Source organism: Sinorhizobium sp., assembly GCF_059070375.1.
This window is the reverse complement of record NZ_JCACWC010000003.1, coordinates 2,221,318-2,449,440: the sequence shown is the minus strand read 5'-3', so window position 1 is coordinate 2,449,440 and position 228,123 is coordinate 2,221,318. Positions and strand designations below refer to the sequence as shown.

Genomic DNA, 228,123 nt, shown 5'->3' with positions numbered 1-228,123 from the left:
CGTCGTCATAGACGATGACCGGCGCCTTGCCGCCGAGCTCGAGATGGGTGCGCTTCACCGTCTTAGCGGCGGCCGCGAGCACCTTCTTGCCGGTGGCGATGTCGCCGGTGATCGATACCATGCCGACCTTCGGATGGTTGATCAGCGCGTTGCCGACGGTTTCGCCGCGGCCGGTGATGACGTTGACGACGCCTTCGGGGAGAATGTCGGCGAGGAGCCGCGCGAGCTTCAGCGCCGTCAGCGGCGTCTGCTCGGATGGCTTGAAGACGACGGTGTTGCCGCCGCCGATTGCCGGCGCCAGCTTCCAGGCCATCATCATCAGGGGATAGTTCCACGGCGCGATCGAGCCGACGACCCCGATCGGGTCGCGGCGGATCATCGACGTATGGCCCGGCAGATACTCGCCCGCCGTCGGCGCATGCAGATTGCGCACCGCGCCGGCGAAGAAGCGCCAGCAGTCGATGATCGCGGGCAACTCGTCGTTCTTCACCGCATTGATCGGCTTGCCGCAGTTCAGCGCCTCCAGCGCGGCGAATTCATCGGCGTCTTTCTCGATAGCATCGGCGACCTTCAAGAGGGCGTTGGAGCGTTCGGCCGGCGTCGTCTGCGACCAGCCGACGAAGGCGCGCTCGGCAGCGTCGACGGCGGCGTCGATCTGCGCGTGGGAGGCCTCGGCGAGGTCGATGATCCCGGCGCCCGTCCTCGGATTGAGAATGTGTTCCTCGGCCTCGGTTCCGGCTTCGAAGCGCGATCCGATCAAGAGCTGGGTGTCCATGTCTGTTCTCCCTTCAAGTGCGAAATGTCATTTGCCGGCGCCGGCGATCTGATCGCCGTCGCGGGTCAGGTAATACGCGCCGAGGATCGGCAGGAAGGTGGCCATCACGACGACCATGGCGACGACGTTGGTCACCGGGCGCTGACGCGGGCGGATCAGCTCTTCCAGCATCCAGATCGGCAGGGTCGATTGCTGCCCGGCCGTGAAGGTCGTCACGATCACCTCGTCGAAGGAAAGCGCGAAGGCGAGCATGCCTCCGGCGAGCAGGGCCGTGCCGATGTTCGGCAGGATCACGTAGCGGAAGGTCTGGAAACCGTCGGCGCCGAGATCCATGGAAGCCTCGATCAGCGAGCCGGAAATCCGGCGGAAACGGGCGACCGCATTGTTGTAGACGACGACGATGCAGAAGGTCGCGTGGCCGAGCACGATGGTCCAGAAGGAGAAGGGGATGTCGACCATGGAGAAGGCCGAACGCAGCGCAATGCCGGTGATGATGCCGGGAAGCGCGATCGGCAGGATAACGAGGAGCGAGATCGTCTCCCGGCCGAAGAAGCGGGTCTGGCTGACGGCCGCGGCGCACAGGGTGCCGAGGACGAGGGCGACCGCCGTCGCGATCGAGGCGACCTTGACGGAGAGCGTCAGCGCCGCCCAGACGTCCGGCCGGTTCCAGGCGACGGCGAACCATTGCGTGGTGAGCCCCGGCGGCGGAAACTGGTAGCTCTTTTCCTCGGTGGTGAAAGCGTAGAGAAAAATCAGCAGGATCGGCAGATGCAGGAAGGCGAGGCCGGCGGCGGCAGCGATCTTCAGACCCAATGGAGCGGAGTTCGCCTTCTCAGAGCGCATCGAAGGCCCCCATGCGTTTGGCCATCCAGAGATAGGCGCCCATGATGACGATCGGCACGACCGTGAAGGCGGCCGCGAGCGGGATGTTTCCGGCGGTGCCCTGCTGCGCGTAGACGGCCTGACCGATGAAGAGCCGCGACGAGCCGACGATCTGCGGAATGATGTAGTCGCCGAGGGTCAGCGAGAAGGTGAAGATCGATCCAGCGACGATGCCCGGCAGCGCGAGCGGAAAGAGCACATGGCGGAAGGTCTGGGCGGGCGTTCCGCCGAGGTCCGACGAGGCTTCGACCAGATTGGCCGGCACGCGCTCGAGCGCCGCCTGGATAGGCAGGATCATGAACGGCATCCAGACATAGACGAAGACGATGAAGGTGCCCGTATAGCTGACCGACAGCGAGTTGCCGCCGACGACCGGAAGAGATAACCAGGCATCGATCAGCCAGAGAAGGTTCAGCTTTGCCAAGAACCAGGTCAGGATGCCTTCCTTGGCCAGGATCAGCTTCCAGGCATAGATCTTGACGAGATAGCTCGACCAGAGCGGCAGCATGACGGCGAGATAGAAGAGCGCCTTCCATTTCCCGCGCGCGTAGCGAGCGGCGTAATAGGCGATCGGAAAGGCAATGAGCGCCGAGACGAGCGTCACCAGAGCGGCCATCGAGACGGTGCGGATGATGATGTCGAGATTGGCTTCGCTCAAGAGCTGACGATAGGTCGCAAGCGTGAACTCGTAATTTATGAGCCCGGAGAAGTCGTCGATAGAGAAGAAGCTCTGCAGCAGCAGCGCGAAGAGCGAACCGAGATAGACGATCCCGAGCCACAGAAGCGGCGGTGCGAGAAAGATCGCCAGCAGCACATGCGGGTGCCGCCAGAAAAAATCCGAAAGGCGGCCGGCCGGGCTGCGGCGCTGCGGAAGAATGATGCTTTCGGCGACGATTGTCATGCGTCCTCCATCGGGTGGAGGTCGTGCGCGGCGAAGCTGATCGTGACCGGACTGCCGACGGCGGGAACGCGACGCGCCGCCGGGCTCGCCACGGCGATGCGGGCACCTTCGACGTCGATCACGATGCGGTTGGTGGCGCCGAGGAAGCTCTGCGAAGCGACGGTGCCGGAAAGGCTCAGCGCTCCGTCGCTCGGCGGCGCGATGGCAACGGCCTCCGGGCGGAGGCTCGCGAAGGAAGCCTTCAGTCCCAATCTGCGGCAGAGGTCCTCGGAAAGCACGTTGGAGGAGCCGACGAAATCGGCGACGAAACGGGTCTGCGGGCGATTGTAGACTTCTTCCGGGCTTCCGAGCTGCTGAATACGGCCCTCGTTGAACACGGCGATCCGGTCGGCCATCGACAGGGCTTCGCCCTGATCATGGGTGACGAAGACGAAAGTGATGCCGAGCGACTTCTGCAGCGTCTTCAATTCCTCCTGCATCTGTTCGCGAAGCTTCAGATCGAGCGCGCCCAACGGCTCGTCGAGAAGCAGAACCTTGGGCTTGTTGACGAGCGCGCGGGCGAGCGCCACGCGCTGGCGCTGGCCGCCGGAAAGCTGTCCGGGCCGGCGCGTGCCGTAGCCCGGAAGCTTCACCATGGTGAGCGCATCCTCGGCCGCCCTGCGGCGTTCCTCGCGTCCGACGCCCTTGACCATCAGGCCATAGGCGACGTTGTCGAGAATGGAGAGATGCGGGAAGAGGGCGTAGTCCTGGAAGACGGTATTGACGCTGCGCCGGTACGGCGGCACGCCTTCGGCGGTCTCGCCGAAGATCTCGATATGGCCTCCGGTCGGCTGCTCGAAGCCTGCCATCAGCCTCAGGCAGGTGGTCTTGCCAGAGCCCGACGGACCGAGCATCGCAAAGAACTCGCCCTCGGCGATCGCAAGGTTCACGCGATCGACGGCACGGACGGCGCCGAAATAGCGGGAAACATTGTCGAAGAGGACGGCGGTCATAGGAATGCTCCAGGTAGTTATTGCCCCTCATCCGCCTGCTGGCACCTTCTCCCCGCTTGCGGGGAGAAGGGACTCGCGGTCGGTGCCTCGCCTGTATTCCGCGGCGAGGGCTTTGCGGAGGCGTTCCCTCTTCCCGCGAGCAGGGAGAGGGCCAGGGTGAGGGGCGACGCTTGCGAGGCGGTTGAGATCGGCTTACCGTCCGCCGATGACGCCGATATAGTCGGAGACCCAGCGATGATAGGGCACGCATTCGCCCTGGCTTTCGCACTTCGTCACGGGCGTCTTCCAGAACTTGACCTTCTCGAAGTCGTCATAGCCGTTGGTCTTGCACCCCTCGTCGGTCAGAAGATCGTTGCCTTTGCAGGCGGCACCTACCGAGGGATTGGCGCCGAACCAGGCGGATACATCGCCCTGGACCTTCGGCGAGAGCGAATGCTCCATCCACATATAGGCACAGTTCGGATGCTCGCTGTCGGCATGCAGCATGGTCGTATCGGCCCAGCCCGTCACGCCTTCTTCCGGGATGACGGAAGCGATCGGCTGCTTCTCCGCTTGCATCAGGTTGACCTGGAAGGGCCAGGAGCCGGAGGCGACGACGCCCTCGTTCTTGAAGTCGTCGATCTGGATCATCGCGTCGTGCCAGTAGCGGCCGACGAGGGTGCGCTGGGTACGCAACAGATCGAGTGCGGCCTTGTACTGATCTTCGTTGAGCTCGTAAGGATCCTTGATGCCGAGATCGGGCTTGTGCGCCATCAGGTAGTTGGCGGCGTCCGCGACGTGGATCGGGCCGTCATAGGCCTGGACGCGGCCCTTGTTGGACTTGCCGTCGGGCAGCGTCATCTCCTCGAAGACGACCTTCCAGCTCTTCGGCGGCTGATCCTTGAAGGCCTCGGTGTTGTACATCAGCACGTTCGGGCCCCAGACATAGGGGGTGCCGTAATGGACGCCGTTGGCGGTATGCCACGGGGCGTTCTGCATGCGTTCGTCGATCGTTTTCCAACTGGGGATGAGATCTGTATTGATCGGCTGGACGCGCTTTCCAGCCACGAGGCGCAGCGACGCGTCTCCGGAGGCGGTCACCAGGTCGAAACCGCCTTCGTTCATCAGCGCGACCATTTCGTCGGAGGTCGCCGCCGTCTTGACGCTGACCTTGCAACCCGTCTTCTTCTCGAAATCGGTGACCCAGTCGTAGTTCTTGTCGGTCTCGCCGCGCTCGATATAGCCCGCCCAGGCGACGATCGAGAGCGCACCTTCGCCCTGACCGAGCTCTTTCAGCGGCTCCTGCGCCAGCGCGGGGGCGGCGAGGCCCAGCGACAGGGTAAGTGCCGTGCAGGATTTCAGGATCTGCTTCATCGGAAGTCTCCCCAGTTTCATGCCGTTAGCGGCTTTGTTCCCGGATCGAAGCGTGCCTTGGTTTCTCCGTATTCGCAAATTCATTAATCAGAATGCCGATATCGGGATTTCCGATATCGCGGTTCATCGCGGGCGGGCGCTGCGCAGCGCTTCGGCCACGCCGACGAAATCGCGCGCGGACTGGGGCAGGCTCGAACCCTTGCGCCAGACCATGCCGACCTGCACGACCGGCAGCGCCCCGGAAACGTCGCGGCTTTCGATCCGGTCGCCTTCGAGCGACCACGGTCGGTAGACGAGATCAGGCAAAAGCGCGATGCCGGCACCGGTCGCGACCAGGCTTCTGACCGCCTCCACGGAGCGGGTGCGGAAGGCGACATGCGGACGCGCGCCGAGCGCCGTCAGGAGTTTGCCGGTATTCTCCTCGATCTCGTCCACCGTCAACATGATCAGCGGTTCTCTTGCGATATCCTCGACCGAGATGATGTCGGCGCTGACGAGCGGGTGGCCGATCGGCAGCCACAGCCGGTAAGGGGAGGTTTCCAGGATTTCCGCCTGCAGCGCCATGCGGTCGCGCAGGTTCGAAATGACCATCACGGCGACGTCGAGCTCGCCGCCGATCAGGAGGTGCTCGAGATAGGAGCCGTTGTCCTCGATGGCGCTCACCTCGATGCCGGGGCAGGCGCGGCGGTAGCGGGCAAGCAGGTCGGAGAGCACGTAGCCGGCGACGAGGGACGTGACCCCGAGATTGAGCTTGCCGCCGCGTTCCTCGCGGCTGTCGGAGAAGCTGCGCCGCGCATCGGAGACATCGGCGAGGATCTTGGTCGCGTGGCGCAGAAACTGATGCCCGTTATGGGTGATCGCAAGGCCGCGGGGGTGCCGGTCGAAGAGCTCGACCCCGAGATCGGTTTCGAGCTCCTTGATTGCCTCGGTGATCGATGATTGAGAGATGGAGAGGTTCTGCGCCGCGCGGGTGACCGAGCCCTGCTCGGCGACGGCGACGAAATATTGCAACTGCCGGAGTGTGAATGCCATGTGCGAATTAACACCGTGCGCCGCAGGGAACGCAAGCACGGCGTGAACTGCGGCAGGGGTGATGCATTTCGTCGTGCACGCCGGAGCGACGCTGGTGAGTTAGAGATTTTCCCGCAGGAGGATCTCGATCCGTATGCGTTCCTGTGCCGCGAGAGGCTCGCGTGCGTCGGTGCGTGCTCTCATAATGCGGATTGCGCTTCGCACGGCGTGGCCGGGATCTTGCGCAATAACGGCATCGACCCGGTCGTCGCGTAGCGCCTCCTCGGTGAAAGGGGTCCGTTCGTGGACGACGACGGCAAGGTTGGTCAGATCGATGTTCGCGCCGATCGCCGTCAGGGGCATGCGCGCTTCCGAACTGAGCACATAAACAGCGGCGATGTTGGCTTGGTTGCCGAGCACGCGGGCGATGACTTCCTTACCCCGCCGCTCGTCGGCATGGGTTTCGATCGATGGCAGAGGTGTGAGATGGGGAAATTGCTCATTGATGACGGTATCGAAGCCGTGCCGACGCTGGATGCTGTCCATCGACTGCATCGTCTCCGCGACCACCATCACCTTGCCGGGCGTGCGACAGGTGAGCCTGCCGATCAGCTTTCCTGCCGTTGCTCCGGCTGCAAAATTGTCCACCCCGACGAAATCCGCTTCGGGCAGCTTTTCCTGGCCCGAGAGAAATTGAACGACCTTGATATTTCTTTCGAGAAGGCGTGCGACGGCATCGCGCACCTGCGGTGATTCCGGAGCCATCAGGGCGACCCCATCGACCTCATGCCCGTCGATGCCGGCGAGATATTTCGCGACCCCATGGGCGTCGTCGACGGGAATCTGGACATAATCGATGTCGATCAGGTCGCCCTTGAGCGCACCCTTCGACTCCTCGACGCGCTCAAGCAATTCACGGAGATAGAGGTCGCCGGATCTGGGAAATACAAACCGGAACCGATAGCTCTTGTTCCGCGCAAGGCTCACTGCGGCGGGGTTTCTAATAAAACCAATTCGTTCAATGGCTTCGTTGACGCTTCTGATCGCCTTCTTGCTCACATGGGGACGGTCGTTCAAAACACGATCGACGGTCGCCAAGCTGACGCCGGCCGCTTCTGCAAGGTCTTTGGCTGTTGGCCGCATGAGGGCTCCTGACGCGATCTGCACAGATCACGTTTCTCGCAAAATCGGAAAAAACGCAAGAATTGACGTGCGCACCTCAAAAATAGCTTGAATTGAGGTGCGCACGTCAATATGACTCTGCTGGCCGTGGCATGCTGGAGGAGCCGCAGGCCACAGAGGCGGCGCGGAGGAGAACAGACCCGCCGGGAAGTTTTTCGCGCCAAGTGCCCGCAAAGGGCGTGTTCAGCCTTCCGATGGGGTCGGAAGGCGAGGGAGGAGGTCCCCGCCATGACATTTCGCAATACGAGATCACTGGCCGCTTTCGGTACGCTTCTGGCTGCCGGCGTCGCATATCCAGGTCAGGCCAGCGCAAAGGACCTGACGCTGTGCTGGGCCGCTTGGGATCCGGCCAATGCGCTCGTCGAGCTCAGCAAGGATTTCGAGGCCCAGAGCGGCATCAAGATGAAGTTCGAATTCGTGCCGTGGCCGAACTTCGCCGACCGCATGCTCAACGAACTCAACTCGGGCGGCAAGCTCTGCGATCTGATGATCGGCGACAGCCAGTGGATCGGCGGCGCGGCGGAGAATGGCCAATACGTCAAGCTCAACGATTTCTTCGACAAGGAAGGGATCAAGATGAGCGACTTCATTCCGGCGACCGTGGTCGGCTACGCCGAATGGCCGAAGAATTCTCCGAACTACTGGGCGCTGCCCGCCTTCGGCGACGTTGTCGGCTGGAGCTACCGGAAGGACTGGTTCGCTCGCCCCGAGCTGCAGGCGGAATTCAAGGAGAAATATGGCCGCGACCTGGCCGTGCCGAAGACCTTCGGCGAGCTGAAGGACATCGCGCAGTTCTTCCAGAAGCGCGAGATCGACGGCAAGACGGTCTATGGCGCGGCGATCTACACGGAGCGCGGCTCCGAGGGCATTACCATGGGCGTCATGGACGTGCTCTACAGCTTCGGCTTCAAATACGAGAACCCGGACAAGCCCTATGATCTGGAAGGCTATGTCAATTCGGCGGAAGCCGTGAAGGGTCTGGAGTTCTATAAGGAACTCTACGATTGCTGCACGCCGCCCGGCCATTCGGACGCCTACATGTCCGAGGACATCGACGCGTACAAGTCCGGCCAGGTCGCGCTGCACATGAACTTCGCCTTCACCTGGCCGGGCATCAATGCCGACGCCAATGTCGGCGGCGAGAAGTCCGGTTACTTCCCCAACCCGGCAGGGCCGGATGGCGCTGCCTATGCGCAGCTCGGCGGGCAGGGCATTTCGGTCGTCTCATCCTCGCAGAAGCAGGAGGAGGCGCTCGCCTACATCAAGTGGTTCGCGCAGCCTGAAATCCAGCAGAAATGGTGGCAGATGGGCGGCTACTCGGCGCTCCGGAAAGTCGTCGAGGATCCGGGTTTTGCGACCAGCCAGCCCTATGCGCAGACCTTCCTCGATTCCATGGCCATCGTGCAGGACTTCTGGGCGGAGCCGAGCTACGCCTCGCTGCTGCAGGCGGCGCAGAAACGCTTCCATGACTATGTCGTCGCCGGTCAGGGCTCCGCGCAGGACGCGCTCGACGGTCTCGTCAAGGACTGGACGCAGGTCTTCGACGACGAAGGCAAGTACTGACGTCATCGGTCGGACCCGCGCCTCCCAGCGGGCCAAGGCGCGGCCGGAGCCGGGGATCTGCCCCGGCTCTGCGCCGCCCACGTGCTACAGGGGAATACCAATGCTGAAATCATCCGTGGACCGGGTCGCCGAGGCGACACCGCACGCCATCGCCAGACGCATGCATGGTCTGTCCGACCGTGCGCTCGCCTGGCTCTTCGTCGCCCCGTCGATCGTGCTGCTTCTGGCGGTCAACATCTTTCCGCTCATCTGGACGATCCGGTTGAGCTTCACCAATTTCCGGGTCAACCGGCCCAATGCCGAGGTCGAATTCGTCGGCCTCAAGAACTACCTGAAAATCCTGTCCGACCGGGATATCTGGCTGACCATGCAGGCGACGGCCCATTTTCTGATCTGGACCATCGTGCTTCAGGTCCTGATCGGCTTCACGCTTGCCTATCTCATCAACAAGAAGTTCCGCGGCAACGATCTGTGGACCACGATCATCGTGCTGCCGATGATGCTGAGCCCGGCCGTGGTGGGTAATTTCTGGACCTTCCTCTACCAGCCGCAGATCGGCCTCTTCAACTATGCGGTCGGCTTTCTGACGAGCGCGGACCCCTCCAGCTTCTCGATGATCGGCGACGTGTCGCTCGCCCCCTGGGCCATTATCATCGTTGATACCTGGATGTGGACGCCCTTCGTCATGCTGATCTGCCTTGCGGGTCTGCGCTCCATTCCGCCCAGCATCTATGAGGCGGCCGAATGCGACCGCGCCAGCAAGTGGCGGCAGTTCTGGACGATCACCATCCCGCTCGTCCTGCCCTTCCTGATGCTCGCCGTGCTCTTCCGCGGCATCGAAAACTTCAAGATGTTCGACCTCGTCGTACAGCTGACCGGCGGCGGGCCGGGCTCGATCACGGAACTCACCTCGATCAACCTCAAGCGCGAAGCGTTCGAGAAATGGCGCACAGGCTATGCCTCCGCCTATGCGGTCATCCTCTTCGTCACGGTCTTCGGTCTCGCCTCGATCTATGTCAAAGCCCTGAACAAGGTGAAACAACGATGAGTAGCTATTCCGTCGCCGAGCCGTCGCTCCGGCAGAAATGGTTCGCGGGCTCCCTGGTCGTGCTCTACGCCTTGATCACCATCCTGCCGCTTGCCTGGATCATCGCGACGAGCTTCAAGAGCCCGTCCGACGCCATCGCCTATCCGCCGAAGACCTTCTTCACGCCGACGGTGGAAGGGTATGTCAATGTTTTCACCACGCGCACGCGCCTTTCCGAGGAGCAGCTGCAGGCGCTCGGCGAGCCCACCACCTGGTACGACAAGCTCGTGCGCAAGGATGGGCTGGTCATTTCCGGCCCCTCGCGCTTTGCCGAGCGCTTCACAAATTCGGTGATCATCGGCTTCGGTTCCACAGTGCTCTGCATCGTGCTCGGCACGGCCGCCGCCTATGCCTTCTCGCGCTTCAGGGTGCCGCTAAAGGATGACCTTCTCTTCTTCATCCTGTCCACGCGCATGATGCCGCCGATCGCCGTCGCCATCCCGATCTTCCTGATGTTCCGCTCGCTCGGCCTCAGCGATACCCATGCCGGGATGATCCTGCTCTATACGGCGGTCAACCTGTCGCTCTCCGTCTGGCTGCTGAAGGGTTTCATCGACGAGATCCCCGTCGAATACGAGGAGGCGGCGCTGATCGATGGCTACACCCGCTTCCAGGCCTTCTACAAGGTCGTGTTGCCGCAGGCAGCGACGGGCATCGCCTCGACCGCAATCTTCTGCCTGATCTTCGCGTGGAACGAATATGCCTTCGCGGTGCTGTTGACATCCGGCAACGCCCAGACGGCGCCGCCCTTCATTCCCACCATCATCGGCGTCAGCGGCCAGGATTGGCCTGCCGTCGCCGCCGGCGCCACGCTCTTCCTCGTGCCGGTCATGGTGTTCACCATCCTTCTGCGCAAACATCTCCTGCGCGGCCTCACCTTCGGAGCAGTGCGCAAATGACACGATTTCTCAACGGCCTCCGGCATTTCAGGCGCAGCGCCTGGGAAATGCTGGCCTCGGTGCTGATCGCGGCGGGTGTCGTCATGCTGATGCAGCCCTTCGCGCTTGCGCTCTATTCCTGGTCCTTCGTCATAACCTTGCTGGGCACGGTGATGTTCATCATCGTCAGCCATTTCCCGGAGTAGGCCGATGGCGCAAATCAGGATCCAGAATGTGCGCAAGGAGTTCGGCGCCTTTGCCGCCGTGCGTTCCTCCACCTTCACCATCGAGGATGGCGAGTTCTTCATGCTGCTCGGCCCCTCAGGCTGCGGCAAGACGACGACACTGCGCATGATGGCCGGCCTCGAATTGCCGACCTCGGGCGAGATATTCATCGACGGAGAGGAGGTCGGCATGAAGCCGGCCAGCCAGCGCGACATCGCCTTCGTCTTCCAGATGTTCGCGCTCTACCCGCATATGAACGTGCGTAAGAACATCTCCTATCCCCTGGTCAGCCAGGGCATGAAGCGCGAGGAGGTGGCGACGCGCGTTGCCGAGGTCGCCCGCATCCTCAAGATCGAGCATATCCTCGACAGGCCCGTCGGCGGACTCTCAGGCGGCGATCGTCAGCGCGTGGCGCTCGGCCGCGCCATCGTGCGCCGCCCCAAGGCCTTCTTCATGGACGAGCCGCTCGGCGCGCTCGACGCGGAGTTCCGCGAGCACATGGCGGAGGAACTGCGCGCGCTGCACGACCGCATGGGCGCCACCACCGTCTATGTCACGCACGACCAGCTCGAGGCTATGCAGATGGGCGACAAGATCGTCGTCATGAACCATGGCGTCATCGAGCAGTTCGGTCGGCCGCAGCAGATCTACGACTGGCCGGCGACGAAATTCGTCGCCCAGTTCATCGGCTCGCCTTCCATGAATTTCCTCGATTTCGACGGCATGATCGGCATCGGCGGCGACAGCGTCGATCTCGGCGGCGTGAAGATGAAAGTGCCGGCCGCGCGGGAGGGCCGCGCCGGCCGCCTCACGCTCGGCGTGCGGCCGGAGCATGTGAAATTCCGCGACGATGCTGCCTATCGCGGGCGCGTCAGCGCCGTCGAATATCTCGGCACGACGCAGATCGTGACAGTTTCGACCGGTCATGGCGATCTGAAGGCGCGCATTTCCTCAAGCTGCAAGGTGCGGGAGGAGGAGATAGTCGGGCTCGATTTCGATACGCGCACCCTTTCGCTTTTCGATGCTGATAAAGGCGATGCGCTCGTCTCCGAGGCCAATGAGGGAGTGTTGGGTCATGGCTGAGGTCGTCCTTGAAAATGTGACGAAGCGGTTCGGCGGCACGCTCGCGCTCGGCGATGTCTCGCTCCGGGTGCCGGACGGCTCCTTCGTCGTGCTGCTTGGTCCGAGCGGCGCGGGCAAGACAACGACGCTGCGTATGGTCTCCGGTCTCGATGCCCCCGACAGCGGCGAGGTCTTCATCGGCGGCCGCGCCATGAAGGGGCTGTCGCCAGCCGAGCGCAATGTCGCGATGGTCTTCCAGCAATATTCGCTCTATCCACATCTCACGGTCCGCCAGAACCTCGAGTTTCCCCTGAAGTCGCCGCTCCTGAAGACGCCGCAGGCGGATATCGACAGGAAGGTGAAGGAGGTTGCCGAGGTCTTGCAGATCGCCCACAAGCTGGAGAACAAGGCGACCGCGCTTTCCGGCGGCGAGATGCAGCGCGTCTCCATCGGCCGCGCTCTTGTCCGCAATCCGGATATCTTCCTGATGGACGAGCCGCTGAGTTCGCTCGATGCGAAGCTCAGGGCGGACCTGCGCATCGAATTGAAGCGCATCCAGGCGAAGTCAGGCGCGACACTTATCTACGTCACCCATGACCAGATCGAGGCGATGACCATGGCCACCCATGTCGGCGTGCTCAACGAGGGGCGACTGGTGCAGTTCGGTTCGCCGCGGGCCGTCTATGAAGAGCCCGTCAGCGTCTATGCCGCCACCCGTCTCGGCCAGCCGCGCATCAACGTGCTGCCGGCCGATCTCTTCGCCGGCGCTCCTGCGGGCGCAAAGAGCATCGGCCTTCGCCCGGAACACATTGTGCAAGGTGACGGGGAGGAGGCGCTGGTCAAGCGGGTCGAGCATCTCGGCGACCAGACTCGCCTGCACCTCACTTTCAGGCGGCATGACCTCATCACCGTCACCGACGCCCACACGCCGCTGAAGGGCGGCGAGACCATTCGGATCCGACCGTCGCAGCCGCTCTATTTCGACGCGGCGGGCATGCGTTTAGCTTAAGGAGATTTTTATGGCGCAATTCATCAACAAGCGCGAAGACGTCGTCACAGAGGCGATCGATGGCGTGCTGGCTCTTTCGGGCGGTGCCCTTACCCGCCTCGACGGCTATCCGCATATCCGGGTCGTCAAGCGCAGCGATTGGGACAAGTCCAGGGTCGCGATCGTCTCGGGCGGCGGCTCGGGCCACGAGCCCGCCCATGTCGGTTTCGTCGGCAAGGGTATGCTGACGGCGGCCGTCTGCGGCGATGTCTTCGCCTCGCCCGGCGTGGACGCCGTGCTTGCCGGTATCCTCGCCGTGACGGGGCCGGCCGGATGTCTGCTCGTCGTCAAGAATTATACCGGCGACCGGTTGAACTTCGGCCTCGCCGCCGAGCGGGCGCGCGCCTACGGCCTCAATGTCTCGATGGTGATCGTCGGCGACGATATAGCGCTTCCCGATCTGCCGCAGGCCCGCGGCGTCGCCGGCACGCTCTTCGTACACAAGATCGCGGGGGCGCTCGCCGAGCAGGGCGCGGACCTCGACACCGTGACGGCCGCAGCAAGGCGTGTCATCGCGGGAACGCGCTCCATCGGTATGTCGCTCGATACCTGCCGCGTGCCGGGCTCCCCGAAGGAGGATCGTATTCCCGAAGGCAAGGCCGAACTCGGCCTCGGCATCCATGGCGAGGCAGGCGTCGAGCAGATCGATTTTGCCGGCGCGCGCGCTTCGGTCGCCACCATGGTGGAGCGGCTGGCGGCGGTGATGGCTGAGGGGCCGCATGTCGCGCTGATCAACAATCTCGGCGGCACGTCGGTGCTCGAAATGTCGGTTCTGGCGCATGATCTCCTCGGCTCGGCCGTCGGCGCGAAGATTACCCATGCCATCGGCCCGGCTCCGCTGATGACCTCGCTCGACATGCAGGGTTTTTCCATCTCCGTCTTCCCGGCTGATGCCGCCGAACTGGAGCTCCTGAAGGCTCCCGTGCCGATCCCCGCCTGGCCGGGCGTTTGCGATGTCCGGCCGGTTGCCGTCGCGGCTCTGCCGGACGGCCTGACGCCGATCATGCCGATCCCGTCAAACCATGCGGCGACGCGCGCTTTCCTGATCGGCTGCTGCGACGTGCTGGTCGCCGCCGAGAAGGATCTCAATGCGCTCGATGCCAAATCCGGTGACGGCGATACCGGCTCGACATTGGCAGGCGCGGCCCGCGCGCTGATCAACGCCGTCGACCGCCTGCCGCTGTCGGACCATACTCAGCTCCTGCGCGCCATCGGCCAGGAACTCAGCCAGACGATGGGCGGCTCCTCCGGTGTGCTGCTCGCGATCTTCTTCGCCGCTGCCGGGGATGGAGCGTCGAGCGGTCTGCCGATTCGCGAGGCGCTGCGGGCGGGGCTTGCCCGAATGCAGGAGATCGGCGGTGCCAGGATTGGCGATCGTACGATGGTCGACGCACTCGCGCCCGCATTGGACGCGCTCGGCCAGGGTATTGCCGCCGCCGCCGCCGCCGCGCGCGAAGGCGCGAACTTCACCGCCACGCTTACCCGCGCGAAAGCCGGTCGCGCGGCCTATATCAATGCCAGACAGCTCGAAGGACACATCGACCCCGGCGCTGAGGCGGTGGCGCGGCTTTTTCAGCATCTGGCACGCTATCCCGGCATCGCTGGTTGACAGCGAGCCGAACGAACGGCTCGGCACCGCCTCGACGCCAAGCAGCTGCCGGGATTTCAGCCTGCCCAAGGCTCCCGGCGCTGTCACATCGATCGCGCCGGATGGGATGCCGGCCGCCGCCTAGAACAACCTCGTTGTCAAAGTCGTCAAACTGACTCTAAGGTGCGGTGAGGGGGAATGGGATGGATTCGAAAACGACAAAGCCAGGGCCGACAGAAGCGGGGATTCGCGCCTTTCACCAACGTTGCGAGGCGTTCTATCCCGCCGATGCGGTCAATGCCTCCGTCGAGCAGCAACGGCAATGGTACGATGCACTCTGCGCCGAATTCGACGCGCCGTCTCCCGAAGGGCTGACCCGGCGGGACGGGCGACTGGCGGGACGAATTCCGGTGCGGTACTACCGTCCGGCAGAGGTCGCGAGCGAGACGCGCGTTCTCTATATCCATGGCGGCGGCTTCGTCGTCGGCTCGCTTGAGAGCCATGATGCGATCTGCGCCGAGCTTGCCCATGGTGCACGGGTCGAGCTGGTGTCGGTAGACTATCGCCTTGCCCCCGAACATCTATGGCCCGCAGCCTTCGAAGACTGCTATGACGTGCTCCAAGCGCTTCTTGTAGATGGGCCTCCGCTCGTCGTCGCCGGCGACAGCGCCGGCGGCAACCTGTCAGCCGGCATCGTACTGAAAGCGAAGGCTGAGGGGCTCGCCGGCATCGTCGGCCAAGTCCTGATCTATCCCGGCCTCGGCGGCGATCTGACGCGCGGCTCCTATATCGAGATGGCCGAGGCGCCGCTGCTTTCCACCGCCGACGTCGACTATTACCGCGAGGTGCTGAACGCGCCGGCGGATGAGCCGTTTGCGCACCCGCTGAAGGCCGCGGACCTGTCCGGGCTTCCCCCGGCCTATATCACTGGAGCCCATTTCGATCCGCTGCGGGATGATGCGCGCGCCTATGCAGCCCGGCTCGCCCAGGCCGGCGTGGACGTCACCTACCAGGAAGAGCCGCAGATGGTGCATTCCTGGCTTCGAGCGCGCCACATGAGCCCCGGTGCGCGGGACGGCTTCGTCCGTCTCGTGCAAGCTGTGGCACGATTGACCGGCACGGCTTGAGTCGGCGATGAGCGGCGAGACCGATCTCCAGCGGCTGCTTGCAGAAATTGAGCCGGTGCTACATGACGGCGAATATGTCTATTGCACGGTTGAAAGTCGTGCAGCGGCCTGGTTCGCGCTTGAGCCGATCGGAACCTTTCGCGAAAACGAGGGGATGACGCTCATCCTCGAGCAGGCCCGTGCCGAGGCGGCGGGACTTTCCTATGGGCCGGTGCTGCGGCTGATTACGCTCGGTGTCCATTCCGCACTCGAAGCCGTTGGGCTGACGGCGGCGGTTTCCGGCGCCCTGACGCAGGCAGGCATCAGCGCCAATGTGGTAGCGGCCTATTACCACGACCACATTTTCGTGCCCGCAGCAGATGCAGAAAGAGCCGTCCAAGTGTTGCGGGCGCTCAGCCACGGAAACGCGAGCGCCCGATGAAATTGCCCTGGAATCACTCCCCCCGACAGGTCGCGGGTAGCGGGACGAGGGGCAGTCGCGCCGAGCCTCACATGAAATCCCGCCGGATCCGCTTCTCGAAGCTCTTCTCGAAGATCTTCGTCTCTCCCTCGAAAGCCTCGACCCTGGCGGAGGTGATCCACTCGCTTTGCGTACAGCCGAGGCGGGAGGTCGAGACGGTCTTCAGCGATTGCTGCCCACGCCGCGCAATACACGTCCAGGTCGAAGCGCCCGTCATCGAGTGTGGATCGTCCGGCGCGATCGTCCAGGTTTCTTCGCGGATGTCCTGCGTCGCATTGCCCGTGCCGGGATGCTCGACGAGGCCGGTATTCTCGTAGATCCGATAATGCGTCAGGCCCTTGGTCATGTCGCGTTCGACGGTGCGGCGCGTTTCGGACGGCGAATGCTCGATATAGTGCGGCAACGGGTCGGGATTGGCCGGCTGCGGCACGACGATCTCGCGGTGGTTGCCGAGAAGCGGCAGGGAAAGCGAGACGCTGGCCGTATCGATCGTGACGCCCGGATCGGTCGGCGACGGCAGGATGATCGGCCAATAGGAGGTCGACAGCGACAGGCGTATGCGGTGACCGGCGCGGAAGCGATAGCCGCAGGCATCGAGCACCAGCGTGACGCGCGTCTTGCGGTTCTTCTCCATTGGCACCGGCTGCGCATTGCCGTTGCGGTGCGCCAGGTTGAGGACGCCGAAGGCGACGCGGGTTGCCGTTCCGTCCGGATGGACATCGACGATACGCGCGACGAGATTGGCCGTTTCGGCACTGCAGGAAAGCTCGAGGTCGAGCACCGGCTGGCCGAGATAGTCCTCCGCCTCGAGCAGCGGGCGCGTGTCGAAAGTGAGCGAGCCCGCATCGTCGATGCGCTGGTCGCCGGGCATCTCGGCGTCGGGCTTGAGCGTGAAATACTCACCGGCAGCGGTGCCGGTATCGAGCGGCGAACGCAGGTAAACATCGCCGATCCCGCGCCTGGACGGGGAACCGGCCGCCAGGCCTCCCTCGCTCGAAACCGCGAAGGTCCGCATTTCCGGCGTGCTCCAGACATCCTTGGCGATCCAGCGGCCCGGGTCTTCATTGCGCCTGACCGCAGGCCTCGGGCCGTCGAGGATATAGGCGCGCATCTGCGGCAATTGCTCGGCATCGTTCTTTTCGTCGCGAAGCCAGCGGTTCCACCAGCGGATCGCCTCTCCGAGGAAGTCTGCCCGCGGCTTCGGCCAGGCGAAATGCGGATATTTGTGGACCCAGGGGCCGATGAGCGCCTTGGCCTTGCCGCCGAGCCCCTCGACCGCCTTAATCGGCGTGTTGCGGTAGCCGTCCGCCCATCCGGCGATCACCAGCGCCGGGATCGGAAAGCCGTCGAAATCCTCCGAGATCGAGCCATGCCGCCAGAAATCGTCGCGGCGCTGGTGCTCCAGCCATTCCTCCAGGAAGAAGGGCTCGTTCTCGAGGCGCTCCAGCCACATCTCCCACCAGCGCTCGCCGACGAGTTCCGGATCGGGCGATCGAGACTGGTAGGCGAGCATGGTAGCCGCCCAGGAGAGTTGAGCCGAGAGATGGCAGCCGTTCTTGTAGTGGATGTCGTCATTGTAGCGGTCGACGGTCGAGGCGATCGAGATCACCGCCTTGAGAGCCGGGGGCTTGAGTGCCGCCACCTGCAGACAGTTGAAGCCGCCCCAGGAGATGCCCATCATCCCGACCTTGCCGTTCGACCAGGGCTGTGCCGCAATCCATTCGATGATCTCGCAGCCGTCGGAGAGTTCACGCGGGGTGTATTCGCCGTCGATCACGCCCTCGGACTCGCCCGAGCCGCGGATGTCGACGCGAACGCCGGCAATCCCGGCGGCAGCGAAGGCAGGGTAGGTGGATTCGTCGCGTGCACAGGTTCCGTCGCGCTTGCGGTAGGGCAGGTATTCCAGGACGGCCGGCACCGGCTTCTGCTCTGTGCCCTCGGGCATCCAGATGCGCGCGGCGAGCCGGGTCCCGTCCTTGAGGGTTATCCATTCGTTTTCGATGACGGTGAAATTGCGCTCGACCATGTTGGCTGCCTCCGATCGGTGCGTGACTGTTGAGACGCGAGGCGCAGGCGGAAAACCACCTGCGCCTGCTCATTGCACTTTAGCTGTCGAACCAGACGCGGCTTCCGACGTAGCCGTTGGAAAGGTCGTTGCCGATGTCGTGCACGAAGCCTTTCAGCGAAGCGGAGGCGGCGTTCACATAATCGTTGAAGACGGGCAGGATGAGACCGCCTTCGTCCCGCACCATGACGGCCATGGTGTGGTAGAGCTCCTTGCGCTTGGCTTCGTCAAGTTCGGAGCGCGCCTGCAGGAGCAGCTTGTCGAAGTCCTCCCGCTTGAACCGCGTATCGTTCCATTCCGCACTCGACAGATAGGACGTGGAATAGCGGGAATCCTGCGTCGGGCGACCGCCCCAGTAGGAAGCGCAGAAGGGCTGGACGTTCCAGACATTGGTCCAGTAGCCGTCTTCCGGCTCCCGGCGTACTTCGATTTCGATCCCGGCCTTGCGGGCGCTCTCCTGGAAGAGGACGGAAGCATCGACCGCACCCGGGAAGGCGGCATCGGAGGTGCGCAGCAGGATCGGCCGGTCGTGGCCGGACTTCTTGTAATGGAAGGCCGCCTTGTCGGGGTCGTAGGCGCGCTGCTCGATGCCTTCAGGTGCCAGGGCGTAGTTTTCGTTGACCGGATAATCGTTGCCGAGCGTGCCGTAGCCGCCGAGCACGCGATCGAGAATAGCCTGCCGATCTATGGCGTATTTCAGCGCGAGCCTCAGGTCGTTGTTGTCGAAGGGGGCCGTGTCGCAATGCATGAGGAAGCTGTAGAAGCCCTTGCCCGAGGTCTGCAGGATCTCGACGCGGGGCGCACGCTTCAGCAGCGGCACGGTCTTCGGATCGACGCCGTTGATGAAATGCACCTGCCCGGAAGAAAGCGCCGCGATGCGGGCCGTGTTGTCGTTCATGACGATGATCTCGACGCTGTCGACGTAGCCCCGGTCCGAACGCCAGTCGGCGGTGTTCTTCTCGAAGGTTGCCCGGATGCCGGCCTCGTAGCTTGCCAGCTTGTAGGGGCCGGTGCCGATCGGCGAGGCGGGGTTGTCGACGCCGCCGCCGGGCTGGATGATGAGATGATAGTCGGTCAACAGGAGGGGCAGGTCCGCATTGCCTTCCGTCAGCGTCAGGACGAGGTCGCCGGCTTTTTCCTCGATCGTCTTGACGGACCGCATCAGCCCGAGCGCTCCCGACTTGGAACCTTCGTCGGAATGCCGCTTCAACGTTGCGATCACGTCTGCGACGGTGAGTTTCTTGCCGTCGTGGAAAGCGATGTCGTTCCGGATCTTGAACGTCCAGACCGAAGCATCCGCCGACGACTCCCAGGAGGAGGCGATCGCGGGCAGCGGAGCGCCGGTCTCGGGATGGGACTCGACCAGCGTGTCGCCCCAGAGATGGCCGATCACGAAAGATACCGAACCGCTATAGGTTGCCGGATCGAGCGAATCGGTCGTCGCTCCGCCGTCGAGGCCGAGCTTCAGGTGGCCGCCGCGTTTGGGCTCCTGCGCCCGTGCCTCGCCCAAGCCGATGGAGCTCCCGATGCCGGCGGCGAGGCCGAGCGCTGCCGTGCCTGCGAGGAAGCCGCGCCGGTTGATGCCGGCCGGTACGATGAGGCCGTCGGGACGCTTCGTGAATTCGGTCATTTCCAGTTCCCCTTGCGTGTTTTGTTCGAGAGAAACCTAACGCCTGGCGGGCCCCAGACAATTTCGCGACTTGACGCGATTTTTCGCTAGTTTACGCTGGCTGCAATTCGAGGGGTGGAGCACTTGCAGCCGGACGACACATTCGTAGCAAATCTGCGTTTTGCCTGTGCAACGCGGCGCTCGATCTCCCAGATCTGCCGCGAGATCGGCATCAACCGGCAACAGTTCAACCGCTACATCAACGGCGAGGCGCACCCCTCGGCGCACAACGTGCAACGAATTGCCGCGTTCTTCGGACTTGCGGCCGAGGATTTCTCACTCTCACCCAGGCTGTTCGAGGCGCGCATGATCCGCCCCGAGCGACACCGGCTGGAAGCGGGTCAGCTCCTCGAAGGGTTCCCAGGCGATGCCGCAGCCCTTCGCCACCATTTCGGCTACTACCAGACCTATCACCTTTCGCTCTCCTGGCCCGGCTTCGTGGTCTGTTCCTGCGCGCATATCTATGAGGAAGGCGGCTCGATCCGGGTGAAATCGATCGAGCGGATTCGCGACAAGGCGAACGAGATCGAACAGTTCTCGAAATATGTCGGCCTTGTCACCTTCTGGCGAAACCGCATCTTCATAGCCGAGCGCACCGTGGGGCAGGCGTCGATGCTGGCGCAGACGATCCTGATGCCTTTCGAGGTGCACCAGCGGGTCTATCTGCGCGGCACCACGATGGGGGTCTCGTGGCGCAAGGAGAACCTGCCCTACGCCTCGCGGATGATCTGGCGGCATATAGGGCTGGATCCGGACAAACGCCAGATGCTTTCGCGCTGCGGGCTGCTTCCTTTCGGGTCGCGGCATCTGCCTTCTGCGGTCCGGCGCTTCCTGGAGACGCCGGAGGCCGAAGTGCTGACCATTCCCGCAGAATACTGACGAGTGCGCGTGGCGGCCGCCACGCGCATTCAATTGCCGGCGCTCTCCATCCGTCGCGTCTGCAGGACCTTTTCCAGCCAGCCGATTTCCATTTCGGGAACCGACTTCAAAAGCAGATCGGTATAGTCGTCGAAGGGCGGCGAAAGGACCTTAGACTTCGGACCGAAGCGCACCAGCCGGCCGCGATGCATTACGGCGACGCTGTCGGCGATTGCCCGGACGATCGCGATGTCATGGGTGATGAAGACGTAGGAAACGGCGGTTTCCTCCTGCAGCTTCAGAAGCAGGTTCAGAATGCCCTCCGCCACCAGCGGATCGAGCGCCGAGGTCGGCTCGTCGCAAAGGATGAGTTCCGGTTGGGCGGCAAGCGCCCGGGCGATCGCGACGCGCTGCTTCTGTCCGCCGGAAAGCTCGGCCGGATAACGATCGAGGAAGCGGGTGCCCATTTCGATCTGATCGAGCAGTTCCTTCACCCGCTCGGTCTTCTTGGCGCCATGCATTCCGAAGTAGAAGGAGAGCGGCCGGCCGACGATGTCGCGCACCGTCTGGCGCGGATTCATCGCCGTATCGGCCATCTGATAGATCATTTGGATCCGCCGAAGCTCGTCGTTGGTTCGCCCCTTCAAGGCTTTCGGCAGTTCCTTTCCTTCGAAGGTGATGCGCCCTTCGCTCGGCGGCAGCAGGCCGGTGATGACGCGTGCGAGCGTCGACTTGCCCGATCCGGACTCCCCGACGACTGCAAGCGTCTGCCCCTTAGGCAGATGCATCGAGACGTCGTGCAGCACCTTGAAGCCGTTGGCGTAGCCGGCATGCACATGTTCGATCTTGAGAAGCGCTCCGGTCTGGTCCGGGGCCTCGACGCGTTTTTCCTGGCGGACGCTGACGAGGGCGCGGGTGTATTCTTCCCTCGGGGCCTCGATCACCTGCTTCGTGGTGCCGTATTCCACGGTCTTGCCGTGACGCAGCACCATGATGTCGTCGGAGATCTGGGCGACGACTGCAAGATCGTGGGTGATGTAGAGGGCCGCCGTGTCGGTCTCTTCGATCGCGTGCTTGATGGCCGCGAGCACGTCGATCTGGGTCGTCACGTCGAGTGCCGTGGTCGGCTCGTCGAAGACGATCAGCTCCGGATTGGGGCAGAGAGCCATGGCGGTCATGGCGCGCTGCAACTGCCCGCCCGACACCTGGTGGGGATAGCGGTCGCCGAAGGTCTCCGGATTGGGAAGGCCGAGGACCTCGAAAAGGTAGAGCGCGCGCCTGTTCGCCTCTTCACGGCTCATGACGCCGTGACGGACCGACGCCTCGATCACCTGATCGCCGAGCTTGTGCGCCGGGTTGAAGGCGGCTGCGGCGGACTGCGCGACGTAGCAGACATTGCGCCCGCGAACCGCGTTGATGCCGCTGCGGCCGAGCTTCAGGATGTCGCGGCCGTTGAGCAGCACCTCACCGCCGGTGATCCTCACCCCGCCGCGGCCATAGGCGAGCGCCGAAAGGCCGATGGTCGACTTGCCGGCACCGGACTCGCCGATGAGACCGAGCACCTTGCCTTTTTCGAGATCGAAGGAAACGCCCTCGACCAGCGTCACCACCTTCGGCGGTTCGCCCGGCGGATAGCTCGTCGCTTCGATCTTCAGGTTCTTGACGGAAAGCAGCTCAGGCATCGCCGCGGCCTCCTTTCAGGCTCGAGGTGCGCTTCATCAGCCAGTCGACGACGAGATTGACGCAGATGGCGAGGGCGGCGATCGCTCCGCCCGGGATGAGCGCGGCGGATATGCCGAAGATGATGCCATCCTTGTTGTCCTTGACCATGCCGCCCCAGTCGGCGGCCGGCGGCTGGATGCCGAGGCCGAGGAAGGAGAGGGTGGAGAGGAACAGGATCGAGAAGGCGAAGCGCAGACCGAACTCGGCGAGCAGCGGCGACAGCGTGTTCGGCAGGATTTCCCGGAAGATGATCCAGACATTGCCTTCGCCGCGTAACCGCGCAGCCTCGACGAATTCCATCACCGCGACATCGAGGGCGACGGCGCGGCCGATGCGGAAGACGCGCGTCGAGTCGAGCACGGCCATGACGAGAACCAGGATCCACAGATGCTGCGGCAGCACCGCGAGAACGACGAGCGCGAAGATCAGCGTCGGCACCGCCATCATCAGATCGTTGAAGCGGGAGAAGAACTGATCGACGAAGCCGCCGGTGACGGCTGCGGTGAAGCTCAGGATCATGCCGAGAGCGAAGGAGAGCACGGTTGCCGCCAACGCCACGAAGATGGTCGTGCGGGCACCGTAGATCAGGCGCGAGAGCAGGTCGCGGCCGAGATTGTCCGTGCCGAGCAGGAAATCGCCGCCGGCCGGGAGCCAGATCTCGCCGACCACTTCCCGCTCGCCGAAGGGCGCGAGAGCGGGCGCGAAGAGAGCGCACAGAAGCGCGATCGCGATGCCGATGATGCCTACCCAGGCACTGAGTGGAATGGATTTCAGGTTCATCGCGGGTGCCTCAGTCTCGGATTGGCGAGAATGGCGAGAATGTCGGCCGCCATGTTGAGGAAGATGTAGAAGGCCGCAAAGATCAGCCCGCACGCCTGCACGACGGGCATGTCGCGCACCGTCACGGCATCCACCATGTATTGCCCCATGCCGGGATAAACGAAGACGACCTCGACCACGACGACGCCGACGACCAGATAGGCAAGGTTCAGCGCTATGACGTTGATGACCGGGGCCACGGCATTGGGGGCGGCGTGCCGCGCGATGATGCGGAACGTGCCGAGCCCCTTGAGTTCGGCGGTTTCCACGTAGGCCGACGACATGACGTTGAGGATGGCCGCGCGCGTCATGCGCATCATATGGGCGAGGACCACGAGCACGAGGGTCGCGACCGGAAGTGCGATTGCCGAAAGGCGGTCCATGAAGCCCATGCTGGCGTAGACGGTGGCCGGGAAGGTGGCGACCCCCCATTTGACGGCGAAGAACATGATCAACAGATAGCCGATGAAGAACTCCGGCAGTGAGATCGCCGCAAGCGATATCACGTTGATGATCTTGTCAGGCAGGCGGTTGCGGAATTGCACCGCGAGCATCCCGAGACCCACGGCCAGCGGTACGGAGACAAGCGCCGCGAAGAAAGCCAGGAAGAGCGAGTTGCCGAGGCGGTTGCCGATCTGCTCGCTGACGGAATTTCTGCTCGCCCAGGACGTGCCGAAATCACCCTGCACGGCGCCGCCGAGCCAGCTGAGATAGCGCTCGCTCCAGGGGCGGTCGAGCCCGAGATCCTTGCGGATGTTCTCGACGGCCTGCGGCGTCGCCGACTGGCCGAGATAGGTGGTGGCGAAATCGCCGGGCAACGCCTCGATGCCGCCGAAGATCATCAGCGACACGGCGAAGAGCAGGCCGACGCTCAGTCCCAGGCGCTGAAGGATCAGCGCCGCGAGAGGACGGCGAAAGGCGAAGCGCCGCCAGAACGTGCCGCCGAGCTCGTCGGCGGCCGGGTCGGGTTTGGCTGGGACACCGGAAAGATCGGGGGACCGCAGGGCTGTCTCGCCTGCGGTCGCATCCGTCACGACCGGACCCGTGATCGGTCCGCTTTCCATCATCAGGCGTCCAGCCATACCCTGGTCGCGACATAGCCGTTCGACATGTCGTTGCCGATGTCGTGGACGTAGCCCTTCACCGTTTTGCCGGCCGCGTTCACGAAGTCGTTGAACATCGGCAGGATCAGGCCGCCTTCGTCGCGCACCATCATCGCCATGGTGCGGTACATGTCCTTGCGCTTCGCTTCGTCCAGCTCGGAACGTGCTTCGAGCAGGATCTTGTCGAAATCCGGACGCTTGAAGCGGGTGTCGTTCCAGTCGGCTGTCGAGAGATAGGCGGTGGAGTACATCTGATCCTGGGTCGGACGCCCGCCCCAATAGGATGTCGAGAAGGGTTGGACGTTCCAGACGTTGGACCAATAGCCGTCGCCCGGCTCGCGCTTGACCTCGATCTCGATGCCCGCCTTCTTGGCGCTCGCCTGGTAGAGGACGGCGGCATCGACCGCGCCCGGGAAAGCGACGTCCGAGGTGCGCAGCAGCACCGGACCACTATGGCCGGACTTCTTGTAGTGGAATGCCGCCTTGTCCGGATCGTAGGCGCGTTGCTCGATACCTTCGGGGAAGAGCGCATAGGTGTCGTTGATCGGGAAGTCGTTGCCGACCTTGCCGTAGCCGCCAAGAATGCGCTGGACCAGCGTCTCGCGGTCCATCGCGTATTTCAGCGCCATGCGCAGGTCGTTGTTGTCGAACGGCGCCGTGTTGCAATGCATGATGAAGACGTAATGTCCTCGGCCCGACGTGTTGAGGATTTCGACGGTCGGCGCCTTCTTCAACAGGTTGACCGTCTTCGGGTCGACGCGGTTGATGAAGTGGACCTGGCCCGAGGACAGCGCCGCGATGCGTGCCGTCGCGTCGTTCATCGCGATCAGTTCGACGGAATCGACGTAGCCGCGGTCGGTGCGCCAGTCGTCGGCGTTCCTTTCGAATGTGGCCCGCACGCCCGGCTCGAAGCTTGCGACCTTATAGGGGCCGGTCCCGATCATCGCGTCGGGATTGTCCGTGCCGCCGTTCGGCTGGATGATGAGGTGATAATCGGTCAGCAGCAGCGGCAGGTCCGCATTACCCTCCGTCAGCGTCAAGACGAGCTTGTCGCCGTCGGCCTTGATTTCCTTGATGGATTTCATCACGCCGAGCGCGCCGGACTCGGACTTTTCGTCCGTGTGTCGCTGCAGGGTCTTGATGACGTCGTCGATCGTCAGTTCCTTGCCGTCGTGGAATTTGACGCCCTTGCGGATCGTGAAGGTCCAGGTGGCGGCGTCGGCGGAGGGCTCCCAGGATTCTGCAAGCGCCGGCACCGGTTCGCCGGTCGTCGGGTGGCTCTCGACGAGCATGTCGCCCCAGTTCCGGCCGACCACGAACATGAATTGCGACAGCGCCTTTGCGGGATCCCGCGAATCGGTGGCGGCTGCCCCTTCGAGGCCGAGCTTCAGGTGACCGCCGCGCTTCGGCTCCTGCGCCGCGGCGCTGGACGCGAAGAGCGTATTCGCCGTAGACACGGCAATGCCGAGGGCGGCGGCGCGTCCGAGAAATTCACGCCGGTTCATTTTGCCGAGCATGACCTGACGTGCCAAATAGTCTTTGTAATCGCTCATTCCCCTGTTCCCTTCTTCAGCCGGCATTCGCCGTTCGTTGTGATTGGTAGAGTGTTCGCGTATTTGCCATCGGTCGAGATGGCCGGAGGTGGTTTGCAGTCCACCGGGATCGTCTCTATCCTGACCTCCTTGTCGTCTCTTTGCGCGTTATCCGCGTTGTTCATCCATAAGGCTAAACGCTTGGACGTGGCTTGTAACGTCCTAAATTATAAATCTTTTCCATAAGCATGTCTTATGGAAAGACTGCTCAGCCGCACGCGCCGGTGCTCGCGGCGCGTCACGCTGAAGGCCGGCATCCTCCGGCTTCCACTCTGTCCGCGGCCGAAGAGGCCGCGTATCTCAGCGTCCCTTCCAGACCGGGTCGCGCTTCTCCGCAAAGGCGCGGGCGCCCTCGAGCTGGTCCTCGCTCGAATAGAGGACATCGACTGTCCTGAACTGGCGACGGGTGACCTTGTTCATGGTCGTCTGGAAGTCCCGGCCCTCGGCATCGCGGACCACTTCCTTGATTGCGGCATAGACGAGCGGCGGACCGCTTTCGAGCAGGCGCGCCAGTTCCCAGGCCCGGTCCATCAGCCGTCCGGCCGGCAGGATCTCGTTGACGAAGCCCCAGCGGTTCGCTTCGACCACGTCGAGCCAGCGGCCGGTGAGCAGCATGTCCATGGCGATATGGTAGGGGATGCGCTTCGGCAGCTTGATCGAAGCGGCATCGGCGAGCGTGCCCGAGCGGATTTCCGGGAGTGCGAAACTCGCATGTTCGGCTGCGAGGATGATGTCGGTCGAAAGCGCGATCTCCAGGCCGCCACCGCAACAAATGCCGTTGACGGCCGCGATGATGGGCTTGTTGAGGTCGCGGAGCTCCTGCATCCCGCCGAAACCGCCGACGCCGTAGTCTCCATCGACTGGATCGCCTTCCGCGGCCGCCTTCAGGTCCCAGCCGGGGCAGAAGAATTTCTCGCCGGCGCCGGTGATGATCGCGACCCTGAGCTCCGGGTCGTCCCGGAAATCGCGGAAGATTTCGCCCATGACGCGGCTGGTCTTCAGGTCGATGGCGTTGGCCTTCGGCCGGTCGATCGTGACTTCGAGAATGCCGCCTTCGCGGCGCGTAAGGATCGGTCCGGTCATGGGCGTCATTTCCTCCGGCGGATCAGGGCGTCGGCGGCAACGGCTCCGTGGCCGTCCGGCAGCACCATTATAGGATTGATATCGAGTTCTTCGAGTTTGGAAGCGTTTGCAACGACATAGGATGCCGCGGCAGCGACAGTTCCTGTCAAGGCGGCGATATCGCCCTTGGGATTGCCGCGATAGCCGTCGAGCAGCTTGCCGATCTTCAGGCCCGCAATCGCATCGCGGATCATCTCCTCGGTGACCGGCAGCGTGAGGATCGCGGAATCCTCCAGCAATTCGACGAGAATTCCGCCCGCGCCGATCGTCAGCACCGGACCTGCGACCGCGTCGCGCATCGCCCCGACGATCAGCTCCGCCACAGGCCTGGCGATCATCTTCTCGACGAGGTAACCGGAGGCGACCGCAGCCATGCCTCGCGCCGCCGTGATGACCTCCTGACGGCTTGTCAGATTGACCTTGACCGCACCGGCTTCGGTCTTGTGCGCCACGCCGAGGCCCTTGAGGACCACGGGGAAGCCGAGGGCCTCGGCCGCCGCTGCGGCTTCCTCGACTGTCGCGGCGCTCCTGCCACCGGGAACGATGACGCCCGCTGCCGCGAGCTCAGCCTTCGCTTCGGCTTCGCTCAGGGTGACGATCTCGCCTCCCTCAGGGCGCGAGCGGAGGAGGGGAGGTGCTGCGGGCTTTGCCCAGATCGCGCCGATCGCAGCGGCGGTCTCGATGGCGGCGAGCGCCTCGTCGATGCCGAAGAAGGGCACGACGCCCGCCGACACCAGCGAGAGAGCGGTTTCCTCGGGCATGTTCTCGCCGAGGCTCGCAACGATGCCGGCGACCGCCCCGGTAGCCTTCGTCGCATCGATGATCGCCTCACAGGTCGTGACCCAGTCGGCCGCGTCGCATCGGTCGAGCCGCGGGAAATCGAGCACGATCAGGTTGAGGGCATAGCCGCCGCGCATCATGGCCGTGAAAGCGGCCGTCTGCTTCTCGCGATTTCCCCAGACGAAGGTGTGGTAGTCGAGCGGATTGGCGATCGTCACCATTTCGCCGAGGCTTTCGCGCAGCGGCTGGCGCTGTTCCTCCCTGAGTGCCCGGAAATTGACTTTGCGCCGGACGCCGGCATCCGCCATCAGCGATGCCTCGCCGCCCGAACAGCTCATCGAGGAGATATCGGCGCTGGGCAGCGGCCCATGAAGATGCAGCAGCTTCAGCGTTTCGAGCAACTCGGGCAGCGTATCGACGCGGCCGATGCCGAGGCGGGCGAGCAGGGCCGAGGAGACCCGGTCGTTGCCGGCTAGCGAGGCGGTATGGGAGACGGTTGCAAGCTGGGCTGCTTCCGATTTCCCGACCTTCAGCGTGACCACGGGTTTGCGCAGCTCTCGTGCGCGGGCGGCAAGCCTTTCCAACGCCTCGATGCTGTCGAAGCCTTCGATATGGAGACCGACGGCGGTGACGCGCGGATCCTCGAGCACGGCGCAGGCGATGTCGGAAAGGCCCGTCTGCGCCTGGTTGCCGGCCGTCATGACATAGGCCAGCGGCAGCCCGCGCTTCTGCATGGAGATGTTGCAGGCGATGTTGGAAGATTGCGTGAGGATCGCGACGCCGCGTTCGACCCGAAGCATGCCGTGCTGGTCGGGCCAGAGCAGCGCGCCGTCCAGCATGTTGATGAAACCGTAGCAGTTGGGCCCAACGATCGGCATGTCGCCGGCCGCCGCGACGAGCGCCTCCTGCAGGTCGTTGCCATCGGCAAGCTCGTTTGCCGCCTCGCGGAAACCGGAGGCGTAGCAGACGGCACCCCCGGCGCCGCGCGCGGCGAGATCGCGGATGATCTCGATCGTGAGCGCGCGGTTGACCCCGACGAAGGAGGCATCCGGCGCCCCCGGCAGGTCGGACACCGAGCGATAGCAGCGGCGGCCGAGGATTTCTTCTTCGCGCGGGTGGACCGGCCAGATGTCGCCGGCAAAGCCCATCTTGTCGCATTGCTCGATGACGCGGCGCGCCTCCTTGCCGCCGAAGACGGCGATGGAGCGTGGGCGGATGAGACGGTCGAGGGAGCGGGGAGTGGAGGTCATGCCGCGCCCCCGTGGAGTGCGCCGGGGAGATGCCCGGCAGGGCAGAGGGGGGTAATTTGCGGAAGCTCGCCCATCGTTCAGGCCCCCAGCGGCCGGAGCAGATCGCGGCTGATGATGTGTCGCTGGATCTCGGACGTCCCATCCCAGATGCGCTCGACGCGGGCGTCGCGCCAGAAGCGGGCGAGCGGCAGGTCGTCCATGAGTCCCATGCCGCCATAGATCTGGATCGCCTCGTCTGTGACGCGGGCGAGCATTTCGGTGGCATAGACCTTGGCCGAAGCGATCTCGCGGTTGGACGGCAGGCCCTGGTCGAGCCGCCAGGCGGCCGAGAGTGTCAGAAGGTCGGCCGCGTCGATCTCGGTGATCATGTCGGCAAGCTTGAAGGAGACTCCCTGGTTGGCGCCGATCGGCTTGCCGAACTGCTTGCGCTCGGCCGCGTAGGAGAGTGCGTAATCGAAGGCGCGACGGGCGCGGCCGACGGAGGTGGCCGCCACGGTCAGGCGCGTGGCGTAGAGCCAGTCGTTGGCAATATCGAAGCCTTTATGGGCCTCGCCGAGGATCTGGGCGGAAGGCAGGCGGCAGTCGTCGAAAGTGAGGATGCAGTTCTTGTAGCCGCGATGCGAGACGGAATTGTAGCCCTCGCGGATTTCGAAGCCGGGGGTGCCGCGATCGACCAGGAAACAGGTGATCTTCTTCTTCGGTCCGCGCGGCGTCTGCTCCTCGCCGGTGGCGACGAAGACGATGACGAAATCGGCAATGTCGGCATGGCTGATGAAGTGCTTCGTCCCGTTGACGATCCAGTCGTCGCCGTCCTGCCGTGCGAAGCATTTCATGCCGCGCACGTCCGAGCCGGCATCCGGTTCGGTCATGGCGAGCGCGTCGAACTTGTCGCCGCGGACGGCGGGGAGCAGGTATCGCTCCCGCTGATCCTCGTTGCAGGCCATCAGGATGCCGGACGGCCGCCCGAAAAAGACGGTGAGGCCCATGGACCCGCGGCCGAGCTCGCGCTCGACCAGAGTGAAGGTCAGATGGTCGAGGCCGGCGCCGCCGACCTCTTCCGGGAAGTTGCAGGCGAAGAAGCCGAGTTCCTTGCATTTGCGGGCGATTTCCAGCCCGAGTTCGCGCGGCACCACTCCGGTCCGCTCGACCTCGTTCTCATGCGGATAGATCTCGGTCTCGACGAAGGTGCGGACCGTGTCGACGATCATCTGCTGTTCTTCGGTCAGTGCGAAATTCATTGTTCTCCCTCGTCAATTCTGGTGCGCGCGGCAGATCGCTCCTCAACGATCTGCTGCGGGGCTCTCGGGCGGTGCCCCTCTCCTCGGGCTAATCCGAGGACTATCCCTCTCCCCGTCGGGACGTCCTTGGGACGGGGAGAGGTGCCGGCAGGCGGATGTGGGGCTCTTATCCCGCCAGCATCGCCATCACCGTTTCTGCCCCACATGCCGTCCCGCGCCCTCGGGCGCGTCCAGGTTCGCATGACCTTCCGCGATCGGCTTCAGCTTCGCCATCACCTCCGCCGGTGCCGGCACGGACTTGCCGGCCTTGGCGTCGACATGCAGCATCATCTGTTCGGCGGTGGCGATGACGTCGCCCGACGCCGCATCGTGAATGCGCGTGAAGAAGTGAATGCGCTTCTCGTCCGACGAAAGAAGCTGCAGGGTCGTATAGAGCGCCTGTCCGAGCTTGGCTTCGCCGAGATGGCGGATGTGGGTCTCGACCGTGTAATAGCTGTGGCCGGCCTCGACATAGGCGAAGTCGACGCCGATCAACTTGAGCAGTGCGTCCGAGGTGTCGCCGAAGAGCTGTAAGTATCGATGCTCTGTCATGTGGCCGTTGTAGTCGACCCAGGCGGCGTTGACCCTGGTATCGACCAGACGCAGCGGCCCGGACGCGTCCATGCTTTTCGACGGACTGCCGCCCTTTTCCCAAAGCCGCTTCTCGAAATCGGCGAGCAGCTTGCCGGCACCCCAGCCTTTGCCGCCGTCGCCGGCCTTCAAGGCATGCATGATGCCGACGAGGTTTTCGTCCCGGATGCGTTCGAGTTCGCGGATGGAGCGACCGGCGGCCTGCGCGTCCGATTGTGCCCCGATCTTCTCGACGAGCGCGTCGTCGAGATCGACCACGTCGGTGAATTTCGTCCAGGGCCATTTGAGGCAGGGGCCGAACTGGGCGAGGAAGTGGCGCATGCCCGCTTCGCCGCCGGCGATGCGATAAGTCTCGAAGAGACCCATCTGTGCCCAGCGCATGCCGAAGGAATAGCGCATGACGTCGTCGAGCGTCTCGGTATCGCAGATGTCGTCCTGGATCAGCCAGAGTGCTTCGCGCCAGAGCGCCTCGAGCAGGCGGTCGCCGACGAAGGCCTCTATCTCCTTGGCGATGACGACGCCCTTCATGCCGATCTCGGCAACCGCTTCCTCGGCGCGCCTGATCGTTTCCGGCGACGTCTTCTTGCCGCCGACGAGCTCCACCAGCGGCAGCAGATAGACCGGGTTATAGGGATGGGCCACGAACATGCGTTCGGGGTGTTTCATCTCGGCCTGCAGGTCGGACGGGAGCAGGCCCGAAGTGGAGGAGCCGATGAGGGCATCGGGCCGGGCGGCCGCATCGATCTCGTTGATGACGCCGCGCTTCAACGGCAACCGTTCGGGCACGCTTTCCTGAATCCAGTCAACGTCCTCGACTGCCTCCTGAATGCTCTTGCAGAAGGTGAATTTGCCGCGCGGCGGAAGCGGCGCCATGGTCAGCATGCCATAGGCGCGTTCCGCGTTGGCCATGGCCTCGCCGATGATGCGCTCGGCTTCCGGATGCGGGTCGAAGATGTTGACGTCTATTCCTGCAAGCGCAAAACGCGCAGCCCAGGCCCCGCCGATGACGCCGCCGCCGATACAGGCGGCCCTGGTGATTGTGGTCATTCCCCTCTCCATTCAAAATGTCGTAAGAGCCGCTCCCGATCCCTTCGGGACCGACCTCCCCACAAAGGGGAGGGACAGGTGGCGCCTGCCGCGGCAGGTTAAGTCCTCCCCTTGTGGGGAGGGTTGGGAGGGGTCTTGTTACCGCTTCGTCAGCTTCAGCTTCCTGCGGACCTCTTCCGGACCGATGATCTTCGCGCCCATGCTCTCGACGACGGAAACCGCTTTCTCCACGAGCTGGGCATTGGTCGCGAGCTGGCCCTTGCCGACATAGAGATTGTCTTCCAGGCCGACGCGGACGTTGCCGCCGGCGAGGATTGCGGCAGCGGGATAGGCCATGGCATTGCGGCCGATCGAGAAGGCGGAAAAGGTCCAGTTCGAGGGCACGTTGTTGACCATGGCCATGAAGGTGTTGAGATCGTCCGGCGCGCCCCACGGAATGCCCATGCAGAGCTGGATCAGCACCGGATCCTCGATCAGGCCTTCTTCGGCGAGTTGCTTGGCGAACCACAAATGCCCGGTATCGAAGGCCTCGATCTCCGGACGCACGCCGAGTGCGGTCATCTGCCGTGCCATCTCGCGCAGCATCGACGGCGTATTGGTCATGACGTAATCGCCGAGCGAGAAATTCATGGTGCCGCAGTCGAGCGTGCAGATTTCCGGCAGGCATTCGGCGACATGCGCGACGCGTTCGGTGGCGCCGGCCATGTCCGTGCCCTTCTCGTTGACGGGGAAGGGGCTCTCGACGTCACCGAAGACGAGGTCTCCGCCCATGCCGGCGGTCAGATTGAGCACCACGTCGATGTCGGCGGAGCGGATGCGGTCGGTCACTTCCCTGTAGAGGTCGAGCCGCCGCGCAGGCGCGCCGGTGTCGGGATCGCGGACGTGACAGTGGACGACCGCGGCACCCGCCTTGGCGGCCTCGATCGCCGATTCGGCGATCTGTTTCGGCGTGACCGGAACGTGGCTGGATTTCGAGACGGTGTCTCCGGCGCCGGTGACGGCGCATGTGATGAACACCTCGCGGTTCATGCTGAGCGGCATTGATGTCCTCCCTTTCGTTGCCCGTATTACGGGCCAGAAAGTGCCGCGTTGCTTTGCATTAAGAGAAGCATCCTATACATTATCGGAATTCTCTGGAGGAAGTTTTGTCGTGGACAGCAGCATCGCGCAGGCGCAGCATATCGACCTTCTGGTCTTGCCGGAGACCAATCTCATCCTTGTCGCATCGGTTGTCGAACCGTTGCGCGCCGCCAATCGTATCGCCGGGCGCACGCTTTACAGCTGGAGCCTGTTCAGTCCGGACGGGAGAGCGATCGAGACGAAGAGCGGCATTCCCGTCCCGGTGGCCGGCGCCTTCCGCCCGCAGCGCGAGACGGCGCCGCTCTTCGTGCTTTCCAGCTACCACTGGCAGCGCAGCGCCACCTCGCAGCTCAAGATGCTCCTGTCGCAGACGGCGCGGCACCGGGAGATGATGGCCGGAATCGAATCCGGCTCCTGGCTCTTGGCGGAGACGAGCCTCCTCGACAATTTCTCGGCCACCACCCACTGGGAGGATTTCGAGGATTTCGCCGCCGCCTATCCGCAGGTGACGATGGTGCGCGAGCGTTTCGTCATCGACCGAAAACGCATCACCACCGGCGGCTCGCTGCCGACGCTGGACCTGATGCTGGAACTGATCCGCCGCGCGCACGGCTATTCGCTGGCGCTCGAAGTGTCGCGCCTCTTCATCTACGAGCAGGAACGCACCCGCGGCGACCTCCTGCAGGTACCCGCGATCGGCAACATGCGCATTCTCGAGACTCGCGTCGGCGCCGCGGTCAAGCTGATGGAAGAAACGGTCGAGGCTCCGCTGACGCTCGCGCGGCTGGCGCGCCGCGTGGGGGTCAGCGCCCGGCACCTTCAGGATCTCTTCAAGGAGACCATGGGCGTCGCGCCGCACGAACACTATCTGGCGCTGCGGCTCAACGCAGCGCGGCGCAAGGTGATCGAAACGCGGATGGAGTTCGCCGACATTGCGGCGATTTCCGGCTTCAACTCGTCGTCTTCATTTTCGCGCAGCTACCGCGCGCATTATCGCGAAAGCCCCAGCGAGACGCGCCGGCGGCTCAAGCTGAAGAACTGATTCAAGGGCCTCAGGCGGAAGTTGAGCGAAGGTGAGTTTTGCGAGTCGAATCAGAGGTCTGCGGCCAATCCATCGAGAGATGATTCAGCGATCAGACCACCGTCTCGCCCCCGTCCACCACGAGGATCTGTCCGGTCATGTAGGAGGAACGGTCGGAAACAAGGAAGAGGATCGACTCGGCGATCTCGTCGACGCTCGCCCAGCGGCCGAGCGGAACCCTCTCGCGGATATAGGCTTCGATGGCCTCGCGCCCGCCCATCTGGTCGATGAAGGGTTCGTTGAAGGGCGTGTCGACCCAGCCGGGGCAGAGAGCGTTCACCCTGACACCGTATTTCGCATAGTCGCCCGCCATCTGCCGGGTCATGGCGATGACCGCGTGTTTCGTCGTCGTATAGGCGATCATCTCACGATCGTAGAGGACGCCGGACGAAGACGACGTGTTCACGATCACGCCGCGACCGGCCGCCTTCATCGAGGGCATGACGAGGCGTGCAGCCATGAAATGGGCGCGGACGTTGAGGTTCCAGGACCGGTCGAAACCCGCCACCTCGACCTTTTCCAGGTCGCCGGCGACCTGCGCGCCGGCGTGATTGTGCAGGATGTCGATCCGCCCGTGCCGATAGAGGATATCGGCAATGCCGTCCGCAAGCGCTTCGTCGTCGGTGACGTCGACCGCGAGCGCTTCAGCGCTGCCGCCCCCGGTGGCGATCGCCGCCACTGTTCCGCCCGCGGCTTCCACGCTGCGGTCGACGACGACCACATGGGCGCCTTCGCGGGCCATGATGGCGGCACCCGCCCGGCCGATTCCGGAGCCCGCTCCGGTCACGATCGCGATCCGGTCATTCAGGATCATGGTTTCACTCCCCGGATTTGCTTTTCTTTTCGCGCATGAGCACGCGGGCGGTCAGGATAAGGAACAGCGAGGCGACCAGGACCAGGGTCGCGATCGCGTTGATTTCGGGCGTCACCCCGCGGCGGATCGAGGCGAAGACATAGATCGGCAGGGTCGTCTTCGAGCCGGCGACGAAGAAGGCGATGATGAAGTCGTCGAAGGAGAAGGTGAAGGCGAGGAGAAAGCCCGCGAGGATCGACGGCAGGATCTGCGGCAGCACGATCAGCCGGAAAGTGGTGAGCGGCGTCGCATAGAGGTCGCCCGACGCCTCGACGATGTCGCGGCCGAGGCTCGCGATGCGCGCCTTGACGATCATGGTGACGAGCGCCATCGAGAAGAGCCCGTGGGCGGCGATGATGGAGCCGTAACCGAGTCCCAGTTGCGGCGGCTGATCGCCCGGCCAGAGGGCTGCGATCGTCGGGTTGACGAAGGAGAAGACAGCGACGAGTGCGACCAGCGTCGCGATGCCGATGACGACGCCCGGGACGACGATCGCCGCGGCGAAGAGAGCATCGAAGAGCGCGCGCATGCGGGAGCCAAGCCGTTCCATGCCGAGCGCTGCCATGGTGCCGAAGACGGCGGCAAGCGTGGCGCTGGTGAAGGCGATGATCAGGCTGTTCTGCAGCGCCGAGACGAGAAACGTGTTGCCGAGCGCCTTGCCGTACCAGGCGAACGAAAAGCCCGTGAACTCGCTCGCATTGCGGCCGGCATTGAACGAGAAGAGCACGACCAGCGCGATCGGCGCATAAAGGAAGAGATAGACGGAGGAGATGAAGGCGCGCATCAGACGAGATCCACCTGTCTTGTTCCGGCGACCTTCCAGGCGATTCGCATCGCCACCATGAGCACGACGACGACGACGGCGACGAGTGTCACGGCGATCGCCGATCCGAAGGGCCAGTTCCGAGACTGCAGGAAGAGATCGACCAGCGCATTGCCGATGAAGAAGACCTTGCCGCCGCCGAGCAGCTGCGGGATCAGATACTCGCCGAGAAGCAGGATGGTGACGAGCGCGACGCCCGTCATGACCCCCGGCAGCGACAACGGCAGAGTGACGCCCAGAAAGGTGGAGACGGGCTTGCCGCCGAGATCGGCGGAAGCCTCCAGCAGGCGGCGGTCGAGCTTTTCCAGGCTCACATAGATCGGCATGATCATCAGTGGCAGATAGCCGTAGACGATGCCGAGCAGCACGGCGCCGGGCGTATTCAGCATGCGGACGTCCTCGATGCCGATCATCGACAGGAGATTGGGAATGCCGCGCGAGCCGAGGATGTACATCCAGGCATAGGTACGCACGAGCAGGCTCGTCCAGAAAGGAACGACGACGAGCGAGACGAGTATGAGGCGGTAGCGCGGATTTGCCTTGACGGCGAGGTAATAGGCGACCGGATAGGCGACGATGAGGCAGAGCAGGGCGCCGGCCGGGGCGAGCATCAGCGTATTCCAGAAGGCGGCCGCGCGAGTCGGCAGATTGGCGAACTGCGCAAAGGTGAAGGCCGGCTGGTATCCGCCTTCAGGCGCCCGCTCGCCAAAGGCGAAGACGAGCATGGCGATGAATGGGAGAACCAGGAAGACGGTGAGCCACGCGGCCGCCGGCGCAATCAGCGCCGCCGTAACCAGTTTCCTCTTCGTGTTCGTTGCTGCCTGCATGGTTTGTCCGTGAACTGGAATGAAACTGCCCCTCACCCTAACCCTCTCCCCGCAGGCGGGGAGAGGGGACTGGGGCGTCGCGGCTTGTGTCCTTCTCCCCGTTAAACGGGGAAAAGGTCGCGGCAGCGGGATGAGGGGCGATCTTGCCCGTATGTTCAAGCCGATTTGAAGCGCGCCATCAACTCGGCGCGGCCGGGATCCGTCAGCGTCACGGCAGCGCCGAATTCGAGCGGGGTGAGGGCCGCTTCGTCCGGATAGACGATCTTGTTCGAGGTGACATCGGCCGGGAGCAGCTTCATGACGCGGCTGTCGGTCGTCGGCGCGCCGTTGGCGATGTGTTCTTTAACGGCATTTTCCGGGGTCATCAGGAAATCGAGCAACGCGTAGCCCGCGGGCTTGTTCGCTGCACTCTTCGGGATCGCATAGAAGTCCGACCAGATCTCGCCGCCGTCCTTGCCGAGCACGAACTTGATCTCCGGCATGTCGCGGTTGAGTTGGGCCCCGTCATTGGTCCAGCACATCGTCATCCACGCATCGGTCGCGCGCATCGAGGGCTGATAGTCGCTGTTGATGGCATAGAGATGCGGCTTGACCTTGATCAGCAACTCTTCGGCCTTGGCGAGTTCTTCGGGCTTGACCGAATTGAAGGAAAAGCCGAGCGAGACCAGCGCGTTGCCGATGGTGGTCAGCTGATAGTCGTGCACCATGGCGCGGCCGTCGGCTTCCGTCATCGCGACCTCGAAGAAGTCCTTCCAGCTCGCAACCGGCGCCTTGATCTTGTCGGAATTCACCGCGATCCCGGTGGTTCCCCAGTTCTTCGGCACGGCATAGGTCTTGCCGTCGACGATGCCTTCATTGGTGAAGCGCCCATTTTCCGTCGAGGCGTCGTAGTTGGGCAGCTTGGAGAGATCGAGCTCGTCGATCAGGCCGAGCTTCACATAGGTCGAGATCGTGTAGTTCGTGGGGACGAAGAGGTCCCAGCCGGTGCCGCCCGCCTGCAGCTTCGCCAGCATCTCCTCGTTGGAACCGAAGACGTTGACTTCGACCGCAACGCCGGTCGCCGCGGTAAAGGCTTCGAAGGTGGCGGGATCGTGATAGTTCGGCCAGGTGGCGATCGACATCTGTGTGCCGAGGTCGCCGGCGGCGAAAGCGGCGGAGTTGAAGAGGCCGGGCTGGCGCGCCAATACGGCCGTCGCGAGGCCGAGGCCGGTGACGCCGAGGAAGTGACGACGCGAAACGGAGCCGCGCTTCAGGCGCATCAGCTCGTCGGCAAGCTTGTCCGCGGTGATCGGGGCATTCTCTCTGTACCACTTGGTCATGATGCTGTTCCCTTATCGTTGACGTCAATTGATTGCGGCAGATCGGGCCCTTCAGGCCGGAAAGACATGCATTGCATTCGGGTCGAAGCTTAGCCCGATCCTTTCGCCCGGCTCGGCGAGATCGCTGTCGTTCAGGCTGCGGCGGTCTGCGGTAACGAGAAAATCTCCGAGGCCCTCGACCTCGACCGAATATTCGACGGACGAGCCCAGGAAGATACGGTGGGTCACCGTGCCGCGCAGCGCAGCGCTGCCGTCGCGCACCAGGCTTATCGCCTCCGGGCGCAGCGCAACCATGACCGGGCCTGCCGTGCCGTTGGCGCGGGCGGGCTTGGCAAGTCCGACGCCATTGGCGAGGAGGACCGCGCCGGCGCCGGGTTCGATCGAACCGGCGATGCGGTTGGCCTTGCCGACGAAGTCGGCGACGAAGAGACTTGCCGGGCGGTCGTAGATCTCCTGCGGCGGTCCGATCTGCACGATGCGGCCGGTGCTCATGACGCAGACGAAGTCGCTCATCGAGAGCGCCTCTTCCTGATCGTGCGTGACGAGCACGAAGGTGATGCCGAGCTCGCGCTGCAGGCTCTGCAGTTCGATCTGCATGGCGGTGCGCAGCTTCTTATCGAGCGCTGCGAGCGGCTCGTCGAGGAGCAGCACCTTCGGCTTGTTGACGATGGCGCGGGCGAGCGCCACGCGCTGCTGCTGTCCGCCGGACATTTCGTGGATCCGGCGCTTGCCGAAGCCGCCGAGGCGGACCATCTCCAGCGCCTCCTGAGCACGCCGGTTGATCTCGGCGGCCGGGATGCGGGGACGCATTTGCCTCAAGCCATAGGCGACGTTCTGCTCGACATCGAGATGCGGGAAAAGCGCATATTGCTGGAACACCATGTTGACCGGCCGGCGATAGGCAGGCACGCCGTTCATCGGCTGGCCGCCGATATAGACCATGCCTTCGCTCGGCTGCTCGAAGCCGCCGATCATGCGCAGGCATGTGGTCTTGCCGCAGCCGGATGGGCCGAGCAGCGCAACGAAGGCGCCCTTCGGCACCGTCAGGTTGATGTCCGATACGGCCGTCACGCTGCCATAGCGTTTGGCGACCGAACGGAATTCGATGTCGTTCGTCGAAGCGGATGTCACGTCTGTTCCCTGCGGTCGTTCTTGGAATTGCTCGCGGTTCATGCACCGCCGCTTCCACCGTCATTATCGGATAGCCTAGTCAAAAGCGCCCGGGCCGGTATATACCCCAAGAGAGGTATTTCAACCCAAAACGCCCTGTGGGAGGAGTATACCCCAGAGCGGCGGAGCGACCCGGGAGAACCGTTTGGGCATCGACCTCGACAGACTTTTTCAGGCGATGGCGCCGCTGGTGAACGGCGCCCCGATGGATGACGAGGCTGTCGGCTGCACATTCCGGGGACTGATGTCCACCCTGATGACGTTCGATTACGTCGTCGTCTTCGCCTATCGGGGAAAAGAACGGCCGCTCGACCTTTACAGCACCTTCGACGCCGAGGATCACGTGCTCTTCGTGAGCCTCTATCAGGCCGGACCTTATCTGCTCGATCCGTTCTATCATGCCGCTCGTGCCCCCAAGCCCGGCGTGTGGCGCATGCGCGAACTGGCGCCCGACCGCTTCTTCTCGAGCGAATACTACCGGACCTACTACGTCCAGACGGGACTTGCCGAGGAAGTCGGCTTCTTCGTGCCGGTCAGCGAACAGGTCACCGTCGTCCTCTCCTTGATGCGGCGAGAGGCGACGGGGGTCTTCAGCGCGACGGAATTCGCTTTGCTGAAGAAGGCGGAGCTGCTGGTGGCGGCCCTCGTGCGCCATCATTGGGCGGAACTCGACCGTCGCTTCGATATGGCGCTCGCGAAAAAGGGCCGGGGCCGCCGGAAGGCGGCACATCCTCCGGCAGACGGGGTCTGGCGGCACCTCAATCTTACCGAGCGGGAAGCGGCGATCATCGAACTCGTGCTCCAGGGCCATTCTTCCGAATCGATCGGATTGAAGCTCGGCATTTCGACGGGCACGGTCAAAGTCCACCGCCGCAACGTCTATCGGAAGCTCGGCATTTCCTCGCAAACCCAGCTCCTGTCTCTCTACATCAAGAATCTCGGCCATTAGAGAGGCGGACTTCCGCTTCTGCCGATCACCTGACGCCGTCGGCTTTCGAAAACTCCGCGGGACGCATCGCCGATGTGCCCGCGTTTTTTCGGCATGCGACCAACTGAGACTTGACAATTTTTTCAACCCGTGAAAATTATTTCATATCGAGATAAAAATATCATGCGCTGCAAAATTTATCATGCAGCGCAGCATCGGGTGGGAGGATATGGCGAGCATCGGTGGAATGGCTGTCCGCGACGACGAGGCGAGCATGGCGACCCGCGCCGCCTGGCTGCATTACGCCGGCGGGCTGACCCAGGCCGAGGTCGCCAAGCGCCTGGGGCTCACGTCGCTCAAAGCACACCGGCTGATCATGAAGGCCAACCAGGAAGGGTTGGTGAAAGTCTATATCGACGGGGACGTCTCCGAATGCGTCGAGCTGGAGCAGAAGCTTTCCAGCCGTTACGGCCTGGACTATTGCGAGGTGGTCCCGGACTTCGACAGCGACGACCTGCCGCTGAAGGCGCTCGGCATCTCCGGGGCGCAGTTTCTCAGACGCGAGATCGAGCGCGGAGAGACGGCGCTGATCGGCGTCGGCCACGGACGCACGCTCGCAGCCAGCATCGAGTACATGCCGCGCACGGCGAGCAACAACACGCGCTTCGTTTCTCTGCTCGGCGGGCTCACGCGAAAATTCTCCGCCAATCCGCATGACGTTATCCACCGCCTGGCAGAGCGCACGGGCGCGGAAGCCTATGTGATGCCGGTGCCGTTCTTCGCGAATACGGTCGAGGACCGCGATGTCCTTTTCAGCCAGCGCGGCGTGCGGGAGGTCTTCGATCTCGCGAAATCGGCCGACCTTCTGATGGTCGGAATCGGTACGGCCGAGCGCGAGGCTTCACTTGTGGCGACCGGGATGATCGAGATGCGCGAAATAGCGGAGATCCAGAAAGCGGGCGGCGTGGGCGAACTGCTCGGCCACTTCTTCGACGAGAAGGGCAGGCCGATAGAGACAGCGCTTTCGAACCGCACCTTCACGCTTGGCCGGCAGGACCTGAAGAACCGCCGCACCGTGGCGATTGCCGGGGGCAGGGTCAAGACGCGCCCGATTCGCGCGGTCCTGGAGAGCGGGTTCCTGAGCGGACTCATCACCGACGAGCGCACTGCGCAGACGCTGGCCGCTTGAGAAAACACGGGACCGAGGAGCGACGAAAATCGGCGCTGCGGTCTAGGGAGGCAATACCGGTTGGGTAGCCGGCAGCTCAGTCGAGCAGTTTTACCCGTAGTGGAGGAGAAAACAGATGTACGACAAGGAGAAAGACCTCATTGGCGCATTCCTGCGCGGAGAGGTGGACCGTCGCGGCCTGTTGAAGGGCCTTGGCGCGGCAGGCCTGACGGCGGGCACCGCCGGCACCCTGTTCAACATGATGTCGACCCAGGCGCTTGCCGCCGACTTCGACTGGAAGGCACATTCCGGCAAGTCGCTGAAGCTGCTCCTGAACAAGCACCCTTATGCGGATGCGATGATCGCCAATCTTCAGGCGTTCAAGGACCTGACCGGCATCGAAGTCACCTATGACGTCTTCCCGGAGGACGTCTATTTCGACAAGGTGACGGCGGCGCTCTCTTCCGGCTCGTCGGAATACGACGCCTTCATGACCGGCGCCTATATGACCTGGACCTACGGTCCGGCCGGCTGGATCACGGACCTCAACGAGTGGATCAAGGATCCGGCGAAGACAAATCCGCAATATGGCTGGGACGACTTCCTGCCGGGCGTCAAGGCTTCCTGCGCATGGAACGGACAGCCGGGCGGTGCGCTCGGTTCGGAAGATGCCAAGCAATGGTGCATTCCGTGGGGCTACGAGCAGAACAACCTCTCCTATAACCAGGAGATGTTCGAAAAGGTCGGCGCAAGCGTTCCGAAGAACCTCGATGAACTCGTCGCTACCGCGGCAAAGCTCAACAAGGACGTGGGCGGCGGCGTCTACGGCATCGGCGTGCGCGGGTCCCGTTCCTGGGCGACCATCCATCCGGGCTTCCTTTCCGGCTACGCCAATTTCGGCCAGAAGGATCTGAACGTCTCGGAGGACGGCAAGCTTTCGGCCGCGATGAATACGCCGGAATCCAAGGCCTTCCACGCAAAATGGGTGCAGATGATCCAGGAGAGCGGCCCGAAGGACTGGTCGACCTACACCTGGTATCAGGTCGGCACGGACCTCGGCGCCGGCGCCTCCGCCATGATCTACGACGCCGATATTCTCGGCTACTTCATGAATGGCGGCGATAACAAGATGGCCGGCAAGCTCGCCTACGCGCCGTTTGCCGCCAACCCGGAAGCAAAGGCCCCGACGCCGAACATCTGGATCTGGTCGCTGGCCATGTCCAACTTCGCGAAGGACAAGGATGCGACCTGGTACTTCCTGCAATGGGCATCGGGTCTCGAGCACGCGATCTTCGGCGCGACCAAGATGGACTTCGTCAACCCGGTCCGGGCATCGGTCTGGAAGGACGAGATCTTCCGCGAGCGGTTGAACAAGAGCTATCCCGGTTATGTGGAGATGCACGACGTTTCGGCGCCGGGCGCGAAGATCCACTTCACCCCCCAGCCGCTTTTCTTCGACCTCACCACCGAATGGGCGGCGACGCTGCAGAAGATGGTGGCGAAGGAAGTGCCGGTCGACGAGGGTCTCGACAGGCTTGTCGAGAGCATCAACCGGCAGCTCGCGGAAGCCGGGCTCGGCTGATCGCACCTCCGGCTTGGAGCGGAGGCGGGCGAACATCATCGAACGTTCGCATCCATCCCGCTCCCGGCCAGCCCGCCGCCGGCGGGCCGCCGTTTCGGCACGAAAAGCAAATGGAAGAGGGGGTCTGGCTGCGCCGGCCGCGGCCGACCCCTTATGTCATAGACACAGGCATTTAGACGGAGCTGGCCATGGCTTCAGTAACGCACTCCAGCCCAAGGGGCAGCAGGTTCGGAATCAGCAAGAGGGCCTTGCCCTATGTGCTCTCCCTGCCGGCGCTTCTCGTGTGCATCGGTATCCTGATCCCGTTCTTCACGGCGGTGATCTATTCCTTCCAGCGCTACCGGCTTAGCCAGCCCTGGGCACGCCAGTTCAACTGGGGTGAGAACTATCTGAACTTCTTCACCGATCCGGGTTTCTGGAACACGCTGAAGATCTCGCTGCTCTATGCCGGCGTCACCGTGACCCTGGAGCTGCTGCTCGGTCTCGGGATCGCGCTGCTCCTGCAGCGCCGCTCCACGGTCAACAACTTCATCTCGATCATGCTGCTCCTGCCGCTGATGACGGCCCCGGCGCTCGCGGCGCTGATGTGGAAGCTGATGACCAATCCCGGCTTCGGAATCCTGAGCTATCTCGCAAGCCTCGTAGGCCTTGAGAATTTCCGCTGGGCCTCGTCGCCGGACACGGCTCTGCTGACCGTCGTGCTGGTCGACATCTGGGTCTATACGCCCTTCATCATGATCCTGCTGCTCGCGGGCCTCCGCTCGCTGCCGACGCAGCCTTTCGAAGCGGCGGCGCTCGACGGTGTGCCGCGCAGTTTCGTCTTCTTCCGCATCACCTTGCCGATGCTGACGCCCTATATTCTGACGGCGACGCTCTTCCGGCTGCTCGATTCGATCCAGCAGTTCGACATCATCTACGCGATGACGCAGGGCGGCCCCGGGGACACGCTGACGGTCTTCCAGGTCGAGGCCTACCTCAACTTCTTCCAGTCGACCAATGTCGGGCGTTCAGCGGCGCTGCTGATCATCCTGTGGGCGATCACCTACGCCCTGTCGAACATCTTCATCAAGAACTGGCTCCGGCTGCGCGAACGCGCCCGCGGCGAAGCGTAAGGAGGCCGAAAATGGAAACCACCTCTCCGGTCGAAAGGCTCCTGCGCGGCGTCGCGCTCACCCTGGTCGTCGTCTTCTTCATGTTTCCGATCGTCTGGATCTTCCTCATGTCGTTCCAGACGAACGAGACGATCCTCAGAATACCCCCATCGGTGGTCTTCACGCCGACGCTCGAGAATTATGCGGCGCTGATCACCGGCAAACTCCAGACCGCCTCCGGCACGCTCGATATCGCCTTCATGCGCAATCTCGGCAATTCGGTCCTGCTGTCGGTCGCTTCCGTAGCTCTGGCGCTGGTTCTCGGCGTGCCGGCGGCCTATGCCTTCGCGCGGCACAAGTTCAGGGGGTCGGAGGACATCGCCTTCACGCTGCTCTCCTTCCGCTTTGCGCCGCCGTTGCTCGTGCTGCTGCCCCTGACGCAGTATTTTCAGTGGCTCGGCCTCTCGAACACCTATTTCGGTCTCATCTGGATCTACCAGCTGATCTGCCTGCCGCTCATCCTCTGGATCGTGCGCGGCTACTTCGAGGATATCTCGGCCGATGTCGAATATGCCTATCGCATCGCCGGCCACTCCTGGTTTTCGACGTTCCGCAAGATCGCCCTGCCGCTGGCAGGTCCCGGGATCGCAGCGGCCGGTCTGCTCGCCTTCATCTTCGCCTGGAACAATTTCGTTTTCGCCCTGGTGCTGGCGTCCGCAGACAAGCAGCCGGTGACAGTCGGCGCGCTGGCATTCGTCACGGCCTCGGGCATCCAGTACGGCCAGATCGCCGCCGCGATCGTGCTCTCGATCACGCCGACGCTCGCACTCGCACTCTACGCCCAGCGCTACCTCGTCGAAGGCCTGTCGCTCGGTGCGGTGAAGGGATAATCGAATGACAACACTGCAACTGAAAAACATCGTCAAGCGCTACAAGAGCCAGGCGGTTCTGGACGATCTCTCGCTCGACGTGGCCAATGGCGAGCGACTGGTGCTCTTCGGCCCGTCCGGTTCCGGCAAGACCGTTCTGCTCCGGCTGATCGCCGGCGTCATCGAGCCGGATGGTGGCCGGGTCCTTATCGGCGGCGAAGACATGACCGACGTGGACGCGGAGCATCGCGGCCTCGGCATGGCGTTCCAGAACTTTGCACTGTTCCCGCATATGAGCGCCTTCGACAACATCGCCAGCGCGCTGACCTCGCGGAAGTCGTCCCGGGACACGATCGCCGCCGGCGTGCACAAGGTCGCAAAGCTCCTGAAGATCGATCATGTGCTGAGCCATCATCCGAAGGCGCTCTCCAACGGCCAGAAGCAGCGCACGGCACTTGCCCGCGCCCTCGTGGGCTCGCCGCCGCTGCTGCTCCTCGACGACCCGCTTCGCAACGTCGACGCGAAGCTGCGCTTCGAGATGAGGCTGGAACTGCCGCGCCTGCTCGCCGCTCAAGGGGCAACGGTCATCTACGTCACGCAGGACTACAAGGAGGCAATGGCGCTCGGCGACCGCATCGCGGTCATGGCGCATGGGCGTATCCGCCAGATCGGCACGCCGGCGGAAATCTACAACGCGCCCGCTGACATCGAGATCGCCCGGCTCTTCGGCGATCCGACCATCAACCTGCTCGATGTCGTGCCGCAGCGCGGACCGGACGGCGCGTTCGTCGAACTCTCCGACATGCGGCTGCGCCTGCCGGGCTTCGGCGCGCAAATTGTCGAAAAACAATGCGTTCTCGGCCTGCGCCCGGAGACGATCGCTTTTGCCGAAGCCACCGCGCAGGGCGCGATCCCCGTGACGGTCGAGGCGGAAACGCCGCTCAACGAGAAGACCGTGACGCTGGCGCTGACCGCCCGCGGCCGCGAGATCTTGGTGTCCCGCCCTGCCGGTACCCCCGGCCCGGTCGCCGGACCGGCGCATATCGCAGTCGACGGTCGGGCGGCCTTTCTGTTCGACAAGGCGACGGGCCAGCGCATCCTTCCTTCCGAACTGGCATCCAAGCGCGATGGAGAAGCGGCATGAACGCTACCGCTCTTTTGATCGACAACGTCGACAAGTTCTATGGTCCGGTCGACTACGGCGTTCACGCCGTGAAGCAGCTGAACATGGAGGTGAAGAAGGGTGAGATCATCGCGCTTCTGGGCTCCTCCGGCTGCGGCAAGACCTCTACCCTTCGAATGATCGCCGGCTTCGAACCGGTATCGCGCGGCACGATTTCGGTCGCCGGCCGGCAGGTGCATATGCTTGCGCCGGTCCGCCGCAACGTCGCCATGGCCTTCGAAGGCTATTCGCTCTATCCGCCGCTGACGGTACGCGAAAACATAGCTTTTGCGCTCAAGGCGTCGAAGCTCTCGCAGAGCGTCGTCGAAGAGAAGGTAGCGAGCATCGCCAAGCTGCTCGAGATCGAGGATATTCTCGGACGTTATCCGAGTTCGATTTCCGGCGGTCAGCAGCAGAGGGCGTCCCTCGGACGCGCGCTTATCCGCGACGCCGACCTGCATCTCCTCGACGAACCGATGGGCCAGCTCGAGCCGCAATTGCGCGCCGTGCTGCGCGGCCGTATCAAGCACTACATCAAGGAACGCGGGCTCACCGCCATTCTCGTCACCCACGATCAGACCGAAGCGAACGCGCTCGCCGACCGGATCGCCGTCATGGAAGGCGGCGTGCTGCAGCAGTTCGATACGCCGCAGAAGATCAAGGAACGGCCGGCGAATCTCTTCACCGGAACCTTCGTCGGCGAGCCGCCGATGAACGTCTTCGAGGCAAGCGTCAGCGGCACGGACGCCCGCGTGACCTTCGGCCTCAAGGACGGGGTCCGGCTCGAATACCAGGCCGCCGATTTCTCCCATGCCGTCCGCAATGCGCTGATGAAGCGCCAGAATGTGGTTCTCGGCATCCGGCCCTATTCCGTCCGGCGCAGTGCAGACGGGGTGACGGGGCGTGTTGCCGTCAATCAATGGCTCGGCGACCAGACCCATATCGCGGCCGATTTCGCCGGCGGCACCATGGTGCTCGTCGAACACGACCGTACCAGCCTGGAGATCGGTCAGCCGATCGGCATCCGGCTCGACCCTGCAAGCCTGCACGTCTTCGACAGCGAGAGCGGTATGGCGATTTCGCACGGCGAGGAGCTCGCCTGATGCGCGACATCCTCATCGGCATCGATGCCGGAACGTCCGTCATCAAGTCCGTCGCCTTCGATCTCGGCGGCCGGCAGCTGGCGATGACGGCGGTTCCGAACAGCTATGAGGCGGTGGGCCGCACCGGCAGCGTTCAGGAGTTGCGGCGTACCTGGACGGACACGGTCAAAACCCTGGTCGAGCTCTCGGCCAGGATCGAGAACCTCCCTGGCCGTGTTGCCGCCATCGCGGTGACCGGTCAGGGGGACGGCACCTGGATGATCGACAGAGAGGGCGAGCCGGTTGGCAAGGGCTGGCTCTGGCTCGATGCGCGCGCGAGCGCAATCGTCGAACGCCTGCGGGCCGAAAGCGGCGATGCGGAGCGTTTCTCGCGCACCGGCTCCGGACTTGCCGCCTGCCAGCAGGGCCCACAGTTGCGCTGGATGAAGGATCATGCACCGGAGATGCTGAAAGGTGCTGCGACCGCATTCCATTGCAAGGACTGGCTCTATTTCAATCTCACGGACAGGCGCGCGACCGATCCCTCGGAAGCGAATTTCACCTTCGGCGATTTCCGCAAGCGTGAGTATTCCGACGACGTGATCGACTTTCTCGGTCTCAACGAACTCAAACACCTGCTGCCGGAAATCGTCGACGGGGCGAGCACGCATCACCCTCTCTCGGCTGCCGCCGCAGCCGCCACGGGCCTGCCGGCGGGGACGCCGGTGGTGCTTGGCTATGTCGACGTCGTCTGCACCGCGCTCGGCGCTGGCCTCTACGATCCCGGAACCGACACGGGCTGCTCGATCATAGGCTCGACGGGCATGCACATGCGTCTGGCCGCCGGCGCCGACGATGTTCGGCTCAACCAGGATCACACCGGCTACACCATGTGCATGCCGATTCCGGGCACCTATGCGCAGATGCAGTCGAATATGGCTGCGACGCTCAATATCGACTGGGTCCTGCAGTTTGCGGGAGGTCTCCTCAAGGGCATGGGGATCGAGAAATCGAAGAACGATCTGCTCGCCCATGTGGATGGCTGGCTTTCCGAGGCGAACGAGACTCCGCTTCTCTTCCAGCCCTACATTTCGGAGGCCGGTGAGCGCGGCCCCTTTGTCGATGCTTCGGCCCGCGCCTCCTTCGTCGGGCTTTCGATCAATCACGGCTTCGGCGACATGGTGCGTGCGGTCTTCGACGGTCTCGCCTTTGCCTCGCGGGATTGTTACGCCGCGATGGGGCCGCTGCCGGGCTGCGTTCGTCTGTCGGGCGGCGCTGCGCGCAGCGCCTCCCTGCGCCGCATTCTCGGCGGGGCTCTCGGCGCCAGCATCCAGACGAGCGAACGCGAGGAGGCGGGTGCCGCCGGTGCGGCGATGATCGCCGCCGTCTCTCTCGGCATTTATCCCTCGATGGCCGACTGCGTCCGCGAATGGGTGCGGCCCCACCATCGGCCGGCAGAACCCGCGGATGAAGAGCTTGCGCGCCGCTATGACGCGCTTTTCCCCGCCTACAAGCAGTCGCGCCTCGCGCTTCAACCCGTCTGGCATGCGCTCTCCCACGCAGCCGGAACGGGAAACCAACAGGAAAGACCGCAATGAAGAAGATAGCCATTATCGGCGACCGGTTCATGCTGCCGGATGTTTTTCGCGACAAGATCGTCGAGGCATGCGGCGATGGGCATGAGATCAGCATGCTCGAACTGCCCTGGCCGGACGTGCCGATGGAGCACGGCTATGCCGTGGAGGGTATGGACGGCCTCAAGGAGTATCTCGGCAAGCCCGGCGAAATCGTCGACTTCGTCGGCGATGCCGAAATCCTCGTGACGCAGCTTGCGCCCCTGTCGCGAACGATGCTGGCTGACCTGCCGGGATTGAAGCTCGTCGCCGTTTCGCGCGGCGGTCCGGTCAATATCGACATGAAGGCCGCTCGCGAGGCGGGCGTCCTCGTCGTCAACACGCCCGGCCGCAATGCGAGTGCCGTCGCCGAATTCACGATCGGCGCCATCCTCGCGGAGACGCGCCTTATCCGCGTGGGGCACGAAGCGCTGAGGCGGAGCGAATGGCGGGGCGATCTCTACCGTGCCGACCGCACCGGCCGCGAGCTTTCCGAAATGACGGTCGGCGTCATCGGCTACGGCAATATCGGCACCAAGGTGGTCCGCCTGCTTCGTGCTTTCGGCACCAAGGTGCTCGTCCACGATCCCTATGTTCAGCTCAGCGCCGAAGACAGGAATGCCGGCGTCGAGCACGTCTCGCTCGACGAACTGCTTGCCCGCGCCGACCTGGTGACGCTGCATCCGCGCGTCAGCGAAGAGACGAAGAACATGATGAATGCGGAAACCTTCGCGAAGATGAAGCCGGGGGCGATCTTCGTGAACACGGCCCGCGGACCGCTCTGCGACTATGACGCGCTTTACGAGAATCTCGTCAGCGGCCATCTCGCAAGCGCGATGCTGGAGACATTTGCCGTCGAGCCCGTGCCGGAAGGCTGGCCGCTTTTGAATCTTCCCAATGTGACGCTGACGCCGCATATCGCGGGCGCGTCGGTACGCACCGTGACCTATGCGGCAGAAATGGCCGCAGAGGAAGTGCGCCGCTACATCGCCGGCCTGCCGCCGGTCAATCCGTGCTGAGGTGGGACGATGAACGAACTTCAACTGCGCCAGTCGATCATCGACCATTGCCGCCACATGAATGCGATCGGCCTCAACCAGGGCACTTCGGGTAATATCAGCCTGCGCCATGGCGGCACGATGCTGATCACCCCGTCTGCGATCCCCTATGCCGAGATGACGCCTGAGATGATCGTCGCCATGCCGATCGACGGCGAGTATGGCGCCTGGGCAGGCCCCAAAAGGCCGTCTGTCGAATGGCCCTTCCACCTCGACATTCTGCGGGCGCGGCCGGATGTCGGCGCCGTCGTTCACACCCACGCGACCTTCTCGACGATCCTCGCGATCGCGGGCAAGCCGATTCCCGCCTGCCACTACATGATCGCCGCCTTCGGCGGTTCCGACGTGCGCGTCGCCGATTACGCCCGCTACGGCACGAAGGCGCTGTCGCAGAACGTTCTGAAGGCGATGGAGGGGCGTTCCGCCTGCCTCATGGCCAATCACGGCATGATCGCGACCGGTTCGAGCCTGGAAAAGGCGATGTGGGCGGCGGTCGAGCTCGAGACGATCGCCAAGCAATATTACCACGCGCTCCTGATCGGCGGCCCGGTGGTCCTGCCTGAGGAGGAAATCGCCGGCGTCATCGAGGGATTTGCCACTTACGGCCATCAGGACAAACCCAACGGCGAGGCCGCCTGACCGCATGGCGACGACAGGAGACAAGCACGTGAGTTCCGAAACCGGTACATACGACCTTTTCGTCATCGGCGGCGGCATAAACGGGGCGGGCATTGCCCGCGACGCGGCAGGGCGGGGGCTCTCCGTCCTGCTCTGCGAGAAGGACGATCTGGCGCAGGGCACGAGTTCCCGCTCCGGCAAGCTCGTTCATGGCGGCTTACGCTACCTCGAATATTACGAGTTCCGCCTGGTGCGCGAAGCCCTGATAGAGCGCGAGGTTCTGCTGGAATCCGCACCTCACATCATCTGGCCGATGCGTTTCGTGCTGCCGCACAATCCGGCCGACAGGCCGGCCTGGCTCGTACGGCTCGGCCTCTTCCTCTACGATCACCTGGGCGGCCGCAAGCGCCTCCCCGGCACGCGGGTGCTCAACCTGCGTACGGCCCCGGAAGGCGCTGCGATCAAGCCGGCCTATCGCAAGGCCTTCGAATATTCCGACTGTTGGGTGGACGACGCCCGCCTCGTCGTGCTCAACGCGCTCGACGCGAAAAAGAAAGGCGCCCGGATACTGACCCGCACCGCCTGCACCGGTATTCGCCGGCGAGGCGACCTCTGGCATGTCGAGATGACCGATGCCGCGACCGGAGCGAAGACGGAGGCCAAGGCGCGCTGCGTGGTCAACACCGCCGGGCCCTGGGTCAACGACGTGATCGGCCGCGTTGCGGGGCTGAATTCGAGCCGCAGCGTCCGCCTCGTCAAGGGCAGCCACATCGTCGTGCCGAAGTTCTGGGAGGGGCGGCAGGCCTATCTCGTCCAGAACCCCGACAAGCGCGTGATCTTCATCAATCCCTATCAGAACGATCTGGCGCTGATCGGCACCACGGATATTCCCTATGACGGGCGGCCTGAGGACGTCGCGGCGGACGAAAACGAGGTCGCCTATCTCCTGAAATCGGTGAACCGCTATTTCAAGCAGCAACTGGCGCCGGGCGACATCCTTCACAGCTTCTCGGGTGTGCGTCCGCTTTACGACGACAATGCCGAAAATCCGTCGGCAGTGACGCGCGACTATATTTTCGAGCTCGACGCCGCCGGGAAGGACGCGCCGCTGCTCTCGGTGTTCGGCGGCAAGATCACGACCTTCCGCAAGCTTTCCGAGCACGCGCTCGAACGGTTGAAGCCTTTCTTTCCGAAGATGGGCCCGGCCTGGACGGCGCGTGCGCATCTGCCGGGCGGCGACATGGCGGATGCGGATTTCGACCAGTTCCTCGGCGACCTGCGCGCGCGCTACCGGTGGCTGCCGTCGGACCTCGCCAAGCACTACGCCCGGCTTTACGGCACGCGGGCGCATGATCTGATCGGCAGCGCCACCTGCCTCGACGAGCTCGGGACGGCGTTCACGCAGCTCTTCCGGGAGCGGGAAGCCCGCTTCCTCATAGAGAATGAATGGGCGCGAACGGCGGAAGACCTGATGGAACGGCGCACGAAACACGGCCTGCATATGAGCGACGCCGAGAAGCGGGCCTTCAGCGGCTGGTTCGAGGGCCAGCAGGCTGCGGCGTGAGAAGGAAGAATTGATGTTGCGAAGCTCCGAATTCGAAGCGCTTCTCGATCTGTCGGCGCGTGTCGGCGCCGATCCGGATCTCGTTCAGGGCGCGGGCGGCAATACCTCGATCAAGGAAGGCGGAACCCTCTGGATCAAGGCTTCCGGCCTGTGGCTTGCCCATGCCCGTCGGCGCGACGTGATGGTCGCGGTCGCGCTCGACCCGTTGCTCGACGCATTGGAGCGGGACGACCCGGCGACGGAGAAGGCGCAGGATTTCGTCGTCGAGGATCTGAACCCCTCGGGCCTCAGGCCGTCGATCGAAACCACGGTCCACGCGCTGATGCCGCAGAAGGTGGTGGTTCATGTCCATTGCGTCGAGACGATCGCGACCGCCGTTCACGCCGACGCGGCCGCGATTGCCGAAGAGAAGCTTCAGGGCATTCCCTACGCCTTCGTTCCCTATGCCAGGCCGGGGTTGCCGCTCGCCAAGGCAATTGCCGAGCGGATTCGGGATGATACCTCGGTCCTGGTACTCGGAAATCACGGGCTCGCCGTCGCCGCCGAGACGGTCGCGGACGCCGCGCGTCTTCTCGCAGAGGTATCCCAGCGCTTCGCCGTGCCCGTGCGGCGGGCGCCTTCCGCCGACCTTGAGGCGCTGTCGCGCCTTGCGGTCAACAGCGCCTATCGGCTGCCCGACGACGGGCGGATCCACGATGCCGCGACCGATCTCGAAAGCTGCAGAATTGCTGCGGGAGGCAGCCTCTATCCGGACCACGTGATCTTTCTCGGCAAGGGATCGGTTGTCGCCGCTCCGGGAGAGAACGCGCTCTCTCTCGAAGAGGGCTTCCGTCGCGCGGGAGAAAGCCTGCCGCCGGTCCTTCTCTTTCCCGGCAAGGGCGCCTTGGTGCTCAAGGATATCTCTGCCGGCGCGCTCGCCATGGCGCGCTGCCTTTCGGACGTGACGGCGCGAATCCCGGAGGGTGCAAGGCTGCGCTATCTTACCGATGCGGAAAACGCGGAACTTCTCGGCTGGGACGCGGAAAAATACCGCCAGCAACTGAACCGTGCAGGGCAGGTGCTGCAATGAGCGGCCAGGGCAAGCTCGTTCTCGGCATCGACCTCGGCACGTCCGGTGCACGTGCCGTGGCGATGACCGCTGCGGGCGAGATCGTCGCGTCGGGCGCAGCCAGGCTTGCCGCCTTTTCCGATGACCATCGCGATCCGCTTGGCTGGTGGAAGGCTGTCCAGGCCGCGCTTGCGCAGGCACTCGAAGCCGTCGACGGCTCGCATATATGTGCGCTCGGCATCGACGGCACGTCGGGCACCATGCTCCCGGTCGCTGTCGACGGAGCGCCGCTCGCGACGCCGCTCATGTATAACGACCCGGTCGGCGATCCCGCCGTTCTGGAGCGTATCGCCGTCCATGCACCCAAGGAGAGTGCGGCACATGGCGCGACATCGGGCCTGGCCAAGCTGCTGACCTTCCAGTCGCTGCCAGAGGTCTTCCGTGTCATTCACCAGGCCGACTGGATTGCCGGCCATTTCACCGGGCTTTATGACGTCAGCGACGAAAACAACGCGCTGAAGACCGGCTACGATCCCGTTGCCCGCAACTGGCCGGAATGGCTTGCGCGGACCGGCGCGCGTGTCGATCTTCTGCCCGATGTTCTGCCGGCGGGGGCGCCGGTCGCGACGATCTCGCCGGCCGCGGCGGAAGCCTTCGGACTGCCGAGCGAAGCCGTTATCGTTGCGGGTACGACGGACGGCTGCGCCTCCTTCCTCGCGACCGGCGCTGACCGGCCGGGTGACGCCGTCAGTGCGCTGGGCACGACGCTGACGGTGAAGGTGCTCTCCGACAAGCCGCTCTTTGCCCCGGAATTCGGGCTCTACAGCCACCGGATCGGCGATATGTGGCTTGCCGGCGGCGCCTCCAATACCGGTGGCGCGGTTCTCGCTGCGCATTTCAGCAGCGATCGGATCGCCGAGCTTTCGAAGCAAATCGACCCGGCGAGCGATACGGGCCTCGACTTCTATCCGCTGCTGAAACCCGGCGAGCGGTTTCCGGTGGCCGATCCCGCCTTCATGCCGCGCATGGAACCGCGCCCGACGGAGGACGCCGAATTCCTGAAGGCGATCTTCGAGGGCATCGCCGGGGTCGAGCGTCTTGCTTATGAGCGGCTCGTATCCCTCGGCAGCCCGGCCCTGGGCTCGATCCGCACCGTCGGCGGCGGCGCGAAGAACGGGGTGTGGACCGAAATCCGAAAACGGAGGCTCGCCGTTCCCTTCCTGCCGGTGCTATCGGAAGAGGCTGCTGCCGGCGCCGCTCGCCTGGCGCTGTCGGGAGCGAAAGAGGCGGGCGTGCTATGAGCGCCGTCCGGGAAATTCCAGCCCTCTCTGCGATATCGGACGCATATGATGCCTTTCTCGTGGATCAATACGGAGTGCTGAGAGACGGTCGCGGGCCCTATCCGGGTGCGGCGGAAACGCTTGTCCGTCTCAAACAGGCCGGAAAGCGGGTCATCATCCTCTCCAATTCCGGCAAGCGCTCGGCCGAAAACGATCGGCGGCTGGAGGCACTCGGTTTCCAGGGCGGAAGCTGGGACTGGTTCCTGACCTCGGGAGAGGTTGCCTGGCAGCTCTTGAAACGGGAGGCCGAAGGCGAGGGTGGCGCAGCGCGCAAGTGCCTTCTGATCAGCCGCGACGGCGATCAGTCGCCGCTCAAGGGACTGAATCTCGTCCGCACCGAGAGCGGTGAAGACGCCGACATCGTGCTGCTTGCGGGGAGCGAGGGCGATATCCATCCGCTTGCCTATTACGAAGATCTGCTGGGACCGGCTGCCCGGCGAGGCATCCCGTGCCTCTGTACCAACCCGGACAAGGTTATGCTGACGAGGAGCGGCCCGGCCTTCGGCGCCGGTCGCATCGCCGAGCTTTACGAAGAGCTGGGCGGTCCTGTGCGCTGGATCGGCAAGCCGTTTGCCGACATCTACGACTTCGCGCTCGATTTTCTCGGGCGGCCGGAGCCGCGGCGCGTCTGTGCCATAGGCGACAGCGTCGAGCATGACATTGCCGGGGCTGCGGCGGCCGGGCTCGGCTCGGTGCTCGTCACCACCGGAATTCTCGAGCAGCGGTCGGACGCGGAGCGCCGGCAGCTCTTCCGGGAGCACGGCGCGAGCCCCGATTTCATCCTCCCGAAATTCCTCTGGTAGCAAGGAGCCGGCAATGGCCTTCACGCTGTCGCTCAACACCAATCCTCTGGTCAACCGCTTTGCCGAGGCGGACGACCTGATCGACACCATCGCCGAGAAGATCCGCATCGGTTACGTCCAGCTCACCCATGAATTCGTCAATCCGGGCTGGCCGGCGGCGACGATCAACAAGACGCTGCGGCAGTTTCGAACGGCGCTCGGCCGTACCGGCGTGAAAATCACCTCCGGCATGACGGGCCCCTATGGCCGTCTCAATCATTTCGGACATCCCGACCCGGACGTCCGGCGCTATTACGTCGACTGGTTCAAGACTTTTGCCGATATCTCCGCCGAGCTCGGCGCCTCCGGCATGGGTACGCAATTCGCGATCTTCACGCTCAGGGATTATCACGACCCGGCGCGTCGCGAGGAGCTGATGGCAATCGCCATCGAATGCTGGCGCGAGGTGGCAGAGCACGCCAAGGCCGCGGGCCTTTCCTATGTCTTCTGGGAGCCGATGTCGGTCGGCCGGGAGTTCGGCCACACGATCGAGGCGTGCAGGGCGCTCGACCGGCGTCTGGCGGCAGCCGACCTGCCGATCCCGATGAGGATGATGGTCGACATCGATCATGGCGACGTCACATCGCCGAACGCCGCCGACGTCGATCCCTATGCCTGGGCGGAGGCCTTTCCGCGGCAGTCGCCGATCATTCACGTCAAGCAGTCCTCGATGAACAAGGGCGGACACTGGCCCTTCACGGCCGCCCACAACAAGGACGGCAGGATCACGCCCGACCGACTGCTCGAGGCCGTCAGGAGGGGAGGCGGGACGGACAACGAAATCTGCCTGGAGCTTTCCTTCCGGGAGCGCGAACCGACCGACCGCAACGTGGTGGAAATGATCCGGGAGTCGGTTGAATTCTGGGAGCCCTTTATCGACACGGGATTCAATGCTTCGAAATTATCACAATGAAATGTAACAAAATCCCATATTTGAGTTGAAATATCACAGAAGACTGTTACCTTTCCCTTGGCGCAGCGGAGGCTGCACCTGACGGGACGATGCGATGAAACCGGAAGACAGACGCCAGGCGATCATGGATGTCCTGATGGAGGCGGGAACAGCCTCCGTCGAGGAACTCGCCCTTCGCTTCGGCGTCAGCAAGATGACGGTTCATCGCGATCTTGACGATCTCGAACAGGCGGGGCTCCTGCGAAAGGTCCATGGCGGCGCTTCCATCCAGTCGAGCCCGCAATTCGAAAGCGATTTCCGCTACCGCGAAAAGATCGCGACGGGCGAGAAGCGCCGCCTTGCGGAACATGCCGCGACGCTGATCGAGCCCGGCCAGAGCATCATCATCGACGACAGCTCGACGGCCGGAGCGATCGCCGGGTTTCTAAGGGATATTCGCCCGCTCACCGTCATCACCAACAATCTCGGCGTCATCGCCGATCTTTCGGGAGCCCCCGGCATCAACCTGATCGCGCTTGGCGGGCATTACAGCAAGAAGTTCAACGGCTTTTTCGGTGTCGTTACCGAGGAGGCGCTGCGTTCGCTGCGCGCCGACGTGGCCTTCCTGTCGAGTTCGGCCGTCGAGGGCGCGTCAGCGTTCCACCAGGATCAGGAGGTCGTGCAGATCAAGCGCCAGATGGTGAAATCCGCCAGCCGCAAATATCTCCTGGTGGACCACGGCAAGTTCGGCCGGTCGGCCCTGCATTTCCTGACGGGGCTGGAGGCCTTCGATGCGGTGCTGACCGGAAGCGAAGTGTCCGAGGGGAATACGGCGGCGCTCAGCGACGCCGGCGTCAAGCTCGTCAGGATCGACAATCGGAAAATATTGGAGAACGCATGAGCAAGACTGGTCTCTGGGTCGGCACGAGCTGGAAGATGAACAAGACGCTGGCCGAGGCAATGGTCTTCGCCGACGGTCTTGCGGCCGCCGAGGATGAGCGCGATCAGCGGATACAGCGCTTCGTCATTCCTCCGTTCACCGCCGTGCGGCAGGTGAAGGAAAGGCTTAAGGCGACGAGCGTCAAGGTCGGTGCGCAGAACATGCACTGGGACGATGCGGGCGCCTGGACCGGCGAAATTTCTCCGGTCATGCTCAGGGATTGCGATCTCGACATCGTCGAGCTCGGCCACAGCGAGCGGCGGGAGCATTTCGGCGAGACCGACCGCACCGTGGGCCTGAAGACGGCAGCCGCCGTCAAGCATGGGCTCGTGCCGTTGATCTGCATCGGCGAGACTCTCGCGGAACGCGAAGCGGGCGAGGCGGATACGGTCCTGAAGCGCCAGGTGGAAGGCGCCTTTGCCTTTCTCGAAGGCGCGGCGCGGACGGCGCCCGTTCTCCTGGCCTATGAGCCGGTCTGGGCGATCGGCGTCAACGGCATACCGGCCACCGCCGACTATGCGGATGCCCGCCACCGCCGCATTGGCGAAGTCGCCGAGCGTGCACTCGGCGTGAAGGTTCCGGTACTCTATGGCGGCAGCGTCAATCCGCAGAACTGCGAGGAATTGATCCTCCAGCGCCATATCGACGGGCTCTTCATCGGCCGCTCCGCCTGGGACGTGGGCGGCTACCTCGACATTCTGCAACGCGTAGCCCGGGCGATCTGAGCATCGCCGGGTCAGGCAACAACACCTTACGGAAAGGAAACGACATGAAAATCGCGATTGGAGCCGACAGTGCCGGCAAGCCCCTGCTCGACGTCATCGCCGCGCATCTCGCCAAGAGAAGCGATCTCGAAGTCAAGGACCTGAGTCAGACCGGCTACTATGCCGATCTCTCCCGCGATCTGGCGCAGACGATCACGGCCGGCGAAAACGAGCGCGGCATTCTGATCTGCGGCACCGGCATCGGCGTGTGCATCTCGGCCAACAAGGTGCCGGGCATCCGCGCCGCGCTGACCCACGATACCTATTCCGCCGAGCGGGCGGCCAAATCCAACAACGCCCAGATCATCACCTTGGGCGCGCGCGTCATCGGCCCGGAACTGGCGAAATCGATCGTCGATACGTGGCTGGCCTCCGAGTTCGACCCCAACGGTCCGTCGGCGGCAAATGTCGAAGCGATCGACCGCCTGGATCAGGCGAAGTAACGGTCGCGAATTCTGCGGCGCGTGCTGATCCTCCCTCATGCACACGCAGCGAGACGCCCGGCAGCAATGCCGGGTGTTTTCGCTTCTGGAACAGGATTGGTTTGATCCTGTAGCCTTCCAACCCGAAACGTCGTGATCTGGTACGCGCGGGAAGGTGACCGCGCACGCTACGCCGCGGATCTCAGTCCCACTGCGGCGGCCAGACTCCGTGCGCGCTCCAGGCACGCCGGTTGCTGATCGGCAAACCGCCCGGCGTCGATTTCCATGATCAGCGTCGTGTCCGGAAGGAAGGTCAACTCGGAGAAAATGTCGTCCCAGGCAATGTCGCCCCAGCCGATCGGCAGATGCAGGTCTCCGATGCCGAGTGCGGTCGCCTCTGCCGGATGATAGAAGCGGGTCATGGAATAGGGCAGCCCGAAACTGTCGTGGACATGCAGGTGACCAGTCACCGGCGCCATTGTCCTCAACTCGTCGCGGAAGTCGAGTCCGCGGTGCGTCGCTTCGATATAGGCATGCGAGAAGTCGATGAGCGCGACGACGTTGTCGGAAGCGATCGCCCGCACGGTTTCGGCGACCTGCCTCGGCGTCTGCCGATACTGGCCGGTTTCCGTCGTGAAGATGTTTTCAAGCGCGATGCGTACTCCGTACGCTTTTGCGATCTCCGCCATTTCCGCGAGGGCATCGCGTTCCATCCTGTCGAGATCGGCGGCGCTCTCTCCGGGGGCGAGCTGCGCCGCGCCGGAGTGATGAACCAGGATCCCTGCGCCAAGCCGGTCACACAGTTCGAGCATCGCCCTCACGACCTTTTTCTGCAGATGATGATGCTGGCGATCCATGAAGTTGGACAGGATCTGACCGTGCAGCGAGAGCTTTTTGAAGGAATATTTCTTCGTGATGTCGGCGACGCGCCGGACACGGTCTTCGATGATGCGTCCGCCACTGACGATTTCTTCGCCGTAAATTCCGATTTCGCAGGCGTCAGCACCCGTTTCGGCAACTTCGCGTAAGGACGCGTCCAGGCTCGAAAGATCGCCCTTGCCGGTCCGGTTGCAAAAGCCTACGGCGGAAATGATTTCGTTCATTGCGTTTCTCCTTCTCGATGGACGCGATTAGATTGTTTCGAATGCCGGTCGACCGGCGGAAGCAGCGACGGCGCGAGGTTCCAGATCGACCCCGATCCGCCGGCCTGACTCGCGGTCGAAAACGTGCAATTGCGCCAAAGGCAGCTCCAGGTCGATCCAATCACCCGGCCGGACGCGCATTTTCTCGTCGACACAGGCGGCGAAGGGGCGGCCATGCAGCTCCGCGTGAATGACGCGGCCGGATCCGAGCTCCTCGACGAACTCGACCTTGATCGCGACGCCGCCTTTTGCTTCGGGCGACACGATGCACTGTTCCGGGCGAATGCCGATCGTGATGTTTCCTGCGCCCAGACGCGCCGCAATCCTCCTGTCGATCGGCAGCTTCGCGCCGGCGAAGGTCAGGCAGGCGTTGCCGACGTCGATCTCGGCATCGAACAGGTTCATGGCCGGCGAGCCGATGAAGGACGCGACGAAGATGCTTGCCGGACGATGGTAGATGTCGAGCGGCTGTCCCACCTGTTCGACGAGGCCCTTGTTCATGACCACCAGCTTGTCAGCGAGCGTCATGGCTTCGACCTGATCATGGGTGACGAAGATGGACGTTGCCGAGAGACGCTGATGCAGCTTCCGGATCTCGGCTCGCATGGTGACGCGCAGTTTGGCGTCGAGATTCGAGAGCGGTTCGTCGAAAAGGAACACGCTCGGTTCGCGGATAATCGAGCGGGCCATGGCAACGCGCTGGCGCTGACCGCCGGAAAGTGCCGCGGGCTTCCGATTGAGATAGTCGGAAAGCCCGACGATCTTCGCTGTTTCCTCGATGCGGCGCAGCCGCTCAGCCTTCGGTATGCCCGCCACCTTCAGGGCATAGCCGATATTTCCGGCGACGGTCATATGGGGATAGAGGGCGTAGTTCTGGAACACCATGGCGCAGCCGCGTTCGCGCGGCTCAAGCCTGTTGACGACCCGCCCGTTGATGGCGATCTCCCCGGCGGTGATTTCCTCCAGCCCCGCGATCATCCTCAGAAGCGTCGATTTCCCGCACCCGGACGGACCGAGGATAACGACGAATTCTCCCGACGCGAAGGCGAGGTCGATGCCATGCAGGGTAGGGACCTTGCCGTAAGACTTGCGCACGGCGCTAATTTGGATGTCAGCCATGAACGCGGGCCTCTCTGTCTGTTTCTGTTTGGGAAATGCGGTTCATTTTTCGGTCGCCACGAGCCCGCGAACGAACCACCGCTGGAGGACGGCGACGACGATGAGCGGGGGCAGCATGATGATCAAGGATCCGGCAAGCGTCACGTTCCAGTCCGGAGTGCCGTTTTCGGACGGCAGGAGCGCAATCAGCGACATCATCGTGGTCTTGTATTGAGGGTCCGTCACCATCAGGAGCGGCCAGAGATACTGGTTCCACCCATAGACGAACATGATCGTGGTCAAAGCGAGCATGTTCGTGCGCGACAGCGGCAGCAGCATATCGATGAAGAAGCGGATCGCACCCGACCCGTCCATCCGCGCCGCCTCTGCCAGTTCGTCGGGCAGGGTCAGGTAGAACTGGCGGTAGAGGAACGTTCCGGTCGCGGTCGCGATCAGGGGCAGCGTGAGGCCGGCGTAGGAGTTGAGAAGGTTCCAGTCGACCGAGACTTCGAAGCCCGTTACTGCGGAGATCAGAAGCCGGACGGGTTGGAACGGATCGGCAGCGACGGCATAGGTGGGCACCACGCGCACTTCCAGCGGCAACATCAGGGTAATGAACACCATCCAGAAGAAGAAGCCCTTCAGCGGGGTTCGGAAGAAGACGATGGCGAAGGCCGTCAGCGCCGACAGGGCCACTTTGCCGATCGTGACGAGGCTGGCCATGACCAAACTGTTCAGCATCGCCGTTCCGAGATTGGCGCGCTCCCATGCGGCGCTCATGTTCTCGATCAGGCGATCCTGAGGCAGAAGACTGAAGGGTACGGCGTTTACTTGCTGAAAGGTCTGGCTGGCGCCCGACAGGATCACGATGAAAGGGCCGATCAGCAGCAGGAAGCCGAAGATCATCACGCCATAGGTGAGGGCGTTGGCGAAAGGTGTCCGCTGTATCATGTGAGCCTCACTTGTAATGGACCTGGCGCTCGATGAAGCGGAACTGGATGAAGGTGAAGATCATGATGAGACCGATGAGGACGAGGCTTTGCGCCGACGCGCCGGAATAGTTCAAGCCGCGGAATGCCTCCTCGACGATGCGGTACACCATCACATCCGTGCCGTGGTTCGGCCCGCCCTCCGTCGTTCGGTCTACGATGCCGTAGGTGTCGGCCCCGACGAATCCCTCGGTCATCATGATGACCAGCAGGAAGAAGAGCGTCGGCGCCAGCATGGGTACCTGGATATCGACCGCACGGCGGACGGGGCCGGAGCCGTCCATGGCGGCAGCCTCGATAAGCGAACGGGGGACCGACTGAAGGCCGGCGAGAAGGAAGATGAATGTGTAGCCCGCCCATTTCCACGCAAAGACGACGATGACGAGAATCAGTGCGTGGCTGCCGTATTTGGCCGGGTTCCAGAAATCCGGGAAAGCCGCGTTGACTGATGCCATCAGTCCGCGCTCCGGCGACAGGATAAAGCGGAAAGCCATGCCTGCGGCCGGGCCTGCAATCGCATAAGGCAGAATGTACAGAAACCGGAACGGAGCTGAGGCCGGCAATTGCCGATCGACCGCAAGCGCAAGAACGAGGCCGATGAAGATGGTGGCCAAGGTGCCGCAAAGGGCGAATGCCAGGCTGATACCGACGGAGTTCCAGTAGAGCGGATCGGCGAAAACCTCCTGGAAGTTGGCAAGGCCGACGAATTCCGCGGCGCCCCCGAACGGCGGCTCCAATGTGAACGCCCATCGCAGCACGGCGACTGCTGGCCAATAGAAAAACAGCAGGATCAGGATGATCTGCGGCAGGGCGAATAGGCTTGGCAGCCACCAGCTGCGAAAGGCCGCACGCTTGTCCATAGCTTCGATTTCCGATGTGCAGGAAGAAAATCGGGGCCTGCCGACGTCACGGCAGGCCCCGGATCGGATCAGATCTAGTTCAGCGTCTGTCCGGCGTAGGTCTTCTCAAAACGGCGCAGGACGGCATTGCCGCGTTCAACGGCCCTGTCGAGTTCCGTCTGCACGTCCGCGTTCTGCATGAAGATCGCTTCGAGGGCGGTCGCGAGTTCCTTGCGGACTTGCGTGAAGCCACCGAGGCGAATGCCGCGGGTGTTCTCCGAGGTCGGAGTAAAGGACAGGCTCTCGATGGCGAGCTCGCGTCCCTTGTAGGGTGCCTTGTCGTAGAACCCGTTTGACTTCATGGCGTCGAACCCGGTCCTGGTCACCGGGATATATCCGGTTACCGTGGACCACCACTCGGCCATTTCGGGTGTCGCGAGATAGTTGAGGAAGGCGGCCGCGCCCTTGTACTCCGCTTCCGGACGGCCGGCGAGCACCCAGAGCGACGCGCCGCCGACGAGAGAATTCTGCCGCTCGGTGCCGTTCCATACGGGCAGCATGGCGACGTCCCACTTCACCCCCTCGGGAAGGGACTTGCCGACGGTGCCATGGTCGGCGATCGAGGTCTGTATCATCTGGCAGGTCTGCGACGTGAAGGCCGGGACGAGATCCATGCCCAGCTGCTTGGTCTTGACCACGAACAGCTTCTCGTCTGCCATTTTCTTGAAGAACTTCACATGGTCCACGAACCTGGTCCTGTTGACGACCAGCTCGGCATCCAGCCCGTTGTAGCCATTCCCCCTGGTGGCGATCGGCTGGTTGTGGATGGCCGAAAACTGCTCCATGAGCTGCCAGGTATCGAAGTTGAAGGCGAGCGGGCATTCGTATCCGGCTGCCTTCAATTTGCGGGCCGCTGCCTCGACCTGTTCCCAGGTGTCCGGCTTGAAATCGACGCCGGCCTTCTCGAAGGCGTCGACATTGTAGTAGAACATCGCAGTCGAGGAGTTGAACGGGAAGGAGTTCAGTTCTCCCTTTGCCGTCGCATAATAATTGGCGATGCCGCCGAAATAATTGTTCCAATCGATGCTGTAGCCGTTGTCGGCCATCAGCTTCCTGGCGGGCACGAATGCACCCGAAAGCATCATGTCCAGAGTGCCGGCATCGTAGATCTGGGTGATTGCCGGCTGCTTCTTCGCGCGGTAGGCGGCAATCGTGTTCTGCAGGGTCGCGTCGTATCCGTTTTGCGAGGTGCAGACGATCTCGAATTCGGTCTGGCTTTCGTTGAACTTCTTGCAGGCATCCTGGACACGTTCCCCAAGATCGCCCGAAAGGCCGTACCAGAACTCAAACTTCGTCTTTTCGGCTGCAGCCGCCGGCAGGCCAGGCGCGATGCCTGCGACCAAGCCGATGATAAGGGACGTAGTGACGGAGATTCTCATTGCAAAGCGCTCCCTGCAGATTGTTGGCATGAATGAAGCCGAGCGCTTGCTACCAGTTGAGTGTGACAGTCGTTGCCGATCTACATGATGGAAAAATGAAAGTTTGATCGCGGGACGAGGCGGCCGCCGCGACCTTCGCCCCGCCTGCGGGGAGGTGCCGGCAGGCGGATGAGGTGGAAATGCCGCCCGTCACCACTTCTTGCTGAGCTTCAGCGTGAAGGTCCGGCTTTCGCCATAGCCGCAGGTCAGGAGGCCCTGGCAGCCCGCGACATAGTCCTTGTCGAACAGGTTGGCGACGTTGAGCGACGCCGTCCAGTCGTTCTTCTCGTAGCGGATGGCGGCATCTACGAGCGTCGCCGCCGGGACCTTCTTCGTATTCGCGGCGTCGGCCCAGGACTCGCCCTGGCGGCGCACGCCCGCACCGAGGCTCATGCCTTCGAACGCGCCGCCGGTCACGGTGTAGTCGAGCCACAGAGCGGCCTGAGTCTCGGGTATGAGATAGGGCGACTTGCCGAGCAGCGACGGGTTGGCGTCTTCCGTGATCTCCAGATCGGTATAGCTGAACGCCGAGACGATCTTCCAGTTTTCGTCGATATTCACCTTGCCCTCGAGCTCGAAACCGCGGGAGCGCACCTCGCCGAGCTGTGTGGAAACACCGAGTGTGTCGGTCACCTGGACGTTCTGCTTGGTTATCTCGAAGACCGAGGCGGTGAACAAACCATCGATAAACGTCGGCTCGTATTTGATCCCCGCTTCGTATTGGTAGCCTTCTTCGGGCTTCAGGGGCACAAGCGTCGTGACTGCGGGATCCGGGTTCGAGTCGCGCGAGCCCACCAGCGGATTGAAGAATGTCGCTGCGCTCAAATAGGGCGTAACGCCGCTTTCGAACTCGTAGGCAAGGCCGGCCCGGCCGCTGAACGCTCCGTCGTCATATCCGAAGTTCGAAGGTGCGGCCCAGGCCGTGGGGCCGTTCCTGAGGTCGGTGTCCACATAGTCGTATCGCCCATTGAGCGTGGCCAGCCAACCGTCGCCGAAGCGCACTTGATCCTGAGCATAGATGCCGATCTGCTGCTGCGTGAAAACCTGGTTGATGTAGACGGATTTCGGGCCCTGCGGCACACCGTAAACCGGATCGGTCGGGCTGATCGGTGTTGCGCCTCCCGAGGCGCCGATGTGGTCCAGTCGGTAATATTTGTAATCCAGGCCGGCGAGGAAGGTGTGGCTCGTGGCGCCGAGATCGAATTCCGTCTCGGCGCGGTTGTCGATCGCAAAGCTGTCGACTTTCGAGGTGGCCTCGAAACCGATGCGGTTCAGGAGGTAGTCCGGAGCGATCGGATCGACATTGCCGAAGCCCGGGCCGGCATAGCCGTAGGGATACGGATAGTTCTCGTGTTTGTGGAGATGGGCATAGCGGGCGTTCTGCGTAAATTTCCAGCCGTTGTCGAAGTCGTGCGTGAACTCGTAGCCGACCATCTGCTGGGCGTAGGTTCCTTCGTCCATGTCCGGCTCGCCGAAATAGGCGTCGCGGTCGATCTTGCCGTAGGGAGCATCGACCACGGTTCCGACATAGGGCAGGAAGCCGTTGCCCACATGAACCTGGTCCAGACCCTGGAGCAGGCCGAAGACGGTCAGGCTGGTCGCGTCGTCGGGTGCGTAGGTTACCTGAGGAAGGATGAAACCGCGCAGGTCCTCCGAATAGTCCGAATAGTTGTCGCCGCCGGCGACCTTTCCGGTCAGGCGGTAGCGAACCGTTCCGTCATCGTTCAGCTTGTCGCTGATGTCGAAGCCGGTGAAGGCGTTGCCGTCGCTGTTGATGCCGACTTCGGTGTAATAGAGCGGCTCATCGAGCGGACGCTTGCTGATCAGATTGATGATGCCGCCCGGATTGGACCCGCCATAGAGCACGGAGGCCGGGCCCTTCAGCACCTCGATCCGCTCCAGCATGAAGGGGTCGATCTGGAAATTGCCGAAACCGAAGCTGAAGAGCGGCAAGCCGTCGAGGAAGAGGCCGGTCTGGGCCGCATCGAAGCCGCGGATGTAGAACCAGTCCGTGTCGGGATCGGTGCCGAAAGGTGCCGACGTGACGCCCGGCGTATAGCGCAAGGCCTCGTCGACCTTGTTGACCACGGCGCGATCGTCCAGTTCCTCGCGGCCGACGACGGAGACCGACTGGGGGATTTCGCTGAGCGGCGTGGCGGTCTTCGACCCGGTTGCGGTCGCCTTTGCGACGTAGCCGTCCACCGGTCCGCTCGCGCTGGCGCCCGTCGCATTGCCGCCCTCGACGACGATTCGCTCGAGCTGCGTGGCGTTTCCCTCCTGCGCCAGCGCCATTGCGCTCATCATCAGCGGCGCGAGCGCCGCTCCGCTCGCCAGAAGAGTCTTCAGATGCGCCCCGCGAATCCTGCACTTCATCTCATTCATGCCCCGAAAATCGGCCGGCCCCGCGTGACCGGCACTGTCGACGATAAGATGAGTGTCTACGTCAACTATTTTGGCGGCGCTTGTCCCGATATCGGGAAATTGAACGATTTTGGGCAAAACTGCGCGCTGCCGGCGGACTGGTCAGGCGGTGTGACTTTTCTTCCAAAAGGCCGGAGTCGTGCCGACTGCCTTGCGAAACACACGGGTGAAGTGCGCCTGATCGGCAAAGCCCGTCTCGGCGGCAATCGAGGTCAGCGGGGCGTCGCTCCTGAGCAGCATCTGCTTTGCCCGTTCGACCCGCGCGTTGATGTGCCACTGGTGAGGCGCGACACCCGTCGAAGCCTTGAAGGCATGGCTGAAATGCGATTGGGAAAGGCCCGTGAGGTCGGCGAGTTCCTCGAGCCGGACATTACGGGCGAAATTCTCCTCGATGAAATCGACGGCCCGCCGCAATTGCCACGCCGCAAGCTGGCTGCGCTTGCGGCCGCTTCGCTTGCCGATCTTCATGAGATCGATGAAAAGCGCCACCGTGAGGCCGTCGCCGTAAAGATCGTGGAGGGGCTGGGGATTGAGGCACTCGGCTGCGATCAGGCCGGCGATCGTAAGGAAGCGTTCGTCCTGGAACATCAGCCGGGGCGTCTCGATTGCCGCGGCGTCCAGGTCTTCCTTCAGGCGTCTGCCGAGCGCATCGATGTCGAAGTGAAGATCGAGATGCCGGATGTAATGGATGTCGACGACATCGGTCCAGAGCTCCATTCCGGCCGGGATATAGGAGAGGGCCTGCCGATGGTAGTTCTGGACGGCACCCTTGCCGTTTGCGGCGAGCTTCACCCTGCAATTGCCGCCGCCCTTGGCGTCGAGCACGATGAACATGCGGGGGTCCTCGGCGATATAATAGCCGCCCGCATGCGGAACGCATTCCACATCCCAGACATCCGCGACCACACCATTCCACTCTCTGCGGTTGAGGCCGCCGATGATCGAAAACCCGCTGATCCTGTTCTGCATGCGCGGCTGAAATGTCATCGTCGCTTTCTCCGGTCCTGCCGGCTTGCCAAGCCCGACCGCAGTAATCCTTCAGGTGTTGTTCAAGTTTGTTATCGCGGATCGCGTGGGGTTTCAATCGCTTCAGTGTGAAGGCGCGGCCGATGCCGACCGCGCCCTTTTTCTGAATGGAATTGGTACATCTGCGCCTCTCGGGTTTAGCCCCGGGGAGAGGGGCAGCACCGTTTCAGGCGTCGACCAGCGCGAGCTTCGCACGCGCATCGAGAATCTGCGCGCAGGCATTCGCGGCTTCCTCGCCCTTGACGACGAAATGGTCGCGGAAGAAGGCGATCAAAGGCTCGCTTTCCTGGAAGTTGTGGGGTGTCAGGACCGCGGAGAGCACCGGCACGTCGGTATCGAGCTGGACGCGCATCATGCCGTCGAGCACCGTCCCGGCGACGAAGTCGTGGCGATAGATGCCGCCATTGACGACGAAGGCGGTGCCGAGGATCGCCGCGTAGCGGCCGGTCCTGGCGAGCGCCTGCGCATGCAGCGGGATTTCGAGCGCTCCCGGCACGTCGAAGATCTCGACATCGGCGGCGCTGCCGCCGAGTTTCGTCCATTGCGCAATGAAGGCGTCGACGCAACGATCGACGATATCGGCGTGCCAGCGGGCGCGGACGATGGCGATCTTGGCGGAGGGATGGGAAAGTATGGTCATGGTCTCAAGCCTTTCAGGGTTGGCATTTTCCAATGATCCCGTCGGGCGAACATGCATGTGCGAAGACCCCGGGGAGGGGCGACGCCTCTGCTTGCTCTCTTCCATCCGGACTATAACCGTCGGCTCCGGAATTCGACCGGATCTGCTGACCTTCGCACGAAAATGCGAAGCGCTCGCGGGCTTCGACCACCGACCATTCCCGATCCTGTGTTCGCTACCGCCGGTGGGGAATTTCACCCCGCCCTGAGAACGCTTGCGACTATAGCGGCTGTTTCGCCGCCGTCAAATCTGTGCTGCGACGTGAAAGCGAAAAATCACGACAGAATTTTCCAAGGATTTCGCGCCCCTGAACAATTCATTCCCGCCGGTCTATTCGCGGATGACGAGCAGGTCCTTTGCCGCGAAGCGCAGCGTGACGCTCTCGCCGGCGACCGGCGGGGTCATGCCCGGATCGTTGAACATATCGAAGGAGATGATGTCTTCGCCGACCCGCAGCTTGGTGCGGATGACGGAGCCGAGAAAGCTCCTCGATACGACTTGGCCCGGAAGTGCGGTATCGCCCCTGGCGCCCTCGGCGATTGAGCCTGCTTCCGGCCTGAGTGCCAGCGAAATGCTGTCGCCGCCCTTTGCCCCGGCTATCGGCTCTTTCAGCGAAATCCGCTGCCCGCCGATGGTGACCGCGCCGCTTGCGGGATCGGCCACCTTTCCCTCGATGATGTTGAGTGTGCCGACGAAGGAGGCGACGAATCGTGTGGCCGGGGTGTTGTAGATCTCGAAAGGGGTGCCGATCTGATCGGCGCGGCCGGCATTCATGACGACGATCCGGTCGGAGATCGACAGTGCCTCTTCCTGGTCGTGCGTCACGAATACCGTGGTGATGCCGAGCTGCTGCTGGATCTGCCGGATCTCCTCCCGCAGCGAGATGCGGATTTTTGCATCGAGCGCGGAGAGCGGCTCGTCGAGGAGCAGCACCTGCGGCTTGACGGCGAGGGCGCGGGCAAGCGCCACGCGCTGCTGCTGTCCGCCGGACAATTGATAGGGGAAGCGGTCCGCCAGATGCTCGAGCTTGATCAGTCCGAGCATCTGCTTCACCCGTGCCTCGATCTCCGTTTTGGAAGCGCCGGCGACCTTGAGGCCGAAGGCGACATTGTCGTGAACATTCATGTTGGGAAAGAGTGCGTAGGCCTGGAACACCATGCCGATATTGCGCTGGTTGGGCTTGAGCGTGCCCTGGTCCTTGCCGTCGATGAAGATCGAGCCGCCGGACGGCGTTTCGAAGCCGGCGATCATGCGCAGGATGGTCGTCTTGCCGCAGCCGGAGGGGCCGAGGAAGGAGACGAACTCGCCCTTGTCGATCCCCATGTCGAAATTATGCACGACCTGAACCGGGCCGAAGGATTTCTGGATGTTGGTCAGTTGCAGGAATGCCATGTGATCAAGCCTTGGCCGGAGCGGATTTCTGGAAGCGCGATACGAGCTGGATCAATCCCATGCTGAGCCAGGTGATCGCGAATGCAATGACGGCGAGCGCCGAAGGCTCGTAGGCCTTGTTGGCGCCGACAAGCTGCAGATAGGGACCGAAGGCCGGGCGGTTGAGCAGCGCCGCCATGGTGAATTCGCCCATGACGATCGCGAAGGTGATGAAGGCACCGGAAAGCACGCCGCTCATCACATTCGGGAAAATGCAGCGGAAGAGGATGGTCGGCCATTTGGCGCCGAGGCTTTCCGCGGCCTCCGTCAGCGTTCTGACATCGATGGCCCGCATCGCCGTGTCGACGGCGCGGTACATATAGGGAAGCGACAGCGTCATGTAGGAGAACATCAGGAGCGCGTTGGTGCCGGAAGTGGAGCCGGTCAGCGGCAGGAACGAGGACGAATTATAGAGTCTGAGATAGCCGAAGACGATGACGATCGCCGGAATGACGAGCGGCAGCAGCGTGATGAACTCGATGACGGGGCGGACCTGGGGCAGGCGCAGGCGCACCCAATAGGCGGTCGGCACCACCAGCAGCATGCCGAAGATGATCGTGAAAAACGCCATCAGCATCGAATAGCCGAAGGTCTCGCGAAACTGGAAGTCGGAGAAGACCGACCGGTAAGCGTCGAAGGAATAGGCATCGCGGCGCATGCGCAGCGAGAATTCCAGCGTGCCGAGCAGCGGGACGATGAAATAGCTCGCTCCGATGGCGATGGCGATCCAGGCACCGAGACGTCTTGCTTTCATTTCTGCCACCGTTCGGCGCGCATCCGCAGCCAGATGTAGAGAATATTGGAGATGCCGGTGATGACGATCATGCCGAGCGCCAGCGCATAGCCGAGGTTCGGATTATGGAGCACGTCGCCGCGGATCTGCGCATAGAGCAGGATCGGCACGATATTGAGCGAACTGCCGGTCAGCGCGTAGGCGGTGGCGATCGCGCCGAAGGCGTTGGCGAAGAGCAGGAGCGTCGTGCCGAGCAGGCTCGGCCAGAGGATCGGCAGCGCCACCATGCGCCAGTATTGCCAGGTGGAGGCGCCGAGAATTTCGGAAGCTTCGCGCCATTCCTTCTTCATGCCGTCGAGCGCCGGCGTAAGGATCAGCACCATCAGCGGGATCTGGAAATACATGTAGGTGATGGTGAGGCCGAGGAAGCTCAGGAGATTGAAGCCCGTCGAATAGAGATTGAAGCCGAACCAGTCGCGCAGAAACACGGTGACAAGACCGGTGCGGCCGAGGGTCGCGAGAAACGCGAAGGCGAGCGGAACGCCCGCGAAGTTGGAGGCGACGCCGGAAAAGGTGAGGAGCCCGGAGCGAATCCAGCCCGGCAGCCCGCCAAGCACGATCGCCCACGCGAGGAAAAAGCCGATGAGCGCGCCGCCGAGCGAGGAGGCGACCGATACGCGGATCGAAATCCAGTAGGCGGAGAGGATCGAGGGCGTGAAGAGATCGCCGATATTCTTGAAGGTGAACTCGCCTGCAGGCGTGAGGAAGGCGCCGGTGACGAGATAGAGCGTCGGAACGACCAGGAACATCAGCGCGAAAATCATGAAGGGCGCGATGCCCAGCCAGTCGATGATCGCTCGTTTGCTGATCAGGGGTGCTGCTGCTGTTGTCGTGGTCATAAAGCTTTCGGCTGTCCCGGCGTCGGAGGAAAATGACCTCCCCGCCACGTACGAGGCGGGGAGGTACGCAATGGCAGTTACTGCACGCTCGCGCCGACGACGCTGTCCCACTTGGTGGTGATCGCTTCCTTGCCCTTGGCCTGCTCGTCGAGTGTCGGGAACACGGCCTTTTCGTAGGATGCGGCTGGCGGCAGCTTGTCGAGCATTTCCTGCGGAACCTTGCCGTTCTTGACGAGGTCGTTGAAGCGGATCGGGTGGCAGTAGCCCTTCAGCCAGCCGAGCTGACCTTCGTCCGAATAAAGATATTCCATCCAGAGCTTGGCGGCGTTCGGATGCGGAGCGAAGGCAGAGATCGCCTGCACATAGACGCCGGCGACGACGCCGGAGGCCGGGACGACGACTTCGACCGGCGGGTTGCCGTTCAGGCTGTCGCGCCAGGAGAGACCGTTATAGTCCCAGGCGATGATGATCGGCGTCGAGCCTTGCGCGAGCGAGGCGGACTTGCCGATGACCGGGACGAAGTTGCCGGCCTTGTTGACCTCGGCGAAGAAGGCCAGGCCCGCTTCCCCGGCCTTTGCCGCATCCGTTTCGCCGGCCGCGAGGCCGGCGGCGTAGACCGCCTGCACCGCCTGGTTGGATGCGCGCGGATCGCCGGCGAGGGCGACCGAGTTCGCATAGTCGGACTTCTTGAGGTCCGCCCAGTCCTTCGGCACGTCCTTGACGATATCGGTGTTCACCACGAAGGAGAGAACGCCGTAATAGTCGCCGTACCAATAGCCTTCCGGATCCTTGGCCGTGTCCGGAATCGTGTCCCAGGTAGAGACCTTGTAGGGCTGAATCAGGCCTTCGGCCTTGGCCGAGGGGCCGAAAGAGAGGCCGACGTCGATGACGTCGGGGGCCTGCGGGCCGGTGTTGCCCTTGTTGGCCTTGATCGCCTCGATCTCGTCTCCGGAGCCCGCATCCGGGTTCAGTTCGTTGACTTCGATGCCGTATTTGGCCTTGAAGCCGGCGATCACGTCGCCGTACCCGCACCAATTGTGCGGAAGCGCGATTGTCGTCAGCGTGCCTTCCTTCTTGGCGGCTGCGATGAGCTCTTCGCTCGGCTCGGCAACGGCTACTGCCGTCGTTGCGAGCAGCATGGCGGTCGAAAGCGAGAGCAGGCGTTGAGTCCTTGAAATCACTGGCGTTCTCCTTATTGGGTTTTCGTTCAATTTCGCCGATGCAGTTAAAGATATGCGATGAAGCTTATGTGACAGGCCTTGTCCCGTCTGCGGCAGATATGTCGGCTTCGGAGCAATCCGCCCCGGTTGCGTTCGAATGTCGCCTGATTGCTCTTCCATCAGGGAATTCAAGCCGCCGGAGCCCTCCTAGACCGGCTTGCGGAAAATGCGGGTGGAATCGAACAGGCCCTCCAGCGTCCTCATCCGGTCCCGGGTTTGGTCCCAGTTCGAGCTCTGTACCGCCTCGATCAGCGCCTCCACGAGGAAGAGCAGCATGACGGAACTGTCCCATGCGGAGGGAACCTCGATCCGGGCGCGGAAAACCTTCGATGAAGACTTGGCGACCGGAGAGCCCCACTGGTCCGTGAAGAGGATGATCTCGACGCCGCGCTCTCGGGCGGAGCGGGCGAGCGTTTCCATCTCCTGCTCGTAACGGCGGATGTCGAACAGAATGAGGACGTCTCCCGAGCGCATGTCCAGCACGTAATGCGGCCACGAACTCGGGTTCGCGGCGATCTGCGTGACGCCGGTTCGGATGACCTGAAGATGAGTGAAGAGGTAATCCGCGAGAGAGCGGGTGATGCGCCCGCCGACGAGATAGACCCTGCGCTTCAAATCGGCAACGAGTGCGGCGGCCGTGTCGAACTCCGCGGGCTCGATCTGCGACAGCGTCTGGCGCATGTTTCCCATGACCGCGTCGGCGAAGCGGTTGAGCGTATGGGTTCCCGGCGCGCTGGCCGCCCAGCGGTCGTGCTTCGCGATCGGATTGGAAATCGTCGCCTCGAGCTCCTGATGAAGCCGTGCCTGAAAGTCCGGGAAGCCGCGAAAACCGAGCTTCTGAACCATGCGGGCGACCGTCGGCGTCGAAACGCCGGCGTTCTCGGCGACCGTGGTGATCGAACCGAGACCGGAGACCGGGTAATTGTCGAGAAGTGTCTCCGCCAATTGCTTTTCGGCGCGCGTCAGCGCGGCGAAATGTGCGTTGATCACATCCGACACCGTCATGGAAGCCGTGTTGCCGTTCAATGTCGTCCCCTTGGCCGGTCTTTGCCAGCTTGCCGGAAATTAAACATCGCTGTCACAATCGAAGTCAATCGCAATTTTGAAAAGATCGTTTCAGTTTTCCATTGACACGTGCCGATTCGTGAAGAATTCTCTTCACAACCATCGTCTGACGAGGCATTGGGGGCCGGTTTTGACGGGACTTTTGACTGAGGCAGAGGGCGACCCGGTCGCGATCGAGAACGCCGAAGCGAAGGGAGAATTCCTCTTCGTCTGCGAGCATGCCTCGAACCGGATGCCCGAGCGGCTGGGAACGCTCGGCCTTTCGAAGGAGGCGCTCGAGAGTCATGTCGCCTGGGATCCCGGCGCATTGGCAGTCTCCCGGCTGCTCTCCAAAGAGCTGGATGGCACCCTGATTCATCAGCGTTTTTCGCGGCTTGCCTATGATTGCAACAGACCGCCGGAAGCGGCTGCGGCGATGCCTGCCGTCAGCGAGACCTATGAGGTGCCCGGCAACGTCGCCCTTTCGGCCGCGGAGCGGCAGGCGCGGATCCAGGAGATTTACCTGCCGTTTCACGCGGCGGTCACGCGCGCCGTGGCAGACCGCAAGGCCGCGCGCAGAGGGCCGGTTCTCGTGACCATACACAGTTTCACGCCGATCTATTTCGGCAAGCCGCGGACCGTCGAGCTCGGCATTCTGCACGATGCGGACAGCCGGCTCGCGGAGCGCATTCTTGCCGCCGCGGCGACCGCGGAGGCGGGATACGACGTCCGCAGCAACGAACCTTATGGACCGGCCGACGGCGTGACGCACAGTCTGATCGAATACGGTATCCGCCTTGGCGTGCCCAACGTCATGATCGAGATCCGCAACGATCTCATCCGCGATAAAGTCGGCCAAAGGGTCATGGCCGATTATCTGGCGGGGCTGCTCGCAACGAGCGCGGTTGCCCTTCCGGCACAACAATAGACCCGGGGAGCGGCGAAGCCGCGGTGATGACAGTGAACAGGAGAGATGCAGCCCATGATCGGATCGGCAGCTATGGGAGGGGAGCTTCCTCGTCCTGACGGCGCGCGCGGGGCAGGGCGCCGCGATGCCTGAATATTTGAAAACCTATGTGCGAACGGTCGACGGATTCAATCGCCGCGTGGGCCGGACGACCATGTATCTGATCTTCGCGATGATGGGCATTCTGCTCTATTCGTCCGTATCGAAGGCCTGGCTGCTGCCGTCGCTCTGGACGCTCGAAATGGCACAATTCGTCATGGCGGCATACTATCTGCTGGGTGGGGCCTATTCGCTCCAGCTCGACAGCCACGTGCGTATGGACCTGGCCTATGGCCGCTGGACTGCGCGCACGCGCGCTGCGGTCGATGCGATCACCATCCTCATGCTCTTCGTCTATCTGGGCTTCCTGCTTTATGGAGGCGTTTCCAGCACTGCTTATGCGTTGAAATACGGTGAGACCAGCTATTCGAGCTGGGCACCCTACATGGCGCCGATCAAGATCGTCATGACGATAGGCATCGCACTCACTCTCCTGCAGGCAACGTCCATCTTCATCAAGGACCTTGCCCGGGCGATGGGGAGGCCGATCGCATGAGCTACGAGATGATCGCCTTCATGATGTTCTCGTCCATGATGATGACGATGCTGACCGGGCAAAGGGTCTTCGCGGCCATCGGTGTCGTCGGCGCGGTTTCGGCTGCCTTCCTCTGGGGCAATGGCGGCTTCGAGATGGCCTTCGCCGCTTCGATGAAGCTGATGAAATGGTATCCGCTGCTCACTTTGCCGCTCTTCATCTTCATGGGCTACATGCTGTCGGAGTCCGGGATCGCCGAGGATCTCTACAAGATGTTCCACGTGTGGATGGGCGGCCTGCGCGGCGGGCTTGCGCTTGGCACCATCGGGCTGATGGTCATCATTTCCGCGATGAACGGACTCAGCGTTGCGGGAATGGCGATCGGCGCGACCATCGCGCTGCCCGAGCTCCTGCGCCGCGGCTACGACAAGACGATGGTGACCGGAGTCATTCAGGCGGGCAGTTCACTCGGCATTCTGGTTCCGCCGAGCGTCGTGCTGGTGCTCTACGGCATGATCGCGCGTCAGCCGGTGGGGCAGCTCTGGCTTGCAGGCGTGTTTCCGGGGTTGCTTCTGGCACTGCTGTTTTCGATCTATGTGGTCTTTCGCTGCAAGATACAGCCGCATCTTGGGCCGGCGCTTCCCAAGGAGGAGCGGAACGTCCCGCTTGCCGAAAAGCTCAAGCTGTTACGCGCCGGCATCCTCCCCTTCATGATCTTCTTTCTGATGATGGGCCTCTTCGTGATGGGCGTCACAAGCCTTGTCGAGAGCTCCGCCGTCGGGGCGCTTTCTGCCCTCGTAGCGGCCTGGTGGAAGGGGCGTCTGACATGGACCGTTTTCGACAAGACGATCGAGCAGACACTCGGGATCTCCTGCATGTTCATGTGGATCATCCTGGCAGCGCTCTGCTTCGGTGCGGTCTTCGACGGTCTGGGAGCGGTCAAGGCGATCGAGTTCCTGTTCCTGGAGAAATGGGGGCTGGGTCCCTGGGAAGTGCTGATCCTGATGCAGATTTCCTATCTGATCATGGGCACGTTCCTTGACGACACAGCCATGCTGGTAATCGTCGCCCCTCTCTACATACCTCTCGTGGGCAGCCTCGGCTTCGATCTGATCTGGTACGGCGTGCTCTACACGATAACCTGCCAGATCGCCTACATGACTCCGCCCTTCGGCTACAACCTGTTCCTGATGCGTGCGATGGCTCCTCCCGAGATATCGCTGATGGACATCTACAGATCGGTGCTCCCCTTCGTCCTGGTGATGCTCGTGGGACTGGCAATCGTGACGGCGTTTCCGGAGATCGCACTGTGGCTGCCGCACCATGTCTATGTGAAGGGCTGACGGGGAGCCGGCGCCTTGCGCCGCAAGAGGTGAGACCTTCCGATGGGAGGCTCCAAAAAAGAAGTGAACGTTGAACGAAAACAGAGGGAAACGGACATGACCAACAGACGCGATTTTCTGAAGAAGGCCGGGCTTGCAGCCGCGGCCGGAACGACGGCGCTTGCTGCCCCGGCAGTGCGTGCGCAATCCGGAAAGATCACCTGGCGCCTGCAGACCTATGCCGGCCCGGCGCTCGCCGAACATGTCATCAAGCCGGCGATCGATGCCTTCAACAAGGCCGCCAATGGCGAGATGCAAATCGACCTTTACACCGCCGATCAGCTCGTGCCGACCGGCGAATTGTTCCGCGCCATGCAGGCCGGTACGATCGATGCGGTTCAGAGCGACGACGACTCGATGGCTTCACCGGTCGACATCAAGGTATTCGGCGGCTACTTCCCATTCGCTTCGCGCTACAGCCTGGACGTGCCGACGCTCTTTCATCAGTACGGCCTCAACGAGATCTGGGCCGAAGCCTATGGCGAAGTCGAAGGGGTCACCTGGCTTTCGGCCGGATCCTGGGATCCCTGCAACTTTGCAACGGTGAAGCCGATCAAGACGCTTGCGGACCTCAAGGGCCTGCGCATCTTCACCTTCCCGACCGCCGGCAAGTTTCTGACGCGTTTCGGCGTCGTTCCCGTTACTCTGCCCTGGGAGGACGTGCAGGTCGCCATGCAGACGGGCGAACTCGACGGGCTCGCCTGGTCGGGGATTACCGAGGACTACACGGTGGGCTGGGCGGACGTCACCAAGTATTTTCTGACGAACAATATCTCCGGCGCCTGGTGCGGATCGTTTTTTGCGAACTCCGCGCGCTGGAAGGAGGTGCCGGAGCATCTGCAGACGCTGTTCCGCCTCTGCATCGACTCCTCGCATTACTATCGCCAGCACTGGTACTGGGGCGGCGAGGCGAAGTTACGCGCCGAAGGCACCAAGCTGGAACTGACGACCATTCCGGACGAGGAATGGAAAACGGTTGAAGCGGAGGCCCTGAAATTCTGGGACGAGATTGCTGCCACCAGCCCGCGCGCGGCCAAGGTCGTAGAGATATTGAAGAAGTACCGCGAGACAATGGAAAAGGCCGGGCCGCCCTATCGCTATACCTGATCGGGGCCCAGCAACTGACACCCGGGGCTGCGATGCGGCCCCGGAGATGGACGGAACAATTCTACCGGTAGCAGACCGGAACCAGGACCTTCCCATGAGCGCGAACTATACATTCGATGATTTGAAGAGAGACGTGGCCGAGGGCCGCATCGACACGGTGCTCGCCTGCCAGGTCGACATGCAGGGCCGGCTGATGGGCAAGCGGTTTCATGCGGAATATTTCGTGGAAAGCGCATGGAAGGAGACGCATAGCTGCAACTACCTGCTTGCGACGGATATGGAGATGGAGACCGTTCCCGGCTACAAGGCGACGAGCTGGGAGAAAGGGTACGGCGATTACACGATGAAGCCGGACCTCTCGACCCTCCGGCGCATTCCGTGGCTCGAAGGCACCGCGCTGGTTCTCTGCGACATGCTGGACCATGACACGCATACGGAAGTGCCGCACTCGCCGCGCGCCATTTTGAAGAAGCAGGTGGCGCGCCTCGAAGCCTTGGGCTTCAAGGCCTATATGGCGAGCGAACTCGAATTCTTCCTCTTCGATCAGTCCTATGACGATGCGAGGCTCTCGGGATATCGCGACCTGCAGCTCGCCAGCGGCTACAACGAGGATTACCACATCTTCCAGACGACCAAGGAAGAGGATGTGATGCGGGCGATCCGCAACGGTCTTCAGGGAGCCGGGATCCCGGTCGAGAACTCCAAGGGCGAGGCGTCCGCCGGCCAGGAGGAGATCAACGTCCGTTACGCGGAGGCCGTGACGATGGCCGACCGGCATGCGATCATCAAGAACGGCTGCAAGGAAATCGCCTGGCAGCGCGGTAAGGCGATCACCTTCCTTGCCAAGTGGAACTACTCGGCCGCCGGCTCCTCGTCGCACATCCACCAGTCGCTCTGGAGCAAGGACGGAGAAACGCCGCTGTTCTTCGACAAGAACGGGCAGTATGGCATGTCTGAGCTCATGCGCCACTATGTGGCCGGTCAGCTCGCCCATGCGAGCGAGGTCACCTATTTCCTGGCGCCCTATATCAACTCCTACAAGCGCTTCATGGCCGGCACCTTCGCTCCGACCAAGGCGATCTGGAGCAAGGACAACCGCACCGCCGGCTATCGCCTCTGCGGTGAGGGCAGCAAGGCAATCCGCATCGAATGCCGCGTCGGCGGCTCCGATCTCAATCCATACCTTGCCTTTGCCGCCCTGATCGCGGCCGGCATTTCCGGCATCGAGAACAAGATGGAACTGGAGGCGCCCTTCGTGGGCGACGCCTATCAGGGCAAGGAGGTGCGCGAGATCCCGCATACGCTGAGAGAGGCGAGCGAGGCGCTTTCCGGTTCGAAGATGCTGCGTGCCGCCTTCGGCGAAGAGGTTGTCGATCATTATGTGCACGCCGCAGAATGGGAGCAGCAGGAATATGACCGGCGGGTGACCGACTGGGAGGTCGCGCGCGGGTTCGAAAGGGCGTAGAAACGCCCCTCCCCAATCCCTCCCCACGAGGGGGAGGGGCTACGTTGCGGCACCCTCCGATCGAAAGCCGATGCCTCCACGAGGAGCATGGCCGAACTACTGTGCGGAGCGGTGCCGCAGGTTAAGCCCCTCTCTCTTGTGGGGAGGGGAATTCATGTGAAATGAGAACGGGAAGACGATCATGACGATGATCCGATGTGTTTCGCCGGTCGACGGCGAGGTTTATGCCGAGCGCCCGGCAATGCCGCTGGAGATGGCGAGGCAGGCCGTGGCACATGCGCGCCTCGCGCAGAAGGCCTGGGCCAGGCGCCCGCTCGATGAACGTGTGAAGCTGGTGCTTGCCGGCGTGGCACGCCTCAACGAGATGGTCGACGAGGTGGTGCCGGAACTCGCCTGGCAGATGGGCCGGCCGGTGCGCTATGGCGGCGAATTCAAGGGATTCAACGAGCGCTCCAATTACGTCGCCTCGATCGCGGCCGATGCGCTGAAGCCGCTCGTCGTGGAGGAGAGCGACCGTTTCGAGCGGCGCATCGCGCGCGAGCCGCATGGCGTCGTCTTCGTCATCGCTCCGTGGAACTATCCCTATATGACCGCGATCAACACGGTCGCGCCGGCGCTGATGGCCGGCAATACCGTGATCCTGAAGCACGCCAGCCAGACGATCCTCGTCGGCGAGCGCATGGTGCGCGCCTTCATCGAGGCGGGCGTTCCGGCGGACGTCTTCCAGAACCTGTTCCTGGATCACGACACGACGGCGGCGCTGATTGCCGCCAAGAGCTTCGACTTCATCAACTTCACCGGATCGGTCGAAGGCGGCCGGTCGATCGAGCGGGCGGCGGCCGGCACCTTCACCGGCCTCGGCCTCGAACTCGGCGGCAAGGATCCTGGCTATGTAATGGAGGATGCCGACCTCGACGCGGCCGTCGACACGCTGATGGACGGCGCGACCTACAATTCCGGCCAGTGCTGCTGCGGCATCGAGCGCATCTATGTGCATGAGTCGCTCTATGACGCCTTTGTCGAGAAATCGGTCGCCTGGGCGTCCAATTACAAGCTCGGCAATCCGCTCGATCCGGAGACGACGCTCGGTCCGATGGCAAACAAGCGCTTTGCGGCAACCGTGCGCAATCAGATCGCCGATGCGATCTCCAGGGGTGCCAAGGCGCTGATCGACCCGAAGCTCTTCCCGCAGGACGATGGCGGTGCCTATCTGGCGCCGCAAGTCCTTGTCGACGTCGATCACTCCATGGAGTTCATGCGCGAGGAAACCTTCGGGCCGGCCGTGGGCATCATGAAGGTGAAGAGCGACGCCGAGGCGATCGAATTGATGAACGACAGCCGGTACGGTCTTACCGCGTCGCTCTGGGCGAAGGATGCGGAGCGCGCGGCGCGGATCGGCAGTGAGCTCGAAACCGGCACGGTTTTCATGAATCGCGCCGACTATCTCGATCCGGCGCTGTGCTGGACCGGCGTTAAGGAGACCGGCCGGGGCGGCTCGCTCTCGGTGCTCGGCTTCCACAACCTCACCCGCCCGAAATCCTATCACCTCAAGAAAGTGACCGCATGACCATCACCGCCAACTGGAGCTATCCGACCGCCGTCAAATTCGGCGCCGGCCGGATCAAGGAGCTTGCCGACCACTGCAAGGCGCTCGGCATCAAGAAGCCTCTGCTCATAACGGATCGCGGACTTGCCCCGATGGCGATCACGCAGCAGGCGCTCGATATTCTGGAAGCGGGTGGCCTCGGACGCGCGATCTTCGCGGACGTCGATCCGAACCCCAACGACAGGAACCTCGAAGCCGGCGTGAAAGCGTTCCGTGACGGCGGCCATGACGGCGTCGTCGCCTTTGGCGGCGGCTCGGGCCTGGACCTCGGCAAGTGCGTTGCATTCATGGCCGGCCAGACGCGGCCGGTCTGGGAGTTCGAGGATATCGGCGACTGGTGGACCCGGGCGAGCGTCGAAGGTATCGCGCCGATCGTCGCCGTGCCGACGACCGCCGGTACCGGGTCAGAAGTCGGGCGCGCCAGCGTCATCACCAATTCGGCAAGTCATGTGAAGAAGGTGATCTTCCATCCGAAGTTCCTTCCTGGCGTCACGATCTGCGATCCGGAACTGACGGTCGGCATGCCCAAGGCGATCACCGCCGGCACGGGCATGGACGCCTTTGCCCATTGCCTCGAAGCCTATTCGTCTCCCTTCTACCACCCCATGTCGGCAGGTATCGCCCTCGAGGGCATGCGGCTCGTCAAGGAATACCTGCCGCGCGCCTATAAGGACGGCACCGACCTCGAAGCCCGTGCCAATATGATGAGCGCGGCGGCCATGGGGGCGGTCGCATTCCAGAAGGGCCTCGGCGCGATCCACTCGCTGTCGCATCCCGTCGGCGCGATATACAACACCCATCACGGCATGACCAACGCCGTGGTGATGCCCCCGGTCCTGCGGTTCAACCGCTCCGCGATCGAGGAGAAGATCGGTCGCGCCGCCGCCTATCTCGGCATTGCGGGCGGTTTCGACGGTTTCTATGACTATGTGCTGCAGCTCCGGGAGGAACTCGGCGTTCCCGACAAGCTGTCGGCGCTTGGTGTCGGCACGGACCGTATCGACGAGATGGCCGAGATGGCGATCGTCGATCCGACGGCCGGCGGCAATCCCGTCGAACTGACGCTCGACGCTGCCAAAAAGCTGTTCGCCGAATGCATTTGACGGGAGCCGTCGTTAATTTTTTCGAGCCCGGAAAACCATGTTTTCCGGGCTTTTTCGTTGCTCTTCAACGGAAAATGCGCCCCACGGTTAACTTTTGGGGGCCAAAAGTTTCCATTTCGTTAACCATGTTCTGCAAGGTTCTATTAAGGAAACCGCGCGCCGGGCATCGCTCGGCGGACCGGAAACGAGCAAGGACGAGGTGAGAGAAATGGCGGTCATCACATTCGCCAATGCAAAGGGCGGTGCGGGAAAGACGACCGCGGCGCTGATCCTGTCGACGGAACTGGCGAGGCAGGGAAACCGCGTCGTGGTACTGGACGCCGATCCGCAGCGCTGGATCACGAGCTGGTCCGAAGTGTCCGGCCGTGTCGCCAATCTCGAGGTGATTTCGCACGTCACTCCGGCTTCGCTTCCCTGTCATATCCGCGAACTCAAGGGTGAGGCCGATTTCATCGTCATCGATCTCGCCGGAGCCAAGGACGCGATCGTCGCGTTGGCGCTGGGGCTGTCCGATCACGTGCTGATACCGGTTCAGGGCTGCGCCATGGATGCGCGGGGGGCCGTTCAGATTCTTGAACTTATCCGCCATATCGGAGAGAAGGCGAGGGTACGCATCAACCACTCGGTCGTGTTGACGCGCGTCAATTCGCTGGTGACCACGCGAGCGCTGCAGACGATCAAGGCGCTGCTCGCCTCCCGCGGCGTTTCGGTCCTCGACACTCCGATCGTCGAGCGTGTTGCCTATCGCGAAATCTTCGAGTGCGGCGGCACCCTGCAGATGATGGACCCGAACAGGGTCAGCAATCTCGACAAGGCGCGCGAAAACGCCTACGCGCTTGCCGCGGAGGTGCAGAACCTGCTCCCCGTGACCGCACGCCGCGCCCTGATGTCCCGCCTGCGCTCGGCTTTGCCGCGGGCGGCGTAGCGATCGATCGCGAAGGGCGTTGCCGTTCAGAACCGTTTATCGATGAAATGCTTGGCCTGGGCGCCGGCGTGGTAGAAGACGGATTTCAGGGTCCGCCACGGATCCGGCGTGACCGGCGTCTCGGCAAGCGGGATCGCGGACGTGTCCCCGGTGACGTGACGGGCGAGCGCGCGGCCGAAGACCGTACCTGGAGCTATGCCGCGGCCGTTATATCCGCTGATCGATACGACATTCGGGGCGAGCACATGCATGGCCGGCAGATTGTTCGTGGTCATGCCGATGCGGCCGTCCCACCAATATTCGAAGCGGAAATCCCCGATAAAGGGGAAGAGCTTGCGCACGGACCGGGCGGCGAAGGCCCGGTGTGTGCCCGCGGCGATCGCATCGAGCCTGCCGATCGATCCGAAAATCAGCCGGTTCTGCTTGTCCATGCGGAAGGAGGTCATCACCAGCCCCGTGTCCCAGGCCCCCTGCCGTTCGGGCAATATGCACTCGGCCACGTGGTCGGGCAGCGGATTGGTCGCGAACTGGAAATAGGGAAGGATCGTCAGTTCCTGCCGATACTCCTTCCATGGGACATCGGTGACAAGGCCTCCATAGGCGTTGGTCGCTAAAATGACGTGACGGGCCGTGACCGTCCCCCGCCCGGTCTTCAATTTCCAGAGATCGCCTTGGCGGCTGGCTCCAAGGAGGGGGGTATCGGTGAAGATTTCGGCGCCGGCGGCAAGCGCCGCGCGCGCCAATCCCCGCGCATAGGCGAGCGGCTGTATCGTCCCGGCGCGACGGTCGAGCAGTGCGCCGGTGAAGCACTCGGCCCCTGAAAGCGCGTGCGCCTTTTCTGCCGAAAGCACCTCAACCGGAGCACCGCGTTTTTTCCATTGCGCCTCGCGCTCCCGGATTTCCTTGAGCCCTTCCGCGCCGACCGACATATGCAGCGTGCCGTTGCGAACGGCTTCGCATTCGATTCCATGTTTCGCAACGAGATCATAGACGAATGACGGGCCGTCGCCGAGTTCGTCGAGAAGCCGATTGCCCGCGGCTGCTCCGAGCGTTGCAATCAGGTCGTCGGGCTGCACCCACATGCCGGCATTGACCAGGCCGACATTGCGGCCCGAACCCCCGAAGCCGATCATCCGCGATTCGATCACCGCCGTCCTGACGCCTGTCTCGGCCAGATGAAGCGCGGCCGAAAGGCCAGTGAAACCACCTCCGACGATCGCCACCTCGACCGCCAGGTCGCCTGTTAGCGGAGCGGTGCGTGGAGCGGCCGGTGCCGTCGCATGCCAGAGATTGGGGAGAGCACGCTCCGTTGCCATCGCGGACAGTTCCTTAGAGTCAGGGGTGTTTCGCCTGTGATAAAGGCAATGCGGCGGAGTTTTTCATGACAATGTTTCATGATGTCATGAGGCTGCTGCGGCCGGCAGGGCCGCATGGCATTCGAGGCAGCTCAAGCGTGTCGCGATCATGCGCATTCACGCGGCACGTTTGGCTGATTGTCGTGCGTCAGTCGACGAATTCGACCGTGACGCCAGTGCTCACCATCTTGCCGAGTTCGGTCGCATCCCAGTTGGTAAGGCGGACGCAGCCATGGCTCTGGGTCTTGCCGATCTTCGACGGCTCCGGTGTCCCGTGAATGCCGTAGGTCGGCTTCGACAGTGCGATCCAGACGGTGCCAACCGGGCCGTTCGGACCCGGCTGCAATTGCAGGATCCTGTCGTTCGCGCCCTGCTGGAAGTTGATCTTCGGGTTATAGGTATAACCAGGATCGAAGGCGATACGCTCGACATGCACGGTCCCGGAAGGCGACGGCGTGTCGGAGGAGCCGATTGTGGCCGGATAGGCGGCGATCAGTTTCCCCGCTTCGTCGTAGGCGAGCACCTGCTTGCGGGCCTTGTCCGCGAGGATGCGCGCCACCTTGCCCTTCTTGTTCGAGCCGGGATTGACGACCTTGATCGTTGTGCCGGGAATTGAAAAATCGGCACCGGGATTGAGCTCGCGCAGATAGGCCTCGTCCATGTGGAACTTTTCGCCGAGCATCTCCGTCACCGACGTGAACGACAGATGCGGCAGCTGCGCCTTGTGTGCGTAATCTTCCGGGATGGAGGCGACAAAGGGGCCGGCCGCATCCGCGGCGGTGATCGTGTAGGTCGTAATCGGCAAGCCGCCGTTGAAGCGCAGCCGCTCGAGAATGTCTTCGGTATTGTTCGGATCGAGCGTTTCGCCCGTTGCCTGCTGCCAGGCTTCAATGGCCTTGGTGACGTTCGAGCCCATCTTGCCGTCGATCACGCCGGGAGAATAGCCTTCGCGGTCGAGGAAGACCTGCAGGGCAGCGATCTCGGCGCGCGACTTTCCCCTCACCGTCATGGCCGGCGGCATCGGCTGTGCCAGCGGGTCATCATATTGCGGATCGTAGGCAGCCTCCTCGCGATCGGAGAGCGAGGGAAGGCTGTTGGGCAGATCCTCGCGCTCGACCGGAGCGGGCGCAATATCGCGATATTCGGGGATGGCGCCGGTAAACTCGCCGGGCTCGGTATAGCCGTAACCGCGATCGCGGGGATCGGGATAGCCATCGCGCCCGTATTGGCGGCGCCGCTGTCCGCGACCATAGCCGTCATTCGGCACGACGGTGGCGACGATATTGCCCCACGGATCCACGAGCACCGTGCGTCCGCGCCGGTCGCGCATGGCGTGAACCTCGGCCTCTCCGGGGATATAGTCGAGAATGTCGCCCTCGGGGGTGACGAGCATCACGTCGCCGCCGCCGCCCCAATAGCCACCATAGCCATCCTGTGCGTTGGCGGGCGCAAGCTCCACGGCGATGAGGGCGAATGCTGCGAAGAGCGAAAGGCCGGTGCGGGTCGCGGGCGTCACTAGGGAACCTGTCTTCATGGCGGTTGCTTTGCGGCGGTACATACCGATTTGGACGTTAATGTGAAAAAAGTGAATTCATCATGAACAGCCGGTTAAATTAGTTAGGCCAACATCCTGCCCATTGCAACGCTCGCCGAAATGGCCCGGTTCCGAGACTTCGACTATCATGGATTCTCTACCTGATTCCGGGCTCCTTCTGAGGAGGTGAAATGCGGACGACCTTGAATGCGGCCGATGGCGCCCCGATTCACCTCCTGTTCGACCCGTCCTCGGCACTCGATGTCGCGGCCTTCGTCGTCGCCGGCGTCGACCTGTCGCCCGGCGCGGCGATCCCCTCGGACGGCGATCCGCGGATCGACCGCGCGCTTGCGGGTTTCCTGTTCACCTGCGGTCCTGACCACATTCGTCATCCCGAGGCTCTGGAAGGCGGCGCCGGCGCATATTATCCCCTGCACGGTTCGCTCGCCGGAACGCCTGTCAGCCGGACCGAGATGTGCGGGGCAGGCGATCGGCGTACTGCGGTGACCGAAGTCGATCTCGCCTGCGGCGGCCGAGCGGCCATAGAGCGGCTCTGGCAAGTCGATGCGGCCGCGCACGCCGTGACGCTTGCCGACCGCGTCGTCAACATCGGTTCGTCGGCTTTTGCGCCGATGATGATGTATCACATGAACATCGCGGGGCGGCTGCTCGGCGAGAAAACGCGGATCGAAAGCCCGTCGGTCGAGGGCGGGTCGCTTCCCTGGCGCTTCGGCGAGGGGGACAGCGCGCATTTCTGCCGGCCTGCCGTTGCCTGTGACGGATGGTCGGAGGTGGCGCTGACCGCAATGCCGGGTCTTCACGGGCGTGCACTTCGTGTGCGGTTCCGGACCGAGACGCTGCCGTTCCTGCAGATGTGGCGCTGTCAGCGCGGCGGCGCCAACGTCGTCAGCATCGAACCGGCCTCGCATCGCCTGGCGAAGCGGCCCGAACTTGCCGCAAACGGGGAGCTTGGCCTTCTTCAGCCCGGTCAATCGCGTGAATATCGCCTGGCTTTCGCCGTCTCCCGATGACGCCTTCTCGATTGACGCCGCCCGGCGCCGGGCCTAAATCAGGGCAACGCTTTTCTCGAGGGACGCCACATGGACATTCGCCAGATCAACGATGAGTACTCGGTTTCGGGCCAGATCACCGTCGACGACCTCGACGAGATCAAGGCGCTCGGCTTCAAGTCCATCGTCTGTCATCGCCCGGATTTCGAGGCCCCCGATCAGCCGACCTTCGACGCCATCGCGGCACGTGCCCAGGAACTCGGGCTGGAGATCACTCATATCCCGGTCGGCCCGATGGGCGTGACCGCGGACGCGGTCAAGAGCATGGTCGACGCACTGGACGAATTCCAGCGACCGATGCTCGGCTATTGCCGCTCCGGCGCCCGCTCCACCGCAGTCTATCAGCAGACGCTGCACATTCGGGGCTGAGGCGGGCTCGGCTGCAGCCGGGCCACCAAATGCACTCACCCGTTCCGGATTTCGCTCAGCGTCCGCGTCGGCGTGATCGCTTCCGGATCGAGCTTGATCTCGATGATAGCCGGCTTGCCGCTCTCACGCGCCCGCAGGAAGGCGCCTGCAAATTCTTCCGTCCTCGCCACCGTTTCGCCGTGGCCGCCATAGGCGCGGGCGAGCGCTGCGAAATCCGGGTTCGTCAGATCCGTCGCGCTGACGCGGCCGGGATAATCGCGCTCCTGATGCATGCGGATCGTACCGTAGATACCGTTGTTGACGACGAGCACGATGATGGGGAGTTCGTAGCGGACGGCGGTCGCGAACTCCTGGCCGTGCATGAGGAAACAGCCGTCCCCGGCAAAGCAGACCACCTCGCGGTCGGGATGCAGATGCTTGGCCGCGACTGCGGCCGGCAGGCCGTAGCCCATCGAACCGGAAGCGGGAGCAGCCTGCGTCCCGTAACGGCGGAAACGGTGAAAGCGATGGAGCCAGGTGGCGTAGTTGCCTGCACCGTTGGTGAAGATCGTCTCCGGCCCCGTATTCGCCTCCAGCCAGTTCACGATCGGGCCCATCTGCACGTCGCCCGGTCCCTTTTCCGGCGGCGTCGACCATTTGAGGTAGGCCGCATGCATTTCCCCGGTGCGGGCGGACCAATGAGGCTCGGCCGAAGGCGTCAGGCTCGAGAGCGCCGCGACGAAGTCGCGCGGGCTCGCGGCAATTGCGAGGTCCGGACGGTAGACCCGGCCGAGTTCGCCCGGATCCGGATGGACATGCACCAGGGTCTGCCTGGGGTAGGGGACGTCGATCAGCGTGTAGCCGGAGGAAGGCATCTCCGAGAACCGCCCGCCGACGAGGAGGACGAGGTCGGCATCCCGGATCTCGCCTGCCAGCGACGGATTGATGCCGATGCCGACATCGCCCGCATAGTTCGGATGCAGGTGGTCGAAAAGCATCTGGCGGCGGAAGGAGCAGCCGACAGGCAGCTGCCAACGCTCGGCGAAGCTCTGGAATCCGGCTACGGACTCGGCGGACCAGCGGGTACCGCCGAGAATGGCGATCGGCCTTTTCGCGGTGGAGAGAAGCTCTGCAAGCTGGGAGATCTGGCCTGGGCCGGGGTGGCTTTCCACCGGCCGGTAAGCGCGTGCGGCCGGTGCTTCGGCGCTCTGTGTCAGCATGTCTTCCGGCAAGGTCAGGACCACGGGGCCGGGACGGCCGGACGTCGCGACGGCGAAGGCGCGCGTCACGAATTCCGGGATGCGCGCCGGATCGTCGATTTCGCCGACCCATTTTGCGACTTCGGTAAAGGCCCGGCGATACTCGATTTCCTGAAAAGCCTCCCGCTCGCGGGCGTCGCGCTGTACCTGGCCGATGAAGAGGATCATCGGAACCGAATCCTGCCGGGCCACGTGGAGTCCGGCGGAGGCATTGGTCGCGCCGGGGCCGCGGGTGACCATGCAGATGCCGGGCTCGCCCGTCAGCCGGCCCCAGGCGTCCGCCATCATTGCGGCCCCGCCCTCCTGCCGGCAGACCACGACCTCGATGTCGGCGTCGTAAAGCGCATCGAGCACCGCCAGATAGCTTTCTCCCGGTACGCAAGAGATGCGCTTCACCCCGTTTGCGGCAAGCGCCTCCACCACCAGTTGTCCGCCCGTTTTCATGTGTACCTCCCAAATACTGTCCTGTTTCGCCGCTGTCAGATCGCCGGCGACACCGGCGCGATACCCGCCGTCTTCTGCACCTGTCGCTCGCGCCAGATGATATAAAGTCCTGAACCGATGATGATCGCGATGCCCAGCCATTTCAGCGCGTCCGGCAGATCGCCGAAGACGAGCCAGCCGAAAATCGTCGCCGAGACGATCTCGAGATATTGCAGCGGCGCGAGCACCGAGGCCGGCGCCGCCCGATAGGCATAGACGCCGAGCACGCCGGAGATCGTCGCGGTGACGCCGACTCCCAACAGATAGTACCAGGCGCGGCCGTCCGGCCAGACCGGATCGAAGACGCTCGATCCGCTGCCCTCGCCGAACCAGAGCAGCGCGAGACAGAAGAGGCCTCCCCAGATGCCGGCATGGAACTGCATCGACCAGGGGTCCTCGTTCTGCGCGACCATGCGCGTCACGAGCAGGAAAACGGCGAGACCGAAGGCGGCGACGATCGGCAGAAGCGCGACCCAACCAACTTCCTGCATGCTCGGCTGGATGACGAGCAGCGAACCGAGGAAGCCGACAGCGCAGGCGGTATAACGGCGCCAGCCAATCGTCTCCTTGAGGAAAATGCTGCCGAGAATGGTGAGGATGATCGGTTCCACGAAGAAGATGGCGATGGCATCGGCCACCTCCATGACCTTCAGCGTGGTGATGAAGGAAAGCATGGTCACCACCAAAAGGCCGCCGCGCAGCGCATGCAGCGCACTCTTGCGCCAGGTGAGATCGAACAGCGTGCCGCGCAGAAGGACGATCGGCAGGATGAAGACGATCTGCAGCAGGAAGCGTGCCGCCGTGATCTCGGCCGAGGGAACCGTCGCTATGGCGAGCTTCGAGAAGACGTCGATCAGCGGCGACAGCAACACAGAAAGGACCATCAGCGTCAGGCCGTAGGAGATCCGGTTGTGGTCGATTGCCGCCTTGGAAAGGGAGAGCTCGCTCATGGACGGTGCCGCTTTCCCCGGACTGCCTTCAGGCACCAGGCGGCAAACTCCGTCATCGCTTTTTCCCGTCCGATCTCGTTCAGAGTTTCGTGGCGCATGCCCTCGTGAATTGCGATCGTGACATCCGTCATGCCCCGTGCTTTCATGCGGTTGCCCAGCCAGCGAACGGCGTCTCCGTTGAGGGTGGAAGGATCGGCGCTGCCGCCGACGAGGTGAACCGGCAGGCTTGACGGGAGCCGCGACAGCCGGTCGGAGCGGGCTCCGGCAAAGGCGAAGGCGAATACGTCGAGCCACAGCGATACGGTCGGGTCGAAACCACAGAGCGGATCTTCGATATATTTGGCAACCTCGCTTCTATCGCGCGAGAGCCAATCGAAATCGGTCTGCCGGTCGGCGATGCTGGTGCTCCAGGCACCGAAGGTGAGTTTCGTCACGAGCGGACTTGGCACGTCCGAACCCTTCAGCATCTTCTCGATCGCCAGCAGCAACTGGCCGCCGCGCCCGGCAAGGCCGGGCCGGAAATTGGAGTTCCACACAGCAAGCGCGTCGTAGAGTTCCGGATCGGTTTCGGCGGCGTTAAGCGCGATCAGGCCGCCCATCGAATGGCCGAACAGCACGACCGGCAGGCCGGGATGGCTGGCCACCGCCATATCGCGGAGCGCGCGGAGATCCGCGACGACCTTGGCAGCGCCATCCCGCTGCGCGAACATGGCGGGACACGCATCGGGGGCACAGCTCGTGCCGTGGCCGCGGTGGTCATGGGCGTAGACGTGGAAACCTTGGCCGGCCATGGCTTCGGCAAAGCGGGCATAGCGGCCGGAATGCTCGGCAAGGCCGTGGCTGATGACGAGAATGCCTTGCGGTTCACCCGCGGCGCCGAGATGGCGCCAGCCGAGCGTCGCGCCGGTCGGGCTTCGATGCGTCCTCACCTGCCCGAACATGCCATGCGCTCTCCCCCACTTGCGGATGCCGTGCGGATATCAAATCGATTTGGGTGGGAAAGGCAACCGCAGCTTGTTGCTCGTTGCGCATGAGATCACAACGAATCCGCAGATGCGATTTAGGGTTGCAATTTTCCCGTATGTGGCGTTATTTGTTCCTGTTTTGTTTCCTTTAGAGGGTTTGGGGCAATGAAGACAAGGGCGATGATGCATCTGATCAGGTTGGCGGCGCTGGCGCTGGGTTTGGCGAATGCGCCCCTCGCTGCGGCTCAGGAGAGTGACGCGAGCGAGGGCGAAACCGGCGCGGGAAGGACGGAATATGTCCTCGCCGTGAGCTGGCAGCCGGGATTCTGCGAGACGCGGCCCGAGCGCAAGGAATGCGTCGATCAGACCGCGGATCGCTTCGACGCCACGAATTTCTCGCTTCATGGACTATGGCCGCTCAAGAAGAGCTATTGCGGCGTGGAAGCGGATCTGAAAGCGCGCGACCGCAAGGGCGATTGGCTGGAACTGCCGGAAGTCGCCATGGGGGACGAGACGGCCAAGCGCCTGCTCGTGGCCATGCCAGGCGTCATGTCCGGTCTGGACCAGCACCAATGGCTGCGCAACGGTACCTGCCAGACGGCAAATGCCGAGGACTATTTCGCGCTGCAGCTCCGGCTTCTGGACGAGCTCAACCGGTCGGCGGTGCGTGCGCTCTTCGCCGGCGGGATCGGCAAGGAACTCGACGAAAAACAGATCAAGCAGGCCTTCGACCAGGGCTTCGGGGCGGGGGCCGGAGACCGGGTGCGCATGCGTTGCCAGTCGGTGAACGGCCGCGACGTGATTACCGGGCTGACGATCGGGCTCTCGGGCGACCTCTCGGGCAAAGCCGAGCTGGCGGATTTGATCCAGGCGGCGGGGCCGACGGAATTTAAATGCGCGAAGGGGGTCGCAGACGCTGCCGGGCGGGGCTGATCCGGACCGCAATTCGCATTGAGGAAGCGGCGGGGGAGCGTTGGGGCAAGGGCCTTTGGCGTTGCCCCGCCACCATAATTCGCCTACATAGCGGGCAAAATTCCCTTCCGATGCGGAGCATTTCCTTTATGGCACGTCAATTCATCTATCACATGGCCGGGCTGAACAAGGCCTACGGCAACAAGAAGGTCCTCGAGAACATCCATCTCTCCTTCTATCCGGAGGCGAAGATCGGCATTCTCGGCCCGAACGGGGCCGGTAAGTCGACCGTGCTCCGGATCATGGCGGGCCTTGATACCGAATATACCGGTGAGGCCTGGGTCGCCGAAGGTGCGAGGGTCGGCTATCTCGCACAGGAGCCGCAACTCGATCCTCAGAAGAACGTGCTCGAGAACGTGATGGAAGGGGTGGCTGCCAAGAAGGCCATCCTCGACCGCTACAACGAGCTGATGATGAACTATTCCGACGAGACGGCGGAAGAGGGCGCCAAGCTCCAGGACGTCATCGACAGCCAGAACCTCTGGGACCTCGACAGTCAGGTGGAAATGGCGATGGAAGCGTTGCGTTGCCCTCCGGGCGATGCGGAGGTCACCAATCTCTCCGGCGGCGAGAAGCGCCGCGTGGCGCTTTGCAAGCTTCTGCTGTCGCAGCCCGAACTGCTTCTGCTCGACGAACCGACCAACCACCTCGACGCGGAAACGATCGCCTGGCTCGAAAAACACCTGCGCGAATATCCGGGCGCCGTGCTGATGGTCACGCACGATCGCTACTTCCTCGACAACGTCACAGGCTGGATTCTCGAGCTCGACCGCGGACGGGGCATTCCCTATGAGGGCAACTACTCCGCCTATCTGCAGTCGAAGGCCAAGCGCATGGCGCAGGAAGGACGCGAGGAGGCTGCCCGCCAGAAGGCCATCAGCCGCGAGCAGGAGTGGATCTCTTCGAGCCCTAAGGCCCGCCAGGCGAAGTCCAAGGCTCGTATTCGCGCCTATGACGAGCTGGTCGAGGCGGCTGCGGACCGGCGTCCCGGCGATGCGCAGATCGTCATTCCCGTGGGCGAACGGCTGGGACAGGTTGTCATCGAGGCGGAGAATATTTCCAAGGGTTACGGCGACCAGCTGCTGATCGAAGGCCTGAGCTTCAAGCTGCCGCCGGGCGGCATCGTCGGCGTCATCGGCCCGAACGGCGCCGGCAAGACGACGCTCTTCCGCATGATCACCGGGCAGGAGCAGCCCGACGACGGTTCCATCCGGATCGGAGACAGCGTGCAGCTCGCCTATGTCGACCAGAGCCGCGATGCGCTCGACGCCAACAAGACGGTCTGGGAAGAAATCTCGGGCGGCAACGACATCATCAAGCTCGGCAAGCACGAGGTCAACTCGCGGGCCTATTGCTCGACCTTCAACTTCAAGGGCGGCGATCAGCAGCAGAAGGTCGGCACGCTTTCGGGCGGCCAGCGCAACCGCGTTCACCTTGCCAAGATGCTGAAGTCCGGCGGCAACGTCGTCCTGCTCGACGAACCGACCAACGACCTCGACACCGAGACCCTGGCCGCACTGGAAGATGCGCTCGAAAACTTCGCCGGTTGCGCTGTTATCATCAGCCACGACCGCATGTTCCTCGACCGCCTTGCCACCCATATCCTCGCCTTCGAGGGCGACAGCCACGTCGAGTGGTTCGAAGGCAATTTCGAGGATTATGAAAAGGACAAGATCCGCCGCCTCGGCCCGGACTCGGTCAACCCGAAGCGCGTAACCTACAAGCGCCTGACGCGTTGACCGTCATACGTTTGCGGCGGCGCATCGCTGACGGCGTTCTTTGAGTCTGTACATCCAGCGAAGGCGGCCTCTCCGGGTCGCCATCGCCGGGCTTCGCCGCCGTAATCCTCGGGGCTTGATCCGAGGATCCGTTCACAAGCCACCGATACTCAAACAGGCGGCGTTACGCGCAGTCCCGTTGCATGCACCGCGTCATCCACGGAGTTCGGCTCCTATGCCCGGCGTGTGGATCCTCCGGTCCAGGCAGAGGATGACTGTCGGGGTCACGGCCGAGGATGAATGTCGGGGCCGAGGCAGAGGGGGTCGACGGGCAGAGCCTGCTCCCGAAGCGTTCTGAAATCTCCACAAATCGTAGCGCGCCATTTGTCGGCCGGGCGACCGCAAGGTCCGGCCGTTCTATCCTCCAGGCGCCATTCTATTGCCTCTATGCGCAAATCTCTTGCGCGGCCGTCACAAATCACATAAACATATCTTTATGTGTTGATGGGGAAGGCTATGGCTGATCGGGAAACGCTTGGTTTGGATGCGCTGGTCGACGTCCTGAAGGCGGCGGGCGAGCCGACGCGCCTGCGCCTGCTGGCCCTTCTCTCGGCCGGCGACCTGACGGTCACCGATCTTACCGAAATTCTCGGGCAATCGCAGCCGCGCATTTCCCGTCATCTGAAATTGTTGGCCGAGGTCGCGCTCATCGATCGCTATCAGGAAGGCGCCTGGGCCTATTTCCGCCTGCGGCAGGAGGGCCGTCGCGTCGCGCTGATCCGCGAGCTTCTCGCATCGGCCGCAGCCGACGATGCAATTCTGGCCAGGGATGCCATCCGCCTTGCCACGTTGAAGAGAACCCGCGCGGAGAAGGCGCAGGCCTATTTCAGCCGCAACGCCGCCGAATGGGACAAGCTCAGACGTCTGCACATCGCCGAAGGCGACGTCGAGGCGGCGCTCAAGGCGATGGTCGGCGACGAGCCGGTCGACAGCCTGCTCGACCTCGGCACAGGAACCGGACGTATTCTGCAGCTCTTCGAGGGTATCTACCGTCGCGGCATCGGCGTCGACGCCAGCCGCGACATGCTGGCGGTCGCGCGATCCAACCTGGACAAGGCCGGCATCACCAAGGCGTCGATCCGCCACGGCGACATCTTCAACCTGCCGCTTGATGGTCAATCCTTCGATCTCGTCACGATCCATCAGGTGCTGCATTATCTCGAGGAGCCCGAGGCGGCGATTGCCGAGGCGGCGCGCATGCTCGTCCCGGGCGGCCGGCTCGTGATCATCGATTTCGCGCCGCACGGGCTTGAACATTTGCGTGACGACCATGCCCATGCGCGCCTGGGCTTTTCGCACCAGACAATGAGCGAATGGCTGCAGAAGGCCGATCTTTCGCTCGAGAAGACGACCGATCTTGCGCCGGAAGGCGGGCAGGAGGGGAAGCTGACTGTCACCATCTGGCTGGCGCGCGATCAGCGCGCGGTCGAAACCGTTGCCGACTTGCCGCGCCAGCGCCTTCATGCAGGGGGAGTTTGAGAATGAACGGACGGACGCCTTATCCCGTGGACTGCGACGGTCTTAGATTTTCCTTCGAGTACTTCCCTCCGAAGAACGACGAGATGGAGGCGCAACTCTTTCAGACCGTCACGGCTCTCTCCGTCTTCGCGCCCGCCTTCGTCACCGTGACCTACGGTGCCGGCGGGTCGACCAAGGCGCGCTCCCTGACGACGGTCAAGCGGATGATCGGGGAGATGGAGATCCGGAATACGGCCGCGCATCTCACTTGCGTCGGCGCGCCGAAGGCGGAGGTGGATGCGGTCATCGACGAGTTCGTCGCCTGCGGGGTGCGCCATTTCGTGGCGTTGAGGGGTGATCCGCAAGGCGGTATCGGCAGCGTCTACGAGCCTTTCCCCGGCGGCTACGAAAATGCCGCCGCCCTCGTCGAGGCCCTGAGGGCGCGCGGCGATTTCGAGATCTCCGTCTCCGCCTATCCGGAAAAGCATCCGGAGAGCCCCGACGTCGCTGCCGACATAGACATGCTGAAGCGCAAGGTCGACAATGGCGCAACGCGCGCGCTTACGCAGTTCTTCTTCGATAATGACGACTTCGAGCGCTATCTGGAACGCGTAAGGCGCGCGGGCATCGCGATACCGATCGTACCCGGGATATTGCCGATCAATAATCTCACCCAGGTGCAGAAATTTGCCGGTCTTTGCGGCGCCAGAGTTCCGGAGTCGATCGTTTCGCGGCTGGGCCCTCTTGACGATCAGCCGGAAGGGCGTTTCCGGGAGGCGGCCCATATCGCGGCCGAACAGATCACCGATCTCGTCCGGCGCGGCGTCAGCGATTTCCACCTCTACACGATGAACCGCCCGCAGCTCATCACTGCCGTTTGCGAACTGATCGGCTATGATCCGGAACTCGCGCCGGCTCAGCCTGCAGACACGGAGCGCCCGGTCCGGGCGGTCGCGAGGGCATGACGGCCGACCTCGGATAAGCAGCACCATAGCGAAAGCCCATGAATGCCGCAGCATTCATGGGCTTTCTGATTGTTGCAGCCTGTCGAACTATTGCGCCTGAGCGGCGGTGAGACCTTGCTGCAAAATGGATTTTCCGGAAATTAAAGTCCCCGTTTCGGCTGGACTGTCAGTGGCCCTGAATCACACGAAAAGCATTACGGCCACGAATGCGAACGCTGCACTGATCATAAGGACGTTCAACGAGTGTGTAAGTCCCATAAGCTGATCCTCCCTGCGTTGACGGGTAAAACATAGGGCGAAAAAACGGCATGTGAAAGCGAAACTTGTGCTGCACTGCGAAATTCCCTATCTCCGATTTTTTCATGAATACATATAACGTGTTGAAAACAATCAATTATTGGGAATGCCACATTTTATTCACAATTCCTGCCAGGAGGTTAATGTAAACATCTGTAACGCTGCGTGAGTGTGTGAAAAAGACGGTGAATCAGTCTACCGGGCGCCCGCCGGGCGGATCGTGGCGCGCGGAATGGTCACCGTCCGGCGGAATATCCGAGCTTCAGGACGCGCCCATCCAGGATCGCCAGGCCGACGGCGATGAGCAGCATGCCCCCGATATCAGTCGCCTGCAGTATTTCTCCCAGGAAGAGATAGCCGAGCAGGATGGCGCTTGGCGGGACGAGCAGCGTTACCAGCGAGGTGTTGGTGGCGCCCGCTTCGGCCATGATGCGGAAGAACAGGATATAGGCATAGGCGGTTGAAACGAGCGCCAGTCCGAGGATCGCGAGCACGGTCGCGAGCGGCGGCATGGGCAGGGTCCATGGCATGTCGACGAGAACCGCGACCGGCAGCATGATGAGTGTCGATGCGGTCAATTGCCCGGCGGCCGTCACCGGCGCGGCCAGATTGCGGAAGCGTCTGCCGTAAGAAGCGGAAAACCCGTAGCTGACTGCCGCCAGGACCGGCAGGACCAGCGCCCAGAGCGGCACGTCGCCGGCAGCGCCGAAGAGGCCGGCAAGCGCACTCGGCCCTATGAGCACGGCGGTACCGGCAAGCCCGAGCAGGCAACCGCTGAACTTCGCGGTGCTCAGCTTTTCATCCTCGGTCGCGACATTCGCGATGAGCACCGTCCAGACCGGCGTCGTGGCGTTGAGGATTGCAGCGAGACCGGCGCCGATATGCGTCTGGCCGAGAAAGATGAACGCATGCGGAATGGCGTTGTTGATGAGCCCCATGAGCAGGAACTCGCGCCAGCGCCCGGCGAGCGCCGGATATATGCCGTGTCGCCCGCGAAGATAGAGATGCAGGGCGAGGGCAGCGAGGCCGAGACGCAAAAGCACGAGCGTGAAAGGCGGCACATGGGCAACGGCCACCCGGGCGAAGAAGAAGGAACCGCCCCAGATGAGACCGAGCAGCCCGAGCAGTGCCCAGAGGCGCATGGTCATGTGGGTGCTGATGGAATTTGCGGGTGAAGCCATATCTTGCCTGCGCAGCAGCTGCCGCATCGGCCCGAAATCGGACGATTTCGGAAAGCACGATGCGTCGACCGAATAAGTTGGAGCGCACTTCGTGCGCCCATCCGGAACGACCGCGCTCTCAGCCGGAATAGGAGCCCGACAATTCAGAATTGTGCAAGCAGTATTGCGGCGAAGCGGGTGTCGCCACCCGCTTCTTGCGTCCTGCCAAAGGTCAAAGCGCCTCCAGCAGGCCCGGTGTTGCCCAGCCGTCGGCGGGAAGGCCGAGCTTCAACTGCTCCTTCTGCAGTGCGGCCCGCGTGCCCGAGCCGAGAATGCCGTCGATCTTGCCGACGTCATGACCAAGCGCCTGCAATCTGGTCTGCAGGGCTTTCATCTCGGCGTCGCCGAGCCCCGGTTCCGGATTGCCCTGCTGATAGGGAGGCGCACCGGCAAGCCGGGTCGCGAAATAGGCGGCGGAGGTCGTGTAGATGAAGGACTGATTCCACTCGAGATAGATCTTGAAGTTCGGGTAGGTCAGGAAAGCGGCGCCTTTGCGGCCCTGAGGGAGAACCAGCGAGGCTTCGAGCCCACTGTTGGAGGTGTTGCCGTCACGCGGCGTGACACCGAGTGCGAACCAGTCGCCGGCGGTCATGCCGGACTGCAGGCCCGTCTTCTCCCAAGGCAGTTGCTCCGGGACGCGGACCTCCTGAATCCACGGCTCCCCGCGCTTGAAGCCCAGGCTCTGGATGAATTTCGCCGCCGTCAGAATGGCATCCGGAGAACTCTTCTTGAGATTGACATGGCCGTCGCCGTCGCCGTCGACGCCATAGGCGATGATGTCCTCAGGCAGCATCTGTACCTGGCCGATCTCGCCCGCCCATGCGCCCGTGGTCGTCGCGGGATCGAGATCGCCGTGCTGCACCATCTCGATTGCGGCGAGAAGCTGCGGCCGGAACATTTCCGGGCGGCGGCAGTCATGCGCCAGCGTCACCAGCGCGTTGCGCGTATTGAAATCGCCCTGCACGGCGCCGAAGTCGGTTTCCATCGCCCAGAATGCGGTGATCACGGGCGCCGGTATGCCGAATTCCTGCTCGGCCCGGTCAAAGACGTCGGCATATTCCCGCATCTTCTGCGCACCGATGTCGAGGCGCGACTTGCTGACGGTTCGCTTCGAAAATTCGGTGAAGGTCTGCTTGAACACGCCCTGGGTGCGGTCGCGGCTGAGCACCTTCTGGTCGATCGCGGCGCCTGCGAGGGCCCGATCGGCGACGTCTGCGGGAATGCCCTTGGCGACCGCTTCGGCCTTGACGCCCTCCAGAAAGGAGCCGAGGTCGCCGCCGCACGCGGCGGCTGGGTTTCCCGACTGAGCCGGAGCTTGCGCCAGGGCCGGCGTGCCGGCGAGGGCAAGGAATCCGAGGGAGAGAAGGGCTTTGCGCGCTGTGCCTGTCATTACAATTCCTTTCCGTGGCCGGCCGCACGGAATGCCGCCGGGCCCGAAGTCTGTCGAGAATGAAATCTATCGATGCTGTCTCAGAGCATTATGACCGAATGAAGAAAAATGCGGACCATGCCGCCCCGTCCTCTGGTCTATCTTGCCTGCGAGACGGTCGCGACCCACTTCTGCCAGTTCCTGGCGGAACCGGCGAAGGCGTTGATGTCCGTGCTGCCCTGAATGCCGGGGATCACGCCGGTGCTGGTATATTGCCAAAAGGCCCAGCGGCGTTCGACGTAGATGTCCTTTGGGTGCTTGGCTACCGAGCGCACCCAGAAATGATAGTCGTTGAAGGCGCCGACCAGATTGTCGCGGTGAAAGTCGACGGACGTGTAGATGATCGGCCGTTTGCCGTAATGGGCCTCGAGCCGGTCCATGAACCGCTTCATTTCGGACCGCACGGTGTCCGGCGCCGGCCGGTAGCGGCAGGTCTTCGATTCGCCGTTCCATTCGACATCCAGGACGGGCGGCAGGTGGACGGCGCTCTTCGGCACGTTGGCAATGAACCAGTCGGCCTGGGCGTCGGCGGTGGAGCAGAAATAATAGAAATGATAGGGCGCGTAGGCGAGGCCGACGGCGCGCGCCTGCTGCCAATATTCGTGGAAGCGCGAGTCCACCCGGTCCTTGCCTTCGGTTGCCTTGATGAACGCGAAGGACACGCCGGAATTCTTGACCTTTCGCCAATCGATGTCGCCGTTCCACTTGGAGACGTCGATTCCGTGAACGCTGTGATGGTGCGGCGTGCGGCCGCCGAAATCCTGCGGATCCGTATCGTGGAAGCGCGGCTGAATGGAGGCCGTCTTGACGAGGTCGTAATCGGTGGAGGTACAGGAAGAGAGAATGGAGGCGATGGGCAGCAATGCCAGGAGAAGCCGGCGCATGGGGGTTCCGTTTCGAGACGAACGACGATCCTGCCTCACGCGATGGTTTCCATGATTGGTGATGTCCCCCAGGGAGGCGTGACCTCCTTTTCACCATATCATCGTAAAAATTGCGTTAGCTCAAGTGGGAATTGCAGCCGAATGCTTTCCGCCATCGTCCGCTACGGTGCCGCGCGGCGATAGACGGCGAGCCAGGCATAATCTCGTCCGAGCGATCTGACCTCGAGCGCCGCTCCGTCTCTCTCGGCCCTTTTGCGCATCGCGTCGAAAAGCGATTCGCGCGGCGTGACGTGGAAACGTCTGAGCCAGGCCCGGAGGAGGCGGCGGAAGCCGGCCGGCCAACCTTCCTGCTGGCCGAAATCGACGATATGCAGCGAGCCGCCCGGCTTGAGCGCGGCAATCGCGGCATCGACCGCCTTTTCCCATTCGGGAACCATGGAAAGGGCGTAGGAGATGACGATCCGGTCGAAACCTTCCTGATCGAAGGAGGCGGCGGTGAAGTTCGTCGCGTCGGCGACCCGCAACACTGCGTCCGCCCGATCTTGGCGCCGGAGCTTGGCTTTGGCGGTCGCCAGCATTTCGGCCGAGATATCGAGGCCGAAGAGGCGCGCACCGGGGTAGAGTTCCCCGAGCACGGCGAGATTGCGGCCCGTGCCGCAACCGACTTCCAGCACGGATGCACCCGGTGGCGGGTTCAATTCACGGATCAGCGTGTCACGGCCGAAGAGATAGTATTTGCGCGTGAAATCATAGATGTACCGCTGATAGCGATACATGCGGTCCATGAGGTGAGCCTGGCTTTCATTCGCAGTCTGCACGGCGCTCATGCTTTCTTCCGATAGATGTGGAAGCCGCCATAGATCGCCGACCGGTCCTCGGCGCCGAGCCTCATCGAGCTCTCGGCGTCGTAGTGCCACTGATCGAGGAGCGTGGTGGAGAGGCGCCCCGGCAGGATGCTCGCTTCCGCCGCCGTGCGGAAGATCACCGCCGCGCCGACGTCGGCGGTGCGGGTGATCTCCGTCCAGAGATCGTTCAGCTGCTGGTCGGTCATCCAGTCCTGTGCGTCGAGGAGCACGTAGCGGTCGACGGAGGCGGCGGGCTTGCCGGCGAGAAGCTCGGTGAAGCTCGCATGGTGGATCTCGACCCGCTCCGCATTGTGGCGAATCGCTTCGTATCGCGATGCCTGAAGATAAGGCGGCAACTCGCCCTCGTCCGGCCGCGGGTAGCGCCGCGCAAAGGCCTGCCAGGCGAAGTAGTTATCGCGCAAGGGGAAATGACAGGTCAGCTTTTCCAGGCGATTGCGCAGCACCGCGGCGACGGATTTCTCCCTGCTCAGGCTCGCGAGTTCGTCGAACTGCTGCGGCGGGATGCCAAGGCCGAAAAGGGAGCTCTTGCGGCTGGTGATCCACCGGATGACCGGACGCTCGAAGAGCGGAGCGAGCTTGTCGTCGAAGAACTGCCGCTGCTCGCGCATGGAGCGCGCCTTTGCGAAGTCTTCGGGATTGACGCCATGCAGCCGTGCGAGAACATGGCTCGCGGCAATGAAGCGGCCGAGCAGGCCGGTACGGTAAATGTTGCGCCCGAAGACGCCGATGCGCCGGCGGCCGGTGAGATCCCGGCCGTTCCAATAGGCGCGGGTTGCCGGATCGAGCTTCGGAGCGAGGAACACGTCGTAAGCCTGGCCATTCGTGCGCGTACCTTCGACGGCGAGGAACCGCACCACGTCCTTGTGGCTCGGCAGGTGGCGAAAGGCCGAAAGCTTCAGCCGGTTGAGCGCGATGTGATGGGGATTGAGATCGACCACGTCTATCCGGGCAGGCGCGGCCGAGAGGTAGGTCAGCATGTTGCAGCCGCCGGAACCGATCGTCACGATCCGATGTCCGGGGCGGATCTGCATCGCTTCCATGTCGACAATCGGATCCTCCCAGATCTGCGGGTAGACGAGTCCGGAAAAGAGCAGACCGAACAGGCGTTCGGAGAGACCGGCGGGGGAGAGAGGTTTATGCTGCAGGAGTGCGCTTTTCAGTTTCGGATTCTTCTTGCCGAAGCCGGCATCCGGGGCGAAGTCGGTCATCTTGCCTATCGTCCAGTTGAAACTGAGCCGCTTCTAAGGTGACTCGGCTACACTTTGATGACGAGGTTTCGCACAGGGGCTCGCAGGGATTCGGGTATTGCCCCTCATCCGACTGGTCAGACGGGCGAAAGCGCAGTAGCACTTATGCGAAGAGCGGGAGGGCGAGAATGAAGGGTCTTCTGAAGGCGCTTGGCGGACTGGGGGCGGCCGCGCTCGTGGGCCTCGTCGGTTGGCTGGCGCTGTTTCCGCCTGAACTCCTCAAGGTGGGAGACGGCTATGCCGCCAAGATCGTCTGCTCCAACGTGTTCCTCGCCGGACGCGATCCGCAGGAAGTGCTGGCGCAGGACGTGCAGGCGCCCGGGCACCCGCTGCTGAAGCTCGTGCGCGTTTCGGTCGATCGGGAAGAGCAGAGCGTGACGGCGCGTATCCTGGGCTTTGCCGCACCCGGCCGCGCCGTCTACCGTCCGGACAGCGGTTGCGCCAATGTGAGCGGAGGCAGCGCCGAGGCCATCGCGGGGATGCGCGGGACCGAGTCGGCGACGGCGCCTCTCGCCCACGATCCTGGCGTCGACTGGCCGGACGGGGACAAGCCGGACATCGACGCGGCCATTCAAATGCTTGTCGAAGATCCGGCACTGGCAGGTCCGGGCATGCGCGCAATCGTGGTCGTCAGGGATGGCAGGCTGGTCGCGGAAACCTATGCGGCGGGCTTCGACCGGAACACGCCCCTGCTCGGCTGGTCCATGACGAAGTCCGTGACGGCGGCGATCATCGGCCGGCGCATTGCCGAAGGGCGGATGGATCTGGCCCAGACCGATCTGGTGACCGAATGGAACGGCGACGAGCGAGCTCGCATCAAGCTGACCGATCTTCTCGCGATGCAGAGCGGGCTCGATTTCAACGAGGATTACGGCGACGTCACGGACGTGACGCGCATGCTCTATCTGGAAAGCGACATGGCCGGCTTCGTCGCCTCGAAGCCTCTGGAGGCGGCTCCGGGCACGAAATTCGCCTATTCGAGCGGCACGAGCAATCTTCTGTCCCGGCTCTGGATGGAGACATTCGACGATCCGGCCGAAGCGCTTTCCTATCCGCGCGAGGCGCTCTTCGCTCCGCTCGGGATGACGAGCGCCGTGATGGAGACGGATGCAAGCGGAACCTTCGTCGGCTCTTCCTACATGTATGCGTCGGCGCCGGACTGGGCGCGCTTCGCGGAGTTTCTGCTTCAGGACGGAAGCTGGAAGGGGAGGCGGCTCCTGCCGGAAGGTTACGTATCCTTCATGCGCACGCCGACTGCGGCTTCCGGCGGCGACTACGGGGCCGGCCAGGTCTGGCTCAAGGAAAACGGTATCCGCGCCGGAACGGCGAATTTCCCGCCCGACACGTTCTGGATGCTTGGACATGACGGGCAGGCGATCATGATCGTCCCCTCGCTTCGCCTCGCGGTCGTCCGCCTGGGGCTGACACCGTCGCGCCTCGGCTACGACGTGCAGAAGCTGAATGCGAGGATAATCGACGCGCTCGATTGAGCGATGTCCGGCAGACAGGCCAGGCGCTCGGCTTACCTCATATTCAGCTCGTCGAGCATGCCCTTGCGCTTGGCATGGTAGTAATAGCCGCTGGCATAGAGCCTTACCGCGCCGTCGTGCTGGTTGTCGGCAACCATCCACGCTCCGCGCAGATACTTGGTCGCGTATTTGAGGTTGGTTTCCGCGTCGAAGAGCCCTTCGGCCGGACCCTCATAGCCGAGACCCTTGGCCGTGTTATAGCGGATCTGCATCAACCCGAAATTGCCTTTGCTGTAGGCGCGGGGGTTGTAGTTGCTCTCGCGCCTGACCACCCGGTGCACCAGCTCGAGAGGCAGACCGTTCAGCTCGGCATAATATTTGATCAGCCTGTCAAGCTCCGGCCGCGAGCTGGTCGGTGTTTTTCCGGACTTCAGCGAATCGGGGATGACGCTTGCGACCGCGCCGACTGCGGTGCCGAACACGCCCGTCTTCGGGCGCTCCGTCGGAACGATCATGCGCTTGGCGACAAGCGTTTCCAGACCGACCGGCTCGCCGGTGTCGAAATCCGACTCCCACGAGGCGGCAACTCCGATAAGCGGGGCGGACTGATGTCCGGCGCCTTTCTCGGGGACCGGCGGCGCGGCTGCCGGGGAGGTGCCTGCCGAGGTGGGTGTCGCCATCGCTACTTCAAAGGGCTGCGCGGGTTTGGCCGCCGGCACGGCGACCGACCGGGGAGCCGCGAAAGCGAGGGTCGTGTCTGTCGCGGGCGCCGTCTTCGGTTCGCCAGCGACATCAGTTCCTGCGGCGCTTGCCGGCGCCGCCGACGAGGTCTGTGCGGTCAATGCGGCCGAGGTGCTCGCCGTTGCGCCGATCGGCGCAGGCAGTGCGTAAGCCGTCGTCTCCGTTCCCGGCTTCGGCAGGGGCGTGACCGTCTGCACGGCCGTTAACTCCGCAAGCGACGTATGCTCCACCGTGGAACATCCGGAAGCAACAGCGACGGAAACAAGGGACACGGCGGCAAGTGCCCGCTTCGAAAGGGGAATACGGAATTTCGCCATGCTGTCACTTTCGTGCTTCTGGGCCCCGTAGCCCCTGCAAATCAGCGGTTGCCACCCCGCCGCGCTTGAATCTCCATTAACCTATGCCGCCGGTTGCGGCAAGCGCGTGAGAGCATTTCAGAGACTGCTCATGTCAGGTCGTGGCGCGCTTCAGACCCGCCGTCAGCAGGCCGGCGCCGATGAGCAGCGAACCACCGAGGCGATTGACGATGCGCCGGACATTCGGCTTGCGGATGGTGCTTCCGGCCGCGGCAGCAAGCCAGGCATAAAGCGCCGCGTTGGTCGTGGCGAGTATCAGGAAGGTCGTCTCGAAGATGGCCATCTGCGCGAAAAGCGGCCGCGACAGATCGAGGAACTGGGGCAGGAAGGCGACGAAGAAGAGAATGCTCTTCGGGTTGAGTGCGGTCACCGCATAGGTGTGAACGAATATCCGCAGCGGTCTTTCTGCAGGACTCGTTTCAAGGGTGCTCCCGCTGTCGTTGCCGACCGGCGCCTTCCAGAGCTTGATGCCGAGCCAGACGAGATAGGCGGCGCCGATCCACTTCAGCACGGTGAAAATCGCCGCCGAGGTTGCAAGCAGAGCACCGAGGCCGAGCATCGACGCCGTCATTGCGGTGAAATCGCCAAGAGCCACACCAGCCACGGTCGCCCCCGCGATCTTGCGGCCGTGGCCGAGCGCATAGGATATGACGAGAAGGATCGTGGGGCCGGGAATCGCAAGCAGCACCGCAGATGCGGCGGCGAAGGCGAACCAGTGTTCGAAGGACATGAGGGGGCTCCGCGGTTGAATGGCTGCTGAAGAGGAGGGAGCCATGCCGGCGCGCAGCCGTCAACTCCTCTCGAGCCGAAAGCCTCCGGTGAGAAGCGGTTCGCCGTTTCAGAAAACAGCGAACCGTTCCTCGTCCTTCATCAGTCGGCCACCTGCCATTTCTGACCGACGACATCCATGACCTCGCCGAACCATTTCGCGGACGTGTCGAAATGCTTTCCGCCCTTGATGCGCGGGAACTCGATCGTGCGCAGCCGCCCGCCCTGGTCCTCGTCGTGACCCGTCACGCCGGAGACCTTGTTGAGCGCGCTCTCGACCGCCAGATCGACCATGCTCTGGATGAGGCGCAGATCGTCGACGTTGGCGGGGGCGGAGCGGGCATAGTAGCCGGACTTCTGCACCATGGACCGCTCGGCGCCGAGGAGCGCCGCGAACTGCTTGGAGAACCAGTTGCCGACGTTGATCGTATCGATCTTCACGTGGCCGAACGCGTCGCGCTTGACCGTCTCGCCGGCGGCCTCCCGTTCGGCGACAATGGCATCGAGGCAGGCGCCTTCGCTCACGAACAGCGTGACGAACCCGGCGCGATCCATGACTTCGCGCAGGCGCTCGGCTTCCGCTTCCAGATCGAACGCCATCTCGGGAAGGTAGAGGCCGTCGATGTTCTTCAGCTGTGCGTTCATCATGAAGCCGTCGACATATTCCTTGTTGCCGGCCAGCTGGATATAGGCGCGCGCGGTTGCCGCGGTCAGCCAGCCGCAGTGGCGGCCCATGACTTCATGGACGACGAGGGTGCGCGGCGCAGCGCTCTGTTCGTTGCTGACATGGTCGAAGAAGCGTGCGCCGTATTCGGCCGCCGTCCAGGCGCCGAGTGTCTGGCGGATGGGCACCACGTCGTTGTCGACCGTCTTCGGCAGGCCCACGACCGTCAGATCGTAGCCGTTGGCCCCGAGATAGGCTGCGAGATCGGCCGCGGTGGTGTTGGTATCGTCGCCGCCGATCGTGTGCAGGATGCTGATGCCGTCGGAGGCGAGCCTCTCGGCCGCGACGCGCAGCGGATTCTCCCCTTCCTTGACGAGGCCGCGCTTCACGCAGTCGGCCGTGTTGGTGAGCTTCACGCGGCTGTTGCCGATCGGCGATCCGCCGTGGCGGTGGAGCACATGCGCCTTCTCGCGCATGGCCGGGGTGATTTCGATCCGGTCGGCGAGAAGCAGGCCCTGATAGCCGGAACGGTAGGCCACGAGCTCATAGTCCGGCGCGATGTCCGTGTAGCGTTCGATCAGGCCGCCGACAGCGGATGAGAGGCAGGGCGCGAGCCCGCCTGCCGTCAACATTGCGACTTTCTTCTTGGCCATGGGGTCCTCCTGGGGATTTCGGCATCAAGCGATCGCTCGTGAGATCAACCGCATTCTAAATCCTTGCCTTAGATCAAAGATAGCGGTGGTCTAACCCAAATCCGATGGAAATTAAATGACAGGGTTGTGGATCACGAGAAAGGGGAACCGGCCGCGCGGTTGCAGCGTTGCGCCTGAAGGTCGCACGGCGCCGTCCAGGAATTCGATTGAGATTTGTGGCGATATGAATTATTGAGGGGCCATCACAAATTCGTCATCCATGATGGTTGACGCGGCTCTGCCGCTTGCAAATCGCCACCGCATCAGATCATGCTCGCGTGGTGGACAGGGAACAATCGCACTCATGTCATTTTGGGACAGCCTCCTCAAAATCGTCACGACCACTGGTAACGCCCTTACGGGAGTGGTCGAGGCGGTCCGGACGCTCTTCGAAGGAGATCCGGAAACCCGGCGAAAGGTCGCCTTTTCGGTCGCCATGATCGCGCTTTCGGCGAAAATGGCGAAGGCCGACGGCATCGTGAACGAGGCCGAGGTAAGCGCCTTTCGCGACATCTTCAAGTTTCCCGCGGACCAGGCGAGGAACGTCGCCAGGCTTTACAATCTCGCCCGCCAGGACGTTGCCGGCTACGAGGCCTATGCGGAGAAAATGGCTTCGCTCTGCTCCTCTTGCGAGAGGAATTGCCCGATTCTCGAAGACATCGTCGACGGCCTGTTCCATATCGCGAAATCAGACGGGGCGGTGCACGAGAAGGAGCTTACGTTCCTGAGGCGTGTGGCTGAAATATTCAGGATGGACGACGAGCATTTCGGGTGCATCATGGCGCGCCACGTTCATGGCGACGACCGCGATCCCTACCAGGTTCTCGGCGTTTCGCCGAAGGATGACTTTTCCGCGATTCGCAAGCGCTATCGCGTTCTCGTTTCCGAGAACCACCCGGACATGCTCGTGGCGCGCGGCGTGCCGGAAGAGTTCCACGCGATCGCCAACGATCGCATGGCCGTGCTCAACGCGGCCTACGAGGCGATCGAAAGAGAGCGCCGCGCCGCATGACATCCGAGACCTGCGACTTCCCCGGCGCTCATCTCGTGCCCTCGCCCAACCATGGCGAGCGCGCCGGCGGGCGCAGGCCGGATATGATCATCCTTCATTACACCGGCATGGAGACGGCGGCGTCCGCGCTCGACTGGCTCTGTCGCGAGGAAAGCCAGGTCTCCTGTCATTATTTCGTAGACGAGGAGGGGCGAATCGCCCAGCTGGTGCCGGAAGAACGCAGGGCCTGGCACGCGGGCAAGGGCGTCTGGAAGGGCGAAACGGATATTAATTCGTGCTCCATCGGGATCGAGATTGCCAATGCCGGTCACCCGGGCGGCCTCCCGGACTTCCCTGAAGCGCAGATCGAGGCAGTCGCCGAATTGTGTCTGGACTGTGGCGAACGCTGGCAAATCACCCCGGAGAGGGTGCTTGCGCATAGCGATATCGCGCCGATTCGCAAGGTTGATCCTGGAGAAAATTTTCCTTGGGATGTGCTGTTTCGTCGCGGGGTCGGACACTGGGTTGAACCGGCCTCCGTGAGGGGCGGTCGCTTCTTCCAGCGCGGCGACCGGGGCCAGCCCGTGGAAGCACTCCAGTCCATGCTTTTGCTCTATGGTTACGGAGTTGAAATCACAGGGGATTTCTGCGCGAAGACCGAAGGGGTGGTCGCTGCGTTCCAGCGCCATTTCCGACAATCGCGAGTGGACGGCATCGCCGACGTTTCCACTATCGATACGCTGCACCGCCTGCTTTCGACATTGCCGATTTTGGCCGCCTGAAAAGCGATTTTTGTCCGCCCTAAATTAGCGTCTGATTGATTTTCGTGCACGATTTTCTCGTGCTGCCACATGTTTACCATGATGCGCCGGTCATTTCCGTTGCATCAACTGCAGGGGATGTGGCGCCGGGCGCGGCACTCTTGTCAATGAAAACGATCGGGAAATTCGATCGTCGCGGTGGGGTGCGCCGCGCGATCGGTTCCCCAGACCGGAGACTTCAAACTAAATGAGAATAGCGTCTGTTGCTGCGGTGGCGGCATGCCTTGGCATGTTCTTCGCCGGGATTGGTACGTCGTATGCAGGGGGCATCGACAAAACCGTCAAGACTTCTGCAATTCCGTCGGTAAGCAGAACGACGGGTTATCCGAAACCCGACCTGACTTTGCCGCGCGGATCCCAATATACGATCCTCATCCAGTCCTATGCCAAGCAATACGGCATTCCCGCCGACCTCGCTCACGCGATCGTCGAGGTCGAGAGCAACTTCAATGCCAAGGCTCGCGGAAGCGCCGGCGAAGTCGGCCTGATGCAGATCAAGCCGGCCACGGCCCGGATGATGGGCTATACCGGCTCGATCAAAGACCTCTACGAGCCTGAGACCAATATCAAATTCGGGATGAAGTACCTGGCGAAGGCGCAGGAGCTTTCGGACGGGACGACCTGCGGCACCATCCTCAAATACAATGCCGGCCACGCCGCGAAGCGAATGAACCCCGTTTCGAAGCGCTATTGCGGTAAAGTCAAGAACATCCTGGACTGGTTGTGATCTATCGCATGTGACGCTGTAAGACATACGCCGGGTGGGTATTGCGTTCCGGCATATTGTTGATTGTCCGAAGGAATTCGGTGCGAAAGCCTGAACGGCGTGCTATCTCGGTCGCGAAGCGAACATCGGGGAAGGGCATGTCGGAGAGCGTTGATTTCGTCATCATTGGCAAGGGGATGATGGGCGCCGCAGCGGCGCGTCACCTTGCGAGGGCGGGCGCCGGTGTCGCGCTTATCGGCCCCGATGAGCCGGAGGACTGGGCGAACCACGGCGGCGTTTTCGCCAGTCATTACGACAATGCCCGCATCACCCGTACGATCGACGACGACCCGGTCTGGGCGCGTCTGGCCCGGCGCTCGATCGATCGGTATCCGGAAATTGCACAGGAAAGCGGCGTCGAATTCTATTTTCCCGTCGGCTGCCTGATCGCGGCCCCAGCTCCCGGCGGCGCGTTCGATTATCTCGAGAATGTCGAGCGTGCCCGCGACAGGCTCGGCGTCGAGGCACCGCTGATCCTTGGCGACGACCTTGCCGGGCGGTTTCCCTGGTTCCGCTTCCCGCAAGGCTATGCCGGCGTTCACGAGGCAAGCGGCGCAGGCTACATAAATCCTCGCTCGCTCGTCCGGGCGCAAACGATCGCGGCCGAGAAATCGGGTGCACGGGTGATCCGCTCGGAGGTGATCTCGGTCGAAGACGGCCCGGATCACGTGGTGGTCGGCACGATCGACGGCCACCTGGTACGGGCCGGCCGCGTCCTGGTCGCTGCGGGCGGCTTCTCGCTTTCGCAGGCGCTTCTTCCGCGGCCGCTCGACCTTGCGGTAAAGGCGCGCACCGTGCTTTTTGCGGAGGTGGGCGCGGATGATCTTTCCTTCTATGAAGGCATGCCGTCGCTGATCGGCGTCGCGCCGGAGCAGGAGAGAAGCTATTACCTGTTGCCGCCGGTTGCCTATGCCGATGGCAAACACTACGTAAAGATCGGCGGCGATCCGACCGATCGGATCCTTGCGAGCGAGCGGGCGATCAGGGACTGGTTCCGAAGCGGTGCAAACGCGGAAGCGGCCGAACACATGCGCGGACTGCTCGCCGAGACGATCCCCGCCTTGAGACCCGTTTCGACGCATTATTCGCCCTGCGTCACGGCGTTCACGCGACACGGCTATCCTTATATCGGTTTCGTGAGCGACCGCATTGCCGTGCTCACAGGCGGCAATGGCCAGGCTGCCAAGAGCTCCGACGAGATCGGCAGGCTTGGCGCGTTGCTGATGACGGAAGGCCGGCTCGAGGCGGACGGGTACGAAACGGACTTCGCGGTCGCGTATCGCTAAGTAACCGCCGGACCGCGCGGCCGTGCCGATTTCTCTGGCGCTTGCCGTCCCGGTCGTTTAATGAGCCTCTGCCAGTTGGCCGGGCAGCCGCGCCTCGCAAGTGCCGAAAGGCCGCGGGGCGAGGAAAGTCCGGGCTCCACGGAAACACGGTGCCGGATAACGTCCGGCGGGGGCGACCCCAGGGAAAGTGCCACAGAAAGCAGACCGCTCCGCTTGCGGAGTAAGGGTGAAAGGGTGGGGTAAGAGCCCACCGCGGACATGGCGACATGGACGGCACGGCAAACCCCACCGGGAGCAAGACCGAATAGGGACGACACGGGCGCGCAAGCGCCCAGCCGGTTTCCAGGCGCGTCGTCCGGGTGGGTTGCACGAGGCTGCGCGCAAGCGCAGCCCCAGATGAATGGCTGCCACGTTTCGTCTCTCCGGAGGCGGAGCCATACAGAACCCGGCTTACAGGCCAACTGGCTTTTTTCTTTGCAGCTTTCGCCACTGCGGCAAAGCACGTCTCCTCAATTCCCTGACTCAGCGAATCACGCCTGCGAGGCTCGCCGCACCTCACGGACGCGGCTCGCTTTTGCGCGCGATTCCAAGGCATTAGGGTTTGGATCGTAACCCTTTGTTAAACTTAACAACCTATCAATATTTGATCATCCGCAAGGCTGGTTACGAGCTTCTCCCATTGACGCCCATATGGTCCCATGTTATCCCATAATGGTACTGCGCAAGGGCCATGCAATGGCCCTCCATCGCGAAATTCGAGGCTTCCGTCGGTGGGAAGATCAGGCGGGCACGCTCGTGCCCGGCGGGGGATCCATGCGCGGTGGTGCGAGTGTATGTGCGGGCCGATGATCGTGGTCCGTCAATCGGAGGCGGCCGTTTCGCGTCATGAACCGCTTCTTGTCACATGTTACGAACCGGATCGATGCCAAGGGGCGGGTCTCTGTCCCGTCGGCCTTCCGCGCCGTGCTTTTGGAGGCAGGCGTGCGGGAGTTATACTGTTTTCAGGACTTCGTCTTTCCGGCGATCAGCGTCGGCGGGCCGGAGCTTCTGGACCGGTTCGAGAAGCAGATGGCCGCCGAGGATCCGTTTTCGGATGCGGCCAACGAGATGTCGCTCCTTGTTCATGGGGGCGGGGTCTATGTGAAGCTCGACCCGGAGGGCCGGCTGATGGTGACGGATTTCATCCGCGACTTCACCGGCATCTCGAACGACGTGACCTTCGTCGGGCGGGGCGATCATTTTCAGCTCTGGGATCCGCAGGCGTTTGCGAGGGCGCAGGCGGAGGCCAGAGAAGGGCGCAAGCAACGGGGGCTGCGTTCACAATAGAATGGAGAGGCGGGATGGTGACGGATCAAGGCGGCGGAACTTCTGATGCCGACGGCGGACCGGTTCGTCACATTCCCGTCCTCCTGAAGGAAGTTCTCGCGGCTCTGGATCCCGCTCCCGGCAAGATCGTTCTCGACGGCACTTTCGGCGCCGGGGGCTACGCATCCGCCATTCTCGATGCCGGTGCCGACGTCATCGCGCTCGACCGCGATCCGACGGCGATCGCCGCGGGGCAATCCATGATGCACGCGAGCGGCGGGCGGCTGAAGCTCGTTCATTCCCGTTTTTCCGATCTGGCCGAGCATGCGCCGGCACAGGGGCTCGACGGCGTCGTGCTCGATATCGGCGTCTCTTCCATGCAGATCGACGAGGCGGAGCGCGGCTTCTCCTTTCAGAAGAAGGGGCCGCTCGACATGCGCATGTCGGCCGCCGGCGTCTCCGCCGCCGATGTCGTCAATCGCGCGAAGGTGTCGGACCTCATCCGCATCTTCGGCTTCCTCGGAGAGGAAAAGCAGGCGGGGCGGATTGCGCGCGCCATCGAAAAGCGCCGCGCCGAGACGCCGTTCGAGACCACCCGCGACCTCGCAAATCTCATCGAGACGGTTACGCCGCGCAAAGCCAAGGACAAAATTCACCCCGCAACGCGCGTTTTCCAGGCGCTGCGCATCTTCGTCAATGACGAGCTGGGCGAGCTCGCCCATGCCCTGTTTGCGGCCGAACGGGCTCTGAAACCTGGCGGCCGGCTCGTCGTCGTTACCTTTCATTCGCTCGAGGATCGAATTGTAAAAACGTTCTTCCAGGATCGGTCCGGCAAGGCGGGCGGCTCCCGCCATCTGCCGCTGGTGACGGCGCGCGCCGCAACCTTCACGCCAGTCGGCAAGCCTATGGTTGCGGCAAGCGAGGAGGAGGCGTCCCGCAATCCTCGTGCCCGGTCCGCGAAGCTGAGAGCGGGTGTCCGCACCGAGGCTCCGTCGCCGGGCGCCGATCTTTCGATTTTCAATCTGCCGGAACTGGCGAGCCTTGCAAGGCTGGGGGGCTAGAAGACGATGCTCAGAACGCTCGATATTGTCCTGATCGTCATCATGACGGCGGCCGCGACGGTCACCTACACGATCAAGCATAAGGCCGAGAACAAGCTCGAAGAGGTGCGCAGGCTCGACGCAGCGATAAAGCTCGAAGAGGACACGATCGATCTGCTCAAGGCCGACTGGGCGCTTCTGACCCAGCCGAACCGGCTGGAGAGGCTGGTGACCGTCTTTGCAGCCGATCTGCAACTCGCGCCGACCCCCTCGACGCAGCTGGCGCGGCCGGAGGAGCTGCCGATGCTGAGGGCTGATCTGCCTCCTTCGGAAGAGGATAAGAAGGCCAAGGACCAGGCGGCCGACAATATCGCCGCTGTCATCGAGGCCGATAATATTGCAACAGGTTCGGTGGCGCGCTGATGTCGTTTCTCTCTCGTATCATGGTGCTGAAGAGCAAGGCGCATTTTTCGGCGGGCGGCAATAACCGCCCCGCCGACAGCGGGCTCAACGTCACTTTCGAAGGAACGCGCAAGAAGAGCGCAAGCCGGGCGAAAAGCCGGGTCGCGATCATCATCGCCAGTTTCGGCCTCGTTTACGCGGCGATCGGAGGACGCCTCGTCCAATATGGTCTCGCGCAACCGGAAACGGTCTCCTCGATCGGCCGCGCCGATAGTCTCATGGCCTCGCGGCCGGACATTCTCGACCGCAACGGCGAGGTTCTCGCAACCGATATCCGTACCGTCTCGCTCTATGCGGAGCCGCACAAGATCGTCGATGCCGACGAGGCGGTGGAGCGATTGGCGACGGTGCTTCCCGATCTCAACGCGCGCGAAATCTACAACAAGCTCAAGTCGAATTCGCGCTTTCAATGGTTGCGCCGGCAACTGACGCCGAAGCAGCAGAGCGAAATCCTCGCGCTCGGCATTCCCGGCATCGGCTTCCGCCCGGAGAAACGGCGCTTCTATCCGGGAGGGCCGACTGCCGCCCACATCCTCGGTCACGTCAACATCGACAACCGCGGCGTCGCCGGTATGGAGCGTTACATAGACGAGCAGGGTCTCGCCGATCTTGCGGCGATCGGAATGACCAGCGATGCCAAGCTCGAACCTGTCAGGCTTTCGATCGACGTGCGCGTGCAGAATATCGTGCGCGACGTCATCGACGCAGGCATGAAGAACTACCAGGCGATTGCCGCCGGTGCCGTCGTCCTCGACGTCCATACCGGCGAAGTGCTGGCCATGGCCTCCGTGCCGGATTACGACCCGAACAGGCCTGCGGAAGGCGCCGAAGAGGGCTGGATGAACCGCATGTCGAACGGCACGTTCGAGATGGGCTCCACCTTCAAGACCTTCACCATCGCCATGGGTCTCGATTCCGGCAAGGTGACGCTCAACGACAGTTTCGATGCGACCGCGCCGATCCGCATCGGCGGATTCACGATCAAGGACTTCCACGGCAAGCGCCGCGTACTGACGGTGCCGGAAATCTTCCAGTATTCCTCGAATATCGGCACCGCCAAGATCGCCGACCTGATCGGCATTCCGGGCCACAAGGAGTTCCTCACACGGATAGGCCTGCTGACGAGGCTTCCGACCGAACTGCCGGAAGTAAAGGCGCCAAGCCAGCCGCGCGAGTGGAAGAAGATCAACTCGATCACGATCTCCTTCGGCCACGGCGTTTCGACGACGCCGCTGCAGACGGCGGTCGCAGGTGCCGCGCTGGTCAATGGCGGCAAACTCATCCCGCCGACCTTCCTGCCGCGCAGCGAGGAAAAAGCGAGCGAACTCGCAAGCGCAGTGGTCAAGAAGAGCACCAGTGAAGACATGCGCTATCTGCTTCGCTGGAACGGCATCGCGGGTTCGGGCAAGCGGGCGCTCGTTCCGGGTTTCAATGTCGGCGGCAAGACCGGCACGGCCGACAAGGTCGTCAACGGCCGCTATGCCAGCGACCTGAACTTCAATGCCTTCCTTGCGGCGTTTCCGATCGACGATCCCAAATACATGGTGCTGACCTTCATCGACGCGCCCAAGACCGGCGAAGGCGGGGGCCGCACGGCCGGTTCGAATGCCGCCCCGATGGTGCGCGACATCATCAGCCGCTCCGCTCCGCTGCTCGGCGTGGAGCCGAAATTCGGACAAGACGGTTCTGCCTTGCTTGTGTCTTATTGACCGTGAAATGAAAGGCGGAGGATTCGCAATTCCGCTGCATGGCTCCGTGAACCGGAGTCGATTCAAGGACCATACCATGCTGCATTCAAAGTGTTACGGCGACCTTTGCGCGTCTGAAAAGACGCACGGCGCTGTTGGTTCATATCGATGTGAGACGTGCAGTTCATGAAGATCACGGATCTGGCGGGATCGAATTTCCCGGAACTTTCGGCGCAGCTGAAGGGCGACGCCGCAACCATCGAGATCGGCGGCATCACGGCCGATAGCCGGCAGGTCAAGTCCGGCGACCTCTTCGTCGCCGTTGCCGGATCGAAGGCGGACGGGGCTGCTTACATAGCGGATGCGCTGTCTCGCGGAGCCTCGGCGGTCGTCGCCGGAAAAGGCGCCCAGGCGGAAGCGGGTGCGCCCGTCTTTGCGATCTCCGAACCGCGAAGGTTCCTGGCAAAGGCGGCATCCAGCTTCTACGAGCGCCAGCCGGAGACGATGGTGGCGGTCACGGGCACGGCGGGAAAGACGTCCGTTGCCTCCTTCACCCGGCAGATCTGGGCGCATAGCGGCTTCTCGGCGGCGATGATCGGCACCACGGGAGTGGTGGCGCCCGGCCGCACCGAATACGGCTCGCTGACGACCCCCGACCCGGTATCCCTGCATAAGCTGCTTGCCGAACTTGCCGATGAGGGCGTGACCCATGCGGCAATGGAGGCTTCGAGCCACGGCCTGGACCAGTGCCGGCTGGACGGGGTCAACCTCGCGGCCGCCGCCTTTACCAATCTCGGCCGCGATCACATGGATTACCATCCGACGGTCGAACACTACATGGCCTCCAAGATGCGCCTCTTCGGGGCGCTCCTGCCGAAAGGTTCGCCGGCGGTGATCTTCGCGGACGACCAATGGTCCGCCGAGGCGATCGCTGCCGCTCGCAAGGCCGGCCACGATGTGCGCACCGTCGGGCGCAACGGTGATTTCATCGCGCTGAAGCGTGTCGAGCATTTCCGCCACAAGCAGTCGGCGGAGGTGCATGTCGGCGACGACATCTACGAAATTCACGTGCCGCTCGCCGGTGATTTCCAGATCGCCAACGCGCTCGTTGCCGCGGGGCTCGCAATGTCCACGGGGATCACTGCAAAGGCGGCATTCTCGGCGCTGGAGAGGCTGCAGGGCGCTTCGGGGCGGCTGGAGCTCGTCGGACAGACGAAGGACGGCGCACTCGCCTATGTGGACTACGCCCACAAGCCGGACGCACTCGCAAACGTGCTGGAGTCCGTGCGTCCCTTTACCACCGGCCGGGTCGTGGTGGTTTTCGGATGCGGCGGCGACCGGGACAAGGGCAAGCGCCCGATCATGGGAGAGATTGCCAGCCGCCTCGCCGATGTCGTGATCGTTACCGACGACAATCCGCGCTCGGAAGTACCGGAAGTGATCCGTGCCGAGATCATGGCTGCGGCCAAGGGGGCTACGGAAATCGGCGATCGCGCCGAGGCGATCCGTGCAGCCGTCGGAATGCTGAAGACCGGCGATACGCTGATCGTTGCCGGAAAAGGGCATGAAGAGGGGCAGACGGTCGGTTCCGTGACGCTGCCTTTTTCCGACCACGCGGAGGTCCGCAAGGCACTGGGAGGTCTTTGATTTGAACTGGCTCTGGACAAGCAGCGATCTTCTGGCCGCCATGAACGGCCGCCCGGTCGGGAACCTGCCCGAAGGGATCACCGGCATTTCGATCGACAGCCGCACGATCGGCGATGGCGAGGCCTTTTTCGCGATCAGAGGCGATCGCGTCGACGGCCACGACTATGCCGGGATCGCGCTTGCAAACGGAGCCGCGCTCCTGGTCGTCAGCGAAGCGAAACTCCCGGCGCTGGGGCGCCTGACCGCCCCGATGATCGTCGTCGACGACGTGCTGGAGGCGATGATCCGGCTCGGTTGCGCCGCCCGCGACCGCAGCGCGGCGAAAATCATCGCCGTCACGGGATCGGTGGGCAAGACCACCACGAAGGAGATGCTGAGGCACGTGCTGTCGCCCCTCGGTCGGGTCCACGCCTCCGTGGCGTCCTTCAACAATCACTGGGGCGTGCCGCTGACGCTTGCGCGCATGCCGGAGACGACCGATTTCGGGGTCTTCGAGATCGGAATGAACCATGCGGGCGAAATTCTGCCGCTGACACGGATGGTCCGCCCGCATGTCGCGGTCGTGACCAGCATTGCCGCCGCCCATCTGGGCAATTTCACGAGCCTGGACGAGATTGCGGCCGCCAAGGCCGAGATCTTCGAAGGCGTGGTCAATGGCGGCCATGCGGTCATCAATCGCGACAGCGCGCAATACGAGCTCCTCGAAAGGGCGGCTGCGGCGGCGGGTGTCAGCCATGTCCATTCCTTCGGCGCAAATCCGAGATCGGAGTTCCGTCTGGCCGAGTTTGCCGGGGGAGCGGAAAGCTCGGTGCTCTGGGCCGCCGTCGGAGGCAGAACGCTTGAGGTAGCGATCGGGGCACCCGGGCGCCATATTGCCGAGAACGCCTTGGCGGCGATCGCCGCGGCGACGCTGGCAGGCGCGGATACCGATCGCGTCGCCGCGTCGTTTGCGACGATGCAGCCGGAAAAGGGCCGGGGGCTGCGGCATCACCTCAGGATCGGCACCGGGCACCTCACCGTGATCGACGAAAGCTACAACGCCAATCCCGCCTCGATGCGGGCGGCGATCTCGCTTCTGCGCGATGCAGAGCCGTCACCCGGCGGGCGACGCATTGCCGTTCTCGGCGACATGCTGGAAATGGGCGAGCATTCGGCGGCGGTTCATGCGGCGCTTGCGAGACCCATTGTCGAGGCGGGTATTGCCGATGTCTGGCTGGCCGGACCAGAGATGGCCCATCTGCGCGACGCCCTGCCGCCGGAGGTATCCGTCGTCCATCGGGACCGGGTGGATGATCTCACGGGCTACGCGCTCGGAGCTGTCGCGGCCGGCGACGTCGTGATGGTCAAGTCTTCGAAGGGCACCGGTTGCGCAAAGATCGTCCAGGCGCTTCTCGATGCCTATCCGCAGGAGACGGCCGGAGCAGGGGAAGTATAGGGACGTTGCCATCGCTGCATGTTTCCTCGAACCCGGAACCGGTCTGCGGAAGAACATGCGGCTACCGAAAGCGTTGCGGCGGCTCTTGTACGCCCGAAAGGGTGCGCGGCGCCGCAGTGCTGGTGGATACGGCCTTCGGCCAGGGGAAATGGCCTAACATAGTCGAACGCAAGCGGGTATCTTCTGGCAGATGATTCTGTTGGACGATGTCCGATTATAAACTTCCGGGGGAAAGGTCCCTTATGCTGATCTGGCTTGTGGAACTGGCGGACCACTTTCAATTCTTCAATCTCTTTCGCTACATCACCTTCCGTACGGGGGCGGCTCTCTTCACCTCTGCCTTGATCGTCTTCCTGTTCGGCCCCGCCATGATCGCATCGTTGCGCATCCGCCAGGGCAAGGGCCAGCCGATCCGGGCGGACGGCCCCCAGACGCACTTCAAGAAGGCAGGGACCCCGACCATGGGCGGGTTGATGATCCTGACCGGCATCGTGGTGTCGTCGCTGCTCTGGGCCGATCTATCCAGCATCTACGTCGTATCGACGCTTCTGGTGACGCTCGGCTTCGGCGCGATAGGCTTCTACGACGACTATCTGAAGGTGACGAAGCAGTCGGAAAAGGGCTTCTCCGGCAAGGCACGGCTCGGCATCGAGTTCGTGATCGCCGCCGTTGCCGTCTTCTTCATGATGCAGGCGGCGCTTTCCGCGGGGGCGGCGGGTTCCACCTTCGGCTCGTCGGTGACCTTTCCCTTCTTCAAGGACCTGATGCTCAATCTCGGATATTTCTTCGTGCTGTTCGGCGGGTTCGTCATCGTCGGCGCGGGAAATTCCGTGAACCTGACCGACGGTCTCGACGGGCTCGCGATCGTTCCCGTCATGATCGCGTCCGCCGCATTCGGGCTGATCGCCTATCTTGCCGGTAACGCCGTCTTCGCCAATTACCTGCAGATCCATTTCGTGCCCGGCACCGGCGAACTCGCGGTGATCCTCGGCGCCGTGATCGGCGCGGGTCTCGGCTTCCTGTGGTTCAACGCACCGCCTGCTGCGATTTTCATGGGCGATACGGGTTCGCTTGCGCTCGGCGGCCTGATCGGCACCGTAGCCGTCGCGACCAAGCACGAGATCGTCATGGTCATCATCGGCGGGCTCTTCGTCATCGAGACGCTGTCTGTCATCATCCAGGTCTTCTGGTTCAAGCGCACCGGGCATCGCGTATTCCTGATGGCGCCGATCCACCATCACTTCGAGAAGAAAGGCTGGACGGAAAGCCAGGTGGTGATCCGCTTCTGGATCATCGCAGTGATCCTCGCAATGGTCGGCCTCTCCACGCTGAAGCTGCGGTGAGCCACGATGATCCCGGTCACCTCATTCAAGGGCAGGAAGGTCGCACTCTTCGGGCTTGGCGGCTCGGGGCTCGCGACGGCTCAGGCACTCGTTTCGGGCGGTGCGGATGTCGTGGCGTGGGACGACAATCCTGACAGCGTCGCCAAGGCTGCCGCGGCCGGGATAACCACGGCTGACTTGCGCGGCGTCGAGTGGCATGCCTTTGCCGCCCTGGTGCTTTCGCCCGGCGTGCCGCTGACGCATCCGAAGCCGCACTGGAGCGTCGATCTCGCGCATCAGGCCGGCGTCGAGATCATCGGCGACGTGGAGCTCTTCGTGCGTGAGCGACGCAAACACGCGCCCGATTGCCCCTTCATCGCCATCACCGGCACCAACGGTAAATCCACGACGACGGCGCTGATCGCCCATATTCTCAGGACGAGCGGGCGGGACACGCAGCTCGGCGGCAATATCGGCACCGCAGTGCTCACGCTGGATCCGCCGAAAGCAGGGCGCTTCTATGTCGTCGAATGCTCATCCTACCAGATCGACCTTGCGCCCACGCTCGACCCGACCGCCGGGATACTGCTCAACCTGACGCCGGATCACCTGGATCGCCACGGCACGATGCAGCACTATGCGGAGATCAAGGAGCGTCTGGTGGCGGGGAGCGGAACGGCGGTCGTCGGCGTCGACGACAGCCTCTCGAGCCTGATCGCGGATCGGGTGGAGCGGGCAGGAACAAAGGTCGTGCGTATCTCGCGCCGCCATCCGCTTGCCGAGGGCGTATATGCCGAAGGCTCGGCGCTGATGCGGGCGCAGGACGGGGCATCGTCGCTCGTTACCGATCTTGCCGGCATCCAGACGCTGCGTGGAGGGCACAATGCCCAGAATGCCGCGGCTGCGATCGCCGCCTGCCTGGCGGTCGGCATCTCCGGGAAGGAAATCGTGAACGGCCTCAGGAGCTTTCCTGGCCTCAAGCATCGGATGCAGCCGGTTGCGAAAAAGGGCGAGATCGTCTTCGTCAACGACAGCAAGGCGACCAATGCAGAGGCTGCAGCCCCGGCGCTTTCGAGTTACGATCGAATCTACTGGATCGCCGGCGGTCTGCCGAAGGAGGGCGGCATCACGTCACTGGCGCCGTTCTTCCCGAAGATCGTAAAGGCCTATCTGATCGGAGAAGCGGCACCCTCCTTCGCGGCGACCCTCGGCGAAGCAGTGCCCTACGAAATCTCGGGGACGCTGGAGAAGGCGGTTGCGCACGCGGCAGCGGATGCGGCGCGGGACATGCAAGGCCCTGCGGCCGTGATGCTTTCCCCGGCTTGCGCAAGCTTCGACCAGTACAAGAATTTCGAGGTGCGCGGAGATGCCTTCGTCGGCCATGTGGCGGCGCTCGAGGGCGTGAGCATGCTGATTTGACGGCTTCGGCCGGTAGTGGATTTTGGCGCGGTACGCGCCCGGAAAGGGGACAGACTGATGGTAAGCCGAGCCGAACGTGGCCCCGTGGCCGACTGGTTCTGGACGATCGACAGATTTTTTCTCGCCGCCTTCATCCTGCTGATGGGCGTGGGCTTCATGCTCTCCTTCGCCGCAAGCCCCCCGGTCGCCGAACGGCTCGGCCTCGACAGCTTCCACTTTGTCAAGCGCCATGCGCTCTTCCTCCTGCCGTCGCTGGTGGTGATGGTCGGCATCTCCTTTCTCTCGCCGCGACAGGTGCGGCGCACGGCAATCATCCTGCTCGTGATTTCCACGGCGATGATGGTGCTGGCTCTGTTCTTCGGCCAGGAGGTCAAGGGCTCCCGGCGGTGGCTGGCGCTCGCCGGCATTTCGATACAGCCCTCGGAATTCATGAAGCCCGCCTTTGTCGTAGTCTGCGCCTGGCTTTTCGCCGAACATGCGCGGCAGCCGGAAATTCCCGGTAATCTGCTTTCGATCCTCCTCTTCGGTATCGTCGGGGCGCTCCTCGTTGCCCAGCCCGACCTCGGCCAGACCATCCTCACTGCGGCGGTCTGGGGCGGCATGTTCTTCATGGCCGGCATGCCATGGCTCTGGATCATCGTGCTCGCGTCGGTGGCGATAGGCGGATTTTTCGCCGCCTATTCCATCCTGCCCCACGTCGCCGGCCGCATCGACCGGTTCCTGACCGGCGAAGGCGATACGTTCCAGGTGGATACGGCCCGCGAGGCGATCATTCGCGGTGACTGGTTCGGCCGCGGCCCCGGTGAGGGCGTGGTGAAGCGCATCATTCCGGACAGCCATACGGACTTCATCTTCTCCGTCGCTGCGGAGGAGTTCGGCATCGTCTTCTGCATGGTCATCGTCATGATCTTCGCCTTCGTGGTCATGCGCGGCCTCAATCATGCCTTCCGCGAGCGCAACGATTTCAATCGATTCGCGGTTGCCGGGCTGGTTCTGCAAATCGGCATCCAGTCGATGATCAATATCGGCGTGAATCTCGAGCTGCTTCCGGCCAAGGGCATGACGCTCCCGCTGATTTCCTATGGCGGGTCGTCGATGGTGGCGATCTGCGTGACGGCGGGGTTCATTCTGGCACTGACGCGTCATCGGCCGGAGAAACGTGCCGTCGAGCGCAGCCTCTTTCGATCGGGCGTCGGAGTGCCGGCGGAGTGAGACATGGATAAAGGCATCATTCTTCTTGCCGCCGGCGGAACCGGCGGGCACCTCTTTCCAGCCGAGGCGCTTGCGCATGAGCTGAAAGCGACGGGCTATTCCGTGCATCTGGTGACGGACAGCCGTGCCGAACGCTTCACGGGGAAGTTCCCGGCCGACGAGATTCATGTCGTGCCGTCGGCGACGATCGGTTCGAAGAACCCGATGAAACTCGCCCGGTCGGTGTGGAAGCTCTGGACGGGGCTGAGGGCGGCCCGGCGACTGATTGCCAGGCTTAGGCCCAGGGCCGTCGTCGGCTTCGGCGGCTACCCGACGGTGCCGCCGCTGCTTGCGGCCACGGGCATGGGCATTCCGTCGATCATCCACGAACAGAACGCGGTGATGGGCCGCGCCAACAAAATGCTCGCATCGCGGGTCAAGGCCGTCGCCGGCGGCTTTCTCCCGGAAGGCGCCGGAGCCTTCGCGGCGAAGACCGTGGCGACCGGAAACCCTGTGCGTCCGGCGGTGCTGAAGGCTGCCGGGCTTCCTTATGCGCCGGCTGCCGGCGATGCGCCCTTTCATCTCGTGGTCTTCGGCGGCAGCCAGGGCGCGCAATTCTTCTCGAAAACGGTGCCGCAGGCGGTCTGCCGGCTCGACGACGCGCTGCGCCAGCGGCTGAAGGTGACGCAGCAGGCCCGGCCCGAGGACCGCGAAGGCGTCATCGCGGTCTACGAGAAGCTCGGCGTTCCCGCTGAGGTATCTCCCTTCTTCACCGACATGGCCGGTCGGATCGCTTCGGCGCAGCTCGTTATCTGCCGCTCGGGCGCGTCCACCGTTTCGGAAATCTCGGTCATCGGACGCCCGGCGATCCTGGTGCCGTATCCCTACGCTCTCGACCACGACCAGGCAGCCAATGCCGCGGCACTCGCCGCGAAAGGGGGGGCGCGCGTGATCGCGCAGGTGGAGCTCAGCGCCGAGCGGCTCGCCGGCATCCTTGCGGATGCGATGAGCAACCCGGATGCGCTGGCGCAGATGGCGGCCGGCGCCCGCCAGACCGGCAAGCCGGATGCCGCGCGCTTGCTTGCCTTGCTGGTAGAGGCTATTGCCAGCGGCTCGACAGTCGCGAAGTTCAAGGAAACACGCTCATGAAGATGCCGAAGACGATCGGGCTCGTACATTTCATTGGTATCGGCGGCATCGGCATGAGCGGTATTGCCGAGGTCCTGCACAATCTCGGCCATCGCGTCCAGGGTTCCGACCAGGCCGACAGCGCCAATGTGCAGCGTCTGCGGGAAAAGGGCATCAGCGTCTCCATCGGGCACAAAGCGGAAAATCTCGGCGATGCCGAGGTGGTCGTCGTCTCGACGGCGATCAAGAAGGACAACCCCGAGCTCATCGCTGCCCGCGAGAAGTTCCTGCCGGTCGTGCGGCGTGCCGAGATGCTTGCCGAGCTGATGCGCTTCCGCAATGCAATTGCGATCGGCGGGACCCATGGAAAGACGACGACGACCTCGATGGTCGCCGCCCTGCTCGATGCGGGCGGTCTCGATCCGACCGTGATCAACGGCGGCATCATCAACGCCTACGGCACCAATGCGCGCATGGGCGCCGGCGAATGGATGGTGGTCGAAGCAGACGAATCCGACGGCACGTTCCTGAAGCTGCCGGCCGACATCGCGGTCGTCACCAATATCGATCCCGAACATCTCGACCACTACGGCAATTTCGACGCCGTGCGCGCGGCCTTCCGGCAGTTCGTCGAGAACGTGCCCTTTTACGGTTTTGGCGTGCTGTGTCTCGACCACCCGGAGGTCCAGTCCATGGTCGGCAAGATCGAGGACCGGAAGGTCGTCACCTACGGCGAGAACCCCCAGGCCGACGTGCGCTTCCACAATATCCGCATGGACGGTGCGACCTCCATCTTCGATATCGAGATCCGCCGCCGCCGCACGGGCCAGGTGATCGCGATCAAGGACCTCAGGCTGCCGATGCCCGGACGCCATAATGTCTCCAACGCCACGGCTGCCGTGGCGGTCGCACAGCGGCTCGGCATCAAGCCCGAGGACATTGCGAGAGGTCTTGCCACCTTCGGCGGCGTGAAACGCCGCTTTACTCTGACGGGTGAGTGGAACGGCGCGCGCATCTTCGACGATTACGGCCACCATCCCGTCGAGATCAGGGCGGTCCTGAGGGCGGCGCGCGAGGCGTGCCAGGGGCGCATCGTCGCGGTCCACCAGCCGCATCGCTACTCGCGCCTGTCGAGCCTCTTCGAAGACTTCACATCCTGCTTCAACGACGCCGATACGATCCTGCTCGCTCCGGTCTATGCGGCCGGCGAGGAAGCCATAGAGGGCGTCAGTTCGGAAGCGCTCGTCGACCGCATCAAGGCTGCCGGCCATCGCGATGCCCGCCACATCCCCGGACAGGAGGCACTGGCGCCTGTTATCGCGAAGATTGCACAGCCGGGCGATTTTGTGGTTCTCTTGGGAGCTGGCAGCATTACCTATTGGGCCGCGGCCTTGCCCAAGCAGCTCGCGGAAATTTCAGGAAATCGAGCATGAAACAGGTCAACGGTCAGAAACTTCTCGATTCGCTCGGAAACGGCGTCGCTGCAATCCGCGGACGTCTCACGCCCGATGCGCCGATGGACCGCGTTACCTGGTTTCGGGCGGGCGGTCTCGCCGAGCTCATGTTCCAGCCGCACGACACCGACGACCTCGTCGCCTTCCTGAAGCTGGTGCCCGAAGAGGTGCCGGTAATGGTCGTCGGCGTGGGCTCCAACCTGCTCGTGCGCGACGGCGGTATTCCGGGTGTCGTCATCCGGCTTTCGGCGAAGGGCTTCGGCGATCTCGAACTCGCCGGTGAAAACCGCATCAAGGCGGGCGCGATCTGCCCGGACAAGAACATCGCCGCCATGGCGCTCGACCATGGTATCGGCGGCTTCTACTTCTATTACGGCATTCCCGGTTCGATCGGCGGGGCACTCCGCATGAACGCCGGCGCCAATAGCGGCGAAACCAGCGAACGCGTCGTCGAGGTCCATGCCGTCGACCGCAAGGGCAACAGGCATGTCCTGAGCAAAGCCGAGATGGGCTACGGTTACCGCCATTCCGGCGCGGCCAAGGAGCTGATCTTCACGCATGCGATCTTCGAGGGCTATGCGGAAGACAAGACCAAGATCCGCACCGACATGGACGCCGTGCGCCAGCATCGCGAAACGGTGCAGCCGATCCGCGAGAAGACCGGCGGATCCACGTTCAAGAACCCGGACGGCCACTCGGCCTGGAAGCTGATCGATGAGGCCGGCTGCCGCGGGATGATGATCGGCAATGCCCAGATGTCGCCGCTTCACTGCAATTTCATGATCAATACCGGACAGGCGACTGGCTACGAGCTCGAATATCTCGGCGAGACCGTGCGCCAGCGGGTGATGGAGCATTCCGGCGTCAAGCTGGAATGGGAAATCAAGCGGGTCGGCAATTTCATGCCGGGCTATGAAATCAGGGAATTCCTCGGCCGCGCCACGGCCTGATCCGAAATCGGGACCAAGAAAAAGGCCGCGGCGAATATCCGACGCGGCCCTTTTTTCCGGATTATTCCATCTCTCAGCCCGAGACCTCTTCCTCGTTCGAAAGAAGCAGGCAGACGAGCGTGATCGATGCCGCGGCCAGCAGATAGTAGCCGACATGGCCGAGGCTGTAATTGGTCGCGAGCCAGGTGGCGATATAGGGCGCGAGCGACGCGCCGAAGATGCCGGCGAGGTTGAAGGTCATCGAGGCGCCGGTATAGCGCACCGCCGTCGGGAAGGGGGCCGCCAGCGCCGCGCCGATCGGCCCGTAGGTGAGGCCCATCAGGCCGAGGCCGACGATCGAGAAGACGAAGGCCCCGCCGAGACCGGATGACAGAAGCGGTGCCATGAAGAGGCCGAAAAGGCCGATGCCGATCGTCGTCAGCACCAGCACGAGGCGCCGGCCGAAGCGGTCCGAAAGTATGCCGGAGACCGGGATCATCAGGCCGAAGAAGACGACGCCCGTCATCTGTACGAGCAGGAACTGTTCGCGCGAATAGCCGAGCTTTGTCGTGCCCCAGGAGAGCGAGAAGACGGTCATCAGATAGAACAGGACGAAGGTCGCGAGCGCCACGAAGGTGCCGAGTACGAGGCTTCGCTTGTGCGAGCGGAAGATCGCCGCGACCGGCACCTCGACACGCTCGTGCTTGTCGATCGCCTTCTGGAATTCCGGCGTTTCGGTGATCTTCAGGCGGACATAGAGGCCGACGATCACGAGCAGCACGCTGGCGATGAAGGGAACGCGCCAGCCCCAGGCGAAGAAGGCCTCTTCGCTCATGACTTCGCCGAGGATGAGGAAGGTTCCTGCCGACAGGATGAAGCCGATCGGAGCGCCCAGCTGCGGGAACATGGCGTACCAGCTCCGCTTGCCTTCGGGCGCATTCTCGGTGGCGAGCAACACCGCGCCGCCCCATTCGCCGCCGAGGCCGAGACCCTGACCGAAACGGCAGAGGGCAAGCAGCAGCGGTGCCACGACGCCGATCGTCGAATAGGTGGGCAACAGGCCGATGATGACCGTGGAAATGCCCATGGTCATCAGCGCGGCGACGAGCGTCGCCTTCCGGCCGATCCTGTCGCCGAAGTGACCGAAGATCACGGCGCCGAGCGGGCGGGCGAAGAAGGCGATCGAAAAGGTGGCGAGGGACTGCAGCATTGCCGAGGTCGGATCGGCTGCAGGGAAGAAAAGGTGCGGGAAGATGATTACCGCTGCGGTCGCATAGACATAGAAGTCGAAGAATTCGATCGTGGTGCCGACCAGGCTGGCGAACAGCACCCGGGCAGGGGAGTTCACGGCCTGCCGATGCAACGCACCATCCTGCGGCGACAGCGAGGTTGTCGCGTCTGTCATTGGTTCGTTCCTGTGGCAATTCGCGGGAAAGCGAGTAACTCTCCCCCGCCGGAATTGCGTAGTTTCAGAGGGTTAGATCAGTTCGCTGTCCCATGGACGCAAAAAATGATCTGGCGGTTATGCCGTCTTGGGGGGCGGGCGGCCGGTTCTTAGCGCAAGTTTTCACATCGAGAAAGTCCGATTTCGTAAGAAATGCGAACTAAATGCGCTTGCCGGCGCAGCAATATTCCACCGGCGCATCGCCTCGGTGTGCTCGAGCGGTCGACATGCCCACTTACATGAATTCACGGGCTTCCCGTATTGCGGGCATCGCCAGAAAATACATCTCCTGCTTGACGAGAATCGAATACTGGAGAACTCTCGCCGGCGAAGCGTTTTGCTTCGATTTGGGGGAATATTCATGTTCAGAAAGCTCTCTGCGGAATTTCTCGGTACTTTCTGGCTCGTTCTCGGGGGGTGCGGCAGCGCCGTACTTTCCGCTGCCTTCCCGGAGGTCGGCATCGGCCTGCTCGGGGTCTCCTTTGCCTTCGGCCTTACGGTGCTGACCATGGCCTATGCGGTCGGCGGAATTTCCGGCGGCCATTTCAATCCGGCGGTATCGGTCGGACTTGCCGTAGCCGGCAGAATGCCGCCGGCGAGCCTCGTCGGTTACATCATCGCGCAGGTCGCCGGCGCGATCGCCGCAGCTGCCGTGCTCTACGTGATCGCCAGCGGCAAGGCCGATTTCCAGCTTGGCGGTTTTGCCGCCAATGGTTACGGCGAACATTCTCCGGGCGGCTACTCGTTGACGGCGGCTCTCGTCACCGAGGTCGTCATGACCGCCTTTTTCCTGCTCATCATTCTTGGCTCGACGCATGGCCGCGTGCCTGTGGGCTTCGCGCCCATCGCCATCGGCCTTGGGCTGACCTTGATTCACCTCGTCTCGATCCCGGTCACCAACACCTCCGTAAATCCGGCCCGATCGACCGGACAGGCGCTGTTCGTCGGCGACTGGGCCATTTCCCAGCTCTGGCTCTTCTGGGTCGCACCGCTGATCGGTGCAGCCATTGCCGGGATCGTATGGAAAATCGTCGGCGACGATAGCTAGATCGGGAAAGATAGCGCCACGTAAGACCATGTAGAGCCCGCCTGCACACGCAGGCGGGCTCTGCCTTTCCTAAGATTATTTCCCTTGCAAGCCACAGAAAGCTCTGATTCAGCTAGGAAATCTTGTCTCTGATTGATTCTGGGCGGGTTTCGCCGAAGCGCGTTTCGCGGCGAGAGTTAACCAAAGTAAACACTTCATTAACCATAATGTCGTTGTAGTGGTTCCACGCGACGGTCACGCGAATCGAGGCTTCGAAATCAGCCAGGTGCAAGCAAGCTTCGCGATAGTGGCGTATTGTTTGGGGGTTTGAATGAGCAGCAAGCATGTTGCTGTCCTGTTGGGCGGATTTTCCTCGGAGAGGCCGGTGAGCCTGTCTTCGGGGACGGCTTGCGCGGATGCGCTGGAGGCGGAAGGCTATCGCGTCACGCGGGTCGATGTCGGTCGCGACGTCGCAGCGGTTCTTCAGGAATTGCGCCCGGATGTCGTCTTCAATGCGCTTCATGGACCGTTCGGCGAGGACGGGACGATCCAGGGCATTCTCGAATATCTCGAGATCCCCTATACCCATTCGGGCGTCCTGGCCTCGGCGCTGGCCATGGATAAAGACCAGGCAAAGCATGTCGCCAAGGCTGCCGGCATCCCGGTTGCCGAGGCGCTGGTCATGGACCGGCGCAGCTTCGGCAATCAGCATCCGATGAAGCCGCCCTATGTGGTGAAGCCGGTCCGCGAGGGGTCGAGCTTCGGAGTGGTGATCGTCAAGGAGGATCAGTCGCATCCGCCTCAGGTGATCACCTCAAGCGAGTGGCGCTACGGCGACCGCATCATGGTCGAGCGCTATATTGCGGGGCGCGAATTCACCTGCGGTGTCATGGGCGATGTCGCCCTCGGCGTCACTGAGATCATCCCGCAGGGGCACGCCTTTTACGATTACGACTCGAAATACGTAAAAGGTGGTTCGAAGCACGTCATTCCTGCACAGATTTCACCAAATATTTACCAAAAAATACAAACACTGGCGTTGAAGGCGCATGAGGCGATCGGTTGCCGCGGCGTCAGCCGGTCCGACTTTCGTTTCGACGATCGTGGGGATGGTGAGGGCGAGTTGATCTGGCTCGAGATCAATACCCAACCCGGCATGACCCCAACGTCCCTGGTGCCCGAGATGGCGCAGCATGCGGGCCTTCAGTTCGGTGAATTTCTCAGGTGGATGGTGGAGGACGCGTCGTGCTTGCGCTGAGGGGCAGAAGGGGCAAGAGGGTTCGTTACCCGGCCGGCGCTGTCGCCGAGGCGGATGAAGCGTTCGTCCTGCCGCGGCCGCTGCGCAAGGGCGTGCGCTTTCTGATCAGCCTTGGCGCCGGTCGAATCCGCTTCCCGAATCATACCGGAACAGTTTCCGCCGCAGCTTTCATGGTGGCCACGGGCCTTTACGGCATGTCGCTCGGCGGCCACACGCAGAGCTTCGCGCAGGTCTCGACGACTGCCGCCGGCTTCGCGATCGAGGACGTCCGCGTCTCCGGCAACGCGCAGACCTCCGAGATCGACATTCTCCAGCAGCTCGGCCTGGACGGCACGACCTCACTGGTGGCGCTCGACATCGAGGAGGCGCGTCGGCTTATCGGCGAACTGCCCTGGGTGGAGACCGTCACGGTGCGCAAGATCTATCCGGGTACGATCGAGGTCGTACTCAAGGAGCGCGAAGCCTTCGGTATCTGGCAGCACGGATCGGATCTCTCCCTGATAGAGCGCAGCGGCAGCGTCATCGCGCCGCTCAGGGACAACAAGTTCGCCAGCCTGCCGCTTTTCGTGGGCCGCGACGCGGAGACGGCGGCGGCCGCGTTCTACGATGAATTTTCCCGCTGGCCGGAGTTCCGCTCCCGCGTCAAAGCCTTCGTGCGCGTGGCCGGGCGTCGCTGGGATCTGCGGCTCAACAACGGCGTCGTCGTGAAGCTTCCGGAAAAGGATGTTGCGCGCGCGATGAGCGTGCTCGCCGGTATGCAAGACACGCATCAGTTGCTGGAGCGCGACATCGCCGCCGTCGATCTCAGGCTCGAAGACCGCACGACCGTACAGCTGACGCCGGAAGCCGTGAAGCGCCGGGAAGTCGCACTCAAGGCGAGGGAGAAAATGCTGAAAGCCCAGGAGAAGCGGATATGAGTTTGTTCGGATCCGCCAATTTCGGCCTTCCGCGTCTGAAACCCTTGCCCTCGAAGCGGTCGCATGTCGTGTCGGTGCTCGATATCGGCTCGACCAAAGTGGTATGCATGATCGGCCGCCTGACGCCGCGTGCGGAGAGCCAGATCCTGCCGGGGCGCACGCACAGCATCGAGGTCATCGGCATCGGTCACCAGAAGTCGCGGGGCGTCAAGAATGGCGTCATCGCCGATCTCGATGCGGTCGAAAGTGTCGTCCGGCTTGCGGTCGATGCAGCCGAGCGCATGGCGGGACTGACCATCGACAGCCTCATCGTGAATGTTTCGGCCGGCCGCCTGCAGAGCGACGTCTATACCGCGACGATCGATCTCGGCGGGCAGGAGGTCGAGGCAAATGATCTAAAGAAGGTACTCGCTGCCGCGGGTCACCAGTCGCTGCGCACCGATCGTGCCATCCTGCACTCTCTGCCGACCGGCTTCTCGCTCGACGGCGAGCGCGGCATCCGCGACCCGCTGGCGATGTTCGGGGACGTTCTCGGCGTCGACATGCATGTGCTGACGGCGGAGCGGCCCGCACTGAAGAACCTTGAGCTCTGCGTCAACCGCGCTCACCTCTCGGTCGAGGGCATGGTCGCGACGCCCTATGCCAGCGGCCTTGCGGCACTCGTGGATGACGAGGTCGAGCTCGGATGTGCGGCCATCGACATGGGCGGCGGTACGACGACGATCTCGGTTTTCGCCGAAGGCAAGCTCGTCCATGCGGATGCCGTCGGGCTTGGCGGCCACCATGTCACGACCGATCTTGCGCGCGGCCTGTCCACCCGCATCGAGGATGCCGAGCGCCTGAAGGTCGTGCACGGTTCGGCGCTTCCGAACAGCGCGGACGAGCGCGATATCATTTCGGTTCCGCCGATCGGCGAAGACGACCGCGACCAGCCGACACACGTGCCGCGCGCTCTGGTCTCGCGCATCGTTCGCGCTCGCATCGAAGAGACGCTGGAACTCATACGCGACCGTATCCAGCGGTCCGGTTTCAGCCCGATCGTCGGCAAGCGGATCGTATTGACGGGGGGAGCCAGCCAGTTGACCGGCCTGCCGGAAGCGGCGCGGCGCATTCTCGCACGCAATGTCCGCATCGGCCGCCCGCTCGGCGTATCCGGACTGCCGGCCGCTGCCAAGGGCCCGGCCTTCTCCACGGCCGTCGGGCTGATGATCTACCCTCAGGTCGCCGACCTCGAGACGCATGCCGCCGGCAGCGGCATGTTCTCCACCCTCGGCGGCAACAGCCGTTTCGCCCGCATGGGGCAATGGCTGAAAGAAAGTTTCTAGACCGCTCGGCATAGCGCCGAACGGGACAGGTGTTCGAGTTTGAAGGAATTGGCCGGCTCGGCAAGGCGGCCAGGGAAAGAGAAGGAACAGGACTATGGCCATCAACTTGCAGAAGCCGGACATTACCGAGCTGAAGCCGCGTATCACGGTCTTCGGCGTCGGCGGCGGCGGCGGCAACGCCGTCAACAACATGATCACCGCCGGGCTCCAGGGCGTCGATTTCGTCGTCGCCAACACGGATGCCCAGGCACTCACCATGACCAAGGCCGAGCGGATCATCCAGATGGGTGTCGCCGTCACCGAAGGTCTTGGTGCCGGCTCGCAGCCGGAAGTCGGCCGTGCGGCCGCTGAAGAATGCATCGACGAGATCATCGATCACCTGCAGGGCACGCATATGTGCTTCGTCACCGCCGGCATGGGCGGCGGCACCGGCACGGGCGCTGCTCCGATCGTCGCCCAGGCTGCCCGCAACAAGGGTATCCTCACCGTCGGCGTCGTGACCAAGCCGTTCCATTTCGAAGGCGGACGCCGCATGCGGATCGCCGACCAGGGTATTTCCGATCTTCAGAAGTCGGTCGACACCCTGATCGTCATCCCGAACCAGAACCTCTTCCGCATCGCCAATGACAAGACGACCTTCGCGGACGCCTTCGCCATGGCCGATCAGGTTCTTTATTCCGGCGTCGCCTGCATCACCGACCTCATGGTCAAGGAAGGCCTCATCAACCTCGACTTCGCCGACGTCCGTTCGGTGATGCGCGAAATGGGCCGCGCCATGATGGGTACGGGCGAAGCCTCCGGCGAAGGCCGCGCAATGGCCGCTGCGGAAGCTGCGATCGCCAACCCGCTGCTCGACGAAACCTCGATGAAGGGCGCTCAAGGCCTGCTCATCTCCATCACCGGTGGCCGCGACCTCACGCTGTTCGAGGTGGATGAGGCTGCGACGCGTATCCGCGAGGAGGTCGATCCGGACGCCAACATCATTCTCGGCGCGACCTTCGACGAGGAGCTCGAAGGCCTCATTCGGGTTTCGGTCGTCGCGACCGGCATCGACCGCACGGCCGCGGAGGTGGCCGGCCGCTCCGCCGACTTTCGTCCGGTAGCGCCGAAGCCGATCGTCCGCCCGTCCGCCGCCGTTCCGGCCCAGCCGCAGCCGACTGTTTCGCTGCAGCCGGCCCCGCAGCCGCAGCCGGTGCAGCAGCCGCTCCAGCAGCAGCAGAATGTCGACCACATCGCGCTCGCCATTCGCGAAGCCGAAATGGAGCGCGAACTCGACATCGCTGCGCGCACCCAGGTCGCCGCACCGCAGCCGCAGCCGCAGCCGCAGCCGCAACTGCAGGAAGAGACCTTCCGTCCGCAGAGCAAGCTTTTCGCAGGCGTCGCTCCGGCGGAGGCCGCACCGGTCATGCGGCCGGCGCAGCCGGCACCGCGCCCGGTCGAGATGCAGGCGCCCGTTCAGCCGCAGATGCAGGCACAGCCGGTCCGGCAGGAGCCCACCCCGGTCGTGCGGCAGCAGGCCGAGCCGGTACGCATGCCGAAGGTTGAGGACTTTCCGCCGGTCGTGAAGGCGGAAATGGATCACCGGACGCAGCCGGCGCCTGTGCATCAGGAGGAACGCGGACCGATGGGACTCCTGAACCGGATCACGAGCTCGCTCGGGCTGCGTGAACGGGAAGCGACGAATGTCTCGTCCGACATGACCGCCGCCGCACCAAGCGCCGCCTCGCAACAGCGCCGGCCGCTTTCGCCGGAAGCCAGCCTCTATGCGCCGCGTCGCGGCCAGCTCGACGATCACGGTCGCGCTGCGCCTCAGATGCGGTCGCATGAAGACGATCAGCTCGAAATTCCGGCGTTCCTGCGCCGCCAGTCGAGCTGATACCTACGGTGCCGTGCGTCCGATCGGACGCGCAACGTCGCCGTGGTACTTTCAGTCGCCGCCGTTTTTCCTGAGCCGGCTCCGGTTCAGGGAAACATGCGGAGACTGTTCCTTCACCTTGCCGATGCCCGGGCGCCAGCCCGGGCATTTTTCGATTTCTCGCGTGAAATCAGATGCTTATCATTTGCATTGCGCGCATATGAATTGCGTAACAAACCGAAACGAACAGTGATTTGGAATGGTGTCTCCAAACTCTTATTTTCATCATCGGAATTGGGGACGCATACGATTCGATCGGGCGCTGTTAGTTCGAAGACGAGATTTCCGCCGACTGGCGCGGGATCCCGGTACTTCGTCTTGTGTCTTGAGCAACGTGGCACCCTCTAGGATTTTGGCCGAAGGCCGCCTTGATTGAAAGTGACGAGAATGGGAATCGAACTGCTCGGGTTTCAGACGACGATTGCAAACCCGATAACCCTCAAGGGAATTGGCGTTCACTCCGGTGCGGAAGTCGAGATCACCTTCCAGCCGGCCGATGCCGACGCCGGGATCGTGTTCCAGCGTGTGCTTGCCGGCGGCCGGGTGAGCGAATTCCGGGCCGTCTCTTCGCAGGTCGGCAACACCGATCTCTGCACCGTCCTTGGCCTCTCGCCGGCGACCTCGATCGCGACGATCGAGCATGTCATGGCGGCGGTCTATGCGCTCGGCCTCGACAATCTGTCGATCGAGGTGCATGGCGCCGAAATGCCGATCATGGATGGCAGCTCCGCCCCCTTTATCGAGGCGATCGAGCAGGCAGGTATTCAATCGCTTGCCGAGAAGCGCCGCTATATCCGCATCCTAAAGCCGGTGCGCATCGAATCGGGCGCTTCCTGGTCGGAATTCACGCCCTATGACGGCATGCGCTTCGAAGTCGAGATCGATTTCGACTGCCCGCTGATCGGCCGCCAGGCATGGAAGGGCGACATGACGCCTTCCGTTTTCAAACGGGAGCTGTCGCGGGCGCGTACTTTCGGCTTCATGCGCGATGTGGAGCGCCTTTGGGCAGGCGGTTTCGCGCTCGGCTCGTCACTCGAAAACTCCGTGGTAATCTCGGACGACAACGCGGTCATCAATGTGGAGGGACTGCGGTATACGGACGAGTTCGTCCGCCACAAGACCCTCGACGCCGTAGGCGATCTTTCGCTGGCGGGCGCTCCCTTCCTCGGCTGCTACCGCTCCTATCGCGGCGGGCACCGGATGAATGCCAATGCCCTCAAGGCATTGCTCAGCGATCCGACCGCCTATGAGGTGGTGGAAACGGCAACGCCGCGTCAGCGCACCCGTTCGCGGGACATGGTGGCGGTTGCCGCACCGGGCTTCGCGCCCTGGTCCGCCTGACGGCATAGGATATTCTTCTCCAGTCGCCGGCCGAAAGGCCGGCATTTTTATGATGATTCGATCGTTGCCTCGAGTAACGCGTGTTCTTCGCCACCGAGTTTCACGGTGCCAGAGGCGCTTTACACATCTGAAAAGGGGTGCAGCGCTGCAGGGCGCCACAAATTTGCATGAATTGCCGATCATGACGTTGCGGTCTTGAGGTAACTTGCTCTAAAACGCGCAAGTCTGGCGCGATGCTAGGCGCTGAGTGAAACGGGAATATCCGATGGTTCTTGCAGTTTCTGTCGACATAAGAAGATCAGCGCGCGTCGCCGCGGTCGTTCTTGCGGCTATCGCCGGCTCCAGTCTGATCACGGCCTGCCAGAACGATCCGGACATCGACATCACCAAACTCACGGCCGAGACCGATCCGCCGGACGTGCTCTACAACCAGGGCCTCGCAAACCTGAACGCCGGCAAGACGACGGAAGCGGCGCGGAAGTTCGAGGCGATCGACAAGCAGCATCCGTTCTCCGAATATGCCCGCAAAGCGCTGGTCATGAATGCATTCGTGTCCTATCGCAACGGCCAGTATCAGGACGCGATCAACTCGACCAACCGTTATCTGAACCTTTATCCGCAGTCGGAAGACGCGGCCTACGCGCAATATATCCAGGGCCTTGCCTATACGAAGCAGATTCCGTCGGTGACGCAGGATCAAAGACCTGCGGCAAAGGCGATCGAGGCGATGCAGGTCGTCGTCGACAAGTATCCGGACTCCGAATATGTCGACGATGCGCAGGCAAAGATCCGCTTTGCACGCGACCAGCTCGCCGGCAAGGAGATGCAGGTCGGCCGCTATTATCTCGAGCGCAAGGAATATCTTGCGGCGATTTCGCGCTTCCGCACCGTCGTCGAGCGGTATCCGACCACCAATCAGGTCGAGGAAGCGCTCGCCCGTCTCGTCGAAGCCTATTATGCGATGGGCGTGACTGGGGAAGCCCAGACGGCGGCAGCGGTTCTCGGGCATAACTACCCCGACAGCCAATGGTATGCCGACTCCTACAAGCTGCTGCAATCCGGCGGCCTTGAGCCGCGCGAAACCGGCACGTCCTGGATCGCGCGCGCGGGAAAGAACCTCATCGGCGCGTGATTTTCCCGGCGCCCGACAACGAAGATATGAAACCGGATGCTCGCCCAGCTCGCGATCCGCGATATCGTCCTGATCGAACGGCTTGACCTCAGCTTCGATGCCGGGCTTTCGGTGCTGACCGGCGAAACCGGTGCGGGCAAATCCATTCTTCTCGACAGTCTGTCGCTCGCGCTGGGCGGCCGCGGCGACGGTTCGCTCGTGCGTCACGGCGAGGACAGAGGCCAGGTTACCGCTGTCTTCGACGTTCCCGCCGGCCATGCGGCGCGGCTCTTCCTGCGCGAGAACGGCATCGACGACGACGGCGATCTGATCTTCCGCCGTGTGCAATCGGCCGACGGCCGCACCAAGGCGTTCATCAACGACCAGCCGGTGAGCGTCCAGCTGATGCGGCAGGTCGGCCAGACGCTCGTTGAAATTCACGGCCAGCACGACGATCGGGCGCTTGTCGATACCGACGCGCACCGCACGCTGCTCGATGCTTTCGGCGGCACGACCGAAGCTGCGGAAGACGTCGCGACCTTCTATCGCGGCTGGAAGGATGCCGAGCGCGGTCTGAAGAAACACCGCGAGAAGGTGGAAGCAGCAGCCCGCGAGGCGGACTATCTGCGTTCCTCCGTCGAGGAACTCGAGACGCTTTCGCCACGCGACGGCGAAGAGGAGGAACTCGCCGAGAGCCGGGCCCGCATGATGAAGGTCGAGCGGATTGCCGGGGATATCAGCGAGGCGTCCGAGTTTCTGAACGGCAACGCCTCGCCGGTACCGCTCATCGCGTCGCTCGTCCGGCGGCTCGAACGCAAGAGCCATGAGGCACCGGGCCTGCTCGAAGAGACGGTCGAGCTTCTGGACGGGGCGCTGAACCAGCTTGCGGATGCCCAGATGGCGGTCGAGCGCGCGCTCCGCAACACGGAATTCGATCCGAAGGAACTCGAGCGCGTCGAGGAGCGGCTTTTTGCTCTGCGGGCCGCGAGCCGCAAATATTCGGTTCCCGTCACCGAACTGCCGGCACTTGCCGCGCGGATGATCGCAGATCTTGCCGATCTCGACGCCGGCGAGGAGAAGCTGAAGCAGCTGGAAATACAGGTCGCCGAGGCCAGGGCGGCCTTCGACGTTGCGGCCCGCTCGCTTTCCGAGAAGCGCCACAATACGGCTGCTGCGCTTTCGGCCGCCGTCATGGAAGAACTGCCTGCGCTGAAGCTCGAACGCGCCCGCTTCATGGTGGAGGTGACGAGCGATCCGGGATCGCCGACGGCCGACGGGATCGATGCGGTCGAATTCCACGTCCAGACTAATCCCGGCACCAGGCCGGGGCCGATCATGAAGGTCGCTTCGGGTGGCGAGCTCTCGCGCTTCCTGCTCGCGCTGAAAGTGGCGCTTGCCGACCGCGGGTCGGCGCCGACGCTCGTCTTCGACGAGATCGATACCGGCGTCGGCGGCGCCGTGGCGGATGCGATCGGCCAGCGCCTGAAGCGACTTTCGAAAACCGTGCAGGTGCTTTCCGTCACCCATGCGCCGCAGGTTGCCGCGCGTGCGGCGACGCATCTCCTGATTTCGAAGGGGCCCTCCGCGGAAAAGACCGAGATGATCGCCACCCGCGTCGCCCGCATGGACGAAGCGGCACGCACGGAAGAGATCGCCCGCATGCTCGCCGGCGCCTCGATTACCGAGGAGGCGAGGGCGGCGGCTGCGCGATTGCTCGCCGGCAACGGTTGAATAGCCTCCCACTTATCTTCGTATCGGTTACCCTCAAATCGATTCCGATTTTAAGAATCATGCAGTAAAAGCGACTCCAAAGTTCTGGAGCCGCATCCATGCTGAATCAAAGAAAACCCGTCGAACAATTGAACGAAGCGGAAGCTGCCGAGGAACTCGCCTTCCTGGCGGCGGAGCTTTCCCGCCACGACGTACTCTATCACGGCAAGGATGCTCCGGAGATTTCGGATGCGGACTACGATGGGCTGAAGCGGCGGAACGATCTCATCGAAGAGCGCTTTCCGGCACTTGTCCGCGAGGACAGCCCCTCGCGGAAGGTCGGTGCCGCGCCCTCGCTCACCTTCGCGCCCGTCGCCCATGCGCGGCCGATGCTGTCGCTCGACAATACCTTCTCGGACGAGGACGCCCGCGCATTCGTCGCCGGCGTCTACCGCTTCCTCGGCCAGCTCCCGGACGGCTCGATCGCCTTCACGGCCGAGCCGAAGATCGACGGGCTATCCATGTCGCTGCGCTACGAAAACCGGCGGCTCGTCACGGCTGCGACCCGCGGCGACGGCACGACCGGGGAAAACGTCACGGCCAATGTTCGCACCATCGGCATGATCCCGCAGACGCTTCCCGCCGACGCGCCTGACGTTGTCGAGATCCGCGGCGAGATCTACATGGCGAAATCGGACTTCGCCGCGCTCAATGCCGAAATGGCGGCGCAGGGCAGGCCGCTCTACGTCAACCCGCGCAATACGGCGTCGGGTTCGCTCCGTCAGCTGGACGCGAAGGTGACGGCGAACCGCAAGCTGCGCTTCTTCGCCTATGCCTGGGGCGAGATTTCGGCGATGCCTGCGGATACGCAGCTCGGCATGGTGGAGACCTTCAAGGCCTGGGGATTCCCGGTCAACCCGCTGATGCAGCGCTTCTTCTCCGCCGACGCGCTCCTGGAGCACTATCACCATATCGAGCGGGAGCGTCCGGACCTCGACTACGACATCGACGGCGTCGTCTACAAGGTCGACCGGCTCGATCTGCAGGCCAGGCTCGGCTTCCGCTCGCGCAGTCCGCGCTGGGCAACGGCGCACAAGTTTCCGGCCGAACAGGCGTTCACGCGTCTGAAGGGCATCGACATTCAGGTCGGCCGTACCGGCGCCCTGACGCCCGTCGCGCGGCTGGAGCCGATCACGGTCGGGGGCGTCGTCGTCACTAACGCGACGCTGCATAACGAGGATTACATCCGGGGCGTCGGCAACACCGGCGAACCGATCCGCGATGGGCGCGACGTCCGCATCGGCGACATGGTGATCGTCCAGCGGGCAGGGGACGTGATCCCTCAGATCGTCGACGTGGTGATGGACGAGCGGCCGGAAGGCGCCGAGCCCTACAGGTTTCCCACGACGTGCCCCATCTGCGGCAGCCATGCGGTGCGCGACATCAACGAAAAGACCGGCAAGGTGGATGCCGTGCGCCGCTGCACGGGCGGCTTCGTCTGCCGTGCGCAGGCGGTCGAGCATCTGAAGCATTTCGTCTCGCGCAATGCCTTCGACATCGAAGGCCTCGGCTCCAAGCAGATAGAGTTCTTCTTCGAAAGCGAGGACGAGAATCTGCGGATCCGCACCGCCCCCGAGATATTCACGCTCGAACGCCGCCAGGAGCAATCGCTCAATAAGCTCGAGAACATCGACGGATTCGGCAAGGTAAGCGTCCGCAAGCTGTACGAGGCGATCAATGCCCGCCGCTCGATAGCGCTTCATCGCCTGATCTATGCGCTTGGCATCCGCCATGTGGGCGAGACGACCGCCAAGCTGCTTGCGCGCTCCTATGGCAGCTACGAGCATTTCGGGGCGGCCATGACCGAGGCGGCAGGCTTTTCGGGAGATGCCTGGAACGAGCTGAACAGCATTGACGGCATTGGCGAGGTGGTCGCTCGCGCGATTGTCGAGTTCTACAAGGAGCCGCGCAACCTGAAGGTCGTTTCCGAGCTGCTGCGGGAAGTTACCCCCGAAAGCGCGGCATTGCCCGTGGCGACCGACAGCCCCGTCGCCGGCAAGACGGTCGTCTTCACGGGATCGCTCGAGAAGATGACGCGCGAGGAGGCGAAGGCAAAGGCGGAGAGTCTCGGCGCCAAGGTGGCGGGATCGGTATCCAAGAAGACCGACATCGTCGTCGCCGGCCCCGGCGCCGGCTCGAAACTCGACAAGGCCCGCGAACTCGGCGTCCAGACGATGGACGAGGACGAGTGGCTGGCGCTGATCGGCGGGTAGCGCGTTTTGTTTCTCCCGCAGGCGGGGCGAAAGGGGGGGCGCGGCGCCGCTCCTTGTCCCTTCTCCCCATTGACGTGGGGAGAAGGTGCCGGCAGGCGGATGAGAGCGATGCCGCGTGACCCGTTGGTTTAGATCGTCACGCCTGCTGCTCAGCCGACATGTCCATCCACATGAACTCCCAGACGTGGCCGTCCAGGTCCTGGAAGCTGATGCCGTACATGAAGCCGTAGTCGATCGCCGGCTTCCATGGCTTGCCGCCCGCGGCAATAGCCTTGTCGAACATGTCGTCGCATTCGGCACGGCTCGCGGCGGAGAGCGCGGTGATGACCTCGGTGCCCTTCGCCGTGTCGCTGATCTCGCCGACGATGAAGCTACGGAACTTCGGCTCGGTCAGAAGCATGGCGAAGATATTGTCGTCGATGACCATGCAGGCGGCGGTCTCGTCGGAAAACTGCTCGTTGAATGTAAAGCCCAAAGCGGAGAAGAAGGAACGCGAGGCTTTCAGATCCTTGACCGGCAGGTTGACGAAAATCATGCGCATGGGGTGCTCCTTGTTGAAGATGGTTTCGCTTCGATGAGCCAAGGACGAAGACATGTGCCGCGTGCCGACAGGTCTCGTTGAATTTTGCGACCCCCTTGTACTCGACCGCGGTCTGAGACGCCGATCAGGTGCGGCGCTTCGAATTTGAGCCCATTTCCGTTTGTGTTTTTGCGCTGCACAAGATAGATCTTGCAGCCAAAATTTGTGCAATTGCCTTTTCGCGGGGCTGGCGCCCGCAGCCGCGCGTCTTATCGGACGCGCAACTGTCGCTGTAGCATTTTGACGATGCAGGAGCCATATCGGCGAAGCGGGGCGTGTCTGACGTCCCGGCGGATTGGAGGGTCCGAAATGAGAACCATCAGCACCATCGCCGAACTGCGAGAGGCCCTTGCCGAGCATCGGCGCGCGGGCAGGTCCGTCGGACTGGTCCCCACCATGGGCTATCTTCATGTCGGCCATATGGAACTCGTGCGCCGCGCCCGCGGCGAGAACGACGTGGTCGTTGCCAGCATATTCGTCAATCCGCTGCAGTTCGGCGCGAACGAGGATCTTGGCAAATACCCGCGCGACCTCGCCCGTGATCGCGCGCTGCTGACCGATGGCGGCGTCGATTTCCTTTTTGCCCCCGGCGTTTCCGACATGTATCCGCGGCCGATGGAAACGGTGGTCGACGTGCCGAAGCTCGGCTCCGAGCTCGAAGGCGCGGTGAGGCCCGGCCATTTCGCAGGCGTTGCGACCGTCGTCACCAAGCTCTTCAACATCGTCCAGCCGGACCGCGCCTATTTCGGCGAAAAGGATTTCCAGCAGCTCCAGATCATCCGGCGCATGGTCGAGGATCTGGCGCAGCCGGTTACGGTCATCGGCGTACCGACGGTGCGCGAGGAGGACGGGCTCGCCTGTTCGTCGCGCAACGTCTATCTGACGGCACAAGAGCGGCGTGCAGCCGCGATCGTGCCGAAGGCGCTGGACGAGGCCGAGCGGCTGATCGCAAGCGGCGTCACCGAACCGGCCGAAATCGAGAAGGGTGTCTTGGAGTTTCTCGCCGGCGAACCCCTGGCGCGGCCCGAAGTGGTGGCGCTGCGCGACCCGGAAACGCTTGAGCCTATCGGCGAGATCGGAGAAAAGCCGGTCCTGCTCCTGCTCTTCGTCCGCTTCGGCACCACGAAGCTGCTCGACAACCGCGTCATAGCCCCGAAATCCGCCCGTTTTGCAAAGGTAGCCTGAGAATGAGCGTCCAGACCACGAAACGGCGGCTCAGCCCCGCCAGCATCGAAGCCCTGAAGGGTGAGCGCCCGATCGTCAGCCTGACGGCCTATACGACGCCGATCGCACGTCTTCTCGATCCTCATGTGGATTTCCTCCTCGTCGGCGATTCGCTCGGCATGGTTCTCTACGGCCTCGATACGACCGTCGGCGTCACGCTCGACATGATGATTGCACATGGCCAGGCGGTCATGCGCGGTTCGGAGCGCTGTTGTGTCGTCGTCGACCTGCCTTTCGGCGCCTATCAGGAATCCAAGGAACAGGCCTTCCGCAGCGCCGCGCGCATCCTGAAGGAAACGGGCTGCAGCGCAGTGAAGCTCGAGGGCGGGGCCGAGATGGCCGAGACGGTCGAATTTCTTGTCAGCCGTGGCATTCCGGTGCTCGGCCATGTGGGCTTGATGCCGCAGCTCGTCAACACGACGGGCGGCTACCGCTCGGTCGGGCGCAACGAGAAGGAAGTGGCCAAGATCCGCCGCGACGCCAAGGCGATCGACGATGCCGGCGCTTTCGCCATCGTGGTCGAGGGAACGGTGGAGCCGGTCGCCCGCGAGATCACCGCCACGCTGCGCGCGCCGACCATCGGCATCGGCGCTTCGCCGGCCTGCGACGGCCAGATCCTGGTATCGGACGACATGCTCGGTCTTTTCAACGATTTCAAGCCGCGCTTCGTCAAGCACTTCGCCGAACTGGCACCGACGATCTCAAAGGCGGCGGAGGCCTATGCCAACGAGGTGAAGGCACGCACTTTTCCAGGCATAGAGCACACGTTTCAGGTAAAGCGCTGACGTGTCGGGGCGGGCGCGTTCCTTGCGTCCGCCTTCTTATGGTTTGGCCGGCCGAGCACCTGGTCTTGCGTGCGCTTGGAATGACGCGCGTCCAACCATCAGAAAATTCAATCGCCGCATCAGAGTAATTGAATTGTCGCGATGTGCGGCAGTCCCTATCTGTCCGGCAGGCAATCTGCCGGCATGCTCGTTACGAGCGGCCCCCGCGGGAGAATTTCATGAGCAGAGGCGATTTCCGGGAAGGGCTTCGCGGCGGCTTTCCGATCATGCTGGCGGCATCGCCCTTCGGCGCGCTTTTCGGGGCGCTTGCGGTGGATAACGGTTTTTCGATTGCCGATGCGGTATTCATGAGCGCCACCGTCTATGCGGGTGCAAGCCAGATGGTCGGCATCGAACTCTTCGGAAGCAACGTGCAGCCCTGGCTCGTGGTGCTCTCGGTTTTTGCGGTCAACTTCCGCCACGTGCTCTATTCCGCTTCTCTCGCCAAGCACATCCGCCATTTCAGCTTCGCTCAAAAGCTGATCGCCTTCTTTCTGCTCGTGGATCCGCAATATGCAGAGACCGAACAGCGCGGCGAGCGCGGATTGCCGGTCACCTTCGCCTGGTATGCGGGCTTCGGCGTCGTGATCTATGTTCCATGGATCATCAATACGCTGATCGGTGCGATTTTCGGGCAGTTGATCGGCGATCCCAAAGCGATCGGTCTCGACGTGCTCCTCCCGATCTACTTTCTGGGGCTGGTGATGAGCTTCCGCACACGCGACCGTTTTCTGCCGATCGTGGCCGTGAGCGCCGTCGCCTCGGTGGCGGCGATGCATTTCGTCGGCTCCCCCTGGCATGTCAGCATCGGCGCGCTTGCCGGCATCGTGCTCGCGGCCTGCATGCCGCCGAAGCGACCGGCGATCGAAGCCCACGCCGTGGAAAAGGAGGCCTGATCCTTGGACGCGCAACACCTCGATCTGCTCTATCTTATCGTTGCGGCCGCGGTCGCCACCTATGTCACGCGCTTCGGTGGCTACGTGCTCATCACGCAGCTGAAGTACATTCCCCCGCGGATCGAATCTGCGCTGAACGCAGTCCCCGCGGCTGTACTGACGACGCTGGTGGCGCCCGCCTTCGTCTATGGTGGCATGGACGTCGCCGCAGCGATGCTCGTCGCCTTCGTCATCGGGCTGCGCTTATCGACGCTTCGGATGCTGCTCGTCGGCTGGATCGCGGTCATGGCGATCCGGCACCTGATCATGTAGGTTCCCGCCCGCCTGAGCACGGGTCCGGCCACTCGGATTGGCGCCAGACCGGTTCTGGACTATCATCCTCTCGTTGCCGGGGAGGCAGCCGCCCCCCGGCCCACGGAGGAGCGACCATGATTACCAGAATTTCCGTTGCGCTGTTTCTCGCGCTTGCGCCTGTCCCCGCTTTTGCGAATCAGTGCCCCTCCATGATGCAGGCCATCGATGCGGCCATGCCCAACGCATCATTGTCCGAGGCCGACATGGCCAAGGTGAAACAGTTGCGCCAGCAGGGCGAAGACTTGCACAAGGCCGGCGACCATGCGGGCTCGGAAGCAGCGCTCGGCCAAGCCAAGACGATGCTCGGTATCTGACTGGGAACGCGCCGTGATTCGGCATTCAGACGATTGTCGGATGAAGGCCTGTCGAGATTCGGGCTACCCGCCGCGGCTTTTTTGATCTCCTCATCCCTATGCTCGTCGCGCCGCAGGCGCGGCGCTGCCCTCATCTCTGTGACATGCGCAGGGATGAGGAAGGAGAAGAGATTGCAGTCCCGAAAAGTTTCCTGCAGCGACCTTTGTGTGTCTTATGAGACGCTCTAAGGCTGCGATCCAGTAAAATTCGCGGGTTACGCGAAAGCGTCGCCGCAAATATAACCATGCTGTTGGTTGAGAAATCGACCCTCCCAACGGAGGCCCGGCGGTACCCCAGCCCCAGCCCACACCGCCGGGCCGCCCGGTTCCGGCCTACCGCGCGATTGCTTCCGTAGCATTGGCCAGCCAGTCTCTCGTCTCCGCGTCCGACAGCAGCGGCATCAGCTTTTCCCGCGTTTCCGCGTGGTAGGCATTCAGCCAGTCGAGCTCGTCGTCGGTCAGCAGGGCGGGAAGGACGAGCCGGCGATCGATCGGGCAGAAGGTCAGCGTGCCGAAGCCGAGCATCGGCTGGTCGCCGCCATCGATCTCCTCCGGCTGGCGGACGACGACGAGATTCTCGATGCGGATGCCGAAGGCACCGGGGCGATAGTAACCGGGTTCGTTGGACAGGATCATGCCCGGCAGCAATTCCTGCGTGGCAAGCCGGGCAATGCGCTGCGGTCCTTCGTGGACCGAGAGATAGGAGCCGACACCGTGGCCGGTCCCATGCGCATAATCGGCGCCCGCCTTCCACAGTGCGATCCGGGCGAGCGGATCGAGATCGACGCCGCGTGACCCCTTCGGGAAGCGCGCCGTGCTGATTGCGATCATGCCCTTGAGCACGAGCGTGAAGAATCGCTTCTGTTCTTCCGGCACCGCGCCGATCGCGACCGTGCGGGTGATGTCGGTCGTGCCGTTGATGTATTGCGCGCCGGAGTCGATCAGGAACATGGTACCCGCCTCGATCCGCCGGTCGGTTTCGTTCGTGACCCGGTAATGCATGATTGCGGCATGCGAACCGGCGCCGGCGATCGTGTCGAAAGAAACGTCCTTCAGGGGGTTCTGCATGCGCTCGCCGACGGCCGCGCGCATCGCCTCCAATTGCCTGGTGGCGCCGATTTCGGTGACGCTGCCGGGCTCCCGCGCGTCCAGCCAGGCGAGGAACTCGACCATCGCCGCACCATCCTGCAGGTGCGCCCGGGTCGATCCGGCGATCTCGGCTGCATTCTTGCAGGCGCGTGGCAGGCGGGCGGGATCGACCGCCTCGACCACCGAACCTTCCTTCCTGCGAATCAGCTCGCCGATCGCAAAGGGGGCGAGATCCGGATCGATCATGATGGCTGCGCCGGTTGAGGCGAGGGCGGCGAGCCGATCGTCGAAGGTAGCAGGCGCCATTATATCGGCGAGCTGCGTCAGGTAGGCCTCCTGCTCGATGCCGGTCTTGCGTTTGTCGAGGAAAAGCTCGGCGCTGCCGTCCGCATGGATGATGGCGCGTGCCAGCGGGTGCGGCGTGTGCGGCACGTCGCTGCCACGGATGTTGAAGGTCCAGGCGACGGAGGAGGGATCGGTGAGTATGACGGCCGCGGCCTTCGTCTTTGCCACGCCCGCCGCGATCTCCGCTATCTTGTCTCTTGCCAATTGTCCCGCATGCTCGACCGGCTGGATCGTCACAGGCCCGAGCGGCGCTGCGGGACGATCGGCCCAGAGCCGGTCGAGCGGATTGTGGTCGAGAAGGACGACACTGCCGCCGACCGCCGTCAGCGCCTTTTCGAGCCGGCGAACTTCCGCCGCGGTGTGCAGCCAAGGATCGATGCCGAGGCGGAAGCCCTTGGGTCCATAACGCTCCAGCCAGACATGCGGCGGTTCGCCGATGAGATCGCCGCCGGTGAAGACGCTGCCGTCCACCTGCTCCTTGAGCTGGGTTACATAACGGCCGTCGACGAAGACGATCGCTTCGCGCTGCGTCACGAGCGCTACACCGGCCGAACCGGTAAAGCCCGTCAGCCACGACAGCCGCTCGGAACTGCGGGGCACATACTCCCCTTGAAATTCGTCGGCACGCGGCACGAGGAAGCCATCGACGCCCAGGGTTGCGAGGGCGGCACGCAGGGCGGTGGTTCTCTCCTTGCCGAACTGGGGCGTGGAGGTGACTTCGAAGGATTGGAACATGGACTTTCCCGGTAAGCTTGGCGGAGAACCGCAGGTGAGACGAGCATGTTAATGCATCTCTTCCAAAAGTGTGCAGCGGTTTTGGGGTAACGACCCGCATAAAATAACAACTTAAGATCCGCTCCCGGAGAGGGAGGCGAAATTCGCGTGAACGTCCGGCACCTCGGGCAGCCATTTGCTCATTTGTAATACATATGCACGCGGCGCATGGCACCCATGCCCGAATGTGGCTTTCTCTATCGGAATTATAGGTTATAAGCCGCCTCAACGAACACGGACGAACGTCCGCCGGTTCAAAAGACTGCAGTTCCGAGAATAGTTGGTCATCTGTTCTCCTCCTCCCTCAGGGTGGCCAGCTTCGGAACGGTAGAGCCCGCTTGAGCGCTCCTCCTCCTCAAGCTCGCGGGTATGGTCGGCCAAAAGCCGGTCAGCAGGCGATGCTTCGGCATCGCCTTTGTTTCGAGAAGGCCGCCCGTCATGATGGACCGGGCGGCCTTTTCGTTTTCTCGGCTCCCGTTTCGGTCGATACGGAGGTTCCTGTGGAAAGAGGCGGTGTCCACGGGAAAACAAATGAAGAACGGTTTGCTTCGTGATATGCCCGCTTACGGTCGACTTGCGAGGATATCTCTCAAACGGAGCATGCAGAGGTAGAGCAGCGATGCTGAAAACCGATACCCGCCAAGCCAATTGGCGCCGTGCCAATCCGGGAAAATATGGTGCTCACCTCGCTGTGCAGCGAGCCGTGAAGGCAGGCGAGCTGGAAAAGCAAACGTGCGAGGTTTGCGGGATCGAAGCGGTCGATGCCCATCACGATCAATACGACGAGCCTTTGAAGGTGCGGTGGTTATGCCGCCGACATCACACGAGGCTTCATCATTACGGCGAAGACATGTTCCCGATCAGGGATGCGCTTTAGAGCATTCCAACGTTTCATAGAAACACTGAAGCGGACGCCGCGACCGGACGCGTCTGCGATAAGCGTGACTTATCTGGTCAGATGAATGGTTACCCAGCCATTGCGCCAGATGGTGCACGCGTGTCTGAGGTTCTGGCCGTTATAGGCGGCGAGCACCTTCCAGCGCTGTTCGGCGAGAATGCCCGAGAGGATGACCGAACCGCCCGGAGCGAGGTTGGCCACAAGTTGCGGCGCCATCTTCATCAGCGGCCGCGCCAGAATGTTGGCGATGATGAGGTCGAAGGGGCCGTTGGCGCTGAAGGTGGTCGAGTGGAAGCCGGGCGCCGTGGCGAAGGTCAAGCCGTTGACGACGCCGTTGCGACGGGCGTTGTCGGCGGCGACGCGGGTTGCGATCGGATCGATGTCGGTTGCGAGCACCGGAACATGCAGGAGCTTCCAGGCGGCGATCGCCAGCACGCCGCTTCCCGTCCCGAGGTCGAGCGCGTTGCGGACAGGCCGGGATCGGGCGACGGAGGCAAGCATTTCGAGGCAGCCGGCGGTCGTGCCGTGATGGCCGGTGCCGAAGGCCTGACCGGCATCGATCTCGATGGCAATCTCGCCCGGCTTCACCTTGTCGCGATCGTGCGAGCCGTGGATGACGAAGCGGCCCGCGCGCACGGGGGCGAGGCCCTCCAGCGACTTGGCGATCCAGTCGACATCCGGCAGCACTTCGCGCTCGATCGGAAGATGCGAGAATTCGGCTTCGAGTGCCTGAGCGAGGCGTGATCTCACGCTCTCCTCTTCATCCGTCATCATGTAGACGGAGGCCTCCCAGACATCCCGCTTCTCGTCGATCTCCATGGTCGCGATCGCGTAATCGTCTTCTTCGAAGATTGCGCTCATGACGTCGAGGACGGCGGCCGCCTGCTTCTCGGTAGTGGTAACGAAAAGGCGTATCTCGCTCACGGTGCTTTCCTTCGGCATGCAGCCATTCAAAAGGGCCACAGTGGCTTCGGCGCGTCCGATCGGATGCGCGCGCTGTGGGCGGTTCGCCGCTATCATGAATGAGGTACAAAGGCAAAGCGCCGGGATTGCCGGCGCCCGCAGGATAGACGGGCAAACCTTGTTAGCCGCGCGTGAGGTTTTCCAGCTTCTTGACGGCCGTTTCGGGATTTTCGCCGTAGGCGATCGTTCCGCTGAACTGGCCGTTGGCGTCGAGCAGGAAGACCGAGGCGGTATGATCCATTGTGTAGTCGCCGTCCGGCTTTGCCTCGTCGGTGGGGACTTTCTTGTAATAGACGCGGTAACCCTTGACCATTTCCAGCACCTTTTCGGGCGGACCGGAGATACCGGTGATGCGCTTGGACACGTTTGAAACATACTGGCCGAGCACTTCGGGGGTATCGCGCTCCGGATCGACGGTGATGAAGTAGGCCTGCAGCTTGTTGCCCTCGGGGTCGACCTTATCGAGCCAGCCGTTCAGTTCGAACAGCGTGGTGGGGCAAACTTCCGGGCAATGGGTGAAGCCGAAGAAGAGCGCCGTCGGCTTGCCGGTGAACGCTTTCTCGGTGATGGGCTCGCCATTCTGGGCGACAAGGGTAAAGGGTACGCCAAAGGGGCCGGATGCGGCCTGCTGCTTCGACTGCGTCATGTCGAAGGTCAGCCAGCCGAGGACGGCCACCATGACGAGAATGGCTACCCAGAGAACAATGCGTATGGATTTCATTATTGCCACCAGTCTGTTGCTGCCCCGACGCATCTGAAACGGACGCACGGCGCCGTCGGGCCGTCAGGAATGTAGCGTTGATACCGCTTCGGGCACACGGGTGCAAAGGGGACAATTGCCGCAGGTGTGCTCGAGGCGATGCGTCTCAAATGCACCAGGCGAGACCGGCTTGCGCCAGCGACAGGAAAATGTCGGCGCCATTCGCGATCCAGCCCCTGAAGGCGAGCAGAAAGACGAGCGCGAGCACGCCCGTGGCAAGGGCGAAGATCAGGGGAGAGAGCGACTTTTTGGTGTCCGTGCGCATGAGGCGATCATAACACCATGAGACGGAAGGAAAAGGGCAGCAGCGGTCGAAACGCGCGAACTTCCGCAAAGTCGCGGCCCGTGTTTTAGCGATTGTTTAAGGTCTGTTTGCCACTGTCCACAGACGCGGAGAAGTGAACCACTTCGATATGACATGAGGTCATCCGGTTTGATCGAGCCCGGTTTTCCGCATCGATCGCAACGGAGGACCCCGCCTGCCGCGGCGGGTCCAGCTATGGACTGTCATATCGATGAACACCCTTGCATCCGCCAGGAGAACGCTCTCCGTCAGCCAACGCCTTGCGACGCTTGCGGGGGCAGCTTTTCTCGGTTTCGGTTCCGTTCTCGCCGTCGGCCTCTATGAGCAAGGCAGCTCGCAAGAGGCGCTCGACAAGGCGGTTGTCGCTCAGCGCGACATGGGAACGATAGAGGAAATGCGCCTTGCCCGCCTGAAGCTCGTGCTTGCGGCAATGGACACCATCGTCGACCGCGGCGAACGCCGGATACAGCCGGAGCGTGCGGCCCAGATCAAATCCTCGCTAGAGGTCATCGAGGGCAGGCAAGCCGATCTCGAGGCGCTCGCGCGTCTTGTCGGCAAGCCGGAAGTTCTTGCCGGTTACGAAGCGGATATCGCCCAACTGCGCAAGGCCGTCGAGCAGGACCTGAAAGCGCTCGTGGAGGCCGGAGCGCCTGGCGAGGAATTCGCTCGCATCGACGATGTCATCGACGCCGCAGGCGAGCGCGTTGGCGCATCGCTTGCGCAACTGGCCGATGCCGCAGCCGGTCTGGCCGCGGCGCGCATCGCAGATGTCCGCACCAGTGGTGAGCATGCGCTCATGCTCCAGGCAGCCGCCTGTTTGCTGGCAATGGCGACCCTGATCGGCCTTATCTGGTTCCATGGGAACGTCTTGCGCCGAGGCATCCTCGGTCTGCGCGACGGCATGCGGCGAATACATTCGGGCGAGCTCACGACTGAAGTGGCGGGGCTCGACCGCGGCGACGAAATCGGCGAGATGGCACGTTCGGTGGAGCTTTTCCGGGTCTCGGCAATCGAGAAACGCGCGCTCGAGGAGGGGGCGAGGGCGAGTCGGCAGGAAATCGAGGCGGAACGCGAGCGGCACGAGACGGAGCGCGAGCAGGCTATCGGACGGATCAAGACCGCAGTCGAAGCCCTCGGCGGAGCGCTCAATCAGCTTGCAGACGGCAATCTGGCGGTTGCGATCCGCGAGCCTTTCGATAGCGGGCTCGATGCGTTGCGCCGCGACTTCAACGACACGGTGGAACGGCTGAGCCATGTCCTTTCGAGTGTCACGGAGAATACCGCCTCGATCGAATCGAACGGGCGGCAGATGCGTAGCGCGGCCGACGATCTGGCTCGGCGAACGGAAAAACAGGCCGCATCGCTGGAGCAAACCTCGGCCGCGCTCGAGGAAATCACCGTCACCGTGAAGACAGCGACCGAGCGCGCCGAAGAGGCAAGCCATATGGTCGACGAGGCCCGCATCAATGCCGAGGAGTCCGGGCGCATCGTCGGCGAGGCGATCGCCGCCATGGCCCGCATCGAGGGCGCTTCCAGCGAGATAGGCAAGATCATCGACGTGATCGACGAGATCGCGTTCCAGACCAATCTGCTGGCGCTCAATGCCGGGGTCGAGGCCGCGCGGGCTGGGGAGGCCGGCAAGGGCTTTGCCGTCGTTGCCCAGGAGGTGAGGGAGCTCGCCCAGCGCGCTGCCGGTGCCGCGAAGGATATCAAGGCTCTGGTGAGCCGCTCGGGCAACGAGGTCAAGACCGGCGTCAGGCTGGTTCAGGAGACCGGCGACGCGCTCGGCCGCATCGGTGCCAAGGTGGCCTGCATCAACGAACATATGAGCTCGATCGTCATGGCGGCGCGCGAGCAATCGACGGGCCTCCGCGAAATCAATACCGCCGTCGCTCAACTCGATCAGATGACGCAGCAGAATGCCGCCATGGTCGAGCAGACCAATGCGGCGAGCCATACGCTTGCGCAGGATGCAGAGAAGCTCAGCGAGATCGTCGGGCAATTCCGCCACGGGCAGGCGCGCGAGACGGCGATCCGCACGGCGGCGATCCGGCCGTCGGGCAGGGCAGGCCCGGCGAGGCCAGGCGCTCCGGCCGGGGCGGCAACAGCGACTGCTGCCGCGCCCGTGTCACTTCGCAAGCCCGCGGCCGCGCAATCATCCACGCGTTCAGCTCCATCTCCAGCAAAGGCGCTGATGGGAAAACTGGCTGGCGCATTCGGCAACATGCCGGGATCAACGCCGTCGGTAACGGCGTCCGGTGAAAATTGGGAAGAGTTTTGATCATGAGCAACGCAATCAAGCAGTCAGGCGCCTATCTCGAAATCGTCTCCTTTCACCTTGGTGAACAGGAATTCTGCATCGACATCATGGCAATCCGGGAAATCCGCGGTTGGGCACCGGTTACGCCGATGCCGCACACGCCGCCGTACGTTCTCGGCCTCATAAACCTGCGCGGTGCGGTGATCCCGGTCATCGACATGGCCTGCCGCCTCGGCATGAAGATGACCGAGCCGTCGGAGCGCTCCGCCATCATCGTCACCGACATCAATGGCAAGCTCGTCGGACTGCTGGTCGAGCAGGTCTCCGATATGATGACGATTCGCAGCGAAGACCTGCAGCCCGCGCCGGAGATCATCCCGGAAGCCCAGCGCGCCTTCTGCCGCGGCATCGTCGCGCTTGAAAAATCCATGGTCTGCTTCCTCAATCTCGACACCGTCATCGCCGAGGAGCTGGCGCAGGCAGCCTAATCACGATTTTTCAGGTCGGCTCGGCCCTGAAAGCATGACTGCCGGACCGCCAGGACGGTTTCCGAATGGGCCCGCGAAAGCGGGCCTTTTCGCATGAGCCGGCGGACGCCCGGCGGCTGCAGCACGGCGATCGGCATCACGCCGGAGCGAGCAAATGTGAAAACGTAGCGGTCGCACGCAAGGAACCCCTGCACGCCAAACGAGTTATGCACAGGCAGCATTTGGCGAGAAGCCGTCTGCTGGTGATTACAGCCTCCGCGTTTGGAAGCTGATGTGGAAACAGACAGGAGCAACGCCATGAAAGTTTCTTTCAGAACATCGCTCGCTGCATTTGCCCTCTCATCGGCGCTTGCCGGCGTCGCCGTGCCGGCCTTTGCAGACAGTTACTATCAGGGCATCGACCCGCATAATCCTCCGGGCACTCAGAACAGAGGCGCGGTAATGGTGCCGGCCCGTCCGTATTACGTCGATCCTGCCCCGACCGGCAGCGTCTATGTCGATCCCGCACCGACGGGCAGCGTCTATGTCGATCCGGCACCGACCGGCAGCATCTACATGGAACCGGCGCCGGGCAGCCGGGCGAGCAACGCTCCCGGCCGAGTACGGGAGCACTATACGAACGAGTATCAGGGCCCCGGTGACGGGGACTATTATCAAGGCATCGCGCCTCCGGCTCCCCGTCCCTAAACATTCCTGATGCCTTCGAGCGCATTGCGCTTTCGCGGACCACCGCCTTCAGAGGCGATGGTCCGCCGCTGCATGCTCTTTCAGGCTGAGGACGCGCCCGCAATGCCACCTTGGTCGGTGCAGGGGGCGGTCAAGTTACAGTTACGTAATGAGCATCACTCTTGGATGAGCAAAAGTGACAAATCGTCAAACGCTTTCGACCGGTGCCCGGTGTTATCTTTGTAACCGCAGCATCCGTAGGAGGCTCGTATGCTGAACAGTAGCATCCATTGGGAGGTGGGATGCCTAACGGACATAGGAGTTAATGTCATGAGACTTTCTCTGAAAAAATCATTTGCTGCATTTGTCCTGTCATCCGCCTTGGTGGGCGCCGCGGCGCCAGCCTTTGCGGATAGCTACTATCAGGGCCTCGACCCGAACCACCCTCCGGGGACGCAGAATCAGGTGCGCATGCCGACGTCGCGTAACCTGCCTCCGTCTTCGGTCGACCCGACTGCGACAGGGAGTATCGACGGAGGTCGTATGATGTCTCCGAACGGTACCTACCAGGAGAGATTCGACCCGGGTGAGGGCGACTACTATCGGGGTATTGTGCCGCCTAAACCGTAAGGCGCGAAATCAGCTACTGCATGTTTCATCGAGGCGCACCAGCTCAAGAAATTATGTATGCGGCGTAAAATGCGGCAGACCTTAGTCTCGCAGAAGCGCGCGCTGTAGCTCGGAAGGGGAGTGCGGAAACCCGTACTCCCCTTCCGGCCGTTTGATCTGCTGCGTCTGCCGGATCGCTTATTCCGGCCGCCCATTCTTCCAGGTGACCGGCTGGCCATAGAGCGGGACCGTGGTGATCGACATCTTGGCCGAACCGTCGGTCAACTGCCTCGAATGCGCCAGATAGATCAGCGTGTCGTTGGCCTTGTCGTAGATACGTGTCACCAGCAGGTTCTTCCAGATGAGGGACAGTCCGGAACGGAAGACTTCCTCCCCCTCCTTCGACAGGTCGATATCGCCGATGGCAATGGGGCCGGTCTGGCGGCAGGCGATGGAGTTGTTCGACGGATCCTCGAACCAGTTGCCGTTCTTCAGGCGGTCGATGACGCTGCGATCGAAATAGGTGACGTGGCAGGTAACTCCGGTCACCTTCGGGTCGCTCACGGCATCGATCTTGATATCGTTGCCGAGCCAGTCGACCCCCACCTGCCCAACGGTTTCGGCGTGGACGGGCGAAACCGCCGCGGCCGTGACGGTGAGGCCGGCGACAAGCAAGGCACGGATGCGGCGCAACATGAGTATCCTCCAATGAACTGCACCGTTCAGATAGGCAGCGGATGCTGCAATGCAAGCACCGGCCGCCACGCCCGTCGATATGCAGGATCCATCGTGCGAGAAGTCACGCCGAGTGGCGCAGTTCCGACCGGGCGGCACGCGCTTCGCGCAATTGCGCGGCGGCTGCCGCAAGGGCGCGGGCGCTGGCGTCGATGCGGCGATCCCTTGCTACCGAGCAACGGTCGCGACCATCCGCCTTTGAGTCGTAGAGAGCGAGATCGGCGCGTATCATCACGTCGGCAATCGTTTCGCCCGCAATGGCGGCGGCGATCCCGATGCTCACGGTCAAACGGATGCGCTGATGCGAGCGGCCGGCAGGCGTCTCGCGCACCACGCGGCAGATGTCCTCCGCAAGCGCCTTTGCCTGCTCTTCCGTGTGGTCCGGCAGGACGATGCCGAATTCCTCGCCACCGATCCGTCCGAGGACGCCCCGTCCGGCGAGGAAAGCCGAGACGGTTTCGGCAAAATGCGCGAGCGCCATGTCGCCGCAGGCGTGCCCGTACTGATCGTTGATCTGTTTGAAGAAATCGAGGTCGAGCAGCAGGAAGGCAGCCGGCTCCTGGCGTGCGAGGCACTCGGCGAAGATCCGCTCGCCCTCTTCCATGAGCGTCCCGCGCGACAGTGCACCGGTCAAGCCGTCGCGTGCGATCATGGCCCTCAACCCGGCGATGATGCGGGCCTGCATCGTAAGGATCACGGCTAGGAAGACAAGGGGAAGGCACAGCACCCGCATGGTGACGAGCAGGAAATCAAACAGCATCGAAGCGGGCGGGCCCGGGAGCCCCTGCACGACGTGCGACGATGGGCCGAGAACATGAGCAAGGGCGGTGAAAACCACGGCGGCGGAGCCGACGACTACGATCTTGATCGCCGGCTTTTCGCTCGGCCAGCGGCCGGCTGCGGCCAGACCAAGGACGAGAAGTGGAGCCGCGACAACGCCCGCAACGACAATCAGGGCCGCGGCCGCACTGTCATGGCCGCCGAGCGCGATGATGAAGCCGAGCACGCCGCTCGTGAATGCGAGCACCAGACAAAGCGATGCAGGCATCGACAATGCGAGGAACCAACGAAGGCCCTGTAGGACGAAGAAGAGGGAAACGGCGAGACCCGCATAGCCGAACATTGCGGCGACCGGCGCCTGCAACGCCGCCGCCGCCGTCAAAGCGCCTGCCGAAGCTGCCGAGAGCGCGCAACCGGCGGAGAACTCCCGAACAGCGGCGACCGGCCGCAGAGAAAGGAGAACGGGTAGCATGGCAAGAAGGGCGATGACCGGTATGGCGGAGAGAAAGCTCATTTCGAAACGGCCTGTCGTGCTAAAATAAAGTGCGGCTTGCGTTTCAGCCATTATGCAAGGCCATTGGTAACGATGGCGCATTAACGAAAGCTGGCGAAATTCGCTGCAATTTGAGCGATCACTCTCTCCATAGTTGTAGCAATCGGTCGCGGAGCTTTTCAGGGAGCGATGTCATGGCCCAGGAAGGCATATCCTTCGCAGACATACCCTTTGCAGACAGGGCCGATGCGGGTCGAAGGCTTGCTCGCGCCATCGAAGCGCATCTCACCGAGAAAGCGGACTTCGCCGACCCGCTGGTGATGGCGTTGCCGCGCGGCGGCGTACCGGTGGCCTTCGAGGTGGCAAGAACCCTCGGCGCGTCCCTCGAACTCCTCATCGTTCGCAAGATCGGCGCACCCGGTCATCCCGAATTCGGTCTCGGAGCGCTGGTCGACAGCGACGAGCCGCAGGTCGTCCTCAATGCCGAGGCAATGCGTATCGTCAGTCCTTCCGAGAAGTACGTCCAGGCGGAGACCGAGCGGCAAAGGCTCGAACTCGCACGCCGCCGCGTCCTCTATCTGGGCGATCAGACGCGAATTTCTCCAAGCGGGCGCAATGTCATCATTGTCGATGACGGCATTGCCACGGGCGGAACGGCCAAAGCTGCGGCGAAAGCCCTGCGGCAGGCAGGCGCCGCGGCACTGATGCTCGCCGTTCCGGTCTCGCCGAAGAGCGCGATCGTCGCCCTGCGGGACGAGGTGGACCGGCTCGTCTGTCTCGCCACCCCCACCCCTTTCCATGCGGTCAGCGTCTATTACGACGATTTCGAGCAGACCACGGATGCCGAGGTGATCGCGCTGCTGAGACAGGCGAGGGGCGGATAAACGGGGTCTTGCGCTGGGGCGGTGACACAGGCTTCCGGCAAAGATAGTTGTAGTGCGCCTGAATTTGCGAACGGGGATTGAGAATGTCCGACTATCTTGCCATACGCCCGGTAACGCGCCTCGACTATGAGCAGTGGCTGCCGCTTTGGAACGGCTACAACGCCTTTTACGGCCGAGCCGGTGAAACGGCGCTCCATCCCGACATTACCCAGATGACCTGGTCGCGCTTCTTCGATGCCTATGAGCCGATGCATGCGCTGGTCGCCGAAAGCGAAGGGCGGCTCATCGGATTGACGCACTATATTTTTCACCGCAGCACGACGTCGATCCAGCCGAACTGCTATCTGCAGGACCTTTTCACCGATGAGGCCGGCCGCGGCAAGGGGGTCGGCCGGGCGCTTATCAACGGCGTCTACGAAGCGGCGAAACACGCGGGGTCGCCGCGTGTCTATTGGCTGACCCACGAGACCAACCACACGGCGATGCAGCTTTACGACAAGGTGGCCGAGAAGTCGGGCTTCGTCATGTATCGAAAGATGTTTTGAGGCCTGGGGTAGGGTAGAGCGGAAAAGCGCTGCACATTTTTCCGGAAGTGCTTACACCGGCTCTACGAACCCATCCAGCACACGCTTCTGCCCGGCGCGGTCGAAATCGATCGTCAGCTTATTGCCCTCGATCGCCGCGATGTTGCCGTTGCCGAACTTGATGTGGAAGACCCGGTCGCCGACATTGAAACGGGAGGGCTCGGCGCTCGTCGACTTGGCGACGAGCTCGCCTTCGATGGTGCGGGTGCGGGGCCCCGATTCGCCGTAACCGATGCGTTCGATGGCGTGGCCGGAGCGGGTGCCCCAATTGTCGCGGGTGGCGTCCGACCGGTGCTGCTGGGCGCGCTTCCAGCCGGGCGTCTGATAATTGTTCTCGAAGGGATCGGCCTTGTCGAAGCGCGACTGGCCGTAACCGCCGCGACCGTAACCGCCATAAGAGACCTCCTGTTCGGCGACTTCCACATGGGCGAGCGGCAACTCGTCGAGGAAGCGTGAGGGAAGCGTCGATTGCCAGAGGCCGTGGATGCGGCGGTTCGAAACGAACCAGATATGACAGCGGCGCTTGGCGCGGGTGATGCCGACATAGGCGAGGCGGCGTTCCTCCTCCAGACCTGCGCGGCCGCCCTCGTCCAGGGCGCGCTGATGCGGGAACAGCCCTTCCTCCCACCCCGGCAGGAAGACGGTGTCGAATTCCAGCCCTTTGGCCGAATGCAGCGTCATGATGGAGACGGCGTCCATATTCTCGTTCTGCTCGGCGTCCATCACGAGGGCGACGTGCTCGAGAAAGCCGCGCATGGACTCGAAGGCTTCCATCGAACGGATGAGTTCCTTCAGGTTTTCCAGGCGCCCGGGCGCTTCGGCCGATTTGTCGGCCTGCCACATGGCGGTATAGCCGCTCTCGTCGAGGATCTGCTCTGCAAGTTCGGTGTGCGGCGTCGATTCGAGCAAAGCCTGCCAGCGGCGGAAATCGGCGACGACGTCGAAGAGGCCCTTGCGCGCCTTCGGCTTCAATTCGTCCGTCTCGACGATCTCGCTCGCCGCGGCCAGCATCGGGATGTCGCGGGCCCGGGCGTAGTCGTGCAGGGTGCGGACGGTCGTCTCGCCGAGGCCACGCTTCGGCGTGTTGACGATCCGCTCGAAGGCGAGATCGTCGGCGGGCTGACAGACGAGGCGGAAATAGGCCATGGCATCGCGAATTTCGAGCCGCTCATAGAAGCGAGGACCGCCGATGACGCGATAGTTGAGGCCGAGCGTGACGAAGCGGTCTTCGAACTCGCGCATCTGGAAAGAGGCCCGCACGAGGATCGATATGTCGTTAAGGTTGTGCTTCTTGCGCTGGAGCTGCTCGATCTCTTCGCCGATCGCGCGAGCCTCCTCCTCGGAATCCCAGGCGGCATGAACATGCACTTTCTCGTCGTCGGGATTGGTGCGTTCGGTAAAGAGCGTCTTGCCGAGCCGGCCCTCGTTATGGGCAATCAGATGCGCCGCCGCGCCGAGGATATGCTCGGTCGAGCGGTAGTTGCGCTCCAGCTTGATGACCTTGGCGCCGGGGAAATCCTTCTCGAAGCGGAGAATGTTGTCCACCTCGGCGCCGCGCCAGCCATAGATCGACTGGTCGTCGTCGCCGACGCAACAAATGTTGACGGTGGGCTTTCGCTCTTCGGCGCCAGGGGAATGCCCCTCCCCAACCGCTCCCCACGAGGGGGAGGGGCTAGACTGCGGCGCCGCAGGGCTTGGGGAGGGGGTGTTCTTCCCGGAACCCTGCGTCCGCTGGGCCAGCAGCCTCAGCCACATATATTGCGCCGTGTTGGTATCCTGGTACTCGTCGACGAGGATGTAGCGGAACTTGGCGTGATACTCCTTCAGCACGTCCGGATTGGCGCGGAACATGCGGATCGGATGCAGCAGCAGATCGCCGAAATCGCAGGCATTCAGGGTCAGCAGCCGGTTCTGGTAGGCGGCATAGAGCTCGCGGCCCTTGCCGTTGGCAAAGGCGCGGGCATCGCCTTCCGGGATTTGCGATGGGTCCAGGCCCTTGTTCTTCCAGGTGTCGATCATGCCGGCGAACTGCTTGGCCGGCCAGCGCTTGTCGTCGAGACCCTCCGCCTGGATGAGCTGCTTGATAAGTCGAACGACGTCGTCAGTGTCGAGGATGGTGAAGTCGGACCGCAGACCCACCAGCTCGGCATGGCGGCGGAGGAGCTTGACCCCGATCGAGTGGAAGGTGCCGAGCCAGGGCATGCCTTCGACGGCGTGGCCGACGAGCACGCCGATGCGCTCCTTCATTTCCCGCGCCGCCTTGTTGGTGAAGGTGACGGCGAGGATCTGCGAGGGATAGGCACGGCCGGTCGAAAGGATATGGGCGATCCGCGTGGTCAGAACGCGTGTCTTGCCGGTGCCGGCGCCGGCGAGCACGAGCACCGGACCTTCCAGCGCCTCGACTGCCTCCCGTTGCTCCGGATTGAGCCCGGAGACATAGTCCGGTCGCTGGGCCTTGTCGCGGGCGGCCATGGCGCGCGCCGCGATGCCGCCGCCGGCGGCCGCGGGTTTCCGCGGCGCGGGTTCCTCGTCGAAAAAGGGAATATCGTCAAAACCTTTGGTCATGCGGCCCAATGTAGTGATTCGGGACCGAAAGGCCAGAAAGGATGTTCTTCTTTTATTCCGGAACCTTCGCCCTCTCGCGCATGCCTGTGGAAAGACTAATGTTTTCAGGTCGGCATGCCGCCGTTTATGTTTTGCCGGACGCGTCGAACACCGGATCGACCGGGACCTGCAGGGCCGTCGCCAGCTGGTTGGTCTTGGCGGCGAGCGAAATGACGCGCAGGAGATCCGCGTGCTCGGCGTCCGTCATTCCCTTGGTCCTTGCGGCGGCGGTGTGGGAATGAATGCAGTAGCCGCAGCCATTGCTCACGGAAACCGCGACATACAGCATTTCCTTCACCAGCGGGTCGAGCGCCGAAGGCGTCGCCATTACCGCCTTGACCTCCGCCCAGGTCCGCTCCAGCAGTTCGGGGTCGAAGGCGAGCCAGAGCCACATATTGTTGATGAAGTCCGATTTCCGAGTCGCCCGGATGTCGTCGAAGACGGCCTTGACGCGTGGGTCGGATTCGGGGCCGGATGGCGGCGCCACAGTGCTCATGCTTACTCCATGCGTTTCAAACGAGGGCGAAGACGCGGGCCGGGCCGCCGGTGCCGCCACGGTGCTTTGGTGCGCCGAGGACCAGCGTCGCGCCCTTGGCCGGCACCTTGTCGAGATTGGCGGCCGCCTCGAGGCCCCAGCGGCCTTCCGGCAGCCAGGCGTAATGAGTGGCGAAATCGGGCGAAATGCCGTGATCGAGCGAGAGGGTATCGACGGCGATGCCGGCTGCCTTCGTGTCCTCGATCAGGAACTTGGCTGCTTCCGCGTGAAAGCCGGGGAAATGCATCTTACCGGCCGTGTCTGCATTGCGGAACTTGTCGGTACCGAGATGATCCGACCAGCCCGACAGCATTGCGACGCAGGCGTTTTCGGGAATGTCTCCATTGGCCGCAATCCACGCCTTGATGTCGTCCGGCGTCAGCTGCGCATCCGGATCGGCGGCCGCCTTCTCGCGGATGTCGACGACGCAGAGCGGCACGAGCAGCTTGTCGAGGGGCAACTCGGCGACTGAAAGGCCGTCGGCGGAGAAGTGCAGCGGCGCGTCGACATGAGTGCCGGTGTGCTCGTTCACCCGAAGTTCGAAAAGGTTGAACTTGTGTTCGGCATATTTGAACTTCTGCTCCCGGAAGAATTGCTGCTGACCGAAGAAAGTCGGAAACTCCTCATGAAGTTCATGGGTGAGATCGGTGACGCTGCCGTGGCCGGCGGCAAGCGCCGGAGGTGCGATCCCCATGCCGGCGGCGGCAATGCCTGCCGTACCGACCGCGGCCGCACGGAGCAAACTCCGCCGCGACATCATCCGCTGCTTGACCGATTCGATGACACATGCATCGCACATTGCCGTCTCCCTTCGTGTCGAGAGCCGGCCCGAAACAGCCGCCGGCGACGAACAGAATAGCCGAGCCACGCAAGCTGTAAACATGCCGCCGACCCGCCGCCTGCGTGTGCGGTTCAGGACGGGCGCAGGGGCCATCATGCCGCCACCAAAATCGCTTTTGTTACAATTGCGTAATGATGCCATTCCGAGATTGCCCGGACGTCTGCAAACAACGATAATCAGCGCAAATCGGAACGTTCCATCGGGTGCGCGCCTCGTTGGAGCGCCCTTTTCTTTTGGAGGGCTTTTTCTTTTGGAGAGCTTTTCTTTTGGAGACATGAATGCGCTTTTGGAATCAGCTCGCGATCAGCGTCGTCGTCCTCGCCGTCGGGGGCGCCGCGTGGGTGCGCTTTGCGCCTGGCGCGGGTGAGACCTTGGCGGCGATCGGGGTTTCGCAACCGTTGATCGATGCGTTGTCGGGACCAAAGGACGGCGAAGGGGCAGGGGGCGGTTCGGGCAATGGCGAGCGCGGGCAGGGTCGACGCAGCGGCTTCGCGGAAGCCCCCCTGGTCGTCGTTAAGCCTGCCGAGCGCGCCGTCGTCAACGACAGGCTGAACGCGATCGGCAACGGCGAAGCGATCCGCTCGGTTACCGTGACGCCGACCGCAACGGGAAATCTCACGGAAATACTGGTGAAGTCGGGCGACAGGATCACGGAAGGCCAGGTAATCGCGCGCCTCGACAGCGACGACCAGATGATCGCTGCCGAGCAGGCGCGGCTGACCCGCGACAGTGCCCGGGAGAAGGTCGAGCGCTACCGCAATCTCAGCACCGCGCGCGCAGTGACGGCCGTCGAGGTGCGTGACTCCGAATTCGCGCTGCAGGCGGCCGAACTGGCGCTGAAAACCGCCGAACTCGACCTGAAGCGTCGCGATATCGTGGCGCCCTCCAAGGGGGTGGTCGGGATCATCACCGTCAATATAGGAGATTACGTCACGACCTCGACGCCGATCGCCGTCGTGGACGACCGGTCGCAGATCCTCGTCGATTTCTGGGTGCCCGAGCGCTTCGCAGGCAAGATCTCCGTCGATCAGCCGGTGACCGCGAGCGCGATCGCGCAGCCAGGGCGTGCACTTCAGGGCGTCGTTCACGCGATAGACAACCGCCTCGACCCGGAGAGCCGGACGCTCCGGGTCCGGGCGCGACTCGAGAATCCGGATGACATGCTGCGCGCCGGCATGTCCTTTTCGGTCACCGTGGCATTCGACGGCGACCGATATCCCACCGTCGACCCGCTGGCGATCCAATGGAGCTCCGAAGGCTCCTTTATCTGGCGGGTCAAAGGCGACAAAAGCGAGCGCGTGCCGATCAAGATCATCCAGCGCAATCCCGACAGGGTGCTTGTCGATGCGGACCTCGCCGAGGGCGACCGCGTCGTGACCGAGGGCGTGCAGCGGCTTCGCGACGGCGGCGTGGTGCGGATCGCCGGCGAGCCTGCGGCCGAGGCCGAGCAGAAGGTCGCGGGAGACGCGAAATGAATATCGGCATGGGAGGCCATCAACCAGGCGGAGGGCAGGGCGGAAAGACGGGCTTCACCGCGCTTTTCATCCGCCGGCCGATCTTCGCCCTGGTCGTCAACACGCTGATCGTCGTGGCCGGTCTTGCCGCCTGGAACGGCGTCGAGATCCGCGAACTGCCGCAGGTCGACCAGCCGGTGGTCTCTGTCACGACCGAGTTCGACGGCGCCTCGCCGGAAACGATCGATCGTGAAGTGACCTCGGTCATCGAAGGTGCCGTCTCACGCGTGCAGGGCATCAAGGGCATTTCGTCTTCCTCGTCATTCGGGCGCAGCCGGGTGACGCTCGAATTCTCCGACACGACCGACATCGGCCAGGCGGCCAACGACGTCCGCGATGCTCTCGGCCGGATCACCGGCCAATTGCCTGATGATGCCGACGAGCCGCGCATCGTGAAGGCGGATTCCGACAGCCAGCCGATCATGCGCCTTGCATTGACCTCCGACACGATGAGCATGGACGACATGACGCTGCTCGTCGAGAACGAGATCAGCGACCGGCTGGCGGCGGTCGAAGGCGTTGCCGACGTCACAGTCTACGGCGACCAGGAGAAGATTTTCCGTATCGACCTGAATCAGGCGAAGCTCGCCGGACGCGGAGTCACCGTGGCCAATCTTCGCGAGGCGCTTTCCGACGCCTCCTACGATGTGCCGGCGGGCTCGCTGACGAGCGCAAGTCAGGACATATCCGTTCGGGCGACGGCCGACCTCCAGACGCCCGAGCAGTTCGAAAACCTGATGCTCGGCAACAATGTCCGGCTTCGCGACGTCGCGACCGTGACCCTCGGCCCGGATACGGGCACTTCGGCGCTGCGCTCCAACGGCCGCGAGGGTATCGGCCTCGGCATCATCCGCCAGGCTCAGTCGAACACGGTCGATATTTCCGAGGGCGTGCGCAGCGTCGTGGACGCGATCTCCTCGGATATCCTGCCGCCCGGAACCGAGCTCAAGATCACCAGCGACGATGCGGTGTTCATCAACGGCGCCATCCATGAGGTGGAGATCGCACTCTTCGTCGCCGTTTTCATCGTCACCCTCGTCATCTACCTGTTCCTGCTCGACTGGCGCGCGACGCTCATCCCGACCATAACCATGCCGATCGCGCTGATCGGTACGGTGGCCGCGATCTATCTTGCGGGCTTTTCGATCAACATCCTGACGCTTCTGGCGATCGTGCTTGCGACCGGGCTCGTCGTCGATGATGCGATCGTGGTGCTCGAAAATATCGTGCGGCGCCGGGCCGAGGGCCTCGGTCCGCGCGCCGCCGCCGTCCACGGTACGCTCGAGGTCTTCTTCGCCGTGCTCGCAACCACGGCCACGCTGGCGGCCGTGTTCGTTCCGCTCTCCTTCCTGCCGGGGCAGACGGGCGGGCTCTTCCGTGAATTCGGCTTCGTGCTCGCCTTTGCGATCCTTCTGTCGTCCTTCGTCTCGCTGACGCTCTGTCCGATGCTCGCCTCGCGCATGCTGACGAAAGAGCCGCATGAGCATGAGGGGGTGATGCAGCGCTTCGGCCGGCGCGCTTCCGCCTTCTACCGCGTGACGCTTCGCGCCTGCCTCAACGCGCCGCTCATCGTCTTCGCGGTGGCCGCCTTCTTTACCGCCGCCGGCGCTTTGGGCTTTCTGACGCTCAAGTCGGAGCTAACGCCGAACGAGGACCGGTCGCAGGTCATGCTGCGGATCAACGCGCCGCAGGGCGTCTCGCTGGAATACACGCAGGCACAGCTACGCCGCATCGAAGAGGGCCTGCAGCCGCTGCTCAAATCCGGCGAGATCAGCAATGTGTTCTCGATTTCCGGTCAGGGCGGCTCGGCCAATAGCGGCTTCATGGTCCTGACGCTTGCCCCATGGGAAGCGCGCGAGCGTACGCAGGGCCAGATCGTCGCCGACATCAACAGGGCGACCTCGAAGATCCCGTCGGTTCGCGCCTTCACCATCCAGGCGAACAGCCTCGGTATCCGCGGTGCCGGCAGCGGCCTGCAGGTCGCGCTTGTCGGCAACGATTACAAGAAGCTGGGCGACGCGGCGACGAAGCTCGTCAGGGCAATGGAGGATACCGGCCGCTTCGAGAATGTGAGGCTCAACTACGAGGCCAACCAGGCGCAATTGTCGGTGACGATCGACCGGGAGCGCGCCTCCGACCTCGGCGTGGACATAGGTGGCCTCTCCTGGGCGCTGCAGGCGATGCTCGACGGCAGCAGCGTCGTCGATATCTTCGTGGAAGGAGAGTCCTATCCGGTCAAACTGCTCTCTTCCACCGAGCCGCTCAACGACCCGACGGATCTGCAGAACATCTTCGTCAAGGCCGGCGACGGCCGCATCGTGCCGATGTCGTCCATCGCCACGGTCGAGGAGAAGGCAGTGGCGCCGCAGCTTTCCCGCGAATCGCAACTGCGCGCCGTTTCGCTGTCGGCCGGCCTGAAGTCCGATCTCGCACTCGGCGAGGCGCTGTCGATGGTCGAGGAGATCGCCGAACCCCTTCTGCCGCCCGGATCGCGGATCATGCCGCTTGCCGAGGCCGCGACGCTGGACGAGAACGCCAACGGCCTGTTCGTTACCTTCGGCTTCGCGCTCGTCATCATCTTTCTGGTGCTCGCGGCGCAATTCGAAAGCTTCGTGAGCGGCCTCATCATCATGTCGACCGTGCCGCTCGGTCTCGCCTGCGCCGTCTTCGCAATGATCGTGACCGGCAACACGCTCAACATCTACAGTCAGATAGGGCTCGTCATGCTGGTCGGCATCATGGCCAAGAACGGCATCCTGATCGTCGAGTTCGCCAACCAGCTCCGCGACCGTGGGCAGGACGTCCGCAGCGCCATCGAGAATGCCGCCAATATCCGTCTTAGGCCGGTGATGATGACAATGATCGCGACCGTCGTGGGCGCGGTACCGCTGGTTCTGGCAAGCGGTGCCGGCGCCGAAGCACGCATCGCCCTTGGCTGGGTGCTCGTGGGTGGGTTGGGTCTGGCGGTGGTCGTGACGCTCTATCTGACGCCCGTCGCCTATCTGGTCATTGCCCGCTTTACCAAGCCACATGCCGACGAGGAGCGGAAGCTGCTGGAGGAGATGAAGGCGGCCGAGGTGCTCAAGATCTGACATGGTCGAAATCTGAGGCAGCGGCAGGTGGCGCGGCGCAATTGCCGCGGATCGTCAGAAGCCGCCTGCTGCGGCAGCGAGATAGATGAGGGTAGCGAGCGCACCGAGGGCGCTGCGGCCGGCATGGAGCCTGCCCCAGCGCTCGATCAGTTCGCGGGTTTCCGCATTCGCCTGATCCGGACGGGTCGTCTCCAGGCGCTGGTTGACGGGCATGATGACGAAAAGCGTATAGGGCCAGTTGAGTATGATGACGGCCGCTCCCAAGCCCCAGAGCGCATCGCCTGACTGCCACCATGCCACAGCGCCGAGGAGGCAGGAAACGATCGCGAGAGGAGCCTGCATCTCGAAGCCGCGCCGATAGGCGGGTACCCATTCCCGCAGCGCTGCACCTCCGTCCAGCGCCAGTCTGGCAGGCTGTTCAGCCACATTGATGTAAATGGCGGCGCCGAAGAAAATCGACGCGGTGATCAAAGCAAGCAGCCCGAACATGCGACGTTCTCCCTTTCCGGACATAATACCCTATAGGCCCGCAAACAAAAGGCGCATTCGCTGCGGTGCCCTCCAGTCGGCCGGACTTGTGACAAGCCGGTATCACCGGCGGTAATTTTTTGACGCGATGCCGCTCCAAACCGGTGAACTTCTGGACAAAGTGATTCCGATTTGCACAGTAGCCCATTGAAATGTAAGCGCTTCCGGTCGGCCGGGTGGCTGGGGCGCGTGCGGACAAGGACGGTGTCGATCGTCGAAGCCGTCCAAAGCGCCCGCGACGGATTTGCGAGAGTGGAGACGGGAGAGTGAGCCCTCGCGTATTTTCCTTGTCGCGCCGGACCGGGTGCCCTTAATTCGAGTGCGAATTGGGGATAGATTGTGCGGGCGCTCAAGACGAAAGAGCGCTCTTCCGGGGCCGCGAAGGCGCATCGGGAGATGAGAAGGAGAATTTTCGTGGCGGTGAACGCAATCCGGGCAGGGGCGAGAAACGAGAACGGTATCGCGGCGGCCAAAACACACCTCGCCACACGCTTCGGCGATCGATTCCAGACCGGTGAAGCGATCCGGGCCCAGCACGCCCACACGACGACCTACATTCCCGCGCAGCTGCCCGATGCCGTGGTTTTCCCCGAAAGTGCAGCCGAGGTGCGCGAGGTCGTGGAGATCGCATGTGAGCACCGCGTGCCGCTCATCCCCTTCGGAACGGGCTCTTCGCTCGAAGGTCACGTCAACGCGCCCCATGGCGGCATTTCGGTCGACATGATGCGGATGAACCGCGTGCTTGCGGTCAATGCCGACGACCTGGACTGCACGGTGGAGCCGGGCGTGACGCGGGAGGAACTCAACAGCTACCTGCGCGACACCGGTCTCTTCTTCCCGATCGATCCGGGCGCAAACGCCTCGATCGGCGGCATGGCGTCGACGCGTGCATCGGGCACCAATGCGGTGCGCTACGGCACCATGAAGGAAAACGTGCTCGCCGTCACGGCCGTTGTCGCCGGCGGGCGCGAAATCAGGACGGCCCATCGGGCGCGCAAGTCGTCGGCCGGCTATGACCTGACGCGCCTCTTCGTCGGCGCGGAAGGCACCCTCGGCATCCTCACCTCGATCACGCTGCGCCTGCAGGGCATACCGGAGGTGATTTCCGGCGGCGTCTGCCCTTTTCCGACGATTGCCGACGCCTGCAATGCCGTGATCCTGACGATCCAGTCCGGCATCCCGGTGGCGCGCATAGAACTCCTGGACGCGTTGCAGATGAGGGCGTGCAATGCCTATTCGGGCCTGACCTACCAGGAAACGCCCACCCTTTTCGTCGAATTCCACGGCAACGGGGAGAGCGTCGAGCTGCAGTCCCGTCAATTCGCCGAAATAGCGTCGGAATTCGGTTCTACGGGTTTCATCTGGACGACCAATCCGGAAGAGCGGGCACGGCTCTGGAAGGCACGGCACAACGCCTACTGGGCGCAGAAGAGCCTCATGCCCGGGCGCGCCATTCTCTCCACCGATGTCTGCGTGCCGATCTCGCGTCTTGCCGACTGCGTCGCGGCGACGCATGAAGACATTGCTGCGCATGGTTTGGTCGCGCCGATCGTCGGGCACGCCGGCGATGGAAATTTTCATGTGGGGCTGCTCTTCGACGACACGGATGCGGCTGACGTGGCGAAGGCGGAGGCTTTCGTCGAGCGGCTGAATGGGCGGGCGCTCTCCATGGACGGCACGTGTACGGGCGAACATGGGATCGGGCAGGGCAAGATGCCGTTTCTTGCGGCCGAACTCGGCGATGCGCTGGATCTGATGCGGCAGATCAAACGCTCTCTCGATCCCGACAACATCTTCAATCCGGGCAAGATCTTTGCCTGAGACTTGCAAAACCGGCTCAAAGCCGCAATGCAAGGGACGGACGAACTGACGGGAATGTGACACGGTGCTGGCGCGAATTCTGGTTACCCTCGGAGGACTGTTGGTCGTCGCGCTCTTTGCCGCGCTGATCGCACCCCTGTTTATCGACTGGACCAGCTTCCGTGCCGATTTCGAGCGGGAGGCAAGCCGCATCATGGGCAAGCCCGTGGTGGTCCATGGTAGCGTCGATGCGCGTCTCATTCCCTTTCCTACGGTCACGCTCAACGACGTGCGCGTCGGAGCGAGCGACGGCGGCGCACCGCTGATTCAGGTCGCGCAGTTTTCGATGAGCGCGGAGCTTGCGCCCTTCCTGAGCGGCGAGGCACTGATCTTCGACATGCGGCTCGACCGGCCGAAGGCGCGGCTCCGGCTCCAGCCCGATGGCACGCTGGATTGGGCACGCGGGTCGCGCGCCGCGATTCCCGCCAATACGGTCATCCTGGAGAGGGTGGAGATCGCCGACGGCGAGATCGAGTTCGTGGATGAGCAGACGGGGCGCACACGCCGGGTCAGTGAGCTCTCCGCCGACCTCTCGGCCCGCACGCTCGCCGGGCCCTGGAGGGTCGAGGGCCGTGCGACGCTCGACGGTGAGGCGGGAAGCTTCTCATTGACGAGCAACACCGTCGACGAAACGGGCGCCTTGAGCCTGCGGGCGCGGCTGGTGCCGGACGAACGGCCCTTCGGCGTGGAGCTCGACGGCGATCTGAAGATCGTCGATTTCAGACCGGTTTATGCCGGGCGCTTCACGCTCACGGAGAACCGGCCCGCCAGCGAGGTCAAGGCGGACGGCGCCCTTCGTATCAACGGCGAGTTCCAGCTTACCAACGAAAGCATCCGCGTACCGGAATACCATTTCGAAATAGGGCCGCCCGACGATCCCTATATCGTCACCGGCGAGGCGACGCTCGACACCGGCAAGGACCAGCGGTTCCTGCTGATCGCCGACGGCCAGCAGATCGATGTCAGCCGCATCGGCAATTCCGGCAGCAGCGGCAAGACGGGGCGCGATCCGGCCGTCTCGCTACGCCAGCGGATCGACGCAATGCTGGCGATCGCCGCCGATATTCCGATCCCGCAGGTGCCGGGACGCGCCAGTCTTAAACTTCCGGCGATCGTGATCGGCGACACGACGGTGCGCGACGTTCGCCTTGACGTCCGGCCCGACGGCGTCGGCTGGATCGTCGACAATGCGGTCGCACTCCTGCCCGGCCGCACGCAACTGGAAGCCAAGGGCCGGCTGAGCCTCAAGGAGCAGCGCTCCTTTCGCGGGGACCTCGTCATCGCTTCGAACCAGCCGTCGGGATTCGCGAACTGGCTGGCGGGATCGGTCGATCCGGCGATACGCACGCTGAAAACGGCCGGGTTTTCGGCGACGGTCAATCTGACGGACACTCTGCAGCAGTTTGAAAACCTTGAAGTGGCGGCAGGTCCGGCCACGTTGCGCGGCAGGATCGAGCGCCAGTCCTTCGCCGAGCAGCCACCCGCGCTGTCGCTGCAGTTGAAAGGCAACCGCATAGATATGGAGGCGCTTCAGGCCCTCGCCGGTCTTGTCGCGGGCGACGCCTCCACCGGGACGTTGCTGCAGCACGCCATCGCCGCCGATCTTTCCGCCGAGACATTCTCCGCCTTCGGTGAGGAAGCGCAGGACGTTCAGGCGGTGCTCACCTTCAAGAACGGCCAACTGCAGGCGGAGCGCGTGGCGATCGGCGCTCTTTCAGGCGCCCAGCTTGCGTTCTCCGGCCGCATCAGCGGCGGGCTCGAAAAACCGGTCGTGTCGGCGAAGATGAAACTCGCCGCGGAGGAGCTTACGCCCTTCCTCGAAATGATCGGACGGCATAGCGCGGCCCATCCGGCGCTGGAACGGCTGATCAAGGCCGGACCCTATTACTCGGACGCTGCTTTCGACGTAACGCTGACGGCCGGCAACAAGGAGGGTAACGCACCCTTCACCTTCGGGGTGATCGGGACCGCCAACGGAGGCAAGATAGCCGCCAGCTATCAGGCGCCCGATGTCGCCCAGGCGCTCGCCGGCCAGGGCATGCTGCTGGAGGCGACGCTCGAGAATCCGCAGACATCCGTTCTCCTGGGGCAGGCCGGATTGGACCCGCTGCCCTTCGAAGCGGACGCAAACGGCATTCTTGCCATAAAGCTGCAGAGCACGGAGGGCTCGAAGGCAAATGGTTCGCTGACCTTCACCACGGAGCGGACGTCGCTTGCGGCGAACGGTGTCTTCGATCTTGCGCGCGCGCACTACCTCGAAGGGCAGGGGAAGCTCACCCTGAAGTCCGAGGACCTGGAGCCCTATCTGCTGTTGCAGGGCATCGGGCTGCCGCAGATGGGCAGCGGTTTGCCGGTAACGGTCTCGGCCGAGTTTGCGACCGATGCCGAAAAAATCGCAGTGACCGCAATCGAGGGCAAAGCCGACCAGAACGGCTTTGCCGGCGCGCTTTCGATCGACCGCAAGGTCCTCGGCAAGGCGCAAGGGGAGCTTTCGGTCGATGCCCTCGATCTCGCCTGGCTCGGCGAAGGAATTCTGGGGCAGGTTCACGACGCAAGCACCGGGGGACTGGCGCTGGCACCGGTCGTAAAACCGGCATGGACCGGGCTCGATGTGGCGCTCAACGTAAGTGCGAAGCGCTTCTGGCCAGGCGTCTACGGTCCGGTGACCGGCTTTGCCGGGCAGCTGCAATGGAAGGGCGATGAACTCGCACTCAGCGATGCGACGGGAGACTGGCTGGGGGGCAAGCTCGCGGGGCGGCTGCAAATCGGCAATGCCAACGGCTCCGGCTACCTGCGCTCGAAGTTCGATCTCACAGGTGCCGACATTGCCGAAACGGGTTGGGTGCGGCCGACGGGCCCGGTGGCGACCGGCCGCTTCGATCTTGCCGTGGCGATGGAGGCTGCCGGCGCAACGCCGCAGGCAATGGTGCAATCGCTCAGCGGATCCGGAACGGCGACCTTGAACGGGCTTACTCTCAACGGCATCAATACGGCGGCGCTGCCGCAACTGATGGCGGCGGCGGACGCAATGAAGACCGATATCTCGCCCGATGCGATCCGCAAGGCTGCAGAGAACCTGCTCTTCACCGGCCAGTCGGTCGTCGGCGCTGTGAAGGTGCCCTTCGGCATTGCAGGCGGAACCGTGAGGGCGCAGAACGTCACCGCCGGTGATGGCAACGCTGCTTTCAGCGGGGAGGCTGCTTTCGACTTGCCTGCAGGGCGAATGAGCGGGGCGATCGATCTGACCTTCCGTCCCGGCGAGGAGGCGCTTGCGGGAGCCGAGCCTCGCGTCCGGTTCTCCTATGCCGGGCTGCTTGCATCGCCCGGCGTGACGGTCGATGTCACGGAGCTGTCTAACTTCCTGTCGCTTAGAGCCTTCGAGCGCGAGCGCAGGCGTGTCGAGACACTACAGGCGAATGTGCTCGAAAAGCAACGCTTGCGCCGCGAGGTAGCGCTTTACCGGGCGCGCGCGGCGGAGCGTGAGCAGCAGCGCTTGCGGACGATCGCCGAGGAGCGCCGCCGTCAGGCAGCGGCGGCGGAAGCGGCGCGGATGCGGGCGGAGGCGGAAGCACGGGCGGCCGCTGAACGCCGTGCGGAGGATGAGGAGCGGCTGAGAATGCGGCAGCTGCCGCCGCGCAGCATCGGTCGTCAGCAGACGCCTGTCGCTCCGTCGCAGGATGCCCGGCGCGGCGGCCAGTTGCCATCGCCTTCCGGCAACCCGGGCGGGCAAAATGCCGGACCACCGGCTGGTCAGGGCCTGAATTTCGATTTGCTTCCCGACATTACCGTGCAGTAGCAGGCGACCGGCGAGCAACGGCATTGTTCCCGGAGGTGGCTCTATGCCTCGCGCACCGTCCCTTCGCGTGCCTTGACCCAGGCGAGCACATAGACCCGTAAGGCCGACGACAGATTTCCATCCTGGCCGCGGCCGTCGTCGATCTCGGCAATGAGCCGCGCGAGCGGCATGTCGCGGTCCTTGGCGATGGATTTCAATTCCAGCCAAAAGGGTTCTTCGAGAGTGAAGCTGGTGCGGTGTCCGTGCAAGGTGGCCGAATGCTTGACGACCTTCCCCATGCTCATAAACGGATTCAAGCAGCTGCCGATCGGATTCGGAAAGCTGCCGCAAGTCCTTGAGTGGGAATCGCTTTTGCGGCTGCGGTCGTCACGGCTTCTTCCGGTCGATTGAAGCCTCGCCGCCCGCTTGCTCGAGCCTGCCGTGATCAAGCGTCTTTGCGGCCTTTTCGTTCAAGGCCTTGGTCAGGGCCTTCTCGGTTTTGCTGCGGCCGAAGGTAAGGCGATTCTGCTCGGCCTGCTTTTCCTTTTCAGTCCGAGCCTGGCGTTTGCGGAACTGACGCAGATTGATCACGTCGCCGGCCATGGTCCGCGCCTCCTCGCGTCGTCAGTTTTTCTTGCGGAAGGAATCGAGCGAGACGACGGAAGCGCCGCCGCCCTTCGGGCCGTCGGGTTTTTCCGTGCTTTCGTCAGTTGCGGCCTCGGCAGCTTCGTCGAGCGGATAAGCGGTTATTTCCGCCGAATCGGCTTCTTCTTCCTCGCCGGCCGCCACATCGAACTCCAGTTCGAAGTTGACCGAGGGATCGTAGAAGCCGCGAATTGCATTGTACGGTATCACAAGCTTTTCCGGTGTGTCCGAGAACGAAAGGCCGATTTCGAAGCCGGTCTCGGTAACCTTCAGATCCCAGAACTGGTGCTGGACGACGATCGTCATCTGTTCCGGATACTTGGCCTTGAGATGTTGCGAGATCCGGACACCGGGCGCACCGGTCAGGAACGTAATGAAGAAGTGGTGATCGCCGGGCAGGTGGCCCGTAGCGGAAACTTCGGCCAACACCTTGCGAATGACGCCGCGAAGCGCGTCCTGCGCCAGAATGTCGTAGCGAATATGGTCCTGGCCCATTTGGTCCCCGTTCTCTTCAAGTCACTTGATGCATGATTCCTGCAACCGGAACTCCATTCAGGAAATCATGCAGCGATTCAAGGTGCTACAGCCAAACCTGCGCCTTGACTATGTCGGCGCCGTGGCCTGCTCCTTCATTGCCCGTCTGTTTATGACGAGTCAATTATTGAGGCATCTATAGACCATTTCACGACAGGGGAGAAGGTGAAGGCTTCTGTTGCCAGGTGCCTTCGGACCCCGCCTTACGGTGCTACCCGGAAGGACTTGATTTGAAGTGTCGCACCGCCGTTAGGCAGCGAGACGTGCTTCAGCATAGTTGTCGTTTGCAACTATAAGTTTAGCCCGATAACGGTGGTACAATGCCGAGCAAAAAGTCGATCTTTACGCCCTTGTCGATCCTATTTCGCCCCCATCAAAAGCCGGTCTGCACCAGGCCGGTTTTTGGTGGAGGCGCCGGGTACCGCCCCCGGGTCCAATGGGTTTATTGCATCGCCCGTTTATTGCCATAGCCGCCCGAAGACGGCACTCGTCATATAGGTCTTTCCGCGTCCCAAGAAAAGGGCTTCTCGAGGGAAATGACGGATTTATGTCGGTCTCGCCAACTCCGCACGAAATGCTTGACTTACACGAGCGGCGTGAAAAACTCCGCCTGCTGCACGCGGTTCGCGAGAAGGGCGGCAGCTTTTGAGAGCAAGTGCAAAGTGGAGGCTTCATGACTGATTATCTTGCAGACGTGCAGAAGTATGACAGCAGCGCCGACGAAGCAGTTGTCAACAAGATCGTGCGCCATCTCGGTATCGCCCTTCGCAATAAGGATTCCGCCCTCGTTTCGGCGTCGGATCCAAAAGAACTGGAACGCGTCAAGGAAAAGTGGTGTGAGAAGAAACTCGGCGTCGGCGGGTCAGATGCAGATGCCGCTGTTGCTGCGGCGGCCAAAGCGATGGCGGATGATCGCAGCAAGTCGCGTGTGACCTTCTACTATCTGGTCGCCAAGAATTTGGGCAAGCTCCAGACGCTCTGATCCAGGTTGGCCGGCAAAGCGCTTTCCGGTCGGCGACGAGCCGGCCGGGCGCCAGAGCTGCCCCGGCGGCGCCGTGACCCGGCGCCGATCTCTTTTATTCGCCCCCGTTTGCGCTATTCGCGGGCGCCGATGCTGTCGGGCCACAACGACTGAATTTCTTTGGGCAAGGCGTCGCGTACCTTTGCAGTCTGGCCAAGGTCGACATGCCGCGCCAGGACCCGAAATACGCTACGCGCCGCGTCGGCCGGATTGACCGGTCGCGTATCCTTCATACCCTCCGCGATCCGGGCGAGAAATTCGTCGAGCGAACGAGTGCCCTTGTCCGGTGGGTGGTTCGGCCGGTATTGATCGTAGTAGGCGCCTCGTACGATCAGCGGAAGTTCCGCGCCGAGATGGGCCGCGATTTCCGGAGGAAGCCGGTCCCGCAGGACCCGCAGCACAACTGACAGGATGTGCCAGGCGACTTTCCGGTCGGGACCGTGTTGTTCCATGATCTCGCCGAGCCAGATATGGGTCGTTTGCAGTGTCTTCTCGAAGACGTCGAGACCTGTGGCGCTCATCGTCACCTCCCTTGCTTGATGGCTGAAGCGCAACTGCATGTCTCTTTGGCGGGAACCGGTTCAGGCGGTCAGAGCCCGTTCAGGCGTGAACATGCAGAATTTCGCGTCCCGCGAAGAACGCGGCGCTGTAGATTGGCCTAACAGCCATACGCCGCGATTGTTTCGCCGCTGCCGGTAAATACTGCTCCGCCTCGTGCTGCCGAACGGGGCCGCGATTGCGGAACATTCACGGTTCAGTGCGGTTAACCGAGGAAGCGAACCAGGGGCGCCCCGGAACAAGTCGCAGAGCAGGAGGAAGGCCGATGACATCGTCCAAACATCCGAAGACACGCCGCCCGAGCGACAAGGACCTGAAGCAGGATCCCGGGATCGGACGCACGAAGGGCATTGGTGGACCGTCAGACTACGAAGCCCTGAAACGCGGCAACACTATTGAAGGAGATGTCGCGAACGACACGACCGCGCAAGGCGGCGCAAATCCGGACCAGCGCGGTCGCAGCAACAAATAGGAGCAAGGCAATGGTCGGCAGAAAGACGCAAGAGCAGCAGAAGCGCGTGCTGCAGGGCCGCGAGAACACCTCCAACGCAGACAAGGACTTCAATGCCGAAGCGGATCTGCACCGTTCCGACGCTTTGAGAAAGGCGCAACGCAAGGGACAGGATCTGAGCACCGAGCATGGCGATGCCCGCGAGGCGGACGATCGCAGCATTCTGCGTGGGAAAAATCAGGAGAGCAGGCATCACAAGGGCGCCGGCGACTGACCTAGCTGGCCGGCATTTCCGAGAATAGCTGAAAGGAGACTGCGATGGCTCACGCCAGCAAGAAGAACATGGGAAAGCCCGACAAGGGCAAGGGCGACGGTAGCGGTGCGAAAACCGAACTGAAGGAAGGCGTCCTCGGCGAAAACGACGTCCTGTCGAACAGGGACAAAGCGCAGCATTCCGACTCGCGCGGCCTCGACGAGAAGGCGGTAAGGAACGAGCAGTATCAGGACCACGCCGCAAACCGACGCCCGTCGAAATGAACCGGCGGGCGCGTATGCCGGAGATATTGACCGGGCTGGTTGGCCCGACCGACGGACAGTCGTGCATGGCGATGCGAAGTGCGGGAAAACACCTTTCCACCATTGGTTCGCGCGGCGGTTCGTTCTATTTTCGACGCTACGAACGAATCGTCGGCGGAAAAGCATGCGACAATATCTCGATCTCCTCGAACATGTGATCACAACGGGAACCGACCGGGGCGACCGTACGGGTACGGGCACGCGCTCCGTTTTCGGCTATCAGATGCGCTTCGACCTGTCGCAGGGTTTTCCGGTGCTGACCACCAAGAAGCTGCATCTGCGCTCGATCATTCACGAGCTTCTCTGGTTCCTCAGGGGCGACACGAACGTCGCCTATCTCAAGGAAAACGGGGTGAGCATCTGGGACGAATGGGCGGACGAAAACGGCGAGCTCGGACCGGTCTACGGCTATCAATGGCGCTCCTGGCCGACGCCCGGCGGCGGACATATCGATCAGATCGCGGCGCTCGTCGAGGGCCTGAAGACCAATCCGAATTCCCGCCGCCACATCGTTTCGGCCTGGAACCCGGCGCTTGTCGACGAAATGGCGCTCCCGCCATGCCACTGCCTGTTCCAGTTCTACGTGGCGGACGGGAAGCTCTCCTGCCAGCTCTACCAGCGCTCGGGCGATATCTTTCTCGGCGTACCCTTCAATATCGCTTCCTACGCTCTGCTGACGATGATGGTGGCGCAGGTCACAGGGCTCGAAGCCGGCGATTTCGTTCATACGCTGGGTGATGCACATATCTACCGCAACCACTTCGAACAGGCGCAGCTGCAACTGACGAGAACGCCGAAGCCGCTGCCGAAACTGGAAATAAATCCGGCGGTGAAGGATATATTTTCGTTTAGATTCGAAGACTTTGAGCTCGTCGGCTACGAAGCCGATTCACATATCAAGGCGCCGGTCGCGGTCTAGCTAAGCACTCCGGGCAAAGCCGGCTCCCGCGTTTCCCGGTGGTGCCCCAATGGGAGGTTTCCATGCTGACGCTGATCCACGCGCCTTTGTCGCGCTCATCGCGCATCATCTGGCTGCTCGAAGAACTCGGTGCCGACTACGACATCCGTTATGTCGATATCCGCCGTTGGGACGGATCCGGCGGCCCGGACGAAAACAATCCGCATCCGCACAAGCAGGTGCCGGCACTCCTCCACGACGGGACATTGATCTGGGAGTCGGTCGCGGTCGTGCAATATCTGACGGATCTCTATCCCGATTGCAGCCTGAGCCGGCCGCCCGGCCATCGCGAGCGCGGCGCCTATCTGTCGTGGCTCGCCTACTATGCCGGTGTCATCGAGCCGACCGCTCTCGCTCATATATCCGGAGTGACGGTGAACAATCCGGGGCTCGCGAGGCTTTACACCGAAATGTGCGCGCATGTGATCGACGCGCTTACGCGGCACACCTATCTCCTTGGCGAATCGATGAGCGCGGCCGATCTGTTGCTCGCAAGCGCACTGCAGTGGATGCGCAAGATCCTGCCGGAAAGCGACGTGATAGATCGCTATATTCGCGTCGTCACGGACCGGGCGGCGCTGGTTCGCGCGCGTGAAATCGACAGCAAGCCGAGTGGCTTTCATGACTGAGGCGGAGCAGAAGGTGACCACCCGACCGAAGATCGTTTTCGTCGTCGCTGTCGCAGCGAATGGAGTCATCGGCCGCGAGGGCGATCTGCCCTGGCGGCTCTCGACCGATCTCAAGCGCTTCAAGGCGCTGACGATCGGCAAGCCGGTCGTCATGGGACGTAAGACCTGGGCCTCGCTCGGGCGACCCTTGCCCGGCAGGCCGAACATCGTCATCAGCCGCAACCCCGATTTCGAGGCTCCCGGCGCGGAGGTGGCGCCGTCGCTGGAAGTGGCGCTCACGATCGCGCGGGAGCGGGCGGCCGCGGTCGGGGCCGACGAGATCTGCATCATTGGCGGCGGCGAGATCTACCGTCAGTCGATCGGCATGGCCGATGTGCTGCACGTGACCGAAGTGCAAGCGGAGGTGGATGGCGATACACGCTTCCCTTCTATCGACCCGGCGATTTTCGAAAAGGTGCTGGAGGAAGACCTTCCGCGCGGCGAGAAAGACAGCCACGCGATGCACTTCGTGACCTGGCGCCGCCGCACGTCGCCGCCAGAAGGTGCCGGAGCCTGAGCGGTCTCGGTGCTTATCCACGCACTTGCCTATCGCTACGGCGGGAGCGGTGAACAATTTTAACGCATTTACGGTGAACTCGGCCGTATCGCGTTGAAAGCAATGCACATGATACCTATAACGGGTTCACATCGTGACCGGCCGCAATGCCTGCGGGGCGTTCAGCGACAGAGTTTCTTGGAAGTGAGGATTTGATGCCCTGGAGCAATCAGAATGGCGGCGGCGGCGGCCCGTGGGGCGGCGGCGGCGGCAATCAGGGGCCATGGGGCCAGGGGCCCAACCGGCCACGCGGCGGAAGAGGTGGTCCGCCGGATCTGGAAGAGATCATCCGGCGTGGCCAGGATCAATTGAAAAACGTGGTTCCGGGAGGCTTCAACGGCGGGATCTTCGTCATCGTGGGCCTGTTGGTCCTCGGCTTCGTTCTGCTGAATTCCATCTATACCGTTCAGCCGGATGAACGCGGCGTCGAGATGCGCTTCGGCAAGCCGAAGGAAGAAATCTCCATGCCGGGCCTGCACTATCACTTCTGGCCGCTCGAAACCGTCGAGATCGTCAAGGTGACGGAGCAGCAGCAGAATATCGGCGGCCGCACGGGCCAGTCGAATGCCGGCCTGATGCTCAGCGGCGATCAGAACATCGTCAACGTGCAGTTCTCGGTGCTGTTCTCGGTTACCGATCCGAAGGCCTATCTCTTCAATGTCGAGAACCCGGCCGACACGCTGCAGCAGGTGGCCGAAAGCGCAATGCGCGAGGTCGTCGGCCGCCGTCCGGCCCAGGATATCTTCCGCGACAACCGCCAGGCGATCGCCGCGGACGTGAAGAACACGATCCAGGCGACGATGGATGCTTACGGCGCCGGCATATCGGTGAATACCGTAGCGATCGAGGATGCCGCACCGCCGCGTGAGGTGGCCGATGCCTTCGACGAAGTGCAGCGCGCCGAACAGGACGAGGACCGCTTCGTGGAGGAGGCGAACCAGTACGCCAACCAGGTGCTCGGCAGGGCTCGCGGCCAGGGCGCCCAGATCCGCGAAGAGGCGGCCGCCTACAAGGACCGCGTCGTCAAGGAAGCTCAGGGTGAGGCTCAGCGCTTCATCTCGGTCTACGACGAATATTCCAAGGCCCCCGAGGTCACGCGCAAGCGGCTTTACATCGAAACGCTGCAAGGCGTTCTCGGCAAGTCCAAGAAGGTCATCCTGGACGAAAAGAACGGCCAGGGCGTGCTGCCCTACCTGCCGCTCAACGAAATCGGCAGGCCCGTTCAGTCGGGAGGAAACCAATGATCAACAATCGCAGTTCAATAATCCTGATCGTCCTCGCCGCCGTCCTGTTCGTCGTCTATTCCTCGGTCTTCGTCGTGAACGAGCGCCAGCAGGCGATCGTCGTTCGCTTCGGTCAGATCCGGGAGGTGAAGAGCGAACCGGGTCTTTATTTCAAGCTTCCATTCGGCTTCATGGACGCCGATCGCGTCCAGTATGTCGAAGACCAGGCACTCCGTTTCGACCTCGACAATATCCGCGTGCAGGTCTCCGGCGGCAAATTCTACGAGGTGGATGCATTCGTCGTCTACAAGATCGCCGACCCCCGCCGCTTCCGGCAGACGGTTTCCGGAGACCGAGAATCTGCGGAGTCCCGGCTTAGGACGCGCCTCGATGCTTCGCTGCGCCGGGTCTACGGTCTGAGGGGATTCGAGGCGGCGCTTTCCGACGAGCGCGCATCGATGATGCGTGAGGTCCGTACGGACCTCAGCGCGGATGCCGAGTCGCTTGGTCTCAATATCGAGGACGTGCGCATCCGCCGCACGGACCTGACCCAGGAAGTCTCGCAGCAGACCTACGATCGGATGAAGGCGGAACGTCTGGCCGAAGCCGAACTGATCCGTGCCCGGGGCAACGAGGAAGGCCAGCGACGCCGCGCGATTGCCGATCGTCAAGTGGTCGAGATCGTTGCCGAAGCGCAGCGTGATTCGGAAATCCTGCGCGGTGAGGGCGAAGCGGAGCGGACGCAGATATTTGCCGACGCATTCCAGCGCGATCCGGGCTTCTTCGAGTTCTACCGGTCGATGGCTGCCTATGCGCAGTCGATCGGCAGCCCGGACACAACCATCGTGCTGTCGCCGCATTCGGAATTCTTCCGTTATTTCAACAGTGCGGACGGTGCGGACCAACCGCCACCGAGCCCGGGCCTGGCGGCGCCGACCACCGCAGATTGAGCGGACGATGTCCGACTTTCTGACCGGTCTGGCTTTTTTCCTGATCATCGAGGGGCTGGTGTACGCACTGGCCCCTTTGGTTTTGGTGGAACTGGCGAGGCGATTGCCGTATGTCCCTGAACATCAGCTCCGATTGGCCGGATTGACTTCGGTGGCCGTCGGCGTCGGGCTCGTATGGTTGCTTCGAGGATAATGCGAATGCCACATAAATTGCTCATCCGGCTGGTCGATGCCGAATATGCCATTACCCGTTTGAACGTCGGATCCGCGATTCCGGAGTGGCTGCCGGGCCCGGGGTTCTGGACGGTTTCCAGTTCCCGCGAGGAAATGACGCTCGTCTGTCGTGCCGCCCGTGTCCCATCGAGCGTGCAGAGTTCGCTCGGCTGGCGCTGCTTCCGCATCGAGCAGCACTTCAGTTTCGACGTGCCAGGCGTTCTATCGTCGGTGCTGCGACCGCTCTCGGAGGCAGGTGTCGGCGTCTTCGCCAATTCCACCTTCAGCACCGATTACGTCTTCGTCGCGGGGTCCAACCTCGAGCAGGCCGTGGAGGCTCTGAAAGAGCACGGGCACGAAATAACCATCTGAGGCGCCGCCGGTTCGCTGCCCGGATCAGGAAATCGTGTTTGGACGCTTCGGAATTCCGCCGTATCTTCAAGAGAAGGTTCGCGTGATGCGCGTCTCGATCGGGTCGCGCTGCGCTGTAGTTCGTTGCAGCCGAGCGATGTTCATGCATCATCCTTGCCGGACGACCGGGGGCCGGCGTTATGTAAGGGAAATGATAGGAGCCTAGCGACTTGTCGAAACGACCCGAATTCTTCCGCGGCCTGGTGCTGGCGGCCGCGACGGCACTCATATTCACCAATGCGACGCTGGCCCAGACGGCCACGTCCCGGCCTCCGGCCGGCCCGCCGTCCGTTGCCGATCTCGCCGAGGGACTGCTCGACGCCGTCGTCAACATCTCGATTTCGCAGAACGTCAAGAGCGACGACAATGCGCCGATGCCGCAGGTGCCGGAAGGATCGCCGCATCAGGAGTTCTTCGACGAGTTTTTCAAAGGACAGGGCGGCGAGGGCGGCCGGCCGCGCACGGTCAACTCGCTCGGTTCCGGATTCATCATCGATCCGGCCGGCTACATAGTCACCAACAACCACGTCATCCAGGATGCCGACGATATCGAGATCAATTTCTCCGATGGATCGAAGCTTAAGGCGAAGCTTGTCGGCATGGATACGAAAACCGACCTCGCCCTCCTGAAGGTCGAACCGAAGAAGCCGCTCAAGGCCGTCTCCTTCGGCGACTCGCGAAAGATCAGGATCGGCGATTGGGTGATGGTCGTCGGCAATCCGTTCGGCCTGGGCGTATCCGTATCGGTGGGCGTCGTCTCCGCGCGCGGCCGCAATATCAATGCCGGCCCCTACGACAGTTTCATCCAGACCGATGCGGCGATCAACCGCGGCAATTCGGGCGGTCCGCTTTTCAACATGCAGGGTGAGGTCGTCGGCATCAATACGGCGATCCTTTCGCAGACCGGCATGTCGGTCGGTATCGGCTTTGCCGTGCCGGCGGAGCTTGCGGTGAACGTCGTCAATCAGCTCAGGGAATTCGGCGAGACGCGCCGTGGCTGGCTCGGTGTACGGATCCAGCCCGTCACCGACGATATCGCCGAGAGCCTGAAGATGGAGCTCCCACGCGGCGCGCTCGTTTCGGGCATCATCGAGGGCGGTCCGATCACCAAGGGCGAGATCAAGCCGGGCGACATCATCATCCGCTTCGACGGAACGGACATCGCGGAAATTCGCGATCTCATGCGCACGGTCGGCGAGAGCCCGGTCGGCAAGGCGGTCGATGTGGTCATTATCCGCGACGGCAAGGAGCAGACCGCTCGGGTTACGCTCGGCCGGCTGGAGGATGGCGAGCAGCTCGCCAATGCGAAACCGGGCGAAGTGCTGCCGAATGGCGGTGAGGCGAAGCCCGGCGAGCCGCCGGCCGCGCAACTGCCTGCAAGCGACACCGTGCTCGGAATGAAGCTTGCCGAGCTCGACGCCGACCGCCGCCAGAGTTTCGGCATTGTCGAAAGCGTCAAAGGCGTCGTGATTACCGAGGTGCAACCCAATTCGCCCGCTGCCGAGCGTCGGGTGGAGCCGGGCGAGGTGATCGTCGAACTCGGTCAGGAAGCGATGGAAACGCCGGAGGATGTCACCTCACGCGTCACCGAACTGAAGGCCGACGGGCGCCGCAACGCCTTGCTGATGATCGCGAACAAGACCGGCGAACTGCGTTTCGTGACGGTGCGGATGGAATAGAGCGCGCGCTCTCGGCCGTGGCGACGGGGCGCTACCGCTTCGCGGCAAGGCCATCCCGCCGCCATTCTTCCGCGGTTATTGCGTAAAGCACGTGGCGTTTGAGCTGCGGATGCGTGTCCGGAACGCCGGAATGATCGAAGTCGCGCATGGAATCGGGGCGCATGCCGATCCGCTTCATCACGGCGGTGGAGCGCGTGTTGGCCGGAACGGCGATGGCAACGATCTCCCCAAGCTTCCTCTCGCCGAATCCATAATCGAGAAGCGCCCGGGCTGCGTCCGTCACGTAGCCCTTTCCCCAATGGCGGAGAGCCAGGCGCCAACCGATCTCGACGGTGCCGTCGGGCAGGTGCGGTTCGAGATCGGTGCGTGCAAGTCCGCAGAAGCCGACCGGTGCGTCGTTCTCACGGAGCGCGAGCGCGAAGAAGCCGAAGCCGGTTTCGAAGATGTTGCGGTTGTTGCGGTCGAAAAGCGCGTCGGCCTCCGCGCGGGTGCGGCGGAACGGGAAGAACTCCATGACCGTGGGATCGTTGTTGATCTCGGCAAAGAGTTCGCGGTCGGTCTCGGCCCAGGCACGGAGCCTGAGCCGCTCGGTCTCTAGAATGATCACGTCACGAAATCCGTCTTGCGATATCCCTGGAGATAGAGCAGGGCGGTGAGGTCGCCATGGTCGATGCGGATCTTCGCCTGTTCGGCAACGACGGGCTTAGCGTGGAGCGCCACTCCAGTGCCGGCAAGCTGCAGCATTCCGAGATCGTTGGCACCGTCGCCGACGGCGATGACGTCCGCCGGCGTGATGCCGAGCCGTTCAGAAATGTCGATGAGCGCATCGACCTTGGCCTGCTTGCCGAGGATCGGCCGGGCAACGTCGCCGGTCAGCTTGCCGTTCTCTTCAACGAGAATGTTGGCACGGTTTTCGTCGAATCCGAGCTTCTCTGCGATAGGGCCGGTAAATACGGTGAAGCCGCCGGAGACGAGGGCGCTGTAATGTCCCTTCGCCTTCATCGTGGCAATCAGTTCGCGGCCACCCGGCGTCAATGTGATACGCGTGGCGATGACCTCCGCGACGACGGTAACGGGCAGGCCCTGGAGAAGCGCCACTCTTTCGACGAGTGCCGGCTCGAAAGCGATCTCGCCGTTCATGGCGCGCGCGGTGATTGCCGCGACCTTTTCCTTCAAGCCGACTTCCGCGGCCAGCTCGTCGATGCATTCCTGCCCGATCATGGTGGAGTCCATGTCGGCAATCAGAAATCGCTTGCGGCGGCTTTCGGCATCTTGCACGGCGACGTCGATCGCGGCGCCGGCGACCGCCTGGCGCAGCCGAGCTTCCGCTTCGCCGGCCTCGGCGCCATCCCTCAACACGATGTCGCAGGCAATACCGTCCGCGAGCCAATAGAGCCCGGACGCGTCGAGGCTTTCCGCTGCCGCTTCCGCGCGTGCTGGCGACAGAACGGGATTTGACGGATTGGCGATAAGCGTGGCAACGAGAGCCATGATGCAAAACCTTGCGAAAGACATCGACGCGATCCTGATAACCGGGCCGACCGCCAGCGGCAAGTCCGCGCTCGCGGTGAAGCTCGCGCAAAGACACGGCGGCGTCGTGATCAATGCGGATAGCATGCAGGTTTACGGGACGCTGAAAGTCCTGACCGCGCGGCCGGATGAAAGCGAGATGGGGGGCGTCGAGCATTTCCTCTACGGTCACGTCCCCCCGGGCCGGGCCTATTCCACCGGCGTGTGGCTCCGCGAAGCGGAAGCGCTGGTGGCGCGGCTGAGAAAGGGAGGGCGGCTGCCGGTCTTCGTCGGTGGCACGGGCCTCTATTTCAAAGCGCTGATCGGAGGGCTATCGGATATGCCCGAGATTCCGCCGGCGATCCGCCAGCGCCTGCGTGCGCGCCTGACGGAGGAGGGCGCCGAGGCGCTGCACGGTGAACTTTCCGAGCGCGATCCGGAGACGGCGGCGCGCGTGCAACCCGGCGATGGGCAGCGTATCGTGCGCGCGCTGGAGGTAATCGAGGCCACGGGAAGGCCGATAGGATCTTACCAGCAGAGCCGTGGGCCGGTGAACATCGACCCGGCGCGAGCGCAGAAGATCGTCGTATTGCCGGAGCGGCGGCTTCTTCATGGCCGTATCGATCGACGCTTCGAGACGATGCTTGCGAGAGGCGCCGTCGAGGAGGTGCGCGCGCTTCTCGCGCTTCGCCTTCCTCCGGAGATGCCGGTGATGAAGGCGATCGGCGTCCCACAGATCGCCGCGATGCTGAGAGGCGAGATGAGCGAGGCGCAGGTGATCGAGGCCGGCGCGGCGGCAACGCGGCAATATGCCAAGCGTCAGATGACCTGGTTTCGCAACCAGCTTGACGAGACCTGGCAGCGTATCGACGGTCCGGATGCCTTGGACTGAACAACAAGCACAGGGCTGAGGCTCCTTGAGCATTGTGCTGCGGTCTGAAGCGGCATCAGAAGCGTCAGTCGATGCCGTGCTCCTTCAATACCGCCTCCTCGTCGCCGCTGATCCAACCGAAAATCTTCGGCTCGCCGCCACGCAGCTGAACGAGGTAATGAACCTCGAAATCGATGGTGACATTCGGCTGTTCCTCGGCGTCGAAGACGGAGCGCCAATCGACCCTTACGAGAAAATGCAGCGCATCGATCTGCGTTACCGTGGTTTTGCGGATCTTCAATTCCCTGGTGCCGATAGCACGATAGCGGGCATAACCCTTTTCCATCGAAGCCGTCAGGGTCTCGTCGTTTTTTCCCGTCATGACTCCGGCCGGCGAGGCGGCGATAAAGTCCGTGGCGAAGGCGGAGGTCGTACTTCCGACCGGAAGCGTCCCCGCAAGGACCTGATTGGCCATGCTCTCGTAGCGCTCGAAGAAGCGCGTCAAAATCTCTTCCATGATTTTCATCCCAATTTGCTCCGCGCAACGGAGGCGGAGGCTTGCGGGCCGTCAATCAACCGGCGTGTGCTGGTGTTGAATAAGCTTCCAGTCTGCTCCCACGCCGTGATAGGTCGAGGTACAACACGCCGCATAAGGCCCACCTTCCGCGCGTCGCGCCTCCGCAAGATAGCCGAGCACGATGAAGTTCTCGCCGATCCGGCTCATGACTTTCTCGCTGATCGTGAGATGTTCCCACCGCGGAATTCCCTGGAGACTTCGGATTATGACCGATCGTCCGCGCAGCAGACCAACCGGCGCAGGGAATGCCATGATGCAGTCTTCGTCCAGCAATTCGCGATAGGGATCGGAGCCCTCAAGCCAGAGGCGCCGCTCGTTTCTCCATGCGTCAGTGTCGTCCATGATCGTCTCCTCGCCTTGACGTCACCTCAACGCTTGAGAGGAGCCCCCGGATCCAAAATTGCAATCAGGGCAGGTTGAGCGGTCAGGACGCACCGTACCCTCCGCTTCCGTTCTATTTGCGGATGAGGCTGCCGAGTGGTCGCCTGAGCAGGCTTTCGCGAAGCGACCCCTCGTGACGCGGTGCCGGCGTGGCGAAGCCTGCATCCGGTTGGCCGGGCGCCTGGGCGGGCCGGCCCGACATCCGTTCCGCCTCTCCGGACAGGATCTGCTCGCGGATCCGGCTGAAGCGTTCGAACTCCTGGTTTCCCGGCTCGGACGGGCGGGGAAGCATGTCGGGGCTATAGGGCTCGAATGCGGGGTATCGTCGCGAATGGGAGTCCGCGATCTCGGTCCCGGTGCCTCTCCCGCTTCGGTTATTGTCCTCGAGCGCCGGCGCCTGCTTGGTCTGTGACGCCAGATAGCTCTGTTGGAAACTCGATATGTCGGGACCGTTGACGGCACGCATTCGGCTGATGATCGAACGGAGGTCGGCGAGGGGCGGCGCGTCGTCGTCAACCTTGTCGGTGATGCCGTGGGCGCGGGGCAACCGCGCATCGTCGACGCGGGCAAAGCGCATGCGCATCGGCACTGCGACCGCCTCGCCGAATGCGATTGCCTCGCCGTTGCCGATCGAGGAAATGAAGCTGGTGGTGGAGATCGACGAATTGGCGATCGCCGAACGGATGATTTCCTGGTCGCGATCGTTGGCGAGCCGCATGGCGAAGACCGTCGAGCATTGCGACAGGATCGTCGGATCGAGCTCGCCCGGCCGCTGGGTGATGATGCCGAGCGAGACTCCGTATTTGCGACCCTCTTTGGCGATCCGTGAAATAGCCTGGCGTGTCGGCACAAAGCCGAGCGACGGATCGGCCGGCACATAGCGGTGCGCCTCTTCGCAAACGACCAGCATATGAATGGCGCCATTGCCCCAGAGGCCTATCTCGAAGGCCATGCGGCAGAGCACGGAGGCGAGGGAGTTGACGACTTCCGAAGGGATCCCGGCAAGCTCGAAGGTGGCGATCGGCTTGCCGTCGCCGGGAATGCGGAAGATCTTTGCAATCGTGTCCTCGATCGTGTCCGTGATCGTGTTCTGCGAGAACATGAAATGGTAGCGCGGATCGTTGACTGCGGAGACGATCCTGACCTTGAGGGAGCGCAGGTACGGCTTGTCGTTGCGTCCCTCCAGCCGACCGATGCGCTCATCGATCAGCGCCAGAAGATCGGCAATGCGGTATGGGACGGGGGTATCCGCGGTGATCGAGCTCTTTTCCGTCTGCCGCCGCATCAGGGCGGATTCGCCGCCCTTGAATGCTTTTTTCGCGTCCGCGATGACGTCCCGCAGGATGTCGAGTTCGTCCGGCACCGGCGGGCGTCCACGAAAGATGACCTCGGCCAACTCCTCGAGCCGGAAGAACCAGAACGGGAGGTCGAGTGTATCCGTGTCGATTACCACCGCCTGGTCGGGAAACGCGGCGGCGAACTCGTTGTGCGGATCGAGGATCAGCACACGCAGCTTCGGGTCGGCGGCGATCGCCTTGTTCAGGAGCAGTGTCACGGCGGTCGACTTGCCGACGCCGGTGGTGCCGACGATCGCAAAGTGCTTGGCAAGCATGGAAGGCACATGGATGGTGGCGTCGAGACTTTCGTCCTGCGTCAGCTTGCCGATGACGCAACTGTCCGATTGACCGGAGTCGTAGATGCGGGCGAGATCGCTCACGCGGATGCGGTGGGCAATCGCTCCGAGATAGGGATAGCGGCTGATGCCGGCGGAAAACTCTTCCCGCCCATCCGCACCGACATGAACCTCGCCCATCAATTCCACTTCGATGCGGAAAGTATTGTTGACCTCTTCGCCCCAGCCCTCGGAAACGGTCTGCATCGAATAGACGAGTGCGACGACACGGTTGGTGCCGACGGAAATCGAAACCAACTTGCCGACCGACCAGAGCTCGGTGAGCGAAGTCTCGCCATTTTCGGCGACCGCCGCGATCGTGGCGCGCGAGCCGTTGCAGGCGACGACCCGCCCGAGAAATCGATTGCCGGGCTTGAACGTATCGCGGCGATCCGTCTCGGCGGCGCGAGGCGCCGATTGATTTCCACTTTCGAGCAACGCAGCACCTCGGGCGAAAACGCCAATCAGCAGCAGGATGCGCGCCGAATCCGGCGCCTTTTCCTTGCTGTGTCCCAGGATAGCGGCTGCGGTTTAATAACTGGTTGCTCGCAGGCCGTGCCGATCGGGACACGCCAAAGCCGTTGACGGATGGGGAATTTCCGTTTAACAAATCGCCCCATGAAAAATTTCGCGGTTATTCTTGTGGTGGGACGGCGCATGGGCAGGATGGTGTAACCATCCGGCGGTAGCCACCCATGCGCTGAACGAGGCTCCTGACGGGGCCTTTTTTTATGCCTTCAAACACGTTATTCACCCAAACCTGAACGAGGGACGGAAGCAGGCCAATGAGCGGAACTGAGAACCAGATGACGGGCGCGGAGATCGTTCTCCAGGCTTTGAAAGACAATGGCGTCGAACACATCTTCGGCTATCCCGGCGGTGCCGTGCTCCCGATCTACGACGAGATTTTCCAGCAGGAGGATATCCAGCACATCCTCGTCCGCCACGAGCAGGGCGCCGGCCATATGGCCGAAGGATATGCCCGCTCCACCGGCAAGGTCGGCGTCATGCTGGTGACTTCGGGCCCGGGAGCAACCAATGCGGTCACGCCGCTGCAGGACGCGCTGATGGACTCGATCCCGCTCGTCTGCATCTCGGGGCAGGTACCGACGTCGCTGATCGGCTCGGACGCCTTCCAGGAATGCGACACGATCGGCATCACCCGGCCCTGCACCAAGCACAACTGGCTGGTGAGGGACGTCAACGAGCTCGCCCGCGTCATCCATGAGGCTTTCCGCGTTGCTCAGTCGGGCCGTCCGGGTCCGGTCGTCGTCGACATTCCGAAGGACGTTCAGTTCGCAACCGGTACCTATACGCCGCCTTCGGCCGTTCCGACACAGAAGAGCTACCAGCCGAAGACCCAAGGGGACCTGAAGAGGATCGAGGAGGCGGTCGCGCTCATGAAAACGGCGCGCCAGCCGGTCATCTACTCGGGCGGCGGCGTCATCAATTCCGGGCCGCAAGCCGCACATTTCCTGAGGGAACTGGTCGAGCTCACCGGCTTCCCGATCACGTCGACGCTGATGGGCCTCGGCGCCTATCCGGCCTCCGGCAAGAACTGGCTCGGCATGCTCGGCATGCATGGGACCTACGAAGCCAACCTGGCGATGCATGATTGCGACCTCATGATCTGCATCGGCGCGCGCTTCGACGACCGGATCACCGGCCGGCTCAATGCCTTCTCGCCCAACTCGAAGAAGATCCACATCGATATCGACCCATCCTCCATCAACAAGAACGTCCGCGTCGACGTTCCGATCATCGGCGACGTCGCCGCTGTGCTCGAGGACATGATCCGCCTGTGGCGTGCTGCGGCCAAGACGGTCGACCAGGCGCGGCTTGGCGACTGGTGGAAAGAGATCTCCAGGTGGCGGGCGCGCAACTCGCTGGCCTATACGCCGAGTGCCGACGTCATCATGCCGCAATATGCGATCCAGCGGCTCTACGAGCTCACCAAGGACCGCGACACTTACATCACCACCGAAGTCGGCCAGCACCAGATGTGGGCCGCGCAGTTCTTCGGCTTCGAAGAGCCGAATCGCTGGATGACTTCGGGCGGCCTCGGCACCATGGGCTACGGCTTCCCGGCCGCGGTCGGCGTCCAGGTCGCGCATCCGGAGAGCCTCGTCATCGACATCGCCGGCGACGCCTCGATCCAGATGTGTATCCAGGAGATGTCGTGCGCGGTTCAGTACGGCCTGCCGGTCAAAATCTTCATCCTGAACAATCAATATATGGGCATGGTCCGGCAGTGGCAGCAGCTCCTGCACGGCAACCGGCTGTCGCATTCCTACACCGAGGCGATGCCGGACTTCGTCAAGCTCGCCGAGGCCTATGGCGGCGTCGGCATCCGTTGCGAAAAGCCGGGAGAGCTCGACGATGCGATCCGGCAGATGATCGACACACCGGCCCCGGTCATCTTCGACTGCCGCGTCGCCAATCTCGCCAATTGCTTCCCGATGATCCCTTCGGGCAAGGCGCATAACGAGATGCTGCTCCCGGACGAGGCAACGGACGAGGTGGTCGCCAACGCCATCGATGCCAAGGGCCGCCAGCTCGTTTGAAGACAAGGTAGGAACAGGAAAATGAATGCACATCTTCAGGCGACGGGCTCGGCCTACTTCATCGCCAAGGAAACGGAGCTTGCGGAAACGCACACGCTTTCCGTTCTGGTCGATAACGAGCCGGGCGTGCTCGCCCGCGTCATCGGCCTTTTCTCCGGCCGCGGCTACAATATCGAGAGCCTGACGGTCTCCGAGACGGAGCACGAGGCTCATCTCTCGCGCATCACCATCGTGACCCGCGGCACGCCGCACGTGCTCGAGCAGATCAAGAACCAGCTCGAACGTCTGGTGCCTGTGCACCGGGTCGTAGATCTCACGGTTCGCGCCGCCGGTCTGGGCCATGAGCGGCCGATCGAGCGCGAACTGGCGCTCGTCAAGGTACACGGCTCGGGCGAACATCGGGTGGAGGCGCTCAGGCTCGCCGACGCCTTCCGTGCCTCGGTCATCGACGCCAACATCGATCACTTCGTCTTCGAGATCACCGGCAAGCCTTCCAAGATCGAGCAGTTCATCGCCATCATGAAGCCGCTCGGGCTGATCGAAGTCTGCCGCACCGGCATCGCCGCGATGAACCGCGGGCCCCAGGGAATGTAAAGAAGCGAGGAAGATCGCGCCCTTCGGGGCGCGCGCCTCCCCACAGGTGGGAGGGGCTGCACCCGCCGCACCCTTTCAAGCCCACTTCACCCGTCTGGGTACCCTATGGCATCAAATCACCTCCAGCCGCGTCTTCCTTCGCGGCGGCGGGAAGTGGCGGTCGAGTTCGTCGAGATTTTCCGTCGTAAGGCGGATATCCATCGCGTCGCGGTTTTCGCGGGCGCGTTCGGGGGAACCGGTCTTCGGGATCGAAATCACGCCGGAACGCGTCTTCAAAAAGGCGAGTGCCACCTGGGCGGGCGTCGCCTGATGCGCCTTGGCGACATGAATCAGATCGGCGCCATGCAGAAGGCGGCCCTCGTCGAGCGGTGAGTAGGCCATGACCGGCACGCCTTGATCGCGGCACCGGGGCAGCAGGTCGAATTCGATGCCGCGGCGGGCGAGATTGTAGAGCACCTGATTGGCCGCGACGTTGCCGCCGTCAGGAACGGCCGACAGCTCCTCCATGTCGTCGACGTCGAAATTGGATACACCCCAAGCACGGATCTTGCCGGCCTTCTTCAGCTCTTCGAAGGCGGCGACAGTTTCGGCGAGCGGATAGCCCCCGCGCCAATGCAGAAGGTAAAGATCGACGCAGTCGATGCCGAGATTGCGCAGGCTGCGTTCGCAGGCGGCAACCGTACCCGCGCGGCTGGCGTTGGAGGGCAGCACCTTGCTGACGACGAATGCCTCGTCGCGCCGACCCCGGATCGCTTCTCCCACGATACGTTCGGCAGCGCCGTCGCCGTACATCTCTGCAGTGTCGATCAGCGTCATGCCGAGATCGAGCCCGGTCTGCAGGCTGCGGACCTCGTCGGCGGACTTCGCGCGGTTTTCGCCCATGCGCCATGTCCCCTGGCCGAGCGCGGGAACCTTGCGGCCGTCCTTGAAAACGATGGTCGGGATCGGTTCGTGCATAGGGATTGTCCTGAGAGTTGCTCCAGTTCCGAGATTTAAGGCCGCGTGGGGGAAAGTCCACAAGCAAGTCGCAGCATTGCGGCCGTGACACGCCGCCGCGTGCGGTCGCGCCGATAGTCTTCTCTCGAAAGAAAATAAAATTGTGCCTTGTAAGAAACACAATGATGACCTACATAGCTCGGTATCGATATTGATCGACGATATTTGTTTCTGCGCCAAGGCGCATCGTCACGAAAATCCTGACAACATCGGTTTTGATACACCGTTTTTATGCGGTGGCGGTTTTCCATGGCTATTGAAAGGACATCGACGTGGCTTCTGGAACGGTAAAGTGGTTCAACAGCACCAAGGGCTTCGGTTTCATCCAGCCAGATGACGGCGCCGCTGACGTGTTCGTCCATATTTCGGCGGTTGAACGCGCCGGCCTGTCCACGCTGAAAGACGGGCAGAAGGTAAGCTTCGAGCTGACGCAGGATCGGCGCTCGGGCAAGACCTCGGCGGACAACCTTCGCGCTCTCTGAACGGATTGCGCGTTTGTGCCCTAACACGGCACTTCATGACATTGTTATCTCCCCGCCCGTGACCACGGATGTACTGGCGCGGCGGGTTGAGATGATGAGGAAGGTCGGGCCTGTCCCGGCCTTTTTTATTGGCTGAAATTTGATGGAGGATCTCGCATGAAGGACGTCGGCAATCGTATTTTCAAGGCCGAGAAGAAGAACCCTGCGGATCGCGCGGATCAGGCCACAATTGCATCACGCGCCATTATCGAGCAGGAGGCTGCAGCGCGTGTGAAGAAGACGGCACGCCTCAAACAGATGCGGCTGGAGAAAGAGGCCGAGGAGGCGGCAAATCCAGTTGCCGCCCCCGCCAAGAAGGGCAAGGCGCAGAAGCGAAAGTAGGAGGACCTTACGGCATATTTCCCAAATTCGGCTCTTGCCCTCCGACAGGGGGGGGAAGGGATGGCAAACGCTACTCGCGCATCCCGCGCGGCCGAGACTCCTACCTTTGTGCGGCAACGAGCAGCATCATCGGGCGGTCGACCTCTTCCGCGAGGTCCGGATTGCGGGCGATCTCAGCGGCGGTCGGGCTCCACTCCTGAACGCGGCGGATCGAAAAACCGGCTGAAATCAGGGTGTTCAATGTGGTGCCGAGCGTGCGGTGATACTTGACGACGCCCTTGGCAAGCCAGTCGGTGACACGCTTTCCTTCGGCCGAGTAGCGATCGAGCGGCCAGATGCGGCGGCCCTCGGCGTCCGTGGACCAGCCAGGGTTCGTCGGAGCCATGTAGACCGGATGTTCGATGGTGAAGACGAAATGCGATCCGGGCAGGAGACTGCTATGGATCGTTCGCACCAGCCGGTCGAAGTCTTCGATATAATGGAAGGCGAGAGAGCTATAGGCGAAGTCGAAGCTCGCCTCGGGCAAAACCAGAAGCTCGAGGTCGGCGATTTTATACTCGACCGAAGGATCCTCCGTCTCTTGCCGCGCGCGTGCGATCATTTTTTCGGAGAGGTCGAGGCCAAGGACATGGGCCGCGCCGTTCTCCCGCGCCCAGCGGGCGAACCAGCCGAAGCCGCAACCGAGATCCACGACGCGCAAGTCCCTGAGGTCGGGCAGCATTGCGCGGATTGCCGGCCATTCGGCAGCGCCGGCGAGTCCATGCAGGGATCGCCCGAGTTGGCTGTAGCCGGTGAAGAATTCGGGTTTGTCGTAAACGTTCTGTGCCATTTTCCATCTCCATGATGACGATGGACGGGCGCATGAATTAGAAGAAAGCCCCGTCCGCTTGAGCGAGGCTGAGGGGTTGCGCGTGCCTGCGCGTATAATAGACGCGCGGCGCTGTTGTCAGCGTGTGCGAAGCCCCTGCATCCCGCCTGTTGGGATGCCGGCGAACCGGGCGACAATGTGGGTGTCATGTTCACACATAGCGTGGCTATTCCATGGAAAAGGTTAGGGGTCAAGGCGGTGCAGCACCCCCGGCTTTCGGTTTGTCACCGTGACAAGATTTGGGTGGCGGTTGCATTTGGGTCAGCTAGCTTGACCCACCAGGGTCGCCGCCCGGGAGATTACGCGACGCGAATCCCAGGTTTGTAGCGGCGTTCTCGGCAGACCCGCGGCTTTGGAGGAACTCATGCAACTGGATACGCTTCTGGCGCTGTTCCTGTTTGCCTTAACGACATCGATCACGCCCGGACCGAACAATATGATGCTGTTCGCCTCGGGCGTGAACTTCGGTTTCGTGCGCACGATTCCGCATATGCTGGGGATCGGCATCGGCTTCTTCGTTCTTCTCATTGCCGTGGGGCTCGGTCTCGGCGCACTGCTTCATTCCGTGCCGCTCCTCTATACGGCCCTGAAGTTCGCCGGAGGCGCCTATCTGGTCTGGATCGCCTGGAAGATCGGCACGTCTCGCTCGCTCGGCGAAGGAAAGGCGAATGCAGTGCCGATGACCTTCCTGCAGGCGGCTGCTTTCCAATGGGTCAATCCGAAGGCCTGGGTAATGGCGGTTTCGGCCATGGCCACCTATACGAGCAGCGACAGCTATCTGATGAGCGTGCTCGTCGTCGGCGTCGTCTTCGCACTCGTCAATGTGCCGAGCGTTTCGACCTGGGCGGGTTTCGGCTCGGCCCTCAGGCAATGGCTCTCGGAACCTGCGAGGCTCAAATGGTTCAACATCACCATGGCCGTCTTGCTCGTCGTCAGTCTTTGGCCGATGCTCAGATAGTCCGCCGACACGCGACGTTTTTAGGGTCACGCATCAAGATCAGTAGCCTTCGGTAGAGGAGCCAGGAATGTCCGAGCATCATCATGGGCATGGCGACGATCACGGCCATCACCACGACAACCATCTGACCGACATGGAAGCCCGGGTAAAGGCACTGGAGACGGTGCTGACGGAAAAGGGTTTGATCGATCCTGCGGCGATCGACGCGATCGTCGAGGCGTACGAGACGAAGGTGGGACCGCGAAACGGCGCACGCGTCGTCGCCAAGGCCTGGAGCGACGTCGATTTTGCCGATTGGCTGAAACGCGACGCGACCGCGGCGATCGCCAGCCTCGGTTTCACTGGGCGCCAGGGCGAGCACATGCGTGCGGTGTTCAACACGCCCGAAACGCACAACCTCATCGTCTGTACGCTGTGCTCCTGCTATCCCTGGGCAGTGCTGGGGCTGCCGCCCGTCTGGTACAAGGCGCCGCCCTATCGTTCGCGCGCGGTTATCGATCCTCGCGGCGTGCTTGCCGAGTTCGGGCTCGAGCTGTCGGCTGAAAAGAAGGTTCGCGTCTGGGATTCGACGGCCGAACTGCGCTACCTCGTGGTGCCGGAGCGGCCGGAAGGTACCGATGGCTTCGGCGAGGACGCCCTGGCAGAGCTCGTGACGCGCGATTCCATGATCGGCACCGGGCTCGCCCTTTCGCCGGAGGGGGTACGATGAACGGGCCGCACGATCTCGGAGGTCAGCATGGCATGGGTCCGATCGCTCCGGAACGCAACGAGCCCACATTCCATGCCGAGTGGGAAAAACGGGCGCTCGGCATCACGCTTTCCTGTGGCGCTTTCGATGCCTGGACGCTGGACGAAAGCCGGCACGCGCGCGAAAGCCTGCCCCCGGCGACCTATCTTTCCGCGAGCTATTATGAAATCTGGACGCGGGCGCTGGAAACGCTTCTGAAGCGCCACGGCTTCGTGACGGAAGCCGAGCTCGACGCCGGCCACATGCTCGACAAGGGGCGGGAGCCGAAACGGGTGCTCACAGCGGACATGGTAGCAGGCGTGCTCGCCAAGGGCGGGCCATGCGACCGGCCGGTCGAAACGCCGCCGCGTTTTGCCGCCGGCGAGAGAGTGCGTACGAAGAACTTCAATCCGGAGAGCCACACGCGCCTGCCGCGCTACGCCCGCGCCAGGACAGGCATGGTGGAGGCCGTGCAGGGCGGCTTCGTCTTCCCGGACGACAACGCCCACGGCAGGGGCGAGAACCCGCAATGGCTCTATACGGTGGTCTTCGACGCCGGCGAGATCTGGGGTGAGGGCGCGGACCCGACGCTTACTGTCTCTATCGATGCCTGGGAGAGCTATCTTGAACACGCATAGATCGACGCCTGCTCCTGCCCGTTCCCCGCTTCTGGCTTCGGCGGAACTGCCAAAATCGCGCGAGGGCGATCCCGTCTTTGCCGAACCCTGGCAGGCGGTCGCCTTTGCCATGACCGTGCGGCTTCACGAGCAGGGTGTATTTTCGTGGAGCGAATGGGCGGAAGCGCTTTCGGCCGAGCTCTACAAGCCCGGCCGCAGGGCGGACGGCAGCGACTACTACGATTGCTGGGTTGCGGCGCTGAGCCGTCTGGTAACGGAACTCTCCCTCGCTTCCGGCCCCGAACTGGAAGCGCTGGTCGGCAGTTGGCAGCGCGCAGCGGAAGCGACGCCGCACGGAACGCCGATCGCGCTCGCGAATGATCCTCTGCGTTGAGGGATTGTCCGACGGCGGTTCAGGAGCTCTCCGAAGCCTCGAACTGGCGATAACATTCGTCGGCAACCTTCTGCAGCAGGGCGCGCGGCACTTCGCCCGTCACGGCGTAGCCGATTTCGCCGTCTATCCAGTAGAATGTCTCGACTTCACCCCGGCTGGATATACGGAAACTCGTTTCGCGATTTTCCGGGTTGCGGCCGAGAAGGACCGTTAGCCGTTCCCCCGTCACGTCTTCATACATCAGCATTGCGCCTGCCGTATCGTTGACCGGCACGAGGCGCCCGCCGACGAGCGAGAATCCCAGCGAGGACAGGTCGGGAATTTTCAGCCCATAATCGAGGCGTTTGCCGAGCCATGTGGCGAGATGCTCCCGCTCGCTGGCACCGACCTCCACTGGGTGGCGGACTTCGCTGGCATAGATCAGAAATGCCGATTGTGCCTGCCGGGGGAGCGCCTCGGAGGCATCGGCGGACTCGGGCGGCGGAGCCACGAGGTCGGGTCCATAGGCTCCGGCGAGCGCGCCGGCGGCAAAGATCAGAAGCCCGGCGGCGAGACGTCGCAGCGTCGGCACCGCCGATGCCCATCCGGTACTCCGTGATTTTCGGCGGGCGGATATAAGCGAGCGATCTTCCTCGCCGCTGCGGGCATAAGAGGCGAAATGCTGCTTCAGCGCCGTCGCCTGCGCCTGCCACTGGCGGACCTCTTCGGCTTTTGCCGGCTGCTTTTCCAGCCAGGATTCAATGCGCTCGCGCTCCGGTTGCGCCAGGTGGCCATCCACATAGGCGTGGAGGTCGTCATCGGAGACGGTTTCGAAGTCGGCGCTCATTTGGGTCTCCGCAGGGCGATCACGTTATCGTCCTTCATCGCTTCGGCGAGCTGGCGGCGGGCTCGCGAAAGGCGGGACATCACGGTCCCGACCGGAATTTCCATCATGTCTGCCACATCCTGGTAGCGGTATCCCTCGATGACGACGAGCATCAGAACGGCGCGATTGTCCGCGGAGAGCCGCTCGAGTGCGCGCAGCAGACGCTGCCGCTCCAGAGGATCCGCATTGTTTTCCTCCGCGCGAAGGCCGAGCGTCTCGTCAAGCTCCACTTCCGGGTGCTGAGCGCGGCGGCGTCGGCCGTTGCGATAAAGATTGGTCATGATCGTGAAGACCCAGGCGCGAAGGTTCACGCCTCGCCATTGCGCGCGTCTCGTAAGCACTTTTTCGACGCAGTCCTGCAGCAGATCTTCGCCATCCGTATCGGAACGCGCGAGGCTGCGCGAGTAACGCCTGAGCGCCGGAATCAGCGCCAGGACGTCCTCCTCGAACGGGTCGGCGGAGGAGATTTCCTCCCCCGCGCGTTTATTCAAGCCATCACGGCCGTGCGGCATCCCATACGCCCTTCACGCCGTCGCCGGTGACGTCACCCATTTTCTTGTCCTTCACCCAGAAATAAAGGGGCATGCCGTCCTTCGCCCATTGTTTGCTGCCGTCCTTTCGCTCCACGACCGAAAAGGCACCCTCGGCCGTTGCGTCGCCTTCCACCATGAAGGGCGGCCAATTCGTGGCGCAGGCATCATAGCAGGCAGAGACGCCCTTCTTGTCGTTTTTGAAAGTGTAGAGCGTCATGCCGTTTTCGGCGGCGAGCACCGGCCCTTTCTCCGACTCGACCGTTTTCACGGGCGGAGCGGCAAAGGCGGCGGCGGCCGTGGCAAGTGAGATGGCGATGGTCAACGCAAGCGTTCTCATGGGCGTTCCTTCCTCAAGATGTCTTCGACGTAGAACCGCGCTCGGGCGGGTTCGAGGATAAGACACGGAACGCTACGGATTTATTCCCTGCGCAAGTAACGATTGCGGCGCTGGGTTTATGCCCGGTCGGCGACGAAGCGGGCGAGGGCGGGGCCGATCAGCGTGATGATGAGCAGACGGGTCGTCTGCAAGGCCATGACGAATGGCAGGTCGACGTCACTCGAGGCAGCGATGACGGCGATCGAATCGAGCCCGCCGGGACTGGTCGCGAGATAGGCGGTCAGCGGATCGGTGCCGGCGACCTTGACGAGCAACAGAGCGAGAAAGCCGGAAAAGGCAATCAGCACGAGGATGGAGACGATCGTCGGCATCAGAGCGCGCCGCGCATGCGCCAGAATTGCCCGCGTGAAGCCGAGGCCGATATTCCATCCGAGCATCGCGAAAGAGAGCGCCAGCAGCCATTGCGGCAGTTCGATCGTAAGCGTTCCGGTAATGTTGAGGGCTGAGCCGATTGCAAAGGGCACGAGGAAGGCGCCGGCCGGGACACGCAGTATCTTGCCAAGGAAGCCGCCCGCGATTCCGACGGCGAGCGTCATGATGAAAGGCAGACCGGCAAGCGGCGCGAACCAGTGAGGTGCCGTTTCGGCTTCGACGCCGCTCACCCAGAGATGGGACACGATGGTCGCCGTGCTGGCGACGAAGACGACGCGCAGATATTGCATGAAGGCGACGAGCCGGGCGTCCGCGCCATAGGCATCGGCCATCAGGAGCATGGTCGAGGCAGCGCCCGCCGACGAGCCCCAGATCGCGGTCGTGCCCGGCAGGATGCCCATCCGGGTGATCGTCCAGCCGCAGAGCGTGCTGACGCCGATCACCGAAAGAATGATGGCGAGAAAGAGGAGCCAATTGCCGGAAAAGGTCACGAGAAGATCGGGACTCATCGAAGCGGCGATCATCATCGCCAGCACGACCTGAACGCAAAAGAAGAGCTGTCGCGGCAGCCGGATCGTTCCGCCATTCATGCCGACGAGCGCACCGGCGATCATTGGCCCCATCAGCAGCCCCGCAGGAATTCCGATCATTTCGAGGAGGCCGGCGAAGACGGCGGAGAGCAGGGCCAGCAGGCACCACTGCCAAACGGCGGACAGACGTCCCAGTCCGCCGTTCTTGGGCAGCGTCGGGGTTGAGGGCTGTTCCGGCTTCAAGGTCATTCTCCGGCGGGCGGCGCGTCGTCCTGCACACTGTATGCAGCGCACCGTTGGTAGCAGGATCGGCCGCCCCAGTTCAAGGTGCGGTGCAAAAAACTGTGCCATAGCCGTTTTGCCGGAGGTCGGCCACAAAGTCGTGGATTGCTGACGTGATGGCCCCGCGCAGCAGCACCGCACGAGCTTCGTCGGCTGGCCGGCCAAATCCGCACTTGCGCCGGGCGGCCGAATCCTGACACTCAAGGTCATGCAGTTCGCTCCGCAACAGGATGAGGCCCTGAAGGCCGTTTCGCAATGGTTGAAGGGAGGCCGATCGCAGCTCTTCCGGCTGTTCGGCTATGCCGGCACCGGCAAGACGACGCTCGCCCGCCATTTTGCAGAAAATGTCGATGGCGAGGTGGTGTTCGCCGCCTTCACCGGCAAGGCTGCCCAGGTGCTGCGCTCCAAGGGGGCCACGAACGCCAAGACGATCCACTCGCTGATCTACCGACCGCGCGGCGAGGAGGAAGTGGAGGACGAGGAGACCGGCAAGACCTCGATTGCGCCGATGTTCGCGATCAACCGCCAGAGCCCGGTCGCGAAAGCGGCGCTGATCATCGTCGACGAATGCTCGATGGTGGACGAGGCGCTCGGCAAGGATCTGATGAGTTTCGGCACGCCGATCCTCGTTCTCGGCGATCCCGGACAATTGCCGCCGGTTTCCGGCGGCGGATACTTCACCAATCACGAACCGGATTTTCTTCTGACGGATATCCATCGCCAGGCGAGGGACAACCCTATCATCCAGCTCGCCATGCAGGTGCGCGAGGGCAAGGAGATCATGCACGGCGACTACGGCACCGCTCAGGTCATCTCCAAGGGGCAGGTGACACAGCCTATGGTGCTGGAAGCCGATCAGGTATTGGTCGGGACCAACAGGACACGGCGGCGCTACAACCAGCGGCTTCGCGAACTGAAGGGCTTTACCAGCGAATATCCGCAGTCCGGCGACAAGCTCGTGTGCCTTCGCAACGATCCGGCCAAGGGGCTGCTCAACGGTTCGCTCTGGCAGGTGATGAGCTCGTCAAAGGAGACGGTCAAGCCGGGGATCAACCTGATGATCCGCCCGGAAGACGACGACATGGATCGCGGCGCCGCCAAGATCAAGCTCCTGAAGGCGGCTTTCGAGGACGTCGAGGGCGAAATCCCCTGGTCCACGCGCAAGCGTTACGACGAGTTCGATTACGGCTACGCGCTGACCGTGCACAAGGCCCAGGGCTCGCAATGGAACAACGTCGTGCTTTTTGATGAGAGCTGGGCTTTCCGCGACACGCGCGAACGCTGGCTCTATACGGCGATCACACGCGCGGCCGAGCGGTTGACGATAGTCCGGTAGGACTCTGGCCCATCAACCCTTCTGAATCGCGAGATGGGCTCCCAGTCCGATAAGGGTTGCGCCGCCGATGCGTTGAAAAAGGTGTTGCGCTCGGCCCGAACGCTTCAATCTCGATACGACGGCGCTTGCAAGTACGACGCAGAGGACGTCCGCTGACGAGAATACCAGGTTTACGACCGTTCCGAGGATCAGGAACTGAGCCCATACCGGAAGCGCGGCAGAGGCATCTACGAACTGCGGCAGAAACGCAATGAAAAATAATGCGGTCTTTGGGTTCAAAACTTCCACGACCACGCTCTCGGCAAATGCGCGACGGCCCGATTTGGGATCGGCCTCAGGTAGAGGAGCATGTTCCTGAGCTTTCCGGCAGAAGAGAGAAATGCCGAGCCAAATCAGATAGGCGGCGCCGGTCAATTTGACCGCCAGATAAAGTGTAGGCACGGCATGGAAAAGAATAGACAGCCCGCCGGCGGCGGCAGCGACGTGCACATAGCCGCCGATGTGAATGCCGAGAGTGGCCATCAGCCCGGACCATCGACCGCGCGCCATAGTCTGGGCCGCGGCATAGAGCATAGCCGGCCCCGGAATAAAAGCGAATAAGGCGGTGGTGATGAAGAAGGTAACTAGCGATCCCGCCGATGGCATGTTTGTTCCTCTTGCGGCTGCCGACAGTCCGACTACTATAGCGCAAGTGAATCCGCGTCTACAATGAAGAGCTGCAGGGAGAGGTTGCTGGCGTTGACCGCTCGTGCCAGCTAGTAAGTCGGTGCGATCTGCAATTGTGGCAGCGGCCGCGGCGCCGTCTTCGTCAAGTCAGGCCCTTCATCGCTCCATTTCTGTCCCTCGTTGATAAGCTCCTGAAGAAGCTGCGCCGCCAATTCACGCTCCGCCTTGCTTCCAAACCGATAGGAGGGTGGCGTCGACGCGGGATCGCGAGCGAATGCATAGGCGGTTTCGTAATCCGGAATCCTCGGTTGATAGGCGTCGCTCGCGGCAATATCGATCGTGTAGCGCTGGAGTGCCGAGGCGAGATTGCGCCAGCGGATCCAGTAATGGTTCTCGAAGGAGAACCGGGCGAATGCCTCGCCGGCGGCCGTGCCTTTTTTCGAGACGGTCGCGAGGACCTCTTTCGACATGGCGAGGTTCAGGCCACCTTCCTGTGGGCTCAACGAGACATGGACGATGCGTTCGCGATGCCCGGGCGCGCGCGACTGGAGGAGATCGCGCCAGTTCTGCATGGTCGCGACGATCGCAAAAACGAAGGCGCAGAGTTCGTGAACTGCCGACTTGTGTGCAATCGGCTGATAGTGCCGCTGCCATCCTTGCCGGTTGTTCTCCGGCAGAAAGACCTCCGGCCGCGAGCCGGTATCGGAGGTTCCCGGATAAACGAGATTGATGGCGAAGGTGGGCCATCGCGGCAGCGCCCGGTCGAAGAGGTGGATCGGGAAGTTGCTGCTGATGCCGCCGTCGGAGAACCAGCAGATCCGGAACGCGGCGGGCCTGGCCCTGCGCTTCTTGCCGCCGGTGGTCAGCGCTTCCGTGCTGTCCAATACGGTCTTCTGTTCGTCCTCGTCCGAAGTCGTATCTTCAGCTTCGTTTTCTCCGTCGGATTCCGGCGGGCTTTCGCGGCGGGCCGGCTCATGCAGCGGCACGGCGCTGATCAGGAGGGGGAAGCTGAGGCTCATGCGCGTTGCGACGAGCACCGGCATGTCGGCGCCATGCGGTAGCAGATAGTAATCCTCACCCGCCACGGTGACCGGCTCCCCGGCCTTCTCTACCATCCAGTCGACGACGATCTTCGGAAAAAGCGCTTCGAATTCCGTGCGCCTGAACCAGAAAAGCGCGCTTTCGAACGGCAGGCTGCGCGGTTCCTGGTGCGATATGCCGGTCGTGATCATCTTCAGGGTGACGGCCCGGTCGGAGCCCGGTTCGCCGGGGTAGCGCTCCGCCGTCCAAAGATCGCCGAAGGTGAGGGGCTGGTCCGAAGCCTTGCCGGACAGTGCCTGCAGGGTTTCATGGAGCCAATCGGTCAAGACCATCTTTCCTGGGCGGGCGGGCTGATCCGGTGCCGTGCCGGTACAGAGGCCCATCAGATTGCGGCGCAGGACACGAGCGATGCGCAATACCGAGAACACCGCCCCTCCCAGATAGGCGCAGACCGCAGCCGGTAGAGCCGCCGCTATCATGCCGGTTTGCCCCCCGACAGCATAGGCAAGACCCGTGAGTGCCGCGAGCAGGAGCAGCGTTTCGACGGGTGCGATGAGCACGACGCTTCCAAGAAGCGCAAGGCCTTTGCGAAGAACGCCGGCGTTGCCGGCGAGTGTGACGAGCAAACGGAATGCCTGACCTGCGCCGGCCGCAGGCTGGAGGAGGCCGTTGATGAAGCCGGGAGAGGCGAGGTTCGACGATGCCTTCGCAAGGCCTTCGAAACCGACGTGCTCCTCTGGTTGAGCGATCGCCGCCTTCATCTGCTTCCGCCGATCTCCGACCGCGGCCGCCGCACAAGCCGCAGCTGCGATCGCCCCGGCCGACGTGCCGCCGATATTCTTGAACCGGTAGTCCCGCGCAAGCGCCAGAGCGGCATTCGGGTAGACGATACCGCTGGTGATGCCGCCCTTCATGACGAGATCGCAGTATTTCGCGGGAGTGCGTGCCATCGATCGTCTCCTGATGCAGATGTGACGAAAAACCATCCTCCAGGCGCCGGGTGCCTGCGCCGCCTCTTGCAAGGTTGCGCTCAAACCGTGCGGCAATCCAGTAGCGCCTGCGGTTACGGCGTGGTCCTTGCAGCACAAGAAGGCGCGTCTTAACGCTCATCGAAGGGGAAAGGTTGCCCGGCTGCGCGTTTTGCAACTGCCCGCCGATTGACATTGCCCTGACGGGCAATCAGCCTTCCCCGAGTCGGTCCCGACACCGCGTGCAGTCAGGGGTGATATTTTCCGCACTCAGGTCGGGATCACGTCGGAAAAATGCGAGGCAGACAGGTCGCCCTTAGGCAGCGCCGCGTATCTGAGCGGACCTGGCAGGCGAATGCGGGAGTGGTGCATGCTGCGCGAGAGCCGGACCAAAACACCACGAGGAGCGGCCGAGCGTGGGAAGCGCCCGGGCGGCTCTTCCGTGCGTGGCGGCGAGCGGCGTATCGTCACGGCGCTTTGCTATGACCTGGTCGGGTCGACCGATCTGATGCACGTGATGGATATCGAGGACTATCAGGAACTGATGTCCGCCTTTCAGCTTGCTTCCAAACAAGCGATCGCATCGCATTCCGGCGTGATGCAGCATGAGGCCGGCGACGGCGGTGTTGCGCTCTTCCCGATCGAAATCGAGGCGAAGGACGCCGCCTCGCTCGCAATCCGCGCTGGGCTCGGGATCGTAGAGGCCTGCAAGCGCGTCGGCCGCGAGGCGGGGCAGGACGATCTCCAGGTCCGCGTGGGCATCGCCACGTCGGTAGCCCTCGTTCGCGAAGGATCCCGCGAAGGCTGGACTCGGGAACCGGTCACAGGCGCGGCGCTTGCCATGGCTGCCCGGCTGCAGGCCATCACGGCCCCGAACAGCGTTCTGGTCTGCGAGGAGACACGTCACCTTGCCGGCAGATCCCATGCATTCGTGTTTCAGGGCAGCAAGGAGCTCAAGGGCTTTGCGGCGCCCGAGAAAGTGTGGCGCGCGCTCGGTCATAAATTGGGAGTGGACCGCTTCTATGCCTTCGGACGGATGGGCGGGCCGCTTATCAACCGCGAGGACGAACTGAATACCATCGGACAACTTTGGGATGGCGTTCTTGCGGGACAAGGCTCCGTGGTCTTGATCCAGGGGGACGCCGGCATCGGCAAATCGCGCCTTCTCAGGGAAATTCGCAGGCGGACGCGCGCCAAGCGTTCCAAGCTTCTCTTCTTCCAGTGCCTGCCCGGCGGTTTCCGCTCGACACTTCATCCTCTTCTGAACAATCTCCCCGAGGCGGCGTCGGGGAGCGGAGGGCAGATGGGTCCGACGGCCGCCGCGGTGGCGGCGCTGTTCGAACGCAACGGTATCAGGGACGCCGCGGTCGTCGATGTCTTCTCCTACCTGCTCGGGGCGCAGGGCAGCCGTCTGCAGTCGAACGAAGATCCGAAGGCGATCCGCGAGAAGGCTCATCGCGCCATGCTCCGTGCATTGGAAGCCGTGTGCCGACGCGGGCCGGTGGTGGTGGCTGTCGAGGACGTCCACTGGATCGATCCGACATCCCGTGACCTGCTTAGCGAAGCTGCGAGGATCATTGCAAAATTCCCCGTCTTGCTCGTTACGACGTCGCGTCCTTCCTATGCTTCGGAATGGCTCGACGCCGCCAACCCGACGCGGCTTGCGTTGCGGCCACTTGATTCGGATGAAACCAGGCTGGCGATAAAGGCAAAATGGCCGGAGCACCGCCTGGCGCTGCTTCCCGATCTCTTCGATGCGACCGAACGGATATCCGGCGGCGTTCCGCTCTTCATCGAGGAGATCTGTCAATGGGTGTCGCAAAATGTCGAGCCCGACACGATGCGCCTGTCGGAGAGCGCCAACCCGTCGCATGTGTCGGCGTTCGAGTCGATACTGGAATCCCGCCTGCAGCAGCTCGGCACGGCCAGGGAGGTCGCGCGCGCGGCGGCAGTCGCCGGCACGCAGGTGACCTTGCCGCTGCTTCGGGCTCTTTTACCCGATTTCGGCAAGAGCGCGCTTGCGAACGCGGCCGATACTCTCTGCGAGACGGGATTCCTGACGCGGATAAGGGTGCCGGGGCGCACCGCCTACGGCTTCCGGCATACGCTGATCCAGGAGACGATCTACAATGCCGTGCTGCGCAAGCAGCGGCAGGTGCTGCATCGGCGGCTCTTCACAGCGGTCGACCAAAATCGTGGCATGGCGGCCTGGATCGATACCGGCGCGCTTGCCGAGCATGCGGAAAGGGCGGGGCTTGTCGAAGAGGCCGTCCCCTTGTTCATCGCCGCGGGGAAGGAGAGTTCGAGCCGGTCCGCAATGATAGAGGCGAGGCAATTTCTGGAACATGCCCTGGATCTTTGCGGCCAATTGGGCGAGAGCGACACAGCCGAACCTCTGAAGCTTTCGGCGTTTACTGCCCTCGGCCCGGTCGTGGCCGGTCTTGTGGGACTTAACTCGCCGCCGGCACGGCGGTTATACGAGGAGGGCGTGGAAATTGCCCGCCGTCGTCCCTTGTCGGAACAGTCGAAGTGGTTTCCGATCTATTGGGGGTGGTGGTTCACCGGATCCGATTTTCGGGTGATGCACGACCGAGCCCTGGAGGTGCGGTCGATGCTGTCGAAGGCCAACGAACCGGAAATCCAGCTCCAGGTCAACCACTGCATTTGGGCGATCGATTTCAATCTCGGCCGCCATCGGGAAACGCAGGAGGCGATCAAGGCCGGCCTGGCGCTCTATGACGAGAAGCGCGCCAAAGAGAGCCGAACGGAATTCGGCGGGCATGATGCGAAGGTTTGCGGCCTCGGCCAACTCGCGCTCTCCCTATGGCTCACGGGGCGCACGAAAGCCTCGGACGCGGCGCTATCGAGAATGATCGCTTTCACGGACCGGATAGCGCATGCGCACAGCAAGGCACACTCCCTGGATACCGAAGCGGTGTCTGCTTTTTACCGGGACGATTTCGAAAGGCTCGTCGAGGTTTCGGCACGAATGGCGGATTTCGCAAAGCGGCACAAGATGCAGTCCCTGTCCGGCCTGTCGATTCTCTTCAGCGGGTGGGCCGAGGCGCACCGCACGAGCCTTGCGAGTGGCCATGCCACCTTTCAAAACGGCCTGGCGCTTCTGCGCGAACTTGGGACGGTGGCGGATCTGCCAATCTATCTCTGCATGCACGCTACCTTGCTGGGTCTCGCCGGCAAGATCGAGCCGGCGATCGACGTCGTTAACGAAGCGATCGGTAGGGGGGAGGAAACCGGCCATGCCTATTGGCTGGCGGAGTTGCACCGATGCCGCGCCATTCTCCGGGCGCGGGCAGGAGAGCGTAAGGATGCCGTCGCCACAGACCTGCGGTGCGCCGTTGAAATCGCGGAAAGCCAAGGGGCGACGGCGCTCATCAGGCGAGCGAGGCATTCGATGCGGGAGCTCGGCATTGCCATCGGGCGCTGAACGAAACGGTGCGAAGTCGAACGAGGGCGCACGCGGCCCCCTCGCTGATCTCTATGCCTCGTTCGTGTCCGCGCGGAAGGCGCCCTTTTCGGATGATCTGGTCGAGGGGAGCCTGGAGCGCTGTCTCGCCGCCCTGCCGCCACTCTGCCGCCGCGCGCGCATCACCCGCCTCGGCGATCTGACGGGGCTCGACCGCATCGGCCTGCCGGTGATGCAGGCTGTCCGCCCCGCCGCGCTTTCAGAGGTCACGTCTCTCGGACGGGGCCTGTCGAGAGCGGAGGCGGCAGTCGGCGCTCTGATGGAATTGCTCGAGCGCTATTTCGCCGAGACCATTCCGGCGGAGCGGACCTTTCTGGCGACGGCCGACCAGCTCGAAATCGCCGACGACCTTTTTGACAACCTCGTTGTTCCGCAGTGGCGCGGGAACTGGCGGCAAAGGACAATTGCCTGGATCGACGGTATCGATGTCGTCGGCGGCTCGGTGCGCCCGGTGCCGCTGGAACTTGTGCATACGTGCTACAGCGAACCGCAGCCGGCCCATGACGGCGTCTTTCTGCGGGCGACCACCGGACTTGCCTGCCATACGAGCCCCCATGGTGCTTTCCTGCACGGATTATGGGAATGCCTTGAACGGGACGCCATCGCACGCGCATTCGCAACGCACGGTTTCTTCGACCGATGGCGCATTGCGCCCTCCGGACTCGGTGACGGGGTGGATCATATCCGGTCACTCGCGGGCGCTCGCGGGATATCGTTTGCACTGTGGCGCGCTCCGTCGCCGGCGGCTGTTGCCGTCGTCTGGTGTCAGACGGTCGAGGCCGGGCTCGGGGAACCCATCCTTGCGTTGCCGACGGAAGGCTACGCCGCCGGGCCCAGCATCGAAATGGCGGCGGCAAGCGCAATGCTGGAGGCGCTCTCGGCTAGGGCAGGGGCGATCTCCGGCGCCCGTGACGACCAGACGAGGGAACATTACCGCAGGAGCACCGATGCCGCGGTGGCGAAGGCCCGCGAGCTCGTCCTCGCCGATGCGGCGGCCAAGCCGGTAGAGCCGACGTCCGCGACGATTCCAGACCCCGGTACATTGGTAGACCGGGTGGTCGAAGCCGGTCTTGGACCTGTGCTGGCCATTCCCGTGGGCGCCGACGAGGAGGCGGGTGTCCATTGCGTGCGAACGGTTCTTCCCGGAGCCTCTCCCTTTTTCGTCCTGCGTTGAGTGTGCGATGGCCGGCCGAGGCGACAATCCGATCCTGGTGTTTCTCGGTCCGACGCTGCGTTTTGCCGAGGCGGAGAAAATCCTCGACGCGATTTATCTGCAGCCGGCCGCCCAGGGGGATGTCCTGCTTGCGGCACATGCCTTTCGACCGCGGGCCATGATTCTGATCGACGGGCAGTTCGAAGACAGACCGGCTGTCCGGCACAAGGAAATTCTCTGGGCGATGGCGCAAGGTATCGTCGTTATCGGCGCCGCCAGCATGGGCGCGCTCAGAGCCGCGGAGCTTGACGCTTTCGGCATGATCGGCGTCGGTCTCGTCTACAGGTGGTATCGGCGCTTCGGACGTGGTCCACTTTCCAACCCTGCGCCCGACGATGCGGTCGCGGTACATTCGGGCCCGCGGGAACTCGGCTTTCCGCCTTTGACGGATGCCCTCGTCGACCTGCAGCGAACCTTTTCCGTGTGGTGGCGCCTGGGTGTCGTCAGTCGTTCGGAACGCGACTGCCTTACAACGTTTGCGCGAAATCTGAACTTCCGGGAGCGCTCGCTTTCTGCGGTCTTGCAGGCGGCGGGCTGTGCTCAGGAGAGAAGCAAGGAACTGCGGGAGCAGATGATCGGACAGAAGAGGCACGACGCGATCCTTGCACTACAGCAAGCACCAAGCCTTCTGGAGCAGCATCGCGGCACGCAGCAAGATGACGACTGGATCGCGACGAACACCTTCCTCCGCGACCTGGAGGCCGGCGGCATTGACTCGAATTTGGTGAACACCTATAAATTGAAACCATAATTTAGGCATTTTCATTCGGGGGGCAGTGTGCGATGCGTCTGCTTCGAGACGAAGCCCTCGAGTCCGGCGATTCCCGTCTGGGCACGCGGTTCTGGATTTTCCCTCAGCCACCCTTCATTCCGGGCTATGAAAAACCGGACCGCGTCTGGCTGCCCATACCGAGGGATGAGATCGGCGAGGGGCCGAGCGACGCGACCATGTATGTCGTCGATCCGCTCGATGACAAGGAACCCTACGGCTTCGACCGGCTGCCGCCGTTTCACGGCGCCGCTCGCGTACCGGTGGGACCGGGTCCGGATCGCCATTTCGACAACCTGTCTCCCGACTCCCGGGCGTTCCTGCCTGTGCATGCCTATGCCTGTGTGCACTTCGTTCTCAACATCTGGCAGAGCTATCTGGGCAGACCGATCCGCTGGTTCTTCGATCAGACCTTTCCGCGGCTGGAGATCGTTGCCTTCGTGAATTGGGACAATGCCCAGGCAGGCTACGGCTTCCTGGAGCTTGGCTGTTCCGACATCGACGGAATAAGGCGGCCCTATGCGCTCAATTTCGACACCATCGCTCACGAGACCGGACATCTCATCCTCCTTTCGGAAACCGGCATCCCGACGGCTGTGTCGCGCGGAGACGACTTCTTCTCCTTTTCCGAGGCCTTTTCAGACCTTGTGTCGCTGATCTCGTTCCTGCACTTCGATTCCGCGATCGACAGGCTGCTCAGGCGGACGAAAGGGAACCTCCTACTCTACAACGAGCTCAACCGCTTCGCCGAGACGAGTCCGGAAACCCAGATCCGTCTCGCCACGAATTTTCGCCGCATGTCAGAGGTCACGCGCGAGGTGCATGACCGCGCACTGCCGTTCGTGGGCGCAATTTTCGACTCGATCGTCGAGCTCTATCATCGCGAGCTTGTGGCACGCGACTGTGCCGACATACGGCTGCTCGATATCGACCTCCGGCATCTGGAGCAGGATGATTTCGACCGGTTCCGTCAGGCAACGGCAGAGGCTTTCCGGATCAAGCCGATGATCTTCGGACTTGCGCTGCGGTCGGCCCGCGACGCGGTTGGGCAGGCGCTGGCAGCCTCGCTGCGGTCGGTCAATCCGGACACCTTGCGGCTGGATCACGCCGCGGCCGCTGTCGTCGCGGCTGCGGATGGAACGGCCGCCGGAGTTCTGGAGGCGAATTTTGCATGGCGTGAAATCATCAGCTCGAGATAGGGGACAGAAAAGGAGAGGAAGATGAGCAATTGCAGCAGCCATCCCGGAGTGGGCAAAGAGCCGGACGGCCTGTCCAAACCAATCTACGATACCTACAATCCGAGCGAAGTACGCCTCTACGGGCGACCGGCAACGCGAGAAGAGATATTCAAGATCACGGACGAGCAGATCCGGCAAAGAATCAAGTCGTCGCTGCGCGAAACTTCGCTTGGGGACGAAGACCTGAATACGCTGGTGAGAATAGTAAAGGAGGCGGCGATCGGAACGGTCGACAACGACGTTCTCGCCGGTATCTTAAAGCAGCAGATCGTCCTCGCCATTTTCGATGATGAGCTGAAGTTCAGTCAGCTTCCGGTCAGCGTCAACATACCGGCGAAGAATTTCGAAAAGGGTGGCGAACGATATATCAAGAGCATCGGCGTGATATACGGCTATGCCTATGAGGGGCATTGCTACAAGTTGCCGAAGCCGCAGATCATGTATCTGCCGGAAGAGCCGCGGGAGATCCTCGGCGGGGATTGCGGATGCGACTGCGGATATGTTCCCGAACTCGGCTACGCCGTATGGCAGATCGACAAGCTCGAGCGCGTCATTGCGCTGGACGTTCGCTCCGACGACGTGAAGACCCTGGTGCTCGACGAGAACATGCCCGGCAGCCGGTCGCCCATGGCCTACGCGCAGACGATGGCGCTGGCTCCGCAACGGCATCGCGACTGAGCATCCTTGGCCGAGCGGCGGCGCTGCCCTATTGGAGGCTGCCGTCGCCGCTTCTGTCGGCTGATTTGAAGTCGGCCATGACCCTGTTGAGGAACTCGGTTCGGCTGAGCTTCCCGTCGCGATCGGCGTCGGTCGCGGCAAATTGCTGCGCGTTCAGAACCTGCGCCACTTCTTCCGAGCGCAGGCTTCCGTCCTTGTTCCTGTCCAGGTTCGCGAAGGCCGAGGTCATGAAGGCCTGGTATTCCGGCCGGTCGACGGCGCCGTTCCCGTCACGGTCGAGACGATTCATCTGACCCTGGTTCATGGCCACCGGCTGATCCTGCGCCGCTGCTGCAATCACCTGGCAAAGCGCGAACACCGCCACGAGGACTGGTCTCTTCATCACCCCGTTCCTTTGGGTCAGGTGCAGGTCAGGGCGCTGCCCGCCGCGCTGCCGAGTACGGCACCGCCGCCCACGGCCCAGAGTTGTCCGGTTCCCGATCCGATGGTCGCGCCGGCCAGACCACCGACGACCGCGCCACCGACGGTGCCTGCGATGCAGCCGAACTCACCGGTCCGCCCCCCGGTCATCGAGGCGGTTTGGCAGCCGGACAAGGCGAAGCAGGCTGCGAGAGCGAGAGCGATCGTGCAATTCTTCATTTCTTCCTCCAAGCATTTCGCCCGTATCAAGTACAGATCGTAGGAGGCGCCATCGAGTGGCGTCGAATGGAAAAGGGCTTCCGAATAACTCCTTCCTAAGAAGAGGATTCTTCTGTTCCATCGGAAGCTGCCCTTCGGCAGAACACGCGGTCCATCCGGAAAGACGTGCGGACTAACGGCAAATACTACCGCTGCCTATGCGTGAAAACAACTCTCGGGCCAGTTGACCACCGATCACCAATGGCAACATATGATGTGGGCCGTGATTATGCCGGGTCATATTCCCGCTCAGCGGCGTCCCACCGGATGAAGAACGCCCTGTGAAGAGTTCAGTGACCGTTGATCTTGTGCGGACTGCTGACCGAGAGGATGAAGAAGGGCTCGTCGCCCTTGAGCGGCTTTAGTTTCTGCTGACAGTTCCACGCCTCCTGGAAGCTTTCGCGCGTCAGCAGCTTGCGGTATTGAGCGGTCGCCGACATGCATCGCATCAGCGTGCTTTGCAGGCCTTCCAGTGCGGCATGGGCATAGATTTCGCCGTCCAGGGCAAAAAGCTGTGCCGCAAGCGAGGTGCTTTCGTAGAGAATGTCGGCCTCGCTATCGAGCCGGTCCGCTGTAATGAAGTCCTGGCGCAGGGGGATGCCTTCGCCGTCATGGGAAAGCGTGACCCGGATGCCGGCCGCAGGCGCATCATACCAGGTGAGCGCTATGGAGAATGCAAGCGCCTGATTGCCCGAAACCGACGCACGGCCGCCGTCGGACGCGGTTGCCTGCCCGAGCGTTCCGTGACGAAGCGCCGCCTCGCGCAACTGCGCGGCAAACCGTCGGGTGCTCTTGTGCTGCGGGCCGGTCACGCTGATGCTGACAGAGGGAAGGCCCCTGACGGCGGCCATAGGACCATTGACGAGCTTGGCCTCGGCATCGATCTCGAGCGACATTTCCGACGCCGGCAGAGGAACGAAAAGGAGAAGCGGCAGCACCGTGAGCACGGCCCAGGGAGAGGAGAAGGGGGCGGGCTGCCAGGGCGGCCTGCGCCCGGACTGCCGGCTGCGGGTGCCTGAGGTATCGTGACCTGAAGACACAGGCACACTGGACGACCGCCGGCGATACTCCGGCACATAGGTCCCCTTCGGCATGGCGATCTGCCATTCTTCGTCTGCGCCGTCCGTTTCGTAAAAGGCCTTTAGCAGCTTGCGCAGCTTGCCGGCATGGACGCGGACAAGCGGATCGCTGTCCGCATTGAATGTCTGGCTGCGTCCGAAAACATCGATGGCAATCGAATAGCCCTTCAACTGGGCGCCTTCACCGAGGATCTCCTTTTCCACCACATAGGCGAGAAACGCGCGCAGCCGCTCGGAGCGTTGAAAGCCCTTGCTATCGAGAATCCGGGCGAGCGCTCGCCGGATCGTCTCATTGCATGGCCTTTCGGCTGGCGTCATCGATGGCTCCAATAAAAGATGCGGCTCAAATTGTTTTAGAACATAAGCAACCTTAGCCTGATTCGAAACTTAGGCCCAAAGATGGTGGTTGTCAGGCCGCGCGTCAAAAAGTCCGCGTTTCGGGCTCCGCAGCAGAAATGCGTGGATTGGCGGGCGCGCAAGGCCGTCGCCTGCACGGTCCTCTATGGACGGGCAGGCGAGGGCGCCTAAAACGGCGCGATCACTGGCCGCTGCTATATTCGAGTTTCGGGTACCAGTCGGCACCTCGTCCCTCTGGCGTGGTGTCGAGCAGGGTCCATAACGGGTCGGGATCGGGTGCGCCGCGCGGATCCTGGCCCGGATCGGCCATCTCGCCGCTGATCTCCGCACTCCAGAAGTGCCGGATCTTTCCGTCTCTCCGCGTGAAGACGGTATAGCCCGGAACGTCCTCATCCTCGGCACTGACATAGTCTCGGGTGAAGGCGCCGTCGCTATCGGAATAAACCTTCAATTGCGTCCAGCCGCGGGCCTTCTTTGCGGCGAGCAGTCTCTCCACGGGCGAACGGGCGACCATGGCGAGTGCCACGCGTTGCTCGATATCGGGCACCTTGCCCTCCCAGCCGGCCATCAGGGAGGTGCACATGGGGCAGGGTCTTTCGCGCTGCGGCCCGAACATATAGCTGTAGATGATGAGGGTATCCTTGTCGCCGAAGAGATCGGCAAGTGTGACGGTTCCGCTCTCACTCTCGAAACGGTAGGTCTTGGTGACTTCGCCGCCCGGCGGCAATCGCCTGCGCAGCTCCGACACCCGCTCGATGTGGCGCCTCAATTCGATCTCCTCGGCGAGAAGCGCGTTACGCGCCCGGCGGTAGTCGGGACTTTCGTTGGGAAAGCGGGCGCGGTTACGCGCTGCGAGTTCCGTAGCGGTGGTCTGCATCGTCATGATCACTCTCCTCCGGTTACTGCGGCATCAATCAATCATCGGCGGTAACGTTGATATCAACCTATCTGATCGCTGTCAAAGAGGCGTCATGTGATGGGGCCGGGCAAAGATCGATTTCGGTTTCCTGAAAACTGCGGTAGAACAGCAGCGTAGCCATCATTCGGCCCCTCGTTCAATTGGGGCGTTTCGTCCGAAAGTTCCGATATGCCTGCAAAGCTCTCCGTAAATCTCAATGCCATTGCCATGCTGCGCAACCGGCGCGATCTCCCCTGGCCGTCTGTGACCGGCCTCGGCCGCACCGCCTTGCAGGCGGGAGCGAGCGGACTGACCGTCCACCCGCGCCCGGACCAGCGGCATATCCGCTTTTCCGATCTCCAGCCGATCCGCGACCTGATCGACGACGAGTTTCCGGCTGCGGAATTCAACATGGAGGGCTTTCCGAACGAGGCTTTCCTCGAACTGGTCGAGCGGCACGAACCCGAGCAGGTGACATTGGTGCCGGACGATCCGGCACAGGCAACCTCTGATCATGGCTGGGATTTTCGCAAGAGCCATAACCTGCTCGGCAACGTCGTCGGGCGGCTGAAGAAGAGAGGTTTCCGCGTCTCGCTGTTTGCCGACGGCGTTCCCGACCCGGAGGCGCTGAAGCTTGCCAAGGAGACCGGGGCCGACCGTATAGAGCTCTATACCGGACCCTATGGCGGCTGTTACGACGATCCGGAAAAGGCGGAGCGGATCGCGATCGAGTTGGGCCGCACCGCGGAGATCGCGATCGGCCTTGGTCTGGCCGTCAATGCCGGCCACGACCTGACCGTCGCCAATCTGCCGTTGCTCGTCAAACACATTCCCGAACTCGCCGAGGTTTCGATCGGACACGGGCTGACGGCCGATGCGCTCGAATACGGAATGGCCGAGACCGTACGACGCTTCCGCCGCGCCTGTGGCGAGACGGCTTAGGGCGACGGATTGGTAGCTCGGCGCGCCTCTTGTTGCGTGTCGCTTTGACGAGGGATTTTCGCGCGTACCTCTTTTGGTGTGAAGCTGCGCGCGCCGACTGCGGGCAGCTGAGGCCAAAAAAAAGCGGCGGATCAACGTAATTGAGTTCAGTTCGGGCTCCACTTGTATTATAGAGGTCACACTACAGCGTTATCGATCAAGTTATTTCGAATAAATTTATTGCAGGTGCTCGAGGATTGCTCAGATGGAGTACCGAAAGGATATTGACGGGCTGCGAGCGATCGCGGTCCTGCCGGTAGTTTTGTATCATGCCGGCATTCCGGGTTTTTCCGGCGGGTTCGTGGGCGTCGATATCTTTTTCGTGATATCGGGGTTTCTGATCACGGGAATACTCCATAAGGATCTTGCCGAAGGTCGCTTTTCGCTTGCTACGTTTTACGAGCGGCGTGCCCGCCGAATATTGCCGGCGCTCTTCGTCGTCGTGGCGACGTGCCTTGCTGCCGGTGTGCTTCTCCTTCTGCCGGACATGCTGGTCGGCCTTGCGCGTTCGGCACTGGCGACAATGATGTTCGCCTCGAACGTCTGGTTCTGGTTCTCCACTTCCGACTACTTCGCTCCAAGTGCGGATCTGGAACCCCTGCTTCATACCTGGTCGCTGGCCGTCGAAGAGCAGTTCTACATCGTCCTGCCGCTGCTCCTCTGGTGGCTCTACGGGAGGCCGCGCAGGGCCGTTCTCGGTGCGCTTGTCGGTCTCTGTATCTTCTCCTTCCTGCTTTCCGTCTGGGCGACGGGTCCCTATCCGCAGGAGAGTTTCTATTTCGCTCCAACGCGGGCGTGGGAGCTTGGACTTGGCATGCTCCTGGCGCTCGGCGTGTTTCCGGCCTGCCGGAAAGCGTACCTGGTCGAGGCGATCGCGCTGTCGGGGATCGCGGCAATCTTCATCGCCGTCGCGCTCTATAGCGCCGCGACGCCATTTCCAGGCATTGCCGCCGCGCTGCCATGTTTCGGAGCCCTGGCGTTGCTCTGGTCGGGCGAGCAACGCCAGACGGCTGTAGCGCGCATTCTGTCCAGCCCGGTGCCGGTGGCGATCGGCCTCGTCTCCTATTCGCTCTACCTTTGGCACTGGCCGATCATCGTTTATTTCCGTTTGACCCTCGGTACGCTGGACCTTCCTTACGCGCAGGCTTCGCTTGCGATAGGCCTTTCCTTCGCCTGTGCCTTCGCGAGCTGGCGTCTGGTCGAAAGGCCCTTCCGTAGCCGGCCGCCGGTTGGAATTTCGCGGCAACGCATTTTCGCCTCCGCGCTCGCCGGCGCTGCCGTCCTCTCGGTCGTTTCAGCAGTCGCAGACCTGCGGGAGGGTTTTCCGGAACGCCTTCCGCAGGATGTCCGACTTGCCTATGCCGGCAGTCGCGATATCGACGCGCGCCGCGGGCGGTGTGACGGCAAGCTGCCTAAGGACGGACTGTGCCGCATCGAAGGCGAAGCAAGTTCGCCCTCGGATCGGAGGAACGACGTGCTCCTGTGGGGTGACTCCCATGCAGGGGCGCTTCTGTCGGGCCTCGATTTCCTGATGGACGGCCGGAAACGAGGCGGCGCGGTCGCCTTCAAGGGCGCATGCCCGCCGATCCTCGGCGTGCAGCGGGTGGATCAGAAACACAGCGGAGATTGCGTCGCCTTCAACGAGGCCATCATGACGATGCTGGAGCAAAGCACCGATTTTCCGGTCGTTGTCCTGAGCGCACGTTGGCCGCTCACAGCGAACGGCAAGCGATACCCTGGCGAGACGGGGCGCCCGGCAGTGCTCGACCGTGTGGACTTCGAGGAGGCGAGCCACGGCACCGCCGAAAACTACGCGATTTTCAAGAGCGAGTTCTTGAAAACCGTTCGGGAGATCCGCGATACGGGACGGCGCGTCGTCATCGTGGACGGGATACCGGAGATCGGCTGGTCTGTTCCGCACGCGCTCGGGCTCCACCGCCTCATCAACGCCGACCTGCCGCCTCCGCCAACGCGGCAGGCGGTCGATGCACGCAGCGCCAAGGCGAATTCGGTCCTGGCGATTGCCGACGAGGACCCGGGCGTACAGCGCGTCAGCGCCGTGCCGCTCCTCTGTAATCCGGTCTGCGCTGTCGAGAAGAACGGCATTCCCCTGTATTCCGACGACGACCACCTTAGCGTCTACGGTGCGATGACCATCGTGCCGAGGATGTTCAAGGACCTCATGCCGAGCGAAACCAATCGCCGGTTCGGGCCCGGCTAGTCGTATCGCCCGAAAGCCGCGCGCGCTCCAGTCTGTCGACCAGGGCGATCTTGCGCGCCAAACTCCGTCCATGCAATATCCATACATTGTAAGACTCGAAAGGCCCCGATGGACGTGGATCGCGTGGAGGTTTCCTGGATGCCGGCGCTCGGCCAAGCGCGAGGACCGCTGTATCTCGCAATTGCCGACGAGATCGCCGCGGACATCGCGGCGGGTCGACTGGAGGGTGGAGTGCGCCTGCCGCCGCAGCGCGCGCTGGCGGCCGCGCTCGGTATCGACTTTACAACCGTCAGCCGGGCCTACAACGAAGCGCGCCGGCGCGGTTTGGTCGAAGGTCGGGTGGGGCAGGGTACCTATGTCACGGCTCGGCGCAGGAGCGCCGCACGTCCCTCATCGGGCGGTCTGGCGGGCGGCCTGCTGGGCGGTCTCGTCGACATGAGCATGAACCTGCCGCCGCTCTTCGACGACCCAGCCCTGTCGGAGAGAATGTGGACGGACGTTGCGGCTCTCGACCAGCGTGATCCCGAACTGCTGATGCGCTACCAGCCCGTCGGCGGCACGGAGCGGGACAGGGCTGCCGGTGCAGCCTGGCTCAAGCCGCGGCTCGGCGACCTTCGAGCCGATCGCTTGGTCGTCTGTACAGGAGCGCAAGGGGCTCTGCTTGCGAGCGTCGGGAGACTGGCGACGAAGGGCGACAGGATCTGCGCCGAGGCGCTCACCTATCCCGGCCTCCGCTCACTGGCGGCGCATATGGGTATCGAGCTCGTGAGCGTCCGGATCGACCGAAACGGGATATTGCCCGACGCGTTCGAGGAGGCGTGCGCCTGGCACAAGCCGAAGGCGCTTTACTGCAATCCGACCCTTCACAATCCCACGACCGTGACGCTTCCGCTCGAGCGCCGCGAGGCGATCGTGGCGATTGCACGCCGTTACGGCGTGGCCGTGATCGAGGACGACGCCTACGGCGCATTGCCCGCGAACCCCGTTCCGCCACTGGCCGCGCTCGCGCCGGACCTCGTCTTTCATATAGCGGGGCTTGCCAAGTGCCTCTCGCCGGCGCTCCGCATCGCCTATCTCGTCGCGCCCGATCGATCGGCGGCAGTCCGCCTCGAAGGGGCGATCCGAGCGACGGTCGGCATGACGTCGCCGCTTTCGGCGGCTATCGCCACGCGCTGGCTGGAGGAAGGAACGGCGCAAGCGGTCCTGGGAGCGATCCGCACGGAAGCCGGCGCGCGCCAGCAGATCGCGATCAAGAGCCTCGAGGACGCCGATCTTCTCGCCGATCGCGAGGGGTTTCATCTCTGGCTGAAGCTGCCCTCCCGCTGGAATCGCGGCGAGTTCACGGCGCAGCTGCGAACGGCGGGGATCGGCGTCGTCGCCAGCGATGCCTTCGCGATCTCCGACCCACCGGAAGCCGTCCGGCTCGGTCTGGGGTCTGCGCGGACACGCGATGAACTGCGGCACAGCCTGGAGGTCATCGCCGGTCTCCTCGCTCAGTCGCCGGCGGCCCGAAACCTCATCGTTTAAGGGTGATACTCCCGTGCGAAGGTGCTGCGTGGAATTGCCGCGCCCCCGTATGCATACAATTCATTGTTATTGTATGGTTTGTATGTCATCTTTTGGGGGTCGACGAAGCGGCTAGTGCCGTCGTCGACGGGAACGTCTCGCAGGCTTGCGGGTTTGCGGGGGCATGCAGAAGACTGAAAGGAAGAACGATGTCGGATCATGAGTGGCCGCCTCTGTCGCCGCTGCATACGGGATTACGAGGTCGCTGCCCCCGTTGCGGCCAGGGGCATTTATTCGATGGCTTCCTGAAGCTCAGGCAAGGATGCGAAGTCTGCGGCCTGGACTATTCCTTCGCCGATCCCGCGGACGGGCCTGCTTTCTTCGTGATCTGCTTTGCTTGCGTGCCGAGCGTGTTTCTCGGCGTGTGGCTGGAGGTGCAATACAACGCCCCCCTTTGGGTCCATCTCCTGGTCACCGGGCCGTTCATGTTCCTGACCTGTATTCCGCCGTTGAGGCCGTTAAAGGGCTGGTTGGTGGCGAGCCAATATTTCTACAAGGCCGAGGAGGGCAGGGTAGCTCGCCGGGCCGCAGCGTCCGCGCCGCAGAGTTCGAGCGAGACCGCCTTGCGCTGAACGTCGACCTCCACCCTCGAATTGGGCCGGAATTCCGAACAGCTGCGCATTCTTCTGCTCCCGTTTTTAAAAAGGCCCGGTCGTTTGCCGGGCCTGCCGCTTCCTCATGTTCAGCGGACGAGTGCCGACTTATTCGCCTCGAGGAAGGAGGCGAGGTCGATGGGGGGCCTTCCGGTAAGCCCGGCGGTGTCGTCGGTCACGATGTCGAAATGTCCTTTGCGGGCATTGGCGTCGAAGGAGACGAGGATCGGGACGAAGAAGTCCGGCAGACCCGCATTCTTGAGACCGCCAGCCAATGCCTCGTCAGAGACATGGACGATCTCGAGCGTCTTGCCGGTGGCCTTGGCAACAAGGTCGGCGATCTCGCCGGTTGTGAGGGCCTGCGGTCCGGTCAGGGTGTAAGTGCGGCTTTCGGTCGAGCTTGACTGGAGAGCGGAAGCGGCGGCCGCGGCAAGGTCACGGCGCCCGATGTGGGAAATACGGCCATCGCCGGCGGAGGAGAACCATTGTCCTGCCGCGAGCGCGTGCGGGAGCGACAGGAGCAGGTTTTCCATGTACCAGGCGTTACGCAGGATCGTGTAGGGAATTCCCGTCGCCTTGATGGCTTCTTCGGTGCCGAGATGATCGGACGCGAAAGGGATCACCGAGGTTTCCGGCTGCGGCATCGACGTATAGAGGATGTGCTTCACCGCCGCCTTCCTGGCCGCTTCGACGGCGGCAAGGTGCTGCTTCAGACGCTTGCCTGGTTCGTCGAGAACATCCGTCGAAATGATGAGTATGCGGTCGGCGCCGGCGAAGGCCCGCTCGAGCGAGGCCGGATCGTCGAAGTCGGCGGCACGGGTCTCGACGCCCTTCGCTGCGTAGTCCGCCAGTTTGGCGATGTCCCGGCTGGTGGCGGTAATATCGGCCGGCTTCGTCTTGCCGGAGGTCAGGAGCGCATCGAGCACGAGTTTGCCGAACTGTCCGGCGGCGCCGGTTACGAGCAGTCTTCCAGACATGTTTTTCCTTTCGTTTCCACTCCAGCGCGTTGTTCAGCATGTCCTGTCGACATGAGCTCATCCCGAAAGCTGGTCTCTTTTTGAGAGTTGCTCTTATCCCGTGATCTGCTAAGAGCTGTAAAGGAGGCAGTTTTTTCTGCCGTGGTTACGGAAAGGGTACCGCCATGACCAGGGCGTCGGGCACGTTGAAGGGCGAGCGGGTGGCAGTCGTCTGCGGCATGCCTATGGACATCGACAATTGTCCGGTGCGGGACGTGATGGACAATATCGGCGGTAAGTGGAACTCGCTGATGATTCTATCGCTCGCCGACGGTCCTTTGCGCTTCTCGCAGCTCAGGCGGCTCATCCCGGACATTTCACAGCGGATGCTGACCCAGACGCTACGCGATCTGCAGCGTGACGGTTATCTGCGCCGTACCGTTTACCCGACGCAGCCCCCGAGCGTGGAATACGGCCTCACGGATCTCGGGCGCTCGTTTCTTGACGTGCTAAGGGTCTTCGTCGACTGGTCGCTGGAGAACCACCAGGCTATCCGGCAGGCGCGGGCGGAGTACGACGACACGCCATAGGCGGATTGTCGCCACGGGCCTGTGGCATCGCCACACTCATGGCGATCGGTATTGCTCTCGGTGCTGCGGTGGGCCTGCTATATCAGCGCCTTTCGGCGGTGCAGCTTACTGCCGGTCGCCAAGCGAGAATTCGACCGCCGCCTCCGCATGGATGGCGGTGGAATCGAAGCCCGGGAGCGGCAATTCGGCCGGATCGAGAAGCAGGCAGATTTCGGTGCAGCCGAGAATGACGGCGTCCGCACCCTCCGCCTTTGCTTTCTCGACGAGCCCGATCATTGCCGAGTGCGAGACGTTCAGCACCTGGCCGGCGCAGAGCTCGTCGAAGATCACGTTGTGAGTGAGTGTCCGGCCATCCGCATCGGGTACCATCAGGTCGATATCATGTGTGTTCATGCGCTCGGCATAGAAGCCGTGTTCCATGGTGTAGCGTGTGGCGAGCAACAGGGGCTTGCGGCTGCCGGCGGCCTTCAGGCGCAAGGCCGTTTCGTCGATGATGCTGATCAACGGGACGTCGACGGAGGCACGCACCGCGTCGGCAATGATGTGCATGGTATTGCTGCAGATCAGGATGCAGTCCGCGCCGCCGGCGACGAGCCCGCGGGCGACATCGGAGAGAAGCAGGGCGGCGTCGTCCCAATGGCCGGCTCTCTGCAGGTCCACAATCCCCTGGAAGTCGACGGAATGCAGAAGCACTTCCGCCGAATGTAATTTGCCGCGTCGCTTGCGCACGGCCTCGTTGACCAAGCGGTAATAGACTGCCGAGCTTTCGAAGCTCATGCCGCCGATGAGGCCGATTTTCCGCATTTCCATCGTCATTCCTGCTGCTGCCCTTTGGCCGTCGGGAACGCTTCGCCACGTTCCCCGTTCCATTGCTAGATTATCGTGCGGGCCCGGTTGCATGTGTTTGCTTTGATCGGCGCTTGGCCAAATTTTAGCAAGCCGTTTGCGCCCGAATCCAGATGCCGCGAAAAATTTCGGCGCACTCTATGGCAAGAGCAAGGAGTCGGAGCGTGCTTGACGAGAGAGACCGGAAGCTGCTCATGCTTCTGCAGCAGGATGCGAGCGTCGCCATGGGCGACCTTGCCGAGAGGGTGAGTCTTTCGCTTTCCGCCTGCTCGCGGCGCATTCAGCGGCTGGAGGAGGCCGGCTATGTCACCCGGCGCATCGTCGTCCTCGACCGGGAAAGGATGGGCGTGCCGACCACGGTTTTTGCGCTGATCAAGACGGCGCATCATTCCGACGACTGGATCGAAAAGTTCCGCAGGGCGATCAGCGACATTCCGGAGATCGTCGAGGCGCACCGGCTGACCGGCAATTACGATTACATCGTCAAGGTGGTTCTGCCGCGGGTCGAACACTACGACGTCGTCTACAAGCAGATCGTGCGGAAGGTGGAGCTTTTCGACGTTTCCGCGTCGATTTCGATGGAAGTCCTGAAAAGTGGTACCGCAGTGCCCGTCGGCTATGCGGAGTAGGCCGCCGAAACGTCCGGCGAAGACCATTCGCGGATGCAATGCAGCCATGCCGGGCAACGGCTTGCGCTCCCGCGTGTGGAGTTCAACAGTGTTGCCAGCTCGATGTGAGCGGATGAGGAACAGGACGGAAGACCATGCAGGAAAGACATCATGTCGTCGTGGTCGGCGGAGGTTTCGGCGGGCTGCAACTCGTCAACGACCTCAAGGGTGCGCCGGTCAGGGTCACGCTGATCGACCGGCGCAATCATCACCTTTTCCAGCCGCTGCTTTACCAGGTGGCGACCACGGTGCTCGCAACCTCGGAGATCGCATGGCCGATCCGCCGGCTCTACCGCGACCGACAAGAGGTGACGACACTGCTCGGCGAGGTAGCGGGCGTCGATACGACTGCGAAGGAAGTGACGCTCGTGCATGGGCAATCGATCCCCTACGACACCTTGGTCCTGGCGACCGGCGCAACGCACGCCTATTTCGGACATGACGAATGGGCGGCGGTCGCGCCTGGGCTCAAGACCCTGGAGGATGCGACGACCATTCGCCGCCGCGTGCTCATCGCCTTCGAACAGGCGGAGGTGGAGGAGGACCCCGCCAGGCGCGACGCACTGCTGACCTTCACGATCATCGGCGCAGGACCGACCGGGGTCGAGCTTGCGGGCATCATTGCCGAAATGGCCCATAGAACGCTGCCCGGCGAGTTCCGCCGGATCGATACCCGTCTGGCCCGCGTGGTGCTCGTCGAAGCCGGCCCGCGCATTCTTCCCGCCTTCAGCGAGGAGCTTTCCGCCTATGCTTCCCGCGAACTGGAGAAACTTGGCGTCGAGGTGCTGACGGGCACGCCGGTGACCGACTGCACCGAGGAGGGGGTCACGATAGGCGAGAGCTTCGTCGCGAGCCGGACGCTCGTCTGGGCGGCGGGGGTCCAGGCCTCGCCCGCCGCCAAATGGATCGGCGCCGACGCGGACCGCGCCGGCCGCGTTAAGGTCGGGCCCGATCTGACCGTGGCGGGCCATCCGGACATCTTCGTCATCGGCGATACGGCATCCGTCATCCAGGAAGACGGCAAGCCGGTGCCCGGCATCGCGCCCGCGGCCAAGCAGCAGGGGGCCTACGTCGCCCAGGTGATCCGTGGCCGCTTCACGGGCTCTCCGGCGCCGGGGTCGTTCCGCTACCGGCACCAGGGAAGCCTGGCCACCATCGGCAGGCGCGCGGCGATCATCGATTTCGGCCGGATCAAGCTCAAGGGGTCGCTTGCCTGGTGGATCTGGGGCATTGCCCACATCTATTTCCTGATCGGTACCCGCAGCCGCTTTGCCGTGGCCTGGAGCTGGCTATGGACATATCTGAGCGGCCAGCATAGCGCCCGACTGATAACGCAGAAGGATACGCTTCGGGAGGAAAGGTGACCGCGGGGCGGATCTTCCATCTATTGCCAAGGCCGGACGAAAATCGGACAGTCCCGTGAAACGACAGTTTCATGGGAGTGCCAATGGCCGCCAAAGAACGATCCTTCCTCGCTCGCGTCCGCGAAATTCTACCCGAGTTGCACCCGGCCGAGCGGCGGCTCGGCGATTTCCTCTGTGATTTTCCGGGGGAGATAGCGAGCTATTCCGCGCAGGAGCTGGCGGCTTTGGCCCATGTGTCGAAAGCGACCGTATCGCGCTTCGTTCAGCGCCTCGGCTACGAAAACTACGAGGAAGCGCGGCGGCACGCGCGCGCGGACAAGCAGACCGGGTCGCGCCTCTTCCTCGCGACCGCCACCGATGCCGACGGCCGGCAATCGGTCGCAGCGCATGTCGCCCAGGGCGTCGCCAATCTCGAAGCCACGTTCCTCGCGGTCGGCGAGGCTGAGATCGATGCGGCTGCCACAGCCATCCTGGAGGCCCGCAAGGTGTGGGTCATCGGCTTTCGCGCCAGCCATTCCTTTGCGACCTATCTGCAATGGCAGCTCACGCAGGTGATCGAAAACATCGCTGCCATTCCCGGAGGCGGGCAGACGCTCGGCGAGCATCTGGTCAGCATCGCGCCCGACGACGTCGTCGTTCTCTTCGGTCTGCGGCGCCGCGTCGCTATGATGGAGCAACTCATGGCGCAGGTGGAAAGAACCAAGGCGAAGTTGCTCTACATCACCGATGAAGGCGTGCCTCTCCTGAGCGGTGCGGCTTGGCACTTCCGTTGCCAGACCCTGGCGCCGGGGCCGCTTTTCAACCATGTGTCGGTGATGGCGCTCTGCCATCTCCTGACCACACGCTGCATCGAGACCGCAGGCGTTGCCGGCCGGAACCGGCTGCGCGGTATCGAGGCACTGAACGACACGCTGGAAGAGCTGTGAGCCCGCGCAGTACGGATCGCAACGGCTTGGCGCACGAAGCTCGCCATCGATAGGCCCCGGCCGGAACGCCATGTTCGTGGAGGCCAAGCCTGCCGGAAGGGCAGGAATTCCTCTCCGTCGCCCCCTGTGGATTCAGGGCTATGAAACTGCAGTTTCTTGATGTATGATTGAGAAACTAAGTTTTCACGCTCGTTCAACCACAAGGGGAACAACAATGGCAGCGGAAAATATGGTGCCGACCGGCGGGAGTTCGCCGGTCATTCGACAACTGGAATCGGCTTTCACCAAAATCGGCGTTACCGGCGCGCACAAGCAAATTCTCGCCCTCGTCCTGATCGGTTGCCTGTTCGACAGCTTCGAACAGAACACGATCGGCGTCGCCGGCCCCATTCTCAAGGAGCACTGGGGTCTTACCGGCACGGATATCGGGTTTCTCAACACGATCACCTTCGGCAGCGCCGCGGTCGGGCGATTGCTGTCGGGCATTCTCGGCGACCGCTACGGCCGGCGGGTGATGCTGACCGTCAATCTCCTGCTCTTCACCATCGGCTCGGCGGCCTGCGCGATGGCGCCGAACTTCACCATGCTTTGTTTTGCCCGCGCGATCGTCGGCTTCGGCGTCGGCGGCGAAATCTCGACGGCGGTGACGATGCTCTCGGAATTCTGCTCGCCGAAGTTTCGCGGCACGGCGGCGGGTCTCGTGAATGTCGGCGCCGGCGGGTTCGGCAACTTCCTGGCGCCGGCATTCGGCCTGCTGATATTTACGCTTTTCCCGGGAGAGAACAGCTGGCGCTGGCTATTTGCGTCGCTGGCGCTGCCGGCGCTTCTGGTCGTCTTCTATCGCCGCTTTGTACCGGAGACGCCGCGGTTCCTCGCCTCGAAGAACAGGATCGGCGAGGCAAACAAGGTACTGTCCATCCTTGCCTCAGGCTCGTTGAAACCGCGCAATCTCGTGGTGCAGGAATACCTGACGACAGACCATGTGACGGACGAGGCAACCGAGAAGAGCGACTGGCGGGAACTCTTCCGCGCACCCTTCATCGGGCGGACCATACCGGTAGCGATCGCCATTCTCATGAGCTATGGCGCGCAATTGTCGGTCTTGACGCTGATGCCCGTCATCTTCGTGTCGATGGGCTATACGCTCTCCGGCAGCCTGCTCTACAGCATGATCATCCAGAGCGGCAGCGTCCTCGGTGCGATCGCCGCTTCGATGTTCGGCTACTATCTGCCGCGCAAGAAGGTGCTGACCGTGGGTGCGGCGCTCGCCTGCCTTGCGGCGGTGTCGATCGTCGCTCTCGGCACCAATATCTACCTCGTTCTCCTGTTCGGAGCCATCTTCCAGTTCTTCGTCCTGCTGCTCAACACGTCGATCTGGATCTATGCGCCGGAACTGTTCCCTACGAGAATTCGCGCCTTCGGGGTGGCCCTCATTCTGGCAACGGGATCGGCGGCCGGCTCGTTCGTGCCGACGATTTCCGGCATGCTGTTCGACAGCTACGGAATGATCGGCGTCTTCGGGCTTGCTGCGGGAATGTATGCGGTCTTCGCATTTTGCATCCAGCTTGGCCCGGAAACTTACGGCCGATCGATGGAGGATCTCTCGCTACCGGCGGAGGCCGATCAGCCCAAGGCGGCGCAGCAGGGGCCAGTCGTCGCGGAGCTCAGAACGTGAACTCCCATCTCCTGCTGATCAACCCGAACAGCTCGCAGGCGACGAGCGAGATGATGGCCTCCATCGCGCACAAGGCTGCGAACGGACGCCTGGCCGTGGCAAGCGCCACGGCCAGGCGCAGTCCCCGCATGATCCTGAAGCCGGACGAACTGGCAGCCGCCGCCGACGAGGTGGTGGAAATCGGCACCAGGCACGAGCCGGGCTGCCTCGGGATCATCGTCAGCGCCTTTGGCGATCCCGGCCTTGCCCTGCTCCGGGAGCGTGTCGGCATTCCCGTCGTGGGCATCTGCGAAGCTTCGATGCTGGAGGCTTCGCGGGATGGACGACGGTTCGGCGTTGCAACCACGACGCCCGACCTCGCAGATGCGATCGCAGAGCGGGCACGGCATCTGGGGCTGTCCCAACTCTACTCCGGCATCCGCTGCACGCCAGGCGATCCGCTCGCCGTATCCAGAGACGAGGAGCGCCTGCGCTCCTCGCTCTGGCACGCAGTTCGCGCCTCCGTCGACCTGGATGGGGCAGAGGCAGTCATCATCGGCGGCGGCCCGCTCGGACAGGCGGCCGAGCAGCTGCAGCCGCTATTCGATGTGCCCGTCATCGGCCCTATCCCGTCCGCCGTAACGCGGGTTCTCGGGCTGTTGCAGGTCGATGCCTGAGCGCAATTTCCGGGCGGAACTTGGAAACCGTCACGTTTCATGATCTTAATTCGGTCCAGCCGGATCGTTCCGCCGTCTCATTGAGCCATCGAAACGATCCTGCTCCTCCCGGCAGTCTACCAATCACCGTGATCAGGGAAGCGGACATTCGATGTCTTCCGCCGAAACGCCTGAAATCAGTACAGCTCTCGTCGAACAGTTGATTTCCGAGCAGTTTCCGCAATGGGCGGACCTGCCGATAAGACCGGTCAAGTTCGGTGGGTGGGACAACAGGACCTTCCACCTGGGCGACGATATGAACGTGCGGTTGCCGAGCGCCGCCCATTACGCGCTTCAAGTGGAAAAGGAGCAGCACTGGCTGCCTCGCCTTGCGCCGTACCTGCCGTTGCCTATTCCTGCGCCTTTGGCCATCGGGCGGCCGGGCAGGGGCTATCCGTGGCATTGGTCCGTCTATCGATGGCTCCCGGGCGAGACCGCGACCCATGCGTCCATCGCCGACCTCGGCAGTTTTGCGACGACCCTCGGTGAATTCCTGGCTGCCCTGCAACGGATCGACGCGCGGAGCGGTCCGCCGCCCGGACAACACAATTTCTTCCGAGGCGGTCCTTTGGCCGTCTACGACCACGAAACGCGCCGGGCACTCGAAGCGCTCGAGGGCAGGATCGACGTTGCCACCGCACGTGTGGTGTGGGAGCTGGCGCTTGGCTCCGCATGGAACAATGCTCCGGTCTGGTTCCATGGCGATGTTGCCTCCGGCAACCTCCTGGTCGAAAACGGCCGGTTGAGCGCCGTGATCGATTTCGGCACGTCCGGCGTCGGCGATCCGGCTTGCGACCTGTCGATCTCCTGGACGATGTTCGATGAAACAAGCCGCGCCGCATTCCGGGACGCCCTTCCGCTCGACGAAGAGACCTGGGCGCGTGGCCGTGGATGGACCTTGTGGAAGGCGCTGATCGTTGCCGCCGAGATGCCGGGCACCGATCGGCGGGAAATCGAAAAATCGCGGCGGGTCATCGATGCGGTTCTGTCAGATCACCGCCGCTATGGGTAGCGAACTTCATTCCCGCGTCCTGTTGACGATGCGGTTCAACCGGAAACGCGCGCGGTGGACTGGCCGCACCACGACTGTGGGTGCCCGGTTCGCTTTCTGGCGAGCCCTTCCGATATGAGGATGTCTCCGAGGGATCTGCCGTTCCTGACGACGAGCCGCCGCTTGCCGGGCTCGTCGCCCAGGGTGGCTTCGGATGCAACGAGGGCGAAGTTTCCCGAATTCAACAACTCTCGCAATCGTGCCTTGGCATAAGAGCCGCGCGACCGTTCCTCGTCGCATTTCGCGAGCTTCGTTTCCGGCGCATCTATATCGGCGATGAGAATTCTCTGGCCCTGGTAAAGGAAGGTATCGCCGTCGAGAACGCAGTTATCATGGCGGATGCCGCAGAAATAGAAGGTGCCGCTCTCGGCCGGCCGCAGGTTCGTGTGTTCGAGAGACTGCCTAACCGGTAGTTCGACGGGTGCAGGCGGGATCAATGCGGACTTCGGCGCTATCGACCCGGTCTGATCCTTCGGACGGAAAGGGATCGGAATGGTCGCCAGTTCCACCTTTTTTGGCGGTTTCTTCTCGGCCGGCATCTTCGCCTGCGCTTTTTTCTCGGACGGTTTCTCGGCGTGCGAGAGCAGTGCCGTCACCTTCGATGCCCCGGGGAGATGTCCTAACTCCCCCCGGTGCTCGTAGGCCACAATCCCGCCGACGATGACTGCTGCCGCCAGATACCAGCGGCCCATACCGCTCCGGCTGCTCTTGCGGGCCGTGCTGCGCTTTCGTCTTTTGGAATTTGCCTTGGTCATGGGATTCGGTCCTCGATTGCGGCGGCATTATCGGGACCAGGGGTTAGTGAAAGGTTGTCGTCGCTGCACGGGTCAAATCATTTCAGTTTTACACACTCTTCCTGATCCCGCTCTGACGACACCGCTGCCAAAAGGGAAGGGCGGCACCTGCGGGAGCCGCCCTTCAAGGGTTACCGTCGACGTTGCTGGACAAGCGCCCCGGCTTGTCACTTTCCCTGTCCGGCCGTAAGCCGTCGACGGTCGCGATCGCTGTTCTCGCTGATGCCAGGGACTTCCGTCACCGCGGCCATGGCCGCGGCTGCTTACTTATCGCCCTTGTCCTTCCCGCCTTTGCCTTGGCCGTCCTGATCGCCCTTATTGTTGTCCTGGTTACCCTTGCCGCCGTCCTGGTTACCCTTGTCGTTGTCCTGGTTACCCTTGCCGCCGTCCTGGTTACCCTTGTCGTTGTCCTGGTTGCCCTTGCCGCCGTCCTGGTTACCCTTGCCGCCGTCCTGGTTGCCCTTGCCGCCGTCCTGGTTGCCCTTCCCGTTGTCCTGGTGGCCCTTGCCGCCGTCCTGGCCGCCCTTCCCGTTGTCCTGGCCGCCCTTCCCGTTATCCTGGCCGCCCTTACCGCCGTCCTGATCACCTTTGCCATTATCCTGGTCACCCTTGCCGGGATCCTGACCACCACCGCCGCCGTTGTCGCCGCCGCCGCCGCCGCCACCACCGCCGCCGCCGCCGCCGCCGCCGCCACCACCGCCGCCAGCGCCGCCGCCCTTGTTGCCACCGCTCTTGCCGCTGCCTCTCGTCGGACCGCTTGCAGTGGAGTCACTGCGATCGTGGCGTCCGGTGCCCGCACCAATGGTCGCCGTCGTCAGGGGCGGACACATCTTAATCTGCGCGGGGGTGAGAATCTTCGACCGGTTTATTGCAACGCAACATGCCGCGAAGTTGTCTTC

The 228,123-nt window shown here is 63.0% G+C and carries 210 protein-coding genes, 2 other RNA genes and 1 riboswitch (2 of these 213 cut by a window edge); of the genes, 124 read left to right on the top strand and 88 right to left on the bottom strand.

Features of this window, described 5'->3' with window-relative positions; all coding sequences use genetic code 11:
• The 7 genes from AC5J09_RS23865 to AC5J09_RS23835 form a co-directional block, all read right to left on the bottom strand.
• A protein-coding gene (locus tag AC5J09_RS23865; RefSeq protein ID WP_494298647.1) for a gamma-aminobutyraldehyde dehydrogenase crosses the window boundary here: on the bottom strand, positions 1-775 show its 5' portion. Its footprint begins 653 nt before the window's first position; only the first 775 of its 1,428 coding nucleotides appear in the window; the start codon lies at positions 773-775; its stop codon lies beyond the left edge, outside the window.
• A 27-nt stretch (positions 776-802) separates the two neighbouring features.
• Complete coding sequence (locus tag AC5J09_RS23860) at positions 803-1,618, bottom strand: ABC transporter permease (protein WP_100671767.1); 816 nt, start codon at positions 1,616-1,618, stop codon at positions 803-805.
• Positions 1,608-2,558: an ABC transporter permease gene (locus tag AC5J09_RS23855; RefSeq protein WP_494298646.1), complete on the bottom strand. Its 951-nt coding sequence runs from the start codon at positions 2,556-2,558 to the stop codon at positions 1,608-1,610. Before AC5J09_RS23855 ends, AC5J09_RS23860 begins: the two co-directional genes overlap by 11 nt.
• Complete coding sequence (locus AC5J09_RS23850; RefSeq protein ID WP_494298645.1) at positions 2,555-3,550, bottom strand: ABC transporter ATP-binding protein; 996 nt, start codon at positions 3,548-3,550, stop codon at positions 2,555-2,557. Before AC5J09_RS23850 ends, AC5J09_RS23855 begins: the two co-directional genes overlap by 4 nt.
• A gap of 192 nt (positions 3,551-3,742) precedes the next feature.
• Entirely contained in the window at positions 3,743-4,903 is a 1,161-nt protein-coding gene (locus tag AC5J09_RS23845; RefSeq protein ID WP_100671764.1) for an ABC transporter substrate-binding protein, read from the bottom strand.
• 123 nt (positions 4,904-5,026) lie between these two features.
• Positions 5,027-5,935 carry a LysR family transcriptional regulator gene (locus tag AC5J09_RS23840; protein WP_018095549.1) on the bottom strand — a complete coding sequence of 303 codons (909 nt, stop codon included), beginning with the start codon at positions 5,933-5,935 and terminating at the stop codon, positions 5,027-5,029.
• A gap of 99 nt (positions 5,936-6,034) precedes the next feature.
• The gene (locus AC5J09_RS23835) at positions 6,035-7,057 is read right to left on the bottom strand and encodes a LacI family DNA-binding transcriptional regulator (protein ID WP_018095548.1); all 1,023 of its coding nucleotides are present in this window, start codon (positions 7,055-7,057) and stop codon (positions 6,035-6,037) included.
• A 267-nt stretch (positions 7,058-7,324) separates the two neighbouring features.
• Between AC5J09_RS23835 and AC5J09_RS23830 the strand changes: the two genes are divergently transcribed.
• The 9 genes from AC5J09_RS23830 (at position 7,325) to AC5J09_RS23790 (ending at position 16,095) form a co-directional block, all read left to right on the top strand.
• Positions 7,325-8,659, top strand: coding sequence for an ABC transporter substrate-binding protein (locus AC5J09_RS23830; protein WP_494298644.1), 1,335 nt, complete (start codon positions 7,325-7,327; stop codon positions 8,657-8,659).
• A gap of 100 nt (positions 8,660-8,759) precedes the next feature.
• Positions 8,760-9,707 carry a carbohydrate ABC transporter permease gene (locus tag AC5J09_RS23825; RefSeq protein WP_018095546.1) on the top strand — a complete coding sequence of 316 codons (948 nt, stop codon included), beginning with the start codon at positions 8,760-8,762 and terminating at the stop codon, positions 9,705-9,707.
• Positions 9,704-10,645 carry a carbohydrate ABC transporter permease gene (locus AC5J09_RS23820; RefSeq protein WP_324762073.1) on the top strand — a complete coding sequence of 314 codons (942 nt, stop codon included), beginning with the start codon at positions 9,704-9,706 and terminating at the stop codon, positions 10,643-10,645. The genes AC5J09_RS23825 and AC5J09_RS23820 overlap by 4 nt, the downstream gene beginning before the upstream one ends.
• Positions 10,642-10,830 (top strand): hypothetical protein, encoded by a 189-nt coding sequence (locus AC5J09_RS23815; protein ID WP_018095544.1) that lies wholly within the window; start codon positions 10,642-10,644, stop codon positions 10,828-10,830. Before AC5J09_RS23820 ends, AC5J09_RS23815 begins: the two co-directional genes overlap by 4 nt.
• 4 nt (positions 10,831-10,834) lie before the next feature.
• Entirely contained in the window at positions 10,835-11,932 is a 1,098-nt protein-coding gene (locus tag AC5J09_RS23810; RefSeq protein ID WP_494298643.1) for an ABC transporter ATP-binding protein, read from the top strand.
• Positions 11,925-12,920, top strand: a complete 996-nt coding sequence (locus AC5J09_RS23805; protein WP_494298642.1) for an ABC transporter ATP-binding protein — start codon at positions 11,925-11,927, stop codon at positions 12,918-12,920. The genes AC5J09_RS23810 and AC5J09_RS23805 overlap by 8 nt, the downstream gene beginning before the upstream one ends.
• 10 nt (positions 12,921-12,930) lie before the next feature.
• Positions 12,931-14,568, top strand: coding sequence for a dihydroxyacetone kinase subunit DhaK (locus AC5J09_RS23800; RefSeq protein WP_494298641.1), 1,638 nt, complete (start codon positions 12,931-12,933; stop codon positions 14,566-14,568).
• A gap of 182 nt (positions 14,569-14,750) precedes the next feature.
• Entirely contained in the window at positions 14,751-15,674 is a 924-nt protein-coding gene (locus AC5J09_RS23795; RefSeq protein WP_494298640.1) for an alpha/beta hydrolase, read from the top strand.
• A gap of 7 nt (positions 15,675-15,681) precedes the next feature.
• Positions 15,682-16,095 (top strand): ACT domain-containing protein, encoded by a 414-nt coding sequence (locus AC5J09_RS23790; RefSeq protein ID WP_494298639.1) that lies wholly within the window; start codon positions 15,682-15,684, stop codon positions 16,093-16,095.
• A 67-nt stretch (positions 16,096-16,162) separates the two neighbouring features.
• Here the strand turns inward: AC5J09_RS23790 and AC5J09_RS23785 are convergent, their stop codons facing one another.
• Both AC5J09_RS23785 and AC5J09_RS23780 read right to left on the bottom strand, forming a co-directional pair.
• Positions 16,163-18,160 (bottom strand): CocE/NonD family hydrolase, encoded by a 1,998-nt coding sequence (locus AC5J09_RS23785; RefSeq protein ID WP_494298637.1) that lies wholly within the window; start codon positions 18,158-18,160, stop codon positions 16,163-16,165.
• Positions 18,161-18,239: 79 nt separating this feature from the next.
• On the bottom strand, positions 18,240-19,829 hold the full coding sequence (locus AC5J09_RS23780; protein WP_494298636.1) for an ABC transporter substrate-binding protein: 1,590 nt from the start codon (positions 19,827-19,829) through the stop codon (positions 18,240-18,242).
• Between the two features lie 123 nt (positions 19,830-19,952).
• Here AC5J09_RS23780 and AC5J09_RS23775 point away from each other — a divergent pair, with 123 nt between their 5' ends.
• Positions 19,953-20,747, top strand: coding sequence for a helix-turn-helix domain-containing protein (locus tag AC5J09_RS23775; protein WP_494298635.1), 795 nt, complete (start codon positions 19,953-19,955; stop codon positions 20,745-20,747).
• Between the two features lie 29 nt (positions 20,748-20,776).
• On the opposite strand, the gene AC5J09_RS23770 is transcribed toward AC5J09_RS23775, so the two are convergent.
• The 9 genes from AC5J09_RS23770 to bcoG form a co-directional block, all read right to left on the bottom strand.
• Complete coding sequence (locus tag AC5J09_RS23770) at positions 20,777-22,408, bottom strand: ABC transporter ATP-binding protein (protein WP_018095535.1); 1,632 nt, start codon at positions 22,406-22,408, stop codon at positions 20,777-20,779.
• Positions 22,401-23,228 (bottom strand): ABC transporter permease, encoded by an 828-nt coding sequence (locus AC5J09_RS23765; protein WP_494298634.1) that lies wholly within the window; start codon positions 23,226-23,228, stop codon positions 22,401-22,403. The genes AC5J09_RS23770 and AC5J09_RS23765 overlap by 8 nt, the downstream gene beginning before the upstream one ends.
• Positions 23,225-24,349 (bottom strand): ABC transporter permease, encoded by a 1,125-nt coding sequence (locus tag AC5J09_RS23760; protein WP_440852017.1) that lies wholly within the window; start codon positions 24,347-24,349, stop codon positions 23,225-23,227. The genes AC5J09_RS23765 and AC5J09_RS23760 overlap by 4 nt, the downstream gene beginning before the upstream one ends.
• On the bottom strand, positions 24,334-25,923 hold the full coding sequence (locus AC5J09_RS23755) for an ABC transporter substrate-binding protein (RefSeq protein WP_018095532.1): 1,590 nt from the start codon (positions 25,921-25,923) through the stop codon (positions 24,334-24,336). The genes AC5J09_RS23760 and AC5J09_RS23755 overlap by 16 nt, the downstream gene beginning before the upstream one ends.
• Before the next feature lie 339 nt (positions 25,924-26,262).
• Positions 26,263-27,045: a carnitinyl-CoA dehydratase gene (locus tag AC5J09_RS23750; protein WP_013844655.1), complete on the bottom strand. Its 783-nt coding sequence runs from the start codon at positions 27,043-27,045 to the stop codon at positions 26,263-26,265.
• 5 nt (positions 27,046-27,050) lie between these two features.
• Positions 27,051-29,114, bottom strand: coding sequence for an acetate--CoA ligase family protein (locus AC5J09_RS23745; RefSeq protein WP_494298633.1), 2,064 nt, complete (start codon positions 29,112-29,114; stop codon positions 27,051-27,053).
• Between the two features lie 77 nt (positions 29,115-29,191).
• Positions 29,192-30,352 carry an acyl-CoA dehydrogenase family protein gene (locus AC5J09_RS23740; protein WP_127711286.1) on the bottom strand — a complete coding sequence of 387 codons (1,161 nt, stop codon included), beginning with the start codon at positions 30,350-30,352 and terminating at the stop codon, positions 29,192-29,194.
• Between the two features lie 186 nt (positions 30,353-30,538).
• Complete coding sequence (locus AC5J09_RS23735) at positions 30,539-32,029, bottom strand: carnitine 3-dehydrogenase (protein WP_494298632.1); 1,491 nt, start codon at positions 32,027-32,029, stop codon at positions 30,539-30,541.
• 138 nt (positions 32,030-32,167) lie between these two features.
• Positions 32,168-33,070 (bottom strand): 3-dehydrocarnitine:acetyl-CoA trimethylamine transferase BcoG, encoded by a 903-nt coding sequence (gene bcoG / locus AC5J09_RS23730; protein WP_494298631.1) that lies wholly within the window; start codon positions 33,068-33,070, stop codon positions 32,168-32,170.
• Positions 33,071-33,179: 109 nt separating this feature from the next.
• On the opposite strand from bcoG, the gene AC5J09_RS23725 reads away from it, so the two are divergent.
• Positions 33,180-34,151: a GlxA family transcriptional regulator gene (locus AC5J09_RS23725; RefSeq protein WP_018095526.1), complete on the top strand. Its 972-nt coding sequence runs from the start codon at positions 33,180-33,182 to the stop codon at positions 34,149-34,151.
• A gap of 91 nt (positions 34,152-34,242) precedes the next feature.
• On the opposite strand, the gene AC5J09_RS23720 is transcribed toward AC5J09_RS23725, so the two are convergent.
• From AC5J09_RS23720 to AC5J09_RS23700, 5 genes are all read right to left on the bottom strand, one after another.
• The gene (locus tag AC5J09_RS23720) at positions 34,243-35,004 is read right to left on the bottom strand and encodes an SDR family NAD(P)-dependent oxidoreductase (RefSeq protein ID WP_494298630.1); all 762 of its coding nucleotides are present in this window, start codon (positions 35,002-35,004) and stop codon (positions 34,243-34,245) included.
• Between the two features lie 4 nt (positions 35,005-35,008).
• Entirely contained in the window at positions 35,009-35,827 is an 819-nt protein-coding gene (locus tag AC5J09_RS23715; RefSeq protein ID WP_494298629.1) for an ABC transporter permease, read from the bottom strand.
• Positions 35,827-36,693, bottom strand: coding sequence for an ABC transporter permease (locus AC5J09_RS23710; RefSeq protein WP_018095523.1), 867 nt, complete (start codon positions 36,691-36,693; stop codon positions 35,827-35,829). Before AC5J09_RS23710 ends, AC5J09_RS23715 begins: the two co-directional genes overlap by 1 nt.
• A 155-nt stretch (positions 36,694-36,848) precedes the next feature.
• Positions 36,849-38,012: a polyamine ABC transporter substrate-binding protein gene (locus AC5J09_RS23705; RefSeq protein WP_494298628.1), complete on the bottom strand. Its 1,164-nt coding sequence runs from the start codon at positions 38,010-38,012 to the stop codon at positions 36,849-36,851.
• 51 nt (positions 38,013-38,063) lie between these two features.
• Entirely contained in the window at positions 38,064-39,185 is a 1,122-nt protein-coding gene (locus tag AC5J09_RS23700; protein WP_494298627.1) for an ABC transporter ATP-binding protein, read from the bottom strand.
• Between the two features lie 142 nt (positions 39,186-39,327).
• On the opposite strand from AC5J09_RS23700, the gene AC5J09_RS23695 reads away from it, so the two are divergent.
• From AC5J09_RS23695 to derI, 18 genes are all read left to right on the top strand, one after another.
• A complete protein-coding gene (locus tag AC5J09_RS23695; protein WP_018095520.1) occupies positions 39,328-40,131 on the top strand; it encodes a helix-turn-helix transcriptional regulator in 804 nt (267 codons plus the stop codon).
• 208 nt (positions 40,132-40,339) lie between these two features.
• Positions 40,340-41,299: a sugar-binding transcriptional regulator gene (locus tag AC5J09_RS23690; protein WP_379938264.1), complete on the top strand. Its 960-nt coding sequence runs from the start codon at positions 40,340-40,342 to the stop codon at positions 41,297-41,299.
• Positions 41,300-41,414: 115 nt separating this feature from the next.
• Positions 41,415-42,860 (top strand): ABC transporter substrate-binding protein, encoded by a 1,446-nt coding sequence (locus tag AC5J09_RS23685; protein ID WP_100671750.1) that lies wholly within the window; start codon positions 41,415-41,417, stop codon positions 42,858-42,860.
• 188 nt (positions 42,861-43,048) lie between these two features.
• Complete coding sequence (locus AC5J09_RS23680) at positions 43,049-43,972, top strand: carbohydrate ABC transporter permease (RefSeq protein ID WP_018095517.1); 924 nt, start codon at positions 43,049-43,051, stop codon at positions 43,970-43,972.
• 11 nt (positions 43,973-43,983) lie between these two features.
• Positions 43,984-44,841, top strand: coding sequence for a carbohydrate ABC transporter permease (locus AC5J09_RS23675; RefSeq protein ID WP_010969796.1), 858 nt, complete (start codon positions 43,984-43,986; stop codon positions 44,839-44,841).
• A 4-nt stretch (positions 44,842-44,845) separates the two neighbouring features.
• Positions 44,846-45,964 carry an ABC transporter ATP-binding protein gene (locus AC5J09_RS23670; protein WP_494298626.1) on the top strand — a complete coding sequence of 373 codons (1,119 nt, stop codon included), beginning with the start codon at positions 44,846-44,848 and terminating at the stop codon, positions 45,962-45,964.
• Complete coding sequence (locus tag AC5J09_RS23665) at positions 45,961-47,085, top strand: ABC transporter ATP-binding protein (protein WP_127711264.1); 1,125 nt, start codon at positions 45,961-45,963, stop codon at positions 47,083-47,085. The genes AC5J09_RS23670 and AC5J09_RS23665 overlap by 4 nt, the downstream gene beginning before the upstream one ends.
• The gene (locus tag AC5J09_RS23660; RefSeq protein WP_494298625.1) at positions 47,085-48,662 is read left to right on the top strand and encodes an FGGY-family carbohydrate kinase; all 1,578 of its coding nucleotides are present in this window, start codon (positions 47,085-47,087) and stop codon (positions 48,660-48,662) included. Before AC5J09_RS23665 ends, AC5J09_RS23660 begins: the two co-directional genes overlap by 1 nt.
• The gene (locus AC5J09_RS23655) at positions 48,659-49,696 is read left to right on the top strand and encodes a 2-hydroxyacid dehydrogenase (RefSeq protein WP_100671746.1); all 1,038 of its coding nucleotides are present in this window, start codon (positions 48,659-48,661) and stop codon (positions 49,694-49,696) included. Before AC5J09_RS23660 ends, AC5J09_RS23655 begins: the two co-directional genes overlap by 4 nt.
• Before the next feature lie 9 nt (positions 49,697-49,705).
• Positions 49,706-50,374: a class II aldolase/adducin family protein gene (locus AC5J09_RS23650; protein ID WP_100671745.1), complete on the top strand. Its 669-nt coding sequence runs from the start codon at positions 49,706-49,708 to the stop codon at positions 50,372-50,374.
• Between the two features lie 4 nt (positions 50,375-50,378).
• Positions 50,379-51,917: a glycerol-3-phosphate dehydrogenase gene (locus AC5J09_RS23645; RefSeq protein WP_494298624.1), complete on the top strand. Its 1,539-nt coding sequence runs from the start codon at positions 50,379-50,381 to the stop codon at positions 51,915-51,917.
• Positions 51,918-51,930: 13 nt separating this feature from the next.
• Positions 51,931-52,986 carry a class II aldolase gene (locus AC5J09_RS23640; RefSeq protein WP_018095509.1) on the top strand — a complete coding sequence of 352 codons (1,056 nt, stop codon included), beginning with the start codon at positions 51,931-51,933 and terminating at the stop codon, positions 52,984-52,986.
• Positions 52,983-54,266, top strand: a complete 1,284-nt coding sequence (locus tag AC5J09_RS23635; protein WP_494298623.1) for an FGGY-family carbohydrate kinase — start codon at positions 52,983-52,985, stop codon at positions 54,264-54,266. The genes AC5J09_RS23640 and AC5J09_RS23635 overlap by 4 nt, the downstream gene beginning before the upstream one ends.
• Entirely contained in the window at positions 54,263-55,108 is an 846-nt protein-coding gene (locus AC5J09_RS23630; RefSeq protein WP_494298622.1) for a TIGR01459 family HAD-type hydrolase, read from the top strand. Before AC5J09_RS23635 ends, AC5J09_RS23630 begins: the two co-directional genes overlap by 4 nt.
• A 13-nt stretch (positions 55,109-55,121) precedes the next feature.
• Positions 55,122-56,060: a sugar phosphate isomerase/epimerase family protein gene (locus AC5J09_RS23625; RefSeq protein WP_494298621.1), complete on the top strand. Its 939-nt coding sequence runs from the start codon at positions 55,122-55,124 to the stop codon at positions 56,058-56,060.
• Positions 56,061-56,154: 94 nt separating this feature from the next.
• On the top strand, positions 56,155-56,940 hold the full coding sequence (locus AC5J09_RS23620) for a DeoR/GlpR family DNA-binding transcription regulator (RefSeq protein WP_494298620.1): 786 nt from the start codon (positions 56,155-56,157) through the stop codon (positions 56,938-56,940).
• Positions 56,937-57,704 (top strand): triose-phosphate isomerase, encoded by a 768-nt coding sequence (locus tag AC5J09_RS23615; protein ID WP_494298619.1) that lies wholly within the window; start codon positions 56,937-56,939, stop codon positions 57,702-57,704. The genes AC5J09_RS23620 and AC5J09_RS23615 overlap by 4 nt, the downstream gene beginning before the upstream one ends.
• 44 nt (positions 57,705-57,748) lie before the next feature.
• Positions 57,749-58,186 (top strand): D-erythrulose-4-phosphate isomerase, encoded by a 438-nt coding sequence (derI, locus tag AC5J09_RS23610; RefSeq protein WP_494298618.1) that lies wholly within the window; start codon positions 57,749-57,751, stop codon positions 58,184-58,186.
• A 167-nt stretch (positions 58,187-58,353) separates the two neighbouring features.
• On the opposite strand, the gene AC5J09_RS23605 is transcribed toward derI, so the two are convergent.
• The 13 genes from AC5J09_RS23605 to AC5J09_RS23545 form a co-directional block, all read right to left on the bottom strand.
• Positions 58,354-59,268 (bottom strand): sugar phosphate isomerase/epimerase family protein, encoded by a 915-nt coding sequence (locus AC5J09_RS23605; protein ID WP_494298617.1) that lies wholly within the window; start codon positions 59,266-59,268, stop codon positions 58,354-58,356.
• A gap of 27 nt (positions 59,269-59,295) precedes the next feature.
• On the bottom strand, positions 59,296-60,426 hold the full coding sequence (locus AC5J09_RS23600; protein WP_494298616.1) for an ABC transporter ATP-binding protein: 1,131 nt from the start codon (positions 60,424-60,426) through the stop codon (positions 59,296-59,298).
• A 42-nt stretch (positions 60,427-60,468) separates the two neighbouring features.
• Positions 60,469-61,356 (bottom strand): ABC transporter permease subunit, encoded by an 888-nt coding sequence (locus AC5J09_RS23595; protein WP_494298615.1) that lies wholly within the window; start codon positions 61,354-61,356, stop codon positions 60,469-60,471.
• A 7-nt stretch (positions 61,357-61,363) separates the two neighbouring features.
• Entirely contained in the window at positions 61,364-62,254 is an 891-nt protein-coding gene (locus AC5J09_RS23590; protein ID WP_100671735.1) for a carbohydrate ABC transporter permease, read from the bottom strand.
• Positions 62,255-62,328: 74 nt separating this feature from the next.
• The gene (locus tag AC5J09_RS23585) at positions 62,329-63,672 is read right to left on the bottom strand and encodes an extracellular solute-binding protein (protein WP_275597626.1); all 1,344 of its coding nucleotides are present in this window, start codon (positions 63,670-63,672) and stop codon (positions 62,329-62,331) included.
• Between the two features lie 189 nt (positions 63,673-63,861).
• Entirely contained in the window at positions 63,862-66,093 is a 2,232-nt protein-coding gene (locus tag AC5J09_RS23580) for a TonB-dependent siderophore receptor (RefSeq protein ID WP_494298614.1), read from the bottom strand.
• A 141-nt stretch (positions 66,094-66,234) separates the two neighbouring features.
• Positions 66,235-67,119: an AraC family transcriptional regulator gene (locus AC5J09_RS23575; RefSeq protein ID WP_275599879.1), complete on the bottom strand. Its 885-nt coding sequence runs from the start codon at positions 67,117-67,119 to the stop codon at positions 66,235-66,237.
• A 205-nt stretch (positions 67,120-67,324) separates the two neighbouring features.
• Complete coding sequence (locus AC5J09_RS23570) at positions 67,325-67,798, bottom strand: 6,7-dimethyl-8-ribityllumazine synthase (protein ID WP_018095501.1); 474 nt, start codon at positions 67,796-67,798, stop codon at positions 67,325-67,327.
• Positions 67,799-67,887: 89 nt separating this feature from the next.
• A riboswitch (FMN riboswitch) is annotated at positions 67,888-68,053 on the bottom strand.
• A gap of 114 nt (positions 68,054-68,167) precedes the next feature.
• On the bottom strand, positions 68,168-69,229 hold the full coding sequence (locus AC5J09_RS23565) for an ABC transporter ATP-binding protein (RefSeq protein WP_100671731.1): 1,062 nt from the start codon (positions 69,227-69,229) through the stop codon (positions 68,168-68,170).
• A 4-nt stretch (positions 69,230-69,233) separates the two neighbouring features.
• Positions 69,234-70,022: an ABC transporter permease gene (locus tag AC5J09_RS23560; protein WP_018095499.1), complete on the bottom strand. Its 789-nt coding sequence runs from the start codon at positions 70,020-70,022 to the stop codon at positions 69,234-69,236.
• The gene (locus tag AC5J09_RS23555) at positions 70,019-70,900 is read right to left on the bottom strand and encodes an ABC transporter permease (RefSeq protein ID WP_018095498.1); all 882 of its coding nucleotides are present in this window, start codon (positions 70,898-70,900) and stop codon (positions 70,019-70,021) included. The genes AC5J09_RS23560 and AC5J09_RS23555 overlap by 4 nt, the downstream gene beginning before the upstream one ends.
• Positions 70,901-70,977: 77 nt before the next feature.
• Positions 70,978-72,081, bottom strand: coding sequence for an ABC transporter substrate-binding protein (locus AC5J09_RS23550; protein WP_018095497.1), 1,104 nt, complete (start codon positions 72,079-72,081; stop codon positions 70,978-70,980).
• 186 nt (positions 72,082-72,267) lie between these two features.
• Positions 72,268-73,146, bottom strand: coding sequence for a MurR/RpiR family transcriptional regulator (locus tag AC5J09_RS23545; RefSeq protein ID WP_494298613.1), 879 nt, complete (start codon positions 73,144-73,146; stop codon positions 72,268-72,270).
• Between the two features lie 169 nt (positions 73,147-73,315).
• Between AC5J09_RS23545 and AC5J09_RS23540 the strand changes: the two genes are divergently transcribed.
• The 8 genes from AC5J09_RS23540 (at position 73,316) to AC5J09_RS23505 (ending at position 82,293) form a co-directional block, all read left to right on the top strand.
• A complete protein-coding gene (locus tag AC5J09_RS23540) occupies positions 73,316-74,092 on the top strand; it encodes an N-formylglutamate amidohydrolase (RefSeq protein WP_494298612.1) in 777 nt (258 codons plus the stop codon).
• A gap of 124 nt (positions 74,093-74,216) precedes the next feature.
• Complete coding sequence (locus AC5J09_RS23535; RefSeq protein WP_494298611.1) at positions 74,217-74,726, top strand: TRAP transporter small permease subunit; 510 nt, start codon at positions 74,217-74,219, stop codon at positions 74,724-74,726.
• Entirely contained in the window at positions 74,723-76,048 is a 1,326-nt protein-coding gene (locus AC5J09_RS23530; RefSeq protein ID WP_324762041.1) for a TRAP transporter large permease, read from the top strand. Before AC5J09_RS23535 ends, AC5J09_RS23530 begins: the two co-directional genes overlap by 4 nt.
• A 96-nt stretch (positions 76,049-76,144) precedes the next feature.
• Positions 76,145-77,194, top strand: coding sequence for a TRAP transporter substrate-binding protein (locus AC5J09_RS23525; protein ID WP_018095492.1), 1,050 nt, complete (start codon positions 76,145-76,147; stop codon positions 77,192-77,194).
• 94 nt (positions 77,195-77,288) lie between these two features.
• Positions 77,289-78,659: a glutamine synthetase family protein gene (locus AC5J09_RS23520; RefSeq protein WP_494298610.1), complete on the top strand. Its 1,371-nt coding sequence runs from the start codon at positions 77,289-77,291 to the stop codon at positions 78,657-78,659.
• A gap of 181 nt (positions 78,660-78,840) precedes the next feature.
• Positions 78,841-80,226: an aldehyde dehydrogenase family protein gene (locus AC5J09_RS23515; protein WP_494298609.1), complete on the top strand. Its 1,386-nt coding sequence runs from the start codon at positions 78,841-78,843 to the stop codon at positions 80,224-80,226.
• Positions 80,223-81,368 carry an iron-containing alcohol dehydrogenase gene (locus AC5J09_RS23510; protein WP_494298608.1) on the top strand — a complete coding sequence of 382 codons (1,146 nt, stop codon included), beginning with the start codon at positions 80,223-80,225 and terminating at the stop codon, positions 81,366-81,368. The genes AC5J09_RS23515 and AC5J09_RS23510 overlap by 4 nt, the downstream gene beginning before the upstream one ends.
• Positions 81,369-81,576: 208 nt before the next feature.
• Positions 81,577-82,293, top strand: coding sequence for an AAA family ATPase (locus AC5J09_RS23505; protein ID WP_003529183.1), 717 nt, complete (start codon positions 81,577-81,579; stop codon positions 82,291-82,293).
• A gap of 26 nt (positions 82,294-82,319) precedes the next feature.
• Here the strand turns inward: AC5J09_RS23505 and AC5J09_RS23500 are convergent, their stop codons facing one another.
• Both AC5J09_RS23500 and AC5J09_RS23495 read right to left on the bottom strand, forming a co-directional pair.
• Positions 82,320-83,609, bottom strand: a complete 1,290-nt coding sequence (locus AC5J09_RS23500) for an NAD(P)/FAD-dependent oxidoreductase (protein WP_494298607.1) — start codon at positions 83,607-83,609, stop codon at positions 82,320-82,322.
• Between the two features lie 187 nt (positions 83,610-83,796).
• The gene (locus tag AC5J09_RS23495) at positions 83,797-85,206 is read right to left on the bottom strand and encodes a L,D-transpeptidase family protein (protein ID WP_494298606.1); all 1,410 of its coding nucleotides are present in this window, start codon (positions 85,204-85,206) and stop codon (positions 83,797-83,799) included.
• Positions 85,207-85,373: 167 nt separating this feature from the next.
• On the opposite strand from AC5J09_RS23495, the gene AC5J09_RS23490 reads away from it, so the two are divergent.
• Both AC5J09_RS23490 and AC5J09_RS23485 read left to right on the top strand, forming a co-directional pair.
• A complete protein-coding gene (locus AC5J09_RS23490) occupies positions 85,374-86,213 on the top strand; it encodes a DUF4432 family protein (protein WP_494298605.1) in 840 nt (279 codons plus the stop codon).
• Between the two features lie 69 nt (positions 86,214-86,282).
• The gene (locus tag AC5J09_RS23485) at positions 86,283-86,621 is read left to right on the top strand and encodes a protein tyrosine phosphatase family protein (protein ID WP_010969769.1); all 339 of its coding nucleotides are present in this window, start codon (positions 86,283-86,285) and stop codon (positions 86,619-86,621) included.
• 35 nt (positions 86,622-86,656) lie between these two features.
• Here the strand turns inward: AC5J09_RS23485 and AC5J09_RS23480 are convergent, their stop codons facing one another.
• The 3 genes from AC5J09_RS23480 to AC5J09_RS23470 are packed head-to-tail and all read right to left on the bottom strand — an operon-like array spanning position 86,657 to position 90,233.
• Positions 86,657-88,303 (bottom strand): thiamine pyrophosphate-binding protein, encoded by a 1,647-nt coding sequence (locus tag AC5J09_RS23480; protein ID WP_100671721.1) that lies wholly within the window; start codon positions 88,301-88,303, stop codon positions 86,657-86,659.
• Positions 88,304-88,338: 35 nt separating this feature from the next.
• Complete coding sequence (locus tag AC5J09_RS23475; RefSeq protein ID WP_338282409.1) at positions 88,339-89,292, bottom strand: DMT family transporter; 954 nt, start codon at positions 89,290-89,292, stop codon at positions 88,339-88,341.
• Positions 89,289-90,233: an alpha/beta hydrolase gene (locus tag AC5J09_RS23470; protein ID WP_494298604.1), complete on the bottom strand. Its 945-nt coding sequence runs from the start codon at positions 90,231-90,233 to the stop codon at positions 89,289-89,291. The genes AC5J09_RS23475 and AC5J09_RS23470 overlap by 4 nt, the downstream gene beginning before the upstream one ends.
• A gap of 189 nt (positions 90,234-90,422) precedes the next feature.
• Here AC5J09_RS23470 and AC5J09_RS23465 point away from each other — a divergent pair, with 189 nt between their 5' ends.
• The 4 genes from AC5J09_RS23465 to metF all read left to right on the top strand — a co-directional run bounded on the left by AC5J09_RS23465 (position 90,423) and on the right by metF (position 95,430).
• The gene (locus tag AC5J09_RS23465) at positions 90,423-91,190 is read left to right on the top strand and encodes a ribonuclease T2 (RefSeq protein WP_494298603.1); all 768 of its coding nucleotides are present in this window, start codon (positions 90,423-90,425) and stop codon (positions 91,188-91,190) included.
• A 128-nt stretch (positions 91,191-91,318) separates the two neighbouring features.
• Positions 91,319-92,968: an energy-dependent translational throttle protein EttA gene (gene ettA, locus AC5J09_RS23460; RefSeq protein WP_100671717.1), complete on the top strand. Its 1,650-nt coding sequence runs from the start codon at positions 91,319-91,321 to the stop codon at positions 92,966-92,968.
• Between the two features lie 495 nt (positions 92,969-93,463).
• The gene (locus AC5J09_RS23455) at positions 93,464-94,486 is read left to right on the top strand and encodes an ArsR/SmtB family transcription factor (protein ID WP_100671716.1); all 1,023 of its coding nucleotides are present in this window, start codon (positions 93,464-93,466) and stop codon (positions 94,484-94,486) included.
• A gap of 2 nt (positions 94,487-94,488) precedes the next feature.
• A complete protein-coding gene (metF, locus tag AC5J09_RS23450) occupies positions 94,489-95,430 on the top strand; it encodes a methylenetetrahydrofolate reductase [NAD(P)H] (protein WP_379938149.1) in 942 nt (313 codons plus the stop codon).
• A 533-nt stretch (positions 95,431-95,963) separates the two neighbouring features.
• Here the strand turns inward: metF and AC5J09_RS23445 are convergent.
• From AC5J09_RS23445 to AC5J09_RS23425, 5 genes are all read right to left on the bottom strand, one after another.
• Complete coding sequence (locus AC5J09_RS23445) at positions 95,964-96,908, bottom strand: DMT family transporter (RefSeq protein ID WP_494298602.1); 945 nt, start codon at positions 96,906-96,908, stop codon at positions 95,964-95,966.
• A gap of 211 nt (positions 96,909-97,119) precedes the next feature.
• Positions 97,120-98,337 carry a lytic murein transglycosylase gene (locus AC5J09_RS23440; protein WP_100671714.1) on the bottom strand — a complete coding sequence of 406 codons (1,218 nt, stop codon included), beginning with the start codon at positions 98,335-98,337 and terminating at the stop codon, positions 97,120-97,122.
• Positions 98,338-98,474: 137 nt separating this feature from the next.
• Entirely contained in the window at positions 98,475-99,260 is a 786-nt protein-coding gene (locus AC5J09_RS23435; RefSeq protein ID WP_100671713.1) for a glycoside hydrolase family 25 protein, read from the bottom strand.
• Positions 99,261-99,421: 161 nt separating this feature from the next.
• Positions 99,422-100,087, bottom strand: coding sequence for a class I SAM-dependent methyltransferase (locus AC5J09_RS23430; protein WP_494298601.1), 666 nt, complete (start codon positions 100,085-100,087; stop codon positions 99,422-99,424).
• On the bottom strand, positions 100,084-101,334 hold the full coding sequence (locus tag AC5J09_RS23425) for a BtaA family protein (protein WP_100671711.1): 1,251 nt from the start codon (positions 101,332-101,334) through the stop codon (positions 100,084-100,086). The genes AC5J09_RS23430 and AC5J09_RS23425 overlap by 4 nt, the downstream gene beginning before the upstream one ends.
• A 167-nt stretch (positions 101,335-101,501) precedes the next feature.
• Between AC5J09_RS23425 and AC5J09_RS23420 the strand changes: the two genes are divergently transcribed.
• Positions 101,502-102,863 (top strand): serine hydrolase domain-containing protein, encoded by a 1,362-nt coding sequence (locus tag AC5J09_RS23420; protein ID WP_494298600.1) that lies wholly within the window; start codon positions 101,502-101,504, stop codon positions 102,861-102,863.
• A 32-nt stretch (positions 102,864-102,895) separates the two neighbouring features.
• Here AC5J09_RS23420 and AC5J09_RS23415 read toward each other — a convergent pair whose 3' ends face one another.
• From AC5J09_RS23415 to AC5J09_RS23405, 3 genes are all read right to left on the bottom strand, one after another.
• On the bottom strand, positions 102,896-103,900 hold the full coding sequence (locus AC5J09_RS23415; RefSeq protein WP_494298599.1) for a transglycosylase SLT domain-containing protein: 1,005 nt from the start codon (positions 103,898-103,900) through the stop codon (positions 102,896-102,898).
• A gap of 133 nt (positions 103,901-104,033) precedes the next feature.
• Positions 104,034-104,669, bottom strand: a complete 636-nt coding sequence (locus AC5J09_RS23410) for a LysE family translocator (RefSeq protein WP_379938152.1) — start codon at positions 104,667-104,669, stop codon at positions 104,034-104,036.
• Positions 104,670-104,809: 140 nt separating this feature from the next.
• The gene (locus AC5J09_RS23405; RefSeq protein WP_018095469.1) at positions 104,810-106,024 is read right to left on the bottom strand and encodes a pyrophosphate--fructose-6-phosphate 1-phosphotransferase; all 1,215 of its coding nucleotides are present in this window, start codon (positions 106,022-106,024) and stop codon (positions 104,810-104,812) included.
• 343 nt (positions 106,025-106,367) lie between these two features.
• On the opposite strand from AC5J09_RS23405, the gene AC5J09_RS23400 reads away from it, so the two are divergent.
• The 17 genes from AC5J09_RS23400 (at position 106,368) to murB (ending at position 124,968) form a co-directional block, all read left to right on the top strand.
• Positions 106,368-107,075, top strand: coding sequence for a J domain-containing protein (locus tag AC5J09_RS23400; protein ID WP_275597649.1), 708 nt, complete (start codon positions 106,368-106,370; stop codon positions 107,073-107,075).
• On the top strand, positions 107,072-107,836 hold the full coding sequence (locus tag AC5J09_RS23395; protein WP_275597650.1) for an N-acetylmuramoyl-L-alanine amidase: 765 nt from the start codon (positions 107,072-107,074) through the stop codon (positions 107,834-107,836). Before AC5J09_RS23400 ends, AC5J09_RS23395 begins: the two co-directional genes overlap by 4 nt.
• Positions 107,837-108,062: 226 nt before the next feature.
• On the top strand, positions 108,063-108,602 hold the full coding sequence (locus AC5J09_RS23390; protein ID WP_100671704.1) for a lytic transglycosylase domain-containing protein: 540 nt from the start codon (positions 108,063-108,065) through the stop codon (positions 108,600-108,602).
• Positions 108,603-108,739: 137 nt separating this feature from the next.
• Complete coding sequence (locus AC5J09_RS23385; RefSeq protein ID WP_494298598.1) at positions 108,740-109,927, top strand: NAD(P)/FAD-dependent oxidoreductase; 1,188 nt, start codon at positions 108,740-108,742, stop codon at positions 109,925-109,927.
• A gap of 71 nt (positions 109,928-109,998) precedes the next feature.
• Positions 109,999-110,396: RNase P RNA component class A (gene rnpB, locus AC5J09_RS23380), an RNA gene on the top strand.
• A gap of 416 nt (positions 110,397-110,812) precedes the next feature.
• A complete protein-coding gene (mraZ, locus tag AC5J09_RS23375) occupies positions 110,813-111,253 on the top strand; it encodes a division/cell wall cluster transcriptional repressor MraZ (protein WP_018095464.1) in 441 nt (146 codons plus the stop codon).
• 14 nt (positions 111,254-111,267) lie between these two features.
• A complete protein-coding gene (gene rsmH / locus AC5J09_RS23370; RefSeq protein ID WP_100671701.1) occupies positions 111,268-112,293 on the top strand; it encodes a 16S rRNA (cytosine(1402)-N(4))-methyltransferase RsmH in 1,026 nt (341 codons plus the stop codon).
• A gap of 6 nt (positions 112,294-112,299) precedes the next feature.
• Complete coding sequence (ftsL, locus tag AC5J09_RS23365; protein WP_100671700.1) at positions 112,300-112,695, top strand: cell division protein FtsL; 396 nt, start codon at positions 112,300-112,302, stop codon at positions 112,693-112,695.
• Complete coding sequence (locus tag AC5J09_RS23360; protein ID WP_018095461.1) at positions 112,695-114,443, top strand: peptidoglycan D,D-transpeptidase FtsI family protein; 1,749 nt, start codon at positions 112,695-112,697, stop codon at positions 114,441-114,443. The genes ftsL and AC5J09_RS23360 overlap by 1 nt, the downstream gene beginning before the upstream one ends.
• A gap of 165 nt (positions 114,444-114,608) precedes the next feature.
• On the top strand, positions 114,609-116,069 hold the full coding sequence (locus AC5J09_RS23355) for a UDP-N-acetylmuramoyl-L-alanyl-D-glutamate--2,6-diaminopimelate ligase (RefSeq protein WP_494298596.1): 1,461 nt from the start codon (positions 114,609-114,611) through the stop codon (positions 116,067-116,069).
• Between the two features lies 1 nt (position 116,070).
• Positions 116,071-117,504, top strand: a complete 1,434-nt coding sequence (locus AC5J09_RS23350; protein ID WP_494298595.1) for a UDP-N-acetylmuramoylalanyl-D-glutamyl-2,6-diaminopimelate--D-alanyl-D-alanine ligase — start codon at positions 116,071-116,073, stop codon at positions 117,502-117,504.
• Between the two features lie 242 nt (positions 117,505-117,746).
• Positions 117,747-118,847, top strand: coding sequence for a phospho-N-acetylmuramoyl-pentapeptide-transferase (gene mraY / locus AC5J09_RS23345; protein ID WP_018095458.1), 1,101 nt, complete (start codon positions 117,747-117,749; stop codon positions 118,845-118,847).
• A 6-nt stretch (positions 118,848-118,853) separates the two neighbouring features.
• A complete protein-coding gene (gene murD, locus AC5J09_RS23340) occupies positions 118,854-120,245 on the top strand; it encodes a UDP-N-acetylmuramoyl-L-alanine--D-glutamate ligase (protein ID WP_324762019.1) in 1,392 nt (463 codons plus the stop codon).
• A gap of 57 nt (positions 120,246-120,302) precedes the next feature.
• Complete coding sequence (ftsW, locus tag AC5J09_RS23335) at positions 120,303-121,457, top strand: putative lipid II flippase FtsW (protein WP_275597658.1); 1,155 nt, start codon at positions 120,303-120,305, stop codon at positions 121,455-121,457.
• A gap of 3 nt (positions 121,458-121,460) precedes the next feature.
• Positions 121,461-122,585, top strand: coding sequence for an undecaprenyldiphospho-muramoylpentapeptide beta-N-acetylglucosaminyltransferase (gene murG / locus AC5J09_RS23330; protein ID WP_324762018.1), 1,125 nt, complete (start codon positions 121,461-121,463; stop codon positions 122,583-122,585).
• The gene (gene murC / locus AC5J09_RS23325; RefSeq protein WP_018095454.1) at positions 122,582-123,997 is read left to right on the top strand and encodes a UDP-N-acetylmuramate--L-alanine ligase; all 1,416 of its coding nucleotides are present in this window, start codon (positions 122,582-122,584) and stop codon (positions 123,995-123,997) included. The genes murG and murC overlap by 4 nt, the downstream gene beginning before the upstream one ends.
• Positions 123,994-124,968 carry a UDP-N-acetylmuramate dehydrogenase gene (gene murB / locus AC5J09_RS23320; protein ID WP_018095453.1) on the top strand — a complete coding sequence of 325 codons (975 nt, stop codon included), beginning with the start codon at positions 123,994-123,996 and terminating at the stop codon, positions 124,966-124,968. The genes murC and murB overlap by 4 nt, the downstream gene beginning before the upstream one ends.
• A gap of 73 nt (positions 124,969-125,041) precedes the next feature.
• Here murB and AC5J09_RS23315 read toward each other — a convergent pair whose 3' ends face one another.
• Positions 125,042-126,352, bottom strand: a complete 1,311-nt coding sequence (locus tag AC5J09_RS23315; protein WP_494298594.1) for an MFS transporter — start codon at positions 126,350-126,352, stop codon at positions 125,042-125,044.
• 400 nt (positions 126,353-126,752) lie between these two features.
• Here AC5J09_RS23315 and aqpZ point away from each other — a divergent pair, with 400 nt between their 5' ends.
• The gene (gene aqpZ, locus AC5J09_RS23310) at positions 126,753-127,439 is read left to right on the top strand and encodes an aquaporin Z (protein ID WP_100671693.1); all 687 of its coding nucleotides are present in this window, start codon (positions 126,753-126,755) and stop codon (positions 127,437-127,439) included.
• A gap of 112 nt (positions 127,440-127,551) precedes the next feature.
• Here the strand turns inward: aqpZ and AC5J09_RS23305 are convergent, their stop codons facing one another.
• Positions 127,552-127,764, bottom strand: a complete 213-nt coding sequence (locus AC5J09_RS23305) for a hypothetical protein (RefSeq protein WP_494298592.1) — start codon at positions 127,762-127,764, stop codon at positions 127,552-127,554.
• Here AC5J09_RS23305 and AC5J09_RS23300 point away from each other — a divergent pair.
• The 8 genes from AC5J09_RS23300 to ligA all read left to right on the top strand — a co-directional run bounded on the left by AC5J09_RS23300 (position 127,750) and on the right by ligA (position 139,268).
• Positions 127,750-128,676 carry a D-alanine--D-alanine ligase gene (locus tag AC5J09_RS23300; protein ID WP_275597662.1) on the top strand — a complete coding sequence of 309 codons (927 nt, stop codon included), beginning with the start codon at positions 127,750-127,752 and terminating at the stop codon, positions 128,674-128,676. The genes AC5J09_RS23305 and AC5J09_RS23300 overlap by 15 nt on opposite strands.
• Positions 128,664-129,593, top strand: coding sequence for a cell division protein FtsQ (gene ftsQ / locus AC5J09_RS23295; RefSeq protein WP_018095449.1), 930 nt, complete (start codon positions 128,664-128,666; stop codon positions 129,591-129,593). Before AC5J09_RS23300 ends, ftsQ begins: the two co-directional genes overlap by 13 nt.
• Positions 129,590-130,918, top strand: a complete 1,329-nt coding sequence (gene ftsA, locus AC5J09_RS23290; protein ID WP_010969742.1) for a cell division protein FtsA — start codon at positions 129,590-129,592, stop codon at positions 130,916-130,918. Before ftsQ ends, ftsA begins: the two co-directional genes overlap by 4 nt.
• Before the next feature lie 94 nt (positions 130,919-131,012).
• Positions 131,013-132,794, top strand: a complete 1,782-nt coding sequence (ftsZ, locus tag AC5J09_RS23285; protein ID WP_275597664.1) for a cell division protein FtsZ — start codon at positions 131,013-131,015, stop codon at positions 132,792-132,794.
• 426 nt (positions 132,795-133,220) lie between these two features.
• Positions 133,221-134,174, top strand: a complete 954-nt coding sequence (lpxC, locus tag AC5J09_RS23280; RefSeq protein WP_018095446.1) for a UDP-3-O-acyl-N-acetylglucosamine deacetylase — start codon at positions 133,221-133,223, stop codon at positions 134,172-134,174.
• Positions 134,175-134,439: 265 nt separating this feature from the next.
• Entirely contained in the window at positions 134,440-135,306 is an 867-nt protein-coding gene (locus AC5J09_RS23275) for an outer membrane protein assembly factor BamD (protein WP_018095445.1), read from the top strand.
• A gap of 36 nt (positions 135,307-135,342) precedes the next feature.
• Entirely contained in the window at positions 135,343-137,016 is a 1,674-nt protein-coding gene (recN, locus tag AC5J09_RS23270) for a DNA repair protein RecN (RefSeq protein WP_494298591.1), read from the top strand.
• Between the two features lie 98 nt (positions 137,017-137,114).
• Positions 137,115-139,268, top strand: a complete 2,154-nt coding sequence (ligA, locus tag AC5J09_RS23265) for an NAD-dependent DNA ligase LigA (RefSeq protein ID WP_324762014.1) — start codon at positions 137,115-137,117, stop codon at positions 139,266-139,268.
• 136 nt (positions 139,269-139,404) lie between these two features.
• On the opposite strand, the gene AC5J09_RS23260 is transcribed toward ligA, so the two are convergent.
• Complete coding sequence (locus AC5J09_RS23260; protein WP_100671689.1) at positions 139,405-139,809, bottom strand: VOC family protein; 405 nt, start codon at positions 139,807-139,809, stop codon at positions 139,405-139,407.
• 348 nt (positions 139,810-140,157) lie between these two features.
• On the opposite strand from AC5J09_RS23260, the gene panC reads away from it, so the two are divergent.
• From panC to AC5J09_RS23235, 5 genes are all read left to right on the top strand, one after another.
• Complete coding sequence (gene panC, locus AC5J09_RS23255) at positions 140,158-141,033, top strand: pantoate--beta-alanine ligase (protein WP_324762013.1); 876 nt, start codon at positions 140,158-140,160, stop codon at positions 141,031-141,033.
• Between the two features lie 2 nt (positions 141,034-141,035).
• On the top strand, positions 141,036-141,857 hold the full coding sequence (gene panB / locus AC5J09_RS23250) for a 3-methyl-2-oxobutanoate hydroxymethyltransferase (protein ID WP_018095440.1): 822 nt from the start codon (positions 141,036-141,038) through the stop codon (positions 141,855-141,857).
• Positions 141,858-142,075: 218 nt separating this feature from the next.
• Positions 142,076-142,792, top strand: a complete 717-nt coding sequence (locus tag AC5J09_RS23245; protein WP_018095439.1) for an AzlC family ABC transporter permease — start codon at positions 142,076-142,078, stop codon at positions 142,790-142,792.
• 3 nt (positions 142,793-142,795) lie between these two features.
• Positions 142,796-143,104 carry an AzlD family protein gene (locus tag AC5J09_RS23240; RefSeq protein WP_494298590.1) on the top strand — a complete coding sequence of 103 codons (309 nt, stop codon included), beginning with the start codon at positions 142,796-142,798 and terminating at the stop codon, positions 143,102-143,104.
• Between the two features lie 116 nt (positions 143,105-143,220).
• Complete coding sequence (locus AC5J09_RS23235; protein WP_100671686.1) at positions 143,221-143,460, top strand: PA2433 domain-containing protein; 240 nt, start codon at positions 143,221-143,223, stop codon at positions 143,458-143,460.
• A 372-nt stretch (positions 143,461-143,832) separates the two neighbouring features.
• Here AC5J09_RS23235 and AC5J09_RS23230 read toward each other — a convergent pair whose 3' ends face one another.
• Positions 143,833-145,668, bottom strand: a complete 1,836-nt coding sequence (locus tag AC5J09_RS23230; protein ID WP_494298588.1) for an aminopeptidase P family protein — start codon at positions 145,666-145,668, stop codon at positions 143,833-143,835.
• A gap of 658 nt (positions 145,669-146,326) precedes the next feature.
• On the opposite strand from AC5J09_RS23230, the gene AC5J09_RS23225 reads away from it, so the two are divergent.
• The gene (locus tag AC5J09_RS23225) at positions 146,327-146,584 is read left to right on the top strand and encodes a hypothetical protein (protein WP_494298587.1); all 258 of its coding nucleotides are present in this window, start codon (positions 146,327-146,329) and stop codon (positions 146,582-146,584) included.
• 69 nt (positions 146,585-146,653) lie between these two features.
• Here the strand turns inward: AC5J09_RS23225 and AC5J09_RS23220 are convergent, their stop codons facing one another.
• The 3 genes from AC5J09_RS23220 to AC5J09_RS23210 form a co-directional block, all read right to left on the bottom strand.
• Positions 146,654-147,529 carry a 50S ribosomal protein L11 methyltransferase gene (locus tag AC5J09_RS23220; RefSeq protein ID WP_338283909.1) on the bottom strand — a complete coding sequence of 292 codons (876 nt, stop codon included), beginning with the start codon at positions 147,527-147,529 and terminating at the stop codon, positions 146,654-146,656.
• A gap of 160 nt (positions 147,530-147,689) precedes the next feature.
• Complete coding sequence (locus AC5J09_RS23215) at positions 147,690-148,289, bottom strand: SCO family protein (RefSeq protein WP_324762007.1); 600 nt, start codon at positions 148,287-148,289, stop codon at positions 147,690-147,692.
• Positions 148,290-148,434: 145 nt separating this feature from the next.
• Positions 148,435-148,593: a hypothetical protein gene (locus AC5J09_RS23210; protein ID WP_100671682.1), complete on the bottom strand. Its 159-nt coding sequence runs from the start codon at positions 148,591-148,593 to the stop codon at positions 148,435-148,437.
• Positions 148,594-148,843: 250 nt separating this feature from the next.
• On the opposite strand from AC5J09_RS23210, the gene AC5J09_RS23205 reads away from it, so the two are divergent.
• The 4 genes from AC5J09_RS23205 to AC5J09_RS23190 all read left to right on the top strand — a co-directional run bounded on the left by AC5J09_RS23205 (position 148,844) and on the right by AC5J09_RS23190 (position 152,676).
• The gene (locus AC5J09_RS23205) at positions 148,844-150,913 is read left to right on the top strand and encodes a methyl-accepting chemotaxis protein (RefSeq protein ID WP_494298586.1); all 2,070 of its coding nucleotides are present in this window, start codon (positions 148,844-148,846) and stop codon (positions 150,911-150,913) included.
• Between the two features lie 2 nt (positions 150,914-150,915).
• Positions 150,916-151,380 carry a chemotaxis protein CheW gene (locus AC5J09_RS23200; RefSeq protein ID WP_003536237.1) on the top strand — a complete coding sequence of 155 codons (465 nt, stop codon included), beginning with the start codon at positions 150,916-150,918 and terminating at the stop codon, positions 151,378-151,380.
• A 297-nt stretch (positions 151,381-151,677) separates the two neighbouring features.
• Positions 151,678-152,067, top strand: coding sequence for a hypothetical protein (locus tag AC5J09_RS23195; protein WP_338283911.1), 390 nt, complete (start codon positions 151,678-151,680; stop codon positions 152,065-152,067).
• A 249-nt stretch (positions 152,068-152,316) separates the two neighbouring features.
• Positions 152,317-152,676 carry a hypothetical protein gene (locus AC5J09_RS23190; RefSeq protein WP_100671678.1) on the top strand — a complete coding sequence of 120 codons (360 nt, stop codon included), beginning with the start codon at positions 152,317-152,319 and terminating at the stop codon, positions 152,674-152,676.
• 177 nt (positions 152,677-152,853) lie between these two features.
• Here AC5J09_RS23190 and AC5J09_RS23185 read toward each other — a convergent pair whose 3' ends face one another.
• Both AC5J09_RS23185 and AC5J09_RS23180 read right to left on the bottom strand, forming a co-directional pair.
• Entirely contained in the window at positions 152,854-153,351 is a 498-nt protein-coding gene (locus AC5J09_RS23185) for a CreA family protein (RefSeq protein ID WP_338283912.1), read from the bottom strand.
• A gap of 103 nt (positions 153,352-153,454) precedes the next feature.
• Entirely contained in the window at positions 153,455-154,735 is a 1,281-nt protein-coding gene (locus tag AC5J09_RS23180) for a GGDEF domain-containing protein (RefSeq protein WP_494298585.1), read from the bottom strand.
• Positions 154,736-154,857: 122 nt separating this feature from the next.
• Here AC5J09_RS23180 and AC5J09_RS23175 point away from each other — a divergent pair, with 122 nt between their 5' ends.
• Together AC5J09_RS23175 and AC5J09_RS23170 are read left to right on the top strand one after the other, a co-directional pair.
• Positions 154,858-155,547, top strand: coding sequence for a phosphoribosyltransferase (locus AC5J09_RS23175; protein ID WP_494298584.1), 690 nt, complete (start codon positions 154,858-154,860; stop codon positions 155,545-155,547).
• Between the two features lie 83 nt (positions 155,548-155,630).
• Positions 155,631-156,092 carry a GNAT family N-acetyltransferase gene (locus AC5J09_RS23170; protein ID WP_494298583.1) on the top strand — a complete coding sequence of 154 codons (462 nt, stop codon included), beginning with the start codon at positions 155,631-155,633 and terminating at the stop codon, positions 156,090-156,092.
• 51 nt (positions 156,093-156,143) lie between these two features.
• Here AC5J09_RS23170 and AC5J09_RS23165 read toward each other — a convergent pair whose 3' ends face one another.
• The 3 genes from AC5J09_RS23165 to AC5J09_RS23155 all read right to left on the bottom strand — a co-directional run bounded on the left by AC5J09_RS23165 (position 156,144) and on the right by AC5J09_RS23155 (position 160,069).
• Positions 156,144-158,696: an ATP-dependent helicase gene (locus AC5J09_RS23165; protein WP_494298582.1), complete on the bottom strand. Its 2,553-nt coding sequence runs from the start codon at positions 158,694-158,696 to the stop codon at positions 156,144-156,146.
• Positions 158,697-158,820: 124 nt separating this feature from the next.
• Positions 158,821-159,231 (bottom strand): carboxymuconolactone decarboxylase family protein, encoded by a 411-nt coding sequence (locus tag AC5J09_RS23160; RefSeq protein WP_494298581.1) that lies wholly within the window; start codon positions 159,229-159,231, stop codon positions 158,821-158,823.
• Between the two features lie 16 nt (positions 159,232-159,247).
• Positions 159,248-160,069, bottom strand: coding sequence for a cyclase family protein (locus AC5J09_RS23155; RefSeq protein WP_494298580.1), 822 nt, complete (start codon positions 160,067-160,069; stop codon positions 159,248-159,250).
• Between the two features lie 320 nt (positions 160,070-160,389).
• Between AC5J09_RS23155 and AC5J09_RS23150 the strand changes: the two genes are divergently transcribed.
• Complete coding sequence (locus AC5J09_RS23150) at positions 160,390-161,586, top strand: efflux RND transporter periplasmic adaptor subunit (RefSeq protein WP_494298579.1); 1,197 nt, start codon at positions 160,390-160,392, stop codon at positions 161,584-161,586.
• Entirely contained in the window at positions 161,583-164,717 is a 3,135-nt protein-coding gene (locus tag AC5J09_RS23145) for an efflux RND transporter permease subunit (RefSeq protein ID WP_494298578.1), read from the top strand. The genes AC5J09_RS23150 and AC5J09_RS23145 overlap by 4 nt, the downstream gene beginning before the upstream one ends.
• A gap of 54 nt (positions 164,718-164,771) precedes the next feature.
• Here the strand turns inward: AC5J09_RS23145 and AC5J09_RS23140 are convergent, their stop codons facing one another.
• Complete coding sequence (locus AC5J09_RS23140; protein ID WP_100671669.1) at positions 164,772-165,206, bottom strand: anthrone oxygenase family protein; 435 nt, start codon at positions 165,204-165,206, stop codon at positions 164,772-164,774.
• A 453-nt stretch (positions 165,207-165,659) separates the two neighbouring features.
• Here AC5J09_RS23140 and AC5J09_RS23135 point away from each other — a divergent pair, with 453 nt between their 5' ends.
• Complete coding sequence (locus AC5J09_RS23135) at positions 165,660-167,066, top strand: FAD-binding oxidoreductase (protein WP_494298577.1); 1,407 nt, start codon at positions 165,660-165,662, stop codon at positions 167,064-167,066.
• A gap of 64 nt (positions 167,067-167,130) precedes the next feature.
• Complete coding sequence (locus tag AC5J09_RS23130) at positions 167,131-170,901, top strand: AsmA family protein (protein ID WP_494298576.1); 3,771 nt, start codon at positions 167,131-167,133, stop codon at positions 170,899-170,901.
• A gap of 41 nt (positions 170,902-170,942) precedes the next feature.
• Here AC5J09_RS23130 and AC5J09_RS23125 read toward each other — a convergent pair whose 3' ends face one another.
• The 4 genes from AC5J09_RS23125 to ssrA form a co-directional block, all read right to left on the bottom strand.
• Positions 170,943-171,185, bottom strand: coding sequence for a ribbon-helix-helix domain-containing protein (locus AC5J09_RS23125; protein WP_127711991.1), 243 nt, complete (start codon positions 171,183-171,185; stop codon positions 170,943-170,945).
• Positions 171,186-171,267: 82 nt separating this feature from the next.
• Positions 171,268-171,483: a DUF4169 family protein gene (locus tag AC5J09_RS23120; protein WP_127711993.1), complete on the bottom strand. Its 216-nt coding sequence runs from the start codon at positions 171,481-171,483 to the stop codon at positions 171,268-171,270.
• 21 nt (positions 171,484-171,504) lie between these two features.
• The gene (locus AC5J09_RS23115; protein ID WP_018095413.1) at positions 171,505-172,020 is read right to left on the bottom strand and encodes an SspB family protein; all 516 of its coding nucleotides are present in this window, start codon (positions 172,018-172,020) and stop codon (positions 171,505-171,507) included.
• 203 nt (positions 172,021-172,223) lie between these two features.
• Positions 172,224-172,583, bottom strand: a transfer-messenger RNA (tmRNA) gene (gene ssrA / locus AC5J09_RS23110).
• A 149-nt stretch (positions 172,584-172,732) separates the two neighbouring features.
• On the opposite strand from ssrA, the gene AC5J09_RS23105 reads away from it, so the two are divergent.
• On the top strand, positions 172,733-173,041 hold the full coding sequence (locus AC5J09_RS23105) for a DUF2853 family protein (RefSeq protein ID WP_100671663.1): 309 nt from the start codon (positions 172,733-172,735) through the stop codon (positions 173,039-173,041).
• 113 nt (positions 173,042-173,154) lie between these two features.
• On the opposite strand, the gene AC5J09_RS23100 is transcribed toward AC5J09_RS23105, so the two are convergent.
• Entirely contained in the window at positions 173,155-173,601 is a 447-nt protein-coding gene (locus tag AC5J09_RS23100) for a DUF2267 domain-containing protein (RefSeq protein ID WP_100671662.1), read from the bottom strand.
• Between the two features lie 302 nt (positions 173,602-173,903).
• Here AC5J09_RS23100 and AC5J09_RS23095 point away from each other — a divergent pair, with 302 nt between their 5' ends.
• From AC5J09_RS23095 to AC5J09_RS23045, 11 genes are all read left to right on the top strand, one after another.
• Positions 173,904-174,110: a hypothetical protein gene (locus AC5J09_RS23095; RefSeq protein ID WP_018095410.1), complete on the top strand. Its 207-nt coding sequence runs from the start codon at positions 173,904-173,906 to the stop codon at positions 174,108-174,110.
• A gap of 10 nt (positions 174,111-174,120) precedes the next feature.
• On the top strand, positions 174,121-174,363 hold the full coding sequence (locus tag AC5J09_RS23090; protein ID WP_010969715.1) for a hypothetical protein: 243 nt from the start codon (positions 174,121-174,123) through the stop codon (positions 174,361-174,363).
• Between the two features lie 44 nt (positions 174,364-174,407).
• Positions 174,408-174,626, top strand: a complete 219-nt coding sequence (locus AC5J09_RS23085) for a hypothetical protein (protein WP_494298574.1) — start codon at positions 174,408-174,410, stop codon at positions 174,624-174,626.
• Positions 174,627-174,789: 163 nt separating this feature from the next.
• Positions 174,790-175,584: a thymidylate synthase gene (locus AC5J09_RS23080; RefSeq protein WP_494298573.1), complete on the top strand. Its 795-nt coding sequence runs from the start codon at positions 174,790-174,792 to the stop codon at positions 175,582-175,584.
• A gap of 62 nt (positions 175,585-175,646) precedes the next feature.
• Positions 175,647-176,252 carry a glutathione S-transferase gene (locus AC5J09_RS23075; protein WP_018095406.1) on the top strand — a complete coding sequence of 202 codons (606 nt, stop codon included), beginning with the start codon at positions 175,647-175,649 and terminating at the stop codon, positions 176,250-176,252.
• Positions 176,245-176,808, top strand: coding sequence for a dihydrofolate reductase (locus AC5J09_RS23070; protein ID WP_379938178.1), 564 nt, complete (start codon positions 176,245-176,247; stop codon positions 176,806-176,808). Before AC5J09_RS23075 ends, AC5J09_RS23070 begins: the two co-directional genes overlap by 8 nt.
• Before the next feature lie 194 nt (positions 176,809-177,002).
• Positions 177,003-178,091 (top strand): FtsH protease activity modulator HflK, encoded by a 1,089-nt coding sequence (gene hflK, locus AC5J09_RS23065; RefSeq protein WP_100671658.1) that lies wholly within the window; start codon positions 177,003-177,005, stop codon positions 178,089-178,091.
• Positions 178,088-179,020 (top strand): protease modulator HflC, encoded by a 933-nt coding sequence (gene hflC, locus AC5J09_RS23060; protein ID WP_100671657.1) that lies wholly within the window; start codon positions 178,088-178,090, stop codon positions 179,018-179,020. The genes hflK and hflC overlap by 4 nt, the downstream gene beginning before the upstream one ends.
• A gap of 7 nt (positions 179,021-179,027) precedes the next feature.
• A complete protein-coding gene (locus tag AC5J09_RS23055; RefSeq protein ID WP_018095402.1) occupies positions 179,028-179,213 on the top strand; it encodes a DUF2065 domain-containing protein in 186 nt (61 codons plus the stop codon).
• 5 nt (positions 179,214-179,218) lie between these two features.
• Positions 179,219-179,605 carry an ACT domain-containing protein gene (locus AC5J09_RS23050; RefSeq protein ID WP_003534920.1) on the top strand — a complete coding sequence of 129 codons (387 nt, stop codon included), beginning with the start codon at positions 179,219-179,221 and terminating at the stop codon, positions 179,603-179,605.
• A gap of 209 nt (positions 179,606-179,814) precedes the next feature.
• Positions 179,815-181,323: a Do family serine endopeptidase gene (locus AC5J09_RS23045; protein ID WP_100671656.1), complete on the top strand. Its 1,509-nt coding sequence runs from the start codon at positions 179,815-179,817 to the stop codon at positions 181,321-181,323.
• A gap of 31 nt (positions 181,324-181,354) precedes the next feature.
• On the opposite strand, the gene AC5J09_RS23040 is transcribed toward AC5J09_RS23045, so the two are convergent.
• On the bottom strand, positions 181,355-181,930 hold the full coding sequence (locus AC5J09_RS23040) for a GNAT family N-acetyltransferase (RefSeq protein ID WP_324761992.1): 576 nt from the start codon (positions 181,928-181,930) through the stop codon (positions 181,355-181,357).
• Positions 181,927-182,814, bottom strand: a complete 888-nt coding sequence (serB, locus tag AC5J09_RS23035; RefSeq protein WP_275597684.1) for a phosphoserine phosphatase SerB — start codon at positions 182,812-182,814, stop codon at positions 181,927-181,929. Before serB ends, AC5J09_RS23040 begins: the two co-directional genes overlap by 4 nt.
• On the opposite strand from serB, the gene miaA reads away from it, so the two are divergent.
• Complete coding sequence (miaA, locus tag AC5J09_RS23030) at positions 182,813-183,724, top strand: tRNA (adenosine(37)-N6)-dimethylallyltransferase MiaA (RefSeq protein WP_494298572.1); 912 nt, start codon at positions 182,813-182,815, stop codon at positions 183,722-183,724. The two genes, serB and miaA, sit on opposite strands and share 2 nt — an antisense overlap.
• Before the next feature lie 64 nt (positions 183,725-183,788).
• Here the strand turns inward: miaA and AC5J09_RS23025 are convergent, their stop codons facing one another.
• The 3 genes from AC5J09_RS23025 to AC5J09_RS23015 all read right to left on the bottom strand — a co-directional run bounded on the left by AC5J09_RS23025 (position 183,789) and on the right by AC5J09_RS23015 (position 186,771).
• Positions 183,789-184,229: a DUF6841 family protein gene (locus tag AC5J09_RS23025; protein WP_494298571.1), complete on the bottom strand. Its 441-nt coding sequence runs from the start codon at positions 184,227-184,229 to the stop codon at positions 183,789-183,791.
• Between the two features lie 42 nt (positions 184,230-184,271).
• Positions 184,272-184,622 carry a hypothetical protein gene (locus AC5J09_RS23020; RefSeq protein ID WP_100671651.1) on the bottom strand — a complete coding sequence of 117 codons (351 nt, stop codon included), beginning with the start codon at positions 184,620-184,622 and terminating at the stop codon, positions 184,272-184,274.
• A gap of 112 nt (positions 184,623-184,734) precedes the next feature.
• Complete coding sequence (locus AC5J09_RS23015; RefSeq protein WP_494298570.1) at positions 184,735-186,771, bottom strand: ATP-binding protein; 2,037 nt, start codon at positions 186,769-186,771, stop codon at positions 184,735-184,737.
• A gap of 347 nt (positions 186,772-187,118) precedes the next feature.
• Between AC5J09_RS23015 and AC5J09_RS23010 the strand changes: the two genes are divergently transcribed.
• Together AC5J09_RS23010 and ilvN are read left to right on the top strand one after the other, a co-directional pair.
• Positions 187,119-188,897, top strand: a complete 1,779-nt coding sequence (locus tag AC5J09_RS23010; protein ID WP_018095394.1) for an acetolactate synthase 3 large subunit — start codon at positions 187,119-187,121, stop codon at positions 188,895-188,897.
• Positions 188,898-188,918: 21 nt separating this feature from the next.
• Positions 188,919-189,491 (top strand): acetolactate synthase small subunit, encoded by a 573-nt coding sequence (ilvN, locus tag AC5J09_RS23005; RefSeq protein WP_018095393.1) that lies wholly within the window; start codon positions 188,919-188,921, stop codon positions 189,489-189,491.
• Between the two features lie 111 nt (positions 189,492-189,602).
• On the opposite strand, the gene AC5J09_RS23000 is transcribed toward ilvN, so the two are convergent.
• A complete protein-coding gene (locus AC5J09_RS23000) occupies positions 189,603-190,448 on the bottom strand; it encodes an aldo/keto reductase (protein ID WP_494298569.1) in 846 nt (281 codons plus the stop codon).
• A gap of 311 nt (positions 190,449-190,759) precedes the next feature.
• Between AC5J09_RS23000 and AC5J09_RS22995 the strand changes: the two genes are divergently transcribed.
• Together AC5J09_RS22995 and AC5J09_RS22990 are read left to right on the top strand one after the other, a co-directional pair.
• Positions 190,760-190,969 (top strand): cold-shock protein, encoded by a 210-nt coding sequence (locus tag AC5J09_RS22995; protein ID WP_003533862.1) that lies wholly within the window; start codon positions 190,760-190,762, stop codon positions 190,967-190,969.
• A 156-nt stretch (positions 190,970-191,125) separates the two neighbouring features.
• Positions 191,126-191,350, top strand: a complete 225-nt coding sequence (locus AC5J09_RS22990) for a hypothetical protein (RefSeq protein WP_003533858.1) — start codon at positions 191,126-191,128, stop codon at positions 191,348-191,350.
• Positions 191,351-191,450: 100 nt separating this feature from the next.
• On the opposite strand, the gene AC5J09_RS22985 is transcribed toward AC5J09_RS22990, so the two are convergent.
• A complete protein-coding gene (locus AC5J09_RS22985; RefSeq protein ID WP_494298568.1) occupies positions 191,451-192,179 on the bottom strand; it encodes a class I SAM-dependent methyltransferase in 729 nt (242 codons plus the stop codon).
• A 403-nt stretch (positions 192,180-192,582) separates the two neighbouring features.
• On the opposite strand from AC5J09_RS22985, the gene AC5J09_RS22980 reads away from it, so the two are divergent.
• From AC5J09_RS22980 to AC5J09_RS22965, 4 genes are all read left to right on the top strand, one after another.
• On the top strand, positions 192,583-193,176 hold the full coding sequence (locus tag AC5J09_RS22980; protein WP_018095390.1) for a LysE family translocator: 594 nt from the start codon (positions 192,583-192,585) through the stop codon (positions 193,174-193,176).
• A 67-nt stretch (positions 193,177-193,243) separates the two neighbouring features.
• The gene (gene nthA, locus AC5J09_RS22975) at positions 193,244-193,885 is read left to right on the top strand and encodes a nitrile hydratase subunit alpha (RefSeq protein WP_127712018.1); all 642 of its coding nucleotides are present in this window, start codon (positions 193,244-193,246) and stop codon (positions 193,883-193,885) included.
• Entirely contained in the window at positions 193,882-194,541 is a 660-nt protein-coding gene (gene nthB / locus AC5J09_RS22970; RefSeq protein WP_494298566.1) for a nitrile hydratase subunit beta, read from the top strand. Before nthA ends, nthB begins: the two co-directional genes overlap by 4 nt.
• Positions 194,528-194,914 (top strand): nitrile hydratase accessory protein, encoded by a 387-nt coding sequence (locus tag AC5J09_RS22965; RefSeq protein ID WP_324761984.1) that lies wholly within the window; start codon positions 194,528-194,530, stop codon positions 194,912-194,914. The genes nthB and AC5J09_RS22965 overlap by 14 nt, the downstream gene beginning before the upstream one ends.
• A gap of 19 nt (positions 194,915-194,933) precedes the next feature.
• Here AC5J09_RS22965 and AC5J09_RS22960 read toward each other — a convergent pair whose 3' ends face one another.
• From AC5J09_RS22960 to AC5J09_RS22945, 4 genes are all read right to left on the bottom strand, one after another.
• Complete coding sequence (locus AC5J09_RS22960) at positions 194,934-195,740, bottom strand: anti-sigma factor family protein (protein ID WP_379938194.1); 807 nt, start codon at positions 195,738-195,740, stop codon at positions 194,934-194,936.
• Positions 195,737-196,291, bottom strand: coding sequence for an RNA polymerase sigma factor (locus AC5J09_RS22955; RefSeq protein WP_018095385.1), 555 nt, complete (start codon positions 196,289-196,291; stop codon positions 195,737-195,739). Before AC5J09_RS22955 ends, AC5J09_RS22960 begins: the two co-directional genes overlap by 4 nt.
• Positions 196,275-196,649 (bottom strand): COG4315 family predicted lipoprotein, encoded by a 375-nt coding sequence (locus AC5J09_RS22950; protein WP_100671642.1) that lies wholly within the window; start codon positions 196,647-196,649, stop codon positions 196,275-196,277. The genes AC5J09_RS22955 and AC5J09_RS22950 overlap by 17 nt, the downstream gene beginning before the upstream one ends.
• A gap of 116 nt (positions 196,650-196,765) precedes the next feature.
• Entirely contained in the window at positions 196,766-197,854 is a 1,089-nt protein-coding gene (locus tag AC5J09_RS22945; RefSeq protein WP_494298565.1) for an AbrB family transcriptional regulator, read from the bottom strand.
• A 247-nt stretch (positions 197,855-198,101) separates the two neighbouring features.
• Between AC5J09_RS22945 and AC5J09_RS22940 the strand changes: the two genes are divergently transcribed.
• Positions 198,102-199,229 carry an ATP-dependent DNA helicase gene (locus AC5J09_RS22940; RefSeq protein ID WP_018095382.1) on the top strand — a complete coding sequence of 376 codons (1,128 nt, stop codon included), beginning with the start codon at positions 198,102-198,104 and terminating at the stop codon, positions 199,227-199,229.
• Between the two features lie 12 nt (positions 199,230-199,241).
• Here the strand turns inward: AC5J09_RS22940 and AC5J09_RS22935 are convergent, their stop codons facing one another.
• Positions 199,242-199,874 (bottom strand): LysE family translocator, encoded by a 633-nt coding sequence (locus AC5J09_RS22935; protein ID WP_494298564.1) that lies wholly within the window; start codon positions 199,872-199,874, stop codon positions 199,242-199,244.
• A gap of 110 nt (positions 199,875-199,984) precedes the next feature.
• On the bottom strand, positions 199,985-201,886 hold the full coding sequence (gene suhR, locus AC5J09_RS22930; RefSeq protein ID WP_324761981.1) for an RpoH suppressor SuhR: 1,902 nt from the start codon (positions 201,884-201,886) through the stop codon (positions 199,985-199,987).
• A gap of 388 nt (positions 201,887-202,274) precedes the next feature.
• Here suhR and AC5J09_RS22925 point away from each other — a divergent pair, with 388 nt between their 5' ends.
• The 5 genes from AC5J09_RS22925 to AC5J09_RS22905 are packed head-to-tail and all read left to right on the top strand — an operon-like array spanning position 202,275 to position 209,286.
• On the top strand, positions 202,275-205,349 hold the full coding sequence (locus AC5J09_RS22925; RefSeq protein WP_494298563.1) for an ATP-binding protein: 3,075 nt from the start codon (positions 202,275-202,277) through the stop codon (positions 205,347-205,349).
• Positions 205,333-206,562 (top strand): YcaO-like family protein, encoded by a 1,230-nt coding sequence (locus AC5J09_RS22920; protein WP_494298562.1) that lies wholly within the window; start codon positions 205,333-205,335, stop codon positions 206,560-206,562. The genes AC5J09_RS22925 and AC5J09_RS22920 overlap by 17 nt, the downstream gene beginning before the upstream one ends.
• Positions 206,563-206,569: 7 nt before the next feature.
• Positions 206,570-207,352, top strand: a complete 783-nt coding sequence (locus tag AC5J09_RS22915; RefSeq protein WP_494298561.1) for a TfuA-like protein — start codon at positions 206,570-206,572, stop codon at positions 207,350-207,352.
• 32 nt (positions 207,353-207,384) lie between these two features.
• A complete protein-coding gene (locus AC5J09_RS22910; RefSeq protein ID WP_324761977.1) occupies positions 207,385-208,569 on the top strand; it encodes a gluzincin family metallopeptidase in 1,185 nt (394 codons plus the stop codon).
• Positions 208,570-208,590: 21 nt separating this feature from the next.
• Positions 208,591-209,286, top strand: coding sequence for a hypothetical protein (locus tag AC5J09_RS22905; protein WP_324761976.1), 696 nt, complete (start codon positions 208,591-208,593; stop codon positions 209,284-209,286).
• 28 nt (positions 209,287-209,314) lie between these two features.
• Here the strand turns inward: AC5J09_RS22905 and AC5J09_RS22900 are convergent, their stop codons facing one another.
• The 4 genes from AC5J09_RS22900 to AC5J09_RS22885 form a co-directional block, all read right to left on the bottom strand.
• On the bottom strand, positions 209,315-209,668 hold the full coding sequence (locus AC5J09_RS22900) for an EF-hand domain-containing protein (RefSeq protein WP_411933660.1): 354 nt from the start codon (positions 209,666-209,668) through the stop codon (positions 209,315-209,317).
• A gap of 17 nt (positions 209,669-209,685) precedes the next feature.
• On the bottom strand, positions 209,686-209,925 hold the full coding sequence (locus AC5J09_RS22895; RefSeq protein WP_018095373.1) for a glycine zipper 2TM domain-containing protein: 240 nt from the start codon (positions 209,923-209,925) through the stop codon (positions 209,686-209,688).
• A gap of 329 nt (positions 209,926-210,254) precedes the next feature.
• Positions 210,255-211,361 (bottom strand): hypothetical protein, encoded by a 1,107-nt coding sequence (locus tag AC5J09_RS22890; protein WP_494298560.1) that lies wholly within the window; start codon positions 211,359-211,361, stop codon positions 210,255-210,257.
• 220 nt (positions 211,362-211,581) lie between these two features.
• Positions 211,582-212,283, bottom strand: a complete 702-nt coding sequence (locus AC5J09_RS22885; protein ID WP_100671632.1) for a DUF899 family protein — start codon at positions 212,281-212,283, stop codon at positions 211,582-211,584.
• A gap of 204 nt (positions 212,284-212,487) precedes the next feature.
• Here AC5J09_RS22885 and AC5J09_RS22880 point away from each other — a divergent pair, with 204 nt between their 5' ends.
• The 4 genes from AC5J09_RS22880 to AC5J09_RS22865 all read left to right on the top strand — a co-directional run bounded on the left by AC5J09_RS22880 (position 212,488) and on the right by AC5J09_RS22865 (position 217,638).
• Positions 212,488-213,240, top strand: coding sequence for a pyridoxine 5'-phosphate synthase (locus AC5J09_RS22880; RefSeq protein ID WP_018095371.1), 753 nt, complete (start codon positions 212,488-212,490; stop codon positions 213,238-213,240).
• Positions 213,241-213,484: 244 nt separating this feature from the next.
• On the top strand, positions 213,485-215,500 hold the full coding sequence (locus AC5J09_RS22875; RefSeq protein WP_494298558.1) for an acyltransferase family protein: 2,016 nt from the start codon (positions 213,485-213,487) through the stop codon (positions 215,498-215,500).
• Between the two features lie 108 nt (positions 215,501-215,608).
• Positions 215,609-217,027 carry an aminotransferase-like domain-containing protein gene (locus AC5J09_RS22870; protein ID WP_494298557.1) on the top strand — a complete coding sequence of 473 codons (1,419 nt, stop codon included), beginning with the start codon at positions 215,609-215,611 and terminating at the stop codon, positions 217,025-217,027.
• A 188-nt stretch (positions 217,028-217,215) separates the two neighbouring features.
• Positions 217,216-217,638 carry a DUF983 domain-containing protein gene (locus tag AC5J09_RS22865; protein ID WP_275597699.1) on the top strand — a complete coding sequence of 141 codons (423 nt, stop codon included), beginning with the start codon at positions 217,216-217,218 and terminating at the stop codon, positions 217,636-217,638.
• Positions 217,639-217,748: 110 nt separating this feature from the next.
• Here AC5J09_RS22865 and AC5J09_RS22860 read toward each other — a convergent pair whose 3' ends face one another.
• Positions 217,749-218,636: an SDR family oxidoreductase gene (locus AC5J09_RS22860; protein WP_494298556.1), complete on the bottom strand. Its 888-nt coding sequence runs from the start codon at positions 218,634-218,636 to the stop codon at positions 217,749-217,751.
• Positions 218,637-218,800: 164 nt separating this feature from the next.
• On the opposite strand from AC5J09_RS22860, the gene AC5J09_RS22855 reads away from it, so the two are divergent.
• Positions 218,801-219,205, top strand: a complete 405-nt coding sequence (locus tag AC5J09_RS22855) for a winged helix-turn-helix transcriptional regulator (protein WP_324761969.1) — start codon at positions 218,801-218,803, stop codon at positions 219,203-219,205.
• A gap of 105 nt (positions 219,206-219,310) precedes the next feature.
• Here the strand turns inward: AC5J09_RS22855 and AC5J09_RS22850 are convergent, their stop codons facing one another.
• Positions 219,311-220,015: an aspartate/glutamate racemase family protein gene (locus AC5J09_RS22850; RefSeq protein WP_494298555.1), complete on the bottom strand. Its 705-nt coding sequence runs from the start codon at positions 220,013-220,015 to the stop codon at positions 219,311-219,313.
• 200 nt (positions 220,016-220,215) lie between these two features.
• On the opposite strand from AC5J09_RS22850, the gene AC5J09_RS22845 reads away from it, so the two are divergent.
• From AC5J09_RS22845 to AC5J09_RS22820, 6 genes are all read left to right on the top strand, one after another.
• Complete coding sequence (locus AC5J09_RS22845; protein ID WP_003533799.1) at positions 220,216-220,680, top strand: Lrp/AsnC family transcriptional regulator; 465 nt, start codon at positions 220,216-220,218, stop codon at positions 220,678-220,680.
• A gap of 134 nt (positions 220,681-220,814) precedes the next feature.
• A complete protein-coding gene (locus tag AC5J09_RS22840) occupies positions 220,815-222,083 on the top strand; it encodes an NAD(P)/FAD-dependent oxidoreductase (protein ID WP_494298554.1) in 1,269 nt (422 codons plus the stop codon).
• An 83-nt stretch (positions 222,084-222,166) separates the two neighbouring features.
• Positions 222,167-223,009: a MurR/RpiR family transcriptional regulator gene (locus AC5J09_RS22835; protein ID WP_494298553.1), complete on the top strand. Its 843-nt coding sequence runs from the start codon at positions 222,167-222,169 to the stop codon at positions 223,007-223,009.
• A 214-nt stretch (positions 223,010-223,223) separates the two neighbouring features.
• The gene (locus AC5J09_RS22830) at positions 223,224-224,684 is read left to right on the top strand and encodes an MFS transporter (protein WP_494298552.1); all 1,461 of its coding nucleotides are present in this window, start codon (positions 223,224-223,226) and stop codon (positions 224,682-224,684) included.
• Positions 224,681-225,340: an aspartate/glutamate racemase family protein gene (locus AC5J09_RS22825; protein ID WP_324761966.1), complete on the top strand. Its 660-nt coding sequence runs from the start codon at positions 224,681-224,683 to the stop codon at positions 225,338-225,340. Before AC5J09_RS22830 ends, AC5J09_RS22825 begins: the two co-directional genes overlap by 4 nt.
• 151 nt (positions 225,341-225,491) lie before the next feature.
• Positions 225,492-226,391 (top strand): aminoglycoside phosphotransferase family protein, encoded by a 900-nt coding sequence (locus tag AC5J09_RS22820; protein ID WP_324761965.1) that lies wholly within the window; start codon positions 225,492-225,494, stop codon positions 226,389-226,391.
• A gap of 35 nt (positions 226,392-226,426) precedes the next feature.
• On the opposite strand, the gene AC5J09_RS22815 is transcribed toward AC5J09_RS22820, so the two are convergent.
• The gene (locus AC5J09_RS22815; protein ID WP_324761964.1) at positions 226,427-227,185 is read right to left on the bottom strand and encodes a thermonuclease family protein; all 759 of its coding nucleotides are present in this window, start codon (positions 227,183-227,185) and stop codon (positions 226,427-226,429) included.
• A 302-nt stretch (positions 227,186-227,487) separates the two neighbouring features.
• Positions 227,488-228,123, bottom strand: the 3' portion of a protein-coding gene (locus AC5J09_RS22810) for a hypothetical protein (protein ID WP_494298551.1). The gene runs 138 nt beyond the window's last position; only the last 636 of its 774 coding nucleotides appear in the window; its start codon lies beyond the right edge, outside the window; it ends in the stop codon at positions 227,488-227,490.

Bases quoted from the DNA above. Each gene is read 5' to 3' on its own strand.
- AC5J09_RS23860 (WP_100671767.1), bottom strand. From the start codon at position 1,618: ATGCGCTCTGAGAAGGCGAACTCCGCTCCATTGGGTCTGAAGATCGCT.
- AC5J09_RS23855 (WP_494298646.1), bottom strand. From the start codon at position 2,558: ATGACAATCGTCGCCGAAAGCATCATTCTTCCGCAGCGCCGCAGCCCG.
- AC5J09_RS23850 (WP_494298645.1), bottom strand. From the start codon at position 3,550: ATGACCGCCGTCCTCTTCGACAATGTTTCCCGCTATTTCGGCGCCGTC.
- AC5J09_RS23845 (WP_100671764.1), bottom strand. From the start codon at position 4,903: ATGAAGCAGATCCTGAAATCCTGCACGGCACTTACCCTGTCGCTGGGC.
- AC5J09_RS23840 (WP_018095549.1), bottom strand. From the start codon at position 5,935: ATGGCATTCACACTCCGGCAGTTGCAATATTTCGTCGCCGTCGCCGAG.
- AC5J09_RS23835 (WP_018095548.1), bottom strand. From the start codon at position 7,057: ATGCGGCCAACAGCCAAAGACCTTGCAGAAGCGGCCGGCGTCAGCTTG.
- AC5J09_RS23830 (WP_494298644.1), top strand. From the start codon at position 7,325: ATGACATTTCGCAATACGAGATCACTGGCCGCTTTCGGTACGCTTCTG.
- AC5J09_RS23825 (WP_018095546.1), top strand. From the start codon at position 8,760: ATGCTGAAATCATCCGTGGACCGGGTCGCCGAGGCGACACCGCACGCC.
- AC5J09_RS23820 (WP_324762073.1), top strand. From the start codon at position 9,704: ATGAGTAGCTATTCCGTCGCCGAGCCGTCGCTCCGGCAGAAATGGTTC.
- AC5J09_RS23815 (WP_018095544.1), top strand. From the start codon at position 10,642: ATGACACGATTTCTCAACGGCCTCCGGCATTTCAGGCGCAGCGCCTGG.
- AC5J09_RS23810 (WP_494298643.1), top strand. From the start codon at position 10,835: ATGGCGCAAATCAGGATCCAGAATGTGCGCAAGGAGTTCGGCGCCTTT.
- AC5J09_RS23805 (WP_494298642.1), top strand. From the start codon at position 11,925: ATGGCTGAGGTCGTCCTTGAAAATGTGACGAAGCGGTTCGGCGGCACG.
- AC5J09_RS23800 (WP_494298641.1), top strand. From the start codon at position 12,931: ATGGCGCAATTCATCAACAAGCGCGAAGACGTCGTCACAGAGGCGATC.
- AC5J09_RS23795 (WP_494298640.1), top strand. From the start codon at position 14,751: ATGGATTCGAAAACGACAAAGCCAGGGCCGACAGAAGCGGGGATTCGC.
- AC5J09_RS23790 (WP_494298639.1), top strand. From the start codon at position 15,682: ATGAGCGGCGAGACCGATCTCCAGCGGCTGCTTGCAGAAATTGAGCCG.
- AC5J09_RS23785 (WP_494298637.1), bottom strand. From the start codon at position 18,160: ATGGTCGAGCGCAATTTCACCGTCATCGAAAACGAATGGATAACCCTC.
- AC5J09_RS23780 (WP_494298636.1), bottom strand. From the start codon at position 19,829: ATGACCGAATTCACGAAGCGTCCCGACGGCCTCATCGTACCGGCCGGC.
- AC5J09_RS23770 (WP_018095535.1), bottom strand. From the start codon at position 22,408: ATGCCTGAGCTGCTTTCCGTCAAGAACCTGAAGATCGAAGCGACGAGC.
- AC5J09_RS23765 (WP_494298634.1), bottom strand. From the start codon at position 23,228: ATGAACCTGAAATCCATTCCACTCAGTGCCTGGGTAGGCATCATCGGC.
- AC5J09_RS23760 (WP_440852017.1), bottom strand. From the start codon at position 24,349: ATGGCTGGACGCCTGATGATGGAAAGCGGACCGATCACGGGTCCGGTC.
- AC5J09_RS23755 (WP_018095532.1), bottom strand. From the start codon at position 25,923: ATGAGCGATTACAAAGACTATTTGGCACGTCAGGTCATGCTCGGCAAA.
- AC5J09_RS23750 (WP_013844655.1), bottom strand. From the start codon at position 27,045: ATGACCGGACCGATCCTTACGCGCCGCGAAGGCGGCATTCTCGAAGTC.
- AC5J09_RS23745 (WP_494298633.1), bottom strand. From the start codon at position 29,114: ATGACCTCCACTCCCCGCTCCCTCGACCGTCTCATCCGCCCACGCTCC.
- AC5J09_RS23740 (WP_127711286.1), bottom strand. From the start codon at position 30,352: ATGAATTTCGCACTGACCGAAGAACAGCAGATGATCGTCGACACGGTC.
- AC5J09_RS23735 (WP_494298632.1), bottom strand. From the start codon at position 32,029: ATGACCACAATCACCAGGGCCGCCTGTATCGGCGGCGGCGTCATCGGC.
- bcoG (WP_494298631.1), bottom strand. From the start codon at position 33,070: ATGCCGCTCAGCATGAACCGCGAGGTGTTCATCACATGCGCCGTCACC.
- AC5J09_RS23720 (WP_494298630.1), bottom strand. From the start codon at position 35,004: ATGATCCTGAATGACCGGATCGCGATCGTGACCGGAGCGGGCTCCGGA.
- AC5J09_RS23715 (WP_494298629.1), bottom strand. From the start codon at position 35,827: ATGCGCGCCTTCATCTCCTCCGTCTATCTCTTCCTTTATGCGCCGATC.
- AC5J09_RS23710 (WP_018095523.1), bottom strand. From the start codon at position 36,693: ATGCAGGCAGCAACGAACACGAAGAGGAAACTGGTTACGGCGGCGCTG.
- AC5J09_RS23705 (WP_494298628.1), bottom strand. From the start codon at position 38,012: ATGACCAAGTGGTACAGAGAGAATGCCCCGATCACCGCGGACAAGCTT.
- AC5J09_RS23700 (WP_494298627.1), bottom strand. From the start codon at position 39,185: ATGAACCGCGAGCAATTCCAAGAACGACCGCAGGGAACAGACGTGACA.
- AC5J09_RS23690 (WP_379938264.1), top strand. From the start codon at position 40,340: ATGGCGAGCATCGGTGGAATGGCTGTCCGCGACGACGAGGCGAGCATG.
- AC5J09_RS23685 (WP_100671750.1), top strand. From the start codon at position 41,415: ATGTACGACAAGGAGAAAGACCTCATTGGCGCATTCCTGCGCGGAGAG.
- AC5J09_RS23680 (WP_018095517.1), top strand. From the start codon at position 43,049: ATGGCTTCAGTAACGCACTCCAGCCCAAGGGGCAGCAGGTTCGGAATC.
- AC5J09_RS23675 (WP_010969796.1), top strand. From the start codon at position 43,984: ATGGAAACCACCTCTCCGGTCGAAAGGCTCCTGCGCGGCGTCGCGCTC.
- AC5J09_RS23670 (WP_494298626.1), top strand. From the start codon at position 44,846: ATGACAACACTGCAACTGAAAAACATCGTCAAGCGCTACAAGAGCCAG.
- AC5J09_RS23665 (WP_127711264.1), top strand. From the start codon at position 45,961: ATGAACGCTACCGCTCTTTTGATCGACAACGTCGACAAGTTCTATGGT.
- AC5J09_RS23660 (WP_494298625.1), top strand. From the start codon at position 47,085: ATGCGCGACATCCTCATCGGCATCGATGCCGGAACGTCCGTCATCAAG.
- AC5J09_RS23655 (WP_100671746.1), top strand. From the start codon at position 48,659: ATGAAGAAGATAGCCATTATCGGCGACCGGTTCATGCTGCCGGATGTT.
- AC5J09_RS23650 (WP_100671745.1), top strand. From the start codon at position 49,706: ATGAACGAACTTCAACTGCGCCAGTCGATCATCGACCATTGCCGCCAC.
- AC5J09_RS23645 (WP_494298624.1), top strand. From the start codon at position 50,379: ATGGCGACGACAGGAGACAAGCACGTGAGTTCCGAAACCGGTACATAC.
- AC5J09_RS23640 (WP_018095509.1), top strand. From the start codon at position 51,931: ATGTTGCGAAGCTCCGAATTCGAAGCGCTTCTCGATCTGTCGGCGCGT.
- AC5J09_RS23635 (WP_494298623.1), top strand. From the start codon at position 52,983: ATGAGCGGCCAGGGCAAGCTCGTTCTCGGCATCGACCTCGGCACGTCC.
- AC5J09_RS23630 (WP_494298622.1), top strand. From the start codon at position 54,263: ATGAGCGCCGTCCGGGAAATTCCAGCCCTCTCTGCGATATCGGACGCA.
- AC5J09_RS23625 (WP_494298621.1), top strand. From the start codon at position 55,122: ATGGCCTTCACGCTGTCGCTCAACACCAATCCTCTGGTCAACCGCTTT.
- AC5J09_RS23620 (WP_494298620.1), top strand. From the start codon at position 56,155: ATGAAACCGGAAGACAGACGCCAGGCGATCATGGATGTCCTGATGGAG.
- AC5J09_RS23615 (WP_494298619.1), top strand. From the start codon at position 56,937: ATGAGCAAGACTGGTCTCTGGGTCGGCACGAGCTGGAAGATGAACAAG.
- derI (WP_494298618.1), top strand. From the start codon at position 57,749: ATGAAAATCGCGATTGGAGCCGACAGTGCCGGCAAGCCCCTGCTCGAC.
- AC5J09_RS23605 (WP_494298617.1), bottom strand. From the start codon at position 59,268: ATGAACGAAATCATTTCCGCCGTAGGCTTTTGCAACCGGACCGGCAAG.
- AC5J09_RS23600 (WP_494298616.1), bottom strand. From the start codon at position 60,426: ATGGCTGACATCCAAATTAGCGCCGTGCGCAAGTCTTACGGCAAGGTC.
- AC5J09_RS23595 (WP_494298615.1), bottom strand. From the start codon at position 61,356: ATGATACAGCGGACACCTTTCGCCAACGCCCTCACCTATGGCGTGATG.
- AC5J09_RS23590 (WP_100671735.1), bottom strand. From the start codon at position 62,254: ATGGACAAGCGTGCGGCCTTTCGCAGCTGGTGGCTGCCAAGCCTATTC.
- AC5J09_RS23585 (WP_275597626.1), bottom strand. From the start codon at position 63,672: ATGAGAATCTCCGTCACTACGTCCCTTATCATCGGCTTGGTCGCAGGC.
- AC5J09_RS23580 (WP_494298614.1), bottom strand. From the start codon at position 66,093: ATGAATGAGATGAAGTGCAGGATTCGCGGGGCGCATCTGAAGACTCTT.
- AC5J09_RS23575 (WP_275599879.1), bottom strand. From the start codon at position 67,119: ATGACATTTCAGCCGCGCATGCAGAACAGGATCAGCGGGTTTTCGATC.
- AC5J09_RS23570 (WP_018095501.1), bottom strand. From the start codon at position 67,798: ATGACCATACTTTCCCATCCCTCCGCCAAGATCGCCATCGTCCGCGCC.
- AC5J09_RS23565 (WP_100671731.1), bottom strand. From the start codon at position 69,229: ATGGCATTCCTGCAACTGACCAACATCCAGAAATCCTTCGGCCCGGTT.
- AC5J09_RS23560 (WP_018095499.1), bottom strand. From the start codon at position 70,022: ATGAAAGCAAGACGTCTCGGTGCCTGGATCGCCATCGCCATCGGAGCG.
- AC5J09_RS23555 (WP_018095498.1), bottom strand. From the start codon at position 70,900: ATGACCACGACAACAGCAGCAGCACCCCTGATCAGCAAACGAGCGATC.
- AC5J09_RS23535 (WP_494298611.1), top strand. From the start codon at position 74,217: ATGCCTGAATATTTGAAAACCTATGTGCGAACGGTCGACGGATTCAAT.
- AC5J09_RS23530 (WP_324762041.1), top strand. From the start codon at position 74,723: ATGAGCTACGAGATGATCGCCTTCATGATGTTCTCGTCCATGATGATG.
- AC5J09_RS23525 (WP_018095492.1), top strand. From the start codon at position 76,145: ATGACCAACAGACGCGATTTTCTGAAGAAGGCCGGGCTTGCAGCCGCG.
- AC5J09_RS23520 (WP_494298610.1), top strand. From the start codon at position 77,289: ATGAGCGCGAACTATACATTCGATGATTTGAAGAGAGACGTGGCCGAG.
- AC5J09_RS23515 (WP_494298609.1), top strand. From the start codon at position 78,841: ATGACGATGATCCGATGTGTTTCGCCGGTCGACGGCGAGGTTTATGCC.
- AC5J09_RS23510 (WP_494298608.1), top strand. From the start codon at position 80,223: ATGACCATCACCGCCAACTGGAGCTATCCGACCGCCGTCAAATTCGGC.
- AC5J09_RS23505 (WP_003529183.1), top strand. From the start codon at position 81,577: ATGGCGGTCATCACATTCGCCAATGCAAAGGGCGGTGCGGGAAAGACG.
- AC5J09_RS23500 (WP_494298607.1), bottom strand. From the start codon at position 83,609: ATGGCAACGGAGCGTGCTCTCCCCAATCTCTGGCATGCGACGGCACCG.
- AC5J09_RS23495 (WP_494298606.1), bottom strand. From the start codon at position 85,206: ATGTACCGCCGCAAAGCAACCGCCATGAAGACAGGTTCCCTAGTGACG.
- AC5J09_RS23490 (WP_494298605.1), top strand. From the start codon at position 85,374: ATGCGGACGACCTTGAATGCGGCCGATGGCGCCCCGATTCACCTCCTG.
- AC5J09_RS23485 (WP_010969769.1), top strand. From the start codon at position 86,283: ATGGACATTCGCCAGATCAACGATGAGTACTCGGTTTCGGGCCAGATC.
- AC5J09_RS23480 (WP_100671721.1), bottom strand. From the start codon at position 88,303: ATGAAAACGGGCGGACAACTGGTGGTGGAGGCGCTTGCCGCAAACGGG.
- AC5J09_RS23475 (WP_338282409.1), bottom strand. From the start codon at position 89,292: ATGAGCGAGCTCTCCCTTTCCAAGGCGGCAATCGACCACAACCGGATC.
- AC5J09_RS23470 (WP_494298604.1), bottom strand. From the start codon at position 90,233: ATGTTCGGGCAGGTGAGGACGCATCGAAGCCCGACCGGCGCGACGCTC.
- AC5J09_RS23465 (WP_494298603.1), top strand. From the start codon at position 90,423: ATGAAGACAAGGGCGATGATGCATCTGATCAGGTTGGCGGCGCTGGCG.
- ettA (WP_100671717.1), top strand. From the start codon at position 91,319: ATGGCACGTCAATTCATCTATCACATGGCCGGGCTGAACAAGGCCTAC.
- AC5J09_RS23455 (WP_100671716.1), top strand. From the start codon at position 93,464: ATGGCTGATCGGGAAACGCTTGGTTTGGATGCGCTGGTCGACGTCCTG.
- metF (WP_379938149.1), top strand. From the start codon at position 94,489: ATGAACGGACGGACGCCTTATCCCGTGGACTGCGACGGTCTTAGATTT.
- AC5J09_RS23445 (WP_494298602.1), bottom strand. From the start codon at position 96,908: ATGGCTTCACCCGCAAATTCCATCAGCACCCACATGACCATGCGCCTC.
- AC5J09_RS23440 (WP_100671714.1), bottom strand. From the start codon at position 98,337: ATGACAGGCACAGCGCGCAAAGCCCTTCTCTCCCTCGGATTCCTTGCC.
- AC5J09_RS23435 (WP_100671713.1), bottom strand. From the start codon at position 99,260: ATGCGCCGGCTTCTCCTGGCATTGCTGCCCATCGCCTCCATTCTCTCT.
- AC5J09_RS23430 (WP_494298601.1), bottom strand. From the start codon at position 100,087: ATGAGCGCCGTGCAGACTGCGAATGAAAGCCAGGCTCACCTCATGGAC.
- AC5J09_RS23425 (WP_100671711.1), bottom strand. From the start codon at position 101,334: ATGACCGACTTCGCCCCGGATGCCGGCTTCGGCAAGAAGAATCCGAAA.
- AC5J09_RS23420 (WP_494298600.1), top strand. From the start codon at position 101,502: ATGAAGGGTCTTCTGAAGGCGCTTGGCGGACTGGGGGCGGCCGCGCTC.
- AC5J09_RS23415 (WP_494298599.1), bottom strand. From the start codon at position 103,900: ATGGCGAAATTCCGTATTCCCCTTTCGAAGCGGGCACTTGCCGCCGTG.
- AC5J09_RS23410 (WP_379938152.1), bottom strand. From the start codon at position 104,669: ATGTCCTTCGAACACTGGTTCGCCTTCGCCGCCGCATCTGCGGTGCTG.
- AC5J09_RS23405 (WP_018095469.1), bottom strand. From the start codon at position 106,024: ATGGCCAAGAAGAAAGTCGCAATGTTGACGGCAGGCGGGCTCGCGCCC.
- AC5J09_RS23400 (WP_275597649.1), top strand. From the start codon at position 106,368: ATGTCATTTTGGGACAGCCTCCTCAAAATCGTCACGACCACTGGTAAC.
- AC5J09_RS23395 (WP_275597650.1), top strand. From the start codon at position 107,072: ATGACATCCGAGACCTGCGACTTCCCCGGCGCTCATCTCGTGCCCTCG.
- AC5J09_RS23390 (WP_100671704.1), top strand. From the start codon at position 108,063: ATGAGAATAGCGTCTGTTGCTGCGGTGGCGGCATGCCTTGGCATGTTC.
- AC5J09_RS23385 (WP_494298598.1), top strand. From the start codon at position 108,740: ATGTCGGAGAGCGTTGATTTCGTCATCATTGGCAAGGGGATGATGGGC.
- mraZ (WP_018095464.1), top strand. From the start codon at position 110,813: ATGAACCGCTTCTTGTCACATGTTACGAACCGGATCGATGCCAAGGGG.
- rsmH (WP_100671701.1), top strand. From the start codon at position 111,268: ATGGTGACGGATCAAGGCGGCGGAACTTCTGATGCCGACGGCGGACCG.
- ftsL (WP_100671700.1), top strand. From the start codon at position 112,300: ATGCTCAGAACGCTCGATATTGTCCTGATCGTCATCATGACGGCGGCC.
- AC5J09_RS23360 (WP_018095461.1), top strand. From the start codon at position 112,695: ATGTCGTTTCTCTCTCGTATCATGGTGCTGAAGAGCAAGGCGCATTTT.
- AC5J09_RS23355 (WP_494298596.1), top strand. From the start codon at position 114,609: ATGAAGATCACGGATCTGGCGGGATCGAATTTCCCGGAACTTTCGGCG.
- mraY (WP_018095458.1), top strand. From the start codon at position 117,747: ATGCTGATCTGGCTTGTGGAACTGGCGGACCACTTTCAATTCTTCAAT.
- murD (WP_324762019.1), top strand. From the start codon at position 118,854: ATGATCCCGGTCACCTCATTCAAGGGCAGGAAGGTCGCACTCTTCGGG.
- ftsW (WP_275597658.1), top strand. From the start codon at position 120,303: ATGGTAAGCCGAGCCGAACGTGGCCCCGTGGCCGACTGGTTCTGGACG.
- murG (WP_324762018.1), top strand. From the start codon at position 121,461: ATGGATAAAGGCATCATTCTTCTTGCCGCCGGCGGAACCGGCGGGCAC.
- murC (WP_018095454.1), top strand. From the start codon at position 122,582: ATGAAGATGCCGAAGACGATCGGGCTCGTACATTTCATTGGTATCGGC.
- murB (WP_018095453.1), top strand. From the start codon at position 123,994: ATGAAACAGGTCAACGGTCAGAAACTTCTCGATTCGCTCGGAAACGGC.
- AC5J09_RS23315 (WP_494298594.1), bottom strand. From the start codon at position 126,352: ATGACAGACGCGACAACCTCGCTGTCGCCGCAGGATGGTGCGTTGCAT.
- aqpZ (WP_100671693.1), top strand. From the start codon at position 126,753: ATGTTCAGAAAGCTCTCTGCGGAATTTCTCGGTACTTTCTGGCTCGTT.
- AC5J09_RS23300 (WP_275597662.1), top strand. From the start codon at position 127,750: ATGAGCAGCAAGCATGTTGCTGTCCTGTTGGGCGGATTTTCCTCGGAG.
- AC5J09_RS23305 (WP_494298592.1), bottom strand. From the start codon at position 127,764: ATGCTTGCTGCTCATTCAAACCCCCAAACAATACGCCACTATCGCGAA.
- ftsA (WP_010969742.1), top strand. From the start codon at position 129,590: ATGAGTTTGTTCGGATCCGCCAATTTCGGCCTTCCGCGTCTGAAACCC.
- ftsZ (WP_275597664.1), top strand. From the start codon at position 131,013: ATGGCCATCAACTTGCAGAAGCCGGACATTACCGAGCTGAAGCCGCGT.
- lpxC (WP_018095446.1), top strand. From the start codon at position 133,221: ATGGGAATCGAACTGCTCGGGTTTCAGACGACGATTGCAAACCCGATA.
- AC5J09_RS23275 (WP_018095445.1), top strand. From the start codon at position 134,440: ATGGTTCTTGCAGTTTCTGTCGACATAAGAAGATCAGCGCGCGTCGCC.
- recN (WP_494298591.1), top strand. From the start codon at position 135,343: ATGCTCGCCCAGCTCGCGATCCGCGATATCGTCCTGATCGAACGGCTT.
- ligA (WP_324762014.1), top strand. From the start codon at position 137,115: ATGCTGAATCAAAGAAAACCCGTCGAACAATTGAACGAAGCGGAAGCT.
- AC5J09_RS23260 (WP_100671689.1), bottom strand. From the start codon at position 139,809: ATGCGCATGATTTTCGTCAACCTGCCGGTCAAGGATCTGAAAGCCTCG.
- panC (WP_324762013.1), top strand. From the start codon at position 140,158: ATGAGAACCATCAGCACCATCGCCGAACTGCGAGAGGCCCTTGCCGAG.
- panB (WP_018095440.1), top strand. From the start codon at position 141,036: ATGAGCGTCCAGACCACGAAACGGCGGCTCAGCCCCGCCAGCATCGAA.
- AC5J09_RS23245 (WP_018095439.1), top strand. From the start codon at position 142,076: ATGAGCAGAGGCGATTTCCGGGAAGGGCTTCGCGGCGGCTTTCCGATC.
- AC5J09_RS23235 (WP_100671686.1), top strand. From the start codon at position 143,221: ATGATTACCAGAATTTCCGTTGCGCTGTTTCTCGCGCTTGCGCCTGTC.
- AC5J09_RS23230 (WP_494298588.1), bottom strand. From the start codon at position 145,668: ATGTTCCAATCCTTCGAAGTCACCTCCACGCCCCAGTTCGGCAAGGAG.
- AC5J09_RS23225 (WP_494298587.1), top strand. From the start codon at position 146,327: ATGCTGAAAACCGATACCCGCCAAGCCAATTGGCGCCGTGCCAATCCG.
- AC5J09_RS23215 (WP_324762007.1), bottom strand. From the start codon at position 148,289: ATGAAATCCATACGCATTGTTCTCTGGGTAGCCATTCTCGTCATGGTG.
- AC5J09_RS23210 (WP_100671682.1), bottom strand. From the start codon at position 148,593: ATGCGCACGGACACCAAAAAGTCGCTCTCTCCCCTGATCTTCGCCCTT.
- AC5J09_RS23205 (WP_494298586.1), top strand. From the start codon at position 148,844: ATGAACACCCTTGCATCCGCCAGGAGAACGCTCTCCGTCAGCCAACGC.
- AC5J09_RS23200 (WP_003536237.1), top strand. From the start codon at position 150,916: ATGAGCAACGCAATCAAGCAGTCAGGCGCCTATCTCGAAATCGTCTCC.
- AC5J09_RS23195 (WP_338283911.1), top strand. From the start codon at position 151,678: ATGAAAGTTTCTTTCAGAACATCGCTCGCTGCATTTGCCCTCTCATCG.
- AC5J09_RS23190 (WP_100671678.1), top strand. From the start codon at position 152,317: ATGCTGAACAGTAGCATCCATTGGGAGGTGGGATGCCTAACGGACATA.
- AC5J09_RS23185 (WP_338283912.1), bottom strand. From the start codon at position 153,351: ATGTTGCGCCGCATCCGTGCCTTGCTTGTCGCCGGCCTCACCGTCACG.
- AC5J09_RS23180 (WP_494298585.1), bottom strand. From the start codon at position 154,735: ATGGCTGAAACGCAAGCCGCACTTTATTTTAGCACGACAGGCCGTTTC.
- AC5J09_RS23175 (WP_494298584.1), top strand. From the start codon at position 154,858: ATGGCCCAGGAAGGCATATCCTTCGCAGACATACCCTTTGCAGACAGG.
- AC5J09_RS23170 (WP_494298583.1), top strand. From the start codon at position 155,631: ATGTCCGACTATCTTGCCATACGCCCGGTAACGCGCCTCGACTATGAG.
- AC5J09_RS23165 (WP_494298582.1), bottom strand. From the start codon at position 158,696: ATGACCAAAGGTTTTGACGATATTCCCTTTTTCGACGAGGAACCCGCG.
- AC5J09_RS23160 (WP_494298581.1), bottom strand. From the start codon at position 159,231: ATGAGCACTGTGGCGCCGCCATCCGGCCCCGAATCCGACCCACGCGTC.
- AC5J09_RS23155 (WP_494298580.1), bottom strand. From the start codon at position 160,069: ATGTGCGATGCATGTGTCATCGAATCGGTCAAGCAGCGGATGATGTCG.
- AC5J09_RS23150 (WP_494298579.1), top strand. From the start codon at position 160,390: ATGCGCTTTTGGAATCAGCTCGCGATCAGCGTCGTCGTCCTCGCCGTC.
- AC5J09_RS23145 (WP_494298578.1), top strand. From the start codon at position 161,583: ATGAATATCGGCATGGGAGGCCATCAACCAGGCGGAGGGCAGGGCGGA.
- AC5J09_RS23140 (WP_100671669.1), bottom strand. From the start codon at position 165,206: ATGTTCGGGCTGCTTGCTTTGATCACCGCGTCGATTTTCTTCGGCGCC.
- AC5J09_RS23125 (WP_127711991.1), bottom strand. From the start codon at position 171,185: ATGAGCATGGGGAAGGTCGTCAAGCATTCGGCCACCTTGCACGGACAC.
- AC5J09_RS23120 (WP_127711993.1), bottom strand. From the start codon at position 171,483: ATGGCCGGCGACGTGATCAATCTGCGTCAGTTCCGCAAACGCCAGGCT.
- AC5J09_RS23115 (WP_018095413.1), bottom strand. From the start codon at position 172,020: ATGGGCCAGGACCATATTCGCTACGACATTCTGGCGCAGGACGCGCTT.
- AC5J09_RS23105 (WP_100671663.1), top strand. From the start codon at position 172,733: ATGACTGATTATCTTGCAGACGTGCAGAAGTATGACAGCAGCGCCGAC.
- AC5J09_RS23100 (WP_100671662.1), bottom strand. From the start codon at position 173,601: ATGAGCGCCACAGGTCTCGACGTCTTCGAGAAGACACTGCAAACGACC.
- AC5J09_RS23095 (WP_018095410.1), top strand. From the start codon at position 173,904: ATGACATCGTCCAAACATCCGAAGACACGCCGCCCGAGCGACAAGGAC.
- AC5J09_RS23090 (WP_010969715.1), top strand. From the start codon at position 174,121: ATGGTCGGCAGAAAGACGCAAGAGCAGCAGAAGCGCGTGCTGCAGGGC.
- AC5J09_RS23085 (WP_494298574.1), top strand. From the start codon at position 174,408: ATGGCTCACGCCAGCAAGAAGAACATGGGAAAGCCCGACAAGGGCAAG.
- AC5J09_RS23080 (WP_494298573.1), top strand. From the start codon at position 174,790: ATGCGACAATATCTCGATCTCCTCGAACATGTGATCACAACGGGAACC.
- AC5J09_RS23075 (WP_018095406.1), top strand. From the start codon at position 175,647: ATGCTGACGCTGATCCACGCGCCTTTGTCGCGCTCATCGCGCATCATC.
- AC5J09_RS23070 (WP_379938178.1), top strand. From the start codon at position 176,245: ATGACTGAGGCGGAGCAGAAGGTGACCACCCGACCGAAGATCGTTTTC.
- hflK (WP_100671658.1), top strand. From the start codon at position 177,003: ATGCCCTGGAGCAATCAGAATGGCGGCGGCGGCGGCCCGTGGGGCGGC.
- hflC (WP_100671657.1), top strand. From the start codon at position 178,088: ATGATCAACAATCGCAGTTCAATAATCCTGATCGTCCTCGCCGCCGTC.
- AC5J09_RS23055 (WP_018095402.1), top strand. From the start codon at position 179,028: ATGTCCGACTTTCTGACCGGTCTGGCTTTTTTCCTGATCATCGAGGGG.
- AC5J09_RS23050 (WP_003534920.1), top strand. From the start codon at position 179,219: ATGCCACATAAATTGCTCATCCGGCTGGTCGATGCCGAATATGCCATT.
- miaA (WP_494298572.1), top strand. From the start codon at position 182,813: ATGATGCAAAACCTTGCGAAAGACATCGACGCGATCCTGATAACCGGG.
- serB (WP_275597684.1), bottom strand. From the start codon at position 182,814: ATGGCTCTCGTTGCCACGCTTATCGCCAATCCGTCAAATCCCGTTCTG.
- AC5J09_RS23025 (WP_494298571.1), bottom strand. From the start codon at position 184,229: ATGAAAATCATGGAAGAGATTTTGACGCGCTTCTTCGAGCGCTACGAG.
- AC5J09_RS23020 (WP_100671651.1), bottom strand. From the start codon at position 184,622: ATGGACGACACTGACGCATGGAGAAACGAGCGGCGCCTCTGGCTTGAG.
- AC5J09_RS23010 (WP_018095394.1), top strand. From the start codon at position 187,119: ATGAGCGGAACTGAGAACCAGATGACGGGCGCGGAGATCGTTCTCCAG.
- ilvN (WP_018095393.1), top strand. From the start codon at position 188,919: ATGAATGCACATCTTCAGGCGACGGGCTCGGCCTACTTCATCGCCAAG.
- AC5J09_RS23000 (WP_494298569.1), bottom strand. From the start codon at position 190,448: ATGCACGAACCGATCCCGACCATCGTTTTCAAGGACGGCCGCAAGGTT.
- AC5J09_RS22990 (WP_003533858.1), top strand. From the start codon at position 191,126: ATGAAGGACGTCGGCAATCGTATTTTCAAGGCCGAGAAGAAGAACCCT.
- AC5J09_RS22985 (WP_494298568.1), bottom strand. From the start codon at position 192,179: ATGGCACAGAACGTTTACGACAAACCCGAATTCTTCACCGGCTACAGC.
- AC5J09_RS22980 (WP_018095390.1), top strand. From the start codon at position 192,583: ATGCAACTGGATACGCTTCTGGCGCTGTTCCTGTTTGCCTTAACGACA.
- nthA (WP_127712018.1), top strand. From the start codon at position 193,244: ATGTCCGAGCATCATCATGGGCATGGCGACGATCACGGCCATCACCAC.
- nthB (WP_494298566.1), top strand. From the start codon at position 193,882: ATGAACGGGCCGCACGATCTCGGAGGTCAGCATGGCATGGGTCCGATC.
- AC5J09_RS22960 (WP_379938194.1), bottom strand. From the start codon at position 195,740: ATGAGCGCCGACTTCGAAACCGTCTCCGATGACGACCTCCACGCCTAT.
- AC5J09_RS22955 (WP_018095385.1), bottom strand. From the start codon at position 196,291: ATGCCGCACGGCCGTGATGGCTTGAATAAACGCGCGGGGGAGGAAATC.
- AC5J09_RS22950 (WP_100671642.1), bottom strand. From the start codon at position 196,649: ATGAGAACGCTTGCGTTGACCATCGCCATCTCACTTGCCACGGCCGCC.
- AC5J09_RS22940 (WP_018095382.1), top strand. From the start codon at position 198,102: ATGCAGTTCGCTCCGCAACAGGATGAGGCCCTGAAGGCCGTTTCGCAA.
- AC5J09_RS22935 (WP_494298564.1), bottom strand. From the start codon at position 199,874: ATGCCATCGGCGGGATCGCTAGTTACCTTCTTCATCACCACCGCCTTA.
- suhR (WP_324761981.1), bottom strand. From the start codon at position 201,886: ATGGCACGCACTCCCGCGAAATACTGCGATCTCGTCATGAAGGGCGGC.
- AC5J09_RS22925 (WP_494298563.1), top strand. From the start codon at position 202,275: ATGCTGCGCGAGAGCCGGACCAAAACACCACGAGGAGCGGCCGAGCGT.
- AC5J09_RS22915 (WP_494298561.1), top strand. From the start codon at position 206,570: ATGGCCGGCCGAGGCGACAATCCGATCCTGGTGTTTCTCGGTCCGACG.
- AC5J09_RS22910 (WP_324761977.1), top strand. From the start codon at position 207,385: ATGCGTCTGCTTCGAGACGAAGCCCTCGAGTCCGGCGATTCCCGTCTG.
- AC5J09_RS22905 (WP_324761976.1), top strand. From the start codon at position 208,591: ATGAGCAATTGCAGCAGCCATCCCGGAGTGGGCAAAGAGCCGGACGGC.
- AC5J09_RS22900 (WP_411933660.1), bottom strand. From the start codon at position 209,668: ATGAAGAGACCAGTCCTCGTGGCGGTGTTCGCGCTTTGCCAGGTGATT.
- AC5J09_RS22895 (WP_018095373.1), bottom strand. From the start codon at position 209,925: ATGAAGAATTGCACGATCGCTCTCGCTCTCGCAGCCTGCTTCGCCTTG.
- AC5J09_RS22890 (WP_494298560.1), bottom strand. From the start codon at position 211,361: ATGACGCCAGCCGAAAGGCCATGCAATGAGACGATCCGGCGAGCGCTC.
- AC5J09_RS22885 (WP_100671632.1), bottom strand. From the start codon at position 212,283: ATGACGATGCAGACCACCGCTACGGAACTCGCAGCGCGTAACCGCGCC.
- AC5J09_RS22880 (WP_018095371.1), top strand. From the start codon at position 212,488: ATGCCTGCAAAGCTCTCCGTAAATCTCAATGCCATTGCCATGCTGCGC.
- AC5J09_RS22875 (WP_494298558.1), top strand. From the start codon at position 213,485: ATGGAGTACCGAAAGGATATTGACGGGCTGCGAGCGATCGCGGTCCTG.
- AC5J09_RS22870 (WP_494298557.1), top strand. From the start codon at position 215,609: ATGGACGTGGATCGCGTGGAGGTTTCCTGGATGCCGGCGCTCGGCCAA.
- AC5J09_RS22865 (WP_275597699.1), top strand. From the start codon at position 217,216: ATGTCGGATCATGAGTGGCCGCCTCTGTCGCCGCTGCATACGGGATTA.
- AC5J09_RS22860 (WP_494298556.1), bottom strand. From the start codon at position 218,636: ATGTCTGGAAGACTGCTCGTAACCGGCGCCGCCGGACAGTTCGGCAAA.
- AC5J09_RS22855 (WP_324761969.1), top strand. From the start codon at position 218,801: ATGACCAGGGCGTCGGGCACGTTGAAGGGCGAGCGGGTGGCAGTCGTC.
- AC5J09_RS22850 (WP_494298555.1), bottom strand. From the start codon at position 220,015: ATGGAAATGCGGAAAATCGGCCTCATCGGCGGCATGAGCTTCGAAAGC.
- AC5J09_RS22840 (WP_494298554.1), top strand. From the start codon at position 220,815: ATGCAGGAAAGACATCATGTCGTCGTGGTCGGCGGAGGTTTCGGCGGG.
- AC5J09_RS22835 (WP_494298553.1), top strand. From the start codon at position 222,167: ATGGCCGCCAAAGAACGATCCTTCCTCGCTCGCGTCCGCGAAATTCTA.
- AC5J09_RS22830 (WP_494298552.1), top strand. From the start codon at position 223,224: ATGGCAGCGGAAAATATGGTGCCGACCGGCGGGAGTTCGCCGGTCATT.
- AC5J09_RS22820 (WP_324761965.1), top strand. From the start codon at position 225,492: ATGTCTTCCGCCGAAACGCCTGAAATCAGTACAGCTCTCGTCGAACAG.
- AC5J09_RS22815 (WP_324761964.1), bottom strand. From the start codon at position 227,185: ATGACCAAGGCAAATTCCAAAAGACGAAAGCGCAGCACGGCCCGCAAG.